Source organism: Solibacillus sp. FSL R7-0682 (assembly GCF_038005985.1).
In the GTDB taxonomy this organism is placed as follows: domain Bacteria; phylum Bacillota; class Bacilli; order Bacillales_A; family Planococcaceae; genus Solibacillus.
In genome coordinates this window covers 634,593-865,278 of record NZ_JBBOUI010000001.1, presented here as the reverse complement: position 1 = coordinate 865,278, position 230,686 = coordinate 634,593, and the positions used below count along the sequence as shown (strand labels likewise).

The 230,686-nt window shown below is 36.2% G+C and carries 206 protein-coding genes, 1 tRNA gene, 1 other RNA gene and 1 pseudogene (1 of these 209 running past the window's edge); 51 read left to right on the top strand and 158 right to left on the bottom strand.

Translation table 11 applies throughout. The features are described 5' to 3' along the window. Window positions 1–64 precede the first annotated feature (64 nt). Window positions 65–244, bottom strand: a complete 180-nt coding sequence (locus MKZ17_RS04335) for a hypothetical protein (RefSeq protein WP_340722573.1) — start codon at window positions 242–244, stop codon at window positions 65–67. A gap of 210 nt (window positions 245–454) precedes the next feature. Here MKZ17_RS04335 and MKZ17_RS04330 point away from each other — a divergent pair, with 210 nt between their 5' ends. Together MKZ17_RS04330 and MKZ17_RS04325 are read left to right on the top strand one after the other, a co-directional pair. Continuing rightward, window positions 455–1,357 carry an ADP-ribosylglycohydrolase family protein gene (locus tag MKZ17_RS04330; RefSeq protein WP_340722572.1) on the top strand — a complete coding sequence of 301 codons (903 nt, stop codon included), beginning with the start codon at window positions 455–457 and terminating at the stop codon, window positions 1,355–1,357. 60 nt (window positions 1,358–1,417) lie between these two features. After that, entirely contained in the window at window positions 1,418–1,807 is a 390-nt protein-coding gene (locus MKZ17_RS04325; RefSeq protein WP_340722571.1) for a hypothetical protein, read from the top strand. A gap of 79 nt (window positions 1,808–1,886) precedes the next feature. Here the strand turns inward: MKZ17_RS04325 and MKZ17_RS04320 are convergent, their stop codons facing one another. From MKZ17_RS04320 to MKZ17_RS04310, 3 genes are all read right to left on the bottom strand, one after another. After that, window positions 1,887–2,951 (bottom strand): hemolysin family protein, encoded by a 1,065-nt coding sequence (locus MKZ17_RS04320; RefSeq protein ID WP_340722570.1) that lies wholly within the window; start codon window positions 2,949–2,951, stop codon window positions 1,887–1,889. 66 nt (window positions 2,952–3,017) lie between these two features. After that, window positions 3,018–4,346 carry a hemolysin family protein gene (locus tag MKZ17_RS04315; protein WP_340722569.1) on the bottom strand — a complete coding sequence of 443 codons (1,329 nt, stop codon included), beginning with the start codon at window positions 4,344–4,346 and terminating at the stop codon, window positions 3,018–3,020. A gap of 323 nt (window positions 4,347–4,669) precedes the next feature. Next, on the bottom strand, window positions 4,670–5,140 hold the full coding sequence (locus tag MKZ17_RS04310; RefSeq protein ID WP_340722568.1) for a Fe-S oxidoreductase: 471 nt from the start codon (window positions 5,138–5,140) through the stop codon (window positions 4,670–4,672). 556 nt (window positions 5,141–5,696) lie between these two features. On the opposite strand from MKZ17_RS04310, the gene MKZ17_RS04305 reads away from it, so the two are divergent. The 6 genes from MKZ17_RS04305 to MKZ17_RS04280 all read left to right on the top strand — a co-directional run bounded on the left by MKZ17_RS04305 (window position 5,697) and on the right by MKZ17_RS04280 (window position 14,143). Continuing rightward, the gene (locus MKZ17_RS04305) at window positions 5,697–7,106 is read left to right on the top strand and encodes a DHA2 family efflux MFS transporter permease subunit (RefSeq protein ID WP_340722567.1); all 1,410 of its coding nucleotides are present in this window, start codon (window positions 5,697–5,699) and stop codon (window positions 7,104–7,106) included. A gap of 113 nt (window positions 7,107–7,219) precedes the next feature. Continuing rightward, window positions 7,220–7,753, top strand: a complete 534-nt coding sequence (locus tag MKZ17_RS04300) for a GNAT family N-acetyltransferase (protein ID WP_340722566.1) — start codon at window positions 7,220–7,222, stop codon at window positions 7,751–7,753. Window positions 7,754–7,952: 199 nt separating this feature from the next. Then, a complete protein-coding gene (locus tag MKZ17_RS04295; protein ID WP_340722565.1) occupies window positions 7,953–9,029 on the top strand; it encodes an extracellular solute-binding protein in 1,077 nt (358 codons plus the stop codon). A 93-nt stretch (window positions 9,030–9,122) separates the two neighbouring features. Further along, window positions 9,123–10,193, top strand: coding sequence for an ABC transporter ATP-binding protein (locus MKZ17_RS04290; RefSeq protein ID WP_340722564.1), 1,071 nt, complete (start codon window positions 9,123–9,125; stop codon window positions 10,191–10,193). A 9-nt stretch (window positions 10,194–10,202) separates the two neighbouring features. Further along, window positions 10,203–11,924: an ABC transporter permease gene (locus MKZ17_RS04285; RefSeq protein ID WP_340722563.1), complete on the top strand. Its 1,722-nt coding sequence runs from the start codon at window positions 10,203–10,205 to the stop codon at window positions 11,922–11,924. A 272-nt stretch (window positions 11,925–12,196) separates the two neighbouring features. Then, complete coding sequence (locus tag MKZ17_RS04280; RefSeq protein WP_340722562.1) at window positions 12,197–14,143, top strand: methyl-accepting chemotaxis protein; 1,947 nt, start codon at window positions 12,197–12,199, stop codon at window positions 14,141–14,143. 92 nt (window positions 14,144–14,235) lie between these two features. On the opposite strand, the gene MKZ17_RS04275 is transcribed toward MKZ17_RS04280, so the two are convergent. Continuing rightward, on the bottom strand, window positions 14,236–15,072 hold the full coding sequence (locus MKZ17_RS04275; protein ID WP_340722561.1) for an aldo/keto reductase: 837 nt from the start codon (window positions 15,070–15,072) through the stop codon (window positions 14,236–14,238). A gap of 109 nt (window positions 15,073–15,181) precedes the next feature. On the opposite strand from MKZ17_RS04275, the gene MKZ17_RS04270 reads away from it, so the two are divergent. After that, window positions 15,182–15,343, top strand: a complete 162-nt coding sequence (locus MKZ17_RS04270; RefSeq protein WP_340722560.1) for a hypothetical protein — start codon at window positions 15,182–15,184, stop codon at window positions 15,341–15,343. A gap of 26 nt (window positions 15,344–15,369) precedes the next feature. Here MKZ17_RS04270 and MKZ17_RS04265 read toward each other — a convergent pair whose 3' ends face one another. Beyond that, window positions 15,370–16,674, bottom strand: a complete 1,305-nt coding sequence (locus MKZ17_RS04265) for a DUF2252 domain-containing protein (protein ID WP_340722559.1) — start codon at window positions 16,672–16,674, stop codon at window positions 15,370–15,372. A 143-nt stretch (window positions 16,675–16,817) separates the two neighbouring features. Here MKZ17_RS04265 and MKZ17_RS04260 point away from each other — a divergent pair, with 143 nt between their 5' ends. Further along, a complete protein-coding gene (locus tag MKZ17_RS04260) occupies window positions 16,818–17,222 on the top strand; it encodes an NUDIX hydrolase (RefSeq protein ID WP_340722558.1) in 405 nt (134 codons plus the stop codon). An 80-nt stretch (window positions 17,223–17,302) separates the two neighbouring features. On the opposite strand, the gene MKZ17_RS04255 is transcribed toward MKZ17_RS04260, so the two are convergent. Continuing rightward, on the bottom strand, window positions 17,303–17,800 hold the full coding sequence (locus tag MKZ17_RS04255; protein ID WP_340722557.1) for a GNAT family N-acetyltransferase: 498 nt from the start codon (window positions 17,798–17,800) through the stop codon (window positions 17,303–17,305). Between the two features lie 364 nt (window positions 17,801–18,164). Between MKZ17_RS04255 and MKZ17_RS04250 the strand changes: the two genes are divergently transcribed. From MKZ17_RS04250 to MKZ17_RS04240, 3 genes are all read left to right on the top strand, one after another. Next, window positions 18,165–19,850, top strand: a complete 1,686-nt coding sequence (locus MKZ17_RS04250; RefSeq protein ID WP_340722556.1) for a methyl-accepting chemotaxis protein — start codon at window positions 18,165–18,167, stop codon at window positions 19,848–19,850. A gap of 359 nt (window positions 19,851–20,209) precedes the next feature. Then, complete coding sequence (locus tag MKZ17_RS04245; protein ID WP_340722555.1) at window positions 20,210–21,895, top strand: methyl-accepting chemotaxis protein; 1,686 nt, start codon at window positions 20,210–20,212, stop codon at window positions 21,893–21,895. 77 nt (window positions 21,896–21,972) lie between these two features. Next, the gene (locus MKZ17_RS04240) at window positions 21,973–24,396 is read left to right on the top strand and encodes an EAL domain-containing protein (RefSeq protein WP_340722554.1); all 2,424 of its coding nucleotides are present in this window, start codon (window positions 21,973–21,975) and stop codon (window positions 24,394–24,396) included. Between the two features lie 66 nt (window positions 24,397–24,462). On the opposite strand, the gene MKZ17_RS04235 is transcribed toward MKZ17_RS04240, so the two are convergent. The 3 genes from MKZ17_RS04235 to MKZ17_RS04225 all read right to left on the bottom strand — a co-directional run bounded on the left by MKZ17_RS04235 (window position 24,463) and on the right by MKZ17_RS04225 (window position 27,081). After that, the gene (locus MKZ17_RS04235; RefSeq protein ID WP_340722553.1) at window positions 24,463–25,170 is read right to left on the bottom strand and encodes an ABC transporter permease; all 708 of its coding nucleotides are present in this window, start codon (window positions 25,168–25,170) and stop codon (window positions 24,463–24,465) included. Continuing rightward, a complete protein-coding gene (locus tag MKZ17_RS04230; protein ID WP_340722552.1) occupies window positions 25,170–26,012 on the bottom strand; it encodes an ABC transporter ATP-binding protein in 843 nt (280 codons plus the stop codon). Before MKZ17_RS04230 ends, MKZ17_RS04235 begins: the two co-directional genes overlap by 1 nt. A gap of 139 nt (window positions 26,013–26,151) precedes the next feature. Next, window positions 26,152–27,081: a LytTR family transcriptional regulator DNA-binding domain-containing protein gene (locus tag MKZ17_RS04225; RefSeq protein ID WP_340722551.1), complete on the bottom strand. Its 930-nt coding sequence runs from the start codon at window positions 27,079–27,081 to the stop codon at window positions 26,152–26,154. Window positions 27,082–27,311: 230 nt separating this feature from the next. Between MKZ17_RS04225 and MKZ17_RS04220 the strand changes: the two genes are divergently transcribed. Further along, entirely contained in the window at window positions 27,312–28,190 is an 879-nt protein-coding gene (locus MKZ17_RS04220) for a hypothetical protein (protein ID WP_340722550.1), read from the top strand. A 75-nt stretch (window positions 28,191–28,265) separates the two neighbouring features. Here MKZ17_RS04220 and MKZ17_RS04215 read toward each other — a convergent pair whose 3' ends face one another. Further along, complete coding sequence (locus MKZ17_RS04215) at window positions 28,266–29,303, bottom strand: NAD(P)/FAD-dependent oxidoreductase (protein ID WP_340722549.1); 1,038 nt, start codon at window positions 29,301–29,303, stop codon at window positions 28,266–28,268. A gap of 125 nt (window positions 29,304–29,428) precedes the next feature. Here MKZ17_RS04215 and MKZ17_RS04210 point away from each other — a divergent pair. Beyond that, window positions 29,429–29,686, top strand: a pseudogene (locus MKZ17_RS04210) (hypothetical protein); the annotation flags it as partial. Between the two features lie 79 nt (window positions 29,687–29,765). Here MKZ17_RS04210 and glsA read toward each other — a convergent pair. The 7 genes from glsA to MKZ17_RS04175 all read right to left on the bottom strand — a co-directional run bounded on the left by glsA (window position 29,766) and on the right by MKZ17_RS04175 (window position 36,653). After that, window positions 29,766–30,701 (bottom strand): glutaminase A, encoded by a 936-nt coding sequence (gene glsA, locus MKZ17_RS04205; protein WP_340722548.1) that lies wholly within the window; start codon window positions 30,699–30,701, stop codon window positions 29,766–29,768. Window positions 30,702–30,818: 117 nt separating this feature from the next. Continuing rightward, window positions 30,819–31,043 carry a sulfurtransferase TusA family protein gene (locus MKZ17_RS04200; protein ID WP_340722547.1) on the bottom strand — a complete coding sequence of 75 codons (225 nt, stop codon included), beginning with the start codon at window positions 31,041–31,043 and terminating at the stop codon, window positions 30,819–30,821. 24 nt (window positions 31,044–31,067) lie between these two features. Beyond that, window positions 31,068–32,117, bottom strand: a complete 1,050-nt coding sequence (locus MKZ17_RS04195; protein ID WP_340722546.1) for a YeeE/YedE family protein — start codon at window positions 32,115–32,117, stop codon at window positions 31,068–31,070. Window positions 32,118–32,385: 268 nt separating this feature from the next. Further along, entirely contained in the window at window positions 32,386–32,958 is a 573-nt protein-coding gene (locus tag MKZ17_RS04190; RefSeq protein WP_340722545.1) for a cupin domain-containing protein, read from the bottom strand. Between the two features lie 173 nt (window positions 32,959–33,131). Then, window positions 33,132–34,778, bottom strand: coding sequence for an acyl-CoA dehydrogenase family protein (locus tag MKZ17_RS04185; RefSeq protein ID WP_340722544.1), 1,647 nt, complete (start codon window positions 34,776–34,778; stop codon window positions 33,132–33,134). Then, a complete protein-coding gene (locus MKZ17_RS04180; RefSeq protein WP_340722543.1) occupies window positions 34,759–36,273 on the bottom strand; it encodes a class I adenylate-forming enzyme family protein in 1,515 nt (504 codons plus the stop codon). Before MKZ17_RS04180 ends, MKZ17_RS04185 begins: the two co-directional genes overlap by 20 nt. After that, entirely contained in the window at window positions 36,270–36,653 is a 384-nt protein-coding gene (locus tag MKZ17_RS04175) for a MerR family transcriptional regulator (protein ID WP_340722542.1), read from the bottom strand. The genes MKZ17_RS04180 and MKZ17_RS04175 overlap by 4 nt, the downstream gene beginning before the upstream one ends. Before the next feature lie 200 nt (window positions 36,654–36,853). On the opposite strand from MKZ17_RS04175, the gene MKZ17_RS04170 reads away from it, so the two are divergent. After that, window positions 36,854–37,582 carry a MerR family transcriptional regulator gene (locus MKZ17_RS04170; RefSeq protein ID WP_340722541.1) on the top strand — a complete coding sequence of 243 codons (729 nt, stop codon included), beginning with the start codon at window positions 36,854–36,856 and terminating at the stop codon, window positions 37,580–37,582. On the opposite strand, the gene MKZ17_RS04165 is transcribed toward MKZ17_RS04170, so the two are convergent. Beyond that, entirely contained in the window at window positions 37,566–38,270 is a 705-nt protein-coding gene (locus MKZ17_RS04165; RefSeq protein WP_340722540.1) for a CPBP family intramembrane glutamic endopeptidase, read from the bottom strand. The genes MKZ17_RS04170 and MKZ17_RS04165 overlap by 17 nt on opposite strands. Before the next feature lie 351 nt (window positions 38,271–38,621). Here MKZ17_RS04165 and MKZ17_RS04160 point away from each other — a divergent pair, with 351 nt between their 5' ends. Beyond that, a complete protein-coding gene (locus MKZ17_RS04160; RefSeq protein ID WP_340722539.1) occupies window positions 38,622–39,146 on the top strand; it encodes a YceI family protein in 525 nt (174 codons plus the stop codon). A 71-nt stretch (window positions 39,147–39,217) separates the two neighbouring features. Here the strand turns inward: MKZ17_RS04160 and MKZ17_RS04155 are convergent, their stop codons facing one another. Continuing rightward, entirely contained in the window at window positions 39,218–39,715 is a 498-nt protein-coding gene (locus MKZ17_RS04155) for an LURP-one-related/scramblase family protein (RefSeq protein WP_340722538.1), read from the bottom strand. Between the two features lie 119 nt (window positions 39,716–39,834). Further along, the gene (locus tag MKZ17_RS04150; protein WP_340722537.1) at window positions 39,835–41,148 is read right to left on the bottom strand and encodes a short-chain fatty acid transporter; all 1,314 of its coding nucleotides are present in this window, start codon (window positions 41,146–41,148) and stop codon (window positions 39,835–39,837) included. 194 nt (window positions 41,149–41,342) lie between these two features. On the opposite strand from MKZ17_RS04150, the gene MKZ17_RS04145 reads away from it, so the two are divergent. Continuing rightward, complete coding sequence (locus MKZ17_RS04145; RefSeq protein ID WP_340722536.1) at window positions 41,343–41,945, top strand: SET domain-containing protein; 603 nt, start codon at window positions 41,343–41,345, stop codon at window positions 41,943–41,945. Window positions 41,946–42,013: 68 nt separating this feature from the next. Here the strand turns inward: MKZ17_RS04145 and MKZ17_RS04140 are convergent, their stop codons facing one another. After that, window positions 42,014–43,087 (bottom strand): nucleotide kinase, encoded by a 1,074-nt coding sequence (locus MKZ17_RS04140; RefSeq protein ID WP_340722535.1) that lies wholly within the window; start codon window positions 43,085–43,087, stop codon window positions 42,014–42,016. Between the two features lie 133 nt (window positions 43,088–43,220). Here MKZ17_RS04140 and MKZ17_RS04135 point away from each other — a divergent pair, with 133 nt between their 5' ends. Then, entirely contained in the window at window positions 43,221–43,508 is a 288-nt protein-coding gene (locus MKZ17_RS04135; RefSeq protein WP_340722534.1) for a DUF5316 domain-containing protein, read from the top strand. A gap of 112 nt (window positions 43,509–43,620) precedes the next feature. Here the strand turns inward: MKZ17_RS04135 and MKZ17_RS04130 are convergent, their stop codons facing one another. From MKZ17_RS04130 to MKZ17_RS04090, 9 genes are all read right to left on the bottom strand, one after another. Continuing rightward, window positions 43,621–46,212, bottom strand: a complete 2,592-nt coding sequence (locus MKZ17_RS04130) for a cation-translocating P-type ATPase (RefSeq protein WP_340722533.1) — start codon at window positions 46,210–46,212, stop codon at window positions 43,621–43,623. A 259-nt stretch (window positions 46,213–46,471) separates the two neighbouring features. Beyond that, complete coding sequence (ytaF, locus tag MKZ17_RS04125) at window positions 46,472–47,113, bottom strand: sporulation membrane protein YtaF (RefSeq protein ID WP_340722532.1); 642 nt, start codon at window positions 47,111–47,113, stop codon at window positions 46,472–46,474. Window positions 47,114–47,267: 154 nt separating this feature from the next. After that, window positions 47,268–47,855, bottom strand: coding sequence for a histidine phosphatase family protein (locus tag MKZ17_RS04120; RefSeq protein ID WP_340722531.1), 588 nt, complete (start codon window positions 47,853–47,855; stop codon window positions 47,268–47,270). 79 nt (window positions 47,856–47,934) lie between these two features. After that, window positions 47,935–48,456, bottom strand: coding sequence for a TlpA family protein disulfide reductase (locus tag MKZ17_RS04115; protein WP_340722530.1), 522 nt, complete (start codon window positions 48,454–48,456; stop codon window positions 47,935–47,937). Then, window positions 48,453–49,142 carry an ABC transporter ATP-binding protein gene (locus MKZ17_RS04110; protein ID WP_340722529.1) on the bottom strand — a complete coding sequence of 230 codons (690 nt, stop codon included), beginning with the start codon at window positions 49,140–49,142 and terminating at the stop codon, window positions 48,453–48,455. Before MKZ17_RS04110 ends, MKZ17_RS04115 begins: the two co-directional genes overlap by 4 nt. Then, the gene (locus MKZ17_RS04105) at window positions 49,139–49,945 is read right to left on the bottom strand and encodes an ABC transporter permease (protein ID WP_340722528.1); all 807 of its coding nucleotides are present in this window, start codon (window positions 49,943–49,945) and stop codon (window positions 49,139–49,141) included. Before MKZ17_RS04105 ends, MKZ17_RS04110 begins: the two co-directional genes overlap by 4 nt. Next, window positions 49,942–50,403 (bottom strand): nitrous oxide reductase accessory protein NosL, encoded by a 462-nt coding sequence (locus MKZ17_RS04100; RefSeq protein ID WP_340722527.1) that lies wholly within the window; start codon window positions 50,401–50,403, stop codon window positions 49,942–49,944. Before MKZ17_RS04100 ends, MKZ17_RS04105 begins: the two co-directional genes overlap by 4 nt. After that, window positions 50,400–51,668, bottom strand: coding sequence for a right-handed parallel beta-helix repeat-containing protein (locus MKZ17_RS04095; protein WP_340725496.1), 1,269 nt, complete (start codon window positions 51,666–51,668; stop codon window positions 50,400–50,402). Before MKZ17_RS04095 ends, MKZ17_RS04100 begins: the two co-directional genes overlap by 4 nt. A 41-nt stretch (window positions 51,669–51,709) precedes the next feature. Beyond that, entirely contained in the window at window positions 51,710–52,357 is a 648-nt protein-coding gene (locus MKZ17_RS04090; protein WP_340722526.1) for a nitrous oxide reductase accessory protein NosL, read from the bottom strand. 450 nt (window positions 52,358–52,807) lie between these two features. Between MKZ17_RS04090 and MKZ17_RS04085 the strand changes: the two genes are divergently transcribed. The 8 genes from MKZ17_RS04085 to MKZ17_RS04050 all read left to right on the top strand — a co-directional run bounded on the left by MKZ17_RS04085 (window position 52,808) and on the right by MKZ17_RS04050 (window position 62,061). Next, window positions 52,808–55,126, top strand: coding sequence for an ABC transporter permease (locus tag MKZ17_RS04085; protein ID WP_340722525.1), 2,319 nt, complete (start codon window positions 52,808–52,810; stop codon window positions 55,124–55,126). Between the two features lie 4 nt (window positions 55,127–55,130). Beyond that, window positions 55,131–55,892 (top strand): ABC transporter ATP-binding protein, encoded by a 762-nt coding sequence (locus tag MKZ17_RS04080; RefSeq protein ID WP_340722524.1) that lies wholly within the window; start codon window positions 55,131–55,133, stop codon window positions 55,890–55,892. A gap of 84 nt (window positions 55,893–55,976) precedes the next feature. Next, the gene (locus MKZ17_RS04075; RefSeq protein WP_340722523.1) at window positions 55,977–56,504 is read left to right on the top strand and encodes a DUF2179 domain-containing protein; all 528 of its coding nucleotides are present in this window, start codon (window positions 55,977–55,979) and stop codon (window positions 56,502–56,504) included. A gap of 221 nt (window positions 56,505–56,725) precedes the next feature. Further along, window positions 56,726–57,958 carry an acyl-CoA dehydrogenase gene (locus MKZ17_RS04070; protein ID WP_340722522.1) on the top strand — a complete coding sequence of 411 codons (1,233 nt, stop codon included), beginning with the start codon at window positions 56,726–56,728 and terminating at the stop codon, window positions 57,956–57,958. Then, window positions 57,955–58,731, top strand: a complete 777-nt coding sequence (locus tag MKZ17_RS04065) for an SDR family oxidoreductase (RefSeq protein ID WP_340722521.1) — start codon at window positions 57,955–57,957, stop codon at window positions 58,729–58,731. Before MKZ17_RS04070 ends, MKZ17_RS04065 begins: the two co-directional genes overlap by 4 nt. Window positions 58,732–58,740: 9 nt before the next feature. Then, window positions 58,741–59,316: a TetR/AcrR family transcriptional regulator gene (locus tag MKZ17_RS04060; RefSeq protein ID WP_340722520.1), complete on the top strand. Its 576-nt coding sequence runs from the start codon at window positions 58,741–58,743 to the stop codon at window positions 59,314–59,316. Window positions 59,317–59,318: 2 nt separating this feature from the next. Continuing rightward, a complete protein-coding gene (locus MKZ17_RS04055; protein ID WP_340722519.1) occupies window positions 59,319–60,371 on the top strand; it encodes a phosphotransferase family protein in 1,053 nt (350 codons plus the stop codon). 22 nt (window positions 60,372–60,393) lie between these two features. Beyond that, window positions 60,394–62,061: a long-chain-fatty-acid--CoA ligase gene (locus MKZ17_RS04050; RefSeq protein WP_340722518.1), complete on the top strand. Its 1,668-nt coding sequence runs from the start codon at window positions 60,394–60,396 to the stop codon at window positions 62,059–62,061. Between the two features lie 352 nt (window positions 62,062–62,413). Here MKZ17_RS04050 and MKZ17_RS04045 read toward each other — a convergent pair whose 3' ends face one another. The 4 genes from MKZ17_RS04045 to MKZ17_RS04030 form a co-directional block, all read right to left on the bottom strand. Beyond that, window positions 62,414–62,827: a hypothetical protein gene (locus MKZ17_RS04045; RefSeq protein ID WP_340722517.1), complete on the bottom strand. Its 414-nt coding sequence runs from the start codon at window positions 62,825–62,827 to the stop codon at window positions 62,414–62,416. Between the two features lie 244 nt (window positions 62,828–63,071). Further along, window positions 63,072–64,520 carry a M20 family metallopeptidase gene (locus MKZ17_RS04040; RefSeq protein WP_340722516.1) on the bottom strand — a complete coding sequence of 483 codons (1,449 nt, stop codon included), beginning with the start codon at window positions 64,518–64,520 and terminating at the stop codon, window positions 63,072–63,074. A gap of 2 nt (window positions 64,521–64,522) precedes the next feature. Continuing rightward, window positions 64,523–65,815, bottom strand: a complete 1,293-nt coding sequence (locus tag MKZ17_RS04035; protein ID WP_340722515.1) for an amidohydrolase — start codon at window positions 65,813–65,815, stop codon at window positions 64,523–64,525. A 13-nt stretch (window positions 65,816–65,828) separates the two neighbouring features. Beyond that, window positions 65,829–67,352: an AbgT family transporter gene (locus MKZ17_RS04030; RefSeq protein ID WP_445326937.1), complete on the bottom strand. Its 1,524-nt coding sequence runs from the start codon at window positions 67,350–67,352 to the stop codon at window positions 65,829–65,831. 109 nt (window positions 67,353–67,461) lie between these two features. On the opposite strand from MKZ17_RS04030, the gene MKZ17_RS04025 reads away from it, so the two are divergent. Continuing rightward, on the top strand, window positions 67,462–68,775 hold the full coding sequence (locus MKZ17_RS04025) for a hypothetical protein (protein WP_340722513.1): 1,314 nt from the start codon (window positions 67,462–67,464) through the stop codon (window positions 68,773–68,775). Window positions 68,776–68,876: 101 nt separating this feature from the next. On the opposite strand, the gene MKZ17_RS04020 is transcribed toward MKZ17_RS04025, so the two are convergent. From MKZ17_RS04020 to MKZ17_RS04010, 3 genes are all read right to left on the bottom strand, one after another. Beyond that, window positions 68,877–70,207 (bottom strand): IS3 family transposase gene (locus MKZ17_RS04020; protein WP_340722512.1). Its coding sequence is split into 2 segments (ribosomal slippage): window positions 68,877–69,832 and window positions 69,832–70,207, totalling 1,332 coding nucleotides; the frame shifts between segments, so codons are not numbered across the junction. Window positions 70,208–70,688: 481 nt separating this feature from the next. After that, window positions 70,689–73,073, bottom strand: a complete 2,385-nt coding sequence (locus MKZ17_RS04015) for an EAL domain-containing protein (protein WP_340722511.1) — start codon at window positions 73,071–73,073, stop codon at window positions 70,689–70,691. Between the two features lie 12 nt (window positions 73,074–73,085). Then, window positions 73,086–74,264 carry a beta-ketoacyl synthase N-terminal-like domain-containing protein gene (locus MKZ17_RS04010; RefSeq protein WP_340722510.1) on the bottom strand — a complete coding sequence of 393 codons (1,179 nt, stop codon included), beginning with the start codon at window positions 74,262–74,264 and terminating at the stop codon, window positions 73,086–73,088. A gap of 364 nt (window positions 74,265–74,628) precedes the next feature. Between MKZ17_RS04010 and MKZ17_RS04005 the strand changes: the two genes are divergently transcribed. Next, entirely contained in the window at window positions 74,629–74,886 is a 258-nt protein-coding gene (locus MKZ17_RS04005; RefSeq protein WP_340725495.1) for a DUF4282 domain-containing protein, read from the top strand. A gap of 207 nt (window positions 74,887–75,093) precedes the next feature. Here MKZ17_RS04005 and MKZ17_RS04000 read toward each other — a convergent pair whose 3' ends face one another. The 8 genes from MKZ17_RS04000 to nadX form a co-directional block, all read right to left on the bottom strand. After that, window positions 75,094–75,441: a hypothetical protein gene (locus tag MKZ17_RS04000; protein WP_340722509.1), complete on the bottom strand. Its 348-nt coding sequence runs from the start codon at window positions 75,439–75,441 to the stop codon at window positions 75,094–75,096. Window positions 75,442–75,574: 133 nt separating this feature from the next. Continuing rightward, the gene (locus MKZ17_RS03995; protein ID WP_340722508.1) at window positions 75,575–78,754 is read right to left on the bottom strand and encodes a hypothetical protein; all 3,180 of its coding nucleotides are present in this window, start codon (window positions 78,752–78,754) and stop codon (window positions 75,575–75,577) included. Further along, window positions 78,751–80,172 (bottom strand): glycosyltransferase family 2 protein, encoded by a 1,422-nt coding sequence (locus MKZ17_RS03990; protein ID WP_340722507.1) that lies wholly within the window; start codon window positions 80,170–80,172, stop codon window positions 78,751–78,753. The genes MKZ17_RS03995 and MKZ17_RS03990 overlap by 4 nt, the downstream gene beginning before the upstream one ends. Beyond that, complete coding sequence (locus tag MKZ17_RS03985; RefSeq protein ID WP_340722506.1) at window positions 80,169–81,215, bottom strand: HEAT repeat domain-containing protein; 1,047 nt, start codon at window positions 81,213–81,215, stop codon at window positions 80,169–80,171. The genes MKZ17_RS03990 and MKZ17_RS03985 overlap by 4 nt, the downstream gene beginning before the upstream one ends. Next, window positions 81,212–82,090 carry a response regulator gene (locus MKZ17_RS03980; protein ID WP_340722505.1) on the bottom strand — a complete coding sequence of 293 codons (879 nt, stop codon included), beginning with the start codon at window positions 82,088–82,090 and terminating at the stop codon, window positions 81,212–81,214. Before MKZ17_RS03980 ends, MKZ17_RS03985 begins: the two co-directional genes overlap by 4 nt. 580 nt (window positions 82,091–82,670) lie before the next feature. Continuing rightward, window positions 82,671–83,015: a DUF2500 domain-containing protein gene (locus tag MKZ17_RS03975; RefSeq protein WP_340722504.1), complete on the bottom strand. Its 345-nt coding sequence runs from the start codon at window positions 83,013–83,015 to the stop codon at window positions 82,671–82,673. A 102-nt stretch (window positions 83,016–83,117) separates the two neighbouring features. Beyond that, window positions 83,118–83,420, bottom strand: a complete 303-nt coding sequence (locus tag MKZ17_RS03970) for an excinuclease (protein WP_340722503.1) — start codon at window positions 83,418–83,420, stop codon at window positions 83,118–83,120. An 83-nt stretch (window positions 83,421–83,503) separates the two neighbouring features. Further along, window positions 83,504–84,283, bottom strand: a complete 780-nt coding sequence (nadX, locus tag MKZ17_RS03965) for an aspartate dehydrogenase (RefSeq protein ID WP_340722502.1) — start codon at window positions 84,281–84,283, stop codon at window positions 83,504–83,506. Window positions 84,284–84,453: 170 nt separating this feature from the next. Here nadX and MKZ17_RS03960 point away from each other — a divergent pair, with 170 nt between their 5' ends. Together MKZ17_RS03960 and MKZ17_RS03955 are read left to right on the top strand one after the other, a co-directional pair. After that, window positions 84,454–85,704 carry an erythromycin esterase family protein gene (locus tag MKZ17_RS03960; protein WP_340722501.1) on the top strand — a complete coding sequence of 417 codons (1,251 nt, stop codon included), beginning with the start codon at window positions 84,454–84,456 and terminating at the stop codon, window positions 85,702–85,704. 192 nt (window positions 85,705–85,896) lie between these two features. After that, window positions 85,897–86,100 (top strand): alpha/beta-type small acid-soluble spore protein, encoded by a 204-nt coding sequence (locus tag MKZ17_RS03955; protein ID WP_340722500.1) that lies wholly within the window; start codon window positions 85,897–85,899, stop codon window positions 86,098–86,100. Window positions 86,101–86,555: 455 nt separating this feature from the next. On the opposite strand, the gene MKZ17_RS03950 is transcribed toward MKZ17_RS03955, so the two are convergent. From MKZ17_RS03950 to MKZ17_RS03920, 7 genes are all read right to left on the bottom strand, one after another. Next, window positions 86,556–87,449, bottom strand: a complete 894-nt coding sequence (locus MKZ17_RS03950) for an SDR family oxidoreductase (protein ID WP_340722499.1) — start codon at window positions 87,447–87,449, stop codon at window positions 86,556–86,558. A 442-nt stretch (window positions 87,450–87,891) separates the two neighbouring features. Further along, window positions 87,892–88,281, bottom strand: coding sequence for a RidA family protein (locus tag MKZ17_RS03945; RefSeq protein WP_340722498.1), 390 nt, complete (start codon window positions 88,279–88,281; stop codon window positions 87,892–87,894). 755 nt (window positions 88,282–89,036) lie between these two features. Then, window positions 89,037–90,698: a hypothetical protein gene (locus MKZ17_RS03940; RefSeq protein WP_340722497.1), complete on the bottom strand. Its 1,662-nt coding sequence runs from the start codon at window positions 90,696–90,698 to the stop codon at window positions 89,037–89,039. A gap of 481 nt (window positions 90,699–91,179) precedes the next feature. After that, entirely contained in the window at window positions 91,180–92,103 is a 924-nt protein-coding gene (locus tag MKZ17_RS03935) for a hypothetical protein (RefSeq protein WP_340722496.1), read from the bottom strand. Between the two features lie 1,272 nt (window positions 92,104–93,375). Then, window positions 93,376–96,522 (bottom strand): DEAD/DEAH box helicase family protein, encoded by a 3,147-nt coding sequence (locus tag MKZ17_RS03930; protein WP_340722495.1) that lies wholly within the window; start codon window positions 96,520–96,522, stop codon window positions 93,376–93,378. 14 nt (window positions 96,523–96,536) lie between these two features. Then, window positions 96,537–99,557: a DNA methyltransferase gene (locus tag MKZ17_RS03925; protein ID WP_340722494.1), complete on the bottom strand. Its 3,021-nt coding sequence runs from the start codon at window positions 99,555–99,557 to the stop codon at window positions 96,537–96,539. A 14-nt stretch (window positions 99,558–99,571) separates the two neighbouring features. Further along, window positions 99,572–102,448: an SNF2-related protein gene (locus MKZ17_RS03920; RefSeq protein WP_340722493.1), complete on the bottom strand. Its 2,877-nt coding sequence runs from the start codon at window positions 102,446–102,448 to the stop codon at window positions 99,572–99,574. Between the two features lie 3,279 nt (window positions 102,449–105,727). Here MKZ17_RS03920 and MKZ17_RS03915 point away from each other — a divergent pair. Then, window positions 105,728–106,084 (top strand): helix-turn-helix domain-containing protein, encoded by a 357-nt coding sequence (locus MKZ17_RS03915; RefSeq protein ID WP_340722492.1) that lies wholly within the window; start codon window positions 105,728–105,730, stop codon window positions 106,082–106,084. Window positions 106,085–106,129: 45 nt separating this feature from the next. After that, the gene (locus tag MKZ17_RS03910; RefSeq protein ID WP_340722491.1) at window positions 106,130–107,299 is read left to right on the top strand and encodes a tyrosine-type recombinase/integrase; all 1,170 of its coding nucleotides are present in this window, start codon (window positions 106,130–106,132) and stop codon (window positions 107,297–107,299) included. Window positions 107,300–107,791: 492 nt separating this feature from the next. Here the strand turns inward: MKZ17_RS03910 and MKZ17_RS03905 are convergent, their stop codons facing one another. From MKZ17_RS03905 to MKZ17_RS03890, 4 genes are all read right to left on the bottom strand, one after another. Then, window positions 107,792–109,393: an EVE domain-containing protein gene (locus MKZ17_RS03905; RefSeq protein WP_340722490.1), complete on the bottom strand. Its 1,602-nt coding sequence runs from the start codon at window positions 109,391–109,393 to the stop codon at window positions 107,792–107,794. 83 nt (window positions 109,394–109,476) lie between these two features. Then, window positions 109,477–110,493: a reverse transcriptase family protein gene (locus tag MKZ17_RS03900; protein WP_340722489.1), complete on the bottom strand. Its 1,017-nt coding sequence runs from the start codon at window positions 110,491–110,493 to the stop codon at window positions 109,477–109,479. Beyond that, window positions 110,490–110,753, bottom strand: coding sequence for a hypothetical protein (locus tag MKZ17_RS03895; protein ID WP_340722488.1), 264 nt, complete (start codon window positions 110,751–110,753; stop codon window positions 110,490–110,492). The genes MKZ17_RS03900 and MKZ17_RS03895 overlap by 4 nt, the downstream gene beginning before the upstream one ends. A gap of 485 nt (window positions 110,754–111,238) precedes the next feature. Further along, entirely contained in the window at window positions 111,239–111,805 is a 567-nt protein-coding gene (locus MKZ17_RS03890) for a recombinase family protein (protein ID WP_340722487.1), read from the bottom strand. 1,162 nt (window positions 111,806–112,967) lie between these two features. Between MKZ17_RS03890 and MKZ17_RS03885 the strand changes: the two genes are divergently transcribed. Together MKZ17_RS03885 and MKZ17_RS03880 are read left to right on the top strand one after the other, a co-directional pair. After that, window positions 112,968–113,207 (top strand): hypothetical protein, encoded by a 240-nt coding sequence (locus tag MKZ17_RS03885; RefSeq protein ID WP_340722486.1) that lies wholly within the window; start codon window positions 112,968–112,970, stop codon window positions 113,205–113,207. A 256-nt stretch (window positions 113,208–113,463) separates the two neighbouring features. Next, window positions 113,464–113,862: a hypothetical protein gene (locus tag MKZ17_RS03880; RefSeq protein WP_340722485.1), complete on the top strand. Its 399-nt coding sequence runs from the start codon at window positions 113,464–113,466 to the stop codon at window positions 113,860–113,862. A gap of 247 nt (window positions 113,863–114,109) precedes the next feature. Here MKZ17_RS03880 and MKZ17_RS03875 read toward each other — a convergent pair whose 3' ends face one another. Both MKZ17_RS03875 and MKZ17_RS03870 read right to left on the bottom strand, forming a co-directional pair. Then, window positions 114,110–114,472, bottom strand: a complete 363-nt coding sequence (locus MKZ17_RS03875; RefSeq protein WP_340722484.1) for a cyclic-phosphate processing receiver domain-containing protein — start codon at window positions 114,470–114,472, stop codon at window positions 114,110–114,112. A gap of 376 nt (window positions 114,473–114,848) precedes the next feature. Next, entirely contained in the window at window positions 114,849–115,826 is a 978-nt protein-coding gene (locus tag MKZ17_RS03870; protein ID WP_340722483.1) for a hypothetical protein, read from the bottom strand. Between the two features lie 361 nt (window positions 115,827–116,187). Here MKZ17_RS03870 and MKZ17_RS03865 point away from each other — a divergent pair, with 361 nt between their 5' ends. Then, window positions 116,188–117,330 carry a site-specific integrase gene (locus MKZ17_RS03865; RefSeq protein WP_340722482.1) on the top strand — a complete coding sequence of 381 codons (1,143 nt, stop codon included), beginning with the start codon at window positions 116,188–116,190 and terminating at the stop codon, window positions 117,328–117,330. 292 nt (window positions 117,331–117,622) lie between these two features. Here MKZ17_RS03865 and MKZ17_RS03860 read toward each other — a convergent pair whose 3' ends face one another. From MKZ17_RS03860 to MKZ17_RS03835, 6 genes are all read right to left on the bottom strand, one after another. Then, window positions 117,623–118,027: a hypothetical protein gene (locus tag MKZ17_RS03860; protein ID WP_340722481.1), complete on the bottom strand. Its 405-nt coding sequence runs from the start codon at window positions 118,025–118,027 to the stop codon at window positions 117,623–117,625. A 13-nt stretch (window positions 118,028–118,040) separates the two neighbouring features. Then, window positions 118,041–118,799, bottom strand: coding sequence for a hypothetical protein (locus MKZ17_RS03855; RefSeq protein ID WP_340722480.1), 759 nt, complete (start codon window positions 118,797–118,799; stop codon window positions 118,041–118,043). Between the two features lie 971 nt (window positions 118,800–119,770). Continuing rightward, window positions 119,771–121,228 carry an LlaJI family restriction endonuclease gene (locus MKZ17_RS03850; RefSeq protein ID WP_340722479.1) on the bottom strand — a complete coding sequence of 486 codons (1,458 nt, stop codon included), beginning with the start codon at window positions 121,226–121,228 and terminating at the stop codon, window positions 119,771–119,773. Continuing rightward, the gene (locus MKZ17_RS03845; RefSeq protein ID WP_340722478.1) at window positions 121,228–123,279 is read right to left on the bottom strand and encodes a hypothetical protein; all 2,052 of its coding nucleotides are present in this window, start codon (window positions 123,277–123,279) and stop codon (window positions 121,228–121,230) included. Before MKZ17_RS03845 ends, MKZ17_RS03850 begins: the two co-directional genes overlap by 1 nt. Window positions 123,280–123,291: 12 nt before the next feature. Further along, on the bottom strand, window positions 123,292–124,431 hold the full coding sequence (locus MKZ17_RS03840; protein ID WP_340722477.1) for a DNA cytosine methyltransferase: 1,140 nt from the start codon (window positions 124,429–124,431) through the stop codon (window positions 123,292–123,294). Window positions 124,432–124,443: 12 nt separating this feature from the next. Beyond that, the gene (locus MKZ17_RS03835) at window positions 124,444–125,853 is read right to left on the bottom strand and encodes a DNA cytosine methyltransferase (protein WP_340722476.1); all 1,410 of its coding nucleotides are present in this window, start codon (window positions 125,851–125,853) and stop codon (window positions 124,444–124,446) included. A gap of 1,339 nt (window positions 125,854–127,192) precedes the next feature. Between MKZ17_RS03835 and MKZ17_RS03830 the strand changes: the two genes are divergently transcribed. After that, the gene (locus MKZ17_RS03830) at window positions 127,193–127,726 is read left to right on the top strand and encodes a helix-turn-helix domain-containing protein (protein ID WP_340722475.1); all 534 of its coding nucleotides are present in this window, start codon (window positions 127,193–127,195) and stop codon (window positions 127,724–127,726) included. Window positions 127,727–127,869: 143 nt separating this feature from the next. On the opposite strand, the gene MKZ17_RS03825 is transcribed toward MKZ17_RS03830, so the two are convergent. From MKZ17_RS03825 to MKZ17_RS03815, 3 genes are all read right to left on the bottom strand, one after another. Continuing rightward, the gene (locus MKZ17_RS03825) at window positions 127,870–128,907 is read right to left on the bottom strand and encodes a hypothetical protein (protein WP_340722474.1); all 1,038 of its coding nucleotides are present in this window, start codon (window positions 128,905–128,907) and stop codon (window positions 127,870–127,872) included. A gap of 104 nt (window positions 128,908–129,011) precedes the next feature. Next, complete coding sequence (locus MKZ17_RS03820) at window positions 129,012–129,341, bottom strand: helix-turn-helix domain-containing protein (protein WP_340722473.1); 330 nt, start codon at window positions 129,339–129,341, stop codon at window positions 129,012–129,014. Window positions 129,342–129,592: 251 nt separating this feature from the next. Further along, the gene (locus MKZ17_RS03815) at window positions 129,593–129,973 is read right to left on the bottom strand and encodes a helix-turn-helix domain-containing protein (RefSeq protein ID WP_340722472.1); all 381 of its coding nucleotides are present in this window, start codon (window positions 129,971–129,973) and stop codon (window positions 129,593–129,595) included. 501 nt (window positions 129,974–130,474) lie between these two features. On the opposite strand from MKZ17_RS03815, the gene MKZ17_RS03810 reads away from it, so the two are divergent. Together MKZ17_RS03810 and MKZ17_RS03805 are read left to right on the top strand one after the other, a co-directional pair. After that, window positions 130,475–130,744 (top strand): DNA-binding protein, encoded by a 270-nt coding sequence (locus MKZ17_RS03810; RefSeq protein WP_340722471.1) that lies wholly within the window; start codon window positions 130,475–130,477, stop codon window positions 130,742–130,744. Window positions 130,745–130,916: 172 nt separating this feature from the next. Continuing rightward, entirely contained in the window at window positions 130,917–132,086 is a 1,170-nt protein-coding gene (locus tag MKZ17_RS03805; RefSeq protein WP_340722470.1) for a site-specific integrase, read from the top strand. Window positions 132,087–132,406: 320 nt separating this feature from the next. Here MKZ17_RS03805 and MKZ17_RS03800 read toward each other — a convergent pair whose 3' ends face one another. The 18 genes from MKZ17_RS03800 to MKZ17_RS03715 all read right to left on the bottom strand — a co-directional run bounded on the left by MKZ17_RS03800 (window position 132,407) and on the right by MKZ17_RS03715 (window position 144,284). Further along, on the bottom strand, window positions 132,407–132,655 hold the full coding sequence (locus MKZ17_RS03800; RefSeq protein ID WP_340722469.1) for a hypothetical protein: 249 nt from the start codon (window positions 132,653–132,655) through the stop codon (window positions 132,407–132,409). A gap of 429 nt (window positions 132,656–133,084) precedes the next feature. Next, window positions 133,085–133,639 (bottom strand): site-specific integrase, encoded by a 555-nt coding sequence (locus MKZ17_RS03795; RefSeq protein ID WP_340722468.1) that lies wholly within the window; start codon window positions 133,637–133,639, stop codon window positions 133,085–133,087. Between the two features lie 385 nt (window positions 133,640–134,024). After that, the gene (locus tag MKZ17_RS03790) at window positions 134,025–134,435 is read right to left on the bottom strand and encodes a phBC6A51 family helix-turn-helix protein (RefSeq protein ID WP_340722467.1); all 411 of its coding nucleotides are present in this window, start codon (window positions 134,433–134,435) and stop codon (window positions 134,025–134,027) included. Beyond that, entirely contained in the window at window positions 134,417–134,932 is a 516-nt protein-coding gene (locus MKZ17_RS03785; protein ID WP_340722466.1) for a hypothetical protein, read from the bottom strand. The genes MKZ17_RS03790 and MKZ17_RS03785 overlap by 19 nt, the downstream gene beginning before the upstream one ends. Before the next feature lie 71 nt (window positions 134,933–135,003). Beyond that, a complete protein-coding gene (locus MKZ17_RS03780) occupies window positions 135,004–136,140 on the bottom strand; it encodes a phage tail protein (protein WP_340722465.1) in 1,137 nt (378 codons plus the stop codon). A gap of 145 nt (window positions 136,141–136,285) precedes the next feature. Then, window positions 136,286–136,585, bottom strand: coding sequence for a hypothetical protein (locus MKZ17_RS03775; RefSeq protein WP_340722464.1), 300 nt, complete (start codon window positions 136,583–136,585; stop codon window positions 136,286–136,288). Between the two features lie 68 nt (window positions 136,586–136,653). Beyond that, complete coding sequence (locus MKZ17_RS03770) at window positions 136,654–136,932, bottom strand: hypothetical protein (protein WP_340722463.1); 279 nt, start codon at window positions 136,930–136,932, stop codon at window positions 136,654–136,656. A 1-nt stretch (window position 136,933) separates the two neighbouring features. Then, window positions 136,934–137,626 carry a hypothetical protein gene (locus tag MKZ17_RS03765; protein WP_340722462.1) on the bottom strand — a complete coding sequence of 231 codons (693 nt, stop codon included), beginning with the start codon at window positions 137,624–137,626 and terminating at the stop codon, window positions 136,934–136,936. Then, window positions 137,616–138,029, bottom strand: coding sequence for a hypothetical protein (locus MKZ17_RS03760; protein WP_340722461.1), 414 nt, complete (start codon window positions 138,027–138,029; stop codon window positions 137,616–137,618). Before MKZ17_RS03760 ends, MKZ17_RS03765 begins: the two co-directional genes overlap by 11 nt. Before the next feature lie 146 nt (window positions 138,030–138,175). Next, window positions 138,176–138,313, bottom strand: coding sequence for a hypothetical protein (locus MKZ17_RS03755; protein ID WP_340722460.1), 138 nt, complete (start codon window positions 138,311–138,313; stop codon window positions 138,176–138,178). A gap of 386 nt (window positions 138,314–138,699) precedes the next feature. Continuing rightward, window positions 138,700–139,278: an HNH endonuclease gene (locus MKZ17_RS03750; RefSeq protein ID WP_340722459.1), complete on the bottom strand. Its 579-nt coding sequence runs from the start codon at window positions 139,276–139,278 to the stop codon at window positions 138,700–138,702. A gap of 126 nt (window positions 139,279–139,404) precedes the next feature. After that, window positions 139,405–139,728, bottom strand: coding sequence for a hypothetical protein (locus tag MKZ17_RS03745; protein ID WP_340722458.1), 324 nt, complete (start codon window positions 139,726–139,728; stop codon window positions 139,405–139,407). A gap of 12 nt (window positions 139,729–139,740) precedes the next feature. Beyond that, complete coding sequence (locus tag MKZ17_RS03740; RefSeq protein ID WP_340722457.1) at window positions 139,741–140,676, bottom strand: hypothetical protein; 936 nt, start codon at window positions 140,674–140,676, stop codon at window positions 139,741–139,743. A gap of 13 nt (window positions 140,677–140,689) precedes the next feature. Further along, entirely contained in the window at window positions 140,690–140,932 is a 243-nt protein-coding gene (locus tag MKZ17_RS03735; protein WP_340722456.1) for a helix-turn-helix domain-containing protein, read from the bottom strand. A 474-nt stretch (window positions 140,933–141,406) separates the two neighbouring features. Further along, window positions 141,407–142,378: a hypothetical protein gene (locus tag MKZ17_RS03730; protein WP_340722455.1), complete on the bottom strand. Its 972-nt coding sequence runs from the start codon at window positions 142,376–142,378 to the stop codon at window positions 141,407–141,409. 484 nt (window positions 142,379–142,862) lie between these two features. Next, window positions 142,863–143,372, bottom strand: coding sequence for a hypothetical protein (locus tag MKZ17_RS03725; RefSeq protein ID WP_340722454.1), 510 nt, complete (start codon window positions 143,370–143,372; stop codon window positions 142,863–142,865). Between the two features lie 252 nt (window positions 143,373–143,624). Next, window positions 143,625–143,984, bottom strand: a complete 360-nt coding sequence (locus tag MKZ17_RS03720) for a hypothetical protein (RefSeq protein ID WP_340722453.1) — start codon at window positions 143,982–143,984, stop codon at window positions 143,625–143,627. 48 nt (window positions 143,985–144,032) lie between these two features. Next, complete coding sequence (locus MKZ17_RS03715; protein ID WP_340722452.1) at window positions 144,033–144,284, bottom strand: hypothetical protein; 252 nt, start codon at window positions 144,282–144,284, stop codon at window positions 144,033–144,035. Window positions 144,285–144,420: 136 nt separating this feature from the next. Between MKZ17_RS03715 and MKZ17_RS03710 the strand changes: the two genes are divergently transcribed. Beyond that, on the top strand, window positions 144,421–144,624 hold the full coding sequence (locus tag MKZ17_RS03710; RefSeq protein ID WP_340722451.1) for a helix-turn-helix domain-containing protein: 204 nt from the start codon (window positions 144,421–144,423) through the stop codon (window positions 144,622–144,624). Between the two features lie 267 nt (window positions 144,625–144,891). Further along, the gene (locus MKZ17_RS03705; RefSeq protein WP_340722450.1) at window positions 144,892–145,515 is read left to right on the top strand and encodes a hypothetical protein; all 624 of its coding nucleotides are present in this window, start codon (window positions 144,892–144,894) and stop codon (window positions 145,513–145,515) included. A gap of 103 nt (window positions 145,516–145,618) precedes the next feature. On the opposite strand, the gene MKZ17_RS03700 is transcribed toward MKZ17_RS03705, so the two are convergent. The 11 genes from MKZ17_RS03700 to MKZ17_RS03650 form a co-directional block, all read right to left on the bottom strand. Next, a complete protein-coding gene (locus MKZ17_RS03700; protein ID WP_340722449.1) occupies window positions 145,619–146,818 on the bottom strand; it encodes a DUF3102 domain-containing protein in 1,200 nt (399 codons plus the stop codon). A gap of 761 nt (window positions 146,819–147,579) precedes the next feature. Continuing rightward, entirely contained in the window at window positions 147,580–148,551 is a 972-nt protein-coding gene (locus MKZ17_RS03695) for a tyrosine-type recombinase/integrase (RefSeq protein WP_340722448.1), read from the bottom strand. 124 nt (window positions 148,552–148,675) lie between these two features. After that, window positions 148,676–149,031, bottom strand: a transfer-messenger RNA (tmRNA) gene (ssrA, locus tag MKZ17_RS03690). A gap of 167 nt (window positions 149,032–149,198) precedes the next feature. Then, window positions 149,199–149,564, bottom strand: coding sequence for a helix-turn-helix domain-containing protein (locus MKZ17_RS03685; protein ID WP_340722447.1), 366 nt, complete (start codon window positions 149,562–149,564; stop codon window positions 149,199–149,201). 157 nt (window positions 149,565–149,721) lie between these two features. Beyond that, complete coding sequence (smpB, locus tag MKZ17_RS03680; RefSeq protein WP_340722446.1) at window positions 149,722–150,189, bottom strand: SsrA-binding protein SmpB; 468 nt, start codon at window positions 150,187–150,189, stop codon at window positions 149,722–149,724. Between the two features lie 141 nt (window positions 150,190–150,330). Next, a complete protein-coding gene (gene rnr / locus MKZ17_RS03675) occupies window positions 150,331–152,742 on the bottom strand; it encodes a ribonuclease R (protein WP_340722445.1) in 2,412 nt (803 codons plus the stop codon). Window positions 152,743–152,781: 39 nt separating this feature from the next. Continuing rightward, the gene (locus tag MKZ17_RS03670) at window positions 152,782–153,528 is read right to left on the bottom strand and encodes an alpha/beta hydrolase (RefSeq protein ID WP_340722444.1); all 747 of its coding nucleotides are present in this window, start codon (window positions 153,526–153,528) and stop codon (window positions 152,782–152,784) included. A 174-nt stretch (window positions 153,529–153,702) separates the two neighbouring features. After that, window positions 153,703–153,930, bottom strand: coding sequence for a preprotein translocase subunit SecG (gene secG, locus MKZ17_RS03665; protein ID WP_340722443.1), 228 nt, complete (start codon window positions 153,928–153,930; stop codon window positions 153,703–153,705). 97 nt (window positions 153,931–154,027) lie between these two features. After that, on the bottom strand, window positions 154,028–154,873 hold the full coding sequence (locus MKZ17_RS03660) for an ABC transporter ATP-binding protein (protein WP_340722442.1): 846 nt from the start codon (window positions 154,871–154,873) through the stop codon (window positions 154,028–154,030). Next, complete coding sequence (locus MKZ17_RS03655; protein WP_340722441.1) at window positions 154,870–155,871, bottom strand: FecCD family ABC transporter permease; 1,002 nt, start codon at window positions 155,869–155,871, stop codon at window positions 154,870–154,872. Before MKZ17_RS03655 ends, MKZ17_RS03660 begins: the two co-directional genes overlap by 4 nt. Before the next feature lie 18 nt (window positions 155,872–155,889). After that, window positions 155,890–157,026 (bottom strand): ABC transporter substrate-binding protein, encoded by a 1,137-nt coding sequence (locus tag MKZ17_RS03650; protein ID WP_340722440.1) that lies wholly within the window; start codon window positions 157,024–157,026, stop codon window positions 155,890–155,892. 215 nt (window positions 157,027–157,241) lie between these two features. On the opposite strand from MKZ17_RS03650, the gene MKZ17_RS03645 reads away from it, so the two are divergent. The 3 genes from MKZ17_RS03645 to MKZ17_RS03635 are packed head-to-tail and all read left to right on the top strand — an operon-like array spanning window position 157,242 to window position 158,708. Next, window positions 157,242–157,883 (top strand): phosphate starvation-inducible protein PhoH, encoded by a 642-nt coding sequence (locus tag MKZ17_RS03645; protein WP_340722439.1) that lies wholly within the window; start codon window positions 157,242–157,244, stop codon window positions 157,881–157,883. Further along, window positions 157,880–158,491: a hypothetical protein gene (locus tag MKZ17_RS03640; protein WP_340722438.1), complete on the top strand. Its 612-nt coding sequence runs from the start codon at window positions 157,880–157,882 to the stop codon at window positions 158,489–158,491. Before MKZ17_RS03645 ends, MKZ17_RS03640 begins: the two co-directional genes overlap by 4 nt. Before the next feature lie 16 nt (window positions 158,492–158,507). Beyond that, on the top strand, window positions 158,508–158,708 hold the full coding sequence (locus MKZ17_RS03635; protein ID WP_340722437.1) for a hypothetical protein: 201 nt from the start codon (window positions 158,508–158,510) through the stop codon (window positions 158,706–158,708). Window positions 158,709–158,923: 215 nt separating this feature from the next. On the opposite strand, the gene MKZ17_RS03630 is transcribed toward MKZ17_RS03635, so the two are convergent. Next, on the bottom strand, window positions 158,924–159,379 hold the full coding sequence (locus MKZ17_RS03630) for a hypothetical protein (protein WP_340722436.1): 456 nt from the start codon (window positions 159,377–159,379) through the stop codon (window positions 158,924–158,926). Between the two features lie 245 nt (window positions 159,380–159,624). On the opposite strand from MKZ17_RS03630, the gene MKZ17_RS03625 reads away from it, so the two are divergent. Next, on the top strand, window positions 159,625–160,290 hold the full coding sequence (locus tag MKZ17_RS03625) for a nuclease-related domain-containing protein (protein ID WP_340722435.1): 666 nt from the start codon (window positions 159,625–159,627) through the stop codon (window positions 160,288–160,290). 1,024 nt (window positions 160,291–161,314) lie between these two features. On the opposite strand, the gene eno is transcribed toward MKZ17_RS03625, so the two are convergent. The 9 genes from eno to MKZ17_RS03580 all read right to left on the bottom strand — a co-directional run bounded on the left by eno (window position 161,315) and on the right by MKZ17_RS03580 (window position 170,569). Next, entirely contained in the window at window positions 161,315–162,607 is a 1,293-nt protein-coding gene (eno, locus tag MKZ17_RS03620; RefSeq protein WP_340722434.1) for a phosphopyruvate hydratase, read from the bottom strand. Between the two features lie 96 nt (window positions 162,608–162,703). Beyond that, a complete protein-coding gene (gpmI, locus tag MKZ17_RS03615) occupies window positions 162,704–164,236 on the bottom strand; it encodes a 2,3-bisphosphoglycerate-independent phosphoglycerate mutase (RefSeq protein WP_340722433.1) in 1,533 nt (510 codons plus the stop codon). Beyond that, entirely contained in the window at window positions 164,229–164,990 is a 762-nt protein-coding gene (gene tpiA / locus MKZ17_RS03610) for a triose-phosphate isomerase (RefSeq protein WP_340722432.1), read from the bottom strand. The genes gpmI and tpiA overlap by 8 nt, the downstream gene beginning before the upstream one ends. Before the next feature lie 18 nt (window positions 164,991–165,008). Further along, window positions 165,009–166,193 (bottom strand): phosphoglycerate kinase, encoded by a 1,185-nt coding sequence (locus MKZ17_RS03605; RefSeq protein WP_340722431.1) that lies wholly within the window; start codon window positions 166,191–166,193, stop codon window positions 165,009–165,011. Between the two features lie 273 nt (window positions 166,194–166,466). After that, window positions 166,467–167,477, bottom strand: a complete 1,011-nt coding sequence (gene gap, locus MKZ17_RS03600; protein ID WP_340722430.1) for a type I glyceraldehyde-3-phosphate dehydrogenase — start codon at window positions 167,475–167,477, stop codon at window positions 166,467–166,469. A gap of 60 nt (window positions 167,478–167,537) precedes the next feature. Further along, window positions 167,538–168,572, bottom strand: coding sequence for a sugar-binding transcriptional regulator (locus MKZ17_RS03595; protein WP_340722429.1), 1,035 nt, complete (start codon window positions 168,570–168,572; stop codon window positions 167,538–167,540). A 165-nt stretch (window positions 168,573–168,737) separates the two neighbouring features. Further along, on the bottom strand, window positions 168,738–168,971 hold the full coding sequence (locus tag MKZ17_RS03590) for a glutaredoxin family protein (RefSeq protein WP_340722428.1): 234 nt from the start codon (window positions 168,969–168,971) through the stop codon (window positions 168,738–168,740). A 187-nt stretch (window positions 168,972–169,158) separates the two neighbouring features. Beyond that, window positions 169,159–169,929, bottom strand: coding sequence for a TPM domain-containing protein (locus MKZ17_RS03585; protein ID WP_340722427.1), 771 nt, complete (start codon window positions 169,927–169,929; stop codon window positions 169,159–169,161). A 52-nt stretch (window positions 169,930–169,981) separates the two neighbouring features. Next, window positions 169,982–170,569: a LemA family protein gene (locus MKZ17_RS03580; RefSeq protein ID WP_340722426.1), complete on the bottom strand. Its 588-nt coding sequence runs from the start codon at window positions 170,567–170,569 to the stop codon at window positions 169,982–169,984. Between the two features lie 105 nt (window positions 170,570–170,674). Here MKZ17_RS03580 and MKZ17_RS03575 point away from each other — a divergent pair, with 105 nt between their 5' ends. Continuing rightward, window positions 170,675–171,286: a spore coat protein gene (locus MKZ17_RS03575; RefSeq protein ID WP_340722425.1), complete on the top strand. Its 612-nt coding sequence runs from the start codon at window positions 170,675–170,677 to the stop codon at window positions 171,284–171,286. A gap of 141 nt (window positions 171,287–171,427) precedes the next feature. On the opposite strand, the gene MKZ17_RS03570 is transcribed toward MKZ17_RS03575, so the two are convergent. The 8 genes from MKZ17_RS03570 to MKZ17_RS03535 form a co-directional block, all read right to left on the bottom strand. Then, window positions 171,428–171,640 (bottom strand): hypothetical protein, encoded by a 213-nt coding sequence (locus MKZ17_RS03570; RefSeq protein ID WP_340722424.1) that lies wholly within the window; start codon window positions 171,638–171,640, stop codon window positions 171,428–171,430. Between the two features lie 21 nt (window positions 171,641–171,661). Then, window positions 171,662–173,143: an NCS1 family transporter gene (locus tag MKZ17_RS03565; protein WP_340722423.1), complete on the bottom strand. Its 1,482-nt coding sequence runs from the start codon at window positions 173,141–173,143 to the stop codon at window positions 171,662–171,664. Window positions 173,144–173,179: 36 nt separating this feature from the next. After that, window positions 173,180–174,463, bottom strand: coding sequence for an NAD-dependent dihydropyrimidine dehydrogenase subunit PreA (preA, locus tag MKZ17_RS03560; RefSeq protein ID WP_340722422.1), 1,284 nt, complete (start codon window positions 174,461–174,463; stop codon window positions 173,180–173,182). 11 nt (window positions 174,464–174,474) lie between these two features. Further along, on the bottom strand, window positions 174,475–175,812 hold the full coding sequence (locus MKZ17_RS03555) for an NAD(P)-dependent oxidoreductase (RefSeq protein WP_340722421.1): 1,338 nt from the start codon (window positions 175,810–175,812) through the stop codon (window positions 174,475–174,477). A 59-nt stretch (window positions 175,813–175,871) separates the two neighbouring features. Beyond that, the gene (gene hydA, locus MKZ17_RS03550) at window positions 175,872–177,269 is read right to left on the bottom strand and encodes a dihydropyrimidinase (RefSeq protein WP_340722420.1); all 1,398 of its coding nucleotides are present in this window, start codon (window positions 177,267–177,269) and stop codon (window positions 175,872–175,874) included. Window positions 177,270–177,710: 441 nt separating this feature from the next. Next, a complete protein-coding gene (locus tag MKZ17_RS03545) occupies window positions 177,711–179,228 on the bottom strand; it encodes a CoA-acylating methylmalonate-semialdehyde dehydrogenase (RefSeq protein ID WP_340722419.1) in 1,518 nt (505 codons plus the stop codon). Between the two features lie 19 nt (window positions 179,229–179,247). After that, window positions 179,248–180,603 carry an aspartate aminotransferase family protein gene (locus tag MKZ17_RS03540; RefSeq protein WP_340722418.1) on the bottom strand — a complete coding sequence of 452 codons (1,356 nt, stop codon included), beginning with the start codon at window positions 180,601–180,603 and terminating at the stop codon, window positions 179,248–179,250. A 115-nt stretch (window positions 180,604–180,718) separates the two neighbouring features. Further along, window positions 180,719–182,248: a PucR family transcriptional regulator gene (locus tag MKZ17_RS03535; protein WP_340722417.1), complete on the bottom strand. Its 1,530-nt coding sequence runs from the start codon at window positions 182,246–182,248 to the stop codon at window positions 180,719–180,721. A 133-nt stretch (window positions 182,249–182,381) separates the two neighbouring features. Between MKZ17_RS03535 and MKZ17_RS03530 the strand changes: the two genes are divergently transcribed. Next, on the top strand, window positions 182,382–183,629 hold the full coding sequence (locus tag MKZ17_RS03530) for a Zn-dependent hydrolase (RefSeq protein ID WP_340722416.1): 1,248 nt from the start codon (window positions 182,382–182,384) through the stop codon (window positions 183,627–183,629). Window positions 183,630–183,720: 91 nt separating this feature from the next. On the opposite strand, the gene MKZ17_RS03525 is transcribed toward MKZ17_RS03530, so the two are convergent. The 7 genes from MKZ17_RS03525 to MKZ17_RS03495 form a co-directional block, all read right to left on the bottom strand. Next, on the bottom strand, window positions 183,721–184,566 hold the full coding sequence (locus MKZ17_RS03525) for an IS3 family transposase (protein WP_340725494.1): 846 nt from the start codon (window positions 184,564–184,566) through the stop codon (window positions 183,721–183,723). A 48-nt stretch (window positions 184,567–184,614) separates the two neighbouring features. Beyond that, window positions 184,615–184,887, bottom strand: coding sequence for a hypothetical protein (locus MKZ17_RS03520; RefSeq protein WP_340722415.1), 273 nt, complete (start codon window positions 184,885–184,887; stop codon window positions 184,615–184,617). Between the two features lie 202 nt (window positions 184,888–185,089). Then, window positions 185,090–185,875, bottom strand: a complete 786-nt coding sequence (locus MKZ17_RS03515) for a basic amino acid ABC transporter substrate-binding protein (RefSeq protein WP_340722414.1) — start codon at window positions 185,873–185,875, stop codon at window positions 185,090–185,092. A gap of 174 nt (window positions 185,876–186,049) precedes the next feature. Beyond that, complete coding sequence (locus tag MKZ17_RS03510; RefSeq protein ID WP_340722413.1) at window positions 186,050–186,772, bottom strand: amino acid ABC transporter ATP-binding protein; 723 nt, start codon at window positions 186,770–186,772, stop codon at window positions 186,050–186,052. Further along, window positions 186,773–187,474: an amino acid ABC transporter permease gene (locus MKZ17_RS03505; protein ID WP_340722412.1), complete on the bottom strand. Its 702-nt coding sequence runs from the start codon at window positions 187,472–187,474 to the stop codon at window positions 186,773–186,775. It abuts the gene before it with no gap. Window positions 187,475–187,541: 67 nt separating this feature from the next. Then, window positions 187,542–188,327 carry a basic amino acid ABC transporter substrate-binding protein gene (locus tag MKZ17_RS03500; RefSeq protein WP_340722411.1) on the bottom strand — a complete coding sequence of 262 codons (786 nt, stop codon included), beginning with the start codon at window positions 188,325–188,327 and terminating at the stop codon, window positions 187,542–187,544. Between the two features lie 893 nt (window positions 188,328–189,220). After that, window positions 189,221–189,292 (bottom strand) — tRNA-Arg (locus tag MKZ17_RS03495). Window positions 189,293–189,522: 230 nt separating this feature from the next. On the opposite strand from MKZ17_RS03495, the gene clpP reads away from it, so the two are divergent. Next, the gene (gene clpP, locus MKZ17_RS03490) at window positions 189,523–190,116 is read left to right on the top strand and encodes an ATP-dependent Clp endopeptidase proteolytic subunit ClpP (protein ID WP_340722410.1); all 594 of its coding nucleotides are present in this window, start codon (window positions 189,523–189,525) and stop codon (window positions 190,114–190,116) included. 79 nt (window positions 190,117–190,195) lie between these two features. On the opposite strand, the gene MKZ17_RS03485 is transcribed toward clpP, so the two are convergent. The 21 genes from MKZ17_RS03485 to MKZ17_RS03385 all read right to left on the bottom strand — a co-directional run bounded on the left by MKZ17_RS03485 (window position 190,196) and on the right by MKZ17_RS03385 (window position 209,525). Beyond that, on the bottom strand, window positions 190,196–190,453 hold the full coding sequence (locus MKZ17_RS03485) for an HPr family phosphocarrier protein (protein WP_340722409.1): 258 nt from the start codon (window positions 190,451–190,453) through the stop codon (window positions 190,196–190,198). Between the two features lie 153 nt (window positions 190,454–190,606). Then, window positions 190,607–191,554 carry a DNA-binding protein WhiA gene (gene whiA, locus MKZ17_RS03480; protein ID WP_340722408.1) on the bottom strand — a complete coding sequence of 316 codons (948 nt, stop codon included), beginning with the start codon at window positions 191,552–191,554 and terminating at the stop codon, window positions 190,607–190,609. A gap of 60 nt (window positions 191,555–191,614) precedes the next feature. Further along, window positions 191,615–192,577, bottom strand: a complete 963-nt coding sequence (locus MKZ17_RS03475; protein WP_340722407.1) for a gluconeogenesis factor YvcK family protein — start codon at window positions 192,575–192,577, stop codon at window positions 191,615–191,617. Window positions 192,578–192,581: 4 nt separating this feature from the next. Then, window positions 192,582–193,463, bottom strand: a complete 882-nt coding sequence (gene rapZ, locus MKZ17_RS03470) for an RNase adapter RapZ (protein ID WP_340722406.1) — start codon at window positions 193,461–193,463, stop codon at window positions 192,582–192,584. Between the two features lie 18 nt (window positions 193,464–193,481). After that, the gene (locus tag MKZ17_RS03465) at window positions 193,482–193,949 is read right to left on the bottom strand and encodes an 8-oxo-dGTP diphosphatase (protein WP_340722405.1); all 468 of its coding nucleotides are present in this window, start codon (window positions 193,947–193,949) and stop codon (window positions 193,482–193,484) included. Window positions 193,950–194,192: 243 nt separating this feature from the next. Then, on the bottom strand, window positions 194,193–195,140 hold the full coding sequence (gene trxB / locus MKZ17_RS03460; protein ID WP_340722404.1) for a thioredoxin-disulfide reductase: 948 nt from the start codon (window positions 195,138–195,140) through the stop codon (window positions 194,193–194,195). A gap of 72 nt (window positions 195,141–195,212) precedes the next feature. After that, complete coding sequence (locus MKZ17_RS03455) at window positions 195,213–196,739, bottom strand: tetratricopeptide repeat protein (RefSeq protein ID WP_340722403.1); 1,527 nt, start codon at window positions 196,737–196,739, stop codon at window positions 195,213–195,215. 262 nt (window positions 196,740–197,001) lie between these two features. Next, a complete protein-coding gene (gene hisIE / locus MKZ17_RS03450; RefSeq protein WP_340722402.1) occupies window positions 197,002–197,622 on the bottom strand; it encodes a bifunctional phosphoribosyl-AMP cyclohydrolase/phosphoribosyl-ATP diphosphatase HisIE in 621 nt (206 codons plus the stop codon). Beyond that, a complete protein-coding gene (hisF, locus tag MKZ17_RS03445; protein ID WP_340722401.1) occupies window positions 197,619–198,377 on the bottom strand; it encodes an imidazole glycerol phosphate synthase subunit HisF in 759 nt (252 codons plus the stop codon). Before hisF ends, hisIE begins: the two co-directional genes overlap by 4 nt. Continuing rightward, window positions 198,371–198,991, bottom strand: coding sequence for an imidazole glycerol phosphate synthase subunit HisH (gene hisH / locus MKZ17_RS03440; protein WP_340722400.1), 621 nt, complete (start codon window positions 198,989–198,991; stop codon window positions 198,371–198,373). Before hisH ends, hisF begins: the two co-directional genes overlap by 7 nt. Next, window positions 198,988–199,581, bottom strand: coding sequence for an imidazoleglycerol-phosphate dehydratase HisB (gene hisB / locus MKZ17_RS03435; protein ID WP_340722399.1), 594 nt, complete (start codon window positions 199,579–199,581; stop codon window positions 198,988–198,990). The genes hisH and hisB overlap by 4 nt, the downstream gene beginning before the upstream one ends. Next, window positions 199,578–200,861, bottom strand: coding sequence for a histidinol dehydrogenase (hisD, locus tag MKZ17_RS03430; RefSeq protein ID WP_340722398.1), 1,284 nt, complete (start codon window positions 200,859–200,861; stop codon window positions 199,578–199,580). The genes hisB and hisD overlap by 4 nt, the downstream gene beginning before the upstream one ends. A 14-nt stretch (window positions 200,862–200,875) precedes the next feature. Then, window positions 200,876–201,499, bottom strand: coding sequence for an ATP phosphoribosyltransferase (hisG, locus tag MKZ17_RS03425; protein ID WP_340722397.1), 624 nt, complete (start codon window positions 201,497–201,499; stop codon window positions 200,876–200,878). A 3-nt stretch (window positions 201,500–201,502) separates the two neighbouring features. Further along, window positions 201,503–202,663 carry an ATP phosphoribosyltransferase regulatory subunit gene (locus MKZ17_RS03420; RefSeq protein ID WP_340722396.1) on the bottom strand — a complete coding sequence of 387 codons (1,161 nt, stop codon included), beginning with the start codon at window positions 202,661–202,663 and terminating at the stop codon, window positions 201,503–201,505. A gap of 970 nt (window positions 202,664–203,633) precedes the next feature. After that, complete coding sequence (locus tag MKZ17_RS03415) at window positions 203,634–204,167, bottom strand: acyltransferase (protein WP_340722395.1); 534 nt, start codon at window positions 204,165–204,167, stop codon at window positions 203,634–203,636. Window positions 204,168–204,169: 2 nt separating this feature from the next. Then, window positions 204,170–204,811: a pyrophosphatase PpaX gene (gene ppaX, locus MKZ17_RS03410; protein ID WP_340722394.1), complete on the bottom strand. Its 642-nt coding sequence runs from the start codon at window positions 204,809–204,811 to the stop codon at window positions 204,170–204,172. A gap of 59 nt (window positions 204,812–204,870) precedes the next feature. Continuing rightward, window positions 204,871–205,743 (bottom strand): prolipoprotein diacylglyceryl transferase, encoded by an 873-nt coding sequence (gene lgt, locus MKZ17_RS03405; protein ID WP_340722393.1) that lies wholly within the window; start codon window positions 205,741–205,743, stop codon window positions 204,871–204,873. A gap of 27 nt (window positions 205,744–205,770) precedes the next feature. Then, a complete protein-coding gene (hprK, locus tag MKZ17_RS03400) occupies window positions 205,771–206,709 on the bottom strand; it encodes an HPr(Ser) kinase/phosphatase (RefSeq protein WP_340722392.1) in 939 nt (312 codons plus the stop codon). Between the two features lie 197 nt (window positions 206,710–206,906). Further along, window positions 206,907–207,233: a cytochrome c551 gene (gene cccB / locus MKZ17_RS03395; protein WP_340722391.1), complete on the bottom strand. Its 327-nt coding sequence runs from the start codon at window positions 207,231–207,233 to the stop codon at window positions 206,907–206,909. Between the two features lie 51 nt (window positions 207,234–207,284). Continuing rightward, the gene (locus MKZ17_RS03390) at window positions 207,285–208,148 is read right to left on the bottom strand and encodes a YitT family protein (RefSeq protein WP_340722390.1); all 864 of its coding nucleotides are present in this window, start codon (window positions 208,146–208,148) and stop codon (window positions 207,285–207,287) included. Window positions 208,149–208,286: 138 nt separating this feature from the next. Next, entirely contained in the window at window positions 208,287–209,525 is a 1,239-nt protein-coding gene (locus MKZ17_RS03385) for an EAL and HDOD domain-containing protein (protein ID WP_340722389.1), read from the bottom strand. 130 nt (window positions 209,526–209,655) lie between these two features. Here MKZ17_RS03385 and MKZ17_RS03380 point away from each other — a divergent pair, with 130 nt between their 5' ends. Continuing rightward, entirely contained in the window at window positions 209,656–210,432 is a 777-nt protein-coding gene (locus tag MKZ17_RS03380) for an enoyl-CoA hydratase-related protein (protein ID WP_340722388.1), read from the top strand. A 73-nt stretch (window positions 210,433–210,505) separates the two neighbouring features. On the opposite strand, the gene MKZ17_RS03375 is transcribed toward MKZ17_RS03380, so the two are convergent. Next, window positions 210,506–212,479, bottom strand: coding sequence for a S9 family peptidase (locus MKZ17_RS03375; protein WP_340722387.1), 1,974 nt, complete (start codon window positions 212,477–212,479; stop codon window positions 210,506–210,508). Window positions 212,480–212,905: 426 nt separating this feature from the next. Here MKZ17_RS03375 and MKZ17_RS03370 point away from each other — a divergent pair. Next, a protein-coding gene (locus MKZ17_RS03370; protein ID WP_340722386.1) for an IS3 family transposase occupies window positions 212,906–214,236 on the top strand; the annotation gives its coding sequence in 2 pieces (ribosomal slippage) (window positions 212,906–213,281 and window positions 213,281–214,236; 1,332 coding nt in all). An 89-nt stretch (window positions 214,237–214,325) separates the two neighbouring features. On the opposite strand, the gene MKZ17_RS03365 is transcribed toward MKZ17_RS03370, so the two are convergent. The 7 genes from MKZ17_RS03365 to MKZ17_RS03335 all read right to left on the bottom strand — a co-directional run bounded on the left by MKZ17_RS03365 (window position 214,326) and on the right by MKZ17_RS03335 (window position 222,040). Next, window positions 214,326–215,876, bottom strand: coding sequence for a fatty acid--CoA ligase family protein (locus tag MKZ17_RS03365; protein ID WP_340722385.1), 1,551 nt, complete (start codon window positions 215,874–215,876; stop codon window positions 214,326–214,328). Window positions 215,877–216,114: 238 nt separating this feature from the next. Further along, window positions 216,115–218,049, bottom strand: coding sequence for an ABC transporter permease (locus MKZ17_RS03360; protein ID WP_340722384.1), 1,935 nt, complete (start codon window positions 218,047–218,049; stop codon window positions 216,115–216,117). Then, window positions 218,021–218,794 (bottom strand): ABC transporter ATP-binding protein, encoded by a 774-nt coding sequence (locus MKZ17_RS03355; protein ID WP_340722383.1) that lies wholly within the window; start codon window positions 218,792–218,794, stop codon window positions 218,021–218,023. The genes MKZ17_RS03360 and MKZ17_RS03355 overlap by 29 nt, the downstream gene beginning before the upstream one ends. A gap of 25 nt (window positions 218,795–218,819) precedes the next feature. Beyond that, complete coding sequence (locus MKZ17_RS03350; RefSeq protein WP_340722382.1) at window positions 218,820–219,230, bottom strand: hypothetical protein; 411 nt, start codon at window positions 219,228–219,230, stop codon at window positions 218,820–218,822. A gap of 10 nt (window positions 219,231–219,240) precedes the next feature. After that, window positions 219,241–220,224 carry a sensor histidine kinase gene (locus MKZ17_RS03345; protein WP_340722381.1) on the bottom strand — a complete coding sequence of 328 codons (984 nt, stop codon included), beginning with the start codon at window positions 220,222–220,224 and terminating at the stop codon, window positions 219,241–219,243. Beyond that, window positions 220,224–220,928 carry a response regulator transcription factor gene (locus MKZ17_RS03340; RefSeq protein ID WP_340722380.1) on the bottom strand — a complete coding sequence of 235 codons (705 nt, stop codon included), beginning with the start codon at window positions 220,926–220,928 and terminating at the stop codon, window positions 220,224–220,226. Before MKZ17_RS03340 ends, MKZ17_RS03345 begins: the two co-directional genes overlap by 1 nt. A 119-nt stretch (window positions 220,929–221,047) precedes the next feature. Further along, window positions 221,048–222,040 (bottom strand): lipoate--protein ligase, encoded by a 993-nt coding sequence (locus MKZ17_RS03335; RefSeq protein ID WP_340722379.1) that lies wholly within the window; start codon window positions 222,038–222,040, stop codon window positions 221,048–221,050. Window positions 222,041–222,274: 234 nt separating this feature from the next. Between MKZ17_RS03335 and yhfH the strand changes: the two genes are divergently transcribed. Next, window positions 222,275–222,400 carry a protein YhfH gene (gene yhfH, locus MKZ17_RS03330; protein ID WP_008406441.1) on the top strand — a complete coding sequence of 42 codons (126 nt, stop codon included), beginning with the start codon at window positions 222,275–222,277 and terminating at the stop codon, window positions 222,398–222,400. Window positions 222,401–222,615: 215 nt separating this feature from the next. Here the strand turns inward: yhfH and MKZ17_RS03325 are convergent, their stop codons facing one another. From MKZ17_RS03325 to hemG, 7 genes are all read right to left on the bottom strand, one after another. Next, entirely contained in the window at window positions 222,616–224,802 is a 2,187-nt protein-coding gene (locus tag MKZ17_RS03325) for a YhgE/Pip domain-containing protein (protein WP_340722378.1), read from the bottom strand. A gap of 88 nt (window positions 224,803–224,890) precedes the next feature. After that, complete coding sequence (locus MKZ17_RS03320; RefSeq protein ID WP_340722377.1) at window positions 224,891–225,466, bottom strand: TetR/AcrR family transcriptional regulator; 576 nt, start codon at window positions 225,464–225,466, stop codon at window positions 224,891–224,893. A 142-nt stretch (window positions 225,467–225,608) separates the two neighbouring features. After that, a complete protein-coding gene (locus MKZ17_RS03315) occupies window positions 225,609–226,118 on the bottom strand; it encodes a FixH family protein (RefSeq protein WP_340722376.1) in 510 nt (169 codons plus the stop codon). Between the two features lie 2 nt (window positions 226,119–226,120). Further along, a complete protein-coding gene (locus MKZ17_RS03310) occupies window positions 226,121–227,509 on the bottom strand; it encodes a sensor histidine kinase (RefSeq protein ID WP_340722375.1) in 1,389 nt (462 codons plus the stop codon). After that, a complete protein-coding gene (locus MKZ17_RS03305) occupies window positions 227,506–228,198 on the bottom strand; it encodes a response regulator transcription factor (protein WP_340722374.1) in 693 nt (230 codons plus the stop codon). The genes MKZ17_RS03310 and MKZ17_RS03305 overlap by 4 nt, the downstream gene beginning before the upstream one ends. A 3-nt stretch (window positions 228,199–228,201) precedes the next feature. Then, window positions 228,202–229,155: a YncE family protein gene (locus MKZ17_RS03300; protein WP_340722373.1), complete on the bottom strand. Its 954-nt coding sequence runs from the start codon at window positions 229,153–229,155 to the stop codon at window positions 228,202–228,204. A gap of 181 nt (window positions 229,156–229,336) precedes the next feature. Next, window positions 229,337–230,686, bottom strand: partial view of a protoporphyrinogen oxidase gene (gene hemG / locus MKZ17_RS03295; protein ID WP_340722372.1) — the 3' portion only. It continues 84 nt past the right edge of the window; 1,350 of the gene's 1,434 nt are visible here — the last part of the coding sequence; its start codon lies beyond the right edge, outside the window; the stop codon is at window positions 229,337–229,339.

Genomic DNA, 230,686 nt, shown 5'->3' with positions numbered 1-230,686 from the left:
GATCTAATAATTCTTTTTTGATTAACTCCTAAAGTTATAGAAAAACGCCAAATGGGTAACAGCTTTAATCCTCATCACTTTTATTCGCGCTATCTTCTTTAACAAACACAATTTCCACTGCATCTTCAAACAGCATTCTTACAGTTTTTCTAGCTAATATCGGAGATCTAGCCTTAACCGGAATACGTTTTGTTAGACCATCCTGTTCCACTTCAACAATGAAACATTTCGCTCCACATTGCATTTTATCACCTCATCTTTACCTTAGCATGACTACAGCTTTTTTCACTACAGCATTGATTGTTAGTCTAAAATTTATCTCCTACGCGATTAATATTTCATGAAAAATATTCGTATAGTAAATTGGCTTTTGGTACACTGTTACTAACTAGAGAGAAATATTAATCAGTGGGTTTTAACGCACAAGCTACGTAATAACTTGGGGTGGTTATAAATGAACAAACGAAAACGTGCCTTATGGGGGTTTATCATTGGCGATGCATATGGCGTACCAATGGAATTTATGGAACGAGACACATTTAAAGTCTATGATATGATCGGTTATGGTTGTTGGGATGTACCCGCAGGAACTTGGTCTGATGATAGTGCGATGACGCTTATAACGATTGAGCACTTAATTATGGATACTTCGTTGGCTGACTTAAAGGGAGCCTTTTGTGATTGGGCATACCGGGGTTATTGGACATATAATGACGAGCCTTCATTTGATGTGGGATTAACAATTTCTGAAATGCTCAATCGTTGGGAAACAAAAGGGCTTTATGAGCAGGCAAAATCTGATGAACAAACCAATGGAAATGGTGCGCTCATGCGCATTTTGCCAATTGCATTTTATAGTTATAAACGAAGTATCGAAGAGCGCTATGTAAAAGACTATGCGACGTTGACTCATGGACATATTCGATCAACTTTATGCTGTTTACATTATACATATGTTGTCCATGCCTTAATGGATGGTTTATCAATTCAAGAAAGCATTAAGCAAGCAAATGAACAATTAATTCAAATTCTTAAAGATTATCCAGATGAAGCAGTGCATTTCGAACGAATTTTTTCTATTGAAAACATCTCCCGCAATGATATACAAAGTAACGGCTATGTTGTTCATACATTAGAGGCAGTCTACTGGAGTTTGCTGAATAGTAAAAACTACTATGAGACAATCTTTAATGCCGTGCACTTAGGAGATGATACAGATACAATCAGCGCAATCGCTGGCGGCCTTGCAGGGGTTTATTATGAAGAGTTGAATATTCCAGAGGATTGGATGGAGCTTATTCCAAAGAGAGAAGAAATCGACAAATTGTTGGATCGATTTGTGAAGGTCATCTTTTAAACCATACGATTCGATATGTATAAATGATTGTGTTACTTTATGAGTAGGAAGGTGATAGGAATGAAGAAATGGTTATTAATCGCGGTGACAGCAATGATGCTAGCTGCTTGTAATGATAGTAATGAAACAGCAGGTCCTACAATCAAACTAGAGGAAAATGTGAATGAAGATGTTCAATCCTTAGTTGACTTTACAGAAGATGATAAGTTTGCATCATTTATTTATAGCGAGACAGGAACAAGCTATTTATTATTAAACGCGACAGGCAGTATTCAGATTGAACTAGAACAAAAGGATAGCCTTTTAAACATTCAGATTACACAGAAAGATGATGGCACACCAAATGAAATAGAAGATGTTGTGTATGCATTAGAGCTAGACAAAACATACGACACAATCCATCTTTTCGAAAACGGTGAAGAGATTCAATTTGAAATTTGGTATGATTAAATGAATATAAAAAGCCAGCTACCAATTCTTCTATGGTAGCTGGCTTTTACGTATAGTCCAACGTTTACAATTTATTCACTTAAGTTGAATAAATCGCATCCCCGTCTTCTTCGTCTTGAATTTCTCCAACAATTTCCGTTAAAATATCCTCCATTGTTACTAAACCAACTGTTACACCTTTTTCATCTGTGACAATGGCCATATGTTTACGTGTTTGTTGCATTTTTAAGAACACTTCTTTAATGGCAATTGTCTTCTTATAGCGTGGAATATCATGAATAAAAGTGTTTACATCATATGCTCTACCTGCTGCAATATCCGTCAACATTTCTTTTGAGTTAATAAAACCAATAAATGCAGCCGTTTGCTTACTGCGATCAATGATAGGATATCGTGTATATTCATATTCATCAATTACTCGTAGCATTTGCTCAAGGTTATAATTTTTTTCTAGCGTAATCATTTCATGACGAGGAATCATAATATCACTTAATTCCCGCTCATCGAAAGCAAATATATTTTCTAAATAAGCAAGTTCTGTTTTATTAATTTCGCCACCCTCATAACTTTGGGTAACAATTAATTTCAACTCTTCCTCAGAGTATACTGTGTCATGTCCTGCTGGCTTGACACCAAATATTTTTAATAAAACACGTGCCGAACCATTTAATACTGAAATGAATGGACTTGCAATTTTACCAAACCAATAAAGTGATGGTGCTAATAATAGTGTCATTTTTTCAGCATACTGAATTGCTAACGTTTTTGGCATTAATTCCCCAAGAACAACATGTAAGAATGTTACGATAGATAAAGCAATTACATAAGAAAGCGCCGTGGCAACGGCAGCTGGAATATTAAAGTAATCAAACACTGGTGCTAACATTTTTTCTACTGTCGGCTCACCAAGTGCCCCTAGTATTAACGCAGTAATTGTAATACCTAACTGACAGGCCGATAAATAATAGTCTAATTCCTTTGTTACTTTTTTTGCAAGTACCGCTTTTTTATTTCCTTCTGAAATGAGTTGGTCAATTCGTGACATCCTGACTTTTAAAATAGCAAACTCTGCACCTACGAAAAAGGCAGTTAACAAAATAAACACGGCGATTAAAATTAAATTTATGATAATTATACTGTCCAATTATTTCCCTCATTAAACGAGGGATTCACCTCCAAGATGATTACGTTTATATCGAGCAATACGGTATTATTGTTCAAACTTATATTGCTTGAAAATTACTTCTTTAATTTGATGATTATCCATATCAGTAATTATCCATGAATGGTTTTCATGTTTTATTTCGTCACCCATTTTTACATCTTCTCCGTTTTTAATCGAATCGATATTCATATGCTGAATCCATCCAGCGATTGTATCGATGTCTTCGCTGTCTTCAAATTCTAGGCCAAATCGATCTTCAAGTTCTACTAATAATACACGGCCACTAATTGTGTATTCATTGTCACCTGATTTACGAATTTCATCCACTTCATCGTCATCAAATTCATCACGGATTTCACCAACTAGCTCTTCTAAAACGTCTTCCATCGTTAAGACACCTGATGTACCCCCGTATTCATCAATAACGACTGTCATGTGTACTCTAGCCTGTTGCATTTTTAATAAAGCATCTTGAATACTTGTCACTCCGAGTACAAATGGGACACTACGCACATGTTCTTCTAGTTTAATATCTCGCTTCGAAACGATATGACTTAGTAATTTATTCGCATTTACAACACCAATAATACGGTCTTTATCATTATTTTCTACGACCGGGTAACGCGTATAATTGTGCTCGTCTAAAATTTGAATAATTTCTTGTGCACTCATATCTTTATCGATTGTTACTAAATCTGTACGTGGCACCATAATATCTTTTGCCACACGCTCATCGAAAGCAAATACATTTTCCAAATATTTTAATTCCTGCTGATCAATAGCCCCACCTTGGAAACTTTGTGCCATAATAATTTTTAATTCTTCTTCTGAATAAGCTTGTTGTTCGCTTGCCGACTTTACTCCAAACGAACGTAATAAAAAACGCGACGTTCCGTTTAAAGCTTGGATAAATGGATACATAATCTTACCGAACCAATAAAGTGGTCCTGCAAGCATTAACGTTACTTTTTCAGAAAACTGAATTGCTAACGTTTTTGGAGCCATTTCACCAATTACTACGTGTAAATAACTTACAATTGCTAAAGCGATTATATAGGATGCTGCTGATGCGATTACATCCGAAACATTTAACCAATCAAATATTGGATACATTAATTGCTTTACGTAAGGCTTAGTAAATGCACCAAGACCAATCGCTGTAATTGTAATACCTAGCTGACAGGCCGATAAGTAATAGTCAAGGTCACTTGCCACTTTCTTTGCAACAATTGCCTTTTTATTTCCTTGTGCAATTAATTGATCAATGCGTGACATACGAATCTTTACTACAGCGAACTCGGATGCAACGAAGAATGCCGTCAAACCTAAAAAGATGATTAATAAAATGATGTTTATAATGGTGTTTATGTCCAATTACTTCCCTCAAGACGAGGGATTCACCTCCCAAAATTGTTTGTTACTAAATTACACTTTTTAACTAGTAGTTTTATATACCCTATCTTTTCAAATACATTCCAATAGACTTAACTGAACATCTATTTAGAAAAGTGTAGGACGTGCTACTTTATTTTTCACACAAACCATAACGTGACGGTTTAATATAAAGTATATATTTTTCAGACTAAGATAGCAAATTAATCCCCATTCTTTATAGCAATATACGTATAAAAAAAGACTGTAATTTAACCCAATTACTTTTGAGCTTCTTACAGTCTACATTGTTACATCATTAAAACTTATTCTACATCCATCGAGGATTTAATAACGTTCCCGTTATACAATTGAACCTTTTCATATTCCTGTTTTTCAACCTGGATTACGAATGTATGAGGTACACCCTCTTCCTCACAATTTTGCCCTTTCGCTTCCAATAATTGCGCTGATAAAAAGCCGTTATTATTGTAAACGCCATCTAATGTAATACCACAGCTATCTGAATATGTTACTAAAAATACAGCAATATATTTTTCAAGATCAACTGTAAACCCATCTACTTGAAAACGTCCTTGTAATTCTTTTAACTGACCTTCAGTCTCCGCATAAGCAATGTATGGAACAACCGACTCATATACAGGTGCAATTTTCTCTTCATACTTTATAAGTTCAAATGGAACTGCTTGCTTTTCTGTAAACATTGGTCCGTTTGTATCAGCATTATTACATCCAGCTAACAAGGCAAAAAGAAGGAATATCCAATATTTCTTCAACTTTGATTTCCCCTCTCGTTATTCATATTCAATTAATTCTCTTGTGATTTTATTAAAAATCGGTAAGTTTAGCAAATTATTGACTACCCTATTTAACTCACCCCATATTCAATACATGAAAACTGTATTAAAAAATAAATTTTCATCCTCATCCCTCTTGAATTTTCTTCCGTTTTCATAGCAATTTAATAATTTTTCTTCTTAATGCTTGTATTGACAAGGTTTCTATATAATCTTAAAAGACGAAATATATCAAGGCTCCTTAAATGCAATCGTTTTCATTATTCCAACGCAAAGAAACAGTATTGTTATTTTTTCTTTTAAAGGGAAAATATTCCGATAAAGTGACAAAAATATGTCTTACTATATAAGATAGTTCTCAATTTCTATTAGAAATTTAAAGTTTCTTTTTGTTATAGTTGCAACTGGACTAATCGATTGAATGATATATACAGTATGGGTGTTTTTTTAAAATACATTCATCTGTTTTTAGTTTCAAACACTAAATCTATTTATCATTACGTCAAATTAATATAGAGTAGGGAGTTATTTTTTTATGGAATCACATTTACAAGTGAATAATCCGAAATTGATGGCTGCCGTTTTAATGGTTGGAACTTTCATCGGGTTATTTGGTGAGACAGCTTTAAATATGGCACTTACGAACATCATGGAAGATTTCAAAATCGGAGCAGGAACAGCTCAGTGGTTAACAACAGGTTATTTATTGGTATTAGCAATTTTAGTACCTCTATCTGCGTATTTAGTACGCTGGTTTACAACACGTCAATTGGTCGTTAGTGCCTTAGTTATTTCAATAGTCGGAGCTGTAATGGCTGCCCTAGCACCAAACTTCACACTACTTTTATCTGGTCGCTTAATTCAAGCTATCGGTACGGGTATTTTCCTCCCGCTTATGTTTAGTGTTGTACTAATGATTTTCCCAATCCAAAAACGTGGTGCAGTCATGGGCATCGTTGGTTTAGTACTAACTGCTGGTCCAGCATTAGGTCCTTCACTTGCAGGTGTAATTATTAGTGCTGCTAGCTGGCATTATATTTTCTGGATTATGACCGTGCTATACATCCTTTTATTAGTTGTAGGTGGATTAAAAATGGACAATGTTTCTACTATTACAAAACCAAAAATTGATGTATTTTCATTAGTATTATCTACGATTGCATTTGGTGGAATTGTATACGCTTTAGCAACTTTAGCAGATTTACCATTTTCAGATGCACACGTATGGGTACCTTTAGTAGTTGGTATTATCTCTTTAGTCCTTTTCACAGTTCGCCAATTCAATATGGATGAGCCAATGATTAACCTACGCGTATTTAAATATCCAATGTTTGCGTTAGGTACAGCATTAATGTTTGCTACTTTATTCGTCATTTTATCAGTGGCAATTTTAATTCCACTTTATTTAAAGTCGGTACTTGCTTATTCAGCAATAGCTGCAGGTTTATTAATGTTACCTGGTAACATATTAAATATTATTATGTCACCAATCGTTGGATCAAACTTTGATAAAGTCGGGGCAAAAATCTTTACTCGTATTGGATTTTCTATGATTACTATTAGTGCAATTTTATTATTGTCTGTACTATCTGCAACAACGCCTGTATGGCAAGTTGTATTAGCATTATGTATTTTCTTCGTTGGTGTATCTATGACAATTATGCCAGCTCAAACAAACGCAATGAACCAATTACCACCGCAATTATACGCGGATGGATCAGCTGCTATGAATACATTAACTCAAGTTGCTGGAGCTGCTGGTACTGCAGTTGCCATTACATTATTTACAGCTGGTCAGAAAAACTATATTGCTGAATTCGGAGCAACAAATCCTGCTGAATTTTTAGCACACGGGGTTCATTCGGCTTTTATTGCGGTTCTAATAATTGGTGTTCTTGGACTTACCGGTTCACTATTTATTAAAAACAGTCGCCCAACAATTTAAATTTTTTAGAGATGTCATTTAGACATCTCTTTTTTCTATTGAACTCTTATTCCCCTCTATTTGTTATGTTACAATTATTTTTTCTAAACTTTGAAACAAGGACGGCACTATTTATGCAAATCATCTCTTATAATTCTAATTACGCTGAGCAAATTGCTACTTTATTAAATAACTATTTACCTTTTGAACCAGAATCTGCGCAAACAGTCGATCAGGCTGATGGGGTTCGTTTTATTTGTGTGACAAATACTAACGAGGTTATCGGTTATATTGCGGGTTACTTAATCCAAAATTTCGATGCTGATTTTCCATATTATAAAGAGGAACTGTCCAATTTAGCCGAGTATGTTTCCGAACATCTATGTATGTATTCTAGTCATTTTGTTGTTCATCCAAACTATCGCAATAAAGGGATTGGCTCTAAATTAGTCACTGCTTATGTAGAAGCTGCTCAACAAATTGCTCAAAGTATTATTGTTGTTGGGTGGGTACAATCGGATATTAATAAATGGGCAGCTAAAGCACAATTTCTAAAGCATGGTTTTACTTCTTTTAAATATATGCCGCGCTATTTTGAACCATATGAAGTACATTGTCCAAGTTGCGGTGGACTTTGTTATTGCGATGCAGAAATTTTTGTTAAATAATAAAAACCTTTTCAATTAAATGAACTAATTTTAAATACTATTTAGTGTAGACTTTTCCACTTGTCTATACTAAGTAGTATTTTTTATTCCCTATACATACACTCCTTATAATACTAACTATTACACCGTTTCATTTTCCAACATAAGGGAATATTAAATTGTATTTTATTGAATATTCAATTTTAAGGAGGAATCTTGTATGAAGAGGAATGTTTTTTTCACTTTGTTACTTGCTTCACTCGTACTAATTTTAGTAGCTTGTAGCAATTCAGAAGAAAAAAAGGAAACATCTACACAAGGTGATAGTGGCTCAAGTGAAAATCCATCTGGAAGTTTAGTCATTTATACTGGTCGGGATGAAACAATGGTCCAAGGTGTAATCGATAAATTTAATGAGCGCTATCCTGATATTAATGTTGAATACATGACAATGGGTGCACAGCAAATTTTAGAGCGTGTACGTGGTGAAAAAGCAAATCCACAGGGAGATTTCTGGTGGGGCGGTACACAATCCGGGATGATGGTGGCAGCAAATGAAGATTTATTATTACCTTGGGAACCTTCCTTCGTTGACAAAATTGACCCCTTACATCGAGATGAGCAAAATCGATGGGTCGGCGAAATGTTATTACCAGAAGTCATTATGATTAATAGTGAAGTACTCTCCCCTGAAGAAGGTCCACAAGATTGGGATGAATTACTTGATCCGAAGTGGAAAGATGAAATTTTAATTCGTGGTGTCCTTGCATCAGGTACGATGCGTACGATTTATTCTTCGATGATTTATCGCCAAGGAGCTGAAACACCAGAAAAGGGCTATGATTGGTTATTAAAGCTCGATGCTAATACAAAAGAATATACGCAAGACCCAAATGCACTTTACTTAAAATTAGCACGCCAAGAGGGTTCTCTTTCATTATGGAATTTACAAGATATTTTACTAAAAAAACATACGACAGATTATACATTTGACTACATTTATCCAAAGAGCGGTGCACCAATATTAGTTGATGCAGTTGGCGTTATCAATAATGCTAAAAATGAGGCAAATGCTAAATTATTCATGGAATTTTTATTTGAGCAGGAAACAATGGTTGAATTATCAGAAGAATATTACCAAATCCCTACACGTACAGACATTGACAAAGCATCCATGCCAAACTGGTACAAAGAGCTAGATTTAAAGCCTTTAGATATCGACTGGCAAGTGATGACAGACAAAGAAGCTGAATGGATGGAATATTGGGATATGAATGTAAAAGGGAAAGGTAAATAATTCACGTTCAACTTTATAATTTCACACAAGACCTCAACAAGTTGTGTGAGGTCTTTCTATTTATTTTAGTAATATAGGAGGGAGTTTTAGGTTATGAAGGCTGTTCGAATAAAAGACGTTTCAAAAAAATTTGGAAATGTACTAAGCGTGAGTGATTTAGATTTAACTATTAAGTCTGGCGAGTTTTTCACCTTTCTAGGTCCTAGTGGATGCGGCAAAACAACAACATTACGAATGGTCGCTGGATTTTACTACCCTACTACAGGAAAAATTTACTTTGATGAGCACGATGTGACAACACTTCAGCCAAACAAACGCAATATCGGTATGGTATTTCAAAATTATGCATTATTTCCTCATATGACAGTCGATGAAAATATCGCATTTGGTTTAGAAGTTCGGAAATTAAATAAAAAACAAATTCGCGAAAAAGTAGATCGTATTCGTAGCCTTGTCCACTTAGGTCCTTATGGCACACGAAAAATTAATGAATTATCCGGTGGTCAACAACAACGGGTTGCTCTAGCTCGTGCTCTAGTCATTGAGCCAGATATATTACTTTTAGATGAACCCTTATCCAATTTAGATGCGAAGCTGCGAGAAGAAACACGTATCGAAATTAAACGCATCCAATCAGAGCTTGGGGTGACAACTATATACGTTACACATGATCAAACAGAGGCAATGGCGATGTCAGATCGTATTATGGTCATGGAGAACGGTTGCGTCAAACAAATTGGGACACCACAGGAAATTTACCATCGCCCAAATGATCGTTTTGTCGCAACATTTATTGGAGAAACAAATATGTTAACGATGACCGTTCAAAACATTGAAGAGGACGTTATTACAGTCACTGATAATAATGGGCTCGTGTTAAAGGGCTTGAAGAAAAATTGCGCACATAATTTATCTGTAAATATCGGCGATTCTGTTTATGTATCGATTCGACCGGAATCATTTGAAATGGGACAAGGAGAAAATGCGATTGCCGGTACGATTGAGTTAATCGAGTATACTGGATTAAGCGTAAATTATATCCTTCATACAAACGGAGCAACAATAAAAGCAATGATACTTAGCCGTGGGACAGCAATGAAACAAGCTGGTGACTACATTGAGCTACATATTCCACCAAGTAATCTATATTTCCTTGGAGAATAGGAGGCCATTATGCCAAAACAAACAACAAAAACTTATAAAAACAATTGGTGGTCTCGCTTAACCCAATCGCCTTACTTTGTTTACGTACTAATCTCTCCATTATTTTTAGTGCTCTTAGCGTATGTCATTTATCCATTTTATACAACCTTTGTTCAAAGCTTTGCGGGTGACAATCAACTAGCTAACTATCAAAAGTTTTTTAGTTTACAAAGTACGGCCAATATAGAAGCTCTTTGGAATAGTCTATATATATCCGTCATTAGTGTCATTACTTGCGCAATCGTTGGGGTTGCAATGGCCTTTTTACTAGAACGCTATGAGTTTCCTGGGCGTAAATTACTTTCCATTCTCGTATTAGTCCCTATGGCACTACCACCGCTTGTCGGTGTATTATCCTTTACATTTCTATACGGAGAAAGCGGTATCTTCCCACGCTTATTTCAGCAATTATTTCATTTAAATGAAGTTCCCTTTTCATTAAAAGGAATAGTAGGTGTAATTGTCGTACATACGTTTACGATGTACACATACTTTTATTTGACTGCGTCTGCTGCAATTAAAGGTCTTGATCCTTCACTCGAAGAAGCGGCTACTAGCTTAGGTGCAAGTCGTATTCGTGTATGGTTGAAAGTTATTTTACCAATGCTTACCCCATCAATTATCGCTTCTTCCCTACTTGTTTTTATGGTCTCTATGGCCTCTTATACCGCACCACTTATGTTCGGTGTCGAACGGACGATGACGATGCAAATTTATTTATCTCGCACAAACGGAAATTTAGATATGGCAGCAACCCAATCGACTATTTTATCGATAGTATCGATTACATTTTTACTTATAATGCGCTGGTACCAAAATCGACGGAACTATCAAAACTTAAGCAAAGGTGTTAGTGTGCACCGATCCGAAGTAACCTCAAAGCCTTTAAAATATGTATCGGTGTTCCTTTCATTTTTAGGAACCTTAATTTTAATTTTACCAATATTAGTGCTTATCCTAATTTCCTTTTCAAAGGATGGTGCATGGACAGTGCAAATATTGCCAACTGAATACACACTCGACCATTATAAGGCGCTCTTTACAGATGAAAGAACGTGGCGCCCAATTTGGAATTCCCTACAAATGGGCTTTATCGCAACAATCGGTAATATTATTTTCGGTGTTGCAGCAGCTTATGCTATGGTACGTCTCAATTTCAAAGGAAAAACGCTACTCGATGTGTTAATAACAATTCCATGGGCGCTGCCCGGAACCGTAGTTGCCGTAAATTTGATTGCAGCCTTCAGCACTGAAAACGTATTTACATTCAATCAAGTATTAATCGGCTCATTTTGGATATTACCACTCGCTTATTTTATTCGACATTTACCACTTGTATTTAGGTCAACCTCTGCCTCACTTATGCAGCTAGATCAATCAGTGGAAGAAGCATCAAGAAGTCTTGGAGCAGGCTGGTGGCTAACGTTTAGAAAAATCGTACTTCCATTAACCTTATCTGGAGTCATTGCCGGTACATTACTTGCCTTTGTACAAAGTATTGGCGAATTCGTTGCCTCCATTCTTATTTATAGTACATCGACAATTCCTTTATCCGTTGCGATATTCCAAAAGCTTTACGCATTTAAATTCGGAACGGCCTGTGCCTATGGCGTACTACAAATTTTATTAATTTTAATTGTTTTAATCATTTCAGAGAAGCTTTCCAAAGGCTCCGCCGGCTCTGCCATTTAGATTGTATTATTATTGACCTTTAAAATAAGACCACACAATACTATTATAATTTTTAGCGAGCTATCCCTAACACTTTGGATAGCTTTTTTAATTTTTTATAAAATTTAATTATCCAATTAAATTTAATGGATTACATAAAAAAGTAATAATTCAAAAAATTATTAATCTAATAGTTCATAATATATAATAAATTCCTAATGTTTTATATGAATTTAGTATAAATTTATTATCTCACATTATTACTTTTAACTTATGCCGGAGGATGAATTTGCTTGAACTTTTTTAAAAATTTCTCAATTAAAAAGAGACTAATTATTGCGTTTGCAATAATCCTTATCATTCCTACAAGTATTATTAGCCTATTATCTTACAACAAAGCGAAAGAACAAATTAAAACAGAACAACTTTCCAATGCTGAAACGAGTATTCACTTATTAAATGAAAACATCTCAGCTTTAATTGATCCGAAATTATACGATGCTAATTATTTATCCTCAACTCTTATTAATAAAGGTGCTACAGAGCAAATTCATGCGATTTTGGCAGATTATCTTGCAACTCATCCAGAAGCATTAATTGCCTATGTTGGGACAAGTGAAGGAAAAATGATTCGTCAACCTTATTATGAGTACGATAGCTCTTATGACCCTAGAGAACGTCCTTGGTACAAACAGGCCATTTCAACAAACGAGGCAATTATAACGACTCCATATATTTCATCAAGTAGCGGTGACCTTGTCATTACTATTGCCCAAAAATTAGAAGATGGTTCTGGTGTTTTTGGTTTAGACATGAGCATTGAAACATTAAAGGAAATTGCCAATACAGTTACGATAGGTAAAAATGGATATGTAACTTTGTTAGACGGCTCCAAACAATATATTTCGAAGCCAAATACGGAAAGTGCAACAGAAGCAACAGAAAGCTACATAGAAAAAATATTCAATAAGCAAAGTGGCATTTTAGAAGATGAAAATGAACTTATCGCATTTATTACAAATGAACAAACTGGATGGAAAATTATTGGTACAATGCTAGAAAAAGAAGTAAGTACCGCAGCTACACCTATCTTAAATATTATTGGTATAGTTGTTACTATTTCATTCATTTTAGGCAGTGTGATGGTATACTTCATTATCCGTTCAATTACTCGTCCATTGCGATTATTACGCAGCCATGCTCTCCAATTAAGCGAAGGAGACCTTTCTGTAAAAATTGAAATGGATGCTAAAAATGAAATCGGGGATCTTGCGAAGGCCTTCGCCGTTATGCAACAAAATTTGAAAGCAGTAATATCTAAAGTTGATGAAAGTGTTAGTCTAGTTCACCAAGCTTCAGAAATACTAGCATCTAGTACATCTCAAGTTATTCAAGCAACGGAACAAACATCAAATGCACTATCATCAATTACAGTATTAGCAGATGAACAACTGCACAGTAATGCACTAAATGCAACTTCACTTAAATCTGTAGTAGAAAATGTCACAAGCATTGCTGAACATACAAACGACGTCTCGGGTTTAACACAGGAAGCAATGTCTCAAGCAGAAATTGGTTCAGCAACTGTTCACCGTTCTGTTAAACAAATGGCCCAAATTCAACATTCAGTTGATGAAACAGATTATACAGTACGTGCACTTTATGACCGCACGAAAGAAATAAATGCAATATTATCAGTAATTCAAGGTATTGCCGATCAAACAAATCTGCTTGCATTAAATGCTTCTATTGAGGCAGCACGTGCAGGTGAACATGGTAAAGGATTTGCCGTTGTAGCAGAGGAAGTTCGTAAGCTTGCTGAGGACTCAAAAAATTCAACAGCGCAAATCAACGAGCTAATTGTTACTATTCAAGCGGATACATCAAAAACTGTCGACATGATGCGAGTAACATTAACAGATGTTAATGAAGGCATAGTCATTTCAAACGAAAGTGCTTCCCGCTTCGATCAAATTTTAACAAGTATGCAACAGATTACACCTAAAATCTTAGATGTTTCTTCTACAACACAACATATTGTACATCGTATTCAGGAGGTTACAGCTTCAGCTGAGCTGTTAACTGAAAAGGCTAAAGAAAATGCACAATCAACAGAAGAAGTCGCGGCTTCATCCGAAGAAGTACTTGCTTCGATGGAGGAAATGGCCGCATCTGCTGAATCTCTTCAGACAATGTCTAACGACTTACAAGAAACAATCTCTCATTTTAAAATGAAATAAAAATCCCGCTGCTTTTCATAAAAAGAAAGCAGCGGTTTTTTGTCGCTCATTAATTGATGAACATGCCAGTTCGTTAAGACAGGTCTCTCTCATCAATACTCTTCAAACACCCTCGGGTCTTGATTATCGATTCGACCACTTTCCTGTGTTAACGACTCAATTGTTTCCATTTCCTCTTCCGTTAACTCAAAATCAAATATTGCTAAATTTTCTCGTTGATGCTCATAGGAGGCGGCCTTCGGAATAGCTACCACGCCAATTTGATAGTGCCAGCGTAAAATAATTTGTGCTACTGTCTTTCCTTTTTGCTCTGCGATTTTTTTAATTGTTTCATCGAAAATTACTGTGCGTGCTCTACTTAATGGGCTCCATGCCTCTGTAACTATATTTTTTGACGCATTAAACTGTCTTTGCTCCCGTTGTGTAAAGTATGGATGCAATTCGATTTGATTGATGACCGGTAAAACACCCGTTTCTTCTTCAAGACGATTTAAATGCTCTGGCATAAAGTTGCAAACACCAATCGATTTCACTAAGCCACGATTTTGCGCTTCTATTAATGCATGCCATGCTTCTACGTATTTATCTTGTTTTGGATTTGGCCAATGCAATAAATATAAATCAATATATTCTAACTGTAGTCTTAATAAGGATTCCTCAATCATTTGTAGGGCAATCTCATATTCATAGTACTGTGCACGTAATTTTGACGTAATGAAAAGCTCTTCCCGCGCAATACCAGAACGCTTTATACCTTCCCCGACTGCAGCCTCATTATCATAACGAATTGCCGTATCAATAAGTCGATAACCTTCTTGAATAGCATTTTTTACTGCTTCTGCACATTCTTCACCCTTCAAATAAACCGTTCCAAATCCAATTGTTGGAATTTCATAACCATTTGCTAACTTTTTCGTTGAAATGTTCATGTTCCTCCTCCTCTACTATCTCTTCTCTTACCGAAACAAGTATTTCATAAACATTAGCCTTTTAGAGATGATATGATAGAAGTATCTATTATTTAAAGGAGTGAAAACGTTGCTACATCCACAACAAATTACGAAAGCATTCAATGAATGTACGGAAGAAGAGGCAAAAGCTTTATTAGTCGAGATTTTCACAGCACGCAATTATAGCAACCAAGAAATGATTCAAACAATTAACGAAATTGTTATGCGATTAAATATCGAAAAGCACTAACAAAATGCCAGGCGCAATACCTGGCATTAACTCATTACTGTGCTACTCGATTCTATTTCTTTTATCCATTCACAAAACAGCTCATAATCTGAATTGACAATTTCTTTATAGCGCAAAGCTTGCAAAATTATTTTTTCTACAAACAATTTTTTCCCCTTAAAAATTTCTCGTAAAATTTCATCCTCACTATGATACGTAAATACTTCCGAATAATCGATATCGGCCCTTGCGTGAATTTTCGCTGTAATTCTCCCCATAATTCCCGTTGTTTCTATATACTCTTCCACTGATTTATAATTCTTAGGCTTTACTTTACGCTTGTATGGAGAACGCTCGCGAATGTAATATTCCTTTCCGTCCATCGTCACATAAGCTAAATGTGGATCTTCCAAATGGTGCATCGCCTTTTGCGTTCCTACAACTCGAGCACCTTGATGCGCATAGTGCTGCCAAAATACTTCGTTATAAGGGAAAAAATACGCTGGAATTGCTGTACGGACTTCCTTCATTTCTAATACTAAATTTTCAAAACCACTCGCATCTTGGCCATCCACTAATAAGTAATAACGCGCCAGGCCAATAGATGCTGTACCAGACCCATGTTTAACTGCTACATCATTAACTTTATAGTTTGGAACTAAAGCAACTATTTTATCAAAGAGCTCTTTTTCAACAGGCTGTATTTCATCATTCCATACAAAAGTACGCTCACCTTGATCATTAATAACTGTTATTTCCTCTACTATATGAGTTTGTTGCCGTTTTTCTAGCTTTTTTAAAATGCGCCTAATAGGACCCTTAGTGTTTTCTTTCGTAAAAATTAAAGTCATTGGGTCGTCCTTTTTCTTCTGAAAGCGCTCTAACTGCTTTATGTATTGCTCTATATAAGATGTAATTGCCTGATGTTGTATTTCCTCATCTATTCCTTGCTCTTCTAAATACAATGCGATACTGACACTCATGCGCACAACATCATATAAATATGAGCCTACATACCCCTCATCAAAATCATTCACATCGTAAACGATATCTCCGTTTTCATTTTGAAATGCACCGAAATTGTCCATATGCATATCTCCCATAATCCAAGTCGGGCAGTTATCCGGCGTATGAAATACGGAAGCAACTTTTGTTGTATCATAATAATACAAATAAGCGCTTCCCCTGAAAAAACGGAATGGGCTTTCAATCATTTTTTTGTACTTTTCTATCCGCTGCTCGCTAGTTAAATGCATTGTGTCCCGATCAAATTGCTCAAACACGGTTGTAAGCTGTTGTTTACGTAATAATAATCGCGTTTGCTTTACACCTTTTAATAAGTCATTTCCCATAACGCATCTATTCCCCCCATCTTTTACATATATCTTTATTTTATTATTACAATCACTTTATGCTAACTAAATTTTTAAAATATTGTGTATTTCAACCTTTTTAGTATGCTACAATTTTTACCAAAAGGGTGGGGATGAAATTAATGACTACAATTAAAGTAGCAGTAAAAGGTATTTTATTAAAGAATGACAAAATGTTAATCGTAAGACGTTCTGCTTTTGAAACATCTGGCGCTGGTACGTGGGAAAATGTTGGCGGAGAATTAGAATTCGGTGAATCATTAGAAACAGCATTAAAGAGAGAGTTTCATGAGGAAGTAAATTTATCTATAACTGTACAAAAACAACTGTATTCAACTACTTTTTTCACAAAGAAAGATCGTCAAATCGTATTGTTAACTTATCTTTGCGAAAGTCAAAATGACAATATACTATTATCTAATGACCATGATCAGTTTTTATGGGCAACAAAAGAGGAATTACTAAAGCTTTTACCTGATTCTATTATTTCAGACTACAAACAATATGGCGTTTTAGATTTACTTTAATTAAAATCTAATGTTTCTCTTCTTTGCTATTAATACATCAAAAGGGTTTGTCAACTATACTTCTAACAACCCCCCCTGCTTTACAATAATTTTGCCATATAATACTCATCTTCATATTGTCCATTAACAAATAAAGAGTCCTTCTTTACCCCTTCAATTGTAAAACCTACTTTTTTATAAAGTTGAACTGCAACTTCATTTTTTACAAGTACCGTTAATTCCAAGCGATGTAAGCCCTGTTCTTTTGCCCACCCCATGACGTGTTCAAATAAAGCTCTTCCTATGCCTTTTCCTCGACTAGTACTATGCACGCCTACGACAATATAGGCACGGTGTGCAATTCGCTCTGGTTTTTCTTGTCGAACAATCATATAACCTAATACATCTTGATTTTCACAAGCAATAAAGAGTCCACATTTATCATTTTTATGAAGGTCTTCTATATATTTAGAGACCCCCACTTCATTCACCTTTCGCTCACCTGGTGAAAATAGCATAAAACCAGATTGTTCTGCATCTTTCATCACTTCTATAACATGTTTTGCGTCCCCTATTTCAGCTTTTCTTATTTTTATCAATACTAATTCTCCTTTTTTCATCCAAATTTTCATTAAAAATATCCTACTACTATTTCCTCATATTTCTATTAGATAAACAATACTAACTATTTAATAGATTCCACCACAACAAATAAAACTATTAGTAGAACAGGGTTATTTAGCACATTAAATAAGTAAATAATGTTAATTATTTTATATTTTTTGACTAAAAACAGCCTGAAATGCGGTAGTATTAAAAAAATCAACAGTCTTAACAAATATTTAAAAATGTCGAATTTTGCGTTAAAAATGTATTTATTACTTTAAATTATTTTTTTTTCTATATACTAATGCTTGGGTAATTATACTCAATAATAACATCGAAATTTAAGGGGATAGAAAAATGTCTGTAGGTAAAAAACTTAGTTCTGCATTTTATTTAATGGTATTTCTATTATTTATTATTGTCGTCATTACATTTATTAACTTAAACAATATCGAGCAAAAGACAGATGAAGCTTTAAATAGTCGAATGGAACAAATTCGAACTGCGGACCAAATTAAATTTGGTTTATCAATGCAAGGGTTGTATGCCCGTGCATTAATGATTGATGGATCAAAAGCAAACGAAGAGAATTTTACACATTATCAAAATTTTTTAGATGAAGAAATTACTTATTTAGAAACGTTATTTAAAAGTGACACAATGGGCGGCTATGTGGATGAACTGAAAACTTATAACGAAAATTTCAATTCCGCTGCAAATTTAATGCTTAATGCCTATCAAGCTGGGGAAACAGAACATGCAATTGAAATAGTTAACACACAATTACAAGAAGCAAATGTAAATATTTTGAATACAGCTAATACCATTGTGGAATATCAACAAGTACAGCTAGACAAAATTACGAAAGAAACAGAAGTTGCGATGACAACATCAAAAGCCGTTTCTGCAATCGCTTTAATCATTAGTATTATTATTGCAATAATTCTTGTTGTATTTGTTCGTAAAACAATCGTGAAGCCATTAGAACAAGTAGTGGATGCAGCAAATTTAATAGCTGATGGTAATCTAAATGTAAATGATATATCGGTGAAAACAAAAGATGAAATTGGACAATTAGCAGCTGTCTTCAATAAAATGAAAGGAAATTTATCTGGACTTATTCGAAACATTCAAATGAATGTAGAACATTTAAGTGCTTCGGCAGAAGAGTTATCCGCAAGTACGGAAGAAGTGACAGCAACGACTGAGGATGTTACGCAGCGCGTGTCTAATACTGCTTCAGCAGCTCAAGGGTCTATGCAGGGATCTGTTGAAAGTGCTCGTGCAATGGAAGAAACTGCAATGGGCGTTCAACGAATTGCAGAGGCTACACAAACATTACATACAAGTGCAATGGATGCGAGCGAATCTGCTAAGCATGGTGGCGAAGTTATTCTTAAAGCACAAAGTCAAATGCAAACGATTAATGACTCAACAAATTCATTAAATACGCTTGTTCAAAAGCTTTCTCTACAAACTGAAGAAATTGGAAATATTACAAAAGTCATTACGGACATTACAGATCAAACAAACTTATTAGCTTTAAATGCAGCAATTGAAGCAGCACGAGCTGGAGAACAAGGGAAAGGCTTTGCAGTAGTTGCTGATGAAGTACGTAAACTTGCTGAGCAATCTAAAAACTCTGCCAACTCGATTGTTGCATTAACAAACGATATTAAAGCAGACACAGTCAATGTAGAACAAGCTGTTTCAGACTCACTTTTATCTGTAGCTGACGGGGTTAAAATTATTCATGAAGCTGGTGATTCATTCCACACAATTACGAATGCTGTAGAAAAAATAACAAATCAAATTGAAGAAATATCTGCCACTTCTGAGGAAATATCTGCTAGTGCAGAACAAGTTACCGCATCTGTAAATGAAATAGCAAACGGTGCTTCTGATGCAGCATCGAACCTTGAAATGATTGCGGCATCAATGGAAGAGCAAACTGCAACAATGGAGCAAGTAAACGATGTGGCCGTTAGCTTATCAGAAAATGCAAATGATTTGCAAGTTGAGATTCAAAAATTCCAAGTTTAACATTCAATAAAAAATCGATTCGAGTAACACTTTATTTCAGTTACTCGAATCGATTTTTATATGGTTATATACAAATAGATAACGCTCATAAAGTGCTCTATATTGCGTACTTGAAACTTTCAAGAAAATAAGCTCTTAAATAATGAATAAAATTGCACTCAGTCTGATATTACACTCTTTGATGTGTTCATGTCATTACATCGAAAAATCGTTCAACAAAAATATATATTTAATCATCGTAATCTTGAATATTAAATGAACATTACTCCCCTATAACTTTTATTTACATTACCTTCTATATAATCCTATTTAAGTAATATTTTCAAAAAATAATATATTATTAGAAAGAAGGTACAAAAATGAGCATAGGAAAAAAAATAAGTTTTGCATTTTATTTTATGGTACTTCTATTATGTATTATCGTTCTTATTACTTTTATTAACTTAGACAAAATTGAGGAAAAATCGGAGGAGGTTATAGAAAATCGCCTCACTCAAATTCGAACTGCAGACCAAATTCGTTTCGGCTTGGCAATGCAAGGTTTGTATGCGCGTGCAATGATGATAGACGTGTCAGCAGCAAATGAAAATAACTTTAAAACATACCAAACATTTTTAGATGAACAAATTGCTATTTTAGAAACAGTAGCAGATAGTAACGAAATGAAAAAATACACTGCGGACATCATCGTTTATAATGATAATTTTAACGAAGTAGCAGTTGAGATGCTAAAGGAATATCAGGCCGGTAATATTGATCGTGCCAGTCAAATCGTAAATACTTCCCTACAAGATGCAAATGTAGGTATATTAAACACTGCAAATAGTATTGTAGAATACCAACAAAATCAATTAGCTATTATAAGTAAAGAAACAAAAAATACGATTTCATCTTCTAAAATAACTTCACTTATCGTATTTATCATAAGCGTTGTCATCTCACTATTTTTAATTATTTTTATAAGAAAGACAATCATTCGCCCTTTAAATCGTGTCGTTGATGCAGCCAATTTAATCGCTGATGGTGATTTATCCGGCAATGACGTTGTAGTGAAAACAAAGGATGAGATTGGTCAGCTAGCAAAGGCCTTCAACCATATGAAACATAATTTAGCGGGGCTAATTCGGAATTTACAAGTAAATGTGGAGCATTTGAGTGCTTCTGCAGAACAATTATCCGCAAGCACCGAAGAAATTACCGCCACTTCTGAAGATGTATCATTACGAGTCTCGTCTACAGCTGAAGCGGCTAATAGCTCTGTCCAGTCATCCATTGAAAGTGCTAAAGCTATGGAAGAAACCGCAATTGGCGTTCAACGTATTGCTGAGTCAACGCAAAATTTACATTCAAGTGCAATTGATACAAGTAACTCAGCCCAACATGGTGGTGAAATTATTAGTAACGCCCGCGAACAAATGCACATCATTAACGAGTCGACTAACATTGTTAACACGCTTGTACAAAAATTATCTCAGCAAACCGATGAAATAGGTAGTATTACAAAAGTTATTACAGACATTACTGATCAAACAAATTTACTCGCCTTAAATGCAGCAATTGAAGCAGCACGTGCAGGTGAACATGGAAAAGGCTTCGCTGTCGTTGCCGATGAAGTACGGAAACTAGCCGACCAATCGAAAAGCTCAGCCAATTTAATTGTGGCGTTAACAATGGATATTAAAGTTGAGACTGCCAACGTCGAACAAGCTGTCACTAATTCGCTAGTTTCTGTCACAGACGGTGTAAAAATTATAACTGAAGCTGGGAATTCATTCAGCTCAATTACCGAAGCAGTTGAGAAAATGACCGCGCAAATTGAGGAAATTTCCGCTACTTCTGAAGAAATATCAGCAAGTGCAGAACAAGTGACTGCTTCAGTTAGTGAAATTGCAAACGGTGCCTCAGGTGCAGCAGCTAGTATGGAAATTATCGCCGCCTCTCTAGAAGAACAAACCGCTACAATGGAACAAGTAAACGATGTAGCAATCAACTTAAGTCATAACGCACAAGAATTACAAGCAGAAATTCAAAAGTTCCGTGTGTAATATAATCAAATAAATTTAAAACCGATTCAACAATAATGTTTCCAGTTGAATCGGTTTTTAAAAGGAATGAAGAAAATTTGTCTGTTAAAAAGAAAATCTATTGGCTCACAATTCTTTTAGTCTCTTTAACTATCATAATTACGTTCATTTTCAATATTTATTATACTTGGCAAAAAACCCTAGATGATCGTTATAAGGAAACTACTGCGGTAGCCAACTTACTGGACCAATCTTTACAAGGCAGCTTCGATGACTATATTCTGGATTCGAGCATTTCAAAAGAAGAAAAAATAAGTCAGCTTAATACAAAGTTACAGCCTTTTGTGGATGATATTATCATTTCCTTTGAGAATTTTGGAACCGGCTATTATGTTAAAAATTTACAATCAATTGTTGCATTTGGACCTAACTTTTCTCAAGATGGCTTAATCGATATTAAACTTTCTTCTGATGCACGAATTGTTTATGAAACAAAAAAGCCACTAAAGTTTTATAACTATTCTCAAACACGAGATGGGTACGTTGTAGCGACCATTCTTCCAATTATTCGGGATGGTGAAGTAATAGGGCATACATGGTCAAATGTGCTCTTAGACGATTTATTCACGTATTTCCAAAAGGATATTTTGGCAATGTTCGGCATCTTGTTTTTAATGCTTCTTATTGCCTTGGTCGGTTCAAGTATGATCACCAATCAATACATAAAACAATTAAAAGACTTTCGAGGACTGCTGCGACAATCGAAAGTATCTAAAAAAAGCTTAAGAAAATTCCCTCAAGAGCTAATTGAAATTTATACTGAGGTTACAACAAGTCGTGAAATGATAATGGAAAGCGAAAAACGTTTCCGAGATGTCGTAACAGCCTTTGATGAATTTGTATGGGAAACAGATTTAGACGGAAATTATACGTATCTTTCGGATCGAGTAAAGTCTATTTTGGGCTATTCTGCGAAGGAATTAATCGGGAAAAGTACCTTTGCACATATGGAAGCTCCAAATAATGAAATCATTGCTCATTATTATAAGGAGGCCATTGAAAAGAAAATTACCTTCCGCAATATTCACTTTGCAAAGAAAAATGCAATGGGCGATATCATTTATTTAAGCTGTAATGGCGTCCCTATTTTTAATGAAGACAACCATTTGATTGGTTATCGTGGTGCTACACGAGATGTTTCGTTGGAAAAGAAGCATGAAAAGGAAATTCATCTTTTAGCTTATTATGATCAAATCACGATGCTGCCAAATCGCACGATGCTAATGAAACAAATTCAACTTCTTATCGACAAGAACAAACCGTTCGCACTTCTATTTTTAGATTTAGATCAATTCAAAAGTATAAATGATTCAATTAACCATACAGCAGGTGATACATTATTAAAAATTACAGCTAGCCGCTTAAAGGAACAGTTAGTAGAAAATGATCAAATTTTCCGTTTTGGTGGTGACGAATTCATTATCACCCTAACAAATTTTAAAACGACTGAGGAACTAACACCTCGTATCCAATCGATTATTGATACTTTAGGAATGCCTGTGAAAATTAAAAATATACATCTATTTAACACAGGGAGCATCGGTATAAGCGTGTACCCACAACATGGTACAACAGCGGAAGTATTAATTAAAAATGCTGATATGGCTATGTTTAAATCAAAAGCAAATGGTCGAAATCAAGTTACTTTTTATTCAATTGGTTTTGAGAATGAAATTACGGAAAGCTTTGCTCTTGCAAATGATTTAAAAGAGGCATTAGGGACAAACCAATTTGTGCTCAATTATCAGCCACAAATTGATTTGACTACAGGTGAAATAATAGGTGCGGAAGCACTTATCCGCTGGTATCACCCGTCAAAAGGATTTATTTCACCCGAAAAATTTATTAGAATTGCAGAGGAGCATGGTCATATTATTGAACTTGGTAATTGGATTTTAAATCAAGCTTGCGCCGACCGAAAAAAATGGCTCAATGCCGGATTAGATAAATTCCGGGTAGCAGTGAATATTTCCATCAAACAGTTTGAACAACCGAACTTTGTCGAACAAGTACTTGCAATTCTCAGACAAAGTGAGCTATCCTCCCAATATGTAGAACTAGAAATTACAGAGGGTGTTGCAATGGCTGAACCTGAAATCGTTATTGAAAAGCTACAACAATTAAAGGATCACAATCTTTACATTTCAATCGATGATTTTGGTATGGGCTATTCTTCTTTAAACTATTTAAAACGATTACCTATCCATCAATTAAAAATTGACCGCTCATTTGTAATGGATATCGAGCAAAAAAATGATTTTGCTATTGTTCAATCTATTATTACAATGGCACACAGTTTGGATTTAAATGTGGTGGCAGAAGGTGTTGAAACTGAGCAACAAGCTACTATTTTACGCTCCCTTGAATGTGGCATTGCACAAGGATATCACTATTTCAAACCAATGCCAGAAGTAGATCTAGTAGAGATATTGCATCAAAACAAAGTGCTCCATGTAAATTAACTATCAAAATAACGCCAGCCAAAGGAATCGTTCACTTCCTTTTGCCTGGCGTTTTCATTTAGTCGACTAATCCATAAGTCGCTTTTTATATAGGATGACTGAAATGATTGTCACAGCTATCGTCCAAACAAGCATAATTCCTAAGCTTTCAAATGTATCTGCTAGCTTATAATCTGTCTGCATGATAGCAAGTAAATCTGCAAATTGCGAACCAGGTAAATATTGTAAAATACTTAAAAAGGAGAATTTTTCTTCAAGTGCTGCTCCAAACTGACTACCCGTAAAAATAATTAATACAGGGAAAATGGCCAATGAAGCTTCCATAACAGACTTAGAAAATAATCCACAAATTGTTCCTAATGCTGTGTACAAAATAATTGATAATACAGTTGCCGCAATAAATAACCCATAATTATCTGGTGTGTATCCTAAAAGATAAACGGTAACAGCGAGTACAACCGCTGATAATACAAACACTAACGCACTTTTTCCTAATAGCACATCAAAAATACTAGCTGGTGTCATCATTAATGAACGCAGCGTATTTTTCTCTTTTTCTTCAGCAATTAAGCATGCTTGAATAAAACTTGTAAGCATTGCAAATGAGAAATTAAGCACGAATGCTGTCATAAAGGTTTGAGTTGGATCGTCACTTCGGTAAAGTAATGCAAATAACATTGGGAAAATAATGATAATAGAAATCGAATAGTTTCTTGAAAACTCCTTGTAGTCTTTTAAAAAGATTGCTTGAATTCGTTTATATGAAATGTTCATTATAATTCACTCCCTGTTAGTTTCATAAAAATATCACCTAAGCTTGGCTCGCTCGTTTTTATTGAATCAAGCTGATTCATCGTTAACCAATGTGTAATTTGCTTACCAGACTCTTCATTCATCAATAATTCGTGAACTTGCCCATCCTTCAACTCCACATGTAGAACGCCATCTCGATGTTGCTTTTTTAATTCTTTTGGTACACCAATTGCTTGAATAACACCTTTATGCAAAATCGCCACTCGATTGCAAAGTGTTTCTGCCTCTGTCATATCGTGGGTAGTTAAAAAAATCGTCGTCCCTCGCTCATTTAAATAACGAAGACCTTTATATATATGTGCGGTATTCACAGGATCTAACGCAGATGTAGGTTCATCTAAGAAGAGTAATTCAGGCTCATGAATAATTGCACATGCAAGCGTAACACGCTGTCTCATTCCTTTTGATAATTGATTAACTCTCTTTTTGCGATCCTCTTTTAAATTGACAAATTCCAACACTTTATCAACTGAGCTTTTTGGTAATTCATACAATTGACGGAAAACCTCTAAATTTTCTTCTATTGTAAGTCGCTCATATAATCCGCTATTATCCGTTAAAATACCGAAGCGTTTCTTTTGTTTTACTGCCTGCATGTCGATTGCTGGTGCCCCAAGCACCATTGCTTCGCCCCCTGTTTGTTGAAGCTGCGCAGTCAGTATTTTTATAAGAGTTGTTTTACCTGAGCCACTAGGACCTAGAAACCCAAAGATTTCTCCTTTAGGTATTGTAAAAGACACATCCGATAATGCTTCCTTTTGATCGAAGCGTTTTTTAATATTTTGAACAGAAATTACGTTCATCTTTACCACTCCTTTAAGTTGTTACACCAATTGTAGAAAAAGAAATGAAGGATAGCCGTAGTTTTTCGTCGAAATGTACCTATTTGCCGTTGAAGTGTACCGAACTGCCACTAAATTTGTAAAAATATTTCCTAGGAAATTATATATTGAGTAAATCCCTCAAATCCTGTAGTTTCGTTCTCGACAAAGGTACAACCGAATCCTTCCCCGCATTTAATCGCAAGCTGTAACTATTTTTCGTCCAGGTAATAATTTCCCTGACTTTTTGGAGGTTTACTATGTATGATCGATGGCACCTAAAGAAGCCATATGATTTCAGTTTCTTTTCAAGCTCAATTAAAGTCATTGCACACGAATAACTTTCTCCCCCTACATGAACAAAGATTGTTCCTTCTAAACTTTCGATATAATCAATCTCTGGCGGATCAAATAAAATAATTTTTTCGTTTTTCTTCGTTGATATCTTTTCTAATTTTAAATTCGGTTGTTCATATACTCCCTCTTTTTGTTCCTCTGTATCTGCAATATCTAATTGTCTCAAGCCCTGTTCATCTAATCGGTAAATTTTATGACAGGAAATTAATGCATCCTCCAAATTCGAGGCTAAAACAATGAGCTTTTTAGTAGCACAAAGTTCATCTAATAATTCACTAAGTATTTTCCGGTCCGAATCATCTAAATAAAAATACGGTTCTTCTAGTACGATTGTAGATTGTGTAGCAAAATAAATGCGCAATATCTTAATAAACATTTGTCGAGAATACGCAACGTTTTTTATCTTTACGTGCTTAATATCCTCTAAGCCAAACTTTTCAATTAAAAAATCGACCTTATATGCACACCCACTAATTCCTATAAAAAATTTTAAAAGTTCTCTCACTGTATGACGCTCATATTCTCCTAGATTACTAGTAGATAGATAGATGTTCTCATTGCCCTTTAACTCATTTATAAGAACTAGCTTTCTTTGTACATCTGTTTGTATACCAATAATTTTATGAAGCTGTGGTGTCAAATTTATTGTAGGGATTAATAGTTTTCCTTTTTGAAATACTTCATTAATAATCACATTTACCTCCATTTAATGTAAATATATAAATATTTTTTAAAAATTCTTACATTCATTTATATTAATACAATGATTTCATTTAAAACAGTATTAGTTTATGTTGCACCTTCTCTCCATTACGCCAAACGGAAGAAGGACACTAAAAATAAAGTATTTTTTTCAGTTTCAAATCATATTGTGTAACTTGAGTAAATTTTAGCTTTTTCATTAATCTTAAGGGAGTGAAAACGTTGCGAAATACAATTTATAATATTGTAGCTTTATTTAAGTGGAGGCATAAAACCGGAGTACAAAAACCTTATGTTCACACTTTACTTCTAGCATGTATTTTCTTATTTTTATTAGCTGCATGTAATGACACGACCGATTCAAATTCGACAAACGAAAGTTCAGAGCAGCAGGTGGATACGATAGCCGATGCTGATAATACAAATGAAGAAACCGATGAAACAAATGAGGAAGGTACTTCACAGGAAGTGCAAATAGCCCCTGCTGAATGTGATGGCATCGTATTTGAAAAAGATGCAGTTATTGATGGAAATCAATTAGCCAATTGTATGATGGCCGCAATGCTAGCTGCAAAAACAGGTTCACATATCGTGCAATCAACGAGTGGGAGTAATTCAGCGGTAGACTTTAAATGGGATCCTGAATTTGCAATGAGTGTAAAAAGCGATAACATAAGCATCGTACTATATGAGGATACTGGTTGGATGCAATTAGAAGATGGTCGTTGGATTGAGGAAACTGATGATACATTAGATACAGATATATTAATAGCAACGAACACGATTAAGTTAACACGGGCATTTGCACATCCATATATGATTACACAGTACCTAGCCTTAAACTCGAAATGGAAAGTCATTGATGAATTAGATGTACCCGCCCCTGAAGCATTTAAGGATGTTGCATGGAAGCTTATACCTGAAAGTCCAATCAATTTCGAGGGAATAACAATTTCAGATGTAGAGCTCTATCTCACGGATGAATATCTTGGCGCCTATTACGTTGCAACTGCAAACATCATGAATGTAAAGGACACAACGAGTAACACCTTTACCCAATGGGGTGGACCTGTGACAATTCCTGAACCAGGTGGTAGTTAACTAAAAAAATGCTCATGCCTATTATGTAGTAGGCATGAGCGTTTTTACTTTATGAAGATTCCTTTTTTGTACTTACTATCTTCCCATTATTACTTGCGAATAAATTTCTTGATTCTTTTCTCTAAATTTTTCATTATGGGAAGAAACCATAGCATATTGGTTTGCTTCTGGTTGTATATATTTTTTAGCACTATTTACAGCAAGCACTGCATCTTGGAATGTGCCGACTAATAAATTTACTTTATCTTCATAAGCAATAATGTCTCCAGCAGCAAACAATCCTGGTACTGTTGTTTTACATTGGCCTGTACTTTGAATCAAATAGTCATTTTTTCGTTCAGGAGCGATATGTGCTGTAAAGTCTAACGAAACTTCACGGTTGTATCCATGACTAATAATAATATCATCTACTACCATTTCAAGCTTCTGACCTTGTTGAACGATCGTTACTTTTTCAATTGCCGTTTTATTTGCATTGGATTGAAGGGAGCTAATTTCAGCATTCAATAAAATTTCAACATTATGTTCGAATAATTTATTCACTTGTGCCTCATGAGCCTTAAGTTCTTCACTTCGGTAAATAACAGTTACCTTTTTAGCAATTGGTAATAATTCCACCGCCCAATCGATTGCACCATTGCCACCACCAGAAATAAGTACTTCTTTATCCTTGAAGCGATGAAGGCCATTAATCGTGTAATGTAAATTTGTCATTTCATATTTTTCGGCGCCTTCAAGTTCTAATTTAATTGGCTGAAAAATACCTCCTCCAATGGACACAATGATCGTTTTCGAATAATGTTTTAAGCCACTATCAGTTGAAATAATAAAGTAATCGTCTACTTTATCAATGGACTGTACTTTTGAATTTAAACAAACAGTTGGATTGAACGTCATCGCCTGCTCTACTAAATTTTCTATAAATCGCTCAGCAATTATCGGTGGTTGCCCCCCAACATCCCATAACATTTTTTCTAAAAAGATATTGACCTTCCCACCTAGTTGAGGCTGAAATTCAATAATTTTTGTTTTCATATCTCGCATTCCACTATAAAACGCACTATATAAGCCTGCAGGTCCTCCACCAACGATTGTTACATCATATAAATCCATCGATAACACTCCCTAAATTTTCGCTTTATATTAATTAACGTCACTCAATTGCAAATGATAATCTTTTTCATTTAAAATACTGCATTAAACAGGCAATGTCAATCATTACATAGAAAGTTTAATTTATTGTTCCAGAGGGTATTACCGTAGCGGACTTAATTGGTCGAGGTCGCTTTCCTTACCAATCTTTATTTAGCGGTTGGTCGAAGGATGATTATGAGGCAGTCGATGGCGAGTTAATTGCGGAAGGTGCTCCATCTAAAATTATTACAAGTGAGCTTATTAAGGAGACGTTTGATTTAGACTGTATGGTAATTGAGGATCCGATTTCTGCAACTCCTCTAGTAGTACCAATTGGCCGTGATCATGCACATCTAAAATAATGAACAAGGGCAACAGTCACACTAACTTGTGTAATGTTGCCCTTATATTTTATAGTTTGACAAGATGTATACTTAATATTTATAAACAAAACAAATCATATTCCTTTGAAAGCTTCGTTAAAAAATGAATACCAGCTACACTATTCCCTACTGAATCGATTGATGGACCATATAATCCAATACCCATTGGGCCTTGTAATCCTTCGATCTTTGAATTTTTCACAACGGCGATTATAGCTCCAGATACACCACTTTTAGCAGGCATGCCAACAAACGCTGCAAATTTTCCTGAAGCGTTGTACATTCCGCATGTTAGCATTAAAGCTTTTGCAACTTGAATTACTTCTAGACTACTCTTTGCTTTTTCTGAGTAATATTCGTTGTTGCCATCCGTTGCGAAATATAGCGCTATTTTCGCTAAATCTGAAACTGTGACAACGATTGAACAAAGCTGCAAGTAAACTTGTAATGCATCTTCCACATCCGAAGATAAAAAACCATTTGCTTTTAAAATATACGCGATTGCCCGGTTGTAATCTGCGGAATGATATTCAGAAAGATATACTTCATTGTTAATATGTACTTGCTTTTGCAAAATAGCTTCTAAAAATTCTGTTACGGACTTCACCTTATCATGTAAGCTTTCTCCTGGCAGTAAGGATGCAATCGTAATAGCTCCAGCATTAATCATTGGATTGAACGGTTTTTTCTTGTCACTTTCTAATCGAACAATGGAATTAAAGGAGTCACCTGTAGGCTCTACGTCTACATACTTCATAATTTCATCCATACTATGATGATTTGCTGCGACCATAAAACTAATAACCTTGACAACACTTTGCAATGTGAGGGTAGCATGACAATCACCGAGTTGAATTTCTTTGTTGTTTTTTGCACAAATGCTTACTGAGAAATGATCAGAACTAGCAGCTGCTAGTGCTGGGATATACGTTGCTACTTTCCCTTCCTTTGTAACAGTTAATGATTGCTCATAAATGTCCTGTAATGTTTTCATATGTAATAGGAGTTTGGCATTTTACTTTTAAATGGGAAACTCCACATAGCCTCCTCACATTTTTTTCTTAGCATAAACAAAACGCCCATCTCCATACATGAAGACGAGCGTAAATTATTATTTCTTTTTAATTGTAATTGTCCATGAAGCTTCGCCTAATTGCTCATAAGCCGTTACTTCATGCCCATCTTCTGCTGCCCAGCGAGGAATTGATTCTGTTCCTTGTGTGCAATCAAACTGTACTTCTAACTCATCACCTGAGTTTAACTCTTTAATCGCTTCTTTTGCTTCAATTAATGGAAACGGGCAAACCATTCCTAATACTTCTAACGTTTTTTTCATAGTTATAAAACTCCTTTTTTCTATTTAGCTTCGTGTTGCTGCACGAGCTTTCGCAGGTCGGACAAATACAAAATACGATGCTGTCCAAGTTCCTAAAATCATAAATAGTAAAGCTACCCATCCAGACCAAGTCATCATAGAAGTCATTACTAATCCATTACCAATCGAGCAACCACCAGCTAAGCTTGCACCGAAGCCCATTAGTAAACCACCACTAGAACTACGTACTACAGTTTTCGTATCTGGTGTACGTAAACGGAACTCACCGCTCATCTTCGCTGCAAAATATGAGCCGAAGAAAATCCCTAGTACTAAAAATACACCCCAGTTAATAATATCTAGATTACCAGTTACTAAAAATTGTAAAATATTTGCTGAAGGCGTTGTAATACCTAAACCGAAAATACGCCCTGACATAGCACTTAATGGCCAAGCTAATGTTGCAATTAAACCAATTAAAGTGGCTGTCACAAAAGGATTCCAACGTTTTTCAAATAAAATATGTGCTAAGCCTGTTTTCTTCGGCTTTAACGATGGGATTTTAACACGTGGCTTCTTCAGCTCCCGGTATACAATGAACGCTACGAGCGCCACGAATGGAATGACTAAAAACCAAATGTTAATGCCAAACGTAGCTGCAATAGAGTCCGTCCCTACTACAGGAGTTCGTGCATCAACAGTAAATTGCGCAAGAGGGCCAGATTTCATAATCGCAGCCATTAGCATATAAAATGCTAGTGCAATCCAGCTACCTATAAGACCTTCACCTGCACGATACCATGTACCAGTCGCACACCCTCCAGCTAAAATAATACCAATACCAAAAATGAACGCGCCAATAATTGTCGCCCATAAAGTAAATTGACCAGCTGTATAGGCAAATACATTAAATTCAATCAATAAAAATACGCCTACTGCCTGTACTGCGATTGCCACAAGCAAAGCGTAGAACATACGGTTATCTTTTGCGATAAACATGTCACGGAATCCGCCTGTTAAGCAGAAACGACCGCGCTGCATCACAAATCCTAGTAAGGCACCACAAATGATACCTGTAATCGCCATTTGTAACAAAAATGCTCCTCCTCATAAAACCAAGTTTTTCTGTAGGAATATAATACAATAAAAATATACTAATATTCAAGTGTTTTATTTATAACAAATATTGGAAGAAGCATAGTCTTTGAGAAATGAAGAGTTATAGGAAGATAGCTTTTATCGGTTATTGGCGCTAAACCTAAACTGAAATTGCGATCACCGTAACAAAATGAAACAGCAAAAAGAGCAACTAAGAAATTTCTTACTCAGTTGCTCTCTATATTTTAGAAGAATAAACTTTTTACTATGACCTTGGTTCCACAAACTTGACACTCGCTTTTGTAGGTTGAACAGTCCCAAATGGATGATTAGGAGGGGCATAGATCGTATAAAGTTTTATAGGGCTATTCCCTGTATTCGTTACATTATGCCAAGTGCCAGCAGGTACAAAAATTGCAAAGTCTTCAAAAACCATTTGTCTGAAGTTTAAATGATCTTTACTTTTCCCCATTTGCACAATACCTTGACCTTGTTCAATCCGAATAAATTGATCGACATGAGGATGCACTTCTAGTCCAATATCTTCTCCGGGATTAATACTCATTAATGTAAGTTGTAAATGATCTCCGGTCCATAAAGCCGTTCGATACGTATTGTTTCGCTTTGTTGCTTCTTCAATATTTATGACAAACGGATTTTTCCCATAATCTTTTAGCACCATGCCCTGATTGCTTGTGGAATCTCCGTGCCAATTATATGGATTTGTTGGATTGACACCTGTTGGATATGGCATGTAAGCTGGTGTTCCACCGTATGGATTTATCGGCATATTTTGATATGCAGAATACTGATACGGATACCCATAAGAATAATACATTTTTTCATTCCTTTCACAATTTCATCCTCATATCATATGCAAAGCTCTTTAAAACGTTTTTAAAGGGATCAAATAACTTCTAACGATTCTAGTAGACAATTACAATTACAAACAGAAAAAATAAAAGAGTATTTCTATTTAATAATTTCAAACAGAAATACCCGTTTTTATTTTTATAGACAAACCTCTTCAAAATACTTAACTGCTAATGGAATTTCCCCAAATGTGCGGTTTTGCCAAGTGTGTTCAATATAAATTTCAGCTAGCCTTTTTTCACGATTATTAAATTTCTCTCCATGTTTAACCGCGCTAACAGCTTCATATAACTGTGCCATTTCCTTCATAAGTGACTTCGCCTCAATTGTCTGTGTTTCTACAGAAAGCTGAGTAAAATTCATGAGTAATCCTTCTAATTGCGCAACACGTTGCTGTAAATATGGATGTTTTGTTTGCTGAAGCTCTTGTAACAAAACTACATGTGCATTTTTTTGCACAAGTCGTATAAGCTCATGAGCTAAAATATTTGCAGTACCTTCCCACACTGTGAGCACTTGTGCATCTCGAAGTAGCCTCGGTGTAACAAAATCTTCAATATACCCGTTTCCACCGTGTAACTCGATAGCCTCATGCGCAAAATGGATCGATGCCTCAGCTGTCTCCTTTTTTACAAGTGCAATTAATAGCCTTACAAGTAATTGCTCCTCAGCAGAAGCTACGCCATGTGTAATATCATCATAACGTTCAATTAAATCAAATAACGCAATTAATGATGCATGCCATTTTGCCTGTAAGGTGCCCAATGTTTCTTGAACCATTGGAAATTCTACAAGCGATTGGCCAAATGCAATTCGTCCTTGTGTATAATAGAGTGCCTCCTCATATGCACGTTTCATAATGCCAACAGAAGCAGTAGCATTGCAAATTCGTGATAAGTTTAATGCTTCCAACATGTAATAAATACCTTTTGATGGGTCACCAACTACAAATGCCTCTGCTCCTTCAAATACAACTTCCCCTGAAGGAACAGCTCTTACACCCAGTTTATCCTTTAACCGACGGACTGTTATGTGATTAAGCACACCTTCCTCATTGCGCCATGGTACAGCAAATAAAGTTAACCCTTTGGAGCCCCCAAATTGGTCACCCACTTGACGAGCTAACACCATCGCTACACCGCACATTCCGGCATTCGATGCGAAATATTTTTCTCCATAAAGACGCCATGCTCCATTTTCTAGTCGTGCTTCAACAACATTCGCCCCAACATCAGAGCCGCCTTGCCGCTCTGTTAAAAATGTAGCTCCTTCAAATAATTCCACATCACCCGTCGCACAAACATGTGGTAGGAAGCGATGTTTCACTTCATCATCTGCATAGTGATCGAGTAAATATGCTGTTGCCATTGTTAATGTAACAGGACAATAAAACCCTGGTTCCGCCTGTGAAAGAAGATAGCCTTGCGCAAAACTATACACATAGTTCCCTTTCTCACCAAGCTCTGGAATAGGCTTATGCACATAGCCAACAATCCCTGTCTTATACGTTTCGGTAATTGTTTGCTTATACCCCTCATTTACTATGACTTCACTAATCTCTTCACCATATGCATCGTATCGCTTTAATCGTGGTTCTCCTTCACGGTCTGTCACTTTCGCACGCACATCGATTGGTCCTGCACAAAGTGCACCGAATGCTGAAAGCTTCTCCTCTGCATACGTATGCAATGAATTTTGAAGTTTATCTTCTAAAAGTTGATGAAGTGTTTCATCATGTGTATAAAAATTACTTCGTTTTTTTTGATCATTGGCTAATACTTGCATTTACTACACCTCTTAACTGTTGCTTCAAGATTTTTCCGGACGCATTTCGTGGGAGCGCCTCAACTCGCTCATATAAACGCGGGAGTTTAAAACTAGCTAACTGTGTTTCAAGTAAAGTTTTCAACTCTTCTTCTGTCACTGGCTCCTTTGTTACATAAATAGCCTTAACCGATTCCCCCCACTCAGAGTGAGGAATACCAACAACAGCAACTTCGAAAATAGCAGGATGCTGCAGCAATGCATCTTCTATTTCTTTCGGATAAATGTTCACACCGCCTGAAATAATGACATCCTTTTTACGATCAACAATATACATGTAGCCGTCCTCATCCATCCTTGCTAAATCCCCTGAACGAACCCATCCATCTATATAAATGTTGCTTGTTTCCTCTGGGTTTTTATAGTATTCCTTCATATTCCCTTCACCAAATAAAATAATTTCCCCGATTTCACCAGGTTGTACATCCTGTCCCTCATCATTTATAATGCGAATTTCTGTGCCAAACGGTGCACGTTTTCCAATACTCCCTGCTCGAGTAGGATGATCTTCCGCGTGTAATATCGCTCCACTTGGACCTGCCTCGGTTAACCCATATACACAAATTAAGCGATCTGTACGGAATTGTTGCTGTACGTACTCAACTTCACCTTTTGATAATGGAGAACCGCCGTAAACCCACCACTTCATTGATGTTAAATTAGCTGTAGCCATTCTAGGTGAGCTTGCCGTTAATAAATACGCTACTGGAGCCCCAAAGAAATGAGTTGTTTTATAATTTTCAACACTATCAAGGAACATATCCGGTGTAAACGTTGGTGTTAATACAGCTGTTGCTCCAACTAATACGGACGTTACTAAAAATAAATTTAACGGTGCTGAATGTGTAAGCGGCATCATAATTAGTAATCTACTTTCAGGCTTCACTTCCATTTCAATTGCAATCATGTGAGAAACAGCTAGTACATTACGATTTGTTAGTAAAACGCCTTTTGGATTACCTGTCGTCCCCGATGTATATAGTAGTGTCGATTCATCATCCTCTTTTAACTGACATAAGACTTCCTCAGACAAGCCTTCATCTATAAAAGAATTAAAACTTTGCCATTTATCCGTTGCTGCTCCCGTTTTCACCTTTAATCCAGTAAAATCAAGAGCTTCCGCCTGTGTAAAAATTAGTTCATGCACAAAAATTGCCTTTGCATCACTATGCTCTAAAACGTACTCAAGCTCATTTCTCACAAATTTTGCATTGATAGGTACAACGACAGCACCTACTCGCTGAATGGCAAAATAGAGCACGACAAATTCAAGTACATTTGGCATAAAAATCGCCACTTTGTCTCCTTTAGAAATTCCGTTCAATAGTAAGTTGTTGGCTGTTCGGTTTACAAGAGCTTCAAGCTGTTCATAAGAAGTTTCTTTTCCCATACTAATAACAGCAATATTTTGTGGGTATTTCCTTGCACCTCTAGCTAACAAGTTTGAAATATTCATTCTCCAACCTCCATTAAATGAGCTAATTTTTGGCGAAACATATTTGCAATACGATCCATTTCCTCACGAATTTCATAAAGCTCTTGAATTTTCTCATCAATCTCTACAATTTTTTGTTCTCCGTATACAATCGTGCGTTGTAGTTGCTTTACGCCCGTTCGATCCAAGTCGAACAGTAAGACCATTTCCTTAATTTCCTCAAGTGAAAAGCCATACTTCTTTCCCCTTAATATTAATTTTATTTTGGCCTCCTCTCGTTTAGAATAGTGGCGCATTCCATTTGCTGGCCGAGTCGGTTTTAAAATACCAACTTCCTCGTAATAACGTAGCGTTCGAGTCGATAATTGATATTCTATTGACAATTCCTTTATAGATTTCACCACTACCCCTCCTTTTTAAAGAAGTATAGCATTTACGTTAACGTCAATTTGAAGCATTTTTTTGTTTTTTATAGAAATTTTATTCGCAAAGCATATTTTCAATTCTTAACCTTTTTATATTTGCTTCTTTGTACCATTAAATTACGAGTTAATATAGAATTAATTGTAATAGAATATATTTATTCCTAAGGAGAGAAACGATGTACTTAACAAGTGGAGAATTAGCAAAACGCTTCAAAGTTTCTTTAAGAACGATTCGATACTATGATCAAATTGGTCTAGTTCGTCCATCAAAGGTAGGCGAAGGTGGGAAACGGTTTTATTCGGGCGAAGACTGCTTAATGCTTGAAAAGGTGATTTTACTTAAATCCCTTGCCCTACCACTCGAAGAAATAAAGCTCGTTATGGATAAGCAGTCGATTGAATCTATACTTCTAGCCCACAAATCCTATTTAGAAGAACAAGCAGTGAACATTCAATCATCAATTACTCATACCGTTTCTTTGCTTAATATTCATAAATTAGAAGGAAACATTCATTGGGAAGATCTACTAGCATTAACGGTGAAGCCTGAAAAAAACCGCTCATGGAACGCTTTTTTCACTGACGAAGAGCAGGAAGTATTACAGGGTAGGTTGCCAAAATTAGAGGAAGATACTTTGTCTACACAAAAATGGATGAATCTCGTTAGACGAATTCAGCTATGTATACAGGATAATATCTCTCCAGCATCTGAACATGCCAAGTTAATACTGGAGGATATGGATATTCTTTCAGAGGAAACATTCCTCGGAGATCAAGACTTAATGGATCGGTTTTGGGAAGTCCGTCGATCATCTCAATTATCAAATGAGCTAAACCTCTATCCAATTAAGCAAGAAATTATCGATTTTATTGAACAGGCATTTGCCTTCATCCAAGAGACGTAAGGATGATGGCAATGCCATTGAATATACCATGAATTAAAATTGCTGGAACAATGGAACCTGACTTTTCATAGGTCCATGCAAATAACATACCTGATATAAAATTTACTGGTAATGTATTAAAGGTCGGAATGTGAACAATCATAAAAATAAATGAACTTAAGAACATGCTTAGTGCTATTCCGAACTTCCCTCGAAAAAACCGGTACAGAAATCCTCGATAAAAAATTTCCTCATAGATTGGTGAAATAATGGCCGCTGAAACAAATGCAATCAAGAAATTCAGTGGTGTGATTCTAAATTGCAAGCTATCGGACTTACTATTTTCTGGACCAACGCCTAAAAGAAACTCCATGACAATAACGAGTACAACACTTATAACAATTAAACCAAACGACCAACCAATAATTGGTAGCCAATAATTACGAGAAAACCTTTTTAAACCGACTTCCTGCCAGCTTAGCTTATTAGGTTTCAAAGCCACGCTATATAACCCAATCATAAATATAATTGCCATAATAAGACCAATTAAAGTTCCCGCATACAGATCATTTTGAAAAGCATCTTTTAAATAGCCCTTTAACAAATATTCAATGAAGATTGGTACAATCAGTAAGATCAATAGGAGAAGCTTAGTAAGTTCCTTCCAGCCCCATGGTGAAGTACTAAAGAATATATCGTTTTTATTCATTTTATTTACCCCCTTTTTTTATAGGGTAAATGGTGACGTTACGTAACCTGCAAGGGGTTTTCAAAAAATTTTTTAAACTTCATTAAGTCAGTTCATCGTTCAGCATCTTCATTTTGATCAAGTTCCAATTATATTTTTTCATACTCCCCTGAAATTCTACATACATTTGATATGTACTATTGCAAATTATTTTTTTTATTTTTGTTGACGAAGAAAAATAGCTATGGTATATTTATTTCGAATTCAAGATAAATGAATTCAAATTAATTTAGCAATTCTTCCCTCTTATAAAGGGAATTTATTTTTACATGAATATCTCAAATTCAAGATAATTTCAAGGAGGAAATAACAATGACAAAATGGGCAATTGATCAATCTCACTCAACAGTGGGCTTTGAAGTAAAACACATGATGGTTTCTAAAGTAAAAGGACAATTTTCAAATTACACAGCCAATTTAGATGTAGCAAATGCAGCAGACCTTTCAGATGCGAAAATCGACTTTTCATTTGATGTAGCTAGTATTAATACAAATAGTACAGATCGCGACAACCACTTAAAATCTGCTGACTTCTTTGATGTAGAAACTTTCCCAAATATCGCATTCACTTCTTCTAACGTAGAAAAAGATGGCGATGACTACAAAGTAACAGGTGATTTAACAATCAAAGACGTAACAAAACCAGTTACTTTTGATGTTGAATTCGGTGGTCACGGTAAAAATCCATGGGGCGTAGAAGTTTATGGCTTCGAAGCTTCAGCAAAAATCAACCGCGAAGATTTTGGTTTAACTTGGAACCAAGCACTTGAAACAGGTGGCGTATTAGTTGGAAAAGACATTAAAATTAAAGTGGAATTAGAAGTAAATCCAGCGTAATAACTGCTTCACTTACAAACAATATTATGACATGAAAAAGCATCTCCACGTATAATGGAGATGCTTTTTCGTTATACGCTTGATGCTGCAGCGGTATTATTTTGATCAGCTTTGACACAATCAATGGCAACCACCAATGCGATGACAATCATTTCCCACTGTTCTTCAAACACTTGAATATGATACGTGTCACCCCAAGTAAGCCACTCTTTACTTACTTGCCCGATTTTCTTCCCATTTTGAATAATTTCAAATTCCATACTCCACACGTTGCCTTGTACTTGGATACCTGCACCTTCTATAGCGTACTTTGCTTTAAAAAACGTAAATTCCTTTTTAATCGTAAACAGTTGTCGTCCTTCTACTTCAACGTAAAAGGTTGGTAAAAAGCTGAATGTTTTTTTCGTAATGAGCGCCTTTTCATTACGTTGCAAATCGAAAATTGTAAATGTTTTTGGAATTTGCATAAAGCTACCCTCGATTTTATACACTTCCTGCTGCGTTTCATCAAACACATCAAAACGACCGCGCATGCTCATGATTTTTTGCTTTATATAAAATGATTTCATCGCAATCCGCCCCTTTAAATTCTCTTTCTTTTCTATACGCATTAGAGACTAAAAAGGATTCAATATAAAAACTGGATGGTATATTGATCATGCTTTGTGCCATCCGGTAAATTTTCCCACTAGAAAAATAAAAACCCAATACTAATAATTACCCCCGTGAAAATAAGAACGAGTACACAGAATCCCATAATATCCTTCGCACGTAAGCCTGCAATAGCTAGTGCAGGTAGAGCCCAGAATGGTTGAATCATATTTGTCCATGCGTCTCCCCAGGCGATTGCCATGGCGGTCTTTGCATAGTCCGCATTAATGGCTGTTGCAGCTTCAAGCATGATTGGAGCTTGAACAGACCATTGTCCCCCGCCAGAAGGGATAAAGAAGTTGACGAGACCTGCTGCATAGAAAGTAAATAAGTAAAACGTATGTTCATTCGAAATTTCTAAAAACCATGTTGACATGACCCCTGCTAAACCAGAAGCAGTCATCATCCCCATAATTCCTGCGTAAAACGGAAATTGGAATACAATGCCCGCTGTTGTTTTAATTGCTTGTTGCGCAGCTGCCAAAAATCGCTGAGGGGTCCCGTGTAAAATAATGCCCAAAGTGATGAAAATCGTATTTACGATATTTAAATCTAATGAAAAGCCATTATTAATAAAATGATTTCCTAAATAAATTAGACCAATTACGCCAATGAATGATGTAATGATATAGCTGCGCTCGGAAATGGATGCAAATGTTTTTTCTGCTAGTGGAAATTCCTCTTTTTCATCTACTAATAGTTTTGGATCTACTTCAATAATATCTTCTTCCTTCGGCATTAATAAACGATTGAAAAAAGGAAGTGTAATGACAATGACACCAACAATAAATAAATTATACACAGAGAAAATAGTTTCTGAAGTTGGGACTACCCCCATAAAATGTTGAAATGGATGATTTTCTGTTGCCACAGATAAAGGAATTGAACCAGCTAATCCACCGTGCCAAACGATAAAGCCTGAATAAGCACTCGCTATTAATAATCGATAATCTACTTTTTTCACTTGCCTCGCAATTTCTTTAGCAAATAATGCACCTATTACTAATCCAAAGCCCCAGTTAATCCAACAAGCAATTAACGATACAAATGTAACGACAATAATGGCCATTGCTGGCGTCTTAATGAATGAAGCGAGCTTTGCTAGCCCTTTCTTAAACAATGGACTATTCGCCAATACATGCCCAGCTGCTAATACAACTACCATTTGCATCGTAAAACCTAATAATCCCCAAAGTCCATTGCCCCAATAAACTGTCATCTCTAATGGAGAAGAATCCGTAAAAATTACCCCTAACACCATAACAATAAAAGTTAAAATTGCAACAAATATATAGGGATCAGGTAAAAATTTCTCCATTAACGCATTCGTAAAACGTGTAATCGCTTTCATAAAAACGTTCCCCCCTTCGTTTTAAGCTATAACAATCTACTCGTTATAAATTATGATTATATGCAAAAAAATATTTTATTTATTGGAGAAAGTTAGAAATCCTTAGTTACTTACTAATATTTTTCCCCGCCCGAATCATACCCTCTTTCTTACATATATTATTTACATAATACCTATAAGAAAGGTTGGTTTAATTGATACATCCCTCAACAGAATTACGCTTTATTAATGAAAAAATTGGATTTGGTGTCTTTGCAACGAAGTTTATTCCAAAGGGAACGATTGTCTGGGCGCTCGATCAGTTTGATCAAATCATTCAACCAAGTATTTTAAATAAAATAGATCCTAATAGGAGGGCGATCATTCAAAAATACGCCTACCGAAATGAGAAAGGTCAGTACGTTCTTTGTTGGGATTTAGGGAGGTATGTCAATCATAGCTTTCATGCAAATTGCATTGGCACTGCCTATAATTGTGAAGTTGCCATACGTGATATCTATCCAGGAGAACAATTAACAGATGATTATGGAACGTTAAATATTGAGGAACCCTTTGAATGCATTAAGGAGGAAGGGACAAATCGGCAAATCGTCTATCCTGATGATTTATTAATTTATTACAAGCAATGGGATCAGCAGGTACTTGATGCATTAACCGACTTTACTCAAGTTGAACAGCCCCTTCTCCATCTTATCGACAAGGAAGATTTAAATAAACTAAAAAAAGCAGCTGCGGAAAAAATACTGCCAGATTCCATTAAAACGATTTTTTTCGATCAATCTGCCATAAATATTTAAAGTTGTACTATAAAAAAAGACGATTTTAGCAATGCAATAAGTGCTTCTAAATCGTCTTTACCTCTTCATTATTCACTCAACTCAAATAACCTCGCCGTTCGTTTATAGAATTCATCTAAATTAAGGGCAGCATCTATTGCTTCGCGGACTTTTCGTTCTTCCTCTGCATATTGATTAGCAAATTCCTTTGCTTTTATCATCGTCGCCTTGTATTTAGCGACAATATCTTTAATATTCTTTTCCTCTACTTCTGTCGGATGGCAGTGCTTCGCAATGTCGAAGATTTCATCTCCAGGGCGATTTTCATCTGGGAAGTAAACATGTGGCTCGGTGCTATCAAAAATGCAAAACTTTAATTCAGGCAAAATTACCATATCAATCGAATTGGAATCCAATCCGCACCATACAAGTTGCACATCAAATCCTCTACTTAATGCTTCATTTGCGAATCTCTTCATCATAGATGACTTCCCTGTCCCAGGATAGCCTTTTATAAATAATCTCTTTTCAAGATTTTGCGTAATGCTTTGGACGGTATCACGTGCTCCTGCTGGTGTTAATGTTCCAAGTAATCGATGAGTTAGTTTACCGGTTTTCTCAAACTTCTTCCCTCCGAATACATGATTTTTTAATTCGGCTAATTGTTGATCTAGTCCACTCCAATCCATATATCTCCTCGTCTCACCTTCCCAATCATCATGAAGATGAATGGCTTTTGAAAGCGCTGCAAAGCATTGATCGTAATATGTTTGTTTTGCTTCATTTGATGAAAACAGCGTCTCATTTGACGAAAGCTGTTGTTCATCGACGCAATCATAAAGCGAGATGACATGATCTCGTGCACCAATTACTGCGGGTTCAATGGACGGATTGGTTGCTTGAATGATTAAAATACGATGTGGTGCTTTAATAAATATTGCCTCAATCGTCTCTTCGAATAGCGGGTCATGAAAAATTTCGATATCAGCACCTTTTTCATAGTAGTAAGAGCCAAGTTTTTGTAGTAACTCTGAAACTTTGAAGCCGTGTGCTCCTTTTAGTAAATACACCGCCTTCGCTTCATTCATTACATCCTTATAAACATTTTTTATTCCCTGCCCTGTCATCGCCTGCCCGAAGAAATGTGTGATTGTCGTGCTCATAACGTCATCCTTCCATAACCTTGTTAACTTTATTTTTATGTTATTAGCCTAAAAAAGGTGCATTATACGCTTTGTTTAAACAAATATGAAACTTATGTAAATTATGTAAGTATATATAGTGGGAGGCGGTTTCATGAAATATTTATTATTTGGCACGACTTTATCATTAATTAGTATTCTCTTATCATTCATAATTTGGGATATTCAAATGGTGCACAAGCTTACAGGTGCGATTAGTTTAATATTTTTCTTCGTAGCTATGGTATTTTCTGGAGCACTCATTAATGGGGACAAAATTAGGGCTAACTATATGATGGAATCAAAAGAGGATCGAAAAAACAGAAATAATATTACTTTTCGTTGTTTATTAATCGCTCTGCCTAATTTTATTGTAGGGTTAGTGTTTTATTTTTTAATATAACGCTGTAGCTGATTAACCTGAAAATAACCGAGACTTATGTACAGAAATAACGCATGCAAAGCGAGCTCATGCATGCGTTTTTTGTGCTATATTCAAAGCGTTTCAATAAAGTTTAACTCGCTCTAAAAATTAGTTTATGAAGCTGAATAATTATTAACGGAACCAATGATAGCCCATAAATTACTAAATATTGGAAGTTATTTAAATTTGCTACTTCAAATAAGCCTAAAATTAATACGAAGTTTAGTATTGAAAATCCAAGTAAAAAAGCAATCCAAACGGCTAAATTTGAGAAGATTCCAAGTTTAAAAATAGATTCTTCCGATCGGCAATTGAATCCATGTATTAATCTCGATAAACATAATGTTGCAAAAGCCATTGTTGTCGCTATTCCTGTGTCACCTGACATTAACCCAATTTGGAAGGCAATGATTGTTACTGCCGCAATTATCACCCCTTCAAATCCTACTTGGGAGACAAATTTCTTGTTTAACAACGGCTCATTTATATTTCGCGGTTTTTCCTTCATTAGTTTCTTATTATGTGGTTCTAAACCAATAGCAATAGCAGGTAAACTATCCGTTAATAAATTGATAAATAATAGATGAATAGGTAGAAATGGTGCTGGTAATGCAAAAAGTGTTGCATATATAACGACCATAATCGCTCCAGCATTACCAGACAATAAAAATTTAATTGCATTTCTAATATTGGAATAAATACTTCGCCCATTCGAAATTGATTTAACGATCGTTAAAAAGTTATCATCGGTTAAAATCATCGAGGAAGCATCTTTTGCCACTTCTGTACCTGTTTTACCCATTGCCACACCAATCTCAGCTTGTTTTAGCGCTGGAGCATCATTTACACCATCTCCCGTCATTGCCACGACATGTCCTTTTTCTTGCCACGCCTTAACTATGCGAATTTTATGTTCCGGTGAGACACGTGCATAAACTGAGATTTTTTCCACTTGGTTTTTTAATTCTCTATCAGATAGTTTTTCAATTTCCTTCCCTTCAATCGCTTCATTAAGATCTTTTAATATACCAAGTTGTTTTGCGATCGCTACCGCAGTAATTTTATGATCACCCGTAATCATGACTGGTTTGATGCCTGCCTTAATACAATCCGCAACTGCTTGTGCTGATTCTTCGCGAGGGGGATCCATCATAGCTATTAATCCGACAAAAGTTAAATCCCTTTCATCTTTTTCACTTACATTAGAAGAAAATACATCTTTATACGTAATTGCAATTACTCTTAAACCAGCATTTGAAAAGGTTTGATTTACCTGGTTAATTTTTTCAATTTGTTGCTTTGTAATGATTGAGCCGTTGCTTGAATGGATTCGCTTAATACGAGGCAGAAGTACATCGACTGCACCCTTTGTAATCATCACGTAATGACTGCCCATTCGGTTAACCGTACTCATTAATTTACGAGTAGAATCAAAAGGTATTTCACCAACGCGTTGATGAATGCCACGTATAACTTGCTCATTTAGGCCATATTCACGACCTAATTTTACAAGTGCTAATTCTGTTGGATCCCCAATTTTTTTCTCTTCTACTATTACTGAATCATTACAAAGCATCGCCAAATCTAGCAATTTTTTATGATCCGGATTGTTCAGTTGCAACTCGTTGTAAGAGAAAATCTGCTCTCCTGTATATACTTCTTGAACAGTCATTTTGTTTTGAGTAAGTGTCCCTGTTTTATCTGAACAAATAATCGATACACTCCCCAAACTTTCTACAGCATGTAATTTACGAATAATGGCATTTTCCTTAGCCATATTTTGAGTTCCCAGTGCAAGAACAATTGTCACAATCGAGCTTAGTGCTTCTGGAATCGCCGCGACTGCTAACGCTACAGCGAACATAAAGGAATCAATTAACTCACGACCACGAATTAGATCCAGTCCAAATATAATAAGGCAAATAATAATAATGCCAATAGCAAGGCGTTTTCCAAATTGATCTAGACTGACTTGTAATGGTGTTTTTTTCTCTTGTGCGTTGTCCAATAGACTTGCAATTTTCCCAATCTCTGTATCCATCCCAATAGATGTAACTACCACTTTTCCACGGCCATTTGTCACAAAGCTACCAGAGAAGACCATATTCTTCTTATCCCCTAGTGCAATATCTGTTTCGTAAATTGTATTTGCTATTTTATCAGTCGCTAATGATTCGCCTGTTAATGAACTTTCGTTTATTTGCAAACTATAACTTTCAATTACTCGACCATCAGCACTAATAAAATCCCCAGCTTCTAAAATTAGCAAATCGCCAACAATAACATCTCTAGATGGTATTTCCACAACTTCTCCATTACGCATTACTTTTGAGATGGGTGCTGACAATTCTTTCAAACTGTTTAATGATTTTTCAGCTCTTACATGCTGAACTGTTCCGAGTATTGCATTTAAAACAAGGACGACTAAAATGACAATAGAGCTTTCCACATCTCCAAGAAATATAGAAATAATTGCAGCAAAGATTAAAATGATGACCAAAAAATCTTGAAATTGTTCTAATAAAACTTGAATGACATTTTTCTGTTTGCCTTCCTTTAGTTCGTTATAGCCATACTTTTTATGCCGATAACGTACTTCGTAATCTGTTAATCCATGTGGCGTTACATCAAGCTTTTTCATTACCTCTTGTACGGATGATCGGTAATAGTCTGATAAATTCATGAGAAACCCCCTTTAATTTTTTGAGTGCTACAAATAGCGAAGATCCTACAAGGAAAATCTATGTTTTCTTTAAAAGTTACTATTATTAGAAATCGAAGTTTAAAACTTTGAACTCTCACAACAACACTGTATGAGAGTTTTAGCGTTAAAATGAGTAAATAACAATAAATTTCTTCAAACAAATATGGACATAAATCTACTACCATATAAAAAGACGTTAATCTAAAATTAGATTAACGTCTTAAAATTAACTATTAATTTATAGTTTAAATATCCCAATTAACACTAAAGCAATTCCAGGTAGTATTGTGAGCTTTTTCATCCAACTTACATTGGATATAAGATTTCCAATTCTAATGCCTGCTAAAACAAAAATTGTACAAGAAACCGTTATGATAATAGAAAATAGTATTGGTGGTAGGTCGATTAAAGCTGCCCCAACGCCTGCCCCAAACGAGTCTAAGGATAAGGCTAAACCTAAAAATAAGGCTTCCCTACTACTTATATTCCCAGACCGATCAAAATCAGCCTCCATTGGCTTTTTAAGGATTTTAATAATGATTGCAAATGCTTTCACTTCAAATTTAATAACTTTGTAATCTGATTGTTCTTGGCTTTCTGTATTCGTTTTTTGTGAAGTGAAAAACTGGTACAGAACCCAAATTCCGATTCCAATTAGTATAATTCCGCCTAGTCTTTGCCCTGTTCCATATGAAATAAACTGTTCGATTATTGATCCAATTCCCATTGCAAGCAATAACACTAGAAATGTACATGATGAAATTATCAATAATGATTTAAAAGGAATCGATACTTTTCGCATTCCATATGTTAATCCTACTGTTAAGCTATCAAGACTTAATGCAAATCCTAAAAGTAATATTGATAGTAACTCACCCATTATTTGCTCCTTTCATTAAATCATCTTTTTATGTTATGAATTAGGGCTACACAATGTCACCTTGATAATTTTACAAACTGGATTACAGAAGCATTTTTTTGCAAAAAAACGCATACTAAGACTCACTTAGCATGCGTTTTGTGTAAGATTTATGTTAATTCTTTAATACTTCTAAATGCTCCATACAATTAAATAAATGGCATTGCTTTTCATGCTCAGTTAGCTCAAGAATTGACAATGCTGTGTTACCAATATCGTGTGAATAATCGCTCTCTGGGAAAAGGTAATGTACTATTCTAGAAATAAGGCCTCCATGACTGACAACGAGAACCTTTTTATCTGGAAATGCCTGTTGGACTTCATCTAAAAACGATAGTCCGCGCGCGATAATTGCCTCTGGTTTTTCGAAGCCCATATCAAGCTCCCTCCAGTTAGTGCCCCATTTTGCGACACGTTCTGTTTCCGTTGTACCTTCAATCATTCCACCGCAAATCTCACTTAAGCGTGGATCTGCGATGAATTGTATATGCGGTTGTTTGGCAGCAATAATTTCTGCTGTTTTCTTGGCACGAATTAATGGGCTTGTATAGATGACATCCCATTGTTCCTTTGCAATTCTTTCAGCCACTCGTTCAGCCATTGCAATCCCTTCTTCATCTAATGGAACGTCAGTGCTTCCTTGTGCTCTTCCTTCTTTATTCCAGGCTGTTACACCATGTCGGATAAAGCCGATGATTGTCATGTTCATTCCTCCTTTACTACTAATTGTAACGGGAAAACTAAATATTAACCATTATTTTACTTTTAAAAATATCGATTCATTATTCTATAGACTCCACAACCTCAGTTAAGAAAGCTTCCTCCATCGGCCCCACAAATTCTTGCACAATCACGCCTTCTTCATTAAGGAAAATTGTTGTTGGAATGGTGAAAGCACCGTACATCGTACTCACATCACCAGTTTCATCAAGTAAAACCGGGAAAGTTATTTGATGTTCGTTTGCAAATTTCTCCACATCTTTCCTAACATCTTTTGACGTAATATTCACAGCTAAAATTTCGACCATATCTTTATTATTTTCGTAAAACGTCTGTAAATGTGGTGCCTCCATTTGACAAGGGCTACACCATGATGCCCAAAAATTTAGGATTGTTATTTTCCCTCTAGTATCCTTTAATTCCACGATTTTCCCATCTAAAGTTGGTAATTTAAAATTTGTTGCTTCATGTACATTTTCAGTTTTTGATTCAATGATTGTGTTATTATTTATTTTTTGTATAACATTCCAGCTAAGTAGAATAACTAAGACGCCTACAATTAAAAATCCTATTTTATTCTTCATTGATAATGTTCCTTTTGTGTCAATTGCAACCACAGTTGTTCTAACTTGTTGCACTGATACTTCGCTAGTAACGCTCCGATTGCCCCTTGCTCTAATACTTTTCCTTCATGGATGATAATAACATGATCCGCAATTTCCTCTGCAAGAGTTAAAAGATGGGTTGAAAACAAGACGATATGTTTTTTCTTTTTTTCTTCTATTAAAATTTGCTTTAAAGTAGCAATCCAAAAAGGATCCAATCCGTTCGTTGGTTCATCTAAAATATAAAATTGACCTTCCCCTAATAAACTTTGAGCTAAATTTAAACGTTGACGCATCCCTTTTGAATACTGAGATACTTTTAAATGCCCCGCTTCTTGTAGTCCTACTTTTTTTAATATAGTAAAGCGACTATCTTTCTTTACACCTTTTAATTGACCTAATAGGGCTAAAATTTCATTCGCTGTTAACGTATCTGGAAATGTTAAATCATCGGGCATGTAGCGTAAAGACTCATCCACAACACCTTCCACTACTCCACTATCACTAGTTAGTTGATTGGTAAGTAGTTTAATGATAGTACTTTTCCCTGCACCGTTCGCTCCCACAAGTGCCACAATCTGCCCTTCTTCTAACGTAAAACTAATATGCTCAATGCCTCGATTTTTTTTGAAGCGCTTTGTCACGTCTTTTAAATGGATTGTCATACTGCACCTCTTTTCTTTAAAATAAACGTTGCGAGGAGTAATGGGCAGATTATCCACAATACTGTAAACAAACTATAATAAAATAAACCAATCGTAGAATCATAAAACTTCACTACTTCATAAAAGGCCGGTCCTAATATAGCAGATTGATTCGTAAAAACAAAATAGCTAAAGCGCATCCACTCAAGCGGGTTTAAATGCATATTAACAATAATGAACCCCTTTAATAAATGTTCGGGAATAAGTGTTCCAATCGCCATAATTACATAAGATACAATTAATGAAATAGCTGACCAGATGCCAAGACCTATTGCTAATGCATGTAAACGATTTTTCGCTAAGCTACCTGTAAGTGTGCCAAGCGAAGTAAATAAAAGTAGCATAAGGAAAATGAGTAGTAAAATCGACCATTGCAATGTAATCCCACCAAATAGACTACCAATTAAAAGGGAGACACTAAGTGCAAGTAACGTCATGACTGAGAAAATTAAAAATAACCCAATCCACTTCGTAAAGACATACTTGCCATTAGTAATCGGATAAGTACGTAGCAAATTCAGCCAGCCCGATTCAATATCAGAAGCAATACTCATTGCACCTATTGTTAACATAAATAGTGGTAATAGGAATAAAAGTAAATTTAGTAGTGCTGCAGACTGCCGTGTAAAGCCTGCCACATCTGGCATCGCTAATTGCTGAATAAGCAATACCGCAGTAAAGGTGAGGACAAAGAGTATTGTAACGATTTGCAGCCATTTACTACGGATTAATTGCTTACATTCAAGCAAAATTAAGTTCATCATGAATGTGTATGGATTCCCCATTCAAAACTGTCTAAATCATCGTAACTTAAAAGTTCCCCTTGTCCGTTTTCTTCCATATATAAATTTGCATTTTTTTCAGTACTGAATGCTAATACTCCGTAGTTCATTGGTGTCCAATAGTTTGCATTGTAGACGTATACAGCATCTTTTACATTAATCCATGTATGCGATTGCTCATCTTTTATAAATGCTGCACCAATGTTATCTTCGCCGTTTTCCATAATGTATTCCATTAAGCAGCCTAAATCATCAAATACTAAATGGTCATTATTTTTAAACACAATTTGACCTGCATAATCGATGTGACTAATAGACATATTGCATATTTCACATACGTCTGTTTCAGCTGAAATTTCCTTCGGTTCATATTCTTTCGAAGAACAACCAACTAGTGCAATTACTATTAACGCTAAACTTACGTACCATTTCCAATTCATTGTAATTTCCTCCATCCAAAGCTAATTAGTACAATGCTAGAGAATCCTAAAATAAGCTGCCACCAAACAATCTCCCTTTGCAGATTTGTATTTAATGTCGCGATTTTTGGCAATGGATCTACTAATAAGGCAGTGTCCGTTGTTTCGGTTTCATGATCCATTTTGTTTAATAAGACAACACTTGGTGACTCAATAAAATATTGATAGACCGGCTTTCGTACCATCCATTGACCGAAGCTTGTATAGGTTTGATGTGGCGTATCGCCAATACCATTACCATCAAAATCATAGCCGTCATAATCGTCATACATATTATTTTCTAAAATAAAGCCCGCTTTATCAGAGCGTGCAACTAAAATATTGCCGTTAAAAATATTGTTTCTCACTTCAACAGCTGGAGATTTTTCCGCTTCAAACACGGTTCCATTTGATTGGAACAAGTTATGTTCAAATGTCGTGTCGCTTACACGATTCCAGACAGTTGCCACTGTATTTTCAAAAAAATCATTTTGTTGTATCGTTGCCTGTTGCACATCATACAAATATAAACCGTTACTATTCAATGCAAGCTGGCGAAGAACGGTATTGTACGATACATCTAGCTGATTGATGATCATCAACATAAGGCCCGTTACATTATTTGAAACGGTATTATACTGTAACGTCACTTCGCTACCGTACATAAAGTGCAAACCGTAGCGTCCACTCTCACTAATCGTATTCGTTACTTTAATATTTTCAATTCGTTCAAAATACAGACCGTCTTGCACATTTTGTACTTTTACATTGTCAATTTGAATACCTTTACTTTCATATATTTCATAGCCATTTGGTTTTTTTGAAAAGTGTGCTTCTTTTAAACCCGTCATATAGTTATGTTCAATGACAAGCTGGTTCATTTTTCTTAGCTCCACACCTTCGTCTTGAAGCGAAAATGTTAATTTACTTAAAGTTAACCCTATAACTTCATTTGCAAAAATTGGTTGTTGCACCGTTTTAAACGTAATATTCTCAAGCTTCACATCTGCTGTTTTCTCAATACTTATTCCGGTTGTTTTTGATTCAATTACTGTACCTTCAACACCGATAATTGTCAGTGGTTTGTTAATTAATACTGGACCGGCGTACGTTTTCGCCTTTAATGTCAGGACGCTATTAATAGGGGCTTCATCAATTAATTGCTGTAGGTTTTCTGCTGCATTCGTTTTATTGGCGAAGGGCAAAACTAGCATGAAAACGAAGAGCATAATCGTTTTTTTTAACATAAGTAGCACAAAAAGCACCCCTTAAAAAGGGCGCTTTCTTCTTATTCTCCGTTGTCTTCTTTAGTAGAAGAATGTGATGCTTCCCCTTCGCCGTGAACATGTCCATCTTCTGAATCATGCGCATCAACATTCGTGCCAGCTTTCATTTTCGCTTTACGACGTTCTAGCGCTTGTTGGCGAACTTCCGTATAAGAAGTTAATTCAGACCCTTCATTTTCAGTAATATAGGCATTTGCATCCTCTTCATATTTAAAGAAAATATACCCCCAGTTCATTGGTGACTTTAATTGAGTTTTTACGATATATGCTTGTTCAACGTTAAACCAGTTTAATGTATTGTAATCACGAACAAATTTTTCGTTTACTTCTACATTTGCAAATTCTGCATTTAGTAAACATCCGATATCATCATAAAAAGCGATTGAACCGTCTGCTTTAATTGCCTGTGCTGAAAACACACCCATTTCATGATCTTTTGTATATACTTTCATGTTGCACATCGCACAAACAGTCTCCTCAGTTGGCTCTTGTAAACGTTCATCCTGTGTCCATACTTTTTCTACCAACACTTGTTTGCTTTCTTCTTGTGTTTTTTGTTCATTATCCACTGGTTCCGAAGTTGATTTTTCATCATTACATGCTGCTAAAAATAATGCTAACGAACCAATTACTAATATGCGTTTATACATTTCTTCTACCTACCTTTTTCTTATTTCCTATAACATAACAGGCAATTGTGAAATAAGTATGTTCTATCTATGACAAGAAAATAACTATATTGAAAAATTATTGTGAACATTATCTTGTTAGTAGCCTCGTGGAAACTAAAACCACCATAATATCCACTTAAAATTTGCGTTCACATTTCCTCCCTATTTAGTTTTTTAGCTCAATAAATTATGAAACTTTTGGAAAATAAATACTGTATATATAGCGGGAGGCGATTATATAGAATATTTCATTTGGGATGAATGTATCGTTAATTAGTATTCTCGTATCCTTCGCAAGTGGAGATTGAGTAAAGATTAACTACGCTCATGTTTTATTATTTACTGTATATGAATAGTTATTAAGTGACATTGCTATGGGATTTGTTCATTAATTGATCACGATTTCACGTATTAAAACAGAGGTGACTTATGTATTTCAGAATAATCCGTAATGACATGTTAAAAAGTAAAGTGATAACGCTAACAACAATGTTATTTGTTGCTTCAGCAGCTATGCTTGTTTCTCTCGCTGCGATCCTTATGGTCAATCTATCAGGTGCACTTGACACGCTGATGACAAAAGCGAAAACACCCCATTTTATGCAAATGCATTCGGGAGAAATTGATTTTGTAAGGCTTAATTCTTTCGCACAGCAAAATAGCAATGTCGATGATTTTCAGATAGCTGAGTTTCTCAACATCGATGGTGCTCAAATTATTTTAGGAAACCGTTCGCTTGCATCTAATGTTCAGGATAATGGCTTCACTGTTCAAAACGAGAACTTTGATTATCTTCTTGACCTGAATGGAAACATCATACATGTAGCCGATGGAGAGGTGTATGTGCCAATCAATTATATGCGGGACGAATTAACGAAGATTGGTGATCAGGCATTAATAGGAGGCAAAGAATTTACTGTTGCAGGTTTTCTACGCGATTCACAGATGAATTCTACGCTTTCTGCATCCAAAAGATTTCTTATAAGTGAAAATGATTATGCGAAAATAAAAACTTTTGGAAATCTAGAATATTTGATTGAATTCAGATTAAAAGATGTATCTAAGCTGAGTGCTTTTGAAACAGCTTATGCTTCTGCAGGACTAGAAGCAAATGGACCAACAGTTACTTATAAACTCTTTAAAATGATGAATGCTCTGTCAGATGGCATGATGATTGCCGTCATACTTCTAATTAGTGGTCTAGTCGTTAGTATCTCATTTATGTGCATACGTTTTACGTTGCTCGCTAAAATTGAAGACGACTATCGCGAAATTGGGGTTCTAAGGGCCATTGGGTTACGTGTTTCAGATATTCAGAAAATTTATCTTGCAAAATACACAGCGATTGCTGTAGTTGGAAGTGTCCTCGGCTTTTTACTGTCCACCCTATTCAAGGGAATGCTGCTTAAAAATATACGTCTAACTATGGGTGAAAGTGAAAATTCCTCTATGGCCAACGCTTTAGGTGTTCTCGGTATTTTACTTGTATTATTTTTAATCGTTGCCTATGTAAATCGTGTACTAAAACGTTTCCGAAAAATATCCGTTGCCGAAGCCATTCGTTTTGGTATTTCGCAAGAAAATAATGCACATTCAAAAGGTTTTATGTTAAGCAAAAATAAGTTCTTTAACACAAATGTGTATCTCGGTATAAAGGATATTCTTTCAAGGAAAAGACTTTATGCTACGATGCTAGCAGTGTTCGTAATTTCGTCGTTTATATTAGTCGTTCCCCAAAATTTGTACAACACAATTTCTTCTAAAAGCTTTATTGGATATATGGGGATTGGTAACTACGATATGCGGATAGATATACAGCAAACAAACAATATTTCAGAAAAAGCTGTGGCTATTGCCGAGAAGATGAAAAATGATCCTACTATTTCAAATTACGCTGTTTTTACCACAAAGCTTTTTAAAGCAAAAATGGCAGATGGGACAGAGGAAAATATTAAAATTGAATTCGGAGATCATTCTTCGTTTCCTATTGAATATTCAGAAGGTAATGCACCTGAAGTAGAAAATGAGATTGCCCTTTCGACAATGTATGCAGATGAGATGAACAAAAAGGTCGGGGATATCATCACACTAATAATTGATGGAAAAATGAAAGAGCTAAAAGTAAGCGGAATCTATTCTGATATTACGAACGGTGGAAAAACCGCAAAAGCAACATTTCCAAACAATTCCGCAAACATTTTATGGAGCATTATTTGCGCTGACATTTCAAATCCTTCTTTAGTTGCAACTAAAGTTTCCGAGTATACGAACAGTTTTAATTTCGCGAAAGTTTCAGATGTGGATGACTATATACTTCAGACATTTGGCTCGACAATTGACTCGGTTAAGGTAGCCTCTAACGCTGCAATTGCCATTGCGATTAGCATAACGATATTGGTCACATTGTTATTTATGAAGCTTCTTGTCGCAAAGGATCGATATTCTATAGCGGTAATGAAGACATTTGGTTTTACAAACACAGATATTAAAGTACAGTATGTTTCACGAGCGATGTTTGTTGTATTCGTTGGAATTATTATAGGGACATTTTTAGCAAACACGCTTGGAGAGACACTTGCAAGTTTCGCGATTTCTTCATTTGGAGCATCGTCGTTTAAGTTTGAGATTCATTCACTGAAGACGTATTTATTTATTCCGCTATTGTTGCTATGCACGGTACTCATCGCAACAATCATTGGAACTTTTGGTGCGGGACGAATAAAAATTTCAGAAAACATTAAGGGGTAGGTATATGAATACAATTGTTAACGCTGAACAACTCGTAAAATCATTCGGTGAAGGAAATGAAATGCGTCACATTCTAGACGGTGTCTCCGTTCAAATAAATGAAGGCGAGTTTGTTGCAGTGATGGGACCATCAGGATCAGGAAAAACAACATTAATGTTTGCCTTAAGTGGAATAGATAATGTTAATACGGGAAAAGTCGTTTTTGACAATAAAGATTTATCGAACATTGATGAAGAGAAGCTTTCTGATATTCGTCGAAAAAAAATAGGATTCGTTTTTCAGCATCCTACTCTACTTAAAAATTTGACTATTTTAGATAATATTATTCTTCCTGCAATGCGCGACAATCGAAAAAATGCTGATAAAATTTTGAAAAAAGCACGTGAACTTATGAAAAGAGTCGGTATTTCGGATCTTGAAACACGTGATATTACACAGGCTTCCGGTGGTCAGCTGCAGCGAGCAGGCATTTGCCGAGCTCTAATAAATAGCCCTAAAATTATTTTCGGTGATGAGCCAACAGGTGCGCTCAATTCTCAATCAGCCAAGGAAATAATGGATCTATTTTCTGAAATCAACGCAGAAGGTACTACCATCATGCTTGTTACGCATGATGCAACGGTTGCTGCACGAGCGGAACGCATTCTTTTTATGCAAGATGGAACTATTGTGAGCGAAATGAAGCTTCCAAAATTTGATGAGACAGTTGAGTTGGAGAAAAGAATTGAAAAGGTACTCGTTAAAATGCGGGAAATTGGGGTATAAAATTTGTATCGGTATTAAATTATAGATCCGATGCTAAAATTCCACTCCTTGTGGGCATACTCTGTAGAAAAGGATTCGATTCATTTGAAAGAAATATTACTCATATTACTACTTCAACTTATATATGTCCCATTATTTACGCTTCGTACGATTTTCCTTGTAAAAAATATTACGATGCTCGCAGCACTGATCGGCATTGTAGAGATGCTAATTTATGTATTTGGTCTGTCACTTGTTTTTAGTGGGGATCAGGGGTTTCTCGCAATGGCCGTTTATGCAATCGGCTTTGGTCTTGGCATTATTATTGGAACGCGCATTGAGCAAAAGCTTGCAATTGGCTATATATATGTAACGATCAATACGCAAAGTCGTAATGAGCAATTGATCAAGGTTATTCGAGATGAAGGTTTTGCGGTTACAACTTACGTAGGCGAAGGACGCGATAGTCAGCGTTATAAATATGAAATCTTAACTAAACGTAATCGGGAGAAGGAATTATTTATGCTCATCGAACATCATGAACCAAGTGCATTTATTATTTCCTATGAGCCAAAGTCATTCAAAGGTGGATTTTTGGTTAAACGTATGAAGCAACATAAAAAGCATAAATAATAAGTCCTTCTAAAACTTAGTGCAGCTCATGCGCTAAGTTTTTTTAGTTCTCACTATCCTACATGAATATGCCAAAAAACAAAACACACTCGTCTCCTACGCCCATTCTATAAAAATTAATTATTTTACAATAAAATTGCATAAGACAGAATATTTATGTTAATTTATAGAAAATAAAACATACCAACCGGTTAGTATGTTTACAAAGGGAGGATGAAGTTATGCATTTCGCCTACTCAGAAAAGGTGCTTGCATTGCAAGAAAAGCTAACAAAATTTATGGAGGAATATATTTACCCAAATGAGCTGGCCTATGAGGAATACGTCAATGCTCAAGCCAACCGTTGGGCAAGCGTTCCCCCATTTATGGAGGTCCTCAAGCAAAAAGCAAAAGAACAAGGTTTGTGGAATTTATTTTTACCTGATAGTGAATACGGTATGGGGCTGACGAACTTAGAATATGCGCCACTTTGTGAAATTATGGGACGCTCGCATATTGCACCTGAAGTATTCAATTGTGCGGCACCGGATACTGGCAATATGGAAGTGCTCGTTCGCTATGGGTCCGAAGATCAGAAAAAACAATGGCTTGAGCCACTATTAGCAGGTGATATTCGATCATGCTTCGCGATGACTGAGCCAGCTGTCGCTTCTAGTGATGCGACAAATATTGAAGCGAGCATTGTGCGAGATGGGGATGAATACGTTATTAACGGGCACAAGTGGTGGTCATCTGGTGCAGGCGATCCACGCTGTAAAATTGCAATTTTTATGGGTAAAACCGACCCAAATGCGGCAATTCATGAGCAGCAATCCATGATTTTAGTACCGATGGACACACCAGGTATTAAAGTAGAGCGACCGCTAACCATTTTCGGCTATGATCATGCACCACATGGCCATATGGAAGTCACTTTTACAAATGTGCGTGTACCTGTAGCAAATCTACTATGGGGTGAAGGAAAAGGCTTTGCGATTGCGCAAGGGCGCTTAGGTCCGGGACGCATCCATCATTGTATGCGATTAATTGGATCAGCAGAACGTGCTATTGAAGAAATGTGCAAGCGTGTACAGCAGCGTGAGGCATTTGGAAAAAAGCTCGCTCATCAAGGCGTCATTCAGGATTGGATTGCGCAGTCTCGCTTGGAAATTGAACAGGCACGACTGCTGACTTTAAAGGTTGCCTACATGATGGACACAGTTAGTAATAAAGAGGCAAAACAAGAAATTGCGATGATTAAAGCCGTTGCACCGCAAATGGCCTTCAACGTCATTGACCGCGCTATTCAAGCTTTCGGTGCTGCTGGTGTTAGTGAGGACACCCCTCTTGCTTTCCTTTGGGTTCAAGCTCGTACACTTCGACTAGCAGATGGCCCAGATGAAGTACATCGTGCACAAATTGCCAAGCTCGAGCTAAAAAAACAACAAGCGTTAAGGGAGAGTGTAAATATATGAGCGTTTTAGAGCTATTTAAATTAACGGGTAAAACAGCCATTATTACAGGTGGTGGACGAGGCTTAGGTGCTCAAATTGCACAAGGCTTTGCCGAAGCAGGCATCGCAAACTTAGTGCTCTGCTCACGCAATCAGCAGGCATGCCAGGAAGTAGCAGATGAAATCGCGCAAGTATTTCCAGTGAAAACAATAGCTCTTGCCTGTGATGTGACAAACCCTGAAGATGTAAAAGATGTTGTAGCCAAAGCGGTCGAGGCATTCGGCACAATTGATATTTTAGTTAACAATAGCGGCACTTCCTGGGCAGATAAGGTGGAAAATATGGCAAAGGAAGCTTGGGATAAGGTGATGAATATTAACGTAACCGGCACCTTCTTAATGAGTCAGGAAGTCGGCAAAGTAATGATTTCACAAAAACAAGGCAAAATCATTAATATTGCCTCTATTGCAGGCTTCGGTGGTACACCAGAATTTATGCAAACGATTGCTTATAACACGAGTAAAGGCGCTGTCATAACCTTTACGCAGGACTTGGCAGTGAAATGGGGGCGTCATAATATTTGCGTCAATGCGATTGCACCGGGCTTCTTCCCAACAAAAATGTCGAGCCAATTAATCGAATACGGCAAGGAGCAAATTCTAACATTAACACCATTGAAACGATTGGGTAATGATCAAGATTTAAAAGGCGCGGCTGTTTACTTAGCCTCTGCTGCCTCTGACTATGTTACAGGTGATGTATTGGTCGTAGATGGCGGTGTCAGTGCCTTATAGGAGGACCAAATGAAACAAAAAATTATCGATAATAGCATTTTACTATTCGAAAAAAAGGGTTTTTCTGCTACATCCATTCAAGATATCGTCGATTCATTGGACGTCACAAAAGGAACGTTTTATTACTACTTTTCAAGTAAAGAACAATTGCTCATGGATATTCATGACGACTATATTACGGATTTACTTGCGCGCCAGGCTAAAGCTGTCGTTAATGTGAAAACAAATCGAGAAAAGTTAGAGGCTACTGTTTATTTGTTACTAACTGATATAGAGCAAAAAGGCGCTGAAGGACGTGTTTTTTTCCGTGAAATTCGGCATTTAGATCACCGACATGCAGCACAAATTCGTGAAAAGCGCGATACATTCCGCCAACGAATTGTTCATATTTTACAGCAAGGTATCGAAACAGGAGAGTTTCGGACACAGCTACAAACAGACATGCTCTCTTTTGCCATACTAGGCATGACAAACTGGAGCTATCAATGGTACCACCCAGCTGGGGAAATTTCGCCAAAGCAGTTAACAATTATTTTTGTCGATTTAATTTTACATGGCGTAGTACCAACTAGTGAGGAGATGTGAATATGAAGGATACAATCGCAGTACGTAATGGTGAGGAGTTAGATGTAGCACGCATTGCACGATTTTTGCATGCACATATAGCAGAACTACCCGATGCACCAGTTGACATTGAGCAATTTGGAACAGGACACTCTAATTTAACGTATTTAATTCGATGTGCTGATTTTGAAGCAGTACTGCGTCGTCCACCGCATGGACCAATCGCACCAAAAGCGCATGATATGGAACGAGAGCATGCCATTTTAACATCGCTCTATAGTGTATTTCCTGCCATTCCAAAGCCGTACGTATTTTCCAATGATAGGTCTGTAGTTGGCAGTCCATTTTTTGTAATGGAACGTCGAAAAGGCATCGTCCTTGATACAGAATTTCCCGAGCATGTCTCGTACTCACCAGAAATCGGACAGCGGATATCTAAGATGATGGTCGAGACATTAGTTGACTTGCATGCGATTGATTATACGAAGACGGCACTCGCTTCGATGACGAAACCAGATGGGTTTATGGAACGCCAGGTAGTAGGCTGGATTGGTCGTTATGAGCGTGCGAAAACCGCTGATATCGCTGAGGTAGAGCAGCTAAAAATATGGTTACTGACACATATTCCAGCACAGTCAGAGGCAACTGTGATTCATTACGATTACAAACTAAATAATATGATGTTTTCCGATGACTTTGAACAAGTGACCGGTCTATTTGATTGGGAAATGACGACGGTTGGGGACCCGCTTGCAGATGTTGGCGTTGCATTATGCTATTGGCTACAGGCAGATGATCCCCCATTACTAAAAGCAGCACTAGGCAAACCGCCTGTCACAGTGTTAGAAGGCTTTTATACTAGAGCTCAATTTGTGCAAGCCTATGCCGAAAAAAGCGGTCGTGACATGTCCAATATCGATTTCTATTTAACATTTGCGTATTTTAAATTAGCCGTAATCGGGCAACAAATTTATGCGCGTTATAAAAAGGGGCAAACGAATGACCCGCGCTTTGCCCAGCTCGGTGTACTAGTAGATAATTTAATGAAGTATGCGTTAATGACGGTGACAAAGTAATTCATAACAAGGGAGATGGAAAATGGGTACACAGCATTTTAAATTTTGGCCAAGTCGCGTATCAAAAGTATTAGCAATTCCAGAAACAACGATATATGAAAACCTTGAAATTACCGCAAAAAAATATCCGAATAAGGACGCGATTTACTACTATGGAGCAAGTTACACTTACGCAAGCATATTAGAGCAAGTAACATATGTTGCTGGTTACTTAGAGCAGGAGCTTGGTGTCAAGCCTGGCGATAAAGTGTTATTATTTATGCAAAATTCCCCACAATTCGTAATTGCCTACTACGCTATTTTACGCGTACGCGGGATTGTTGTACCGATTAACGCCATGTGTACAACGGAGGAATTAGCATTCTATGTACAAGATTGCCAAATTAAACATGCTATTATCGGGCAAGAGCTATTAATAAAAGTAGCACCATTAAAGCAAACGACAACACTTGAGCATATTGTTGTCGCAGCGTATTACGACTATATCGCTCCTGCACATGTTGTGGGCGAATTGCCGCCCGAAGTACTCACAGCTCCGCAACCATTGGAAAATGACCATGTATGGCAAACTATATTAAAAAAGAAATTGATTCCATCACCATTTACAGGTGTCAGCGATGATATTATCGTATTACCCTATACATCTGGTACGACAAGCTTGCCTAAAGGCTGTGTGCATACAAATAAAACAATCCAGGCGAATACTTTAGGCGCGTTCCACTGGGCGACGTATACATCAAATTCTGTATCACTTGCAGCATTACCACTGTTCCATATTATGGGGATGATTCATTGTATGAATACGCCAATTTATGGTGGTTCTGCAATTGTCATTATGACACGCTGGCACCGTGATACAGCTGGTCAGCTCATGCAAGCATGCGGCGTTTCGCACTGGATTAATATTAGCACGATGCTAATCGATTTCTTATCAAATCCAAACTATGTACAGTATGATATTTCCCAATTGAAGCTTACTGGTGGTGGCGGTGCTGTACTACCTGCTGTCGTTGGTGAAAAACTATATGAACTGACAGGCTTACGTTACGTGGAAGGCTATGGTTTATCCGAAACAGCATCGCAAACGCATTTCAACCCTCCTGATCGCCCGAAAATGCAGTGCTTAGGCATTCCTTCTTTCGGTGTTGAATCACTCATTATCGACCCTATTACGTTACAGGAAGTATCTGTCGGTGAGGAGGGTGAAATTATTGTACGCGGTCCGCAGCTATTTAACGGCTACTATAATCGTGACGCGGAAAATCAAGATTGCTTTGTTGAAATAAACGGCGAGCAATACTTCCGAACAGGTGATATCGCAAAGGTGGATGAGGAAGGCTACTACTTCATCGTAGACCGTGTCAAACGAATGATTAACGCGGCCGGCTTTAAAGTTTGGCCAACAGAAGTAGAAACAGTGCTCTATAAGCATCCTGCCGTTCAGCAAGCATGTGTTGTCGGAATACCCGATGAAATCCGTGGTGAAAATGTTAAAGCATTCGTTATTTTGAATGAAGAAGCAAAAGGTACAGTAACCGAGCAAGATATTATCGACTGGTCAAAGACGCAAATGGCTGCGTATAAATACCCACGGCTCGTAGAATTCCGCGATCGCTTCCCAACAACAAGCAGCGGGAAAATTTTATGGCGTCAACTTCAAGAGGAAGAAAAAACAGTTGCTAAATCATAATCAAGGGCGAATTATTCCTCCAACTTGATAAAGGGTACGCAACTATCAATCGAAACATTGGTGATAATACATTTTTGACATGAAAAAACTCCCTATTAGAAAAACAGATTTTAATTTTATCTGTCTACCTAATAGGGAGCACAATAATCAACCAACTCAACTATTTCCGTGAATTAAATTGACTAACCCAACCCCTAGATTAAAGCCCATCACTATGTGCAAAAATATCCCTGTCACTACACTCATAATCGTTCCTAGCGGTTTGTCGAGGTAAAAACATCACTGTTTACTTGAGTCAATTGAAAAGATGAATTTAACAAGTTACAAAGCAGACTTCCATTTATTCTGTTTGCTAACTTTCAATTTCTATAAATTCTTCATGCTTGAAGATCATTGACGTTGCTGCACGCCCATCCGCTTTACCACCCCATAAAGCAACTACAATACCATTTGCTTCATCCGCTTCTGTATTACCATCAACTACAACACGGAGCATAGTATTAGCAGTAAACGTATTTGGACCAGCATTTACTCTTAAAACCGCGCCATCCCTAGCTGGTATAACTACTCGCTGACGGAAAATTTCAACTTCTTGTGGTGTAGCAGGATATAAATCTGAAGTATCACAAACATATACTATTACAGTTGCAGCTACTCTACGATTTGCCACGTTATCCATACCGATTAACAGGAATTCTACTACCCCATTATTCGTCCCATCCACAGATCTAGGCACAACAAATGGTCCTGAAGTAATTCTTGCCATAAATAATTCCCTCCCTTCAATTTGATAATCTATCTTATGCTCTTATTTTGTTATGGGGTTGGATAAATTACTTAGTATAAACAGAGAAGTATAATAGAGTTGATAGGCACGTTTTATATAAATTAGTTCTATTTATCATAGACGTGTACCTAAATTCCCCCTATCAATAATAAATTGAAATTAAGCAAAAACTACCTAGGGCTTCACACATCCCTAGGTAGTTTAATTCTCTAAATCTATTTATTTATGCTTCTCCAAGTGCATTCGGCTTAATCATTGGAGGAATAGGATTTACATACTGACCCTTCGTTTGTTCGAGTAATTCTTTTTTTGCTTCGATAATAAGTTCTGGATTTTCAAAAAGCTCGATTGCGCTTAATGCTAATACTTCACCAGCGTATAGTAAGCCTTTATGGGCTAAGCTTGTTTTCCCTTGTGACACTAGCTGCCATGTGTGAAGTGGCGTACCAAAGACAAAGCAAGTCGTAAAGAATTGAGCGGTAGGTACTACCCAGCTTACATCCGCAACATCCGTCGATCCAGCCATCGTTAATTTGGACTGTTCATATGGGATGATTTCTTCAAAGAACGGAGTAGTTAAATCGTCAATTCGAAGCGTGTCTTCCATTGAGCCTGCAAGTTTTTTTACTTCCTGTTTTGCAGATGCAATTTCGTTCGGTGACAAAGTTGCCACCATCTCCTTCGCATACTTTAACTCTTCCTCATTATAGCTTGGTAATCCAACCTTTTGAAGATTTTTAAACACTACCTTATTTAACGTGTCATTTGGTAAATAATTCGAACAAGCTTTATCAAATTTCACCTTTACCTTTGTTTCAGTCATTAAAGCAGCACCTTCAGCAATTTTCACTACCCGTTTATAAACATCGTCTACCTCTGCAATATCCTTGCCACGAATTAAGTAAAGTACTTCTGCTTGTGATTGCACGACATTTGGCGATCTTCCACCAGTGTTTGTTACCGCATAATGTAATTTAGCGCTTGTAGGAATATGTTCACGTAAATAGTTTACACCTACACTCATTATCTCTACAGCATCTAGTGCACTCCGCCCTAAATCAGGAGAGTTGGCTGCATGAGAAGCAATCCCTTCAAACTCAAATGATACTTGATAGTTTGCTAAGGAAGAAAAACTAAAAATACCCGTGAAGGAATTAGGGTGCCATGTAAGTGCTAAATCCACATCATTGAACACTCCTTCACGCACCATAAAGGTTTTACCCGAACCGCCCTCTTCTGCTGGACAGCCATAGTAATGAATTTGACCGTTTACGCTTCCTTGGTCAATCAACTCTTTGATGATCATAACAGCCGCAATCCCCGCCGTACCTAGGAGATTATGACCACAGCCATGCCCGTTTGCACCATTTACAAATGCATCACGAATAGGGGTTCCAGGTTTTTGATTTAATCCTGGTAGTGCGTCATATTCTCCTAAAATACCGATAACGGGACCTGTTGAACCATATTTTGCAACAAAGGCTGTTTCAAGCCCACCAATTCCTACTTCTACATGAAACCCCATTTCACGTAAATAGCCCGTGAGCAGTTCCACAGACTGATGCTCCTGAAAACGTGTTTCAGCAATTTCCCAAATACGGTCTGACAGGTTAATAATGGACTGTTCGTATTTGGCTCGAATATTATCTACTTCTTGTTGTACGCTCTCCATGCTTAATTCTCCTCCTCATAAACTTGGAAAACTGAGTTTAACCAAATTTCTATTGCAGTTAACATATCTTCTTCGTCTATATCGAAATATTCATTATGGTGACCAGCTGCTAATTGTGTCCCCATAATGGAATAGCATGCGAGCCCACCATTTTCCTGAACGCGCTTCATTAAAAAGGTCGCATCTTCTGAGCCAGCTTTGAAATTTTTATATTCTATGACAGGAACGTCTAAATGACTAGCCGTTTTTGCTAAAATCTTAGCTAACTTTATATCAGATGGAATACTAATCGCATAGCCAACCTTTTCATAAGACACATTTACATCATACATTTGCGCGGCACCTTGGAAAATATGAAGTAACTGTTGCTCATAATAGTCATTAATTTCTGTCGTTTCCCCACGGACTTCGACTTGCATTGTCGCAATGGAAGGAACAATATTACGACCAAGTCCTGCATTTAATGTTCCCACATTTACTCGACTTGCCCCACTACTGTGAGCAGGGAGACTATGAATAGCTAACACAGACTGCGCACTTGCGAGTAAAGCGTTTTTCCCTTGTTCTGGGAAGGCGCCTGAATGGGCGGCAACACCAGTAAAGGTTACATCATATTTGGATGTGGCTAAAAAGCCGTCACTTCCTGCAACAAATGTTCCCTTTGCTATGCCTGTTCCAATATGAAGTGCACATAAGTATTGAATGTCATCTAAAAGCGGAGAGGGAGCGACTGCAGATCCCCCGCGTACGCCTTCTTCTGCCGGCTGAAAAATAATTTTTATTTTACCTTTAAGTTTTTCCTTATGTAGCATAAGTTGCTCAGCTAAACCGAGACCAATTGTAATATGACTATCATGGCCACAAGCATGCATATACCCTTCTATTTTCGAACGGAAGCCTCGTTTTTGAGGTACATGTGCCACATCGGACGCTTCGGTAATTGGAAGTGCATCGATATCAACACGAAAGGCAATTGTAGGGCCTGGCTTCCCGCTATCAAGTGTTGCGATCACACCTGTATAGCCGCCCTCCATTTTTTCTAACCATTTGGTTGAAACGCCAGCTAATTTTGCTGCTTGATAAAAGTGGTCGATCTCGTTTTGAGAAGGTAGCCCAAGACGCTCACCCGCAATAATTTCTTTTCCAACCTTTAAGTCAAATCCCCAAGCCTCTAATAGATTAGCTATTGTAGCTGACGTTCGGAATTCTAACCAACCAGGCTCTGGGTATTGATGAAAGTCCCTCCGCCATTGGATAAGCGTATTTAAATAATCCTCTGATAGCTTTATCGTCATGATGTAGCACTCCCTAGTTTAGTAAATAATTTACCCCAGGACCGATTGGGATATTAAAGAACACAAACACAAGCATTAAAATAATCCATGCAATTAAGAAAACAATTGTATACGGAATCATTAGAGACATGAGCGTTCCAATTCCAGCCTTTTTGTTATAAACCTGCATGAAACCAAGAATAATCGCGAAATACGTATTTAATGGTGTTACCATGTTAGTAGAAGATTCTCCAACACGATAGGCAAGCTGAATGAAGGCTGGATGATAACCAAGTACCATAAACGTAGGGACAAAGATTGGCGCTACTAATGACCATAATGCTGAACCACTTATAATGAATAAACTTAAAATCGCCACTAATAAAACGAATAGAACAACAGCAAAGACATTCGTTAAGTTAATCATTATTAAGAAATCCGCTAAATGAACAGCCATCCATGTTGCGATGTTTGTCCAGTTAAAGTAGCCGATAAATTGGCCAATCATAAAGATTAAAACGATATAGCTTGATAAATCTTTAATCGCTTCTGCCATAATATTCGGAACATCCGCAGGTTTCTGAATTTTCTTAACAGAGACACCATAAGTAATCCCTGTAATTAAGAAGAATGCAAATAAAATTGGTACAATTCCTGATAAGAATGGTGAACGTAAGATCGTTCCATCATCATTTAATAATGGTGAATTTGGCATCACCATAAGCCCAACAATTACGCCGATATAAAGAACAGCTGCAATTCCAGTATTACGAAGTGCGCGGTTTTCTAAAGAAGTTAATTCTGTGTTCGATGCTTTTTTCTCACCTTTATATGCACCTAATCGTGGTTCTACGAATTTATCTGTAATGACTGCTCCAAGAAAAGCTAGTAGGAACGTAGAAGCACTCATGAAGAACCAGTTATCAAGCGGTGTAACAACAATATTTGGATCAATTGATTTTGCAATTTCAGTAGAAATCCCAGATAATAATGCGTCAGTTCCTGCAATTAAAATATTTGCCGTAAAGCCAATTCCTGCACCGGCTAAACCTGCTGCCAAACCTGCAAGTGGGTGACGTCCAAGGGATAGGAAGACTAAAGCTGCTAATGGCGGAATGACTACGAAAGCTGCATCAGAAGCAACATTTCCTAAAATTCCGATAAAGACAACCATAAATGTCACAATTCGTTTTGGTGTTTTTGTAATTGCCTTTGTCATCAATGCTGAGAATAACCCAACTTTTTCAGATAGCCCAATCCCCAACATCATTGTTAATACAAGCCCAAGTGGCGCAAATCCTGTAAAATTTGTTAATGTATTAGAGAGGATATAACGAATCCCTTCTTGCGAAAGTAGATTCTTAACAACAACTTCTTCTCCCGTACTAGGATGTAGAACAGTTGCCTGCATTGTTCCTAAAATAAAAGAAATAAAGACTACAATTAATGTAAGATATAAGAATAGTAAAAAAGGATGAGGTAGTTTGTTACCTATTTTTTCGACAACATTTAAAAACTTATTAAATGCGCCAGAGTTTTTTGGTTCAAGCTGTTGCATTTCCATTAAATTTCCCCCTTTTTATTTTCGGACATTTTTTACAATGTCTTAAAATTAATTTAAACTAGACTGAAAATTAACACAACATTTTTTTTTGGAGGAATGAAAATTGTATAAGATTTGTGCATTTTCGACAATATATTCGCATAAATGGATGAAAAAAATATACGACTTAAACATACCTAATGTAGAGTTTGAGGTAATAATCTATGAAAATTTAAGTAATTTAGAGAATTTATTTACCGGAAATTATTTAAAGTTTGATGGCATTGTATTTAGTGGTCAGATTCCTTATTTACATATCCGAAAAACTTTACAAAAGGAAGCTACTCGAATCCCTTGTATGTTCTTTGATATAACTGAGAGGGATTTTTATTACAAACTAGCTGAAGTTCAATATAACGATCCAACCTTCCATTTTAATGAGTCGATTATCGATTTTATTTATGAGGAAAACAATTATTTAGGATTAAAGGCATGGCTGCCAGAGGACAATTTCCCCTACCTACTTAGTGAGACAATCCAAGTATTTGGCTTAACGAACGCCTATGAAGTAGTAAGTAAGAGGCATTTACAACTGCTAAAGGAAAAGAAAGTGCGCTACTGTTTTACAAGATTAACAAATCTCTACACTTATTTTGATGAAGTAGATGTCGAACCAATTTTGGTCGTACCGACAGAAAAAAGTATGGAGTCTACTTTGCAAAAATTAATAAAAGAAATCGAATTAATTAGCTTGAAAAATAGTCAAGTTGTATGTGGGCATTTAGTCTTTTCTTATATGGCGAATGATATGCAAGAGTTTGAATATCGCCAAATTGCCTTGTATAAGGCAATTTTGGACTTTAATCGAAAATCTGCCATCTCTCTTATTAGTTATCGAAATGCCATTCACTATGAAATCATTACGAATTATGGCGATTATGTTAATATCACCAACAACTCAACAAACTGTTCTTTAGCAAATTTTTTACGCCAAGAGCTCCCATTCAAAGTTCGTATTGGTTGGGGTATCGGAAAAACACTTCAGGATGCACAAATTCAAGCAGAAACCGCATCAACCTATTGTAATGACAGTGTAACGGAAAGCTATGTTCTAACAAGGGAAAATCAATTAGTTGGCCCATTAGAAGGAGAAAATTTCTTAATTTTGTCCGAGGATACGTCGGTCATGATTGATGATATCGCTAGCAAAACAAATATTTCCTCATTCCAATTACAGAAAATTTATACACTAATGACCATGCTAAAAAAGGATGAGCTAACGGCAGATGAAATTAGTTTGCATTTATCCATTACTACGAGAACGGCAAACCGTTTACTAAAGAAGCTAGAAGAATGCCAGTATGCAACTGTTCAGACGAATGTAGTGCATAAAGGAAAAGGAAGGCCTAAAAATGTGTATAAGGTGAAGTTTTGGTAGAGAGTTAACTAATTTTTAGCATAAACAAAACAGTGACATTCCCCCACTGAACTGAACCCTATTTTGTAGACAGTTTAATAAAAAACAAGATAGCCATTTAATTAGGCTGCGATTAGATGACTTCGGTAACTCGCCGGAGTCATCTTTTTTAATGTCCATTGCTTTCTTGTGTGGTTGTAATGCGTGATATAGTCAATGACTTGTGTATGTAGCTCCGTGAAACTTTCAGCTTCATGATAATCGACTTCATCTTTAAAATGACCAAAGAACGATTCCATTGGCGCATTATCTAGACAGTTTCCTCGACGTGACATAGATTGTTTTAACCCCATGTCTTTCACAAGCTTCTGAAATCCTGGATGCGTATAATGAAACCCCTGATCCGAATGAATCATTGCTTCCGGATGAAGATTCCCATCCAAATGATGTTTTAATTGTTCAAGTGTTTCATAAACAATCGACAATTTAAGAGTAGTAGCTAGTTTATACGCAACGATTTCTCTTGTTGCGACATCTTTTACACATGATAAATAAGCCGTACGGCCACCCTTATATTGGAGATAGGTAATGTCTGTTAAGAAGACTTTTCCTGGCTCGTCTTGTTTGAATGCCCGATTTAAGTAATTTGGAATTTGACGATGTGCTTCATTCGCTTTTTCTATAAGTCGATAAGGATTGGCACGACGAACCTTCGCATACAAATTAAATTTACGCATCAATCGAAGAATTTTTTTATGGTTCATCGGTTTCCCTAATTGGTCCACCAGTTCCATATAAAACCCTCGATAACCAATTTTGCCTTTTGCTTCATCATAGATTACTTTTAGTAAAAGATAATCTTGATAATCAGCTTCTTCACGTAATGAATGTTTCTCCATATTTTGTCGCCATTTATAGTAACCACTCGAGCTGACATTTGCTACTTCACAAAGATACCGTGTCATATTTTTGAGTTGAAATAATCGAATCGTTTCACTGATTGCTTGATATTTTTCTTTGGGTGTTAAAAACGATTCTTCTTCGCCTGCCTTTCCATTTCGTCGAGCTTTTTTAAGAGCGCTAGCTCTGCTTCCAATAGATGAATACGAGCTTCTGCTTTCTCTAACTTTTTATCAGCTGATAATTTTTCGGCACGTGGGCGACCTGTACTGCCTTTTCCACGACGCTCTTGTGTAAAACCATCCTCACCGTATGTTTGATAAATTTTCTTCCACCTATGAACAGCACTTTGAACTTTTTTAATCCCGATGATTTCTAAATCAAAGCCTGCAGCTTTGAAGATTTCGGTAGGCCCTTTGCCTTTTAGATTTTCTTGAACAGCTTTTAATTTGAAAGCTACTGTATATTGAATAGATCGATCGGTTATCAAAACGACATTTGGATTCTGTTCAATTTGTCGACGTTGATGTTCGTTAAAAATTATTTTACTCATGATGTTCTCCCGTTCTTAAATCGTATGGTCAGTATAACGGGGATTTCTAGGAATGAAAATAGAAAAAACCCCGAATAGGTCACTTTTTTCTAAAGTGTCTACTATTCGGGGTTCAGTTCACACCGGAACATCACTGTTTTTTCATTTTTTTTCTTTTTTGGCTAAGAAAATCTATTTTCGAACACCGTACGTAGTAGAATACTTCACGTAACCTTTCGTAACCTTACAAATAACTACACTACATGCTGTACAATAACCTGAGCCATCTTGCATATCTACATATGAATAACAGTTAGGACACTGTTTTTGACTTAAATTGTTCAATTCATTCACCTACTTAAAAATTGCGATACATCCCATCATACACAATTGTTACGTAGTTTTCACGTAATTAAATGAAACTATTTTTCTTTGTACACTACCTGGTAAGTACTGTAACACGGCTATGGAAAAAGAATTTTCCATAGCCGTGTTTTAGGAATTACCGAGCAGCAATAAGCCATTTCTCTACTTGACTTACTGGGAGTGGGCGATCAATATGATACCCTTGGCCGAAATCACAGCCAATTTCAGCTAAGAAATGATAATCTTCCTTGCTTTCAATTCCCTCCGCTATCACTTTCAAATTGAGTTGCTGCGCGATTGCTACAATCGTTTTTACGATTGCTTTACTTTCCTTCTCTTTGTTCATTCCTATTACAAAGGATTTATCGATTTTTAACGAATCTAGTGGATATTTATTTAAATAACTTAGTGATGAATACCCTGTACCAAAGTCATCCATAGAAAGATTGATGCCTAGTTCCTTTAATGCGTATAGCTTTTCAATCATAGAGTCCTCATACATCGCGATACTCTCTGTAATCTCCAGAACAATGTATTTTGGATTAACTCTTGCATTCTCTAAAGCATTTCGCACATAATCGATAAATGTTGGCTCAATTATTTGGCGAACAGATATATTTACACTTATTTTTAATGGTTGATAGCCTTCATTTTGCCATTTTATTTGCTGTTTAATAGCCGTTTCCAACACCCAATGTCCGATTGGCACAATCATGTCCGTCTCTTCTGCAACAGAGATAAATTCATCTGGTGCAACTTGCCCAAGCATTTTGTTATTCCATCGAATCAGAGACTCCATTCCGACCACTTCATTTGTCTTTAAATCCATAATCGGCTGATAGTTAAGCTCAAACTCATCATTTTCTAGCGCTGTTCGTAATTGGTTTTCAATAATCATTTTTCTATAAAATTGCTGCTGCATTTCTACAGTGAATAATTGATAGTTGCTTTTCCCTCTTGCCTTTACATAGTACATTGCTGTATCAGCATGCTTAATTAAAGTTCTCACATCTTCACCGTCATTTGGATAAATGCTAATACCAATACTTGGCGAAATAAAGTTTTCCATTCCATCGACTAATATACTGTCTACATATTGCGCTAATAGCTCCTTAGCAAACGCTTCACTCTTTGTTGTAGAATAATTTGGTAGGATAATTGTAAATTCATCCCCACCAAGACGGTATATTTTTGCACTTGGATGATTCGAATCTAAAAATGATTTCATACGGCTTGATACTTCGATTAACAACAGATCTCCGACATCATGTCCTAAAGTATCATTAATATATTTGAAACGATCTAAATCTAGAAAGATAATGGCTACTTCGGTTGAATCAGCTTTCGCCTTTTCTAAAAAACTCGTTAAATCTTCATTGAACATTCTTCTATTCGGTAAGCCTGTTAGCGCGTCGTGATATGCTTGGTATTTTATTTCATCCTCATGTTGCTTGCGTTCCGTAATATCAGTGGAGACAGTTAGTAGTGTCTTTTGTTCATTTATTTGAATGGGTACTTTGACAGTCTGCAGCCACACAATTTCTCCTGATGCGGTTGTCATAGATTCTTCTTTAACTACCTTTTTTTCTAGTAGCCTTGATGGCGCTTTTAGCTGGTTGTCCGCATTATTCTCTGCAAGCTGAATTTCTACATCCGTCTTCCCTAACATTTGTTGAATGGTTGTGTCCATTAGTTGTGCATAGGATTCATTGATGAGTGTGTAACGCCCTTCTTCATCTTGCGCATAAATATAGTTCGGATTTAAATTAATAATTTCACAGAGAAATTTCTTTTGCTCAACTAATTCCTTATTCATGTTATGAATAATCGAAATATGCATTTGAATCGAAATGATTAAAATCGATATTGCGAAAACTAAAATCGCAATGGAGCTTGTTACCAAATTAGACGATGGGAACATATTGAATAAGCCTATTGCAAATCCAATGGACGTAAAAATATTAAAATACAATATGAATGAACGTTCACATTTATCGTGCACATCTAAAGTTATAAAAAAACAAATGACGATACTAGCTATGAATAGAATGAGGTTTGCTGTGATCACCCATGAAAGCTCTCCATCAATAGGGAAGTAAAATAAATTTGTGCCGCTTTGGATTAGTTGTAATCCACTAACCCCTTTATCACTCCATCCAATAATGTAAGCAACTAGTGCGAGCACAAACGATAAAATAACAGTAGTACGATTGACAATGAACCGCCATTTTTTTCGCTCTTTCTCAGGCAGCATTTCCTGTACAATGATGTATCCAATATATACAATCGCCGGAGTTACCATGATGAATCCAAAACGAAAGAGCTGAAACATGGTTAGGATTGTTTCTTCTTGTAATATCCCATGTGAATATAATACTGAAACATCTATTTGCCAAAACGAGGCGAATAATAAGAACAGAAAAATACTTTTGGATAATCGATTTCTCTTAAATAAAACTAATATAATAATACCTACACAAAACGGGATAATAGCTAGTAAACTAAAAAAAATAAACAACATATGCTAAGCCCCCTATTTATTTGTCACTAATAAACAAGCATTATTCCCGCTACTACCATGAGCAGTAATTAATACTGATGAAACAGCTTGATAAGTTGGTTCATATACAATCGGCATATGTTCAAATCCTTTCCCCTTCGTTTTAATTGTTGGGGGGATTATCCCATACTCCATTGATAGTAAGGACGAAATAACCTGCATTACGCCCATTGCTCCAAATGTATGGCCAATCATGCCTTTAATTGAGGTAATCGGTACTTCAGAGCCAAATGTTTCTTTTAAGATATAGCTTTCAATTTGGTCGTTTAATTCCATACCTAGTGCTTGACTGTTTACATAGCTTGGTTTAGTATTTCCAGCTGTTTCTTGGAAAACTTCAAGCATATGTTTGCCTGTCGCATCAGATCTTAATAACTTTTGCCCTTCATTTCTCGAAATGACACGTTCTATTTTCCCATAGATTTTCTGATTTCGTGCTTGTGCGGATTGTCTACGTTCAAGAACGATGACCCCAGCTCCTTCCGATAAAACAAAGCCTTTATGGTCTTTTGAAAATGGAACGCCGGCATTTTCAATAGCGGTTGCTGTGGAAAGTGCTCTTATTTTTTTGAAGCCATTAATTGTCCATTGACCTAAAGGAACATCAGCTCCGCCAACGATGCATGCATCAACGCTCCCCGCCTCTAGCAATTGTTTTGCTATTAAGATGGCATCTAAACTTGCGGTACACCCCGTAGTTATGGTGAATGCAGTTCCTCTCAAACCAAGCGCCTCTGCAACAGAATTTGAAAACGTATGTGAATCTACAAGAGAAACGCCATGAATCGGGAACGTTTTAAGATTGAAGGCAGCAGCAGAATATTGTTCTATTTCAAGAACCGCACCAGCAGAAGTGCCCATAATGACAGCCACTCGCTGTGATTTAAAATAATCTATATTCGCCATTTCTGAAGCGTCAATTGCAGCTGCAATAGCCATTCTTACAGCTCGTGGGTGCCGCGCATAGCTCCTCTTATTCAGCTCTAGAAAATCCTCATCAATAACCCCTGCAACAAGGTCCCCTTGTGCGGGATTTTCGCTTTTCAAAATACTTTGCGTACATATCCCATTCTCTAATACATTTAAAAAACTACATTTATCTAATATCCCGGGCGCTTTAATACCATACCCAGTTACAACAATATCTACCATTATTATTTCACCTACAAATTTCAACTAAATTAATTGTATTCAATTTAAAATCAGTACTTTGGGACCTATATTTTTTAAAAACTTTTATTTTTATGTAACTATAACTATATATTTATTTACTAAAATGTAAATAAATTTTTGCTAAAATATAGTATTTTCATTACTTTTTTGTTTTTATTATGACAATAAATATCATATATTAATAAATATTTAGCGCATTATAAAAATGAATTTAGGCAGGTATTGAAAGTCACAATCGATTAACGTGGTACTATACAATTTCGATATAAAACGAATAAATTTGATAAAAAGCTTTATATTCCTCTACCCAAAAACATACTTTGTATGACAAAGGGGGAGAGGAATAATAAAAGAATTTTTACATTTTGACCGAATGATTACGGGAGATATTGTGAAATATGTATTTTGGGTTTTTGCAGGGCTAACCGTTCTTTTTGGGCTGTTTACGATGGCCGTTGGATTGTTTGCGGCGGATGTAGTCGGTCTATTCAGCGGTCTTCTCGTCACAGTATTAGGACCTGTGTTAGTTCGAATATATTGTGAACTATTAGTCGTTATATTTAAAATTCACGAATCATTAGTTGCTATTAAAAATAAATGAATTCCTATACGTCAAAGCTAGTGACATTTTGATGTGACCTCGTTCGTAGAGTAAAAATGAAAAGACCAACAGAAAGGCGTCGCCCTATGTTGGTCTTTTCATACGATTAGATTGATGCATCCAGCTGATTATTTCTGCAAAATGAACTCATGGAAAAAGACTGCCCCTCCCTAAGTTGTACTTAGTGTTGGACAGTCTAACATACATTTATTTTGCCGATTTAATTGCTTCAAGTAAACTTATAAAAAGCGAGGGATCTTCCACATCTTCGTCTGTTACTTCATTCAAAATTTCAAAATCATCCACGTCCACGAGTAAAATACTCATTCCGTCTTTAATAAATTCATCTGCTTCAACTTCACCTTCGTAATATTGATACGTAGCTACTACTACATTAGCACCCGCCTCTTCATCTAAAAACATATAAAGCGAATCCGAATTTCCGTATACGTCTTCTAAAACGGAACGAAGCTCAGATGTCCCCTCGCTCCAGCTCACTTCATTATTTGCTGTAGCAGCAACTAATGATTCTACAAACTCTTCAACTGTATTCATTCAAATACCTCCATTCCGCTAAACTCAGCGGTAGTGTAGCTACTGTATCATAGAATGACTTTAGAAACTATCTTTAGAGGAATGAAAGCATAAAATTAACCCTGTGTACGTAGCCTCAACTATTTTCGTAATCTTAATATGCTTTAAACAAGTTTTGCAAAATATAATAAGATTGCTTTAAGCGCTCTTCATATTTTGGTACTTGCCATGTTTCCCAAGTATACGCTGCAAGTGGGGGTAAAACATGTTCATTCGCTACTGGTAAAGATTGAACAACATTGTTGGTTTGATCTACAAATAAAGCACCAATATAAATATTGTCGACTTTTATGAACGCCTTCTCTCCATCTTTATACAGGTCCCCTATAAATTCCCGTTGGCTTGGATCTTTTGCTTGAATTAATAGCCATGGGATGCGAAGCTCAATCTCATTGTTTTCCGTCCACGTATAATCAACTAGAGAGTTATAATCTTTCTCTTCCGGATTCGCATTTCCTTGAAGTAATTTCCCTGTCTCATAATACATAAAATCAGTCGTTGTATTTTGTTCAGGTAAAAACAATTGTTTATTTAACGCATAATAGATTGGAGCGAACTTGCCGCTATTGATAGAGGCAGCATTCATTCGAGGTGCAATTAATTGTAATCGATGTCCATATAAATAATTGTAGAAATCGTAATATTCATCAATTAGTATTCGAGAATCCTTATTTTTATTGATTTCAACTATAAAGTCAATTCCATTAGAAAAAGTCATATCTTTTATAGAGGTTGCTGACGTGTTCCCTTGATTAGGTACCACGTCTAATAAGATGCGAGGCGATGTGTTTGCTAATACCTCACTCTTTAATTTAATGTACAAATAGCGTTCATCATAATCTACCGTAAAATCTGTAGGATCATTTGCCGTTGTACCGTATAACTGTTTTCCTTGCCATTCATCTGTCTTACCATCAATTTTCACTTTAAGTCGATCAAAGCTTAGTAGACCAAACTGTTGCTCATTTGTTTGTGCATTGGACCAAAATGGACGACGATTCGGATTATCATAATCCATCGTATTCCACGTTCGTTTAAACCACTCGTCTTGCCACGTAAAAACAAGTCCTCCAAGTAGCCCTTCATGCATAATATCCTCAAATAAATGTTGAAGTGTTTCCCCCTGTGCTTGTTCTGACATTTGCCCCTGATTCCAACCATATACATTATCATGTGTTTTCCCACGTGATGCAGGGATTCCAAATTCTGCAATAAGGACAGGCATTTTATGTGCTTCATGGAGTTCATTTAAATAACCAGCATAGCTATTTTTGTTCCCTCGGAAATCAACAAAATTTAAATAATCTTGATCAAAATTAAAGAAGTCAGGGTAGTAAGGATACACATGGTAGGAAGCAAATTGGCCTGGCGCAGTCATCTCTCCCTTTGTATAAATAACATTTGGATTGACTCCCACTAAATCTTCTTCCTCGGATGGTTCTGACGGATGTTCAAGTATGTCCGTTGTGACCCAGTTCGTAAAACTCATTGGGCGTAGCCAGTTATATTTATCTTTTTCATAAACTGTAACAAGATCCATTTGTTCCGCTAACCAATACTCAAATGGAGTAGCACCCTTCGTTTCATAAAATGTACCGTTGTATTGTCCAATCTTCGCATGTTTTTCATTCGTTCCAACAACCATATGTGGATACCATTCAATTCCTAGTACCCATCCTATGACATATTTCGATACGTCCACATCATATAAGCCAGATGCATGTCCTGGTCGAGGCTCTACATACATATTCCCATGGATTACATCAACCATGCGTTTCATTTCTAATTGGAACTCTTCTAACGTTTCTTTATCATAGGCATCCAATGAATCTGCTAAGCCCTCTTCATTTATCCAAACCCCATGTAAAACATATAATGGCTTCATTGGGTTTTCTTCATTATATTTAGCAAGTGCTCTGTAGAAACCAGGTGGATGTAGTGTGTACACTCGAATGGTGTTGGCATTCATATCCGCAATTTGATGGAACCAGCGATAATATTCCTCTTCTGTAATTGCTGCTTCTCCAGGGAAAGCACCAGGTTTGCCCATTCCAATATTGACACCCTTAAATACAATCGGTTCCCATTTGCCATCTCGTAATACTTCAAATGATTGACCTTGAATACGAGCATTATAGTTCAATTTCTCATGATTTACAGCTTCCTGAACCTCTTTGTGTTCAAATGATTCAAATATTTTATACATGACTGGGATGTAAATGGACCAGTAAAACGAACTGTCGGCATACTTCTCCGCATATTTATAGACCGTCGGTAACCCTTTTATTTTATAAATAGTAGGTACACGAGCTATATCATTAAAATCCCCTGCAAAATAATAACTCGATGTGTAGCGTTTATCTTGACCTACAATTGCGGCAAACTGCTCTGGAATACCGTTATCCTTCAAAAGTTCTGTTCCTTCATTTGTTAAGTCCCATTTATAATTTGCGAGCGCATTATCCGCATACTTGGGTGTTATAATATCAAACCAATAATCATATTGTGCATGTGCAGAGGAATCAAAGAATTCTTCTCCTTTTTCTGTAAACTGCACTTGAATGCCTTCCGATTTAACATGCTTGTCTAATTCTAGAACGAGGAGTTCTTCTGTTATTTCATTAAATAGTAAAAACCCTCCACCTTTATATGGCCATTGTTCCCCATGTTCATCTATGACCCATTGCGGTATTTCAATATTTTTATGATAATCAAGCTCATCGAAATAACGTCCAATCCAACCAGACCACGTAATTCCTAAATAATCCTGTAATTCTTTTCGAACTTCCGCTGATGTTGGCGAAGCAAAAGTGTTATACTCAGCAATTAACATACTCTTCTTTTTGCTAGCTAAGCGTTCTACAATTGCCTGCCATTCTTTCTGTTCAAGTCCACCAACAATTTTTTCAGAACGCTCACCTAAACGTTTTTGTTTTTGTAAATCATCTTTGTAAACTCCGTACGTATCCGCTAAATAGATGACATCATAGTCGCTATAGTCGTTTGGCAAATTCTTTTCCACAACGCTATTTGTTGTATCATTTGGAATCGTTCCATAGTAATCGCGTTTCAAATCATACGATTCTTTATTAGTTACATATTTATAATGGTTTAAAAACCAATTCACCCCTAAATGCTCCCGGTAAGATTCATTTGGTACGGTTTTGTCTACAATGGCCACATTTAGCTGGTTTTCATCTTCCAAGTACCACCATGCAATAGGGGTAACAATTAGTATAAGAACGACGATAACTCCTATATAGATTCGCTTCATACACGTTTCTCCTTTTCAGCAATACCGACACGCTTCATATTACCCCAGTCACTTTTTCTTAAGACAAAGCGGACTAACCCCTCACAGCGCCAAAATAATGTTAGTGGGCGATACCAAAAAATTTCTGTAAATGCTAAAAGAATCATGCGAAATAACGCTCTTTTTTTCGGATAAGTATTCATACTCCAAGCTTCGAATAATATCGCAGCAATCGAAAAAATAACTCCATAAATAACGAAGAGTAATAGTAGCATGAGTGCAACTTCATAATAAATATCCCCTAAGAAAAAGGCGATAACAATATACATATATCCACCTAACTCAATAATCGGACCTAGACATTCTACTAACCAAAAATATGGAAACGAAATCATTCCAATTTGTCCGTATTTAGGATTCAATGTCATTTTTTTATGTTTCCATAAACTTTCAAATAATCCTTGATGCCACCTTCTTCGTTGATTTCGTAGCACGCCTAAAGATTGAGGTGCCTCAGTCCAGCAAACTGGATCGGGGACGAATTCAATCCGCTTATTTTCCTTTTTTTCCTTAATGAGTCGGTGAATATTCACCACAAGCTCCATGTCTTCCCCAATAATATTTGTTGAATACCCACCAGCTTGAACAGCCCACTCTTTAGAAAACACACTAAAAGCGCCTGAAATAATAAGCACTAAGTTGAATTTACTCAAAGCAATTCGCCCCATTAAAAATGCCCTTAAATATTCGATAATTTGCATGATGACTAAGTAATTACTAGATAAATGCGTCTCATATATAGATCCAAACTGCATTTTTGCCCCATTCGCAATTCGAACATTGCCTCCAGCTGCAATGACATTACCATCAGATAAAGTGATAGGTTTCATCACCCGCAGTAACGATTTTTCATCCAAAATAGAATCCCCATCAATAGAACAAAAATATGGATACTGTGATACATTAATCCCAACATTTAATGCATCCGCCTTACCACCATTTTCTTTATCTACTAAAATACAATTTTTATATATTTCAGATTCATAAATTTGCTTAATTTTTTTTGTCGGGATGTTTGTACGGACGATTTTATTTATTGGCTTCATTCGAAAATGTTCGATGGCGATTTGAAGCGTTTGATCTGTAGATCCATCATTAATAATAATAATTTCAGTTTGAGGATAACGTAAATTCAATAATGAATAAACTGTATCAATTACGCCTACTTCCTCATTGTAAGCAGGTACAAGTAATGAAACGGGTTTTGAATAAAACGCATCGATATGTGAATCATCGTACTCTGATAAATCTAGACGATAGCGTTTTCTAACATCAAGCATGGCGATGATGAACATTGCACTATATGAAACGATAACGAACAGCATATAAAATAAAATAATGGCACCAAAAAACATCATGCTATAATCAATTATTTTCATTTACTTCCCTCCTTTCTAGCTGCAATTTCTTGTGCCATTTCAATGGCATATTTGTCATTTGAGGATTCAATAAATTGCTGTAATTTGTCGATACCATGTCGATCTTCTACAATTGTCTTTGCAGCCTGAGAACGTACCCACCAATTCTCATCCTGAAGAAGTTGCTCTAAATAATTATAAGTATAATTTAGTGGTACATGTTTGAAAATTTTAGCAACCATTAACCTTGCTTCCCACATATTCGAAGTTACAAATGGTATAAAGGAATCTATCTCATCAATAATCCCAATTTCATAAAGACCTTTTAATGCTCTAATATTAATTTCCGCAACCTCATGGTCCAATAATTTTTTTAATCGCTCAATATACTGCATATTTCGTTTGATTGCTGCAGTATCAATGAGCGCAAATTGAATTTTAAATGGAAAATTATTGAATTCATCGAAAAATGTACTAAATACATCATCTTCTAATAATATAAATAGTCTTCTATACTCGCTTTCTGAGTAACTAACAGATGATTCTTTCACTTTTTCCATAAACAAATCTGGTTGGAATAGAGAGTATATTTTTAATAGTTGAAAATACTCTTCTTCTGATATATTGGTTTTCTCAAATTTTTGACACATAGGTAGCAATTCATCTATGTGAAAATCTGCAATCCGATAAAGAGAATTCATTCTAACGCTCCATCGTTTACTTGATAAATCTTTTTCATAGAAATCTTTCAAGTATTGATTGGAGAATTGTTTAATTTCTAATTGAACTTTTTCATTCAGCAGATTTTTTAAATACGATGAAAAAATCATCTCAATCGCTTCAACTTGAGCTCTTTTTTTAGGTACAAGCACTATACTGAACCATTCGTTATTGAATAAATAATTGTACCAAAGCTGTGAATAGTTTTTTATATAACTATCCCTTACTTTTTCAAAACGGCTTTCGCGCTGTCGTTGAACAAGTAAATACATCGTAAAAATAAAAAGCACGGCAAGTAGGATGACGATGATTACGAAAAGAAAAGAAATAGACAATTTAATCATAACCAAAGCCTCGCAAAAGTCCTTTTTATTTTTGCTTCTAGCAAGCGTAAATTAAATGGCTTCACGATATATTCATCCACTCCACTTTCATACGCATTAAGTGCCGCTCCTTCAGAATTACGTTCTGACATCATATAAATAATAAATTTCTTTTCATTTGGCATATTTCGTAAGATGTGCAAAATTTCTAAGCCATTTTTACGTGGTAAAATATCATTCATTACAATTAAATGCATATATCCTGTTTTATAGGTTGAGGATTGTAAAAAATGATAGCCATCCTCATAAGACGATACGTCTAATGTAAAATGAGGAATATCTAATTGCTCCAGCGTTGACGTTAATACTTGTCGAAAAATTGCATTTTGTTCAATAATACTCACCTTCACCAATTCAGTAGGCTGTTCACGATAATCTTCCACCTGCACGATAGACCACGTTTCCTGTTGAAAATCTGATAGCTTTTGTCTATTTTTATCTAGCAAATCTTCAAATGTCACACGATTATTCCTTATCTCAGTAATGGATGCTTTTAATGTAAGATGTTGCAGCTTTCTATCTGCCTTTAAAGTAGCAAAGAGTCGTTTTAAGAACGCTCTAGCTTCTACATCACTACTCTGTAAAAAGAAAATTCCCCAATGCTCTTCATCATCTAATTGAAAAAGCAAATCCGTTTTACGAAGTTTTGATTGTAAAAATGCTGTTAGTTGATTATTAACATACCCTTCGTTTGCATTTTGCTGATTAGAATAATCCATTTTTAAAAAGACTGCAGTGATTGTAAGACGCGATCGAATCACACTTTCCCGCCATATTTCAAAGTACCGCTCTGCTTCATGTTCCTGCATGATGTCTGCGATGATTACTTCATTCATTGGGACCCCTCCTAATATTTTTGCAAAATGTATTCTTTACCTGTTATTTTTATCATTTAATTGATAGAAAAACTACTAAACTATCATAATAAATAAGAATAAACATAATCTATATATAAAAATTGGAATAGTCATACTTTCCGATAAAATCTTTTCTATTTTAAAAATATGTGATAAACGGACTCGAAAAATAAAGAAGCGAGGCCTAACCTAGGTTCAACAAGAAAAAGTGAAGTTGACTGCGCTTATTTCTCTATACCCTGTTTCATCTGGAATAATATGCATATTTTAAAGGTGAGAGGTTTAAACGAAGAGAGGAGGCTGGGACAAAACCAAAACACCATTTTTCTCTAGTAAGAAAAATGATGTTTTTTTGTAAATGGTTTCCGTTGCGGGGACGCTTTCCGGGGGCGTGGCCTGAGCCTGTATTCTCAGTCGTCACGCTATTCCCCCAGGTGTCGCCCCTCTACTACAACCAATTTATTGAGTATTCAATTTTTAATACTGTATTTTACCGTAAATAGAGAAATTTTCACTTCTGTCCCATCCCACTCTTTTATTTATACGAGCGAGAATCTGCTTATTTTTGGCGTTCAAAGGAAACATAACGCGTGCCTTGAAAGGTTAATAAACCAAGGTCTTGCTCAACTAACATTCCATATTCGGTACCATCAACACTTAACTCCATGCGATCCCCACTTTGCACTTCAAAGGTTACATAATAAGTAGTATACGAATTGTCGCCTTGAACGTGGGTACGCTTCGATACAACTTTTGCAGGTACAGTAAGGCGAGGGGAGTTATTATTTTTAACACCTTCTTTAATTTTCGTAAAAATCGTAAAAATGATCATACCAAAAATAATGATAAAAACAAGCCCGATAAATAATGGACCGATGGAAAACATAACATCATCAATGAACATATAAGTACTCCTTTTTCTCTATCTATACGTTCATCATATCAAAAAAGCTTCAATTCGTATTGGTGTTTTTTTACATTAAAATAATATACCGGTATCTCACCATTATCCTTCAATATAAACAGCGTTTAATTGACGCGCAATATCCATCGTTTTTTCTAAAATAACTAGGTGTGAAACGGATACATAAATTTCACCATCGAAAAAGCGGAAAGGTATTTGTGCATTTTCTACTTGCCACATGAAAAAGTGACCTTTAATCTTCATATGTACGCCGTCCTGGCTTGCACCAAATGAATCATTGTACTCGAAATCAGGTTGCGCAGCAAAGAAGCTTTGGCATTCCTCTAAGCTTAACGTTGGATTTCCTTGTGCATCTAGACGTGTAATTTTATATCGTGTCTTCATCAATAAATCTCCTTCAAACTGTTACTATCGTTTTATTATAATTGGTTACAGGTGCTTCGGCAAAATGGATAATGATTGATCAATTACCTCCCAATTAACAAATGCCCATTTATCCGCTGCAATGTTCCTAAAATACTGATTGCAGCTAAATAACTTGTCTTTGGATTTTCCGAAAGCGGGTTATTTTTCACTGTCAACATAGCTTCTCCAAAGTCCCCGATCATTTTGATTTCATGAACATTTTGATCGATGTGTGGATCCGCCACTAGACATACTTGGGTTTTATCGAATCCAATCCCCGCAAGTGCCAATACGATCGAGACATTCATATTTTTTGGGAATTGCATAATTGCATCGGTCGCTTTTCCTTGAAATACAACTTTTTCTTCTTGAATAGGCTCGTTTATTAAGGTACTAGCGGGCTTTCTAGTAGTTAATGAAACATGTGTTACTGTCCCAAGCGCATTTGCATTTTGTAATAAATCCACCCCACCGATTGCACCTGATGGTAAATAAATTTGATTTCCACTCTGTTCAGCAATTTGAACAATGTTAGTCAAAGTTTCCCTATCCGCAAGTGCACCAATGCTAATTAATATAACATCTTTTTTTCGTAGAACAGCCGGGATCAAGCTCTTTACCGCCTCTATTTCGGCTACCTCCACAACAATATCTATTTCAGTATTTAGAAACTCGGTTAATTCGGTATACAGCCGAACCCCATATTCCTCTTCCAGCATGCGATACTTCTCTCGATCCCTGACAAAAACACTTTGAATCTGTAACGTATTCAACTGCTTTTTGTTTATTTCATTTAATAAAAAATGAGCGATTGCACCCGCTCCAATTATTCCTATGTTCATGCAAACCCCTCTTTTATAGCTCATTGTATGATTATTTCTCTATTACAACGATAGCATAAGTTGCTACGTATATATCAAATGTTATTTATGCTGAATATCAAATTTATTTCATAACTATACATTCATTTGGTTAATAATAATGAAACATTCATTTTTTAAAGGAGTTTCTTATGACAAACAAATTAATTCAGGCAATTTCAGAACATTGCTTGCCATTAAACGACGTGAGTTTAAATAAAATTGTTGAGGAAATTGGAGACGCCAAAATTGTGATGATCGGCGAAGCATCCCACGGAACATCAGAATTTTATACAATTCGTGCTGAGCTCTCGAAAAAGTTAATTGAACAAAAAGGCTTTCAACTAATTGCAGTAGAAGGTGATTGGCCATCCGCTCAAGCAGTGAACCACTATGTAAAAGGCTACAGTGAAGAAGGTAAAATTGCAAAAGATGTTTTAATGAGCGCTTTCCATCGTTGGCCAACATGGATGTGGGCCAATGAAGAGGTGGCAACCTTTACCGAATGGCTTAAAGAGTTCAATCGAAATAGCGAACAAAAAGTAGGTTTTTATGGCATCGATCTATATAGCTTATTCGAATCAATTGATGAAGTATTAAACTATTTATCAAATAATCCCGGACATCAGGTTGATTTAGAACATGCAAAAAAAGCTTTTACTTGCTTTGAACCATACAATCGTAGTCATGAGCATTACGCCATTTCTGCAGTTCAATTTTCTGATGAATGTATTCGTGAAGTAACCTCGTTATTACGTTCAATACGTAAACATAAAGAACATTATTCGAGTGAGCAGGAAGAAGATTTAAATGTCATGATGAATGCAATCGTAGCAAAAAATGCAGAATCGTATTACCGAGAGATGATGACTGATAAAAAATCGTGGAATACGCGCGATTATCACATGGTGGAAGCGATTCATGAATTACGCAAATATTATGGAGAAAATACAAAGGTCATCATTTGGGAACATAATACTCATATTGGTGATGCTTCTGAAACATCAATGAAAAATGAACAGCTGATTAATGTCGGTCAAGTGATTCGAGAGCAATGCGGGAAGGAAAACACCTATGCAATTGGATTTGGCACGTACGAAGGCACTGTAATTGCTGCAGATCGTTGGGGAGACCCTTTTGAAATCATAAAAGTCCCACCTGCTAAATTAAGTAAATGGGAAGGCCAACTCCATGCAGCAAGTTCAGAAGATAAAGTATTATTATTTAAAAATGACAACCGAGTTTTGTTTAATGATTGGATGGGGCACCGTGCAATTGGCGTTGTGTATAATCCTGCGTTTGAAGAGTACGGAAATTACGTTCCTTCCAGAGTTGGTAGCAGATACGATGCATTTATTTATATTAACCAAACGAGCGCATTACATCCTTTCAAACAACAATAATAATAGTATTGGTGGCATATGCTGAATTTTCTTCACTTCTTACCGGAATGTTTCACTTAAAATCGGTACTAATTACAGGGAATATTAACTATTACAATCTAAAACTGTGCATTGAATGAATTATTTACCTAATAAATAATCGTATGAAAAACAAACAAAGAATCATGCTATTGATACAAGGAGGTGAGAGAGATGTCTTATAATCAAAGTTCAAATAAACTTGATGTACCAGGCGCACGACAAGCAATTGATCAAATGAAATATGAAATTGCACAAGAGTTTGGTGTTCAGCTTGAAAGCCAATCATCTTCTCGTTCAAACGGTTCTGTAGGCGGAGAAATCACAAAACGTCTAGTTGAAATGGCACAAAATCAATTAAAAAGCAACAACAACTAGTCAATGATATATTAACGCATTAAGAGGTACGGAGAACTGCACCCCAATTGTTAGACAAGGTAGTGACCCCTTAAAGTTAGAATGAAAAATCTAACTTTTGGGGTGCAGTACCCAAAACTAACAAAGAGGTGCGGTTTTTCTATGCCTAAACTGAGCGCATTACTGTGATTATGTAGTAAATTTACATTCGCCATTTTAATAGATTTTTACTTACAGCATTGAAAGTACATTCACCTTTACCGTCATAAGAAATAGTATTAATCCCACTTGCCTTTGTTGGTATATTGCGATAAAAATTTAGGTATTAACATATAAGCTAAAATATGTATCTGTTAAGTAAAAACTTCCCCGCTTCCTTCGTTAACATTTCATACTTAATTCAAATATAAATCCCTTTACATGAAGAAAGACGCTTTCCCAAGAAAAGCGCCCATTAGTTAAAACTGATATTAAGATTACAAGTCTATCGGTTCGCCACCTGTTACCCCATAAATCTGACCGGTGATATAACTTCCTTCATCGGAGGCTAGAAGAACATACACCGGCGCAAGCTCTACCGGCTGTCCTGAACGGCCAAGAGGAGCGTTTTGGCCAAACTTAGGGATTTGTCCGTCCAATTGTCCGTTATCCAACTGCAATGGTGTCCAAATTGGTCCTGGCGAAACCCCATTGACACGCACCCCCTTAGAAGCAAAGTACGAGGAAAGGTTTATCGTAAAGTTGCTTATCGCACCTTTTGTAGAAGCATAATCCATTAAAGATGTGGATGGATTAAAAGATTGAACCGATGTGGTAGTAATAATTGCACTTCCTGGTTCCAGATGCTCTTCAGCAGCTTTTACGGTCTCAAACATGCTGATGATGTTTACTTTGAACGTATCATGCACCTGTTGCATTGTTATATCACTTAAGGTTGGCTGTGCGATTTGCTGCGCAGCATTCAGTACGAGCGTGTCTAATCCGCCAAAAGCTTCCACAGTTTTTGTAACAATCTCTGTCGCTGTGCCATCTTCTCGCAAGTCGTACGGTAGCAATAATGCTTTTCTGCCTTCTTTTTCAATTAATTTTTTGACTTCGTTCGCATCCTCTTCTTCACCAGGGAAAAATTGGATAGCCACATTTGCTCCTTCACGGGCATATGCGATAGCGGCGGCACGTCCAATTCCGGAATCTCCACCGGTAATCAAAGCATTGCGCCCTTCCAGACGATTGTATCCTTTATATGATTCTTCTCCGCAGTCAGGTTTAGGGCTCATTTCATTCTGGAGCGCTGGAGTGTTCTGCTCTTGATCCGGGAATTTTCCCGTATGAAACTTCTTACGTGGATCAGTTAGATGTGAGTTTCCCATTAATAATCATCTCCTATCTTGTTTAATTCTAAAATCGCAAGAAGAGCTTGCGTTAATTAAAATTCTGTTATACTTTTTTGAATACCCCATGATTATTTACTTTAAACAGTTTTAGTTCTATTCCCCTCTTCAAACCCCTAATGAATAAGGGTACTGTCATTAACACCGTTACCAAATTGTACTGATTTTTCTCTGAAATCATAAAATCAATTACATAAATATTCAATATCATCTAAAGGACTTCCTTGATTAACTAGCCTTCAATGAAAATAGACGCACTTCTTATTAAGAAGTGCGTCCTTTAACTGAATAACTCAAACACAATAATAACTTTTATTAATTTCAGTCAATTCTTCTTGCATAAGAGCCACCGTTAGCCTAAGTAAACCATTTCACAAACTTTGATAAAATTGATGAGAATACCCTCTCTTTTAACTACAAATCAAATATTTTTACACGCCCATGCATCAATTTCCACTTTAAACGAAGGTGCTGCTAGTGCTACGACATACATCATTGTAGTACAAGGAAGATGTTCTCCGAGAAAATCTCCAATTATTTTTCTTCGTTGTTCCACTTCAAAATCTCCAACAAAGTAAAATACCATTTTTGTTAAATCTTTAATCTCCATTTCAGCAGCTTCAAGATTCTTATTTACGTTTTCTAAAGCCAATTTTAGTTGCTCTAGTGGATTCTCTGGTACAGTGCCATCTATTCGCATACCTAACTGTCCAGATAAATTCAACCATCTATTTGGGCCTATTACCTCTATTTGGTGTACATAAGGAGCAACTGGGTTATGAATTGTATCTGGATTCCTTGAAATTTTCACTTTTAATCATTCCTTTACCTATTTAATTTACTTTATATTTACATACCATTCTTTTCTGCCGTTCTTGTTTAACAAACCTGCTTTGATAGATTAAATGCACTTCTTCACAATCTTACTAATTTTAACATAAATATCCATATACTTTTAAAGGGATTATTCAACAATCTGATCAGTTTGTTGAATAACAAGTTTAGCAATTTTAAATAACTTTATATTAGTAATTAACTTATTATCTCCATACATTTCAACAATAAATACTTTTAGAAGAGAGAAATAATATTCAATTTCTATTTTAAATTCGGTGTCATAATAAGGCAGGTTATCTTAAAATTGACCATAAAATTTCCGTAAAAAAATAAAGCATAAAATTTCCGTTTGGAAATTTTATGCTTTACTTCACATTGAGTTTCATTGAAACTCAATGAAATCGTAGTATGGAGACGGTGGGTATTTGAACTAATTGCTTATAAACCTAGTCATATCAACGCTTCCAAGCACTTTAAATTATTAATAGCCAGATTATAGCCAGACGTGTTAACACCGTACAAAAAATACCCATACAGGGAGACCAGCTTTTTATCGCCTAACAAACATCCTAATATATCTCCTCGTATGAGTATCAAACACTCACTACTTAACATATAACGATGAACATTTACGTTCACTTGACTAAGAAGATTAAGTCGGGGACTATACAGAATTCTGTAGGTTATTTAAATTTCAAATAGTAAGAAATCTCCAAGTGAGAGAACTTTCTATCTTTTTATATATAGAATCTCTTCTTTTAATTCTTTATTTTCTTGAATCCACGATTTATGATTTTCATATTCTTGAATTGCAACATTATATAAGTCACTTGATAAATCATTTTTTCCCCAAAGTTCATTTAATTTCCCAATAGAATGAAATTGCAATATTCTTTTAGCAGTTGTTTGACCATTACCCGAAAGCTCTTCGTATAAACAATAAATATTGTTACTGATTTTCTCTATATAATAGAATGAAGTTTCTACCGATCTACCGCTATATAAAGCTATACATAATAAAATTAAACAGGCTGATATTAATATTTGAACAATATGAATTACAGCGAATAACAAACCATTTTCAATACTATATGATACGTTAAAGAATTGTATTGAAAAACTCTCAAAAAGAAAACTTACAGTGTCTTTAATAGTTTTTGAAGACACTTCTAAACCATTATTTAAAGAAAAATATATAGCCTTCAATAATGTAGAATATATTGCAATTTCAAATAAACTTTTAATTACTAGCTTAATCCTATCTATATAAGTTAAACTAGATAATTTTAAGTCGTTAGAAGTAGCATCTTTAAAAAATGCTTTAATTATTTCATAACCACGAATTAAAAACCGAATAAAAATAAATAAAAATGACGTTATTAATAAGCTATTAAAAATTTCCCAATTAAATACTGCACATATAAAAATTAATAAAGTTAAATAAATTGTTAAGTAAATACTTATTACTAAATTTTCTAAATTCCTAATATACAATATTTCCTGCCTTTTTTTCATTCTTTTAGATTTCTTTATTGTTTCTCTATTTTTAAATTCTGTTAATAAATCCTCATTGAATTTCTCTTTAGATTTAAAATTAATCTTCGAAAAATCTATACATATATACCTTTTGGAAATTCTCGCTATATTATATTCGATTCGAATTAAAAAAAACAATATGTATAATAACAAAGTTGTTAAAGAAACTACTGAGTATGTTGAAGCAAAAAGTTCAAGTATTGATTTTAGTACTTCAACACTTAATAAATCTTTAATACTTATATTTTTATTCAATATAATTACTATCTCTAAAATAAATGATATTACTATATTTAAATAACACATTTTTTGTATTTGCTTAAACTTTATTTTTTCAAAAACTAAATAAACGATTATTATTCCTATTACAATTAGAAATTTAACGTCATTGTTATTAAATAAAATTAGACCTATAAAAAATGGTAGGTTAATAAGTATAACTTTAAAAACATATTTTATAGCCCCTTCTTTATTCGAACTTAAAGTTAATCTATCTTTTAAGATAAACATAACTAAGAAATAAAATTTACTAGTATTTCCTTTTTCATCCAAATATTGTTTAGCAAAATATAAAGCATAATATGCTACTAGAATAAAAATTAAAAAGAGGGCTATTTCATTTAGTAAGTTAATACTTTTAGTAATAAACTCTATATTCTCTCCTTTAATAAATAAAACGAAATTTTTATCTATAGTTTGATAGATTGTTTTCTCCCTCATTTCCTCAAAGAGTAACTCTATATATATGATAGAGTTAATTTTATTAAAAATTATTAAGACTAAAACTATTAACGCAGCAAATACGCTCTGTAAATTAAATAGATAATTAAATATACCCTTTTTCTTATCAAACAATTTCTATTACCTCCTTCTGGATTCATTATTACAAAATAGATTGGTAATTAATAGCATAATAGTCCATCTAATTATGATTAATTCCAATCAGATAGTCCAATACGGTTTTCAAAATTTAATCTTCAGTTTGCTTATTAATGGGCTGTAAACTAAATACCCCTCCAACAAAATGGAATATTCCAATAAATACCCATCTATAATAAACAAATAAATAAAAATGGTGTCTTCATGACAATTAGAAAGGAATAGGGACAACAATGTACAAAGTAGCTGGAAAATTAGAGTTGCAATCACTTTTACTAGAACAGGATATTTTTTATAACGGATTGATATTGAGTACAGACATGAAAAAAATCATCTTATCAAATGCACTAGATTTGTTGAATATTTCAAAGGACAACGCTATTAGCAAATAAAAATACCATAGCTTAGTACACCTAAGCAATGGTATTTTGCTTTTTACTGAAGAAATTTCTCCTATTTACGAGGCAGCCTGCTTCACTAAGCTTTCTAAATAATCCAGCTTGTACTTAGGCGGAATCGTAATCGGATTTATTCCATGCTCATTGAACAGTTTCAGATATTTTCGATAGGTGCTATCTGAATAATGCTTAGTAGGTGTATCTAAGCTTCCTTTAGAAACATATTTTGCGAATTTTTTCATTTCTGTTTTTTCTCTAGTTGATAAATCCATTGCAGCAACCATTGTCTCTAACTTAGGATAAGAATAAAAATCACCAGTAGGGCAAATGTTCAAAATGTACTTGTTCATATAGTTGGCGTATTTTTCTTTTTTAAAATAATCCTTCAAAAACCGTAGCTCTCCTTTTTTATATTTTTTGTACTTCAAATGATCTTTTTTAACACACACTTCAAATCTCATTATCCCTCTTTCCCACAACTCCACATATTCTTTTTTATCTCTTCGCTCTTTTTCCTTATCATAAGAGATAGTATGAATGCTTTTACATTGATGATATTGTGAAGTAAAATAAATCTTTTTTTCCAAGTGAGCCTTTTTCTTTTTTAACTTCCTGAATAATTCAAAGTAAATCTTCCTAATATTTTCATCGGAAACCTCAATATCAAATCGATAATCAACTCTACTAAGATTATGATTCTCGAATAACTGCTCATCCCCATAAACGATACTCAATGCTCTTTTAATATAACGTTCAACTTGCTCATAATCACTTTCTTCTACATTCCCTTTATTTAAAATCAAGGGAATATCTATTACCATCTTACAAGATGCATTTAGGTTATTTGAATATTCCAGACTACTAACCCCTTTAATCATATGCCTGTGTAAAATTTTGTTTATCGGTTCATTGCCAAAGTGATCCTTTCTAAAATTTATATGTTCGTAATCTAGTTGTATTGATAACTCTGCTGTATGAATCATAATTACCCTCCTCTTTTGTCAGGTGATTTTCTATTTAACGTAGTTATATCAACGGATTGCCGTTCTTTCTTACGCCAAATTACCGGCTTATTTAAGTCTCTTAATTGCTTATATTTCAAGTGACTTTTCATTCTACAAAGTTCCCAAAGAAACTATTCAAAAAATATTTTTCAAACTATGTTTGTCAATTAAAAAATGCTATAAACGATAAAGTAGATATGCATAAAATATGAATATTTATGCTTTACACGGGGGTTTCGATATGATGAAATACCTTTCTGAAGAATCTTTGATTTAGTATTTATCAACATAATCTAACGACAAGATATATGTATAATATTGCAAAAAAATGAGTATGCAACATTGCTGTTTATGACATAAAATGAATGCCAAATTCATTACACTAATCTTGTTTTCAATGTTACTTAGCTAACATTTTAAGAGTAGAAAAACGGATGATTGAAGAAGATAATAAGCAAAAAAATCCTACACCATTTATGATGTAGGATAGGGATTTAATATAGGGTGAAAATAGGATTTTATAACCCCTATTCTCGTTTACTGTTTTGTTACATCCAATAATCGTATACAAACTAATCACTGAACGACTTAAGTATTCATTCTTCAGGGTCAGTAAATCTCTTCAATCGATTGCTGTTTTTGCTTTATCGATTGAGTGCCAATATTCACCCCACCCCTAATGTCTTATAAACTGCATGTATCGGATCTAAATAGAAAATCAGTGAACTTTTACAGGTAGGTCTGATGGTGCTGGTAGCAGAATTTTCTTCGCATCTGAATCCACACATACTTGAAGAATATCGGCTAATTTCTCTACCTTTTGTATTTCACAAATGAAATAGCTCGATTTCTCAATTAAACAGGAGTTCCTTTTAAATAAATGGACAAGGTAAGTGTCACAGTGTGTAATTCTGTAGGCATTACATGGGGCATAATGCTCGCTCAAAAGGCTTTTTATCGGAGGTTTAACGCCCGAATCAAAATATTATGCCCGCTACTCCAAGTAAAGCCGAAGTATTCTTTTAGAAAAGACATATAGTGTAAAGTGGCTTACTGGCTCAGTTAGCAATTGGCTCATTATTTGATTGCGACATACAACCCTTAAAATCGTGCCACCTTCTGTCATATTTCCAACTATTACAAAAACGCCCTAAATAGGTTTATCTAATCCCTATACATTATGAGAGTAATAGGTACTTGAAGCTAATCATATTATCCAAAGAAAAATAATTCCTTTTTATACTTAATCAATCAACTAATTGGTTTAATGGCATCAAACATCTTTTGAATATAAGTATTTTCATCATCATATTGGAATAAAATATGCTTTTGATTCATTTCTTCTTTAGTAAGAGTCGTTCCCGTGTTAATCAATGATTCAAATGGAGTATTAGAAATTATAAATGAATTTAAAACCACATTAGGATCTGCTAACTCTGCTTCTAGTTCTTTAATTGTTGAAGCAAATTCCACTTTTGGATCGTCAATCGATAAATTCCTTATACCTTTTGGATCTGCAAATGTAATAAACTGTTTACCTTCTGAAACCAGCCAAATAATAAAATCAGGATGGAAATTGCCTGCTTCAAAAAATCCTATACCTCTTCCACGAGATTGATTTCTTAACACATATAATTCTTTTTTATTAAAGAACGAAGAATGCGTCTCATAATAATTTCGTAAGTCAATTAAAAATTGATGTTCATCTTTGTTTAAAGATACTGGTTTTATTTTCACGGTAGAGCTTTTTCCATCATACGAAATTAATGGTTCATACAAATGATTTTCATACTTAAATGATTTGAATTGTCCAAACTCTATTTCAAGCAATTCTTTTTTATCCAATGCAGCTTTTAGTTTTTTCAACTCTACAATTAATGTTTGTTCACTTTCTTTATCAGCCAATACTTGATATTCATTAATGAAGTTTTTATCATCTTCATCTATTTCGTAGTATTCCATATGCGGGGATTCATATTGTTTTTTTGCGAATAAATAATACTTTTCACAATACTTTTTTAACAAAGAAATCGCTATTTCTTCCCAATACCGAACTTGCTTGAAACTATTAAAGTTCATTTCTTTTTCAGGTATTTGAAGTACGTACCAACTATCATCTAATAGTAATTCCCAAATCTTTTGTTTGGATAAAATTAAATTATGCCATGTCCGCTCGTTTTTGAAATGTTGTAATTCAAAATAGATACTATCCATATTCATAAATCCTATATGGTATGGTTTAAATGTCGTTTCATGTAAAACAACAGGTGATAATGACAAATTGCTTTTATGACTACTTTTAAATTGAATTTTAGGATACCAATTGAGTATAACTTTTTGTGAAGTAAACACTATACCATTTGGTTTTTTTAACTCTGGTTTTGGTCCATTTAATTTAAAATTGATACCGTCTTTTAATCTAAGTGCTTTTAATTTCAATTTTCGTTTTGCATAGGTAGGAATCGTTGGCAAAATTAATTCTTCAAATTCAATTTCAGTCGCAATCCCTTCATCCTCTAAATACTCTTTAAACTGTTGCATATAATCTGCACGAATCCCAAATATATTGAGCGTCTCATTATATTTCAAATATTTGATATTTTGAATATCTGGTAAAACCATATTTAAAGCTGAGCTTCGTTTCAATCCATATTGATATCCTTTTAAACGAACTCCTCTGCCGAACAATTGAATGATTTGTGATCCTTCACTTTTACCAATATTCATTAATCCCATTGAACTGACACGCCAACTACTCCATCCTTCTGTAAACTTTTTAGAGCCTATTAATAGATTAATTGAAGAGTCTTTATTGTTTATCGATTCAAAGTAGGATTCAGAAAAATCTCGTTCAGTTGTAATTAGTTCAGGGTATTGTTCACATAGCTTCCATAAATCATTTGAATCACCGACATTTATTAAACCAAACGGTTCACTCTCACCCAATTTAAGGGCTAATTCCCCATCTTGACCTTTTAACTTTTCAACTCTTAATGTTGCATTCATAACATTTGAATTGAATAAAGTTTGTATAATATCTAGATAAACTTCTTCAGTAGTTATGTTCAATTCTGCAATATATGGAAATGCATTATTAAATATTTCTTGATTATTCGAATTAACAAGACCTGATTTTCCTTTAACTAATGATTCAATAATTGAAATGCTTTCATGGTCATTTTTTATAAAATGAGCAAGGAATAACAAAATATCTGTTACGTCTGAAACTTTTTTACCTTTTACAGTACGGAGGGAATTAACACTACTACCAACAAAAATCCATAGTGGCTTTTCTAACGAAAAAGCTGCAAAGTTCCTATGATTGTCCGCATAAATTTTTTGTTGCTGATAAAAAGATAATATCGCAGCGGTTAAATATGTCCGTCTAATATTTTCATCTTGATCATTTTCTAGATTCAATATTTGATAATCTTTACCATAGCCATCAGCGTAAAAATAACGGTATGAATAATCAAATAATATACATTTTGCATACTCATCATATAAGTCTTTCTTTTTGGTCACTGCTTGACCAAATGTGGCTGAATATTCAAAAGCAAAACCATTTTCACTTAATTCCTCACGCTTACTTTTCCATTCTTCACCTGAAGAGCCACGATGCCCTTCATCAACTAATACAAGGTTATTCCCTTCGAATGCTCCAATTGCTACAGTTTTGTCTCCCATCTCATCTTTCAACTTATGGATATCAATTATGGATACTTCCTGTTGTCTAAACACGCCCCCCTCATTTTTATCAAATAACTTTGCCGAAATATTTGATAAAACAAATTCACTTTCATGCTGTTTTGATAAACCTTCACTAGGTGTTAATAAAATAATATTATCAAGATGATTACCTTCATTATTTTGGCGAAAATAGTTAAGGTACTGTTTTATATTGACATGCATTATTAATGTTTTTCCTGAACCAGTTGCATTCCAGAATGCCAACTTTTTTAAATCTGTTTCTACAAAAGGGTTTATTTGTTCTTTTTTAGATAAGGTTTGATTAATATTACTTAATATTTCATTTAAATCAGCTAATAATTCTGCTCTTGTATTAAAATATTTATCTAAGTAAATCTCAGTAAACAATAAACTTAAATATTGAAAATACTTCCATTTAATGCTTTTTTCTCGTTTTTCACTAATTTCAAATGTATATCGTATAATATTTTCATCGTATCTTCTTAACATTTCCTGAGTTAAAGAAGATGAACTTGGTAAATATGTAACTAATTGCTGGTGAAATTTCGAGATATTATTTTCTGTTAAATCCTCTAACAGTTCACTTTTAAGTTCATTTGTTAGATTTGCAAATGTATTTACCCCAAATAATCCAAGCATGTATTGATTTAATACGAGCTGATCACTAAATTTCGATTTTTTCGCCATAGCCTAGATTCTCCTTAAATATCATTTACATCAAACATAAGTGTTTTAAATTCTTCTTCGATTAGTCGAACTTTCCAATTACTTTCATCCACTTTTAAATTTTCAATATGATTATCTCCATTTACATAAATACGATTATATTCAAAATCACGTGAATTAATATCTAATTTTTTAAGTAGCTTATTCAACTCTTCATTCGATACTTCTTCTATATTACGCCAAATGATTAAAATTTTATCACCATCACTTAAATATCCTTTCACTAATTGACATCCTTGTATAAAGTCTATTGTTTTAACGTGTAAACCTAACAAATAATTGAATGTTTCTACTAAATCTATAGATTCAATTTTTATTTCATTTCCATTTGAGATTTTCATTTTAAAATCAAATGGATTATTAAAAGCATCGATACTTAATAAAGATGAACTACCTTGAGATTCATTCTCTAACATATATGAAAGCATATACTCCTCTTTTGCATTAGTAGACATATACTCATTTATTGCTAATTTTTGCTGCTCAGTTTGTCTTAATTCAATGTTGTTTAAGGTATCTTCATAAGATTCTAAACGAATATATTTAAAGCAATGACTAGTACCCTTTTCTAACGGAGTTCCATTATCCCATTTTGGAGAATAAATAATCTTTTTTATACGAACTTTTGTTGTTGTATCAAAATAGCTTCCCATCTCCATTAAAATATATTTTCTATTACCTTGATCATTTCTATTTAAATTAATAACTGCATGACCAGTAGTTCCAGAACCGCCAAAGAAGTCCATAAATATAGCTTCTTTAAATAAAGACATTGCTTCTAATGATTCTTGAACAGCATGTATACTTTTTGGGAAAGAAAAATTTACATTACCTGAACCAAAAATGTCATTTAATAATTCAGATCCATAAGTACTCGAATCCATTAAAGACCCTGACCATATAGATTTTCTAGCTTTTGGTTTTCCTGCCTGGAAATAATGAATTTGTATTTTCCCTTTAATTTTCTTTGCCCATATAGTACCCTCTTTTACATCGTCCATTATTCTATTCACGCCATAGTACCATCGACGTTCAATACCATCATCATCTATTGGCCAAATCATTTTAGTAGATGGATTATTGTGTTGCGGGATGGGTTCGTTTACATCAAGTGAATCTGTAACCCCTACAATTTCTAAAGTTTCTTTATTTACTTCAATTCCATAGAATTGTTTAGGGGAGTCTGTACGCATTGAGTCTGTACCAGTTCTTCGTAAATTCCTTTTAATGTCTTCTGAATTTTCTCGTTTTTTCGTTATAACATCTTCATTATTCGGGATAACCCATAATCCATATTCATGAGTTATTGCAAAATTCTTTTTCACACGCCCTCGATGATTATATTCTATAATTACTGGTCTAATTTTATAATTAGACATACTTTGTTTAATTACATAACCAAGCAAGTCTACTGCATATTCATCGATAGTTACACACATAGGAGCAGATGGTGTTAATAATTTTTTAGCTATGGATAAACGATCGTACATTAATGTAGCCCATGAACTATCCTTATATCCATTCTTATATACAATTTCAGAACCATTCGTGTTATATGGAGGATCAATATAAATACCTTGTATTTTTTTATTATATTTTTTTTGTATTAAGTTTAAGCCCTGAAAGTTATCTCCATGTACTAAAAGACCATTTAATTCTGTATCAATATCATCAAAATTAGATAAAACTCTATTTTTAAAATTAGTATCAAAATGAATAGTATCGATTACTAAATATGGGTTTTGCTTTAAAAAATCTACTGTTAAAGGTTCAGAAAACCCATTTTGTAGTAAGTCATCTTGAATTTGATTTATTTTATATAATTTAATCCATTCATCTATTTGTTTTTGATTATTTAATATTTCTGGATATAGATATTCAGGAATGCGATCTAAAGTAATACAATAATTGGTTGCCACAACAAATTTCTTTTTCAGCCACAGCTTCTTTTGAAAATTTTCTAATTGTGCTAAAAAACCGATAATCTTATACCCTATTGATTTGAAGACTTTAATTTTACTTAAATAATTATCGATTTCAATTTCATTCTCTGTATTTAAATCATCTAAATGCATAATTTCGTTTTTTATAAAGAAATCTAATTCACGCTTCAAAAAACCTTCTAAGTCCTTGTGAATAAAATAATCAAATGTATTTTTTGCAGTATAAGTATTTAAATGTTTTTCGATAACTGTTCTATTTTTATCTTTCTCACTAGCTTCCACTGCAAATAACCTTGATTTCCATTTTTCCTCAGAAATAGCTAAAGATAATTTGTCAATAATTTCTTTATTAATGATACCTTGCTTTTTCTGAATAGCAGGAATTTTATATTCAAATTGGATAGTTAATTCATTATCCTTCAATATAATAGGATTCTCTTCAAATAAAATAAAACGACGCTCTTTATCTTCTTTTTCTTTATTATTATTTTGCTCTGTTGTTGCATCAGTCAATTTAAAGTTCACTATTTTCCCATCATTAAATGAAAATGTATAATCTTTAAATTGCTCCGATGATTTTACGTAGTATTGGTCTGCATTTGCCCAATGTAGTTTTACTTCCTCACCCTCATATGGAATTGCGTATACATCTTTTTTATATCTTCTTTGAGAAATAAAATCTCCTTCACTGTAGTATCGCTTAAAGAAATTAGTTAAATGTGAATACACTTCATTTTCTAAAGTAATAGTATCTACACTTTGTGATAATTTTGCAGATAATGATTGATATTTCTCAGAACTTTCTTTTGCAACACCCATATCTGACAATTGTTTTTCTAATTGTTCTAACTGTTGCTTAATTACATCCACTTCATAACCTTTAAATTTTTCGAATGACTCGTTCACTTGAGGTACTAAATCATTCTTTAAAAAACTCTGAATTTCTTCACGTTTTTGATTCATAATTCGATAAATACCAAAATCTAAATCTGCTTGGTCAAACTGAAACATTTCTTCAAGCAGGGAAATAAATTTTTCTAATTGTTTGCTCATGGTCTTCCTCCTCATTATACAACTCTCCATTGTATTATAAATAATTCTTCCTCGAAAGTGGTTTGAATCATTTGATTTTCTAATTCATTAATTAATTCATCTCGACGTTCTGCAATTTCATCTTCTGCTTCAAATATTTGCTGGCGTTTCCTACGTTGTATTTTTTCTAATTCTTGTAGTTCCTTTTGAAATTTATGCTGCTCTTCGATTGAAATGGATTGTCTGGATTTTCTTTTAACTTCTTTAATTTTCACCTTAAGATCCTGTAACTCTTTTTCCACGCTATACATCATGTCATCTGCCCATTTTTCTAGTCTTTCTCGCTCCTCATTGAAAAAGCGGTGATTGTTCTCAAGCGATTTATTAACTGTTGCAGATACATGTTGTTTACTATCCTGCTTCAATCGATGCATCAATTCATGATTTACCTTCACATCCTCATTTACAACAGCATTACAATTAAACATTTTTTCAAAAATATCTGGTTCAACGGTTTGACCATCTAAAGTAAATCCATTAAACAGCAAATATTCTTCTCGTTGATAAGAAACAATTATTAGCTTTTTTAGTATCAAATACCCCCGTTGACCTTTTAAATTTTCAATTACTGAAATTTTAGTTGGATGATTTGAAATATTAAAAATAACTTCATAACATTCTGTATTTAATAGTTTACTCATTTCAAGGACAGTTTCCCCAATTGGATGGGACAGCCTATACACTTGATGTGTTTTCTTTTGTAAAGATCTTTCTTTCATTTTCAATTGATAATTACCATTACTATTTTCAATAGATGGTATAGGCTTTATCACTTCAAACGAGTACGTCTTTTCATCAAAAGTTGCATAGGGCTTCAACATATATGATGTTACATTCCAAAACATTTGACTGAAACGGTCTAAATGTAGCACAGTTTCCGATACATGCATCTTTAGACGTTGATGTACATCTTCATCAAAATGTTCAAGTAAGCTTCGATGCGTGTCGTCTAACTTATTTTTTATTTGATCTTCTAATTCATCTTGTAATTGTTTAAACGCTAAATTAATTTCTTCTGGCGTTCTACACTGTTGATATATTGATAAAATACGTTTTTCAAAATCTACACCAGATTCAATTGTACCCAATACTTCATCTGATGCCCCTAATACTCCTGCAAATAAATTAAACTTATCTTGTAGAAGCTCCAATACTCTTATATCTGCTTCGTTTCTTTTATTAAGGAAGTTAATAACTACTACATCATGTTTTTGACCATAGCGATGACAACGCCCAATTCGTTGTTCAATACGCTGTGGATTCCAAGGTAAATCATAGTTAATAATTAAAGAACAGAATTGAAGGTTTACACCTTCTGCTGCAGACTCTGTTGCAATCATAATTTCTGCATAATTTTTAAAATGGTCAATTAACGCTTGTCTTTTATCAGCTGTTTTAGAGCCACTTATATTTTGTGCATTTTCATCATTAATCAGCCATTTTTCGTAAATTTGTTTTGATTCTACATCCGTATTTGTACCATTGAATAAAACAACCTTGTTTGCGTAGCCATTTGATTCTAAAAAATCTTTCAAGTATTGTTGAGTTCTTTTTGACTCAGTGAAAATTAGTACTTTTCTTTTAGCATTCATAGATGCCATTTCCTTAAAACCTGTTTCTATAGCTGTAAGTAACGCTTTACTTTTACTATCCACTTGTATTATTCTGGCACGTTGTTCTAAATCCTCTAATTCTTCAATTTCCTTTTTGAGTTTTTCCATTGATAGACTTGGTTCATCTTCAATGATTTCTTCATCTTCTGTTTCATCTTCTAGTTCTTCTAAAATGTCATATTCCATCTCATCATCGAAAATAATTTCAGAACTTAGATTTGTTAAATCTTGATACTCTTGATTATTGTATTGTAATAAGAGACGTTCCTTAATTGTTTTTAATGTATTTGCAATTGCATATGATGATGATGCTAGTAACTTTCTCAATATCAGTGTGGTTAATACTCTTTGTCGTTTAGGTATTGCATATGTATCTTCTCTTAATAAAAATTCAGAAATTAATTGGTAAAGTTCATATTCATTGTCAGCTGGCGTAAAGGGAACAGTTATCGTCTTTCTTTCCGTATAACGAATATATTCTTGCACTTGAGATCTTAACGTTCTATTTGTAAAGTCTTTTAATCTACCCCTTAGTTCATTTAGATCTTGTTCTCCTTTTACATATTGATTACGGAATGAAGTAACGTCTCCAAATAAATGATCATCTATCAATGTTGATAAACCGTAAAGTTCCATAAGTGAGTTTTGAAGAGGGGTTGCAGTTAACAGTATTTTTTTTGAATCTTCGATAGCCCATTTTATTCCCTTTCCAAGTTTATTTTTTGTTTGATACACATTTCGTAATTTATGAGCCTCATCTATCACAACCAAATCGAAATTAGTTAAACGTATTTGCTCTTTTTTGCGGTTTGCAAATTGAAAAGAAGTAATAATGATTTTATTTTGATTAAATGGATTACTCATTCCTTCTTTTACAAATCGATTAAAAGATGACGATTCTAAAATTAGTGTTGGTAAATTAAATTTTTCTTCTAATTCATTACTCCACTGTTTTCTTAATGATGCAGGACAAATAATAATCAATTTTCTTTTTCGCTCAGCCCAATACTGACAGAGTACTAATCCTGCTTCTATTGTTTTTCCAAGACCCACTTCATCAGCCAGAAGTACCCCTTTTGATAAAGGTGATTTAAATGCAAATAATGCTGCTTCTATTTGATGTGGATTTAAATCTACATTTGCATCAAATAATGATTGAGAAAGCTTCTCTATCCCCTCCCCAGATGTAATACGTGTTAATTCATGTGCAAAATATTTTGCATGATACGGTGTTGTCACTTTAAACACTCCTTACAGATTTTTTTACCGTTAAAATTTAGTTTAAATTGTTTCCTATTTCAGGATTCGCGGTAATTGTGATTCATAACATTTAATCGTTCATATGGCTCCTAATTACATTGTAATTTAACAGGGAATTATTAGAAATATCACATTGAAAAATTTAGCTAAGAATCATGAATTAAGAATTATTAACTAATATGGACTAATATAATTTTTAATTATTATCGAAAGAGTGTAAAGTCATGTAAAAAACTTCATACAGTAAGCAATCCCTTACGTGTAAGCGATTGGTTAGGGGGATATTGCCGAAGCAAAAATGCTACTCAACCCTTGGTACTAAAGTATTCTTGAGAAAAAATTTTAAAAATTTTTTCCGAGTTTTTTTCTCTTTTTTTCGCTAAAATCCTTGGAGGAATAAAATAATAGTTTTTTTAGTCGAATCCTTCCATAGCTATTTAACCCCATTTTTACTGGAATAATTATTTAATAGTTTCCCCTGTAATTTCCTTCCAGCAATAATCCCTCTTTTTTTATAAATGTAGCTTGAATTCAAGAAACCTCTATGGCTTTTTTATATAAGTTGTATAAATGTTAAGTAACTTATATTGTTTTTGGCATAAGTTATATAAGTGTTATATAACTTTTTTACATTATTTTACTATGTATGAACTTTTTCATTGGAAGAATGTAATTGTAGTTTTTTCGGTCATTCTCTTCCTATTGAATTTACTTTAAACTTATATAACAGTTGTATAGAAGTTATATAAGTGTTGTTTAAATGTTATATAACTTATGTCCTTTTTCATATAAATGCGGCATTAATATCCAAGAAGCACCCTATGACTTTTTCGATATAAGTTATATATATGTTATATAAATATTGTATAACTTATATCCTTTTCCATATAAATATGACATTAATATCCGAGAAGCACCCTATGACTTTTGGTATAAGTTATATATTTGTTGTATAAATGTTATATATTTGTTGTTTAACTTATATCCTTTTCCATATAAATGCGGCACTAATATCCAAGAAGCACCCTATGACTTTTTCGATATAAGTTATATATATGTGGTATAAATGTATAACTTTTATCATTTCCCATATAATTGTGGCACTAATATCCAAGAAGCACCCTATGACTTTTCGATATAAGTTGAATATATGTTATATAACTATTTGGCAGTATAAAATCAAAACACTATTAATTAAAGATAAATTGGTATTTAAACCTCTAATGTGGCTGCTGGGGCGAAAGTTTTTATAGCCACTATTTGTTTGCAATTATTGGCATTCCGTAACGGTTGGTACATTTCATTTGTGTCTAAAATGTGACAACTGTGTACAACAAATTCCTATATGTGTGAACGCACTTGTTTCCTCCTTTGAACTAGAGGCAGGTATTGCTGTACATTCGTACGTGCGTAAACCTACTTGTTGGTGGATCACTACAAGCGAGCTTTACGAGTTGCTCTCACTCCAATCACGCTTATGCCATTTTGTTTACTATCACGTACCACGGAATATTAAAACACTGTTAATTAAAAAGAAAAAGTCATTTAGACCTCAAATATATCTGCTGATCCGAATACTCTTATAGCCCCTATTGGTTTGCAGCTTTTAATTTAGTTGATCTTTCTTCAGGTACATTACATTTGTGTCTGAATTGTGACAACTTTGTACAACAAATTCCTATATGTGTGTACACAGATGTTTCTCCCTTCGAACTAGGTGCAGGTATTGACGTACATTCGTCCGTGTGTAAGCCTACTTGTTATCGTACTACTACAAGCGGGCTTTACGAATTAGTTTTGCCCCAAGCCCACTTATACCATTTCGTTTACTAGCACGTACTACGGAATATCAAAACACTATTAATTAAAAAGAAAAAGTCATTTAGACCTCAAATTTAGCTGCTGACCTAAATCCCCTTATAGCCCCTATTTGTTGAAAATTATTTGCCTAGTGTTTAGTTGGCTTTACGTAACGGCTGACACGTTTCGATTGTGTCCAAATTGTGACAACTTTGTACAACAAATTCCTATATGTGTGTACACACTCGCTTTTCCCTTCGAACTAGAGGCAGGTTTTGCTGTATATACGTCCGTGCTTAAACCTACCTGTTATCGTACTACTACAAGCATACTTTAAGGATTACTCTTACTCCGAGCACGCTTATACCATTTCGTTTAATGGCACGTATTATGGAAAAACCAAACACTATTAATTAAAAAGAAAAAGGCACTCAGACCTCAAATGTATCAGCTGATCTGAATGCTCTTATATCCCCTATTTGTTTGAATTTATTGGCTTAGAATTTAGTTGGCTTTGCAGCAGGAATGCCACAATTGCGTCTAAAATATGAAAACTTTATACAAAAATTCCTATATGTGTGCACTCACTCGTTTCCTTTTTCGAACTAGGAGCAGGTATATCTCTGTACATTCATGCGTGCCTAAGCCTACTTATTGTAGAATCACTACAAGCGACCTTTAAAGATTACATTAGCTCCAAGCTCGCTAATACCATTACGTTTATTAGCACGTATCATGGAATATAAAAACACTGTTAATTAAAAGAAATTGGTATGTAGACCTCAATAGATGTAAGTAGTTCGCCCTAAGAATTACTTTCTTTACTTCGGATGCTTTAGCATCAACTTTCTTATACTTAACATGACATTTTGTGTCGGTTCCAACCCTAAATTACAAAATGAACATCTCCCTGTAATCCTTCTCCTCGAATCTTAAATTTCCAATCAAACACCATAGCTACCTAATATAAATGTTTAGAAGTAAACAATTTAATTATCTTAATTCTAGTTTCTACCCTACTTAGAATTCTAATCAATAGCTAATTCCATGTATACGACACTTTTTTGTGAATCATCTTTCCTGCAAGTGTATAGAGTGTCGTAGTAATGCAAGCAAGCTTCATTCTTTGTAACTGCCAATTGGATGTGTACAACACTTTTTTTGGAATTATCTTTTCTGCAAGTGTATAGAGTGTTGTAGTAATGCTTCAGCAAGCTTCATTATTTAAAACTGCCGATTGGATGTGTACGACGTTTTTTTTTGGAATTATCCTTTCTGCAAGTGTATAGAGTGTCGCAGTAATAATTTAACAAGCGTCATTTTTTATAACTGCCGATTGGATGTGTACGACACTTTTTTTTGAATCATCTTTTCTGCAAGTGTATAGAATGTCGTATTAACACTTTAGCAACATTCATTGCTTAATAACACTACTACCTATTACGGAGGAACTAACAAATGGAACTAACTATTGAAAAATCAATCGAAGAAAAAATTGAAAGCTTAATTACTCAAAGCCTTGAAAAAATCCTTGAAAAAAACATTGAATCGATCCTTGATACAAAGCTTGATTCTTACCTTGGAAAAAAGCTTGGATTTTCTCCTGATAAAAACCTTGATGAAACATTTGCACAGCATAATGAGTTTACAGCTAAAGAGTGGCTAAACGTTCAGGAATCTTGCGACTATATAGGAATTTCCTACAAAAGCTTACAAAAGCTTATTGATGAAGGGCTTAAATTTAATTCAATTGGTCGAAGCAAGCGATTTTCCAAAACGGAAATAAATCACTTTTTAAAAAATGTACAAGCATAAAAAATAATGGAAAACACAAAAAAAACACAAAAGGAGATCATTCTAATGACAACAATGGACAAAGCAGTTAAAGAATATATGAAAAGAGGCGTTCCTCATTATATGGTGAAAATGTATGGGGGTATCGATCCTTATACGAAAAAGCAAATCGACATTACAAAGCGTGGTTTTAAAACAAAAACAGAAGCAAAAGCTTTTTATGCTCAAAAGCAAGCAGAAATGCTACAACGAAATGATACTGACAATCCAAACCTTACATTTGAGCAATTCTATCATTCTTACTATGAAAGATATCTTCAAAATTGTTCACTCGAAAAAAGTACTTTAGGGAAAATTAAAGGTATTTTCAAAAACCACATCCTACCTTTTTACGGAGATTTAAAGCTTAAAAATATTTCTCACCAAGTTACATTGCGATCTTTTGAAGTATGGAAAGAAAAATTACAAAAACCATCAAAGGTAGCAATCGAACTAAAAAAATGCTTAGAACAAGCTGTCTATGACGATTTCATTATAAAAAATCCCGTTAAAATCAAAGATTTACGAGTATGGGAAAAAAAAGAAGGAAGAAAGAGAGATAATGCACAAGGTAATAAACTGTTCTATACATCTGATGAAATAGATTTATTTATTGAAAAACTGAAAACAACAGATGATATATCAAAAATCGCAATTTTTCTAGTGTTTGTAAATTTAGGCTTACGCAAAGGGGAACTACTTGCACTGCAATGGCAAGATATTGATTTTCCAAACAAAAAAATCCGCATTCATCAAGCTATTGGTACGGACGAATCGAATAAGCCTTATATTAAAAGCACAAAAAACTCGTATGAAAGAACACTTGATATTGATGAAGAAACTTTCCAAGCTTTATTAAAATGGAAGGAACTTCAGGAAGAGCAATTAAAGTGGCAAAGTCTTGAGCATCAAGGCGATAAGCAATTTATCTTCCCAAACAATAAAAATACTTTTTACAATAATAGCAAGTTAAATACCTGGTTAAAAAAGTTCCAAACTCAACACGGATTAAAACTTGTATCAATTCATGGCTTACGTCACTCTTGTGCTACCCGCATCTATTATCGAACGAATGATGTAAAATTCATTCAACATTTCTTAGGTCACACAGACATAACAACAACAGTAGATACGTATATTCATTGCATTCCCGAATTAGGGGGTATATTAGTAAAGCCATTTAAACGAGCTGCATAAAAGAACGTTAATTGAATCTCGATTCGTGCCAAAGTACATTTGTATTTTGGCACTTTTTCTTTCTCTATCTTTAAACAGATTTTCACAATAAGTAATGCAATCGTTAAAACTACCCCCTTTTATTTATACATTAATCAAAAAAAAGCTTGGCAGATACCTTATTAGATAAGGCACTACCAGGCTTTTTACATTTTTATTAATATCCCCACTCGAAAGTTGCTGATGGCTAAGAAGTGGTGTCATCAGTACGCTCTCTCAATGTCAATTTCCATGCGTATATCGGGAGTGATCTATATTAATACATAGAGCACTAATATAGACCACTCCCTTAATAACCTTACATTACCTATATACACAAGAAAATCGAGATAGGCACTTGGCTCCCCCGTTCCATTTACTATTCTAAGTGATGTTATTTGACAGGAAAAAATTAGTTTTAGCAACAGTTTTACTGATTATCGAATAAGCATCGCCATCATAACACTTTTAGAATTAGCTCTTGTGCTCTTGAATAAGCTCCTTGAGTTCTTCAATACTCAAATAATTATCTTTTCTCCTATGTACCATTCGATGACAGTTCGCACATAAAGGAAATAAATCTGTTTCGGGATTAATCTCTATAGCTTCTTCAAGAGTGCTTAGCGGCTTAATATGATGTATTTCTATAAACTCTTTGCCTCGTTCACCATACACTTCTTCAAAATTAAATCCACAGGCATAACAATTTAAACCATGCGTTTTAATTGCCTTCTTACGATTTTTTGAATTACGCTCATATTTGTTTACAAGATAGGCTTTCTTTGCTCCTTCTATCCCGTTACCTTCTTCAATCCTCAAAGCTTCTAGGTCATCTTCAACAATCAAAAGTAAGTCATCATGTTCATCATCTTCAATTTCTAAAAAGAAGCCTAATTGAGTTAGCCTTTCTCTAGCAGTTTCTAATTCTGATTCTGTGAAAAGTACTGTATTTTCTATCTTTAAAACTAATGCCTCTACAGTTAAATCTAGCCTCCCTAGTTGAGCTAACTCTGCAAACCCATCTGATAACTGTTTACTACCTATAAGCTTTTTAGCTGTTTGTAATCCACCTTCATTAGCAACCATTTGTCTAAATTTAGATGGAGTATAACCAATAGCCTTAGATTTATCGTAGATTCTTAACATTGCTCTATGGAAATCTTTGATTAACTGATTTTTATCTATTTCCTTATATTCTTTAGAAAATTGCAGCTCTATTACTTGCTTTTCACTTTTCAAGACATTTATCTCATAGGTTTTTCTTAGTTCACCTTGAAACAGATTTTGAAGATGCTTCCTTAAGCCTTCATTATCAATCGGAATAAAATACTCTTTCAATACATTTACAGTTTCTCGCCCATCTAAACCTATAATAGCTTCTTTATCTGTGTACATATGCCCTTTCATCTCTTGGTATCCAATAAACTTACTTGGAGCGAAGAGATTCATTTCTAATACATAGTACCATTGCTGAAATTGTTTTAGTTGTTTACGTAATTCTTCATATTCAGACAAATCCTCATTAAATTGCTTAATATTATTCTTTACTTGATTTAACTCTGTTACTACTTTAAATCTAGTCTTTACAATCCCTTTGTCTATCTCAAAATCTTTATCAAGTGGCAGATACTTTCCGTACCAAAGTTGTCTCAAATAACTTGCTAGTCCATCGTCAATTAAGTAATTGGTATTTTGTTTTAATCGTAATATCATTAAATTTTGCAATTTTGGATGCTTCGCTAACTCTAATCTATTTAGACCTTCTATGACATCCACTTCAATTACTTGTAATTTAACTGCTAAATACGAATCATTACTTACATCTTCATACCAATAGTTTGCTGCTTCTCCATCATTCACATACTGTTCAGGAGTCGTAAGAGCTATAGTTCTCGCAACAATACCACCACTACCTCGTTCTCCACCATCAGAACGCCAAATAAATACTTCATCACCAATTGTAATTTTTTCTGCTAAATGTTTTTGTCTAATAGACCACCAAATTTCATCATTATCTAACAAATAATCATTTACATTAAATCTTTCAGGATTTCCTTGAAATATCCACGTACTCATAAGTTCACCTCTGCCACTTATTTACAAACCATAAAATTTATACATTTAAGTTTGATAGCTATAATAAAAACGACACAAACACCTTAAGTTTTATTAGTTCTTATTAAACTAGCTTCAGGAGTCTTAAAACTAGAAGAAATAGAAATTCTTCTATACGGAATATCATATTTCTTTCTCATATATTTAAGCATATTACTATACATTTCTAAATTTCTATTCGGCTCTATACTCTTGATTGCAGCTATTAAGCCTTGTACTTTGTTACAAATGTCTACAAATTCATCTGCCCTATAATCCCCACTTGATCTATTCATAATATGTAATAAATTGAAAGCTTCATGTAATTTTTTAAATAGCGATTTAGGAACTTTTAAATCATCTTTATCTAAAATTACTCCTGTAACTTTTGTGAATTTTTGAATTACTAGTTTTGATTTATTAGGATGTACCTTGAATCCGTATTTTTGTATAATCCTTGATATATTTTTCTTCATACTCTTTGGAATAAATTTATTTGAGGATAAAGTTAAATCATCGTAATAACAACTGAAATCCATATCATTCTTATTTGCTAAGTCAGCAATTTCTTCATACATATCTATGTATGCAAACAAACTAATTATTGGGCTTGTAGGAAATCCCTGTGGTAAATATCTACCTCCACCACTCTCTAAAGGAACTGATACCAAATCCGTAAAAATCTTAGCTATATCTTGTGGCATTTTGAGTTTGTGATAAAACAAACTATAAATATAAGAATCTCTAGTAGAAGGAAAAAAATCTCTTATATCTAACAACAATAGGAACTTATTTCCTTTATGTACATCTGCATTACCTATATAATTTCTCCCCTTTATTCCTCCAAAAGCATATTTGGGAAGTTCTACTTTAGATAGCAAGTTTACAATTTTCTTTAAAACTTTCTTATACTCAGGATTTTGATCGTACAGGACTCTATTTTTCCCATTAACTTGTGATGTGAATTTAATTGGCGTAAACTCTACATCAATATTTCTTAATTTATCTTTATCGATCCACAATAATTCAGCTAAATACTTTTTGTTAGATAAACCATATAGTTTACTTTGTGAAAAATTCATAAAAAAAACTCCTTCTTATAAAGATAAGAAAGAGTAGAAACAAGGGATTCTAGGAAGTGTATTATTGAAGGTAACACAATATATAGCTTTTTCAAAAGTTGCACAAACATATCTAAGACAAAAATTGCAAAGCACCATTTCCCATAAAGAGAAGTGCCCTGATTAAATAATTGCCCTAAAGCACCTTTTTTCTTCGCTAAATCTCCTCCATTTTCACACGACTCCGACTGAATAGCTTTCCGTTTAAAGAATTTCTTCATTATAACAGTACCTCCGATGATTTATTAAAGGCTTACGCCTCCCCCTGCACATAATCTCGGAATTTTAGAAGTCGAAATCTCCCTTACAAGTTATTCCTACTCTTCATAACTGGCTAATAATAGCCATTACCCCCTGCACCTACTTATTGATGATAATAGTGCCATCTTCGTATACATGCAAACATGCGTTGCGATATTAGGAATGGCGTTAATGCCGCATCAATGTAGTGGGGAGTCAATACTATACCGTTGAATTTACTTCAACAATTTAACGCAGGAATATCTTGGCATACTATTCATTTCAATTCTATACTATATTTGGCATTTAAGTAAATAATATATTTAAGATATATATTCACTTTTTCGTTATAATTAACTACTTAGCTAATATTTTCCAAAAAGTACTTCACAATTTCAGAATACTTCTTATTATCCTCTTACAATATTATGAAATAATTATTTAAAATAAAAGCATACAAATTAGTTTATTTTATATTTACTATTTTATATACCGTAGCCCTACCAATTCCATATTCTTTAGCAATATCATTAGCACTTTCACCAGCTTCAAATAAGGCTCTTACCTGTTTCTTTTTCTTCTCATCAATAGCTGGTCGTCCACCAATACGTCCTCGCCTTTTCGCAGCTTCTAATCCTGCTTTTGTTCTCTGTTGAATAATATCCCTTTCAAACTCAGCAAATACAGCTAACATACCAAACATAGCTTTACCTGTAGGTGTCGTAGTATCAAATGAATCGTTTATTGAAACAAATTCAACTCCCTTTTCCTTTAGTTGTTCTGTTAGTGTAAAAAGTTCTTTTGTACTTCTAGCTAAACGGTCTAATTTATACACAACAAACAAATCTCCATTAGTTGCAGCTTTCATCGCATGTTCAAGTTCTTGCCTTTCGACTTTACGGCTAGATATCTTTTCTACATACATAATAAGCTCCAGTCCTTTTTCATCTGCATATTTTTGAATTACTTGCTCCTGCATATCTAAATTTTGATCTTCCGTACTAACACGACAATATCCTATTACTCGTTCCAATTTCGACACCACTTTCTACAAACTTATACGTTTTATATACAATTAATAATAGACGAGTTTATAGACAAATGCAATAAAAAAACAGAGCGTAAACGTTAATTTATGCTCCTTCTTCAAAATGTCTACTAAACGATGGTTTTATAAACATTTATTTCGTAATTAAAGGGTGAGCCATATCGCAATCGAAATACTAGATTTTTCTGGGAGATAAGATTATTGAAACATCAAGTTTACTGGTAGGTTTTCCACGGATTCTTTGCGGGCATAATTCACGTTTAAAAGGCGTAGTAAAAGTGTTACTTAACATACATTTCACTAGGGATAAATCACACATACTTGAGAACATCAAAATTAATAATTCAATTAAAATCGTTTAGAGAAAATCCAAAAACCATGCTATAATTTGGTATGAATTGATTATTAATAAGACTGTTTAGTGGTGGTACACCAAGCAATCTTAGCAATAAGCAGAATCGATTCAAAGGCGATTAGCGAGTAAAAAGTAAAAAAGTAAACCACTTCTCAGCTTTGCGGGCGAGGGCGGTTTATTTTTTTAGTAAAAACAGATAACAATAATATCTACTATATTTATATTATAAAAGTGGTATACTGCGATATTCTTTAATACACCATCAGACATGTTTTTAATTGTTTAGAATGTAACTTTATACTATAGCTTAAACAGCAGCATACACCCTTCGTACTTTTTCATGTATTAAATCTCCCTTACCCATTTTGATCCCAAAAAGAGATGCCAAATTTGCTAACCCGTCCACTTGTCTGGTACAAAAAGAAAATTAAACACACAATTGGGTTGCTGATAAGCATACTTTTCACCAGCCCTTTTTTATTGATATGTAGAACTATTTAATATACTCACCACATTTTTAACAGTCATATTAGCATGTGAATTAACATGATGACAATTTACATTGTTAGTCAACAAATGAGTGCTAATTAGAGTACTAACTTCCCTGTTAAAAGGATAAAAAATAGATAAAGTATGTATTCGAAGTTCCAAGATTAAATATCTTTGTAGGAATATTTATGGAAACATCGTAAGTTTAAGTGAGTTGTTAAATCTTGGGTTGTTCTACTATTGGGCAGATTAGTTGAAGAAAATTATAATACGTATTGTACGCAAAACTATGGGGGAAAAGTGATGAATTCATTTATTAAAGCAGCTTTACTTGGGATCGTATCAATAATTTTAGACGAAAATAGGGATTATCCTTTTACTATTAAATGTTCTAAATGCGACTGTGTCATTGAATTAAGGGATGGATTTTCAAAAGGCTTGGATATAGAAGTCTCTAACGGTGACACATTAGATGCAAATAAAGAAAGCACTATATCAATTAGATGCAAATGTGGAAATAGCATAGTCAGTTCAGATTATTAATACGCAACTCGAGATTTTTGGAAAGAGAGCATTCAAACTAACGAAGGCTTTTTTTGTTGAAGAACTAAATGATTTTATAAATAAGGATATGAAGCTCGTATAAATATTATTTGGGCAATTTTAGTAAACAATGAATTGATTATTTGATATAACTGTCATTAATTTAGTGACATTTTTTAATATTCGGATTACGCTGAAGTAAATATTCTTATGAAACGGAATCTTGATTAAATTAGAACTGGGGGAAAGTGTCGATATGAAAATGTCAAAAATGATTAAGCCGCTAGTAATACCGGTAGCTGCACTTCTTGGTTATGCTGTACTAAAGGGGAAAATATCATCTAGCGTGGTTTCTGATATAGCCCAAACTGTCTCTGATTCTGCAATTAATCCAGAAAAGACTTTTGCTGGATTCAAGGAAAGTGAATTAAATGAGATAGCCAAAAACACTGCCAGAGGTTTTAAAGCGGTAATTGTTGATAACGTATTGGAGTATTGGTTTAAGTCTAGTTCGGGGAAACAAACCGCTATTGCGAAAATTGAATTGGATTCGGCTGGAAAGCCGATAATTACTTTTAATCCGTATTTTGGTACTGCTAACTCACCGTATTTTTTTGTAGAAAATCTTAGGAATTCAATGAAGAAAGACAATTAGAAATATTTATGTCCTGTGAAATAACGCCAATCCCGATTTAAAAACCTGCTATATTATATGCCATTTTCTTATTTTAATATACTTCAACTAACAAAGGCGATTGCACAATAGAGCAGTCGCCTTTGTTAGTTGAAGAGCTGCTTCAATAATGAGGATTTATGATATAGAGAAGAGTTTACAGAGTTATTTGATTCTATTGAGCACTCTATAGTTTTGATGGAATGTGCAGCATATGCTTTGCAAATAACTAACCAGAGTACTTATTTTTAGCAATCGGATAATGATAAATTTCAATATTTGAATCAATGAAACCTCTTCGTTTTGCCCCATGCAACGTTTGATACATATTCTCTCTACCAACAGGGTTGTCCGTATGAATATATATTTTGTTTGCCCGTAACCCTTTTTCACAAATATACTTTACTAAGTCATAACCTGTTGGCAATAGGTTACCTTGTAGATCCTCTCCTAAATCATGGTCAAGAGAAAGTATGTCTACTTGGTAAATTTCAAGTAAGTGAATTGCTTCTTGAAACGTTCTTGCAACGACAAAACCATTCGGACAATCTCTTAAATCATCCACATAAAGATTTATCTTTTGTGTATCCAAAATAATCACATCCTTGATGCACAGTTTGTTTCTTTCGCACTTTTCCACTCCCCATGAAGAGTTGACATTACATCCACTTATTAAACTAATCCATCATAGCATTCCTAGATAAGTTTAATGCCGGAATCTTATGTCGTTAACTGCTTGTATAACCGAAAAAGATTGGAGTTAATTAAAATACAATTTATAGAGAGATCTACTTAATTTTCTGGAAAACAAAAAACCTTCTTACTCTTAATGTAAGAAGGTTTTTGTTAGCCCACAACAGGCTTATAAAAAATATAACTCTTTGCCCACAACAGGCACAGTTGTTAATTTAAATATAACAGTAGGGTTTAAATCTGTCAATAAAATTTAAATAAAAATAAAATAAATTTTATTTTGTAGATATTTCACTTTCAGATAAAACTTTTTTAGAAAGGATTTCATTGTAGATACGTAAACGTGCGTCTTTTAATGATTCAATTAAAACTGGAGAATCTGCTGCACTATATGTAGGTAATGCTCTTAATAGTCTACGTATTGCATTTCTATGTTCACTGGCATTAGCGAATGTTGATAATTCAAAATTAATGTTAAAAATCTTAGTACTATCATCTTCAAAAAATAGCATATAGGAAAGATGAAATTTACTTTGACTAATAATTTTAAATGGCATATTAAGATGTTCTATTTGCACCTCAAAATCATCAAAAATTGGAATTAACTTACGTTTTTTATTCATTAAAAATTCACTAAGTGGAATTTCTTTGGTACTTAATAAAGAAATTGAACGATCGATACGTTTTTGTTGTGCTTCATTTAGAATTAATTCTTGGCCATCGAAAACAGTAGCTATAATTTTCTTTCTACTAATTGTTTGAATTTGGTCAAGTATTACAAAAGTACTTAAGGATTGGTTACCTACAGGGCCAATATTGAATCGTGTAGATGTTTCAATATGTTTGTAGTCTTTATAGCTATTTGTCATAATAACAAGAAGTTCATCTCGCGTTAATTTTAAGTCCCAAACAATTCCGTAGTGTGCTTTGTTTAATTCTCCTCCAACTCCTGGTAAGTCAAATAAAACTAATTGGAACTTTTTGATTATTGGCAGGAAATTCCTTTCGCTGTTGACGACATTAACTCGATTTGGGTTATTAATAGCTTTAATAAATCGAAATATACGATCTAAAGAATCTGTTCGTGTTTGTAGCGGCTCTTCAGAATCATCAGTAACTGTTGCCAACTCTTTTATAATTTTAAGCAAATCATTATCATTAAAAAGCGTGTCAATTACTGACATTATTTCAGCCTTTTCTTCCTCAGTACATGAACTTGTATATCGTGAAAAATTAGGTAATAGTTCGTTCAAGGTTTGCCCCCTTATTTCAAGATGCATTAATTATATCAGATAATTTAGTTAGTACATATTCTCTATTAAAAATTCCTTTATCGGGTTTATTCTTAGGAATATAAATAGATTCATAAAGCATATCCTTAAAACTTCTTTTAATATCTCTAATAATAACCATAGTGATACGAGGAGTTGATCCAATAAATTGCCCTTTCTGTTCTTTAACACGTCTAGCCTGTCTATTTCTTCTTTAAATGCTACCAAAATAAAGAAAGTTTATTTATTGGGAAAAGGTTTTTTATCAGCTATACTAACAATATAGTTAATAGCAAAATTAACTGTACCCTAGTTTCCCTGTATGGTTCTAGGAGGCATTTCAATGAAAGACAATATTAAATCGTATACAAAAAAAGATGGCAAAACCTACTATATGTTTAAACTTTATTTAGGAATGGATAGCGAAACAGGCAAACAAATTCACGTTACTAGACGTGGTTTTCTAACGAAAAAAGAAGCTACCCTAGCATTAGCTCAATTAAGAGTTGAAGTTAAGAATGGGGAATATAAGAAGCCTAAAACTGAAACATACGAGGATATATATAATGTCTGGATTCAGCACTACGAAAGAACTGTTGAAGAAAGTACCTTTGTCAAAACCCTTGGCATTTTCAAGCATCACATTTTACCTGCAATAGGTCACTACCGAATAGAGAAGCTGAGTGTAGCAATCTGCCAAAGCTTTGTTGATGACTGTTCCTTGAAACTAAAAAGGTTTCGAATGGTTAAAACATATGCATCTAAAGTGATAGATTTTGCAATTAAGCGTGAGTACATCAGTTCTAATCCCTTCAAGCTAGTGGATCTTCCAAAAACCAAAGCTTCTACTGTATTAGATACTGAGGTTAACTACTATTCAAAGGAGCAGCTAATTTACTTTCTACAGTGTTTAAAGCAATATGGTAACGCTCAAATCACCGCATTTTTCTATCTGCTTGCATTTTCAGGTATCCGTAAAGGTGAGGCACTTGCATTAACCTGGGCGGATTTAAATTTTGATACAAACGAATTGTTCATTTCAAAAGCTCTTTCGAGAGGTAAAAATAACAAGCTTTATATTAAATCAACGAAAACCGATACTTCACGCCAGCTTTTAATCGATGATGAAACATGCAGCATCTTATCAGAATGGAAAAAGATTCAGCAAGGCAAATTTCCAAATGCGAGTGACAAAAGCCAATTAATTTTTACAAACGAACAAAATGGCTTGTTGCAGCAAACAGTTCCTAGAAAGTGGCTCATGAAAATCATCGATAATTACAGCTTGCCCTATACACATGTTCACTCATTTCGTCATGTGCATTGCTCTTTACTTTTCGAAGCCGGTGCAAGTGTCAAAGAAGTACAAGAACGATTAGGTCACACAGATGTGCAAACAACGCTCAACATTTATACGCACCTATCAAAGCGTGCAAAAAACGATACAATTAATAAATTTGTGACGTATTTAAACTCAGAATCTTGACCAAAAAGTAGCCAGATTTTTAGCCAGATTCAGAAAAAAATCCCAGAAAACTCAATACAACAAAAAAAGAAAAAACCCTTGATTTACAAGGGTTTTGACAACTCTAGACAACTCTAGAAAATTCATGAATGGAGACGGTGGGAGTCGAACCCGCTTTTTCCAATAATGGCTTGATGTCAGTGTCTACACAGCTTTTTTAGGTATTTTACAAATTACTAACATCGGTTTTAACATCGGTTTAAAAAAACACTATTCGGAGGCAAGGACCTAAACAAAGCCGTATTTTTATTATCTAGAATAATATTAAAGCACAAATAATAACTACAATAATGGGCAAATAAAATATCCAAAGTGTTTTAGAGAAAATACCTTTAAACCAACTTCTTTTATTTAGCTTTTTGAATGGTATCGGATTTAACGAAAAATCAATCTCATCGTTTTTAAGCTTAATAGCATTGTTATATAAATCTCTATATAATTTCTCTTGATAAATAAAAAAGCCATCCAATACCCAAAACATTATAGCTGGAACTAAAGCTAGAATTATATATTTTGATTCCATTTCTGAAACATTAGCAAACGCTAATAGACCAACTACTAAAGTGACTGTCCAACCTTTTAACATAAATGAATTTGATGCCATACGCGTAATAACATTTTGAATCAATTGAAGATATTGAATTTTATTTTCTTCCATAATGCTCCTCCGACTAGAGTATATTTTTATTTCGATATAAAATATCCAAAGGGTATTCGGCAATCGTAGTTTGATTAATTTTAGCCCAATTACTAAGATCATTAATATTTATGTCTTCCAAATGGTCTAAATCAATATCATACTTAATGTTCAAATCTCTATTTTCATTAAACATACCTTCTTTTATTATACCTTTTCTGTACTCAGATAATTTCCTTTTATTTATTAATTTAGTCATCGCAATTTCATGATATATCCAAGGCGACTCAGTATTATTAATAGTGTCTTTTGTATTAAGTGAATTAGGAGTATTGAGAAAAATAACACACTCGCTTTTATCTAGCATCTTAGTAAGAGCAGTTGAAAGCATCATATGCACATGACTGGTCGAGTACATAACCTTTTCGTAACTATATGTTGATTCCTTCCCATCAAGTCGACAGAAATTATAATCAATTTCTTTTTGTAGATCTAAAGAATACCCCCAAACGCATGAATCTATAAATACTGTTAATCCGAAATTGCTGTAAAGCCAGCCAGCTAAACCTTTTGCCATTTTTTCATCTTTATGAGAGTGTGAAATAAAAATGTCCGCATCTATTTGAGGGAACCAGTGTTCTTGTAAATTAGTTCCATTTATACTACCATTAGTATCAAAATATTTATCTAAACTATTTCGCACCACAATTTTACTTTTATTATAGATTTCTTCTCCCAATCTTTGATAACTACTAAAACTCTCATTAGATGATAAATTGAACCCTGCAAACACTATTAACACAACCTTTTATATTATTAATATATTAATATTACAAAATTATGTAATTTTACTCAAATATTCTCTCCACAAATTCTTTAAGATAACTTTTGAGTAGTAACATCATAAACAGTTCCAGTTTCAATTTAGCACTCAGTCCAACAGTTGATTTCAGTAATTCTTTATTATAAGATAAAGAGAAGGCGCAGGTGCTGTAACACCTACACCTTCTAATCACCCGTATGAAGAGCGGCAAGCATTATATTGTGTAAAGTAATCACTCAGTCAGCCGGTCATAGCTAGGGGTGATTACTTTTTTATTCTAAGGATTAATACAGTTCGAGGTAAAGCGTTCCTCAAACTACTTATCTTGTCCCAATCAGCACTTTAGAAAAATGAATCGCTGAAAAACAGTAGCTGCTTGTTGACGAGTAAATGCACCTACTGGATTACTCCCATCAAATAAGCCCTTTTCTTTTGCCCACTTCCATGCATCTTGATGTGAAGAAGCAACATTATCTCCTTTGGCATCTGCCTTATCTGCTTATAACTTATCGATTTCCTTTTGTTGCTCTTCGATTAGCTTCTTAAGTTCATTATATTGACTCACTATTAATCCCCCTTATATAGCTAACTATCCTATTCCCAATTTGAACATTTCTCAACATTTTGATTTCCACTCGTAAGGTAAGCCTATGGTTGATAAACTCTGGGTGTTATATTTTTGTTAGTCGAGCTGAGAAGACTTAATTTTACGCTTCCTAAGTAATGGGTCGAATGTATCCCCAAAGTGGACTTTCACCTCCTAACTAGTTTCATACCTGGCACACATTTATAAGCACCTACACATAAAGTGCAGATGCTTTTTTTCTGTTTCTCTTCTCAACCTTATCAATTTTATTTTAAGTAGGATGAGATATTTGATCAGTTGTCTGTAGTATCTAAATCAGATACCGTCATCTAATAGTAAGATGGGTGTTTTTCCTTTATAAATGAAGAAGCTCTATATCCAGTTTTTCATTAGCTAAATAGTGTGAGTAAACCATTCCTGCAGGTAATTGTCGTATTTGTATGTTCTCTAACCCGAGAGCATCTAACATTTCAATATTGACATATCCCTTGACAATAATATTTTGTTGTTCGGTTGGCATCAAAAAACAGTTCTTAATATCTTGAATTCCGTGGTCATTAACAAATTTTTTATAAGACAACTGATAGAGGTACTGCTTTGTAATATCGCCAATTCCTGGTTGTCCTCGTAGTTTTTTTCCTTGCTCAAGTTGAATATTATAATATTTGGCATCAAATATAATGAACTGATATAAGTTATTCCTCTTAGTGATTGACACATGGTCTGGAACGAGGGTTTCCTTAGCGATTTTTTGAAACTCAGAATCATCATGCTTATAGCCATTCCACTTTGGTTTATCTATTAGTGAAATGAGCAAGTCACTAGGATTGTATCCATCTGCTAAAGAAATAGGGAGTGAGCCAAGTGGGGTCTGCAATTGATTGTCCAGAACTTCCGCACACACTTTTTCCCATACCAAATTAAAACTGTTTGTACCAAACATAGTGAAACAATCAATATCTGCAAGACCGCTACTATGCGCAATATAGGCATATATCGTCTTCAGTAATAGCTGCTTTCTTGTATTAAACTGCAAATTCAATTCATTCTGTATACGGTAAAGTATATAATCTATTTCTTCAAAATCATCTAGTTCTTCATCAGACACTTCAACCGGTAGTATGTCAAACAAATCCAATAAATCAGCATCTTGAAGTTCTCTTGAACAAATAGAGATAATTGATTCGTGGAGCCTTTTAAAGTAATCAAAATCATCATTAATACGTTTTTGTGTAAACATTTCTATGTAATATGGGCGATTATTGCTGATATAAGTAAAGGTCTCATTTATCGTCTTGTCCCACAGTATTTCACCCGAACCATTAGTTTCAATTATATCTTGTGTATTCGTGTAAGCGCCATTTTCATGGTAGTCATTTAATAGATAAATCATCACTGAGAGTAGGTTAAATGAATTACCTTCTTCGCTATCATTATACATTCGAATAATTTGTTCCTTGGAATTATATCTTTCCAGAACTTTTATGATTTGCTTTAATTCTGTTTTAGGAGCAACGTTACTTATATATTTCGGATAGCATTTTAAGATGCAATCTGAAACCGTAATGACACCCACAAATGTAAAAACATAAAGAAGCTCCTTTTCTCCAACTTCAACATCGATTACTTCAATATCTTTATCGATTAGGTCAGACATATCCTTCTGCACATCAGTTGCTTTTACAGCTTTCAAGACACCGTATTCCTTCAGTTTTTTTATGATAGTAACGGTCTTTTCAGCTGTACAATCAAAAATGTTTCGTAGGTTTTCCTGTGTATATCGTTTCTGTTCACGTACAAACTTGGATTTCATTATTTATACTCCTCTACAGATTCAGCAACTCCTGCTATAGCCGTAGCCCTTGGAAACTTCTCCCTAATCTCCTTACAGAAAATTTCTACACCACGCTTATCAAATTCTTCGCAAATGGAGGAATATTTCGTTGTGTCCTTACATCCATCAAATAAAGATGCTCTTTTCTGTTTTGCAGCATCATCAAATAAATACATTAGAACTTTACTCTTGAAGGCAGAAATAAAGATATCAGCGTTAATTTTATTCCCCGCTCTTGGAACTACGACTTTTCTTGAAAGGAAATAAGGTCCTAATAGCTTATCCTCATTAATTTTATAAGAAGAAAGTGTATTATTGATTGCCTTACGCAGTTCATTCCATTCTATCTCACGAAGATAGACCTCGCTACCCATAGTAACAAAGTTCCCCTTAATGTCATTCTCATTATGATTTATACTAAGATAGTCAAAATTCCATCTACGTTTGAACGCAGTATCCATAGGGTATACACCTTGGTCAGCACTATTCATAGTTGCCCATATAAACATATTATTTGGAATTTTGATTTCAGAATACTCTTGAGGCTTACCACCTAATTCCTTAGCAAGGTACTTTTTAATATCCTCAGATGTTTGGATAGCATATTCACTAACATTATCGTCATCACGGTCTAACAACTGGAATACATCACCAAATACGGCTGCAACATTTGCTCTGTTGATTTCTTCAACAATTAATAAATATGGCTTAGGATTATCTGTCTGAGCATTTTTAAGTGCTTTAACATATGTCCTCATAAATGGGCCAGGGACATATTCATATACAATTTCACTAGCAGACTTTTTATTTGATATCAGATTTACATATGGCCTAATCGCTCGACCATGATTTCGTTCAACGCTATTATCACCACTAGCATTAGAGCCATCTTTTTTCTTAGTTTTAAACTTGTCATCATTATATAATCCCAGTAAAAGTGGTAGGCGAGTTAAATCACCCTCTTTAAACTTGTCATATAGCAAGTCATATTTTTCTTGGGCCGTCTTATCATCCAATAGAATAGATAAAACCCCCTTCTCATCTTCGCTTACAATATGATCATTTACAGGATCCAACATCGTAGGCTTGTAAGTTCCAACAAAGTTTGCATACGAATAGTCGGGATGGAAAGTCACACGCTCATACTCACCACCATTTTTAAGCAAGGTATCCTTATCTCGATTTAGTTCATAACTTTTACCTGTTCCTGGGGCACCAAAGATAATTCTATTATGTTGGAAATCTGATTTAATACTTGTCTTGTAAATACTTTCCACTGGGTGCACAAACAAGTCATCGCCGACAATAGGTTCAGCAACGTCCATATCGATATTGTATATTTTTAAATTTTTCAGGCGATTCCCGTACTTGCGAAGTACTTCCGGTTTAATAATTATATGTTTACCACCCGATGTGTCATCGTCTTCATCCAAGAATCCCCAACGCATCAGTATCATAATTGGCTTACAATCTGAATATTTATTAGCTTCTTCACTCAATGTTATAGGACCTTGATTTCTTAGTTGTCTTAATTCATCCAAAGTGTCTGTATAGTTACCACCCACATCTTCAAGTTTCCAAAGTAAAAATGCAAATTCTTTATATGTCAAATAACCCAAATCTAAAATAGCTCTAATATACAGTGCAGGGGGTTCCACATCAGAGTCACTTTCCGGACAGCCATAGTTGTGTCGACCAAACTTCACAGTTTCTAATGCATTCATTAATACATCCTGTATTTTATCAGTACTTTTTTCTGTAATTGCTTCATACATTTTTTTACCGGATTCAGTGATCCTTCTTCTTGACTGTGCGTTATTAATATCTTCCCAAACTGTGAAGCCAAAGTAAGATGTAATCTGTGCCTTTTTAGTATAAGAAGATTGGTATTGATCAGGGCCAATCATTTCCTTTAAACGTTCTTTATATAAGGTATTTGTCAACCAATCGTTAGCTTCATAGTATATGTGCAAAACAGATTCAATTTCGTTCAACAGTGCACTATTTTTGGGCATCACTATCTTCCCCATCCCATATCCTCCTTATAATTGCTGAATTAATGCAGTCATGATTTCTTTGATTAATTTTGAAGGTATACCCTCACCAATCGCTTTTCGAATAAAAGTTTCACTAGCCCAATCTGGAATTTGCCAATCAAGTGGCAATGACATAACAATCAACAACTCATATATAGATAAGACTCTGGCATCAGAGTATAATTCCTCACCTGATTCACTCCTGTACAATCGTCCTGGATGAACGCAAGCTAAAGATGAGATAACACCATTATTCTGTGTGATAGTTCTACATGGCATATCCCATTTCAATCTACGATAATGATTATGGTGGGCTTTAACAGGAATGCCATCTGCCTTTTGAGGATAATAAACTTCATTGTATATAGCTGATTTTCCTGTAGGTGTATGCATCATCCATTGCACTTGTTTCCAAGAATGAGTTGGAGGATAATGCCATTTTGATACCTCAAGACCTTCTTTACGCTTCTTCTCATAATCTGGAAACTTCTGCAAAGTAAGTTCCATTCCATCTCGTAGCTTAGGATCAAGAGACGGTAAATCTCCGATAGCTTCATAAAGAGTAATTTCTTGCTGTTTTTCTGGAAACTCCCAAGTATATGGCAAGTCGTTTCTGACAAGCAAGAATATATTCCTTTCTCTTAATTGAGGTACACCATAATCCTTTGCCATAACAAGAGGGTTCTTATTAAACCGATAACTGTCGCCAAGTTCCCTTTTTATATATTCAGGAATCAAAATAATTTCATCGCCGTATTTAATACGAGTAGTCAATTGTTTAGGAACATTTTCTAATAATACAAACTTGGGTTTAACCCTTTTGATTACATCAATTGCATACGAAATAAGCTGATTACGTGGATCGAATTCTAATCTTAATCCAGCCTCACTCATTCCTTGACATGGTGGTGTGGCTATTAAGAAGTCCACATTTCTTTCAATAGCTTCTTCAACAAGAGAACTCCGGATGTTATCGTCCGTAATGTCACCACAAATCATATGTGTATCTTTATATACATTTTGATAGAATCTAGCTCTATCTTGATCTATCTCATTAGCAATTTTTATTTCAATATCAAGTTCATTCATATAAGCTTCTGCAATTCCAACATTGGAAAACAGTGAAATACCATTTAACTTTCCCATCTCTTAATTCTCCTAGTCTATATTATCGAATACTTTTTTTACAAATAGTGGTGGTATTCCTTCGCCAATAATTCTCCGCAAAAAGGCTTCCGATGTGTTTTCAGGTATTGGCCAACTTTCTGGCAAACTCATGACAATCATTAATTCATATAGTGTCAAAACCCTTGCATCAGAATAGATTTCCTCGCCATTATCATCTACATATTCTATCTTTCCTGGATGAACATTGTTTTGTGATGAAATTTTTCGGTTATCCATGGTTATGGTATAAGCAGCGGTGTTCCAATTTTGTCTTTTGTACGTGTTACGAAAACCCTTTACAGCTTCCCCATTAGCCTTTTTAGGGTAAAATACCTTATTATCAAATGCGGTACATCCAGTAGGAGTATGTTGCATCGCTACAACCTGCCTCTTTATATGATGGGGAGGAATATGCCATTTTGAAATATTAGCGGCAATTTCCTGGCGCTCATAAAAATGAGGAAAGATTTCTAACAATTCCTCTTCTGAGATGTCCTTTATATAGGGATCTAATTTCGGTAAATTCCCAATTGCATCTTGCATAGTCAAAATTTTCGAATCCTTATTTGGGAGCTTCCACTCTTTTAGGTTTTCAGTTCTACGCGTCATTAAAAAGATTGCTCGTTCTCGTGTCTGTGGAACAGAGTAATCTTTTGTGTCGATAATATATTGGGAAATCTTGTATTCAGATTCTAACTCTTTTTTTAGTAAATTAGGAATTAAAACTTGCTCTCCATTTACTTCTATAGAGGTATTTAAAAACATGGGGACATTTTCTAAGAACACATATTTGGGTTTAATCTCTTTAACAGCCTCAATCACAGGAATTATAAGCTTGTTTCGCTCATCATCATCTTCTTGCGGTCCAGCGGTACTCATACCTTGACATGGAGGTGTCGCCATTATGATATTTACACCAGTTTTTATACTTTCTTTCACTATATCATCGAAGACATTTTTATGAGTTATATCCCCACAAATCATGTGAGTATCAGGATATATTTGTGAATATAGTTCAGCCCTTCGTTCTATAAGTTCATTGGCAACGGGAACCTCTATGTCCATGTCTTTAAAATATGCTTCCGCTACACCAATATTAGAAAATAATGATAATACTTTTAATTTATTATTCTTTTTATGGGTTACTGATAACATAACGGAATCTTGTTCTATAAATTCGAAATAAAGCTTCACAGCCTTTTTTATCTGTGATCGTACAGAACAAGAAAGCTCTTGATATGCCGGTTCTTGTTCCAATTTAAACTGATAAACAATATCATTAAACCAAGGCAGGATTTTATCTGCCCTTTTCATCCTCGAGACTGTATTGCTTATAGTGGCTTTAGAATAATTCTTATTGTTAGTCAACCAAATTCTATATCTATCTAAATTTAAGTTCATAGTATCATCCTTCTTTTACGCACATACATAATAGCTTATATTTATATTAATAATACTATATCATTATAATTGGCGTCAATAACTTGACGCCAATTATAAAATTTTAACATTTATACAACTATTAATAGAATAAGAAGTTATTCTTTCTAAAATAGACAAGTGATCGTTATGTTCGAAAGTTCCCCATAATCCCTTACAATGAAGCTTTCTTAAAATATTTAAGCGCTCAAGTTTAATCTATACAGATTCCCTTCTTAAACGATATGTAATCATGTTTTTTTACAATATGAAAAAGTAATAGGATAGCAAAACTATAAAAAATTTCTAGGGGTACCCAGTATTATTTTTGTTCTATTATCTCAGAAAAAGAGCCCCGGGGTAGCCATTTAAAATTAGCCTAAGTTTTACAATCATTACGTTTACCACAAGCAATAGCCTTCAAATTATATATCTAGTAATCTATGTTCCAGGTAAATCTTACCTCAAATTAATCTAGATAGGCCCTTCAAATTAATCCCAATCTATTAACAAGCAATTGACACTATTATTCCAGAGTAGCATTCTTGCAATTCCTTGTTACATTCAAATAAAAAGCAACCATCGGAGGAATTTAACTATCAACACTCTCGATAAATTAACTATCAAACTATTACTAGCAACTACATTCCACGAGTAAGAAGTTAGCTTTGTCGTAAATGAAATTTTCAGCGGCTCTGAAACTTACCGTATTAAACCATCTCCAATTGAAGAGCATTCCAGTCCGTTCACCACAAGATACATATCATTGCTTGAGAGTCATGCAGAGTATCTAACACAAGAACACTTTGTCGTATTAGGGGTGAACATAAAAATCAAATCCTATTCCGTGTAACCATGTTTATTGGCTCTCTCGATTCTTAAATCGTAAATCTGCGCGAGGTGTGCAAGAGCGTAATCAAACACAGCTGTGCAAGTTTCAATCGTATGTCACAATCATCCCTCCGTTCACACAGCACCAGTCCTGAAGACATTCAAGTAACAGAGCGATTATAGGAAGCTGGGATGAAATGCTTCCTTATAACAAAAAAAATGTTAGACCAAACTTGTAAATGGTCTAACATTTTTTGTCCCAGCCTCATGTTTAAAGAAATGAACGAACAACCTCAGAAATTATTGCATTTAAAATTGTAGCAATAAGTGGATTAGAAAGCAAATTTCAATCCTATTTTTTTGGTAAATGTCAATAAACATAATTGTTACTTTCTTATTCATATAATTTTTCCTATGATATAAAGAAACAACTTTATCTTTAATCGAAACATAAGAAAGATTTTAACATAGTATAAAGGAGTGAATAAGTATGCTTTCATCTGGTGAAAGGATTCAAGCTCTACGAAAAGAAAAAAATCTCACACAAGACGAACTAGCAATAAGGCTAGAATGTACCAAACAATCTATCTATCGATATGAAAATAACCAAAGCCAAATGGATACACATACATTAATAAAAACTTCCGATTTTTTTGAAGTCTCGACAGACTATTTGCTCGGGAAAAGTAGTCAAAGACGTAGTGGAGCTGATATCTTCAGCAATCAGTCTGCTACTTTTTATGATGAAGATTATTTTTGGATTATAGAAGGCGGTAAGAGTTTTGACGCTCATACCCGTTGGGACGGTTTTACAGCTGACGGAAAAGAGAAAAGAGTACCCCGACCAATAATTCCAGAGAAAGCATTCGAACTATGCAAAAAGTTGTACGGACCACCTTTAATAATTAATACCGATAAAGATGTCAGTACTTTTATTAAAATTGGTGGTAATGCTTTAATTAGGGAATCTTTATGTAAAGAATTCTTTCCTAAATTTATGGAATCCTTTGTTATGGATAGCTAAAAGCCTTACTGATCCAATAAGATTCCAATTAAAAAAAAGTCTATTAAATTTTTCCGCGCTACCTGGTTTATTAATTTATGTTAAAAATCGAAAAAGTAGCCCAGTGTAGTCATTTCGCTACCTCTGGGCTTTTTTATATGAAACTAGGCTGTAAATAGCCTAGACGAAGTATTAGGCAATAATTTAATATCAGATTTCCTTGGCAATAACACAGGATTGATTCCTTCTTTACACAGATGCTCCCTTATAAACTCGTTGAATCTATCCTTAAGAATTTCATAGCTCCGCTCGCTATATGCTCCTCTGAATCGTTCTGGTACGCTCTCAGAATCATTTCGGATTAACTGTAATGCATTAGGAAGAGAGCCAGCAGATTCTATAAATGTAAGGACTTCAAGTGCTTGGTCTTTCGTTTGTTGTCGTTTACCTTCTATACCATTAATCCGCTTCGCGGCCTCATCATAAGTGTAATAATCACCTACCTTAATGTGACGTGCATGCTGCGCTTTTAACACTTCAAGTGCAATATCCTCTTTAAACAGGCCAAACAATTCACTCGGCGCAATTTCGTACTTATTACATAAGTATCTTGTGTCTAAGCATTGGTACTCAAATCGATACAACCCACTTGCGTCTTGTTTTAATGCTTCAGAACTATTCGTTTTTGTCAGCTGATCACCTTTATTATAGGCATTAATTCGTGAGCTCTTACACTCATTGTAGGTACTTCCTTGCTTCTGTAGACTTTTAAACCGATATGGAACTGGTCCTTTGCTTTCAAGTACTGTATACAGTTCCACATGTGAAGTATAGAACTGTCTTGCATAATCAACACGAGATAGATTCCATTTTCGACTCTTGATTGAGAAGTATGGATGGATTGACAGAAGCACTTCATTCAATGCCTGCTTTAGATCCTCTACATTCTCCTTACTACAGTGGAATAGCTCAATACTTGGAACCCCTTTTAACAGTTCAGTAGGATTAATCTCAATAGCTATGCTGTATTTATTACTGTTCTTCTGCCTTGTGATGTTGATTGCCCTCACTCCAGGTTGTTCAAGTGGATTAGTGAGCTTACAGAAGTTATTCCTAAACTGTATTTCCTTTCCTAGCTCCCTGCTCAATAAGTCAACAACTGAATAAGCAGTTGTTAATCTAATCTCAAATGTATCAATCATAACTTCCCCCTCCCTCTAGTTTCCCGCTGTATTTCGCCCTTCTTTTAAAGTTACTTATTGATAAGTCGTATATAAACAATTATTGCAAAGTTTTCTTGCACTTTTTAACACTCCGTTATACAAAATGAATCTAACGATTTAAGTAATGATGAATATTGCGATTTTCCATCCTCATCCAACCGGTTCAATAATACGTAAAGTTCAGATACACGATCTAAAACCTCTGTAGGCAGTGCATTCTCTTCCACAAAGTAAGTAAGCGGCTGCTCCAAAACCATAGCAATCTTAAGAAAGTTCTTGACCTTCAGCTGAGTTTTACCACTCTCAATACGCCAATAGGCATGCGAGTCAATTCCTGTACGCCTTGCCATTTCCTCTACACTGTAACCTTTTAAGCAACGAGCAGACTTTAGTTTGCCATGATTGAACTGCATAATATGACCTCCAGTTAAAAAGTTCTTCAGATTCTTATTACGCCGGATACTTTGTATATTCACAACAGTTCACTATACTTTTCACAAAATTTTTGCCAAACTATTAAATTACCTAGCAATTCATGCTTTCTCTACATAAAGTACAAATATTATATGCAACTATAGGATGAAGCTAGTTGCCATGGGGCAGCAATCTAATGGGGGTTTGCAGTAAATATCAAAACCTTGAATTTACAACGTTTTCGCCGTTTTTATATATATACAATTTTCCGACCGTTCAACCTAGTATTTTTTGTTTTTTGCTCATAGATTTTATCTTTTGATTGCTCGTTTTTCACACTTCCTGACGACTTACTAATCTGAAAATCTTGCGCTAATTTCTGGCTTACGTTTTTCCATGCTTCCAATTCCTCAACTAGCTCATGATGCTTCATGATGAGTTCATAGTAATGCATTAATGTATGAGCATCTCTTACACCTTGACCATTTTCCAATCTTGCTAGTCGTGATTCGCTTGTTTTCATCTGACGTGCAAGTTCTGCCCTACTCATTTGATGCTCTTCACGTAGCTTCTTCAGTCTAGCCCCCTCAATTCTCCACTTTTCTTCTTTTACTTTGTTTACTTGCTTCATGTCTATTACCACCTTCTTCGAATTTTTGAACAAAAAAATAGCCCACTGCTAGCTAAAATTGACAGAATAACCCCTTTTACTTAAAGCGGGTCATTCATCTTCAATTCTTTGCGCTAGCAACGCGCTTATCTGATAGTGGCTTTATGAAAATTTTTATCTTCTGGTAACAATCTAAGCTACCTTTTGTGTACTTTTATGATATAACAAGTCATTTTGATTTAGCAACTAAATTTCACTATCCCCTATTTAAGATATGTTGACATAGATCAATAACCATTTTACTATTAATATAGACAACCTGAAATTGTCTCCACACTTACGATAATCGCGCAACCAAAGATATGCGCATAAGAGAATTATGAGTCAGCGATAGAACTCTATATCATCTATCGTTCATTCATGTAGCAGAAAAACTGCTTCCTTATGTTCTTATTTTTGGTTGCTTTTTTAATTCACTGAACGACAAGAAATTAAAGGAGAATGTATAGGAGAATAGATCAGATGAGAATCGAATTGGAAATGCCTGAAGGATTAGAAGAACAATTAAGAAATATTGTTTTAGATACTGTTAAGGATGCTTTCAATACATTTGTAGGACAAACGACAGCAAAGGAATGGATGAGCATTAAAGAAGGTGCCGACTATGCAGGTGTTTCTTTTAATACGTTTAAGAAGTACCGTATGTTGGGCTTAAAAGTATGCGAGATAGATAGTGTTAAGCGTGTATCAAAAGCTGAAATTGATAACTTCCTAACCCGTAACAGTTATTAAGAATTTTATCTATAAAAAATAACTGTGCAAGATTTGTAAGGTTTAAATCTACATTCTGTTGATATCCAAATTTCAATGTGATATATATGAAATGTCAAGGTTTACAGACTATTGGCAAAGTAGATTTAACCCTCATATTCTTGCCTCCGAAAAGGGAATGGAGGGAATTATCATGGCTAAACAAAAATCAACTACAATTGAAAGTTATACACGGAAAGATGGACAGAAACTATATCGCTTTAAGTTCTATGTCGGCTTAGATCCTTTAACTGGAAAAGAACAACGAACGACACGGAGCGGTTTTAAAACTAAGAAAGAAGCAGAATTAGAACTTGCACGCATCAAACTTGAAATCGGAAAAGGCACGTTTCGAAAAATGCAAGTCGAGACCTATCAGGATATTTATGATTTATGGGTTAAGCATTATGAAAATACAGTTGAAGAAAGTACGTTTGTGAAAACAATTGGTATCTTCAAAAATCATTTATTACCCGCATTAGGTCAGTATAAAATTGACAAAATGAACGTGGATATTTGTCAACATCATGTAGATGCTTGGGCTAAAAAACTAGTCAATTTTCGTATGGTGAAGTCTTATGCTGCAAAGGTTATGGATTTTGCCATCAAGCGTGGCTACATTCAGACCAACCCCTTCACTTTAATAGATATGCCTAAAGGTAGCAAAAAGTCGCGAGCCGACAAGGAAGATAAAATCGAGAATTTTTATACGCGGGAGCAACTCATTAAGTTCTTGAAATGCATGGAGCAAGAAAACAATTATAAGGCCTTTGCTCTGTTCCAACTCCTTGCATATAGTGGCATGCGTAAAGGAGAAGCACTGGCCCTCACCTGGAAAGACATTAATTTTAAAACAAATGAGATTCACATCAATAAGGCGCTTTCACGCGGAAAAGACAATAAGCGCTATGTAAAGGATACTAAGACTGGTGATTCTCGTTTTATTAAAATGGATACCCGAACGATGAATATCCTATCTGAGTGGAAAAAGCTACAAAAGAAAGAATACTTTGCGTTAGGGGTAAATACCACGCAACCGAAGCAACTAGTTTTTAGTAATGAGAATAATGACTTAATGCAGCCTACAAAGACGAGAACATGGCTAGAGCAAATTCTGAAAAAATATGATTTACCTAAAATTACGACGCACGGCTTTCGTCATACTCATTGTTCGCTTTTATTAGAGGCGGGAGTAAACATAAAGGAAGTCCAAGATCGCTTAGGTCATTCGGATATCCAAACAACGATGAACATTTATGCGCACGTTTCCAAAAAAGCAAAAGAAGAAGCCATCAATAAATTCGATAGCTTCATGAGTATTTAAAAGCGAATCTTTAACATCGGTTTTAGCATCGGTTTGTTGAAATTACTTGCGATTTAATGAAATAGTGCAAAATAAAAAACCCTTGAATCCAAGGGTTTTGATGCTCATTGAAACTCAATGAAATTAAAATATGGAGACGGTGGGAGTCGAACCCACGTCCATACAATCGTTATTATAGCGTATGGTTGTATCGCTCTATGTAGCGTCATTTGAGACGATGATATAAGCGTACTACCGGACAAGCTCCGTTCAATAGTCGTACATTGCATAGTCGACCTTCTTACGCTCCATCATACGTTAAATGGAAACGGTTGTAAAGACTAATCCGCATACCACATATCATAAATTTCGTTAACTACCGCCGCCATCTCATATTCGTTCTTCATTCGCCAAAAAGCGTAACTCAATTCCGCTACCTCCTTTTGCGAATAATATAAGCCATTGCAGCCGCCATAACTCCCGATTCTATCGGATAACATGTTTGAAATATCGAAAATTACTCCGCTTCTATTTCCGTTTAATCCTAATTCTTTCCGGACTTGGTTGCTAGTTAAATTACGTGTGTGCATCGTTATAACACTCCTTTACGGACAAAGTATAACGCCTCAACTCCGTTTATACCATCCGACTTTTTACAGTGACTCAACGCGTTATTATGCGAAAAACGTTCAATTGTCCCAACGTAAAATTAACGCAGTTTAAACGAATCCAATCGACCAACTACCCGCTTATCCGATTCTCGATGCGTCTGAGGTCGAATCTGCGAAGGTTATCCGGCTAGTTTCGAAAAATTATAGCGGAATTTTTTAGAGGTTGCGATAGTTCTACGTTAAGGGTACGTCCTGGGTAAACGTTAGAAAATCGGCGTGTTTTCAATTTGGTGCTTACGATTCTCGGACAGCAGATGCGACCGTACAGAATATGGCGCTTGGGAGTCAGCGGATTTGAGCACAAAAAAGGCGACCAACTCCGATAGCTGATCGCTTTACTTCGTTTAGTTATAAGCTGAAATCTTCTAACGTTGCGTCTATTTCATCGTTAGTAATACCGATATACCTTAACGTAATAGACGGAGCCGCATGATTGAACAGCTGCTGCAGCATCGCCACGTCTTTATTCCGCTTGTAATGATGATAACCGAATGTTTTCCGCATTGTGTGCGTTCCAATATCATTACGTCCTAAAGCGTCAGCAGCCTTTTGTAGCGCTCTATACGCCTGTGTAGTCGATATATAGCCGTTTCCCTTACGACTAGCAAACAGATACTCACCGCTATCCATACCGCGTGTATACTCCTCTATCTCCTGGCGCAAAGCCTTCGGAATAGCAAAGCGCTTTGACTTCGCTGTTTTCTGTTCCTTAATCGTTAGATGCGTCTTACCTCTAATATCCGATACTTGAAGCGGTACAATATCGCTTACTCGTAAGCCGGTATTTATTCCGAAGTTAAACATAAATACGTCTCTAGCCGTTGCATATCTCGATAAAGCCCAACGCATATCCGCGATTTCTTCTGCCGATCTTAACGGCTGTACATTCTTTTCATTCGTCATAAATACCGCTCCTTTTCATACGTTATCGTACATTTGATGTATTATAACGTTAGTTTATCGTAAGGATGCGCTATTGTCAACGGTTTGAATGTATGAAAAGATACAATATCGTACATATAGACGTCTGACCTCCGCTATAATCCGTATATGTAAATTGTCAGACTTCGATTTGTTTTCGGAGGTAGACACGCGCCAGCACCGTGCAGCCGATGTTTTACGTCAATTCTCGGAAATATACGGAATCTCAATCGCTCACCCATCGCCTATAAATGCGCATAAAAAAAGAGCGGCAGCAACCGAAGTCACCACCGCCATTATAACACTTTAGTACGCTAAATCGTTGAATTACCGCCATTTATAGCGCTTTAGTACGATAAAGTATCGACTATTTAAATCGTTGTTGCAACGCTGCCAACTTCGCAGCAACCGCTGATTCATCGACTTTCTCGCTCTTAACTTCGATTTCCGCTTTATCTACGAGCATACCTTCCGCTTGCATATAAAGTTTCATCATCGAAGCATTACCCGCCTCACATTCCTTCAATAAAGCCGCCATTACTCGCGTACGATTTTCCGCTAATAACTGCGTAGTTACTGCTGCTTTGTATTCGAGCATAGCCGGTAGCTTGCGCCAGTTGCGTAAAGTGCGGTCAGTTACCTCTAATTCATTCGCAATATCAAGCATACTCTTACGCTTGGAAGGCGGTAATAAATCGTTCTCATACATAAGCTCCGCTGCTTGCGCCTGTTGTGGTGTTAAATCCTTTAAAATATCGTCTAGTTTACGTTGTACCATAGTTCCATCTCCGTTCTTTTTTGTTGGTAATAATCATCAAAGTTGCCGTCATAGTCGCCGGTATATCGTTCTTTATCGTAGACTTTATACGGAACTTCTGACGCAATTCCTAAAAACATATCCGCTAAATTCGTATAATACATACGGCTGTTACCCGTTTGAGTGATTCGTAGTAATGACACCAAACCGGTGCAAGTAGCCGATAATACGACGTCTTTTGCCTCTGCTGCAACGTTTAATAATGCGATCCATCCGTTAACTTTATCGGATTCCCCAATCGCTACAACGTCCTTAGCTGTTAATACTAGCGCTGCATAGTCGGTCAAATAGCGTTGAATGTCCGGTAATACAGACATATAGGCTTGCTCGCCCCATACGTCACTCACTGGCGGAAATGGCAACTGACAATAGCCTCGCTCCATATTCGCGGCATCAATCTCGATGTCCAATCGCTCAATATCCGCCTTTAACTCCTCAATCGTTGGTGATCGTTTCATTTAATCGCCTTCCCTTCGTCAATATAAAAAGCAAGCACTCGGTTAATGAGCGCCTGCCTTTTCGTTATTCCTTAACCACGTTGCAACCGCTCACTCTCGATTGCTTTCGCAAGTGCCATCGCGATTTTATCGATGTCAGCGTTCTCTCGGACTACAGTTCCGTGCATATTGACTGTAATACCTCCGCCTAGTCCGCTAGCTCCGCCTTTACCGGAATACTCTTTGTTTTCCTGTGCCGTTAATATTCGTTCTCCCTTATGAAGTCTAGCAATATAATTATCCTTATTTACGTAATCAAGGCCGTGATAATGCGAGCCATCTACTGTACCGGCACCAATAGCTTTCCCTACCGTAGTTACAACCGTACTAATTCCACTCGTTACCCAATCCGGCAACTTAATTCCGGCAATAACGTCTGCGAATTTGCTCAGATAATCCTTAGCGGTATTTGCCCAGCCCCCGACTTTCTCGAACCATCCGGCAACGATTTCTAGCACTCCGCTAAGGTTGTTAAACGCGTTCGAGAATGCAGTAGTAACGAACTCCATTAACGGAGCTAGAATATTCTTCCATACTACCGTAACGACTGCGCCTAAAACCTCGAATAGACCGCCAATCATCGTTAAAATCGGCTTAGCGATTGCCCATAAAGTCGAGAATAATTGCATTACGAAGCTAAGAGCTGGCGCGATGATGTTATTAAATGCAATTTGAGCGTACTCACCGACAACTTTTAACATCGACCATAATCCCGAAAAGATCGGCTGTATAAGCGTCCAGGAGTTGGAGAATACGTCAGAAATAACGGTCCAACCATTAGCAAGCGCCGTTTTCACGATTGAGAATCCGCCTTGTAACTCGCTGAATTTAGCTTTTACTTTATCGACAATACCGGCTACCTTTTCCGCAGTACCGCCTCCGAATAGCGAATCTAACAATCCACCGGCTCCTCCGGTCTTAAAGGCGCTCCATAGCTCCATAGCCTTCGATTTAATTCCGTCGATTACTCCTCTAAACGATTCGCTGTTGTCGTATAAGGCTTTGAGGCCAACGGCAGCTCCGGCAATACCGGCAGTAATTAACGCTAACGGATTTGCAAGTAACGATAGCGTCCCGATAATGTTTAAATCGTTTTCTAATGTATTCATCTCGTTCATTCCTTTCGTTTTATAAATAAAAAAGCGCAATTTTATAGACCGCTTGCGCAATGGCGGTTAGTTATACGCTTTCCACACGTACAACAACAATGGGGGAATTTTACTACGTCGACATACCAAAATTAATCGTTGGTGCGGATTTCTCCGCATAATATAAAAAGCGCTAGTCGTAATTAAACGAGCGTAGCGCTTGGAATTAAACTTCTTCCGTTTCTTCTTCCGTTTCTTCTACTTCTTCTTCGACTAATACCGGCCTACGCGATGCTAGCGCCAACTCTTGCTGCTTGATGTAAGCCGCTTTTAGTCCGCTATAAAATTTAATCGCCTCTAAGCCTTTGTACGTGGCGTAATCATAAACAATCGCTAAATTATGTGCGTCAATACGGAAGTCTGTTAAATCGACCGTTGTAGGGTCAAATCCTTCGGGTAATCGTTGTAATAAAGCCTCGTCTCCGCTGATGATAGTACCGTTTTCGTGATTGATAATTTGTAACATTAATAATCGTCTCCATTCGTATGTGTTTTTTATTAAAAGAGGCAGCACAATGGCTGCCGTAACTCCGTTTATTCCGTTGGTTGTTCTTCATTATCGGGCGTGTCGTCCGGTGTTTCCTCGACGATGCTCTCTGCTGCTCGCTTGACGCTGGCATACATAACTCGCGCTTGATCCGTTTGCAATCGTTTAGCTACATCAAAAGCTACGGCTACGTCGTCTTTCGTGATCTCACCGTTTGCAAGGCGTTGTCTTAGTCCGTTTTCGAGGACTCGGTAATTAACCGTCTTGCCTCCGTGTGCTGCTTTTGTTGCGTTGTATACGTCTAATTGCTCGTTATATCTGCTCATATTATTTCCCGTCCTTTGCTGTTGTTTTTGTTTTTACCGTTGGCGCTACGTCAATATACGTATAGTCGTGAGGTTTTTGTCCGTGTGTGAACTGCGACACTTCCTCTAATACCTTTCGAACGCCAGCTACGACGCCTACTGCGTTATGAATCCTCGCATTATCAGTCGGATGATTCTGTAACATGATGTGTGGCGTTAATCCTCGTTTGTGGTTACCCTTCACATGCTCGGCAATTTCCTCGTGAATTGGCTGATATGCCGCTGAGTATTCTTTTCCGTCTACGATTGCGCTTAAAATCAAATCGCGAGCAAGTTGTAACTTCGGATTGACTAGCTCCTCAAATTCCGTACGTACACCGTCCGCAAAATCAGGCTTATATCGTGCTACAACGTCAACTGATGAAATCTTTGTTTCGGGCATTGCTTGGTGTGCTAATCGTAAATCTCGCTCGCGTCGTGCGACTACCTCCCGCTGAACCTCTATGTCCTGGTCAATTTTAAGGAGTTCCGCCGTAACGTCTGTTCCTTCTTTTACCGACCGTGTGAACGTGATTTCGTACTGAGTCTGTAACTCAGTTAATCGAGAGCGTGCTGCCTGTGCATCTAATGAATATTGTGCAAACTTTTCTGCTCGCTCGTGTTGCTCTGCTTTGAAATCCTCTAATAATTTGTAATCTTGAATTTTAATTGTCATTGTGTTTTAATCCTCTCGTTTTTAAAATTTGAATGAGTTTCTCTAATTTAGTGATAATAAAAAGCCTCCATCGAGGTAAAACGACGGCAGGCTCTAAATTTAACTCAAATAATTCGATTAACATTTCCTCGCTACGTCCAATTAGTTCACGCGTATCGGTAACTTCCTTGCGATATATAACCGGAATTTTTGCGCTTACTAGCTCACGGTATATCGTTTGGCTATCAGTCTGTATTTCCGATACTTTATACTCCGCTAAATCGTCGAGCATATCGTCAATTTCGAAAGGCTTTGCGATTTCTGCGATACAATTCCAAATTCCTTGCTCGTCTGATTCGTATAGGATCATCGACGTAAAATCGACGTCATAAATTTTAACGATTGAAACTAGCGCGAATCGCATAAATCACTACTCCTTATCCCTTTTGTTTGCATAATAAGGCGGTCGGTCATTGTCCGCTGGAATACCGTTCTTATTTAGCTTTCGAGGAGGTCGTTTCTTCCCTGGTCTTTTAAATTCTGACGAGTATTTTTTCTTTTGTTCCATCTTTAATCATTCTCCTTTAGTCGTTGTAAAAATGCTTTGCGCTCGTTAAACTCGATACTGCGCTTTTTCCTACTTGCTTTTTTCTTCTGCCAACCTGTCATTTTGCTAAGATTGATCGTTTTATTCGTTTTCTTTGCCAACTTTCCGTGCCTCCTGTGATTCCTAGCCGTAGAGTAATAAAAACCGCTGTTTCTTTCGATATTTGGTGCATTAATCTCGACACTAGACCAATTTATCGTCTATGACTTTAAAACGCTTAAATCGAATAAAATAGGCGAATTTGTTACCCTACTTTTCATACTCGCCCGATTCCAATTTCTGCAATACTGACTTAACGCCTCGATGCAAGCGAGCTGGAATCTTGAATTGTACTGCGTCGAGCTGTCCTTTACGTGTTGTGTAGGTAGCCATGACGTCAAAGTCTTTACGTTGTTTAATCTTACTGATTGCTATGTTATGACCGGCTCCTACGTACAAAATAAAAAAGCCAGGAATCGTCCAGGCTTCAAAATCGCGATTATTTGTATTAGACAATTTTCTTCACCTGCTTCGACTCTGTGTTACGATCTCGTTTATGGATTTCTGCCTCTGCTTTAAAAATCTCAAGCATTTGCTCCACTTCAAAATCCGTAATTTCTCGTCGAATCAATCGACTTGTGAACTTTTTAACGAATTTTCGATATAAAGCCGGTGTAAATTTCTTACTCGATAAAAAGAACTCGTGTACACTTCTATTTCTCTTTTGAGAATTGCAATATCTACATGCACAAACTAGGTTGTCAGGAATATTTGCACCGCCATACTCTACACTCGTAGGATATACATGGTCGTATGAGCGATTATCTTGCGTCAGTTTTACGTCACAATAAGCACAATTCGGATATTCTTCCGCAATTGCGATTAAATCCTTTTCTGTTACTAACGGAACTTTTTGGTCGGATGCTTTCGCGAATCGACGTACAATTTCTCGACGATATTCACCATTTTCAACGCGCTGTTTTGCTTGGCACACCTTGCACATCGTTAAATAGCCTGTTTTACTACTACTTTTCTTACGCATCTCATTTAATGGCTTTTCTTGGCCGCATTTTTGGCATTTAAGCATTATGCTCACCGCCTTCGATTTTAGCCAGTTGTTTCTTCGTCTGTTGCGCGATAATACCTGCTGTTGTGAACATTGCAAGACTGATAATTAACATTTTCCCATTCTCCTTTTACCTGTTTATTTTTATTAAAAAGCGGTATATTCCGCCTTAATGATTTCCGATTCGCTATCGCCTAATGTTTCGCGTAAATATCGAGTAAGCGTACGGTCGTTATCGTAAAGCATTCTCAGGTCGCTTAATATCGCATTCACATTCGTTTTTAACGTGATTAACGCGTTAGGATGGTCGTGAATGAGCCTACGTAGCATCGTATGAGCAGCAAAGGCGCTGTTACAATCGTTATACTCAAATGTCAGGTATTCCTCACCGTCCACAAAGGCATGTACGTCATACTCGCGATAAGCTACTCGCTTAGCTAAAATCTTAAATTCAATCTCTCGTTTTTCCATCTCTCATTCTCCTTAGTTAAATAAAATTTTAATCGCTGCGAGTTGTTTACCGTCACCGGCATAGACTGCGCGTGGATTTACAACAATTCGCTTTGTACGGCGGTCGTTCGGATTTTCAAAGAAACCGAATACTGGCTTGCCGCCGATTTTCACTTTGTTCATTGCTGTTTTTAACTTAGCTGCGTCTTTGTATTCCAGTAATACCGCCAGCTCGTCCAATGTCATTAACTCTATTTGCTCGTCAATAACTTCGTCAGGATTGTGACAAACTGCGTTACTGCCGAAATGTAAAAAAGGCATAATCGAATATACAAGCGCAAGCTGTGCAATCGTTTTGCCTTCGGATTTCTCATATAAATCGCGCACTGTATCTTTAAACATGCGCGTATATTTTAAGTCGGTTACTTCTTTCGGTGCGTCGCTGATACTGCCTCGGTAAAATACGGATTGATTGACGTATACTGCTCCGTCTTGCTCCGATAAAATACCTTCGCTGATAAAGCGCTCAAATAGCTGACGTGCGCGTCTCTCGCTTAGCTTAAACATTTCCTCAACGGCTTTACGGTCGATTACTCGTCCATTGTCATACTGTACGCGCCCCGTTTTCCACGCTGAGAAAGTCGCTAAATACATTAATCGCGCAATATCCGCAGCAACTAGTGAAGGGAATCGCTCATTAATCGTCCGAGACTGTTTAAAGAACGTAAATACAAAGCCGCCATTCTCCGCCTCGTGATCGCCTAATACTTTCTTGGATTCGATGAAACGTTGTTGCGCCTCTGTTCGGATTGGAACTAGCTCATGGCGGAATTTATCGCCTAAATACTCGCCCTCCAAATCGTACGGCTTATCGTCTACTACTACGAAATTGTGCTTTTGTGCGATTGCTTGGCGTCTTACTTTGCGATGTAATCCGTTGTATTCTTTCCCTGTTAATGCGTTTGTCATTGTAAATCTCCCCTTAATCCTTTTTATTGTGGTACTGCGGATATAACGCCAGGCGCTCCGCCTTCACCATGCGAATGTTTTGCATTTGCTCGGTGGTAACTTCTAACCGATCGACAATATAGTCGGGTATACTCCGCTCACCACTTTCAAACATTGCTACATATGTCTTTGAGACGCCGAGAAATTGCGCCAATGCTCGTTGTGATAAGCCGTAAAATGCTCGGTAGTCTTTTAAATCCGTCGGTGATAAAAACATTTGACGTCCCCCTAATCTTTTAAATTTGTGTACATTTGGTCACTAACAGACAAAATAAAAAAAGCCGCCCGTTTTGGACTGCCTTTGACTTCTCAAAATATATAATGACGAAATGATTTAATTATGGTGTTGCCTCTATGGCTCATAAAGATAAGCAAGCTAAACACTTAAAAAATGGTGCTTATTGAAAAAACTTTTCTCTACTTTTTAAGACATACATTTAGCGTAAAATATAGGTGCGACTAAAGTATGATTTTTTATTTCCTCACCTATATAGACAGCTAATCGGTTAAAAGTGACCATTCAAACAAAAATACTCCTTTTCCCTGCAACCCTCTAAGTAACTGAACGGTTATAATACAACCTTTTGTGTTAAATATCTTTCCTCACCTATATAGCCAACTAAACGCTTAACATATCGTATGTTAAATAAAACTATTGACTTTTTCTCTTTCCCTATTTTATATTAATACGTCATTTTGTGACCGTTTTTTTGATTCTTGATAAAACTTTTCTTACACTTTCATCACTTTTCCCTAGTTTTTCCGCCAAATAGTCTCTTTTTATGACCGCTGCTCCGTTCGCTCGGCAACTGTAATTAGTTAAATCTTGCATACCTCGGTCAAATTCGACGATTTCTAACGCCTGTTTCACGAACTCCACTTGCTGTTTTGTTAATTCCGATAGATGATCCTCGGTTAATTCCGGCAAAATGACGCTATAACTATCGTCGGGGAAGTATTGTTTCACGAATAATTTAGCCGTACGCGCTTGGTTGTTCACTCGGTATATACGTTTCATGCCCTTACGTTCCAACTCCAGCTCTCCGAATTTAGTCGAAAATGCCGAATTGATATAACGGACGATTTCACGCTCTGATTTTGAGGCGTCTACGTAGCTTAGAGCGCGTTCTAGCGCTTGGACGATGTTTGCATCGACTTGTTTCGTAACGACGACACACGCCTTCTCTAGCTCGGTTACGCTATCTCGGAAACGGTGAAAGCCTCGGTACAGTCCTTGTAGGTCGTGGTCGTACACATTTTCGAGTATATCGTCGCGACTGGCGTCTATTTTTTCGAATAATGCTGCCGTTAGTTTAAAATATTCGGTTTCCTCGTTGTATTTTAAGACCTCTGCTCCGAAATCCATTCCGTATTGGTACTTTAAAACGGTCAAATAGTAGCAAAAATCCTCGTATTCTGCTCCGCGAGGTACTCCGTTGTATTCTTTTAGTGCAAATTCGCGTAAAACTTTGATACGATAGGACACGTAATACTCGTGTCGTGGTAAATTTATGCGAACGTGGAGCTTCACGCCATCGTCGATATGCTTGCGAGTTGGATCGTTCAAAAAATCGAATGTCAATCCGTACAAAATTTCATCAATTATTAGTCGGTCGCCGTTCTTTTGGTAGTTCTCGATGCGTGCTTTGAAGTCGTTTGTCATAGTATTTCCCTCCGATTGGTTTATGTATTTACAAATAAAGTAAGTAGGTTACTAAAAATAACTTGCTTTTACGTACCGAATACGGCAATTTATACCGCTTTTACGTACCACTTGACTTTTACATAATAACACAATATATTGTACTTAATGTACTATTTTAGCTAGAAAATACATATACCTTGTATATTCAGCAGTTACAGAAATCGTCTTACTCATCTTTATCTTATACTCTCCGTATACTAAAAGACCATCAATAATATATAGCGAGTAAGTAATCCGCCAATAAATAACGAAGTTATCCGCCTTTGTTCCGTGAAGTTGGTACAACTTCCTAAACACTTCTCGTATTCATTTTGCAAAGAACGCAAAATAAATCCGAGGGCAGTTATTATACCGTTTATATCGTACGATAAAAGAATTACAATAATAATGCAATGAGACGCGCCAGCGGATCATAGAGGCGTTAGCCTCGTATATAACCGCTTTAATCCGTTAATTTCCGTATCAAACGCTCATGCTCTGATAACTTTAATAAACGCCAATATTGACTCTTATGGAACGGAATCCAAAACGCTTCATCGGACGGATATTCCTCGGCTATCCATTCACTAGGTATAACGTCAATTCCTGCGTCATCTAAGCGGTTAAGTAACTGTTCAATCTTACGCAGCCTAATTAAATTACGTCTAATCTCCGAACTACTCGGATTGCCTAGCGCCTCCATTTCCTCGTCCGATATGCGGACTTGGCGAATCTTACGTTTCTTATGCTCCGGTAGTTTATCGCGTCCAAGCTTAGGAGAAGAAAAGAACGGATGATAGCCTCTTTCTTTGCTAATGTCGATGTAACTCCGTAGTAAATCACCTGTTACCGGATTAGCGAAGATAATATCGAATGCCGTTTCTTGTGTGACGGATAGCTGTCGGCATATTGTACCGATATTACTACCACCTAAGAATAAACGTAATACCTCCGATTCTTTTGTTTTTGTCATGTGAATATACCTCCCTGTTCTTATTTGTATTACATTATAATACATATCTATTTTCTGTATATACAAAAATACCTTGTGGGTTAAATGTATGTACACTAACGGAAAAAAGAACGCAGCTGCAACTACGTTCCTTCCTTTACGAATACGTTGGCGCATACTCGCTCGACGTTCAGCAAAACGTCTATGCCGTAACTGTTGGCGCAGTCTTGGCGATTAGATGACCGTTGGCGCGATCACCTTGCTATTAAACTATTATCTTTCCGAAATTACTTCTTCTAATGTTAGCGACATTTTAAAATCTCTTTTCCATCGTTTACTTACTACTTTACGTTGCTTGACCGACATTTCAATTTCCCCAGCTATATTACTAATAGGGCGTAATACCGTATCTAATCGAGCCATTTCGTCTTTTATAACGCGCCGCTTCCTTAGTGTTTCATGTAATTGTGTAACGAAACTAAGCGCAAATTCTTCCGTTGGCTCAACGCCTTCTAAATCGTGATATAAGTTACTAATCTTTTTATCCAATCGCGATACTTGTGTAATTAATAATGCACGTTGTTCATTTAATCCGCTTATAAAATCGTTAAATTTCGAATGATATTGACACATATTTCATTCCTCCTTTTACATGTTCCCCAATAAAGCACGCTATTTTTACTACGAAATTCTAAAATCGCCTTGCTGTGCGAGAGCTATTAAGAGTTGTTCCGCTGTAAAGCCGCTTAAATTCCCAATAATAGACGCCAGTTCATCCGTATAGACTAATGTAATGTCTTGATCGTTAATCATAAGCGTTGCTTCACGTTCCTCTTCACATACGATTAATTGTACACCGTCCATAATTTGCGTTGTTACAAGTGTTACTGCGTAATCCTCATCAAGTGCTACGTGTTCAATTTTTTGATCCATTCGTAAGTCCTCCTCATTCATTAATTATTCCTTAAATTCATATTATATGAAATTTATAACTAAGTCAACATAAAAAATGAATAAAATTCATAAATTATGATATATTATTAACAACTACATAAAAAGGATGATTTAAATGAATATTACAAAGAAGATTAAAATGTTGTTGGTCGAAAGAGATATGACAGCTACACAATTAGCCGATAAGATAGGGACGACTCAATCAAATTTGTCTAAGAAGATGAAGAATGAGAGTTATACAGTTGCGGACTTGGAGAAGATTGCAGAAGAATTGGGCTTAGAATTAGTTATAGAATTTAAAGAAAGTAAAAAAGCGTAAAGGCATCGTAGCCCTACGCTTTTTTCTTTTGATTTTTCTTTTTCATCGGAATTCCTTTTTCTCGAGCATACTCAATAATTTTACGTGCTTCTTCTGCAGCGCGTTCTTTCTTCGTCTTTTCCACAAATACACCTCTTTGCTATATTGCTATAAACAAAGCATAACCATTTTTATAAATTCTATTCATATATCCCCCACTGATGTCGTATCTTAAAGCAGTAACGGAATGACAGTGTTATAAACATAAATCACGATGGAGGAGACAAATTGACGAATAGGGAAGTGCGCAAGTCCCGCAGCGATAAGAAAAGAGATATACACCCAACTATTCTAATAGAATTAAAAGACACGATTTACAGAATCAATTACATCATTTCGCGACCGATAAAAGACATTTGCGAAGATGCTTGCCTACATGGCTTAAACTCGAAACGTGTACTCAATGAGTTGTCCCAATACTTCAAAAGAAACGTTCGTTTTCAAAATACAAGCTACATCGGCCACCTAGACAATCCGCCAATACAACGCATGTCCACTTCTTCTCACACCGAAAGGATCGGCATACGGTTTAAAGCGTTTGACTATGAAAATATATGTACGCTTGCCTATGCGCTCAACGTAACGCCATCTCGAGCAACCGCTCTACTTCTCGAAGCTAGTTTAATGGATTACGATTTCATAAATCCGTATTTAGAAAAACACCTCGCAAATACACTCGACGATAATCGCATGAAAGAATTGAAAAAGGTTATACGATTCCTCAACTCCAATAATCCGTATGATGAACGAATTTCCTGGCTCGAATTGCTTTCGTATATCTTCAAAGAAATAAAGAACGGCAGCGCTCCGGTGCATGATACGCTAGTTGATTACATTAATAAATGGCGATAAGGCTAATTGTCGGGCGGATTCCGCTTGCTCCGCTTTTTCCGTAGCCTTCTTTAACTCTGCTTTGACTTCTCGTAACTCTCGGACAGTCATTTCATCGACTGTTTTAGATTCGCCAGTTGACGGGATTGTGTGCGGTTGTTCTATGAAATGCTGTTGCTCGTTCTGCTAATGCCTGCTCCTTCGCTTTCTTTTCTGCGTCGAGCATGCGTTGAATATCGTCTACACTCTTACCGACTGCTTCTTGTCGCAATTGCTTCGTCTCTGCTACGGTGCGCTCGCCGATTTCCTCGCCTAGTGCATCGTATAATGCCGTTTGAACTTCGGGTGTTAAATAGGCGAGTTGCTCGGCGCTAGTTGTTCCTAGCTTTCCCGACGATACTAGGCGTTTTAATTGCGGGATTAGTTCGTTTAGTTTTAAGAGGCGTTCTGTAACTCGTTTTGACTCCCCAATAAATTCAGCGACATCTGATACGGTTTTATCATTCGCCATAATGGCGGTTGATTTCTTATCGCCACCCCTCCCTAACCTAACATCCCAATACTCCGCCATAAATTTAGCGATGCGTCCTTTCTTAATCGGGTCTTGCTCGGCTAGCCCTCGTCGCTCTACGTTTTCAGCGATAAGTAAATACTCCGCCTCCCACTCGTCTACATCGATAATTTCGACCGGTACTTCCGATAATCCTAAATCCTTCGCGATACGTAGACGCTGGTGTCCGCTAATTACCGTAAAGGCCGGCGTGCACTTGATGGCGTCGCGAATTCCGTTTACTTCGATGCTACGCTCAACTTCCTTTTCTACTACGACTGTTTCCGGCTTTACTGCGGTTGCTAACTCGTCCGATAAGCGTTCGTTCTGCGTTAGTGCGATTTGTTCGCTTCGTCTAGCCTCGTCCAATTCTGCTTGTTTTCGCTTGAGTTCCGCTTTGACTTCCGCCAACTCCCTCACCGTCATCTCTTTTGGGAATTTCGTTTCACCACTTTTTAGTTCATGCTCGATATTGCGTTCTTCTGTTGGGAGTGTTGCGATTTCGTATAGCGTTCTAAACGGCAATTCCGACCACGTGGTCGTATTTACACCGAACTCCTCTGCAACTCGGATTAACCGTTGCGCTTGCCTTTCGTGGAGATTAACGCTCTCTAGCCACTTTCCGAACTCACCGTGCGCCAAATCGTTCTCCTTTACGTGCTTTAGACGCTTACCTATCTCGAATATCGCCTCGCCTGCTACACGTTGATATGCGTTTATTTCTGCGGTGATTACGTGTATATCGGTAGATAGCGTTGATACTGCGTTTTCCATTCCGTTCAATCCTCCTTTATATTAGCGCCTGTGAGGCGTTTTAAAGTCCGTATGATAAATACGTCTACTTCGATGGTAACGCGCCTAATTTGACGTGTTTAGTAAGGTAAAACGATGTTACTGCGAATCAACTTATATAAATATATTTAGTATTTTAGTAGATTCTCGCTTGACAAACGCACCCTCAATCTAGCAGAATGGCGCTCGCTTTAGGAAATCGGCTGAAACGTATTTACCTTATGTCGCAAACCACGAAATAAACGTAGTAAGCGACATAAGGTAAATACGCAATTTCTAGCGTCATGTGACGTTTGAGGTTTCTCGTTGCCCTGTTCGTATCGGAATTTCTTCCACTATCATCTCATGCAATTACTGTCCTGCATGTGCGCATGAAGCGCTCGATCATAGTTACCCTTACCGTAGTAAGCCAGTAAACCATACCGCACCATAAAGCCGTGCTCGCTATTCGTCGCTACGATAACAGGGAATCGTTTATATGCGATATATCCGAATTTATTGCATTAGCTCGGCAAACTTGACGTGTTTTTTAAAGACGCTTAACGGCTGCTCGTCTTGAGCGCTTGCTAAAAAAGACAATAGCAAAGCTAACCTTTGACACTTTACTTTTTTTTGAGTAAAATGAAGGCTATATAACGCTCATATTCAGTTATGAGTTACGCAAATGCTGCTAGGCAATTTTTAGCGTAGATATGAAGTTTTAAGAAGTCGTTTCGGTTGCACCCGGAACGTCTTTTTTTCGTTTACAAATATTCGCGAAGTGATTCCGCTACAAATTCCTTTTCTAAATCGAGATACACTGTCGTAGTCTCCAACGATTTATGACCGAGTGCTTTACTTATTAAAGCGACATTAGCGCCTTGATTTAACAGATTAGTGGCAAAGGCTCGGCGTAAAGCGTGTGCATTGACGTTCTTTAATCCGAATTCTCTCGCATACTTTGTTAATGACTTCGAAATAGCGTTGCTGCTCGATTGACTATTATTAATGCCTTGACCGTTAGCCGATAAAAAGACGTAGCTATTGCGCGTATTATATTTACGCCTTACTTGCTTGTTCTTTTCGATTAACACTCGCAGCATATCCGCCAGCTGATCGTCGATAGGCAATTTTAATGTATCGCGATTCTTTAGAACAGCTCCGTCCATATCAATCGTTTTATTATCGAGGTCGATATGCCGCTCTCTCAATTCGCCTAGCGTTGTAATACGAATGCCTGTCCGATACATAAGTAAAATTGCGCATGTATCTCTAAAGCCAACGAATGTACTGCGATCAATTAGCGAGAGTAAGACTTCAACGTCATTCTCTTTAGCAGCGCCTTTAATCGACTTATCGACTTTAATTTGAATCTTCGACCAAAAGCGAATCTCAATCCACCGATTATCAAAGAAACGATTAAGTATCGCCTTTAACGATTTCAAGCGAACGAGCTTAGTCGCCTTTGATACGTCAATTTCGTTCAAATAGTCGTAAACCATATCCGTATCAATATCCTCGACGTATTTAACGCCAGTAACTTTAATAAATTCGTTCCATGCAAAAGCATAGCTTTCGATTGTTCTCGGTCGATTGCCGCTGATTTCCATTTGACGATAAACCGTCTTTAACGCTTGCTGTAACGTCAATGAATCGCGTTTATCCTCGACCGTTTTAATCTCAATATCGAATTTTTCAGCGACAGCAAATGCGCCATGTTTCCGTGTTCTTTTCATAAACGCAAAAAACCTCCCTAACGATTAATTCGTTAAGAAGGTCGATGGTTGTCCGACTATACTGTGTCAGACGCTATGTACGCCATTTGAACGTTGATATAACGCTACAAATAACGATAAGTATGTATGGAGACGGTGGGAGTCGAACCCACGTCCAGAAGCTCCAATACGCCGGCTTCTACGCGTGTAGTTTGTCTACTTGCAATTCGCGAGTTCTTATGCCGACAAACAGGCGTCCGAATCGCTAACCTGGAAATCTCTTATTGCTGACTCAGGTGGTACCAGCAATCGTATCCCACTAAAGTTGGGCCCGACGTACTGCACATGGGCGATGCAGAGGCCGAGCGCTCACGAGCTTACGCTGCGAAAGCTAAGTTTTGTTGTTTGCCAGTTATTATATAACTTCCGTTGTTGACGAAGACGAGACCTCCGACGCGCGACCAGAGCTTGAACCACCCCTGTCGAATCCGTAACGTCCCCGAGTTATAAACCCGAGATAAGTTCGGAAAAGAGCAAATTTCTTTGCTCTATACGTATACCGTATGAGTAGGCATACACTGGCTTGATAACTAAAGTATATGATAAAAATGTGATTCTCGCAAGTTATATACTCAGATCATGACACAAATGCGCTACTCCAAATCTCCTTACTTCTCTTCTGTAGTTAGATTTAGATCCTTTAACAATTGATTACGATACGTGCTCGGTGAAATGCCATTCACCTGCTTAAATAGCTGCATAAATTCAAAGTAGCCATTCATCCCTATTCTCGTTGCAATTTCTTTGAAATCCAGGGTTGTATGCTCCAGCAATTTCTCTGCTTCCATGATGCGTGCCTGATTAATATATTCAGAAACACTTAGTCCTATATATGTGTGAAAAATTACCTCATAGTTTGGGTAATTATGCGAGAAATTCGCCTCTATCTCTTTTAAGCAATTATTGTTTTGTAATATTGTTTCAATAAAAATCACCATCTTATCTACTACTGTCAAATGGCGTAAATGGTTCATTAACAATATACCCCTTTCACGCATTTAATTTTACACGAAGAAATTAGAAAAATCACCCATTATTGCATTTTTATTGTATAAAATACAAAAATCTTGTTAGTTTTGCCTGAATAACAAAAACGAGTGTTCACAATTACACACTCGTTCTCATCATTTCTTATGAATTTTGACGATCCTTGAAGGCGCGCTCCATGTCACGTTTTGCTTCTTTTTTCTTCATATCATTACGTTTATCGTAATCTTTCTTCCCCTTTGCAAGACCGATTAACAGCTTTGCATAGCCATCTTTAATATAGATTTTTAATGGGACAATCGTATAGCCGTCACGTTTTACCGAGCCTATTAATTCACTAATTTGCTTTTTATGTAATAGCAATTTGCGCTCACGTAATGGATCATGATTGTATCGATTTCCTTGATCAAAGGGAGAAATATGCATGTTGCGAATCCACGCTTCGCCATCGCGAATGCTTACATAGGACTCCTTCAGCTGCACACGTGCATCACGGATCGATTTAATCTCGGTTCCTGTAAGCACCATCCCTGCTTCTATCGTTTCTTCAATAAAGTAATCATGGTTTGCTTTTTTGTTTTGCGCTAAAACCTTACCTGTACCTTTTGCCATCTTCAACACCTCGATTTATTAGAAAAACACCTTTCGCGTCAAAATAGCGCGAAATGATGTCTTTTCTTATGTGGATTTCCATGAAAAACTTATACCTTTTTATCCACCAAGGAAGCTGCAGATGGACTACAGCTTCACACATTATTTCTTCTTTTTGCTTTTTTTCTTTTTACCTTTTGCGATGCCTTCATAAAACGGCTTGTCGCTCTTTTTACCGTCTTTTCGACGTCCACGGGGATCACGCTCGCTGCTTCCGCTTCGTTTTTTCTCCTTCGCTGGACGCTCCTTGCTACCGCCTCGTGCTTTACGGTCACGTTTTTCACCTATGCGCTCTTTGTCCCCACTACGGCCTTCTTTACGTCCCGCATGGATTACCTTTGCTGTTTGGCGACGCGATGGGCGTGCATTTGAAACCATATCGACAATTTCGAAGTCGACAGAAGATTCTTCAATGACAACATTTGCGACACGGATTTTCACCTCATCGCCGATACGGAATTGACGACCTGTACGCTCGCCGATCATAACCATATGACGATCTTCAAAGCGGTAGTAATCATCGGTCATATTCGAAATGTGCACTAGACCTTCTACTGTATTTTCTAATTCAACGAAAATACCAAAGTTCGTAATCGATGAGACAATGCCAACAAACTCTTCGCCAATTTTATCGGACATATACTGCGCTTTTTTCAGTGCATCAGTATCACGCTCCGCTTCTACTGCACGACGTTCACGGTTAGATGTATGATCTGCAATTTCATCCATCACAGAGCCCCATTGTACAACGGTTTCCTTCGATGTATCCTGATTAATTAAATACGTGCGAATTAATCGATGAACAATTAAATCAGGGTAACGACGAATTGGTGATGTGAAGTGTGTATAAAACTCCGTCGATAAACCGAAGTGTCCTAATGACTCTGCGTAATATTTTGCCTGCTGCATCGAACGTAATAACATCGTTGAAATAACTGGCTCCTCTGGTAAGCCCTCAATCGATTGTATCACTTCCTGTAATGCCTTCGGATGAACCGAGTTGCCAGATCCTTTAATAACAATCCCGAAATTCGTAACGAATTCGAAGAAACGCTGTAATTTCTCTGGTTTTGGATCTTCGTGAATACGGTATAAAAACGGCAATTCCATCCAATGGAAATGCTCTGCGATTGTTTCGTTTGCTGCAAGCATGAATTCCTCGATTAATCGTTCTGCCACTGTACGTTCACGTAGGACGATATCTTGTGGCCAACCTTCTTCATCAACTAGCACTTTGGATTCTTTAAAATCAAAGTCAATCGCCCCGCGCACCATACGTTTATTACGTAAAATTTGTGCAAGCTCCTCCATGTTCTGGAACATTGGCACAAGCTTTTCGTAGCGCTCCATTAATTCTGGATTTTCGTCAGGATGCTCTAAAATCTTATACACATCTGTATACGTCATACGCTCCGTCGTGTTAATGACACTTTGGAAAATTTCATGCTTTACGATGTGCCCTGCACCATCAATAATCATCTCACAAGACAATGTTAGACGATCTACTTGTGGATTTAATGAACAAATCCCGTTCGATAAACGGTGTGGAATCATTGGAATTACACGGTCTGTCAAATATACAGATGTCGCTCGTTCATAAGCTTCCGTATCTAATACAGAACCTTGTGTCACATAATAACTTACATCTGCAATGTGGACACCTAGTTTGTAAGTACCGTCATCATACTTCACGACTGTAACTGCGTCATCTAAATCCTTGGCATCTGCGCCGTCAATCGTCACGATTACTTCATCACGTAAATCACGGCGGCCAACTAAATCTTCCTCTGCAATCTCATCTGGTACATCGGCTGCTGCTTGCACAACCTCTTGTGGGAATTCTGGTGGAATATCGTATTTATAAAGAATCGATAAAATGTCCACACCTGGGTCATTTTTGTGCCCTAATATTTTTGTAATGACACCTGTCGCTGATTTTGATGCGTCTGGCCAATGGGTTACTTCCGCTACTACTTTATGACCATCTACCGCTCCCAGTGCATCATCCTTAGCTATGAAAATGTCCATATTTAACTTTTTGTCATCGGTAACTACGAAGCCAAAGCCGCGATTTGCTTGGTACGTGCCGACAAAAGTTGTTTTATTACGTTCCACAATTTTTGTAATCGTACCTTCACGGCGGTCACCTGAAGATTCTTTTAAAATACGAACAAGTACGGTATCGCCATTTAGTGCGCCATTAGTTTCGTAAGATGGAATAAAAATATCGTCCATGCCCTCTTCTTCCGGTGCTACAAAGCCGAAGCCTTTTGCGTTACCGATAAAGCGTCCACGTAATAAATTCATGCGTTCTGGTAAACCATAACGGTTAGAACGTGAGCGCACGATTTGTCCTTGAGCTTCCATTTTAACAAGCGTTTTGACAAGTTCACGGAAATCATCTGCTTCTTCTAATGCAAACGCACCTTCAATTTCAGATACGGTCATCGGTCTATAATCATCATCCCTCATAAATTCGAGGATTTGGTTTTGTAAATCATTGTTTTGAGTCATAATTTTCCCTCCTTTGAACAGAAAATAATATATACTTCATTAGATTATCCAATCTAGCGTATTTAAAAACGTGAGAACTTCTTCATGAAGCTGATCTTTTTCTTTATCGAGTGTAATAACATGTCCGGATTGTTCAAACCAGCGTATTTCTTTTTGAATAGATTCGACGCTGTTGTAGATTATGTTTGCAGAATCTGGGTTAATGACTTGATCATGACGCGATTGGATAATTAAAATCGGGGCATAAAGTAAGTCAATGGACTGTCTTACTTCGTGAATCAGCTGCTGCAAATCAGGTAATGATGCCATTCCCTGCTGTTTGATCGCTTTGATCTCTAATTCAATTTCCTGTTCACTTTTACCTTGTTGTTTTTTGTATTGTTTAGCATATTCAATGACACCTTCAAACATAGTGTCTGTTGTGCGCATTGTCATAGGTGAACACATTGTGACGACACCTTTCACCGGCTGTTCAAGTGCAAGCTTTAATGAAAAAACACCGCCTAGTGATAGGCCAGCCACTGCAATTTCTTCATAGCCTGCTTGTTTTAATTGATTATACCCATTTATCACATCTTGCCACCAATCATGTGGATTCGTGACAATAAGTTCCTCTGGTGGTACACCATGTCCTTTATAATGCGGGGCAAGTGATGTATAGCCATGCTTTTCTAAATAACGACCTAGCATGCGCACATCCGCAGAGCTCCCTGTAAAACCATGTAGTAATAAAACCGCCCGTCGTCCTGCCTCAAAGAAAAACGGTGAAGACAAAGCCTTTTTCATCGTTACCGCCCCTGTCGAAATGAAGATATTATTTTCCTATACTGAAAATACGATTCGAGCACACCCTCGAATCGCCAAAAATTCCATTTCTTCTATTATACTGCCTTTTCTTCCACACTAAAAGAAAAAGCCTAACCTTGCAAAATGCTCGGTTAGGCGTTTGATTTCGTTCGATTAGATTTTTGTAATAGCTAAAGCTAACACGAAGAATGCAACAGATAAAACGATCGTAACACGGTGTAATACTAAATCCATCCCACGAGCCTTCTGTTTACCGAATAGTTGTTCAGCTCCACCAGAGATGGCACCTGATAAACCAGCGCTTTTACCTGATTGTAATAAAACGACAACGATTAAGGCTAAAGCTACGATAATAAGTAAAACTGTTAATAACGTATGCATTTGCTCCACCTCCTAGACATGGACGTCACAATACAAATTAGTATATCAAACTGGATGTAATATGACAATGTTACTTTGGCAATGAACACCATTTTTTTTAATCAAATGGATGGTACTTACACGCACTAATATCTCGCTTCGCGGCAAGAGCTAATGGCACCATTGTCTCAAACAATAAATCCTCTTCTTCAAAAATCAATTTACGTAAATCTATATTAAAATACTCTTTCATTCGAGATTCCGTCATCACTTCATGCACAGGACCAATCATTACTTTTTTCTGCTTCGCAATCATTAGTACTTGATCCGCTAAATAAAAGGCGTGGTTAGGGTAGTGTGTATTAATAATACATGAAATTTGATGCTCTTTTGAAAGACGCTTTAATGTTTCTAAAATTACAACTTGCTTTTGAACGTCTAAATGGGATTCAGGTTCATCTAAAATTAAAATTTCAGGATTCGATACGAGCGTTCGTGCGATTAAGGCAAGCTGTAACTCGCCTCCACTTACTTCATTGCATGATTTTTTTGCTAAATGTAAAATCCCAACTTCATTTAATGCTTCATGCGCTTTTTCGTAATCTTCTTTGCGTGGCTTTGAAAGCGAGCTAATGTATGGAGCACGTCCCATAACGACTAAGTCCTCAATTGAAAAGCCGAACACCATTTTATGCGCTTGTGGTACGTAGCCGATACGCTTCCATAGCTCTTTTTCAGCTATTTTTTTAAGTGGCACATCATCGATCAATGTCTCCCCTTGACGCCAATCATTTAAACCTGTAATACATTTTAATAACGTTGTTTTCCCAGCGCCATTTGGTCCAAGAATTGCCATAATTTGTCCCGGCTCTAATACAAAATCAATATTAGATTCATAAATAAAGGGCTTCGTTTCCTTCTTTTTTGCGTAGAAGAAGTTACCTTCACGTACTTCAATTTTCATGACCAACTACCTCCCGTTCTTCGTAATAAGTAAGCGAAGAATGGTGCCCCAACAATTGCCGTTAAAATTGATAATGGAATTTCTGCTGCCGTCACCGAACGAGCGAGTGTATCAATTAATAAAAGATACGCACCACCAAGTGCAATAGACATTGGTAAGACGCGCTCATTATTACTCCCGACAAACATACGGGCAATATGTGGGATGATTAAACCAACCCAGCCTACAATACCTGCAACGGCTACTGCTGCAGCTGTACAAAGGGTCGCACCAGCAATGACAAACCATTTTAAGCGCGTTACATTAATACCAAGCGATTTTGCTTCATCATCTGGTAATGTTAATAAATTGATGCGCCAGCGAAGGACTAACAATATGAACATCCCAACTAAAATAATTGGGCCAGCTGTATATAAATCACGGTATGAGGCTGTACCTAAGCTTCCCATTAGCCAATATGTAATGGCCGGAAGCTTTTCCTCTGGATCGGCGACGAACTTTGTTAACGAAATTAACGCATTAAATAGTGCACTCGTAACGACACCTGCTAACACAAGCATGAAGATCGGCAAATTTTTGCCTGCGCCACCTATCATATACGTAAACCCAATGGCTGCTAGACCAAATATTAATGCAAGGCCCTGTGTAATATAGCCATTACCAAATAATAAAATTCCGATAGATGCACCAAAGCCTGCACCTGCTGCTACCCCAAGAATATCAGCACTCACAAGCGGATTCGCAAACATTCCTTGGAAAGCCGCACCTGAAATGGAAAGCCCCGCACCAATTAATAGTGCGAGGATAATGCGTGGTAGTCGAACGGTCATTACTACGTTGTATTCCATTTGCGTCCAAGTTTGATCTATCGGAAAAATATGTGAACTTAAGATTTTCACCACTGTCACAAAATCTACTTCAAAACGGCCAATGCCTAGAGAAGCTATTGCTAGCGCAAGCGGTAGCACCCACAGTAAAATATTTTTCCACAATTTCATGATTTGTCCTCGACTTCATTAATATTTCGCAGCAGCTGAAGAAGGGTGTAAAATTTGCTCCACTTCTTCATCTGTTACGTCATATTCATAAAATTCTTTATAGTAGCTCTTAATTTCAGCATTCATATCGTAATTGAATAGCTCTGGTTGGTTAATGTTTGCTAACCATTTTAACATTAACGGTGCATCACCACTTGGTGGGAACCAGCGATAAATCCCTAATGGAATTTTGTACACTTGTTTGTTTTTTACGGCTTCTACTTGACTCCAGTCTTGACCTTCAATTGTATTGTTGTAAAGATCCTCTGGTTGGATTTCTGTGAAGTTTGTTAAAAAAATGATTTCTGGATTCCATTGATAAATTTGCTCCATGTTCACATCTTTACGACCTTGTACATCATTTTCTGCAACATCATTAGCCCCTGTTGCATTTAACCATTGATTACCAAAGAAGTTTTTACCACTTACCGTAATGGCTTGGTCAGATAATTGATACATCATTAACGCGTTTGGCTTTTGTTCTTTCGTTAAGCCATCGATCTTTTCATAAATTTCGTTTTGAACAGCTGTCCCAACTTCCAAAAACTTGTCCGCTCGCTCTGTTGTATTTGCGATTTGCCCCGTTAATTCTAACCAGCTATTGAATGTTGCAAGTGGCTCTGCTGCCGCAGCATCAATTGCTTTAATCGCTACAGTGTTGATTCCCGCTTTTCGTGCTAGTTCAATAGATTTTTCATCTGTTGCTAGTTCAAAATATACGTCCGGATTAATTTTCATTAATTCTTCCACGTTCATTTCACCGTTTTGTACAAATGAAGTATCCGCTTTCAAAACGTCTGGTGAAAGCTTCGCTAACATAGAGTTTTCAGCTGCATTGTATGAGTTTGGATGCATACCCACGATTTCTTTTGTTGAGTTTGTCGCTACATACCACGTATGGAAGTACGGTAAAATACCGCCTGATACGATACGATTTACTTCACCAGGAATTGTTACTTCAGTACCTGCTTGGTCAACTACAATTTTTTCCTCTAAAGTTGTTTGCACCTCTGCACCTGAGTCAGACGATGGATTTGTTGCTTCATCATTTGAACAAGCTACAAGTGCTGCTGTTGATAAAGCAAGTGTTGCTACTAATGATTTACGTTTGAACATTTAATACTCTCCTTAATCTTCTGAAAATCCCTGATGCTATTTAATCAGTTTTTTTCATTTATATTGCACTATTAATCACTTATCTATAAAAAATCATTTGAAATTATCACAAGAATGAGTATAATTGAAAATGATTTTCAATGTCAACTTCATTTCTCTTTTTAGTGAGAATGAGTTTCAATAATAATAAATTTGTTGTTTAAAGGAGAATTTTTATGGCGGAGTACAAGATTGTCAAGCTGGATGGCGGACATGCGTTTAGCTTAGAAGGCCGTGCAATGAATGTTTCAAACGAGCCAATGGACCACGTAACATTTATTGACCAATATGAAATTGGCAACGCCGATTTATCTGATTTCAATGTTTTAGTTGTAACGGATTTTATCGATCAAGAGTATTTATATGAACAAAAAGAAGTAATTGAGCAATTTTTAAACGAGGGAAAAATCGTTGTTTCATGCGCACATCTTTTCCGTCCATGGTTACCTGGTGCTGGTTTATTCATGCCTCAAAAAATTACGAAGCATTCGGACTACTTCATGGAGCCTGCTCATGACAACACATTTTACCGCAATGTAGATATGCAAGAATTGACGTACCGTAAAGGCGTTTCAGGGTTTTATGCACGTGGTTCACACCCAATCGTCAATAAAGAATCAGAAGTTGTTTTACGCTTTACTGATGGTACACCAATTGCCTTTATCGATCGTACCGCTACAAAAGGTACAGTAGTTGCAAGTGCTGCGCGCGACTTCCTAACATATGCAACAGGTGAAAATTCAACGCAATTAATCGCACCACAATTTTTAGCCTGGTTAGATGAAGAATTATTACGTTTAAAAGGAGCACAAGCATGAGAAAGATCGCAGTTTTATACAGTGGCCACGCACCACATTACGTGACATTCCACGAACCAAAATTCAATCAATACTTAGAAAAAATTATTTATCTCCCACATTTCGAAGAACAAAATTTAGAAGACATGGATGTATTGGTCGTTCCTTCTCAGCTTCACAACAAATATTTATTAGCTGCTGCCCCAATCATTCGTCGATTTGCGGACAATGGTGGTGTTGTAGTAGCATTCGGACCTCAGCCTTGGAACTGGATACCAAATCAAAACTGGGAAACACGTCCGACAAACTTCTGGTGGTGGTTAGAACCTAATGCAGATAGCGGTTTACGCATGGTTGGCGCTGATTACCCACTATTCCGTGATGGTCACTTAACAATTGAAGCATGCACTTGGCACCAGCACGGTGTATTCCACTTACAAGAAGGAATGCAATCGTTAATCGATATGAAGGATGGCGGCTCATTACTATACGTCGACAAAGTAAGCTCTAAAGGCACTTGGATCGTAACAACACTAGATCCAGACTTCCACTTCGGCTCTTACTTCATGCCAGCTACGGAGATGTTTTTAGAAGGCTTCTTACCATGGCTAGCATTCGGTGAAATTTAATTTATGATAAAAAAGCATGGCAGCTACGAGAGCGCCATGCTTTTTTTTATTTGTTATCGTCATCTTTGTTGTTATCATCGTTGTCCAAAACGCCATCATCATCGTCGTTATCGTCGTTATCCAAAATACCATCGTCATTGTCGTTGTCGTTGTTATCCAAGACACCATTATCATTGTCGTTAACATCATCATCATTATTATCATTACAAGCTACTAGAGAAAATGATAATAATAGTGTCATGAATAGCATGAAGTAATTTCGCTGTTTCATCATAAAAAGTAAAGCCTCCTTTAACTGTTTGCTAAAGTTTTCCCGTAATTTCTGTGATGAAACATGTAAATTAATATTTTTAATATTTTTTTGGTTGAATGCAACTGATTGTTATTCAACTACATATGATAAAATTAATAGAAAGTGAATGTAATAACACATTATTTTCTATACTGAAACGTGATGATTTCGGAAGCTTGTCCTTTTTCATTGAATGCCTGAATGGCAATTTCATCTTCATCGAGCAAAGCTGCTTGAAGCACTTCAAATTGAAAGTGATTATTTTTGGAAATTGGAATTTTTGCTTGATATCCGAACGGTAAAAAATCAGTTTGACCACTTAACTTAAATCGAATAAATATTTTTGTATCAAGTGTCTGTTCTTGATCAATTCGTCCCTTTACGACAATCGAGTCATTGTCCTTATTCACTATATATTGAATATCTGTTGGAGATGGCATCGTTCTTTTCTTTTGCAGTTTATTTTCTCTTTTCTTCAATTTTCGAAGGGCTTTTTTCGTTTTGGAATACTTTTTACGTTCCACTACTTTTTGACCTCCCTTTGTTACTTCCTGCTCATACTTTTGAATTTCTGTTAATGGCAAATCCAATCTCATACAAACCCCTCCTAAAATTTTACTTTTACTAAGTATATTAAACTTTTAGTGTTTTGAAATGAAAATTTTTAAATATTAATAGATTTAATTTAGCCATTTTAATTATTAATAAATTTAATTGAGTAATTTTGGTTAATGTTTTGATTCATTTAAGCGTTTTTAGGGCTATTTGTACAAATATTTTCTGTATTGTAAAGTAATATTGGAGGTGATACATTATACAAAAATCATTAAATTATTATTTTATGGAAGCATTAATCACCCGGTTTCACAACGAAGATCTTGAATTTGAATCCGTTCAAGAGGAATTTTCTCGCATGGAAGCCGGGCTTTCCGGTGAAAGAAGATTACGGCAAATTTCAAATGACTACTCGTTCAAGGAAGATACGAACATTTTTTATAATTTTGAGTGTATTAATGACAATGGGTATACCCATCAAATGGACGCGTTAATTTGCACCTCGGGTTATTTGCTCGTTGTCGAAGTCAAACAAATTTCTGGAACACTCGGTTATAAACCGCAACAGCATGAATCATTCCGCATAACGGAGGCTGGTGCACAAGAAAATTTTTTAAATCCATTTGACCAAGCTTTGCGGCATCAATTATTTTTAGAAAGTCGATTAAAATTATGGAATATTTCCTTACCAGTTTTATATATCATAGTCATCGCAAACGTCCGCGCTAAATTAGATAACTCCCTCCAAAACTTCCCCATTTTTCATGTAAACGGAATGCCAAGCTTGTTGGAAAAATTGCACGTTAAGTATCCTAAAAACTCAGTGAACTTAGGCTTCTTACAGAAACAATTAGAGCATTTATATTCCCCCTTACCCCAAGACGATCAATCGATAGAAGCCGAATCCGTAAAGGCGTGTTATGTGAAAAATGCAGCTTTGCCTATGCAATGAATTATGTTAAAGGATATTGGATTTGCCCCGTTTGCCCGTGTCGGAGCAAAGAAGCATTAAAGCTCGCGCTACATCAATATCGAATTATAATTAGCCCGAATATCAATAACCGAGCATTTCGAGAATTCGTAGGCATTGATAATAAAGGCATTGCTTCAAAAGTTTTGGTACGATCGGGTATGCAACAAATAGGAAAGAAACGTGGCGCGTATTTTGTCATTCCAGAAGATATATTTGAAAAAAGAAAGAGGTGAGGAGTTTTGGCACGATGAAAATTATGTGATTTAGAAAATTTGAAGTGATTTTAAATATAGTGTTGCAGGATTTTATTAGTATGCTTATAATTATATAAAATTGTATATTATTTACAGTTTTTTGTAATTTAAGTGGTGGGAATTGTCTATTAATTGCACTAGTTGTTCCTTTTTCTGAACGATTTTGTCTTTTTTATTTCTGATTTTGTCTCTTTTTCACTTGTTTTTGTCCTTTTCTTTAGGCTTTTTGTCCTTTAACTCCACGGCTCTGCTAGCACAACTATTAATTGGATATTATCTCGACCTCTTTGTCCATTTTCTCACACAATTTGTCCTTTTTTTAAAGCCTTTTGTCCTTTAACTCCACGGCTCTGCTAGCGCAAATATTAATTGGATATTATCTCGACCTCTTTGTCCATTTTCTCACACAATTTGTCCTTTCATTTTAGCCTTTTGTCCTTTAACTTCCTGGCTCTGCTAGCACAACTAGATTCTCCGCAACTCTACCATTAACACTACCTCCACAAACCCCACCAGGCATATAAAGCACTCAAGATAGCTCCCTTTACCTTGAGTGCTTCTGCTTGTTCAGATTCAGCTCAATCTTTCATCAACACCATTTCAAAGTGCTCCTTAAAAAACTCTCTGAAGTCCATACATCCATGAAGCCCACCGCTTCTCTACAACTGGCAAGACAAAAAAGCACACAAGAAAGAGTATTCTCTCTTATGTGCTTTAGCATGTAATTTACATATACAGTAAATTCATAATTATTTAATGTTATAGAAAGATTTGATACCTTCGTAACGAGATGTGTTACCCAGTTGGTCTTCGATGCGTAATAATTGGTTGTATTTCGCTACGCGGTCTGTACGAGATGGTGCTCCCGTTTTAATTTGCCCTGCGTTAGTCGCAACAGCGATGTCTGCAATAGTTGCATCCTCTGATTCACCAGAACGGTGTGAGATAACGGCTGTATAACCAGCACGTTTTGCCATTTCGATTGCTTCGAAAGTTTCTGTTAATGTACCAATTTGGTTTACTTTGATTAAAATTGCATTACCTACGCCTTCTTCAATACCACGAGATAATTTCGCAGTGTTTGTTACGAATAAATCGTCACCTACTAATTGTACGCGGTCACCGATTCGCTCTGTAAGTAATTTGTGACCAGCCCAGTCGTTTTCATCTAAGCCGTCTTCGATTGAGATGATTGGGTATTTGGCTGTTAACTCTTCGTACCAAGCAACCATTTCTTCTGAAGTACGAACGACACCTTCGCCTTTTAAGTGGTATTTGCCATCTTCTTTGCTGTATAACTCAGAAGATGCTACGTCCATTGCTAGGCGTACTTCTTCACCTGCTTTGTAGCCCGCTTTTTCGATTGCTTCTAAGATTACTGTAATTGCTTCTTCGTTTGAGCCAAGGTTTGGTGCGAAACCACCTTCATCACCTACTGCTGTGTTGTAGCCTTTGTCCTTTAATACTGCTTTTAAGTGGTGGAAAATTTCAGCACCCATACGTAGTGCATGCTTGAAGCTTTGTGCACCTACTGGCATAATCATAAACTCTTGTACGTCTACGTTGTTGTCCGCGTGCTCACCACCGTTGATGATGTTCATCATTGGTACTGGTAATTGTTTTGAGTTGAAGCCGCCTAAGTATTGGTATAAAGGAATATCTAAATAATCCGCTGCTGCGTGTGCTACTGCCATTGAAACACCTAAAATTGCGTTTGCACCTAATTTACCTTTGTTGTCTGTACCGTCAAGCTCGATTAACGCTTGATCGATTACAACTTGGTCTAATACAGAGTATTGACCTTCTAATTCTTCAGCGATAACTGTGTTTACGTTTTCTACCGCTTTTTCAACACCTTTACCTAAGTAACGGCCTTTGTCTCCATCACGTAATTCTACTGCTTCATATTCACCAGTTGATGCACCAGATGGCACGATTGCACGTCCGAATGCACCTGATTCTGTAAATACTTCTACTTCTACTGTTGGGTTACCGCGAGAGTCTAATACTTCACGAGCATATACTTGAGTAATGAATGGCATAATAAAAATCTCCTCTGTAAGTAAATTTATTAGGTACTTGCAATTTTGCAAGCTATATAATCAACCGTGCGAAGGCTTATTCTTCGTTTGGCATAATTAATGATTAATTAATGATTTTCCTGTCATCTCTACAGGCTGTTCAATGTCTAGTAAATCTAGCATTGTTGGTGCTAAGTCAGCTAAAATTCCATCTTCATGTAGCATAACTCCGCGTTTTGTTACGATAACTGGGACTGGGTTTGTCGTATGTGCTGTCATAGGCTGATCATCGATTGTTACAACCTCATCTGAGTTACCGTGATCGGCTGTAATAATTGCTTGCCCGCCCTTAGCGACAATCGCATCGACCACTTTTCCTAAACATTCATCTACCGCTTCGATTGCTTTAATCGTTGGTTCTAGCATACCTGAGTGACCAACCATATCAGGGTTAGCAAAGTTTAAAATGATTGCATCATACTTATCCGCAGCAATTGCTTGTAACAGGGACTCAGTTACTTCATATGCACTCATTTCTGGCTTCAAATCATAGGTTGCCACTTTTGGAGAGGCGATTAAAATACGTTCTTCTCCAGCGAATTTTTCCTCACGCCCTCCGCTCATAAAAAACGTCACGTGCGGATACTTTTCGGTTTCGGCAATACGTAGTTGAGTTTTCCCGCTTTTTGCGATAACTTCCCCAACTGTGTTGACAAGGTTATCCGATTCGAATGCTACTTGAGCCTTTACTTCATCACTATAATGTGTAAACGTAACAAATTTCAAATTCGTTGGGTGCTTTTTGCAATAAGTAATTCCTTCAAATGGCTCACCTGTAAATACCGTAGAAAGTTGAATCGCACGGTCTGGACGGAAGTTGAAGAATATGACTGCATCATTCGTATCAACCGTGGCAACTGGCTTCCCTTCCTCGGTAATGACAAATGGGATTACAAATTCATCGACCACATCACGGTCATACGATGATCGAACACCAGCTGTAGCTGAAGCGGCCGTAGATCCTGTACCGTTTACTAATGCATCATAAGTTAATTGCACACGCTCCCAGCGACGGTCACGATCCATCGCATAATAGCGACCATGAATACTTGCAAATTTACCAACGCCGATTTCTTCCATTTGCTTTTCTGTTTCGCGAATATAGTCAAGAGCAGTTGTTGGTCCAACATCACGTCCATCTAAAAAGCCATGAACATATACTTCTTTTATGTTATTGGCCTTTGCTAATTTTAATAGCGCAAATAAATGCTCATAATGGCTGTGTACACCGCCATCTGAAAGTAGGCCCATTAAATGAAGCTTCGAGCCGTGTGCTTTTGCATGCTCGACTGCTTCTAAAAATTGTTCATTGTGGAAGAAATCCCCCTCACGAATCGATTTGTGAATGCGTGTTAAGCTTTGATACACAACTCGACCTGCACCAATATTTAAGTGCCCAACTTCTGAGTTCCCCATTTGGCCTTCTGGTAGTCCAACTGCCTCACCACTTGCAATTAATGTTGCATGTGGATATGCATGCCAGTATCGGTCAAAGTTAGGTTTATTTGCTTGTGCCACCGCATTCCCTTTTACTTCTTCACGAAAGGCAAAGCCATCTAAAATAATTAATGCAACGGGTTGTTTAGGCATTTGCTGCCGCCTCCAATAATTTCATGAATGATGCTGGTTGTAAGCTTGCACCACCAACTAATGCACCATCAATATGTTCTTTTGTTAATAATTCTTCGATGTTTTCTGGTTTTACACTGCCACCATACTGAATGCGAATCTTGTCAGCTGTAGCTTTGCCGTATAAGCTTTCTACAACAGCACGAATCGAACCGCATACTGCATTGGCATCATCTGCTGTTGCCGTTTTGCCTGTTCCGATTGCCCAAATTGGCTCATAGGCAATCACCATATGCTCTACTTCTACTGGTGCAAAACCTTCTAACGCCTTCGTAATTTGACCAGCTACTTTTTTTACTGTCAAACCAGCTTCACGCTCTTCTAACGTTTCACCACAACAAATAATTGGCACGATTCCATGATTTAATGCCGCACGAACTTTTTTATTTACTGCCTCGTCTGTTTCGTTGAACATTTCACGACGCTCTGAGTGGCCTAAAATGACATAGTCTACATTAATATTCGAAAGCATAGCTGGGCTAATTTCCCCTGTAAATGCTCCCTCATCTTCAAAGTGCATATTTTGTGCACCGATTGCTAATGATGAATCTTCTGCTGCCACAACTAAAGTCGGCAAAAAGATTGCAGGTGCGCATACAACTGCATCGACTTTGTCGGGAGAAGGAACTGCCTGTTGAATTTCTTCAACAAAATCAACCGCCTCATCAAATGTTTTATACATTTTCCAGTTTCCTGCTACGATTGGTTTACGCATAGTATATTCCTCCATTTCTTATTTATCGTTTAAAGCTACAATTCCAGGTAATTCTTTGCCTTCCATTAATTCTAATGAGGCACCACCACCTGTTGAAATGTGATCCATTTGAGATGCTACTTCGAATTTTTCTACCGCTGCAGCTGAGTCACCGCCACCGATAATTGTGTAGCCTTCGGTTGTAGCCATTGCGTCCGCCACTGTTTTTGTCCCATTGGAAAACTTGTCCATTTCGAATACGCCCATTGGACCATTCCAGATGATTAATTTCGATGTTTTAATTACTTCTGCATACTTTTCTGCTGTTTTTGGCCCAATATCAAGACCCATCCAATCCGCTGGAATTGCGTCGATGTCTACTATTTTTGTTTCGGCATCTTTTGAAAATTCATTTGCAACTACTGCATCAACTGGCATGTGTAATGCTACACCTTTTGATTTAGCTTGTTCAATAAAGCTTTTCGCCAATTCAATTTTATCTTCTTCTAATAGGGATTTACCGATATCATGTCCCATTGCTTTAACAAATGTGAAGGATAGACCACCACCAATAATTAAATGATCTACTTTATCTAATAAGTTTTCAATCACACCGATTTTGTCCTTAACCTTTGCACCACCGATAATTGCTGTAAATGGACGCTCTGGGTTTGATAATGCTTTTCCTAATACATCTAATTCTTTTTCCATTAATAAACCTGAAACGGCAGGAACGAATTTTGCGATTCCTTCTGTTGATGCATGGGCACGGTGAGCTGCACCAAATGCATCATTCACATAAAGGTCTGCTAATTTTGCAAAATCTTTTGATAAGCCTTCATCATTTTTTTCTTCTCCTTTATGGAAGCGAACATTTTCAAGAAGAAGGATATCGCCATCTTGCATATTGTTTACGGATACTTCAACTGCTTCGCCAATTGACTCATCTAGCTTTGTCACAGGCTTGCCCATTAATTCAGCTAGGCGCTCCCCAACTACTGTTAAACGCATATCTTCATTTACTTCACCTTTTGGACGGCCAAGGTGTGAAGCTAAGATAACTTTCGCGCCGCCTTCTACTAGTTGCTTGATTGTTGGAATTGCTGCACGAATACGCGTTTCGTCAGTAATTTTCCCATCTTCCATTGGCACGTTGAAATCAACACGTACAAATACGCGCTTGCCTTTTACTTCTACATCGTTCATTGACTTCTTTAAAAACATAAAGAAAATCCTCCTTAAATATTTAGTATCGGATATTTTCTAATTTCACTAATCATATAGCTAGTTCAAATAGTATCAAAATTGTGTCGGACTGTCTTGTAATGTCCTCATTTTACTTATCTCCAAAAAAAGAGCGGTTGGGTGATTCCCTACCGCTCTTCTACCCTTATTTATTATAAAGTGTACGCCAATTAAAGGCTATACTTTTTATGACGAATAACGATTAATATGTCACACTTTTTCTTTAATTTCGAAAAAGTATGTCACAATTATTTATTCCTTAATACCGCGCTCTGCAATGTATAATGCTAAATCCATTAAGCGAGTAGAATAACCGATTTCGTTGTCATACCATGAAACAACTTTCACCATGCGGTTTTCCATTACCATCGTTGATAAACCGTCAATTGTTGATGAAGCAGCGTTACCATTGTAGTCAATCGATACTAACGGCAATTCATTGTATGCTAAAATCCCTTTTAATTCGCCTTCTGATGCCTCTTTTAATGCTGCGTTAATTGTATCTACCGTAACATCTGCATTAAGTTCTGCTACTAAATCTACACATGATACGTTTGGTGTAGGTACGCGCATTGAGAAACCGTCTAATTTTCCTTTAAGTTGTGGCAATACTTTAGATACTGCGACTGCCGCACCCGTTGTTGTTGGAATCATTGATACTGCTCCAGCACGTGCACGGCGTGGGTCAGAGTGTGGAAAGTCAAGAATACGTTGGTCATTTGTGTATGAGTGAATTGTCGTCATCATACCGCGCTTAATACCGAACTTTTCGTCTAATACCTTTGCCAGTGGAGCTAAACAGTTTGTCGTACACGATGCATTCGAGATAACGTCCTGTGATGGATCATAATCTTTATGGTTTACACCCATTACATATGTTGGCATATCCCCTTTTGCAGGAGCTGACAGAATTGCTTTTTTTGCACCTGCTTCGATATGTTTTGAGACTTCTTCCATCGAACGCCATCTACCTGTACATTCAAGAACAACGTCAACGCCAATCTCGCCCCAAGGTAATTTAGCTGGATCTTTTTCTGAATACACTTGAATGCGTTTGCCATTTACGATAAATGCATCATCTTCTGCTTGCACATCTGCATCGTACACACCGTGAATGGAGTCATATTTTAATAAATGCGCTAATTGCTTTGCATCTGTTAAGTCATTTACTGCCACTACTTCAAATTCATCATGCTTCATCGCCTCGCGGAATACTAAACGTCCGATACGACCAAATCCGTTAATTGCTAATTGTAATGCCATTTGAAATTCCTCCAATAATTTATTATTTAATCAGTATGCTATTAAACATACTTTTAAAAACTACTTTATATTTCCTAAAATCTCGTTTGCAGTTTGCTCATCGGTAATGAGAACCGATTGTACAGCAGCATTTTTAAAGTAGGCTTGAATTGCAGTAGCTTTATTCGCACCCGCTGCAATTGCAATGACCTTTTGAGCATTTTTTACTTGTTCAAGCTGAATGCCTATTGTTCGAATATGATGAACGATTTCGCCTGCCTCATTAAAGTAATAGCCAAATGCTTCACCGACTGCACCCTTTTCATTAAGTAGCTGTTGCTCTTGCTCAGAACTATTTCTTCGGAGCGCCATTTCTTGGGCTGCACCAATACCATGAACAACAATGTTAATTTGCTCATAAAGGGTCATCATTTCTTCAATCATCGGTTCGCTTTTCATTGCCTGATATGCTTGATCGCTTAAATGCTCTGGTAAAAATAAGGTGCGATACGTAGCGCCACATTTTTGTGCAAACTTAGCAACTAATGTATTCGCCTGGAATGTCATTTCATCCCCCATTCCACCTCGTGCAGAAATAAATTTCACTTGATTTAACAAAGTGTTGGGTGTTAAAAATTCCTCTATTGTCGCTACTGTACTTCCACCCGTGACCGCAATTTTATCTTGCCCTTTTGCACTTGTATTTAAAATAGTTGCAGCTTCTTTGCCTAGGTGATGTTTTACTGTGCTATCTAATTCCACATTTCCAGGTACGATTATCACCCGTTCGATGCCAAATATATCTTTTAGTTGCTGTTCTTTAGCAGCTAAGCCCGACAATTCACGGAACAAGGAAAGAAGCTGCTCCAATATTTCATACCCTTGTGGTGAGCAAATCATACCTTTTTGTTGAATAAAAATTAATTTTTGCTCATTTAATATTGTTGTTTCATTACGAATTTCTCGTTCAGATAAATTTAGTTGCTCAGCTAAAGCTCTTCTTCCAATTGGACCAAATGTCGCTAATGCCTGCAAAACTCGAAAACGTTTTTGAAATAATAAATCTATTTCAGGCATCAATTTTCGCTCTGCTTCAAAAAATGAAATATTGTCCAAAATCTCACCTACCAGTATTTATTGGTCGTAATTTGTCCCACTATATAATTTTTAGTCCCACTTGCGGCAAAAAAATAATTTGTGCCTTTATTATAAAATGAATAATATTTGTTTGCAACAATATCCCTTCAATTCCGAAAATAATTCGTGATTGGGCGCTAGTAATTAATCACTTAGCGCCTCTAAAAGGGTCGGATAGTCAAGCTGACCATATTGAATAACATCGCCATCTTGTTCAACAACTGGAATCATAAACATATATTTTTCATGTATGACATCATTTTCTTCAATATTAATTTGCTCGATGTCAAATGAAATATCCTCCTGAACAATTTTGAGTACGTGTAGTCCTTCGTTACATAACTCGCAATCGGGTCTTGAATAAAATTTTACAAGCATGCTTTTCTCTCCTTTCCTTTATTATAGCTTTTATGAGGTTTTTTTTTACAAATATATATTGTATTTTTCGTGACTCGTTCCTTTTGTGCCTTCACATAAACCTTGTTCTGTGATCCAATTATCGTCCGTTGATTACCATTTCAGGAGGGTATTTTTCATCAAAAAGACACTTCCAATATGAAAGTGTCTAAAATTTTCTTCCTGCACCGCCGCCTGATGATCCTCCACCACCGAAACCGCCAAAGCCTCCTGATGTCCCTCCACCTAAGCCTCCGCCTAAGCCAGTCGGGAAGCCACCCTGTCGATAGATTCTCCGTGCTGTTCGTCTACGTCCTCCTGGACCACCTCCTCCGCCGTATCTAGAAATGATGTAATAAACGACAATGATAAATAGAATGAATCCAATCGAAACACCTCCACCCTCTGTTGAGTGATCAACGGGCCTCACCAAGTCCGTACCACTTACTTCGCCATCCATTTCCTCATAAAATTGCGAAAATATGTTGGCGAATGCATTTGTATAATCCCCATTCGCTAAGTACGGCATCATATACGTATCAATCATGCTTCCGAGCTTGCCATCTGGATAATCGCCTTCTAAACCTTCGCCAACGGAAATCCATACGTCATTTTGACCTGGCCCTTGCTTAGTCGTTGCAAAGATAAGCATGCCATTATCCACCTTTGCACTTCCAATGCCCCAGTTTCGTATCGTTTCTGTACCAAATTCATAGGGTTCTAGCTCTCCAATTGTATCGATGGTCATCATTATTACGACATTGCCAGTAGAATCTTCTAATGTTTTCGCTGCTTGGATTAGCTTTTTCTCGACATCCTCTGAAATGACATTAGCATAATCATAAACATAAGAATTGTATGCAGGCTTTGGTGGAACTGCCGCCATCGTAGAAATAGGCAGTAAAAGCAGACCAATTAGAAACGAGATTAAAAACCTCATGTCATCTTACCTCCTTTAAAAGCAACGATTTAAATCATTGCCTCTTTGCCCATCATTCATCGCTCCCAAAATCTACGGATGGTACCTCTTCTACGCCTTCCTTAATTTCAAAATAATCCTTTTTCTCAAAGCCAAAAATACTTGCAACTATATTACCTGGAAATCTTCTTGCATCATTGTTAAATTGCTGTACGCTTTCATTGTAATCTTTCCTTGCTACAGCTAATCGGTTTTCCGTACCTGCTAACTCATCCATTAAACGAGTAAATTGACTATCTGCTTTTAAGTTCGGATAATTTTCCACTACCACTAACAACCGCGATAATGCAGATGATAAATCATTATTCGCCCCTGCCAATTCTTCAACCGTGTTGGCATTGCCATATTCTGTTCGAGCCTCGGCAATTTGCGTAAAAATGTCCTCCTCATGAGCAGCATAGCCCTTTACTGTATTCACCAAATTTGGGATCAAATCAAACCGACGCTGTAATTGATTATCAACTTGCGCCCAGGAAGCTTCAATTTTTTCTTCCCCCGTTACTAAATTATTGTATTTTGGAATAATCAATAATGCTGCAATACCGACAACCGCAATAATTATAATCACAATGACGAGTGCACTACCTTTTTCATTTTTCATTTCAATAATCCTCCTTCCTATCATTTCCTGAAGTAAAAACGAATAAATTCTTGTCCCTCTGCCACAATAATCATGTACGAAATATTTTATTATGGAGGTTACAATATGTTTACCCAATCATCGCAATCACAAGACAATTCGATGCCACTTTCAATGAATCACGGAGCACATGAATTAATGGATGTGCATGAAGTTTTAAGCACTATGATCGGTGGCTTAAATCAATATGTCCTGTTACGTGACAAAGTAGAAGACAATGAATTACTTACTATTTTGGACCGCCAGTATGCTTTTATGCTTGACGAATATAATATTACGATGGAAGCATATAAAACTGGTCATGATCCAAAACATCCTACTCGTAGTTACAACATGCAAACTGGCAATGATACAACGTATGGAATAAAGCCAGGCCAGCCAAAGAAACCAATGCAAGCGGCTAATGAAATAGATGACGCAGTTATTTCAGGTTTCATGCTTGCATGTCATAAAGCTGGTGCAACAGGGAAAACTGCCGCTGCACTTGAATCAACAAACCCTGTTGTGCGTCGTGTACTACAAGATTCAGTACCTAACTGTATTGAAATGGCCTATGAAATTGCCCTTTACCAAAACAAAAAAGGCTATTATCAAGTTCCTCAATTCTCTCAAGAGGACATGAACATTATGCTCAATATGTATGGGCAAGCACAGCAAGCAAAAAATATGCCTAACTAGCTCAATTATGACTCGTCATAATTGAGCGTTAAATAAAGTATGCTGTTGGCTATATTTTATATACGTCAACAGCATTTTTGATTCCAAACAAAAACTAGTATTATTATGAAAACTCCCCATAATAACACTAGTTTATAAAATTCAACTATTTAACTGCTCATGCAATTTTGAAGAGAAATATTTACGTGTATCAGCCATTTTAATATGCAGTATTCGCTCTTCATTATTTTCAATATTTATAAAGGTAACAAAAGCGCCTTCTAAATCTTCTTTAATACTTTTGAATAAATAGTTTTCAGCAAGTAGCTGATCAATTTGTTGAATTTCTTCTGCTACATATTTATATTCTGACATTGGAGCACCTCGTTTCAATTTTTAATCTGTAGAAACGGTTGTTGGAACAGCAATTGGTTCTGCTTGCACATCAATTTCCCAACTACGTCCAGCTGTAATTCCTAAATAAACTTCATCGCTTGGATTTGTAATTTCAGCTTGAGGGTACTTTTTAAACCACCAGAATTTTGCCAACACATAATATAAAACTGCCCCTACAATGAAGCCTACGAGTGATGAGTATGCTGGCCAAATGTTAGCGATAAGTCCACCAACAATCCAAGCAATAATTCCTGCAAAATTAATTCCTTTATAATACCGGTATTGACCGTTCATTTCATATAAATCTTTTACATTGACTCTTCGTTTTCGAATTAAATAATAATCCGCGAATAAAATACCAACAATCGAAGATAAAATCCCACCAATGATAAGTAAAACGCTATTCAATATGTCAAATAAGCTCCACGGTTGAACAACGGTTCCAACAATCCCGGCAAAAACGACCCCAACCCAGAAAGGTACTTTCGATCCACCAATATTCGAAAAAATTGTCGCCGCAGGTATAACATTGGCAGACGTATTTGTTGACCATTGTGCAAGAACAATCATTGATAATAATACGACTAAGACTAACCCACCAGCTGCTTGCTGTAGCGCGTTAACTGGGTCTCCAGAGCCTGTAGCCATATAACAAACAGCACCAATGACAATCATTAATGTATTAAATACGGGTTGCACAACAAGAGAGCCTAACAATTGGGTTTTATTACGTTTAAACCAATTGCGCTCATATTTCGGTGCTTTAAAGTGCCGAGAAAGTGTGGGCATATCAGCAGCTAACGTGGCCCAGAACCCCATGATTGCAGTAGCAATAACCATAAATGCGGTAAACTGTTCAAATCCTGTTTGTGGCGCTTCTACCCATGACCATACTGCTTTCCCTTGTTCCTGCGCTTCAGCTGATAATTGTAAGTACATCCAAATCGAGATGAAGATAATGATTGGTGCGGCAAAGTCTGCAAAACGCTCGATTGATTTAATACCTAACGATACATTCAATAATTGTAATACTGCAAAGACGATGAAGCATATGAACCAGTTGTCAAAACCAAACATTATATTTAAGATTCCATTGATTGCTGCGGACCCAAAATACGTATTAATACCGAACCAACAGGATGCTGTAAAAGCACGAGCAAACGACGGTAAATGTGTTCCAATCGTACCGAATGGGGCACGCATATAAACTGGAAAAGACAATCCATGCTCTACACCAATATCACCGATAATCACCATAAAGATCCCAATTAATATAGACCCTACTAAAGTGGCAAGTATTAACATCGGCATACTTAAATTTATGATGCCACCTGCACCAATTGCGAAGGCCGCTAATACAATGGCCATTCCTACCCAAATTACAGCAAAACCGAACATACCAATATTGCGGTTTTCATAAGTAATAGGAAGTAAATCCACAGACTTCAAATAATTATTTTCCGATTTATTTGATTTTGACATGGCTACACCTCATCTCTTTAGATTTTGTAAAGCGAATTAACGGACAACATTTGAACTACTTGCACTAAATTGCGTAATTAACGTTTGTCTTTCGTTCCATGTCATTGGTGGCTGTGTATGTGGCAATTCCTTCATCGTAATTGCCCCTTCCGCTGGACAGACAATCGAGCATAAATTACAGCCTACACAGTCCTCTTCACGAACTTTTAACATCGGGCGCCCATTTTCTGAATATAAATCGATACATTGATGAGACGTATCTTCGCAAGCGATATGACACTTATTACAATTAATACAAATGTCATTATTAATTTCTGCGACAACCTTATAATTTAAATCTAAATCACCCCAATCAGAATATTTTGGAACAGTTTTCCCAACAAGATCCATTACTGAAGCTAATCCTTTTTCATCTAAATAATTATTTAAACCATCAATCATATCTTCAACAATGCTGAATCCATGATGCATAGCAGCTGTACAAATTTGCACACTCGAAGAACCCATTAATATAAATTCCGCAGCATCTTGCCAATTTGAAATGCCTCCGATCCCTGAAATCGGTACGTTAATGAATGGATTTCTTGCACATTCCCCAACCATATTAAGCGCAATCGGTTTAACCGCTGGACCGCAATATCCACCATGGGCACCTTTATTACCAACGTGCGGAATTGTGTTCCATGAATTTAAATCAACACCCGCTAAGCTATTAATCGTATTAATCATACTAATAGCATCTGCACCACCACGAACTGCCGCTTCTGCAGTCACTGTAATATCCGTAATGTTAGGTGTCAACTTAACAATGACAGGTACTTCTGCATATTCTTTTGCCCAATAAGTTTGCTTTTCAACCAATTCTGGTACTTGCCCTGAAGCTGCACCCATTCCGCGTTCTGCCATCCCGTGAGGACAGCCAAAGTTCAACTCAAAGCCATCTACACCTACATCTTGAACTTTCTTTACGATTTCATGCCACTTCTCTGCTTTTGGCTCAACCATTAATGAAGCAATGATTGCATGATTCGGAAACCTTTTCTTCGTTTCGTAAATTTCTTTTAAATTTACTTCTAATGGACGGTCCGTAATTAACTCAATGTTGTTAAAGCCCGCTACTTTTTGCCCATTAAAGCCTACCGCTGCAAAACGTGAGGAAACATTCAATATTGGATCTCCCAACGTTTTCCAAACAGCTCCTCCCCATCCGGCCTCAAATGCACGTTGAACTTGATAGCCCGAGTTTGTAGGTGGTGCCGATGCTAGCCAAAATGGATTTGGTGACTTTATACCAGCAAAATTTATATTTAAATCTGCCATTTGAAATCCCCCTATGCACTTTCTGAATTTGCATGTAGCTCATTGTGAATTGCGTAGGCACAATCTTTCCCTTGTTGTGCCGCGGATACTACTGTTGCTTCACCGTATCCATTTCCATAAATCACATCACCGCAAGCATAAATTTTCGTATTTGATGTTTTTAAATTATCCGAGTCAACATCAATGACACCACGTGTATTCGCTAAGCCTAAATGTTCGATTAGCTCGTAATGCTTTGATTGACCAATTGCTCGAATAACTGCATCTGTTTCAATTAAAAATTCAGAACCAGGAATTTCCGATAAAGCGCCTTTTCCATTTTCAGCAACAGTTAATTGCATTTTCACGCATTCTAAACCAATTACTTTGCCATTTTCGTCACCTAGTATTTTTTTTGGGAGTGATAACCATCTAAACTCTACACCATCTTGCTTGGCAAATTCGAATTCAAAATCATATGCTGTCATTTCTTTTGATGTTCGACGATAAACGATTTGTACTTGCTCTGCTCCTAAACGGATCGAGCATGTTGCAGCATCAATTGCCGTATTCCCCGCCCCAATGACAACAACTTTCTTACCGAGTACTTTATCCGTGAATTCAGCTTTCGATTCCTTAACGAAATCAATTGCATCATATACACCTTCTAATTGTTCGCCCTCAACACCGAGCATTGGCACTTTCCCCATCCCAACCGCTACAATAATGCGATCATAGTTGGCAAGTAGCTCATCAACGAGAACATCTTCCCCAATTTTTGTGCTCGTTTTTATTTCAACACCTAAGTTTTTTACTTGTTGCACTTCCCATTCCACAACGTCTTGTGGTAAACGGAACGAAACAATTCCATAGTAATTTAACCCCCCTGCCTTTTCATCTGCCTCGTAAATCGTCACCCCATAACCCAATAATGCTAATTCACGCGCTGCGGATAAACCAGCAGGACCACTACCGATAATGGCAATTTTCTTACCATTAAACGGCTTTGGCGTAAATAATTGAACATTAGATGCACGTAGCCAATCTGTTGCATAGCGTTGTAAATGACCTATTTGAATTGGCTTTTCCTCACTATTTAAAACACATGCTCCCTCACAAAGTTCAATAGTAGGACATACACGCGCACAGCTTGCACCAACTGGATTGGACTCCATAATGACACGAGCAGAGCCCTTCATATTATTCGAAGCAATTTTCTTTATAAAGCTTGGAATATTAATACTTGTTGGACACGCTTGAATACATGGTGCGTCATAGCAATATAAACAGCGATTTGCTTCGACAGTGGCTGTATATGTTGTTAATCCCCCAAACATTTCTTCAAAGTTTTTTGCTAAATCCGTACTCATTTTAATAACAACCCTCTCTCCAGTGCGATTTGTTATTACTTTTTTAGTAGATTTAAACGTTATGAAGTTACTTTACTTGTATTCTTTACTTCGCGGCGAATATACTTTCCGCTTCCTAGACTACCTACGAATTCTTTCTCTTTAATAACATAGTCTCCACGTACTAACACACTAATTGGTTCTCCTGTAACTTCCAAACCTTCAAATGCGTTATAGTCTACATTCATATGATGGGTTTTCGCGGATATTGTTCGTTTTACAGAAGGATCAAATAAAACAATATCTGCATCTGAACCGACCGCAATCGTCCCCTTTTGTGGAAATAACCCAAAAATCTTAGCAGACTGAGTAGAGATCATATCAACGAACTCATTTACTGAAATACGCCCTTTTTCTACCCCTTCTGAATATAAAACAGAGAAGCGATCCTCGATAAACGGACCTCCATTTGGAATCTTCGAGAAGTCATCTTTTCCTAATGATTTTTTGCCATTGAAACTGAATGAGCATTGATCTGAGCCAATTGTTTGTAGTTGCTTTGCCTTCAGTGCATTCCATAATACTTCTTGGTGTTCGATTGGGCGTAATGGTGGAGACCAAACATATTTTGCACCTTCAAAATCTGGTTTTTCTAATGCCGTTTGGTCTAATACTAAATACGGGGGACAAGTTTCACCTAAAACATTGTAGCCTTTATTGCGGGCTGAAATAATTTCATCCACTGCTTCTTTACATGTGACATGGACAACATACAATTGAGCACCAGCCAAATTAGCCAGTTCAATGGCACGCTTTGTAGCTTCTCCTTCAACTTCTGGGGGACGAGTTAATGCATGATAGATTGGTGCAGTATTACCTTTTGCTTTTGCTTCTTCGACGAGTTCATCGATGACAGAACCGTTTTCACAGTGCACCATCACTGTTGCACCAAGCTCTTTTCCTACTTTAAATGCTTGGAATAATGTACGGTCAGATGCTTGGAATTCCTTTGCATATGCTAAAAATACTTTAATGGAGCTGATACCACCCTTTTCTAGTGCCTCGGGTAATTCTTTTAGCCGTTGCTCATTCAAATCGCCAATCATTAAGTGGAAGCCGTAGTCGATAACAGCCTTGTTTTTCGATTTACTATGCCATGTGTCGATCGCATCCATTAACGTTGGAGATCCAGCACTAATCACGAAGTCAATAATTGTAGTCGTACCACCAAATGCTGCTGCAATCGTTCCAGACTCCCAATCATCATCTGTCACCGTATTATTAAATGGCATATCTAGGTGGGTATGTGGATCAATGCCTCCAGGGAATATAAGCTTACCTGTTGCATCAATAATCTCCGCATCTACATCTTGAATACTGGATGCAATTTGCTTTATAATGCCATCTTCAATTAGCACATCTGCTTCATACGTATCTGCAGATGTGACAATTGTTCCTCCAGTTATTAACTTCTTCATACATTTCCCTCCTGAATGTTAAAATTATTTATCAAAAATTCTTGGTAGAATTGATAAAACAAATCACAATACAGAAAATTCAGACTGTTTATAAGCCACTTGTTCTATTCAGTTAGCTATTTTAGAAGAACATGACATATCGAGTAAAAGCTATTATACAAACTAGAAAATTAGTATATTACTTCTTTTAAAATATGTTATAAATTCTCACATCATTACCTGTTTGTAAAAAAATACACGATAGAAATAGCATTTTACAAGTGTTTCCAGAAAATTTTGCGTAGTTTTTATATAATCGTAATTCTACTAAATGAGTACTTCGTATTTAATAGACAGATAGTAATGTGTTGCATCGAAATGTTGGACATTAAGTAAATAAGGAGCTCGTTCATTATTACTAATCTATAATGTAATAACAAAGCAAGCTCCATCTCTATCTATTTAATTATTGCTAGGGAATGCAAAAGTAGACTCGGTTTTTTCTGTCACTTCAGGCCAACGCTCTGATACCGTCTTCGTTTTCGTAAAGAACCGCGCTTGATCGGGTCCAAACATATGACCTTCACCAAAACGAGAACCTTTGAAGCCAGCAAAGTTGTGGTAACCAACTGGAATTGGAATTGGCACATTTACGCCTACCATTCCTACGTCAATTTCCGTTGTAAATTTTCGCGCTGCAGCACCATCATTTGTAAATATCGTTACACCATTTGCTAATTCTTGCGCGTTAATTAAATCAATGGCTTCGGTTAAAGTGTCAACCCGAACTACATTTCGTGCCGGTCCAAAAACCTCTTGCTGGAAAATATCCATGTCTCGTGTTATGTGATCTAACAATGTAGGTCCTAAAAAGTAGCCGTCCGATTCTTTTACGATATTTAATGTACGCCCATCGTTCACTATGGTTGCACCTTGTTGTTCTGCAAGCTCAATCGCCTTTACTATACTCTCTTTAGATTCTTTCGAGATTACTGGCCCGAAATCTGTCCCTTCTTCTTTGTAGCTGCCAACTTTTAGCTTATTAATCTTATCCTTTAAAATCGCTACTAATTTCTCGGCTGTCTCTTCGCCAACTGGCATAATAGTGGAAATTGCCATGCAGCGTTGGGAAGCCGCGCCATAAGCTGCTCCCATAAACGCGTTCGCTACTTGCTCCAAATCTGCATCTGGCATTACGACCATATTATTTTTTCCACCACCAAGCGCTGTTACGCGCTTGCCATGTTTCGCGCCTGTTTCGTAAATATACTTAGCTACTGGAGTAGAGCCGACGAAGGAAATTGCCTGTACCGCTTTATTTTCAAGCAATTCATTTACCGCCTCTTTACTACCATTCACTACCGTCCAAATGCCATCTGGCAAGCCGGCCTTTTTCCACAGTTCACTTACATACAAAGATGTCATCGGCACTTTTTCAGAAGCCTTTAAAATAACTGCATTTCCAACCGCCACAGCCATCGATGTTTGGGCCAGCGGGACCATGATTGGGAAGTTAAAAGGGGAGATGGCGGCGACAACCCCTAGCGGATATTTCGCTGAGTAGGCATTAATTTGGCCCCCAACGTTGACCGAGTATTCTCCCTTCACTAAATGAGGGGCACCGATCGCCAAATCAACAGACTCTAATCCTCTTGTTATTTCACCTCGAGCATCTTCTAATGTTTTTCCACTTTCAGTACAAATAATATTTAGTAACTCATCCATATTTTCTGTCAGCAAATTTCTAAAGCGCATGATAACCTCTGCCCGTTTAGCAACAGAAATATCTCGCCAAGCTGGGAAAGCAACTTTTGCTGCTTCAATCGCTTCTCGTGTTTCCTCTGCTGTTGCAAGAGGTACTTCTGCAATCACTTCGCCCGTGGATGGATTATATACATTTGCATAATTACCGCTTTTCCCTTCTACTAACTGCCCATTAATAAAATGCGATAATTTTTTTACAGATACAGCCTCTGTCATATTTTCTAGATTCCTCCCTCTACTTAATACTACTTACCGCTTCGATGAATGTATCTACAATAAAATTCTTTTCTTCTAGCGTTATGGAAAGTGGTGGAGATAGCGTTAATACATTATTGAAGTTTGCCACTGTCACGCCGTTTTTCCCTATAATTAATCCCTTTTCCTTGCAATAAGCAATGACCGCGTTCACTTTCGTAATATCTAGCGGGCTTTTCGTCTCTTTATTCTCTACTAGTTCAATACCGATTAATAACCCTTTACCACGGATATTTCCTACAAATGGATGATCTGATAAACCTTCTTTTAAATCGTCCATAAGCTGTTCGCCAAGTAAAGCGGATTGCTCAAATAAATTTTCTCTCTCCATAATTTCAATATTTTTTAGCGCTACTGCACACGCTACAGGCGAGCCACCAAACGTATTAACGTGACGTAAAAACTCGTAATCACCGTTACTTGTAAATTGCTCATATATTTCGCGGCGTACTGCAGTTGCGGATAGGGGCATGTAGGCACTCGTTAATCCTTTTGCCATCGTCACGATATCTGGCTTAATCCCATAGTTTTGGAAGCCAAATGCTTTGCCCGTTCGCCCGAAGCCACATATTACTTCATCTACAATGAGCAACGTACCGTGCTTTTCACATACTTCTTGAACACCCTTCAAATATGCATCATTTGGAACGATTACACCGCCACCGGTAATGATCGGCTCCATAATTACGGCAGCCACGGTTTCTGGCATTTCCCAAGTAATCGTTTGGTCAATCGTTTTTACACTCGGTAATGTTGTTGGATCGCCACTTTCCATTTCCTCAGGATTTCGATATTGGTCTGGTGGCGCAACATGTAGGAATCCAGGTGCAAGTGGCTCATATTTATATTTGCGTTGTGCTTGACCTGTTGCAGCAAGAGAACCCATTGTATTGCCATGATAAGAGCGATAACGAGAGATAATTTTATAGCGGTTCGTTTCCCCTTTTTGCTGATAATATTGACGAACGATTTTAAAAGCTACCTCATTCGCTTCAGAACCACTGTTTGAATAGAACACGACATATTCATCACCTAGTAATTCACTTATTTTTTGACTTAATAAAATGGAAGGCGTGTGACCATAGGATAATGGCGTATAGGAATTTTTCAGTATTTGTTCGTAGGCTACTTCCGCAATTTCTTTACGGCCGTACCCAATATTTGTACACCATAGACCTGCCATGGCGTCTAAGTATTTATTTCCATCAATATCTGTCAACCAAGCACCCTCTGCCTGTTCAACGATAAAGGTTGCATCTGGGTTATAAGGCTTCATCGAATGCCATACATGCTTTTCGTCATTTGCTTTCCAGTTATAATCCACTGACTGGCTCATGAACATCCCTCCTAATTTTACGAACTTACTTTTATTTTCGCTTATTGGAAGGATTAGGGCATTATACATTGTGTAAAATAAATGATTCTATCTATTTCACATTAAGGTCATTTTTTTATGTTACAACAAAATTATGTCTCGTCATTAAAAGCATAATTTCCAGGCATAAACGATTTTCATATTCCATGAAATCACTGCCTATAATTTGCTCGATTTTTTCTAGACGATGATAAAGTGTTTGACGAACAATGAATAGTTTTTCGGCTGTTTCTTTTTTCAAACCATTGCATTGTAAATACATATTTAATGTTTGAATTAAATTACTGTTATGTTTCTGATCATAGAAACTTAATTTTTCTATTTTTTCCTTTGCCATTTGCATTAGAATTGTATTTGTTTGTAGTACCTTTACCATATGATAAAGTGTCAACTCATCATAAAAATATGATAGATTCATATTCTTCATACGAATTTGCAAAGAATCCTGAGCGGTTTGAAAGCTTTCTTTTAGCTCATTGTAGTGGTACACATACTTTCCTACCGCAATTAATGTATCCAGTCGATACTGATTAATAATTTCATTCATTGCTCGTTTCATTCGTTCTTTATACGTGCTTTCTTGCCCTAAATCACTCAAGATAAAAATTAAACATTGTGATTGCTCTACAATAAATGTGTAAAAGCCTTCCTTTTGTAGAGATTGGCGAAGATTTATTTTATAATTCGTTAAGTCTTTTTTAATATTCCTTCTTTTCAACTGATGGATCATAACCATCCAGCCATTGTGCTTTAAATTACAATCAATTTCCTCTATAAAAAACAGCATTTCTTCATTGCTATTTTGCCCATCCAACCATTTCTCAAAAAATTTGCGGTTTTCACTTTCAAGTTTTTCTTCTATATATAAATCTCTTAACACAAATTGAGATAATGTGACGACTGTTCGATCTAAAATTAAACTGTCTAAATCTGTAATTTCCTTTTTCTCTGAATAAATATATATTGTTCCGTACACTTGATCGAATAAATTCAGCTCATTACTTACCCAATACTTACTATTCAGCCCTTTTATATAATCTTTTGAATTTTCAATCTTTTTATCAGGTATCGATAGACTTGTCCCTTTATTTATTTCAAAAAAAACATTAACATTCAGGTACTTTTGCATATACTGCAAAATTTTCACCTTGTCATTTACTTTTAAAACATGCTTATTAATTTTTTGGGAGTAATCTTCTAGTTGTTTTAAAACATCGTATTGTTGATGGATGATACCTGTGTGCAAGTCTTGGGTAATTTCGACGAAAGGCACGATTTCTTCAAATACTATAATCGGAAAATCCAATTGATTTGCTAAGTTAATGACTCGTTCTGGAATGACTTCAATGTACATACCTAACTCTACACACAGTCCAGCCACTTCCAGATTGCTAAGCTGCTTCACAAATTGAAGAAATCCCTGTTCATTATCTTTTAAAACAACTCCTGTCGTTAGGATTAACTCATTGCCCTTTATTAACTGCTTTACATCGGTTACTTCCATTATATGAATCCATTTAATCACATGGCTTAATCCAGCATTCCCTGCCACTACTTTTGCAGATTCGAAATGCTTCCGATTTAACACTTCTTGAACGGTTAACATAAGCAATCCCTCTCCCTCAAATTTACAGACTGTCTATACAATTATTGTATCATTTTACAATAAGTATATATAAATATGTTTTATTTCAGTGATAAAGTAGAAATGAAGACTGACTTTAAAAGGAGGTTTCACAATGTTACTAACGAATCGTGAACGACTAAAAAAGAATATTGAGTTATTTAGTCAAATTGGTGCAACTGACAATAATGGAGTTACTCGCTTAAGCCTTTCGAATGAAGACATAATTGCTCGCGACAAGTTAAAAGCAATTTGCGAGCAGCGAGGATTGATTGTAACGGTTGATGATATGGGTACAATGTATGCTACACTTCCTGGGAAGGACAATCATTTACCTATTGTAATGGGTTCACATTTAGATTCAGTTATAAAAGGCGGACGCTTTGACGGCGTGTTAGGTGTATTAACAGCTTTAGAAGCAGTAGAAACAATAATTGATGCGAATGTTGAACTAGACCATCCTTTAACGATTGTAAACTTTACAAATGAAGAAGGCGCACGCTTTGAGCCTTCATTAATGGCTTCGGGTGTAATTTCTGGAAAGTTTGATAAGGCAAAAATGTTAGCCTCCTCCGACATTAAAGGCATCACATTTGAAGAAGCTTTAGAAAAGAGTGGTTATAAAGGCGAAGAAACAAATCGTTTAACTGAAGCCCATGCGTACTTAGAACTTCATATTGAACAAGGACCAGTTCTTGAGTATTACGATAAAGAAATTGGTATTGTTGAAGGTGTTCTTGGCATGGTATGCTATGACATTACATTAACGGGTGAATCCAATCATGCAGGGACGACCCCGATTTCAATGCGTAAAGATAGTATGTTTGCTGCGATGAATATTATTTCCATTTTGCAAAATAAATTAAAACAAATGCCCGATGATCTCGTTTATACAATAGGACGCATCAACGCCTATCCAAATATTCACACGGTCATTCCAAGCAATGTGACATTTTCATTTGAAACTCGCCACCAAGATCCAGCCATTATCGAGCAAGTAGAACAAATCATTTTTGACTTACCAAAAGAAATTGAACATTGTCAGCTTAGCTATACAAAGCTATGGGAGCGAGACACTGTAAATTTTGCTCCAGAAGTTATAAGCGCAGTAGTGGCAAGTGCCGATGAGCTTGGCTACTCGAGTCATCAAATGTTTAGTGGCGCTGGCCATGATGCCCAATTTATCGCACAATATATACCTTCCACAATGATTTTCGTACCAAGTGCAAAAGGCTATAGTCATCGTGAAGATGAATATACATCCTATGAACAATGTTCCAAAGGTGCTGATGTCCTTGTGAACGCTGTGCTAAAGGTCGCTACAAGTTCCATTTCAGAAGTGAACTCCGCTAGTGTTAAATAAATATCGAGTCAACGAAGGCGTGTCTGGGTCAAAACAAAAATACAATTTTTTGAACTGACCTAGTCATTTGAGACACACATAAAACACCTAATTAAGCTACTTGCTTTCCATATTCAAGGGGAGTTAAGTAGCCTAATTTTTCTTGTATACGTTCTTGATTATACTCGCACATGTATGCTGCTACACGTAATTTCGTTTCTTCGTTTGTTAGTGAATGAACTTTCACACGTAAAAATGCTTCGCTTTTGATATGTGAATGAAATGACTCAATCACCGCATTATCCCAACAGTTTCCTCGTCGTGACATACTTGCTCGACAATTCATTTCCTCTAAAAAATTTTGATAGGCATACGATGTATACACACTTCCTTGGTCTGAATGGACAAGGATTCCTTTTGGATAATTTCTTTCTTCTAAAGCCGCCTTTAACACATCCATCACAAGTGGTGTTTGTTGATGGTCATATAATTTATATGCGACAATCTCATTGTTAAACAAATCTAAAATCGTTGCCAAATACATCGTTGTAGAACCATATTGAATGTACGTTATATCTGTTACCCACTTTTCATTGGGTGCCGTAGCTGTAAAACAGCGTGCTAATAAATTAGGGGCAATGATTTCTGGCCCTTGGTCTATTTTAAATTTTCGTTTCTTTTTCACCCGACATTGTAGGTTGTGCTTTTGCATCAGCTTTTGTACCGTATTGCGATTCAATTGATAACCATATTCTTTTTGAAGTAAATATCTTATCTTACGATGACCGTAACGATATTTCGTTTTTTTACATAGCTCAATCAGTACTGTTTCAATGGCTGAAAATCCTCGGATTCCTTCTTTCATCCAACGATAATAGGTTGCACGAGGAATCCCTAGCACCTTTAAAATACATGTGACTGTATATTTCTTACGCAGATTCTCCACAGTTTGTAAAATTACTTGCCGTTCAACTCCTTTTTGATGGTCAAAAACTTTTTTAGGATTTCATTTTCCATTTCTAGATGCATCATTTTGCGGTCTTTCATTTCTTGTTCGCTTTTCTTTCCCTTCAGGCCCTTGTCCATAACTGTACTGCTTGCCTACAGGTTGATCGAATCGGTAAAGTTCATTATTTTTGTACCACCGCATCCATGTATTAATTTGAGAGCGATGTTTAATGTTATATTTCGCCAAAATTTCTTTTGTCGTTAATTTACCTGCTAATTTATCTTTTATAACCGACCATTTAATATCTGAAGAATAACTTACTCTTGTCATAGAAAAAACACCTCCAAAATGATTAAGCATGTATTACATACATACCCATTTTAGTGGTGTTTTATGTTGTCTTATAAAATTAGGTTAGTCCTTTTCTCTACGGAGAAAAATTGTATTTTTTAATGCGCGTAAATTGGTTTCCGTTATTCAAATCTTGCAAAATACAAAAGCTTTCTACTTATCTCCCAGTCTCTAAACTACTTTAATCGATTTTTTGACCTGTTATTTCTTCCAATTTACCGTTTTCTTTAATTTTTGCTAAACCTTCGTTTAAAAGATCAAGTAATTCTTTGTTCCCTTTTTTCACCATGAAGCCGTAGTATTCTTTTTCAAAGTCATCTGATTCGATTGCTTTTAAACCAGAGTTTGGGTTGTTTTTTAAGTATTCTAATACTACTGCGTTGTCACCAATAGCGGCTGCTGTTGTGCCATTAATAACTTCTTGGAAAGCTATTGGCTGGTTTTCATAGGCTAAAATACTTGAGCTTGTAACACCTTGTAATTTTTTAGCTGCTTCGTGACCAGTCGTATTAATTTGAACTGAAATCTTTTTGTCTTTTAGTTCATCTAATGTAGCGATTTTTGAATCTTCTTTCACAACAATCATTAATGATGCTTCATAATATGGATCTGTGAAATCATATGTTTCTTTACGCTCTTCCGTAATTGTAATTCCTGAAGCCCCTAAATCTAATTCTTTATTTGTAATTTGCTGGAACACTGGCTCCCAGCCTACGTTTTTAAATTCCACCTCTGCACCGATTTCTTCACCGATTGCATTCATAATATCAACGTCGATCCCTACAATTTCACCTTTATCGTTCATCGATTCAAACGGTGCGAACGTTGCTTCCGTACCTACTAATAATTTTGTATACCCATTTTCTCCTTCAGCGCCTGATGAGCTATCATCAGATGTGCCACATGCTGCAAGTACAATCGATAATACTAGTACAAACATCATCATAAGTGCATTGTTTTTTTTCATTGTTTTATGTCCTCCCTTGATTGAATTGTACTTAATTATATTAATTGGATAAAAAATACACAATAATATTTTTAAATATTCCGAAATTTTTATATGTAAGGAAATTAATACGTTTACATCATTTTGTATATAAGAAACTGCCTCACGTTCGATGATTGTAAGGCAGTTTAAAATTTATAGTACTTTCCCTAAAAAAGCTTTTGTTCGCTCATTTTGTGGGTTTCCAAACACGTCATCAGGACGCCCTTGTTCGACGATGTAACCACCATCCATAAATAACACACGATCCCCTACTTCACGGGCAAAGCCCATTTCATGTGTAACGACAACCATCGTCATCCCTTCTTTTGCAAGGTTTTTCATTACATCTAAAACCTCTTTAACCATTTCTGGGTCAAGTGCTGACGTCGGCTCATCAAATAACATTATTTTTGGCTTCATTGCTAATGCGCGTGCAATGGCAACTCGTTGCTGCTGACCACCGGATAATTGCTGTGGGTAGTTGTCCGCTTTAGCACTCAGACCTACTTTATCAAGAAGCTCTAAAGCAAGCTTTTCTGCATCTGCTTTATTCAATTTACGAATTTGCATCGGTGCCATTGTTATGTTATCAATGACTGACATATGTGGAAATAGATTAAATTGTTGGAATACCATACCGACCTCTGTACGAATGTCATTAATATTCGTTTTCGGATCATTAATTTTGACACCTTCAATATAAATCGCTCCAGCTGTTACTTCTTCAAGTAAATTCATGCAACGCAAGAATGTACTTTTTCCAGAGCCAGATGGACCAATCACACACACTACTTCTTTTTCATGAATTTCATAGTCAATTCCTTTTAACACTTCGAGCTTGCCAAAATGCTTGTGTAAATTTTCTACTTTAATCATTTATGCGCGCTCCTTTTTCTTTCTAGGGTTGTAATTGATGTCAACTCGCTTTTCAATAAATGCGATCAGCTTCGTAACAAGATACGTTAACATTAAATATAAGAACGCTGCGAATAAATACGGCTCCCAGAAACGCTGATACGTACCAGCTACTACTTTACTTACATACAAGATTTCAGCACCTGCAATAACCGTAACTAAAGAAGAATCTTTTAACAATGCGATAAATTCATTTCCTAATGGCGGAATCATACGGCGAAATGCTTGTGGTAAAATAACTTTACGCATCGCTTGAGAGTGCGTTAAACCAAGTGAACGTGCTGCCTCCATCTGCCCTTTATCTATAGACTGGATTCCTGCACGGAAAATTTCTGCGTTATATGCTGCACTATTTAATATTAACCCGACAATACCTGATACCCACCAACCGAGTCCTTGACCAAAGATTGTTGGAATAACCGCTAAGTGAATTAATAATAATTGTACAAGCATTGGCGTACCACGAAATACGTCTACATAAATTTTAGCTGGCCAGTAAATCCATTTTTTTGTTGAAACTTGGCCTAATCCTAAAAATAGACCTAAAATCACACCACCAATATAACCACATGCTGTCAAAATAATTGTTGCTAATAAGCCTTTTGCATATAGTTCACGGTAGTTCCAGATAATATCCCAACGGAAAAAATCAAAAATTTCCATCTGAAACCCTCCAATTGTTTAGAGCCCTTCTAAGCGGACTAAATTTCCACATAAAATTTGAACGACATTACTCGATTTCTGTACCTGTAATTTCAGCAAGCTTACCGTTTTCTTTAATTTTTTTTAAGCCTTCATTTAAAAGCTCTAGTAATTCCTTATTTCCCTTTTGCACCATAAAGCCGAAGTAATCTACTTCAAATGAATCATCTTCAATAGCTTTTAAGCCTGAATCTGGATTATTTTTTAAGTAATCAAGTACAACTGCATTATCACCAATCGCTGCTTCTGCAGAGCCATTCATTACTTCTTGAATCGCGACTGCAAAGTTTTCATAGGCTAAAATTTTTGAGCTAGCTACACCTTGTAGCTCTTGTGCTGCAATATGACCTGTCGTGTTAATCTGTGCAGCAATTTTTTTATCTTTTAACTGTTCGTAGGATTCAATCTTCGAATCTTCCTTCGTAACAATTAATAAAGTTGCTTCATAATATGGATCAGTGAAATCATAGCTTTCTTTTCGTTCATCGGTAATTGTAATCGCCGCTGCACCTAAATCTAGCTCCCCTGTTGTTACTTGACTAAATGTTGACTCCCAACCGACATTTTTAATTTCTGTTTCGATACCCATTTCTTCACCGATTGCCGCTAAAATATCGGCATCTAATCCAACAACATTTCCTTTATCATCTAAATATTCAAACGGTGCATAAGTTGCCTCTGTACCAGCTGATATTTTTGTATACTCTTTGCCTTCACCTGTATTTGATGAATTATCATCTGCACCACAAGCGGTTAAAATCATTGATGCTGTTGCAAATGGTAGCATCCATTTAAACAGTTTATGTTTGTTCATTATTAAATCCTCCTAGTTGTAAAAATATTTATGCATGATTAATAACTTTTTCTATTATATTAATTCCACAATTAATATACAACATTAAATTTTTAAAAAATTGATTATTATTGCAGTTTAATGAATTTTTATAAACAAATAGAGAAGTTTCTAACACACATATAAATATTTATTCATTGATGAATGTATTTAAGGTTTCATTGAAACACAAAAAAACACAACACATTGAACTTGTGTTGTGCTTACTCACTAATTTTTTGTTATAAGAAATGAATTTGGGATAAAAAGAAACGGTACAGTGATTCTTTTTACCCCTATAAAACTTCACTTCCCATTGTAGACAATAGGCTGCTAAGCTATCTCTACAATTGGTATTAAAAAGTATATTAAAACAGTAAAATGGTGCCCATAAAAGGACATATATAAAATATGTTTCGTTTTGTAATAAGAGATTTTTACTTCTTATAGACAAAATTACAACATTTATAAATGTACTAATTATAGAACTATTTTTCAAGTATTATTTTTAAAATTTGATTGTTTTTTATAGGGAATTTTTTTTTCCGTAGTTTAAATTAGAAATGAATGGGAAATTTATAAAAAGAAGTGTTAATAAACACCTTTTTCACGTTTTAAAAACACATTTAGTTATACAATTACTTTGCATCTAACCGGGAATACGATGCGCTTGTAAATTCACTTCATTTAGCGATATTTATCGGTTTAATTAACTTAGAGTTAAAATCAACAATTGGAACATATAAGCATACTAAAGTTGTATGAACACGCAATACATCATTCATATAAAAGGGATATCTCATCAATATGAAAAGACACCTCAAACCCTATTTTAGGTATTTAAAGTGTCTAAACTTGTTCTAAAAATAACATGACGCCCTCGGAGGGAATCGAACCCCCAGTGGAAGAACCGGAATCTTCAGTGTTATCCATTACACCACGAGGACATATTATAATTTATTAAGGGCGCTGCAAAAACATGCGAAAAGTCATTTTACAAATGAAATAGTCGACTTTCCCATTATACAAAGGGAATGCGTAGTTTTCAATCATAAAAATCAGACTTTATATTTGACCATCATTGACTAATATGTGTATGATAGGTTTACAGCTGAATGTCTTACCAATTTCAGCATAAGTATACGAATAAAGCCTTTAACAGAAGGAGGATTTTTTAATGAACTTAATTCCTACAGTTATTGAACAAACAAATCGCGGTGAACGTGCGTATGACATTTATTCACGTTTATTAAAAGACCGTATCATTTTATTAGGAAGCGCGATTGACGACAACGTAGCAAACTCAATCGTAGCACAGCTTTTATTTTTAGAAGCTGAAGATCCAGATAAGGATATTCACCTATACATCAACTCTCCAGGTGGTTCAATTACATCTGGTATGGCAATTTACGATACAATGAATTTCATCAAACCTGATGTATCAACAATTTGTATCGGTATGGCTGCTTCAATGGGTGCTTTCTTATTATCTGCTGGTGCTAAAGGGAAGCGTATCGCATTACCAAACGCAGAAGTAATGATTCACCAACCACTTGGTGGCGCACAAGGTCAAGCAACCGAAATCGAAATTGCAGCTCGTCGCATTTTATTCTTACGTGAAAAATTAAACCGTATCATGGCTGAGAACACTGGTCAAGATTACGAAACATTAGCACGTGACACAGATCGTGATAATTTCATGACAGCTGAGCAAGCAAAAGAATATGGTTTAATTGACAAAATTTTCGAACGTAATCAATTAAACAAATAATTCCTTAATATTAAAAATGAGTAATTTTGAAGTTAAATCAAAATTACTCATTTTTTTGCTTTCATTTTGTTGTTAATGTTTAATTTTCTTTTTCAATTAACGCTTGTAATGCATTAATTGCTTTTTCCTCATCATGACCATCTGCGCTTAGGGTTACAATTGTACCTTTAGCTACTGCCAGGCTCATAATCCCCATAATTGATTTCGCATTTACCTTTTTCGCTTCCTTTTGTAAAAAAACATCCGATTTATATCGATTTGCTTCCTGTACAAAAAGTGCAGCCTGTCTTGCTTGTAAACCTGATTTCAGCTTTACTTCAACTTTTTTTTCGACCATTTGAAAAACTCCCTTTCAAAACCGTTCATCGCTATATACTTCATCTTATCTAAATTATTCGAAAAGAACAATAATAGAATACGCGATTGATGAAATCGCTATCAAATTTTTCCGCGCATTCACGGGTTATTAAAACTTCCAAGGATGGAGTCTTTATTTAATAACGTGCTCACCACGACGAATTGCTTCCGCGATTTCATCGATTTTCCGTAGGCGGTGATTAACACCTGATTTACTTACAACACCCGTCGAAACCATTTCGCCTAATTCCTTTAATGTAACATCTTGATATTCTACTCGTAATCTTGCAATCTCACGTAACTTTTCAGGTAGTTGATCTAAACCGATTGCATTATCAATATAGCGAATGTTTTCAACTTGTCGTAACGCAGCACCAATCGTTTTGTTTAAATTCGCTGTTTCACAGTTAACGATTCGGTTTACACTGTTACGCATATCGCGCACAATACGAACGTCCTCAAATTTCAGCATCGCTTGTGTAGCACCAACTAAATTAAGAAAATCTGATATTTTTTCTGCTTCCTTTAAATAAGTTACATATCCTTTTTTTCGTTCAATTGTCTTCGCATTTAAGTCATAATGATTCATTAAGTTAGCAAGTGCTTCTCCGTGCTCCTTATATAAAGAATACACTTCTAAATGATATGATGATGTTTCAGGATTATTGACTGATCCACCTGCTAAAAATGCGCCACGTAAATATGCGCGTCGTTGATTGTTTTTAGGAATAATTGCTTCTGAAATTGTATGATTAAACTCAAATGAATTTGAGACAATTTCTAAGTCTGCTAATATTTCTCTTGCGCCTTCACGTACACGGCAAATATATACATTATTCTTTTTCAGACGCATCTTTTTTCGAACGAGTAATTCTACATTGTAGGGATATAGTTTTTTAACTATTGTGTAAAGACGCCTTGCAATTGCGGCATTTTCAGTTTGAACATCTAAGCTTAGTTGACGATTCGTAAAGCTTAATGAACCATTCATTCGAATAAGGGCGGACACCTCAGCCTTTAAACTATTGTCATCCGCTTCGACTTGCGTGAGCTCTTTTTTTGTTTCAGATGCAAATGACATATATGTTCCCCCTTCTTTAGCAAACTATGTAAGTATTAGCTTACTATTTCAACGTGTTGTTTAGTTTTTTTGTAGCGAATACTCACAAAGCCAATCTGCTAAATTTTTTGCATCATGACGGACAACGCCATTTTGAATAATCGCAATTTCTTTTTTTATTATTTTTATGCCCATTTGTTCAATTTTTTCTATATCAAATTGAACAGGCTCTGCATTTTCTTGACGGTAATTTTTATAAATAGTCGAAGGAATATCTTTTTCGTTTATTATAATAGATTCAATAAATGGCACTCCTACATGTGTATGAATCGCTTCGATATGCTGAGATGTCGTATAATTTAGCGTTTCTCCGAGTTGTGTCATTAAATTGGAAATATATATTTTTTCACCTTTTGCTCGAACAACAGCTTGACCGATTCCTTTAACAAGTAAATTCGGAATGATGCTCGTATATAAACTTCCCGGACCAATTAATATATAGTCTGCCAATTCAATTGCATGAATGGCAGCTGGTAATGGCTTCACATTGTCAGGCTCTAAATAAACTCGTTGGATAGGTGCTTGACCAGAAGGAATTTTAGATTCTCCTGTAATGACCGATCCATCTGTCAGTTCCGCATGCAACGTTACTTTTTTATTGGCAGCTGGGACGACTTTTCCATGAACATTTAATACTTTACTCATCTCAGCTATTGCATGATTAAAATCACCTGTAATTTCGGTAAGCGCTGTGAGCATTAAGTTTCCTAACGAGTGACCACCTAAATCATTGGATTGTGAAAATCGAAACTGGAACATTTGCTCCACTAATGGCTCCACATCAGAAAGTGCGGCAATTACATTTCGTACATCTCCTGGTGGAGGAATATCGTAATCATCACGCAAACGACCAGATGAGCCTCCGTCATCTGCCACCGTTACAATTGCTGTTATGTCGAAAGGATGTTGCTTTAAACCGCGTAAAACTGTCGATAGCCCAGTACCTCCTCCGATTACAACAATACGTGTCCTCTTTTTTTTCATTACATCAATCCTTTCTATGATTGATATCTCGATGAGAGATGACAACTTGCTCCGTGTTACCTAATAGCTTGCCGAAATATTCAGCTAATGTAACCGAGCGATGTTGCCCTCCTGTACAGCCAAATGCAATTACTAATTGGGATTTCCCTTCATTGCGGTAATGCGGAATCATAAACGTAAACAAATCCGTTAGTTTTGCAATTAATTGCTGTGTTTCATCTGTAGCTAATACGTAGGATGACACTTCCGTTTGTAAACCTGTTTTATGACGTAAATCCTCGACATAATATGGATTTTTTAAGAAACGTACGTCAAATACTAAATCTGCATCAATAGGAATGCCGTGTTTAAAGCCGAATGACATCACATTAATTGAAAATGTTGGACTATTCAAGTTCGTGAATTCTTTTGTAATGCGTTCACGTAATTCTCGTGGCTTTAGCTGGGATGTATTGACTACTGTTTTGGCGCGTCCTTTTAACTCAGAAAGTAATTGACGCTCAAGTTTAATTCCTTCTAGAGGTAATCCTTGTGGCGCAAGTGGATGCGAGCGGCGCGATTCTTTGTATCTTCGCACTAATGTTGCGTCATCAGAATCTAAAAATAAAATACGTGGTAAAATTTCTTCTTCTTCTAATAATGCATCAAGAGATTCGATTAATGAATCAAAAAACTCCCTACCACGTAAATCCATAACAACGGCAATGCGAGTAATTTTCTTCTCTGAATCTTTCATCAATGCTAAAAAGGTCGTCAGTAATTCAGGTGGCAAATTATCAACGCAGTAATACCCTAAATCTTCAAAGCTTTGAACAGCAACGGTCTTTCCTGCTCCTGACATTCCCGTAATAATAACTAACTCATGTGTATAGCTCGGACTATCCACGTATGTTCATCTCCTCTATTATTGTTCGGTCGTATGTTGGATTCTTTCGCTCAGTAGCTCAAAATCCTCTGTATATTCAAATGTACCATATTGCATCCCTTTATTTAATGCAGCAAATAATAAATTTGTTCGGTCTCCTGCCGCCATTGGCAAGTCCTTTAATGTTTCGATAGAATGCCAAGCAAGCTTACCTTCTCTTGTCTCATCAAATGGAATGCCCTCAACATCATGTGCAATAAATGTATACAGCATCCATTCGTCTACTATTCTTTCACCGTTTTTAATGATCATTGTATAGGTGCCTTTTAAATGAATATCTTTCGGTGTTAAATTTGTTTCTTCTTGGAATTCGCGTATGGCCGATTCATAAATTGATTCCCCAAGCTCCATTTTACCTCCTGGCGCTACAAACCAGCCTCTTCTCGGTTTTTGGAGCAATAACACTTTTCCGTCCTTAATAGCTAATAAATTTGTAATACGTTGCATTAATAACACCTCAGTTCTTTCCTTTAATCTTCTATATATTATACCTTGTATATGGCAACTCGTAAAAGAACACGAGCTCCCAAAAATTAACTTTTTTCAATAAAAAGAGGTTGCCTTTGCGTAGTTACGCAATAAGCAACCTAAGACTAATTAGAATATAAGGGGGTTAAAACAATTACATGTATATTGTACCCTTATTTTGTAACATTTTGATTACATTCATGTTAAAGAATTATATAAAGTTTATGCGTGTGCAATCTTCTCTTTTAATTCTTCGATAAAATGTTGTGCAGATTGTGCTGCGATACTGCCATCACCAGTTGCTGTAACGATTTGACGAAGCATTTTCTCACGTACATCACCTGCTGCGTAAATACCTGGAACAGCTGTCTCCATTTTTTCATTTGTCACGATGTAACCTGCTTCGTTTAAAATGTTTAACGGAGCAAATGGTGCAGTTAATGGAAGCATACCTACGTAAACGAATACGCCATCTGTATTAACTTCCGTTTCAGTACCGTCCAAAGTTGATGATAATGTCACCTTACCAACTTTACCATCTACTTCATGTATTTCTTTTACTGTTGAATTCCAAATGAAATCGATTTTTTCATTTGCAAATGCACGATCTTGAAGGATTTTTTGAGCTCGTAATTTATCACGACGGTGCACAATTGTTACTTTATCTGCAAAGCGAGTTAAATACACACCTTCTTCAACCGCTGAGTCACCGCCACCGATAACGATTAAGTTCTTTTGCTTGAAGAATGCTCCATCACAAACCGCACAATAACTAACTCCACGACCACCAAGCTCCGTTTCACCTGGAATACCTAATTTTTTATATTCTGCACCTGTAGTGATGATAATTGTACGTGTTTTGTATTGTTTTTTACCTGAAATTATCGTTTTGTATTCTTCGCCGTCAATAATTTCTGAAACGTCACCGTATGCATATTCAGCACCGAATTTTTTGGCATGCTCAAACATTTTTGATGATAACTCAGGCCCTAAAATTGTATCGAATCCTGGGTAATTTTCTACTGCTTCTGTACTTGCCATTTGACCACCAGGAATACCACGTTCGATCATTAATGTTGATAAATTTGCGCGAGATGTATAAACAGCTGCAGTCATCCCTGCTGGGCCTGCACCGATTATTACGACATCATAAATTTTTTCTTCTGACATAAGAATCCTCCTCTAACTACAAGTTCTAATGCTAATCCTATAAGATAGCCACTAGAAATACAACTTTACTGCTTATTCCTCATCGATTGGAACGAAATCATATAATTCATCATTATATTTTGTTAACGTCGAAACAGAGATAGCATATTTTTGTGCCATCGCTTTTTTTGTTACTTTATTATTTAACGCTGTATGGAATGAGTATTCAATCGCGGCTGCTAAAGCTTGGATATTTTTAAAGAGATAGCCTTGCTTATAAGCAATTTCCCCTAATGTAAACCAAGTACTTAATATTTGGGCAACTTCAAGTGTAATTGACCCATTTACCTTTACAATTTGCTCTGCCACTTGCATAAAGTTTAAGAAAATCTTTTCTTCATCTGCTGCTTCATTAAAATCATAATCGAGTGCATACGCCAAACTTAATTTTTCAAGCTGGGAGAAACTCGATATATCTAATAACGTAGGATGAGCCACAATTTCTTGTTTATGTGCAGATTTTTTTAGTAAAAACAATCCAAATAATCGGCTTGAATCATTGTCATCGGATAATTGGCGAATGATAAAATCTCGATTGTTTTCTGCTGAATTTCGAAGCTTTGTCGCATCACCATTTACCCAAGGTTCAAGACCTTCCTTTGATGGATCAAGTTTCAAAAGCGTCTTCCACATATCCTGTGCAAAAACCTCGTGTCCTGAAAAATACGCAGATTGGGCTAACCAAAAATAAAAGCCCGCATCTCCTTCGTAGCCTTTTTTATGCATCGATCGTAACCATTTATAGGCGTGGTCATATTCGCCAACTAAGGCAAATGTTGCTCCTAATTTATAACGGTTATCCCATTCGTATGGCTGAATTTTTTTCAAGAGCTCTAGTAACTCTGGTAAATCTTCTACATTTTTTTCATAGTAGGCAAAAACCGTTAAATTACATAGAGCATGTAAGTTCCCTTTATTTCTTCGTAATACTTCGTGTAATAACGCTCTCGCTTGCTCTACTTCGCCTACATAAAAATACGCAAGTGCTAAGTTATTATGGGCATTCCAAAGGTCAGGGAATTCCTCAATTGTTTCTTCTAGCACTTCAATAGCTGCCTGAAAGTCCCCTTGTTCCATTAATCGTCTAGCTTTTTCTTGTGAAACCATTTTTGCAGCATCGTGTTCATCAACCTCTTCAATATCATCCGCTACGTAATCAACAAATTCTAATATTTCAGTAGCATCCTCAAGATATGAGCCATCAGGTTCCATCTCTAAATATTTTTCGGCATACTTTTGTGCATCATGAATATGCCCAATACATCCAGAAACTTCTGCAAGCATAAAGACAATTTCCGCTTCATTTGGCTCTAAACTATACGCAGTATGGATTAATTCATATGCATGATCATAGTTTTGAAGCTCCATTTCCAGTATGCCATACTGAAGTAACACATGGGCGTCATCTGGACTTAAGTCTGCTGCACGTTTTATATATTTATAAGCTTTGTCCATCTCATCCCGGTCAATCGCTTTTAATGCTTTATTATAATAATAATCACCATTTGGTACAAACGACACAATATTTGTTGCTTTAGCTTTTAAACGTTTATTTTCCAATCAAATTCCTCCGAAACTAGAAAGCAATTTCCGTTCGTTTTCTTTTCTATTTTTAAAGATTAACTTCCAATTTATATACATTATTGTTCAATAATAATAGTTTTTATGCAAAGAAATAAGGAACGAACTAATGTCGTTCCTTACATAATAGGTATTATTATAACATATTAAGCCCTTATGTCATAAAATTGCGATGGTAAAGACATAAACTTCTTAAAATCTATTTCTAAACCAACACTTATTGAAGTTTTCTTTACCTTACTTATTTTTGCGGTTTTCCTTCATGGCGTTTTTGTAGCACTTGCAACACTTCATACACATCCACTTTTTGTTCTTGAAGTAATACAAGTAGGTGATATAAAAGGTCTGCTGATTCCCATTTCACTTCTTCTTTGTCACGATTTTTCGCGCCAATGACAACCTCTGTTGCTTCTTCCCCAACCTTTTTACAAATTTTATCGATACCCTTGTCGAATAAATATGTAGTGTACGCACCTTCTGGCATATCGATTTCACGTTGTTTAATTACTTCTACAAGCTGCGGTAAAATGGCAACTGAGCCTGGACGTTCGTTTTCAACAAGTGATTCAGTAAAGCATGACGTTGTGCCTGTATGACAAGCTGGGCCAGAAGGAATGACTTCAATGACAAGTGCATCTTGATCACAATCTGCTTTTATTGACACGACTTTTTGCGTATTACCGCTTGTTGCGCCTTTATGCCAAAGTTCGTTACGAGAACGAGAGTAAAACCAAGTTTCGTTCGTTTCAATTGTTTTTTGTAATGATTCCTCATTCATATAGGCAACTGTTAATACTTCTTTTGATTGGGCATCTTGAACAACTGCTGGGATTAACCCTTGCTCATTAAATTTTACGTTCATCGTACAGGAACTCCTTTTTCGTTTAAGTAGCTTTTGACTTCTGCTACGCTCGTTTCTTTATAGTGGAAAATGCTTGCCGCAAGAGCCGCATCTGTATCAACATCTTGTAACACCTCGCGGAAGTGCTCGGCATTGCCCGCACCACCACTTGCAATAACCGGCACGGTAACTGCTTCACGTACGGCTTTAGTTAACGCTAAATCAAAACCAGATTTTTCTCCATCTTGGTTCATCGATGTGAGTAGAATTTCCCCAGCACCTAAGCGGACAGCTTCTTTCGCCCACTCTACAGCCTTCCAAGTAGTTTTGTTACGACCACCGTGTGTGTAGACCATCCATGTGCCATCTTGTTCAGAATAGCGTGCATCAATAGCGCAAACGATGCATTGTGCGCCAAAGTAGTCTGAGCCTTCCTTAATTAACTCTGGGCGTTCTAGCGCGGACGTATTGACGGAAACTTTATCGGCACCCGCTCGTAAAATTCGCTTCATATCATCTAATGTGCGAATCCCGCCACCAACTGTAAAGGGGATGGCTAAGCTGGCTGCAGTTTGGCGTACGACATCGACCATCGTTTCACGCCCTTCATGTGAAGCGGAAATGTCTAGAAAAACCAATTCATCCGCGCCTTGCTCATCATAAAACCTCGCTAGCTCTACTGGATTTCCCGCGTCACGTAACTCAACAAATTGTACACCTTTTACAACGCGACCTTCTTTAACATCTAGGCATGGAATAATTCGTTTAGTTAACATATCTTCTCCATTACCCCCTTCGCCCAAGCCGTCAATAAGTACACACCAAATTGTCCCGATTTTTCTGGGTGGAATTGCATCCCTGTAAAGTTATCCTTTGATACAATTCCCGGCACCTTTATTCCTTCATAATCTGCATAAGCAACGAGCTCTTTTTCGTCCATTTTCGTTGCATAAAAAGAATGGACAAAGTATACATAGCGATCCTTTGGCAGTAAACTACTAGTTAGCCAGATGGGTGTTTGCTGAACATTTAATTCGTTCCAGCCCATATGTGGGATACGTGAGACGCCTTCAAAACGCTTAATATGCCCTTGGAAAATTTTCAACCCCTCAGTTGGCGCTACTTCTTCACTTTGCTCAAACATTAACTGCATTCCTAAGCAAATACCTAGGAGTGGCTTTTTCGTTTGTTGAATAAATGGGATAAGCCTTGTTTCTTGTAAACGTTTCATCGCATCAGGAAATGCGCCAACCCCTGGTAAAACAAGAGCATCTGCTGTCTCTAAACAGGTTTTATCACTTGTTACAATTACTTCGGCACCTAACCTTTTTAATGCTTGCTCAACGCTAAAAAGATTACCCATTCCGTAATCAATTATTGCAATTTTCACGTTAACAGCCCCTTTGTTGATGGCACTCCTTTTACCCTTGGGTCAATTTGAATTGCGTCATCTAATGCTCGTGCCAATGCTTTAAAAATCGCTTCAATAATATGATGTGTATTATGTCCATATGGCACGATGACATGTAAATTAATACGGGCTTCTAATGCAAACTTCCATAAAAACTCATGAACAAGTTCTGTATCAAAGCTGCCGACTTTGGCATTTAATGTAGGTACAATGCGGTATTCTAAATGCGGTCGATTGGAACAATCGACTACTACTTGCGCTAATGCATCATCCATTGGTACAAAGGCATTGCCGTAACGCTTAATTCCTTTTTTATCTCCTAGCGCTTCGCGGAATACTTGACCTAGCACAATTCCAATATCTTCAGTCGTATGGTGATCATCAATCCACGTATCACCGTTCGCAATTATTTTCCCGTCAAATAATCCGTGCTTCATGAAAAGGTCAAGCATGTGGTCCATAAAGCCGACACCAGTCTTAATTTCTGCCTGTCCTGCTCCATCTAAATTAAGCTCTACTGCAATCTTTGTTTCATTTGTATTTCGTTCAATCTTTGCAAAACGTGTCATTCTTCTTCTCCTTTGTCCCATCCGCGTGATTCGACTGCTCGAGCATGCCCTTCTAGTCCTTCAAGGCGTGCTAAACGGGCAATCTTCGGTGCATTTTGAGCCCATGTTTTTTTACTATAATAAACAACGCTCGTGCGCTTAATAAAATCGTCGACATTTAAGCCACTTGCAAAACGCGCTGTAGAGTTAGTTGGTAATACGTGGTTCGTTCCTGCAAAGTAATCGCCGACAGGTTCTGAGCTATAACGTCCAATGAAAATCGCGCCAGCATGTGTAATCATTTGCGATACTTGCTCCGCTTTTTCAGTAATGACCTCTAAATGCTCTGGTGCTAATGAATTTACCGCTCGTACCGCTTCTTCAATCGATTCTGCCACATAAATATGCCCAAAATTTTTAATTGCTTGTCGGGCAATTGCTTCACGTGGTAATTTGGCCATTTGAATTTCAACCTGTTCTGCCACAGCATCTGCTAAATCATCACTTGTAGTAATAAGAATTGCACAAGCAATAGGATCGTGCTCCGCTTGCGATAAAAGGTCAGCCGCAATTTCATCAGCGTAAGCTGAATCATCTGCTAAAACACAAATTTCAGATGGACCAGCAATCATATCAATCGCTACTTCACCAAATACTTCACGCTTCGCTAATGCGACAAAGATATTGCCTGGCCCTGTAATTTTATCAACCGGCGCAATCGATTCAGTCCCATATGCAAGAGCTGCAATCGCTTGGGCACCGCCAACTTTATATATTTCTGTTATACCTAAAATATGTGCCGCTACGAGAACGGCATCAGGTAACTTCCCATTTTTTCCTGCTGGTGACGTTATGACCGTACGTTTAACTCCAGCTACTTGTGCGGGAATAACGTTCATTAATACCGAGGACGGATAGGCAGCTAAGCCACCCGGTACGTATAAGCCAACTGCATCAAGTGGCGTAATACGTTGCCCTAAATAAGAGCCATCTGCTAACGGCAAAGTAAAGCCATTCCGTTTTTGCTCGTTATGGTACAACCGAATATTGTCCGCTGCTTCTTTTAAATCTGCATAAAGCTGTTTGTCGAAATTATTTACTGCTAGTTCAATTTCCTGTGTACTTACCTTTAACTGCTCTGGTGCAAAGCCATCCCATTTTTCGCTGTAGTAGTGAATTGCCTTGTCACCTTTTTCACGGACAGCTGCAATTACTTCACGAACAGTTTTTAACTGTTCCTCATTGCCACCTTCTAATTGGCGCTTTAACGATATATCACTTGTTAATGCGGTAATTTTCATATGGACCCTTCTCTCTATTTCACACATTTTTTTAGACGTGTTACTAAATCTTGAATTCGTTCACTCTTCATACGATAGCTTACCGGATTGGCAATTAAGCGTGATGACACTTCAGCAATGCGTTCATATTCTACTAAGCCATTTTCCTTTAATGTACGACCCGTAGAAACAATGTCGACAATGCGGTCTGCTAAACCAATCATTGGTGCAAGTTCAATAGAGCCATTTAATTCAATAATTTCTACTTGTTCTCCGATGCCTTTATAGTATTTCATCGCAATATTCGGATATTTTGTTGCAATACGCGGTGCGATTTCATTTAATGTTGTATTCGGTAAGCCAGCTGAAGCGATATAGCAATCACTAATTTTTAAGTCGAGTAACTCATGAACAGTTCGATGTTGCTCAAGTAGAACATCTTTTCCAGCAATACCGATATCCGCTACGCCATGCTCTACATATACTGGCACATCCATTGGTTTCGCTAGTATAAATCGAATTTTTTCATCCGGAATTTCAATCATTAGTTTACGCGACATTTCTACTTCTTCAGGGAGGTTGAAGCCTGCTTCGATTAACATTTCATAGGCTTCTTCAAAAATTCGTCCCTTTGGCATCGCAATTGTTAAGTCTTTCATTGCTTACGCCTCCCTACTTTGAAATTCATTTACTACTTGATAGTGTGCTTTTAACGCTTCAACATCTGGAGTACCTTCATACGATTGGAATGTCACTTGCTTTCCTTGTTCACGTAAAAATTGAGCTTGGCCAAGTGCTTCTGTAAAACGATCCTGCGCGAATAAGATAAGCACTTGGTCAATTTCTACTTCGATTTTTGACATTGCTTCAAGTACGCGATCGATACGTAAGCCAAAGCCTGTCGCACCTACAGTTGAACCGAAGTGTGCTAACAATCCGTCGTAACGACCACCGTTTCCTAATGGGAAGCCACTACCTAATGCAAATACTTCAAACAGCATCCCCGTGTAATAGCTCATATGGCTTGATAATGTAAAATCAAACGCTATGTACTTTTCATAGCCTGCCGCTTCTAAAATACGAGAAAGGCTGCGCATATATTCCAGTGCATCATTTTTACGGACATATTTTTCAATAGCTTCTATAGAAGAAAGACTAATCGCTTCTTCGATATAGGCTAAAAGTGCATCCGATTTTGTTTTTGGCAAGTCAAAAGCTAATACAGCTTCTTCAAAGCCAACGTAATTACGTTGCACAAGTAGCTCGTTTAAATTTGAGGCTTGGTCTTTGCTTTCTGTGTAATCTTTTAAAATGCAACTTAGTACCCCTGCATGGCCAATCGTTACTTTAAAATCAGTAATTTGATATGCCTTTACTAAATCAATGGCAGTCATGATGACTTCTGCATCCGCATAAACCGATTTATCACCAATTAACTCAATGCCCATTTGATCAAACTCAGCTGGTCGCCCGCCTTCTTGTTGTTGTGCACGAAAGACGTTTGCAAAGTAAGCCAATCGTTGTGGAATTTTTTCCTTTAATAGCTTCGATGTTGCGACACGGGCAATTGGTGTCGTCATATCTGGTCGAAGTACAAGCGTATTGCCTTGACTATCCACTAATTTGAAAAGCCTTGCATCTGAAATAGCCGATGCTTTTCCGACTGTATCGTAATATTCTACAGAGGGAGTCTTAATGAATTCGTATCCACGATCTCGCAACAAACTCCGACCAGTTGAACGAATATATTCAAGTTTTTCGTAAATCTCGGGAAATGTATCGCGCATCCCAAGAGGTTTTTCGAACATTTTTATCGATGACATTTTGACACATCCTAAACTTTTTAATCTTGAAAAAATCCGGTTCTGTTTACACTTTAGTTGACTAGAGTGCTAAATTACTAGTGTATGAAAGTATTTTACTGCTACAAATGAAAATAGTCAACGTATTCATTTGTAGCAGTAATTTTTGTATTTGTAGATTGCGTTCGATACAGGTAAATTCGTGCGGAACAAAATGTTGATTATATTAAATTTTCTGATTAATTATATTATACATCAGTCATTTTAGAGGCGTTTCTCGAGTTTTGTTTGAATTAGGGTATTATTGTTAATATTTTGCTATGGTGAGGATTGGGCTTTATTATGATGATTTTGTTCAATTTAATTTGAATTCTGTCTTTTAAAAGTTGTTTTGTCCTTTAATTCAACGATTTTGTCCATTTACCCTTGAATTTTAGATAATAATAGGCCCATATTGTCCTTTTTAAATATCATTATGTCCTTATTCTTTTCACTTTTGTCTATTAAAAAATTTCCACTCAAATTTAGCACAAAAAATGTCCTTTATTTTTCAAGTTTGATCTACTATCTTTTATATTTTGTCCTTTTCTCCGATACTTTTGTCCATTATCCCCGCTTTCTTTTCTCGCACTATTTTTGTCTCTTTTCAACTAAACTTTGTCTTATATCCACATATTTATGTCCATTAATATCTCGTCACCTTTTCTCGCACTACAATTTCATTGTGTCCATCAAATCCCTTCCCATCCCCCTGTTCTTATTTCAACCAGTCAACCCCGAGTTAAAAATGCTCAAACAAAAAACACCATCTCACGATAAGATGATGTTTCTTCGCCCACGATATCTTCGTTATCCTACACTAATTATTATTCTTGCTCTGTTCTTCGCTCTCCGTAACAATGTTTCTTCATTTGCATGATATATTTTCTACTACCACAAACAAAAATAACGTTTTTTACTTTCATTTTCTTCTCCAAATAAGCCCACATTATTATTCATTATGCCACACCGGGTGATCATTCTTTTTTCGTTCTGCCATTTGTTCTGCTGTAAAGATGATTTGCATTGGGTTTCCTCCGGCCATACAGCCTGCTGGGACGTCTTTATGAACGAGGGTAGCGGCGGAAATGATTGCGCCGTCTCCAATTTTCACACCTGGCAAAATGGTAGAGTTCGCGCCGACCATTACTTGGCTGCCAATTTCGACATTGCCTAATCGATATTCGTCAATCAAATATTCGTGTGCCAAAATTGTTGTATTGAATCCAATTACTGAATTATCTCCTACCGAAATTCTTTCAGGAAACATTGTATCGGGCATGACCATTAATGCAAGAGACGTTTGTTTGCCGATTTTCATTTTTAAGAACGTGCGGTAAATCCAGTTTTTCACGGATAAAGATGGTGTAATTCGACCAATTTGAATGAAGATAAAGCATTTCATTACTTTCCAAAATGATACTGTTTTATATATATTCCACAATGAATTGGCACCATGAACACGATAACGCTCTGTTCGTCTCATTTTTACTCCCCTTTCACAATTTCAATTAAATCATTCATATGTTCTAGCATATAATCTGGTTTAAATTGTTGTAAATAGCTCGCGCCTTTTGCTGACCATGCAACACCTGCTGTTCGGACTCCTGCGTTTTTTCCACCTTCAATATCATGTGAATTGTCGCCAATCATTATTGCTTCTTCTTTGCTAACACCTAACTTCTCCAGAGCTAATAACACTGGCTCAGGATGCGGTTTAACATGCGTTACTTCATCAAGTCCTATAATTGCTTCAAATAAGTGACCCGCACCAAGAATTTTCATCCCACGTTCCAACCCTTCGCTGCTTTTGGTTGAAACGATGGCCATCTTCAAACCTAATGCATGCAGCTGCTCCAGTGTTTCAAGTACAGCATCATATCCCTTTACGAGGGCATCATGATTTGTGGCGTTCCATTCTTTATATTTGTAAATCATTTGTTCTGTTTCGCCTGGTGTTAATTCGTCAAAGGTCTGCTGCAATGATGGTCCGATAAATTGTAAGCAATCTTGTACCGTATATTTGCCCGGAAACCTTTCGTCAAATATATGCATAAATGTTTGTACAATTAAATCATTTGTATCGAGTAATGTTCCATCAAAATCAAATAATAGTGCTTTCGTTTTCATCGATGTCTCTTCCTTTTTAAAAGACCGCTCGCAACAATAGCAAACGGTCTATCCTATCATTATTTCTTTTTCTTTGATTGAGGTTTTTGTTTTTTAGAAGCCGTATCCCCTTTTTCTATATCTAAATAATGTACAACAGGCTTCACGTTCATGCGGCGATAAATAATAGCAATTACGCCTACCGCAATACCAATAATTGAAACGACTTGAGCGGAGCGTAAATCGCCGACTAAGTATAGGCTATCAGTACGCATTCCTTCGATAAAGAAACGACCAAATGAGTACCAAATTAAATAGAAGAAGAACATTTCGCCTCGACGCCAGTTCCATTTACGTGCGAATAATAAAATGATAAAGCCGACTAAGTTCCAAAGCGATTCATATAAAAAGGTCGGGTGTACATATGTACCATCTTCTTTAATATACATTTGTTCAATAAGCCAATTTGGTAAAAATAAGCTTTCTAAAAAATCACGAGATACTGGACCACCATAAGCCTCCTGGTTGATAAAATTACCCCATCGGCCAACAATTTGCCCAATTAAAATACTAGGTGCCGCTATATCTGCTAAACGCAAGAAGCTTACTTTACGCTTTCTTGTGAAAATATATGCTGTAATAAAGGCTCCAATTAAAGCTCCATGAATGGCGATTCCACCATTCCAAATTTCAATAATACGACCAGGGTTTACACTGTAATAATCCCATTTCATCGCTACATAATAGACACGAGCAGATAAGATAGAAATTGGTACTGCCCAAATTAATAAATCTGCAATAAATTCTTCATCAAGTCCGCGACGAACAGACTCTTTTTGGGCTAAAATATAAGCAACAACTATCCCTACGCCAATAATTATTCCGTACCAGTTTACCGGAAGAGGTCCTAAATGAAAGGCTACCGGGTTTATGGCTAATAAATTTGCTGTCATACAATTCTCCTTCCAACATTTCTAACATTAATAATCATCTAAATCATCATTCGGAACGAGCATATCGTCTAAACGACGGGCGAATTCCTCTGCAGCGTTCACTCCCATTTTTTTGAGACGATAGTTCATTGCAGCTACTTCAATAATTACAGATACGTTCCGTCCCGGCTGAACTGGAATCGTCAGCTTTGTAACTTCCGTGTCAATGATTTTCATTTTTTCCTCATCTAATCCTAGACGATCGTAAAACTTATCTGGATCCCAATTTTCTAATTCAACGATTAACGTTATTCGCTTATACGGGCGAACCGCACTGGCACCAAATAATGTCATAATATCAATTATACCGATACCCCGAATTTCAAGTAAATGCTCAAGTAATGGCGGTGGGCTCCCGACTAACATATTTTCAGCCTCTTGACGGATTTCAACACTATCATCAGCTACTAAGCGGTGACCTTTTTTCACAAGCTCTAGTGCAGTCTCACTTTTTCCGACACCGCTTTTCCCCATAATTAGAACACCAATACCGTACACATCTACTAAGACACCATGCATCGCGGTTGTTGGGGCTAGCTTACTTTCTAAAAAGTTTGTGAGACGACTTGAAAATCGAGTAGTTGTTAACGGCGTAATTAACACTGGTACATGATTTTCATTTGATGCGTCAATCAATTCCTGTGGGACTTCCATATCTCGAGAAATAATTATTACAGGTGTTTCCTCCGAGCAAAGCTGCTTCATTCGCAATTTTTTGTCTCCTGGTGGAAGCATTTCAAAAAAGGAAAGCTCGGTTTTCCCAAGAAGTTGTACACGATTTGCAGGGTAATGTGTGAAATAACCTGCCATTTCTAAACCTGGACGAGAAATATCACTTGTTGTTATGTAACGACCGATGCCTTCTTCCCCACTAATTAGCTGCAAATTAAATTTTTCCATTACATCTTTTGTAATTACTTGAATCATAGATTTGTACCGCTCCTATCGTCATTGCATCTAGTTTGTATTTTATCATGTCTAGTGTAATTCCTATAGAAAAGCAACTCAAAATTTTCTAATAAAGAAAAAAAACGCTAAAGCGTCTATCCAGCCTTCGATGATTTGTAAACAATTTAAAAATGCGGCAAAGTACGCAATGTACTTTACCGCTTTCACATAAATGATTATTTTAAACCAGCTAAGTAAGCAGCTGCTGCTTCAGCATCTGCCCCTTTAAGTAAGCCACCTGGCATACCTTTATCAGTACCGTTTAAAATAATGTCTAAAATTTCTTCTTCTGAGTATTTCGCGCCAATTTTATCTAATGCTGGAGCGCTTGCACCTTGTAATTTACCGCCGTGGCAAGTAGCACATGATTGTTGGACAAGCTTTTCGCCATTTGGTGCTGACGTTTCGCCATTTGAAGATGAACTTGAATCATCTCCTCCGCCTCCACAAGCTGCTAAAAATAATGCAGAACCGAAAACTACTGTTAAAATACTTTTCTTCATTCTGAACCCCTCCAAAAATGAATATTTAATACGTTACCTATTATAGCAAATTTATGAACGTTTGAAACCTTCCCCCAACACCTCATAAGCATCTGAAACAATTACAAATGCTTGTGGGTCAACGGTTTTCAATACTTGTTTCAGCTTTGTGAACTCTGTTTGATATACTACCACCATTAATACAGGACGCTCTTCACCTGTATAACCACCGATTGCTGGTAATTTTGTAACGCCCCGATCAATTTCTCGATAAATAGCATCTCGTACTTCGCTTTCATTTTTCGTAATAATGTAAACCATTTTTGACTGACTAAAGCCAAGCTGAACAATATCGATTGTTTTCGTTGTTACATATAAACCAATTAATGCATAAAGACCCTTTTCTAAATCGAATACGATCGCCGCGCTAATAGCTATAATGCCATCTATTAATAGCACACTTGTCCCTAATGTTAAGCCTGTATATTTCGTAATAATTTGTGCTAATAAATCAGTTCCGCCTGTTGAAGCATTTCCTTTAAATACTAGCCCAATCCCTAGTCCAACTACAATGCCACCAAAAATGGCACCTAAAAGTGGATTTAATGTCCATGCTTCCCAATCCCCCGTGACTATAACGAAAAATGGTAATGCTAATGTGCCTACTAGCGATTTGAAGCCAAATTTCTTTCCTAAAATTAAAACGCCTGCAATAAACAACGGAATATTAAATGCATATTGAACAAGACCGGCATTCCAACCAAACATTCCATTTAAAATCGTACTAATACCACTAACCCCACCAGAAGCGACTTGGTTAGGGAATAAAAATACATTGAAGCCAAGTGCAATAACGGCTGCACCTGCAATAACAAACAAATATTCCTTAATGACATGTTGCACTGGATTTCGCGAACTATACGTTAATTCTTTCATAAACATCCTCGCTTTTTTTAGAAAATTCCATTGAATTATAGCAAATACGCTTTAAAATGAGAACTTCATTAAGATGAAGGATGCAAAAGAAAAAGTTGTTCTACAAGCTTTTGCTTACAAAACAACTTTTCATAGATTTTATTTTGCTAAAAGTGCATCTTCAACCCACGCATTTACTTCTTCATAAATGGTCAACAGCTCTTCTTCAGAAACGTTTAACTGTATAGCAAGCGGCTTTAATTGCTTCCAATCTAATTTACTTAGCGCAATACTAAATTGTAAATAAGGCGTCATATTTGTTTTGACACCGCCAATCGTTTCCAGAATATCTTCTGATAATGGCAATTGACTAAGAATCAAATTCAATGGACGTTTTAAAAGGGAATCGATTAATGAAAACATTCCAACTAAAAAATACTCTGAATAATTCGTTTGGTAGTTTAGACGAGCAATTTTTTCACATACTTTCGCTCTGAATAAAGTAAAATACATGAGCTCTTTAAATACATCATTATTATGCTGCATATCTGTTTCACGCATTGCTAAAAGATAAATCCATTTCCGAAGCTCTTCCAATCCTAATAACAATATAGCTTGCTTTATTGACCGCACCTTTGATTTTGTTCGTCTTGCTGAATTATTAATTAGCTGAAGTAGCTTGTATGTTAACGAGATTTCACGCTCTATATTTTCTGCTATTATATCTATGTTTGCCTCATCATCACGAAGTAATGCGATAATTTGGAAGTACTGAACGATATTTGGCGGAATATCCGTTGATTTTATAATTTCTGGTTGTTCAAAAAAGTATCCTTGGAATAACGAATATCCGCTTTCCTTTGCTATCTCAAATTCTTCACGTGTTTCTACCTTTTCTGCTAATAATTTAATTGATGGAAATTGGGATTTTATTTTTTGTTCTATTTCCATCCGTACGATCGGCGATGTAGCTATAAAGTCAATTTTTATATAATCTATGTATGTAAATAGTTCAGGATATAGTGTAACGTCATCAGTCATAATGAAGTCATCTAATGCTATTTTAAAGCCATACTCCTTCAACTCTTTTAACCGTTCAATTAGCTCTAGAGTAATCGGAATATTTTCTAGTAGCTCTACAACGACTTTTTTCGGATCTAAAAAATCCAATGAGTCTCCCATTACTAAATTTTCAGTGAAATTAACAAAGGCTGGATGGCCATTTGCTACTTCATTAATCCCGATCGATAAAAAAGAGTTAATTAATATATGTAACGTCGCTTTATCTGAATCAATTTGCGGAAATACGTTTGCATCACTGTTTCTATAGAGTAACTCATATGCAACAACTTCTTCTCGTATATTAAATATCGGCTGTCTTCCGATAAAAATTTCCACGGTCGTCTCCTCAATTCTTTTTTAATTCTATTATCTAGTAATATATGCTTTCTAAATATACCTATTATTGTAAATACCATTACTTACATTGTACTATATTATTTAAGAACAATATAGAGGAGGTAATCAAGTGAATTATGTGAAGTATGAGCAAAAAGATTATATCGCCAAGGTGACGTTAGATCGTCCCGAAATGCTAAATGCATTTAATTTTGAAATGTTAGAACAACTACGTAAAGTAATTGAATCAATTCAAATTCACCCTAATATTCGTCTCGTCATCATTACAGGTGCGGGTGACAAAGCTTTTTCTGTTGGTGCAGATTTAAAGGAACGAAAGACGTTACCTGATACACTTGTAAAGCGGAATTTAAATCGTTTTGGTGAAGTCTTTACATTAATTGAACAATTACCACAACCAACGATTTGTGTACTGAATGGCTATGCTTTTGGTGGTGGATTAGAACTTGCACTTGCTTGTGATTTCCGCATCGCTTCGGAAAACATTCTACTCGGCTTAACTGAAACGAGTCTCGGAATTATTCCGGGTGCTGGAGGGACCCAACGTTTACCTCGACTAATTGGTGAAGCAAAAGCATTAGAACTTATTTTAACAGCGAAACGGTTGAATGCTCATGAAGCTCTTCAATATGGTGTGCTCACAAAAATTGCGCAACATGAAGCATTACATGAGGTGGCGGAACAATTTGCAGCCACTATTTTGCAAAATGCACCGATTGCTATTCAACAAGCAAAATTTGCGGTAAAACAAGGAATAAAAACAGATATACAAACAGGCTTACAAATTGAACGAAAAGCCTATGAACTTACAATTCCTACTGAAGATCGAATTGAAGCTTTAAACGCTTTCTCTGAAAAACGACCTCCGCAATTTAAAGGGAAATAACAACCCACAATCTAGTAACCTTCCACTAATGTATGCAAAAGAGGTATCCACACCGGATACCTCTTTCTTTATGTTATAAATATTTTGCAAACCAGCTCGTAATTTGATCAAGTCGTTCTAAGCGGAGGCTCGGAATTCCTGTGCGTGAAAGGTTGTGATCACACTCTGGGAAGCGTACGAAGCCAACTTCTTTCCCCATCCGTTTTAACGTAATATAAAACTGCTCTGCTTGTTCGATTGGACAACGGAAATCGCGTTCACTGTGTAAAATTAGAAGCGGTGTTTCAACATTTGCTGCATATTTTAATGGTGAATGATGCCATAATTTCTCCACATCATTCAAATCAGCTTGGATTTGCCATTCTGTGAAATAATAACCGATATCTGATACACCATAGAAGCTAATCCAATTTGAAATCGAGCGTTGTGTTACCGCTGCTTTAAAGCGGTTCGTATGTCCAACAACCCAGTTCGTCATGAAGCCACCATAGCTTCCACCTGTAATACCTAAGCGTTTTTCATCAATCCACGCATAGTTTTCGAGAGCATAATCGACACCTGCCATAATATCCTCGTAGTCGCCACCACCGTAATCGCCTCTAACACCATCAACAAATGTTTGGCTATAACCATGACTTCCACGTGGATTTACATAAAGTACCCCATACCCCTGTGCAGTAAGTAACTGCATTTCATGGAAAAACGTATTTGCATACAATGTATGTGGTCCACCATGTACTTCTACAATCAATGGATATTTTTCGCCCTCCACATAGTCCGCAGGCTTCATAATCCATCCATGTACAGTCCAATTATCCTTTGTTGTATAAACGATTGCTTCAGGCGTTGATAAAGTTGTTTCTTCTAAAAACTTCTCATTAAAAGACGTGAGCTGCTTACGTTCACCTGTCGTAATATCAAAGTCGAATAATTCGCCAGGGAAAATTGGATTTGAAACGGTCATTAGCGCTCGATTACCATTTTTAAAGATCGCATAGCCATACACATGCTCCGATTCAGGAGAAGCTGGATAAAGTGCCCCTTCCAACGTTGCATAATAGAGTCTAATATCTCCTTCAGTAGAAACTTGGAAATATAAATCATTGTTTTCCGTCCACACGACACCTGGTGCTTGGGAATTTTGTTGCATATCCGCAACCGCATAGTCACCTACAGGTAAATCAAAGCCCTCTGTTAGCTTTTGTGTTGTTTTTGTTTGAGTATCGTAAACATAAACATGCCCGTGTGTTGCGTTTTTATAAGATTGATCAGAGCCTCCAAAGGCAATGTAACGATCATCGAAAGAAAATGCTACCCCACCAAAATAGCCATCTTCATCAACTAATAGTTGCTCTTGTTTCGTTTCAATATCTACTAAATATAGTGGTGAACGGAACACATCATCTGTATTATCTACACGATTCACACCAATAACTAATGTTTTACCATCGTAGGAAATTCCTTGTAGTGAGTGCGAATAGTTTCCTTCTGTAAAGATAGTAAGTTCCTTTGATTCGACCGTTAATACCGCGATTTGAGAATAGCGCTCTTGCTGAAGTAGTCCAACACTATCTGCTTTGTATTTCATTTTGTCGACTATGTAAGCCTTTGGGAATTTTTTATCAGCCTTTTCTTCCTCATCTGTCAATGTTAAGCCTGATTTCACCGTAGTTGTAAGCCAAATTTTCTCTCCACATGGGCTCCATAAAAATGAATTGACACCATTTGGCAGTGTCGTCATTTCTTGCGCTTCCCCCCCACGACGATTCACGATGTATAATTGATTTTTTTCTTTTCGATTAGTCAAAAATGCTATTTGTTTCCCATCTGGTGACCATTGCGGACTAGAAACACGTTCATTCCCAAATGTCCATTGTGTAACCTCACCAGTACTTAATTCAATGTGGAATAAATGGGCATTGTAGTTATTTTCTTTCTCATTCATTTGTGTGCGAACAAACACCGCTTCTTGTTCGTTCGGAGCAAGTACCGGATTAGTAATTGATTGTAGCTCAAATAAGCTTTCCTTCGTTACGTACTTCGTCATTAAATGCACCCCTCAACTATTTCGAATTTCGTAATAATAGTTTACCATAGTTGTTTGAAAATTCAAAAGTCTATTTTATTTTTAAGAGTAACCTATACATTCTATTCTTTGACCAAAATAAAAATGAACCCGGGATAAAACAAAAAATACAATTTTTCTCTGCAGAGAAAAATTGTATTTTTTTGATGCGCGTAAAATTGGTTTTCATTCCGGGTAAGCTTTCCTTAGCGTCGACCTTTCACTTCAACCAATTTAAATAAAGTTTATTTTTATTATTCAAATTTTAAAAAATACAAGAGCTATCTATGAACTGAACCCCGAATAGTAGACACTTTAGAAAAAAGTGACCTATTCGGGGTTTTTTCTATTTTCATTCCTAGAAATCCCCGTTATACTGACCATACGATTTAAGAATGGGAGAACATCATGAGTAAAATAATTTTTAACGAACATCAACGTCGACAAATTGAACAGAATCCAAATGTCGTTTTGATAACCGATCGATCTATTCAATATACAGTAGCTTTCAAATTAAAAGCTGTTCAAGAAAATCTAAAAGGCAAAGGGCCTACCGAAATCTTCAAAGCTGCAGGCTTTGATTTAGAAATCATCGGGATTAAAAAAGTTCAAAGTGCTGTTCATAGGTGGAAGAAAATTTATCAAACATACGGTGAGGATGGTTTTACACAAGAGCGTCGTGGAAAAGGCAGTACAGGTCGCCCACGTGCCGAAAAATTATCAGCTGATAAAAAGTTAGAGAAAGCAGAAGCTCGTATTCGTCTATTGGAAGCAGAGCTAGCGCTCTTAAAAAAGCTCGACGAAATGGAAAGGCAGGCGAAGAAGAATCGTTTTTAACACCCAAAGAAAAATATCAAGCAATCAGTGAAACGATTCGATTATTTCAACTCAAAAATATGACACGGTATCTTTGTGAAGTAGCAAATGTCAGCTCGAGTGGTTACTATAAATGGCGACAAAATATGGAGAAACATTCATTACGTGAAGAAGCTGATTATCAAGATTATCTTTTACTAAAAGTAATCTATGATGAAGCAAAAGGCAAAATTGGTTATCGAGGGTTTTATATGGAACTGGTGGACCAATTAGGGAAACCGATGAACCATAAAAAAATTCTTCGATTGATGCGTAAATTTAATTTGTATGCGAAGGTTCGTCGTGCCAATCCTTATCGACTTATAGAAAAAGCGAATGAAGCACATCGTCAAATTCCAAATTACTTAAATCGGGCATTCAAACAAGACGAGCCAGGAAAAGTCTTCTTAACAGACATTACCTATCTCCAATATAAGGGTGGCCGTACGGCTTATTTATCATGTGTAAAAGATGTCGCAACGAGAGAAATCGTTGCGTATAAACTAGCTACTACTCTTAAATTGTCGATTGTTTATGAAACACTTGAACAATTAAAACATCATTTGGATGGGAATCTTCATCCGGAAGCAATGATTCATTCGGATCAGGGGTTTCATTATACGCATCCAGGATTTCAGACGCTTGTGAAAGACATGGGGTTAAAACAATCCATGTCACGTCGAGGAAACTGTCTAGATAATGCGCCAATGGAATCGTTCTTTGGTCATTTTAAAGATGAAGTCGATTATCATGAAGCTGAAAGTTTCACGGAGCTACATACACAAGTCATTGACTATATCACGCATTACAACCACACAAGAAAGCAATGGACATTAAAAAAGATGACTCCGGCGAGTTACCGAAGTCATCTAATCGCAGCCTAATTAAATGGCTATCTTGTTTTTTATTAAACTGTCTACAAAATAGGGTTCAGTTCACTACTGATGTCCTGCCTCTTTATAAAGTATTTAAATTAAATTTTTGCAGTTTGTTTTAGTGAGCGGCGTAAAATTTTCCCTGTCGTATTTTTTGGTAGCTCGTCTAAAATTTCGATTACAGTTGGAACCTTATATTTTGCTATATGTTTTGCACAATATTCTTTAATTTCTTCTATAGACACTGCCGGATCTTTTAGTACAACATAAGCATGAACTGCTTCGCCAAAGTTTGGATCTGGGAATCCGACTACTGCAGCTTCTACAATACCGTTATGAGAGAATAAAACTTCTTCTACTTCACGAGGGTAGACATTATAACCGCCAACAATAATTAAATCCTTTTTACGATCGACAATATAGAAGTAATCTTCCTCATCTTTTCTTGCTAAATCACCAGTGTACAACCAACCATTTCGAATTGCAACGGCTGTTTCCTCAGGCATTTTATAGTAGCCCTTCATGACATTTGGACCGCGAACGATTAATTCCCCAACTTCACCTACTGGCACTTCTTCACCATTTTCGTCCACAATTTTATTTTCAACATTTATGATGGATTGGCCGATTGATCCAGCTTTACGTTCACGATCAATAGGATTGAAGCATGTAACAGGTGAAGCTTCTGATAAACCAAACCCTTCCGAAATACGTACATTAAACTTTTGTTCAAAGTTATGTAATAACGATACTGGCAATGAAGCGCCACCTGAAATCGCTAAACGTAAGTTTGAAAACGCTTCCACATTACCTGCTTCATATTGATATAAGAAGTTAAACATCGTTGGTACACCCGCAAATACAGTCGCTTTATAAGCCGCAGCTAATTCGAAGATTTCTCCTGGGCTAAAGCGTGGTGCTAAAAGTAATGTAGCCCCTTGCGTTAATGGTGCATTTACTACAACAGTTAATGCAAAAACATGGAAAACGGGTAACGTTGCAATGACACGGTCATCCGAACTCATTTTTAAATATTCGCCTACATCTCGAGCATTGGAATATAAATTATTATGTGTTAACATCGCGCCCTTTGGTTGTCCTGTTGTACCAGATGTATACAATATTATTGCTGTATCATCAGGTTGTACTTCCACTGGATCAACTGTGCGCGAAGTTGTCGCTAGTACTTGTGTAAATAATGTTGTTTTTGCTTTTGCTGCATCACTTAACGTCGCATATTTGTCCGCTACATCAGGAGACGTCTCACATACGATGTACTTTATTACTTGTGGGAATCCTTGCACCCCTGCCTCCACAAGTGGTAATAACATATCTAATGCAATGACAACTTTTACATCTCCATTTTTAATAATGTATGAAATTTCGTCTGCTGTATAAATTGGATTGATTGGAATTGCTGTCGCCCCAATGCGCATTGATGCGTACAACGAAATAATGTAATGCGGTGTATTGCCGAGTAAAAATGCGATATGATCGCCCTTTTGTACACCTAAATCTTGTAAGGCTGCTGCAAACGTGGCAATTGTATGCTCAAGTTCTCCATACGTCGTACCTTTACCTAAAAAATAATAAGCTGTTTTTTCTGGTTGTTCGAAAGCTTGTTGTCTTACTTTTTCAACTAAATTCAATACACCCATCCCCTTTATCTCGCTAAAAAGCCCTTTGTTTCTTTTTAGCCCGATTCAATGAAGCTTCCATCGCCATGCCCTTTCATGTCGAATAAAAACTGCCATTATTTCAAATGAACAAATATTCACTTTATTAAGAGTATAAAATAAGTATATTGATAAAACAATAATGAATTTCCGTTTTATGCATTATTTTTGTTGAATAAGACATTTTTACTGCATTTACGACATTTTTCTGTTAAGCACGAATATGCGCTATGTAGCGCCAACGTATTAAGAAAAAGTACACAATTTGGATAATTGCAAACATCGAAAACGAAATAACGACCTCTTTTACAATTGATAGATTCATCACATCATGAAGTATAGTTTGCACAACATAGAACGCAAATGCACTATGCACAAGGGCTAAGCCCCACGGCAAGAAAAATTGAATGATTAAATTTCGCGTTACAATTCGTTTCATTTCCTTATCAGTTAATCCAATTCGTTTTAGCATATCAAATTGTTTTTTCTCTCGATCCAGTGATGCATATAATTTGAAATATACAAAACTTCCTGAAGCAAGCAAGAAAACTGCTACAACTAAAATTCCTACAAGTGTCAGTAAAGAATAAGTTGCTAATATATAAGAATAACTTAATCCTGCATTTTCAAAATAAAATGGCAATGAATACGTCTCATTTAAAACGTAATCTCTTGCGACCATTTGATAGATGCCTAAACCTATTTCTTCGGTTTCAGTCCAATTTGGAATATCAAATGTAAATAAGTGATAACCCGGCTCTACAGCAGGAGCTCGTTCAAATTCATTCTCTAATTTCAAGAAATCCTCATCGCTTATAATAATGGCATTACTGCTTATCATTGCTGAAGGGAAGAACATTTTCGGATAGACACTATTAATTGTCAATTTTAAATTATTTTCCTTCAGAACTGTTTCAACCGTTGTTTTCTCCAATTTTTTTATCGAATCCTCAGAATAAGGGATAAACATAGCTTCACCACTATGTAAATTTACAAGTGGATATTTAAAAGAAAACAACAAATGATTAATATCCGTTTCTCTAAATACCTCTACTGGATTGGATGTAAACGTAGAGGTTTGGCGGATAACTGAAAAGCGTGTCATATGATAGCTTATGTCACTTTCCTCAAGCTCTTCAATAAGAGATAAGATGTGACCAAGTTCATATGGATTGTCCACTACACCTTTATAAATAATGCCAATCGGATTTAGTTTATCGTACTGTGATGTATAAGATGACATCGCTGACAATATACCAACGGTTAGAAAAGCTAATGTAGAAACAAGCGTAACAATAAAGAACATTTTAGAATTGGTACGTAATATTTGCACCTGCTCAGCCATAGCAAGCATGCGAGAACGTTTCCAGTAAAAATGCTTTCTACCTTTCATCCGATCAATTAAATAAATCGTCGTATCCGTGAAAAAATAATAGGTTCCGAAAGTAACAAAAAACGGAATTAATAAAGTGTAACTAAAAATAGAAGACTTTGTCGTTACAATCGCTAGTAAATAGCCAATTAAAATTAATACGACTCCTAAAGCTGCATTACGCTTCGAATACGAATCAACCACTTCAACGTACTTTGGTCCGCGAATTAGCTCACGAATCTTTAATTCTGGTGTAAACGTCATCGTAATAGTCGAAATAACGATAAACGCACTTAAATAAACAAAAAGCGTAAGTACAAAAGGTTCCCATGAAAGATACAATGGGAGCGCGCTTAAGTTTAAAATTTCACGCACAATCATAAAGAAAAACTTTGAAAAGGCAAAACCAAATAAAATCCCTGCGATAGAAGAAAATAGCCCAATGGTCATTGTCTCAATGAAGATTAATTTTCCAAGCTGATTTCGACCCATACCAAGATGCAGTAGAATCGCAAACTCTTTTGTCCGCGCTTCTAAAAACGCGCGCATCGAATAAAAAATAAAAAACCATGAAAATAACACTAAAATTATTTCAGCAAATACCATTCCTGCAATGGATACTTCTCCTAAAAAGCCTCGCTCAATTTCCGGATGAAACATCAGCATCGAATAAATAAAAAACACAAAAACCGAAAAAAAGCTCGCCATGAAGAAGGCAGCATAATTTCGGAAGTTACGGAAAACGTTACGGTAAGCGAATTGAAGAAAAGTCACCGACATGTCCTCCTAATAAACTTAAGACATTTAAAATACGTTGGAAAAACGTTTGACGGCGATCATCCTTATAAATTTCATTAAAAAACTCCCCATCTTTAATAAAGATAACACGGTCACAATAGCTCGCAGCAATCGGATCATGTGTAACCATCATAATTGTCGCACCGTTTTCCTTGTTCATTTTACCGAGAAGTTCAAGCACTTCCCTCGATGAGTTGGAATCAAGATTTCCTGTTGGCTCATCCGCTAATATGAGCATTGGTTCATGAATAAGCGCGCGCGCGATAGCTGTTCGTTGAGCCTGCCCCCCGGAAATTTCATTCGGACGCTTTTGCAAAATGTCTGTTAAATCCAACTGCTCACTTAAATACTGTAAGCGTTCCTCCATCACAGAAATTGGCTGCTCATCAAGGGTTAACGGTAAAATGATATTCTCCTCAACAGACAATGTCGGCAATAAATTAAAATCCTGAAAGACGAATCCTAATTGACGGCGGCGGAAATACGCAAGTTCCTCAATATCCAATGTTTGAGGCTTTGTGCCGTTAAATTGAATTTCGCCAGAAGTCGGGGTATCTATCATCGAAACCATGTTAAGTAGCGTCGTTTTCCCGCTACCTGATGGACCCATAATTGCTACAAACTCGCCTCTTTCCACTTCAAAGCTAAGTTGATTTAATGCGCGTTTCGTAACTTTTCCCTCATAAACCTTTGTTACTTCATGTATTTGTAAAATAGACATAATACTCCCTCAATCATTCGATTTGTCATAGCTCTAGCACCCATGGCAACACAACTTCAAAGCTTATTTCAATCACAGGTCCTTCCATAACGATTGGTATCATAGTGAACTCTTCCGTTAAAGAAAAACAATGTTGATCTAATATAACATCCCATGCATCAATCTCCCCTTCAATAATCTGACCAAGAACATGGTACTTCCCTGTATACATTATGGCCGAATTATTATTGACTTGGTGGCTTTCTAACTGGCTTGGCTTTGTTAAATCAATACCCAGTTGGTCAGCAAATTTTAGTACGTTCTCATCTAGCTTATTTTCACAAGCTACAACAAAATTTCGGCATTCATTACTTATACATCGATAACTATTAAATTCATAAGCCATTTTTGTATTTTCGATATCTACCGCTAACACCCATTCTTTGATTTGTACCATAGTGCTCCTCCTATGATTGGAAAATGACTTCGATTGTTGTCCCTTGTCCTACTTCAGATGAAATATGCATCTGGTGACCTAGCCTGCTGCATATTTCTGTTGCAATATATAAACCCATTCCAGTAGATTCCCCTGTTTTCCGTCCATTTTCCCCCGTGTAAAATGCCTTCGTCACACGAGATAAGTCTGACTTTGGAATTCCTATCCCTTCATCACGAAATGTTAAGTGAACGTGGTGATCTGTTTGTTTAGTGGAAATATATATTTTTTTATTCGGTTCAAACGTATATTTCACAGCATTTGTTATAAATTGTTCTATTAAAAAACGTAGCCATTTCGAATCGCTCATCACCATTAAGTCGTCTTCAATTTGAACATCAGGAAACACACGGTTCGCAATGAAAAGGCGTTTATTGTCATTTATAGTTGTTGTTACAATGGACTTTAGCGGAACTTTTACAATTTGCATATCGTCTTCGAAGTTTTCTAATCGTGCATGCATCAGCACCATCTCAAGCCCTCGTTTTAAGCGCTCGACTTCTTCCTGAACACTTTTTTTATCTAGTTCTTCCTCCTGTTGCAATAAAAGCTCTAATACAGAAACAGGTGTTTTCATTTGATGTACCCATTGATTCATGAATTTATACTGTCTCGATTGGGTTGCATATAAACTTTGCACCTCGTGCTGATACAACTTGTACAATTGATTTAGATAGCGTTCTGTTAAGGCATATTCAGAAGTTTTAGCATTCTTTTGTAAAGCATCTTCCATCGTAATTGGAAGCTCTACAATTTTTGCTAAATAGCGCCGTCTTAACATATAACGAATGACTAAAAAGGATGTGATTAATAAAACCCCGATTGTTATTGCGTAGATGGCAGTATCCATATTTCGAAAGCCTTCTAGCCAAAAAAGTGCAATTAAAAATAGCGTTAAAACTACTTGAAAAATCAAATAAGATAAGTGCTCTCTAATAAATAATTTGATGGCCATTACATTTCCTCCGGGCTTAAAAGGAAGCGATAACCTGCTCCTCGCACCGTTTCAATGACAGATAAAATTCCGTAATCGGCCAACTTTTTCCGAACACGTGTCATGTTTACGTTTAATGTGTTTTCATCTACAAAAGCTTGGTCATCCCACAATTCTTCCAGCAGTTGATCCCTTGAAACAACTTTTGGTGCCTGCCCCATTAAAAGCCCTAAAATAATACATTCTTTTTTTTGTAGTGGTACAATTAAATCTTTTAATTGCAGCTCCATTCGTTCTAAATACAATGTCAACTGCCCTTGAGCAATTGTTCGTTCTTCTTGTCTTACTGAATATTCCCCGTATGTTCGTCGTAAGTGGCTACGAATTTTTGCGAGTACAATTTCATAGTTGAAAGGCTTTGTTATAAAATCATCTCCACCATTTTCAAGTGCAAAAATCTGATCCATTTCACCTGATCGTGCCGAAATAAATAAAATTGGACACTTCGTATGTTGCCTTAATTTTCGACACCAATAGTATCCATCGTAAGACGGTAAATTAATATCCAATAAAATAATATGTGGTGAAAATGTTAAACACTGTTCCACTAATAAATCAAAGTCTAGAATTGTCTCTACCTCGTACTGGTACTTACGCAATGTATCAGCAAGAAGAGAGGCAATTTTCGGATCGTCTTCCACGATAAAAATACGATGCTTTTCCATTTAAATGGCCTCCTTTTTTATTTATATGTAAATGGTTAATAATCAAATTAATCTCCACTCTTTATTGTAGCAAAAAAGAGAAGTACTCGAAAATAGGAGCCTTCTCTTTTACGTGAGGTTTAATAAATAACTTGTAAAAAATCTTCTGATGTAATGCCACCAAAGTATTTTGAAATATCAACATCCTGCAGCTTTTCACTGATTGCTAAGCGGTCATATTTTGTACCGATTAGTAGCTGCTCGATTTCCTCTACATCGCCAACACCAAAGAAATCGCCAAAAATTGTCGCTTCTTCGATAATTCCTTTATTCACTTCTAAGCGAATATCGATACCACCTGAAGGGAAACGATGTGTTTTTTGAATGTTGAAGCGTGGAGATTTCCCGTAATTCCATTCCCATTGTTGATAGCGATTTTTTGAAATTTCATGGATGTTTGTCCAATCTTCTTCTGTTAGCTCATAATATTGAATATTTTCTTCGCCACCAAAAATTGATTTTAAAATTTCCAAACGGAACTGTTCTACTGTAATTTTTTCAGGAAGGAAGTCCACAATATTCGCGACACGTGAACGTACCGATTTAATTCCCTTTGATTCAATCTTATCTTGTTTTACTTTTAATGAATTAACGACCGCATCGATGTCTAAGTCAAACATTAGTGTTCCATGACTAAACATTCGGCCACGAGTTGAATATTGTGCATTGCCAGATACTTTCTTTCCTTCTGCTAAAATGTCATTTCGTCCTGAAAGTTCAGAGTTTACCCCAAGCTTTGCAAGAGCATCTACTACAGGCTGTGTAAACTTCTTATAATTATTGAAACTGTTCCCATCATCTTTCGTTAAGAAGCTGAAATTTAAGTTATTTAAATCATGGTAAACTGCTCCACCACCTGAAAGTCGACGTACGACGATTACTCCATTTTCTTCCACGTAGTCTGTATTAATTTCTTCAATTGTATTTTGGTTTTTACCGATGATAATCGATGGTTGATTAATATAGAACAGTAAGTAATCATCCTTTTCGATATCCATATTTTTCAATACATACTCTTCGATTGCCAAGTTAATGCGTGGATCTGTAATGCCCTTGTTATCGATAAAATACAAGATTATTCACTCCTTCAGAAATTGTCCTTGCTGCATCAACTGGAAGTAATTTCAAACTACCCGTAAATGCCCGATTGGTGACCTCTAACAATCCGTGAAAGAGCTCACGGATTGAAGTTTCACCTTATTTTAACTTAAATTTGATGTTTTGTGTTGACGAATTAAATCTGTTATAATACAATACGTAATATAGACAGAAGTAATATAACAGATTAGTTAAAGGAGGCAGACACAATGTTAGAAAACGTAGTTGAATTTTTCAAAAACTTACCAGATAAAATTTGCGTACAATGTGGCGACAAAATTGAAGAACAAAGTGAGTGCTACAGCAACAATTGTGATAAATGCAACTCTCTTTAAATCTGATATTCTGTTCAACTAGCTGTACAAAACCTTCATCTTAGATAAAGATGAACCTATTACGCTTACACCAAAACCATGAGCACGCTCAATGCTCATGGTTTTTTTTATTCCTTATTAACGGTGAAATTGATTCGCACTTATTGAAGTACGAATTTATAGAAAAAGCACATGAAATGGTTTTCGCAAACGCATTTCATGTGCTTTTTTTGTTATTATGCCTCTACATGATGCTTTGAATAACGCTTTTTGTGAATTAAAGCGAAGTAGCCAAATGTAATTGCTAAGCAGCCTACCATGTAAGCTCCTAAAACTGACCAATTAAATAGTAAGAAGCTTGTATTACCAGTAGAAATCGCTGCTTTAAATCCTTGTACAGTGAATGTCATTGGTAAAAACTTGTTGAAAATTTGAAGCTGTTCCGGTACTAATTCAATTGGGAATGTCCCCGCACTTGTTGTTAGCTGCAAAATTAAAATAATAATCGCAATAAATCGTCCTGGATCACCAAACAGAGACACAAGCATTTGAATCATTGCCAAGTATACAAAGCTTGTTAAAATCGTTGTGGCAATAAATTGCGGCATATTATTTACTTCAAGGCCAAGTCCCCAAATCATAATTGCAATTGTCACAAATGATTGAATTAAGCCAACACCCATTAATACAGAAACTTTACTAATAAACCAACTTGCTCCGTTTTTCGGTAGAATAGCTGGCTCAACGAATGGGAATACGATTGAAATTAATAATGCTCCTACAAATAAACCTAAAGAAATAAAGTAAGGCGCAAATCCTGTACCATAGTTTGGCACTTCATTAATCGATTCCTTTTCTACTTCTACTGGTGAACCAACCATATTGTACGTATCTTCAGTTGGATTAACATCAACTTGCTTTGTTGCCTCTACTAATTTTTCAGATAAAGTTGTTGTACCATCTGCTAACTCTTTTGTACCATCAACTAATGTGGCTGAACCTTGAGCAAGCTCTCCTGACTTATCTGCAAGTAGAGATGTACCATCATTTAATTTACTTGAACCATCAACTAAAGTATTTAATCCTGATGCTAATTCAGTTGCACCTGCTGAAGCTGCTGAAGCACCTGTTGTTAATTCTGCTAATTTTTCAGCTAATGTTGTATTCCCTGTAGATAATGCATTTGCACCTTCTAAAAGTTGTGCAGAATTTTGTTGGAGCTGTGCAACACCTGTACCTACTTGTTGTTGACCAGTATTCAGTTTTCTTGCCCCATCGCTTAATGCAGCAATTTTATCATCTAAACCATTCGTACCTTCATAAAGCTGTGTTAGCCCTCCACTTACTTGCTGGGCACCTGATTTTAGTTGCTCTATAGCCGTTTTTAAAGCAGCTTGATTCTCTTCAGGTAACAATGGTAAGATTGCTTGCAATTGTTCAGCCAATTGATTCATACCGCCTGTTACATTTGCTGAACCATCCGCTAATGCTTTAATTTTATCATCGATATTAGCAGTTCCTTGTGATAATAACGATAAATTTTCTGCTAAGCTTGCTTGACCAGCCGTTAACTCTTTTTGTCCATCAGCTACTTGTGAAACACCTGCTGTATAATTTGTTATGCCTTGTTGCAATGCGCTAGCACCATCTGATGCCGTTTTTGCACCTTCAGCTAGCTGGCTACTTCCATCGGCTATCGTTGCAACCCCGTTCGCTAATTCATTTGCGCCAGTTGCTGCTTTTTTTGCACCTTCTGTTAATGTATTGGTACCATCTGATAATTCGATTGAACTCGAAGCGAGTTGTTCAAGATAACCTTTTAAATCATCTGCACCGTCTTTTATTTTTTGCGCACCGTCATCTAATTGCCCTGCACCATCTGCCGCTTCATTAAAGCCATCACCTAACTTAGCAATTGAGTCGAATAATTTTTCTGCATAAGTTGCAGAAACTTGCGTATTGACTTCTGCTTTAATTCGGTCCATCGCCGTTTCACCAATTTGTGCTCCTAAAAAATTGAAGCCTTCATTTGGGATGTAATCAATGACTAGTTTTTGTGGTTTTTCCTCTAATAAAGAAGTAGCATGCTCTGAAAAGTTTTCTGGAATTTTAATTAAAATATAATATTTTTGCTCCTGCAAAAGCTCATCGGCTTCACTTGCGTTAACTTCCTCAAACTTAAATTGCTGACTATCAATCAACTTATCTACTAGCGTATCACCAAGCTCCATCGTTTCCCCATCCATCGTTGCACCTTTGTCTTCATTAACAATGGCAACTGGCATGCTTTTTAGGTTGGCATATGGATCCCAAAACGCCCATAAAAACATCCCACTATACATAACAGGGACGAATAGCACAGCAATAACTGAAATAAGCATTTTTTTTGTTTTCAATATTTTGAGCCATTCTGCTTTTATCAAAAAAATACCTCCTTAAAATACTAATTGACCAAAATCGTCATTCGGTCATTTTATTGTAAAAAGAAACTCACTCCATAGGAAGTGAAGATTACTTTTTTTTTGCTAAACCACGAAAAATCGTTTCACTAAATAATGATAAAATTTCTTGTTGATTTAGTGGTTCTTTATGTGTTAACTGCCAATCTACGATAAATGCAATATATGATTTAAATAATAAGTATGACACATGCTCTGGATTACATTCATTAATTTCGCCTTTTTCCATCCCTTTGCGAATTCGCATTGAGACATAAGACACGATTTCACCTTCGATTTTTAAAAGCATCTGAATTACTTCAGGTGTTCGCAATGCCTTTTCTTCTTCAATTAATTTCACAAATAATAAATGTCGTTCTCTAAACTCGAGCATTTTCATTAGTGCAGTGTGGGCATTTTCCATAAAGCTAACATTTTCGTTAATTGTTTTATCTGTTTCACGTTTCATTTCATCAATCAAATGTAGAACAACTTCTTGAAAAAGCTCCTCCTTATTAGAAAAAAACGTATAAATAGTTCCTTTACCGACATTAGCAATTTTCGCGACTTGTTCAATTGTTGTTGCTTTATAACCAAACAGTGTAAAAGATTTTGTTGCAGCGATTAATATTTCTTGTCGGCGATCCATATATCCACCCCCCCAATTGATATTACTTAATTATGCGAAGGACTTGCGTTTTTGCCTAGATAATTAAAAATGACCAGAAAACCTATTTGGTCATCTGGTCATCATTATACTCGCTTCACACTATTTTGCAACTATTAAATATTTAATGATTGTGATCTTCTTCTTTTTCTTCTTCATTATGACCTTCACTATCGCTTGTGTCGTGGTCCATAGTTTTTGAACTTGTATCTTCAAGCACTTTACTCATATCGGGATTACCAACAATAAGCTTTTGTTTTGGCATTACATGTAAACCGCGCGCAGTTGTATGTGCAAACATATAATATACACCATCGTGATCAAATGTATAATCGACCACATAAACACCGTCCTCCGTTAACTTTCCGTCAAGCATTTGTCCGTCATCACGGAGACCCGATTCCCACACCTCAAATTTCACTTCATCCGCATCATTAACCGCCTCATTATTTTGCGTAACTTTTGCAGTTAGTTCAACATCTTCATTCACATTTAGTTTCTCCGGTGTTTGAATTTCTACAACTACTTCTGCCGGCATTACACCATTATCTAATGTATCCACTTCTACTTCTTCATTGCTACAACCAAATAATAAAAAAGGTACTAATACTGCACTGTAAAGCCACTTTTTCATGTTTATTCCTCCATTAATGGGAGCGTAATGTTCACGCTCGTTCCGATATTTAATTCACTTTGTATTGTTAAGCTGCCGTTATGCTGCTTAATAATTTGATCAACAATTGATAATCCTAGCCCGCTACCACCATCCGAACGACTGCGTGCTTTATTCACACGATAAAAACGTTCTGTTACGTAAGGTAAATCCTCATTCGGTATACCTATTCCTTCATCTCTGATGGTAATTGAAGCACTTTTGCTAATTTCATTCGATTCAATATAAATGGAACCACCATCATTTGAATAACGAATAGCATTTTCAATAGTATTAATAAACACTTGTTTCATTTTTTCTTCAAAGCCCATAATAATTAATTCTTCTTCTAGCGTTTGAACAAACTGTATATTTTTTACTCGTGCTTGTTGCTCCAACAAAGTTAATACATCTCGAATCGTCTCAGCTAAAATAAGTGGTTCCATTTCGGAAGGATTAAAAGCTTGTTCTTTACGCGCTAGCTGCATTAGTTCGTTTGTCAATCGTTCCATTCGGGCTGACTCTCGAACGATTAATTGAATCGCTTCCCCTTGCTTTTCTTTTTCAATTACGCCTTGCTGAATTGCTTCACTATATCCCTTTACATAGCTTATTGGTGTACGTAATTCATGAGAAACAGTCGCTAAAAATGACTTTTGTGCCTCATCTTCTTTTTGAATTGAGTTTGCCATTTGATTAAAAGCTGCAGATAAGTTCCCAATTTCATCTTTTGAGGTAACCTCTACCCTTGTCCCATAATCTCCACTCGCCATTTGATGAACTGCCTGCTGTAAATTCGAAAGAGGCCGTAATATTTTTCGCATGCCGCAATAAACGAAAAATGCAGCAACCATTAAAAACATAGCCGCTCCTGTAATGAGCAAAATTACTTCTTCTTTTGCGAGCTCTGAAATTTTCGCTAATGGATAGTAAAGATAAATAATGCCTTCCAAGCGATTTTGATCTGTAAATGGTAAAATAACTGAAATAATTTGTCGTTCGAATCGTGGTTCATAGCCAATTTTTATTACCTCTCGGCCAGCAATAAGCTGCCTACGTTCGTCAGGACCAATTAATGTATCATAATCAATATCAAATGGTACACATGCACTTAATTCCCGTGGGTTACGTACGGCAAAAATTTCAAAGTTTGAATAAGCTGCATAATCCTCAATTTGAGCAATTAATTCATCTGAAACCTTTCCACCTTTATAGATTGATTGCAGTTTATCACCAACTTCTACCATCGTTGATTTAGTATCTTCAACATACAACTGTTCATATAAAAAATTCGTGAATATGTACATAAATAAAACTGTAGCACTTAAAAATAACACGATAAGCAACCAAATTTTTGATGACAGCTTTTTCATGATATTTTTTCAAAGCGATAGCCAATTCCCCATACAGTTTGAATGTATTCGCTCGCTTCCTTTGACTTTTTACTTAATTTTATACGAAGTGTTTTTATATGTGTATCAACTGTACGTGTACCACCTGCATAATTCAAATCCCATATTCGCTCTAACAACTGTTCACGAGAATAAACGTTATTTGGATTTTGCATAAATAAATGCAGTAGCTCGAACTCCTTTAATGTGAGTGCCACTACTTCCCCTCCAATATATACTTTACGGGACACTTCATCCATTTTAATAACGCCACATTGTAAGTAGTTAACTGCTGCTTGTACAGTTGTCATACCTGTTCTTCGTAACACCGCTTGAATACGAGCAATTAATTCATCTGCTGCAAAGGGCTTTACAATATAATCATCTCCACCAATCGTCAAGCCCCTTACCTTATCTTCATTGGCATCAAGTGCTGTAAGGAAAATGACCGGTACCTTTGTAATTGCTTGAACCGTTTCACAAACAATAAAACCATTTTCTCCTGGCATCATTATATCTAGTAGTACTAGATCTATTTGTTGCTGTGTTAAGACATGATATGCGTCAGTTCCATTACAGGCTGTCACTGTTTCAAAGCCTGCTTTCGAAAGGAACATTTCGATTAATTGACGCATATTCTCTTCATCATCCACTATTAAGATTTTTGCCAATTACTAGCCCTCCCTTACAAGCAACTGAAATGGACCATTGCCGGTTTCAACATGATGTAAAATTTGATTGTTTTGAATAAAGTAAAGTGTATGATCATCGTAACCTGCTATGACAAGTTGGTCCTTAAAATGTGCTACTGCAAATGGATTCGCAGCAATTTCTTGCTTGCTCATAATGTCCCCATTTAATTTAGCAACATACAGCATATTCGTTCCATGACTTACAACCGCTACTTCACCGTCCTTTTGTGAAAAAGCTACTGGCATTAAAGGCATCGGAATTTCATTTATCTTTTCCCCTGTTGTAAGGTCATATACGTTCACTGCATCGTTCGGCTTACTTCCTTCTCCATGACCACCAATCCACAACTCATTTGTCTCTTTTGATACAAATAAACCATTGGAGGATTTAGGAATCTGCCATTCATCGATACGTTGTAATGTAGTCGTTGAAATAATCGAAAGGATTGTATCTTTATAATTAATGACGTATAGTTTCCCATCATAAGCAATCATCGCCATCGGATAATTACCTAATGGCACACTTTTGTTTAGCTCTCCATTCTTTGTATAGGATGAGAGCTCATTCGTTTTACTATTAGTCATAAATATAGTATCCGTTTGGTCATCGAAGTAAGCATTTGTCACACCTAAACCGGTTTGAATTGATTTCATATGTTTCCCAGAAGATAACTCATATAAATCCGCTTCTGTTAATTGATTCCCAAATAATAGAACTGCATCATGACCAACAAGTGTAGCTCCTGTGTAAGCTTTATTTAATGACCACGTAGCTATTTCTTTTGCTGATTGGTCATAATAGACAATAGATGGCTCTAATATATTTACAGATGCAATAAACGACCGATGAGGATCGATTCCCTCAAAGTGATCATGTGAGCAGCTGGTTAGAAAAACGATTAGTAGCAACAAAAAAACGATTCGAATTGTTTTCATAAAGATGCACCTCTCCTTATTAGGGTACTAAAAAAATGTGAAATTTGCATGAAAGCTATTCGATGAATTTGTGAACTTCTTCGTAATTACATCGTCTTTTATTTATAACCAAAAACGCTGCATTAAAAGTATAAACTTTTAATACAGCGTTATTGTCCAATTCTATAAGGAATAGTTCAACTTAAATGACTATCTTATGATTGAGTAATTGGTTAAAAACCTCATCAGCAACTTCTTTTCCTTGTTTCACACAATCTGGGATACTAATACCTTCATAAGAGCTACCGGCTAACATCACATGCGGATATTCTTGAACGAATTGTTTTTTCATCGTTGCCAATCGTACTTCATGACCAATTGTATATTGAGGCATTGCTTCCTTCCACCGTGCTACAACTGTGAAGATCGGCTTAGCTTTTAGCCCAATTGCCTTCTCTAAATCTTGTAAGACAATTTTTTCAATTTCACTGTCAGATAGTTCAACAATTGATTCATCCCCTACACGACCGATATAAACACGTAGCATATCATGGTCTTCTGGAGTTGCATTATTAAATTTATGAGAGCTCCACGTGCAAGTTGTAATCGCTAAATCACTATTGCGTGAAACGAAGAAGTTAAGTGCATCCGTATAGTTTTTCATCTGACCTTTCTTAAATGACATCGTTACGGTCGCGATTGTTGCATAGCTCATATACGGCATTTGTTGCATAACTTCTGAATCACGGAATATTTTTTTTGTCATATTGAACGGGGTTGTCACAATAACCTTATCAGCTTCAATCGTACTTCCATCATTCAAATATATTTGTAATGAATTGTCTTGCAGATTTTCAATAGAATCTACCTTTAACCCCTTTAAAATGATTTGTTCACTTAATGCATTTTCTAATGCCTCTATTAAAGCTTCCAACCCATTTACAAAGGATTCGTAATGGATTTCACCTGGTGTATCTGATAAGGCATAAATTCCCTTCCCCGTCTTTTTCATACCAATTAAAAGACTACGATATTCTTTCTCTAACTGGTAAAACTGCGGGAACATGGAATTTATACTGAGATGGTCGACATCACCTGCAAACGTACCTGCTAACACAGGCTCCACAAGATTTTCTACAACCTCTTTCCCGAACCGACGACGGAAAAACGCACTAATCGGTTCATCTGCTTCATGCGGAAGCTTCGGTAAAAATAAATCTCCTGCCGCGCGAACTTTACCACTTAAAGAAAGGACATTCGATTTCATAAACGAAAGGATTTTAGGTGACCCTCCGAGCAAAATATTGCTCGGAATAGGATGAAGTTCGTTACCGATTGCAATGAATGTTCGACCATTATTATTTTGAATTATTTCATGTTCGATGTTTAAATCACGCGCTAAATTACGAACATTGCTACCTGTATCAAAAAACGATTCTGGGCCACGTTCGATGATAAACCCATTTTTTCGTACAGTATGGATTTTTCCTCCTAAACGTAGGGACGCTTCAATAATGATGATCTCAATTAACTCGTCAAGCGCCTTCGCTTT

Bases quoted from the DNA above. Each gene is read 5' to 3' on its own strand.
- MKZ17_RS04335 (WP_340722573.1), bottom strand. From the start codon at position 244: ATGCAATGTGGAGCGAAATGTTTCATTGTTGAAGTGGAACAGGATGGT.
- MKZ17_RS04330 (WP_340722572.1), top strand. From the start codon at position 455: ATGAACAAACGAAAACGTGCCTTATGGGGGTTTATCATTGGCGATGCA.
- MKZ17_RS04325 (WP_340722571.1), top strand. From the start codon at position 1,418: ATGAAGAAATGGTTATTAATCGCGGTGACAGCAATGATGCTAGCTGCT.
- MKZ17_RS04305 (WP_340722567.1), top strand. From the start codon at position 5,697: ATGGAATCACATTTACAAGTGAATAATCCGAAATTGATGGCTGCCGTT.
- MKZ17_RS04300 (WP_340722566.1), top strand. From the start codon at position 7,220: ATGCAAATCATCTCTTATAATTCTAATTACGCTGAGCAAATTGCTACT.
- MKZ17_RS04295 (WP_340722565.1), top strand. From the start codon at position 7,953: ATGAAGAGGAATGTTTTTTTCACTTTGTTACTTGCTTCACTCGTACTA.
- MKZ17_RS04290 (WP_340722564.1), top strand. From the start codon at position 9,123: ATGAAGGCTGTTCGAATAAAAGACGTTTCAAAAAAATTTGGAAATGTA.
- MKZ17_RS04285 (WP_340722563.1), top strand. From the start codon at position 10,203: ATGCCAAAACAAACAACAAAAACTTATAAAAACAATTGGTGGTCTCGC.
- MKZ17_RS04275 (WP_340722561.1), bottom strand. From the start codon at position 15,072: ATGAACATTTCAACGAAAAAGTTAGCAAATGGTTATGAAATTCCAACA.
- MKZ17_RS04265 (WP_340722559.1), bottom strand. From the start codon at position 16,674: ATGGGAAATGACTTATTAAAAGGTGTAAAGCAAACGCGATTATTATTA.
- MKZ17_RS04260 (WP_340722558.1), top strand. From the start codon at position 16,818: ATGACTACAATTAAAGTAGCAGTAAAAGGTATTTTATTAAAGAATGAC.
- MKZ17_RS04250 (WP_340722556.1), top strand. From the start codon at position 18,165: ATGTCTGTAGGTAAAAAACTTAGTTCTGCATTTTATTTAATGGTATTT.
- MKZ17_RS04245 (WP_340722555.1), top strand. From the start codon at position 20,210: ATGAGCATAGGAAAAAAAATAAGTTTTGCATTTTATTTTATGGTACTT.
- MKZ17_RS04235 (WP_340722553.1), bottom strand. From the start codon at position 25,170: ATGAACATTTCATATAAACGAATTCAAGCAATCTTTTTAAAAGACTAC.
- MKZ17_RS04230 (WP_340722552.1), bottom strand. From the start codon at position 26,012: ATGAACGTAATTTCTGTTCAAAATATTAAAAAACGCTTCGATCAAAAG.
- MKZ17_RS04215 (WP_340722549.1), bottom strand. From the start codon at position 29,303: ATGGATTTATATGATGTAACAATCGTTGGTGGAGGACCTGCAGGCTTA.
- glsA (WP_340722548.1), bottom strand. From the start codon at position 30,701: ATGAAAACATTACAGGACATTTATGAGCAATCATTAACTGTTACAAAG.
- MKZ17_RS04200 (WP_340722547.1), bottom strand. From the start codon at position 31,043: ATGAAAAAAACGTTAGAAGTATTAGGAATGGTTTGCCCGTTTCCATTA.
- MKZ17_RS04190 (WP_340722545.1), bottom strand. From the start codon at position 32,958: ATGTATTATTCTTATGGGTATCCGTATCAGTATTCTGCATATCAAAAT.
- MKZ17_RS04185 (WP_340722544.1), bottom strand. From the start codon at position 34,778: ATGCAAGTATTAGCCAATGATCAAAAAAAACGAAGTAATTTTTATACA.
- MKZ17_RS04180 (WP_340722543.1), bottom strand. From the start codon at position 36,273: ATGAATATTTCAAACTTGTTAGCTAGAGGTGCAAGGAAATACCCACAA.
- MKZ17_RS04170 (WP_340722541.1), top strand. From the start codon at position 36,854: ATGTACTTAACAAGTGGAGAATTAGCAAAACGCTTCAAAGTTTCTTTA.
- MKZ17_RS04165 (WP_340722540.1), bottom strand. From the start codon at position 38,270: ATGAATAAAAACGATATATTCTTTAGTACTTCACCATGGGGCTGGAAG.
- MKZ17_RS04160 (WP_340722539.1), top strand. From the start codon at position 38,622: ATGACAAAATGGGCAATTGATCAATCTCACTCAACAGTGGGCTTTGAA.
- MKZ17_RS04155 (WP_340722538.1), bottom strand. From the start codon at position 39,715: ATGAAATCATTTTATATAAAGCAAAAAATCATGAGCATGCGCGGTCGT.
- MKZ17_RS04150 (WP_340722537.1), bottom strand. From the start codon at position 41,148: ATGAAAGCGATTACACGTTTTACGAATGCGTTAATGGAGAAATTTTTA.
- MKZ17_RS04140 (WP_340722535.1), bottom strand. From the start codon at position 43,087: ATGAGCACGACAATCACACATTTCTTCGGGCAGGCGATGACAGGGCAG.
- MKZ17_RS04135 (WP_340722534.1), top strand. From the start codon at position 43,221: ATGAAATATTTATTATTTGGCACGACTTTATCATTAATTAGTATTCTC.
- MKZ17_RS04130 (WP_340722533.1), bottom strand. From the start codon at position 46,212: ATGAATTTATCAGACTATTACCGATCATCCGTACAAGAGGTAATGAAA.
- ytaF (WP_340722532.1), bottom strand. From the start codon at position 47,113: ATGGGTGAGTTACTATCAATATTACTTTTAGGATTTGCATTAAGTCTT.
- MKZ17_RS04120 (WP_340722531.1), bottom strand. From the start codon at position 47,855: ATGACAATCATCGGCTTTATCCGACATGGTGTAACAGCCTGGAATAAA.
- MKZ17_RS04115 (WP_340722530.1), bottom strand. From the start codon at position 48,456: ATGAAGAATAAAATAGGATTTTTAATTGTAGGCGTCTTAGTTATTCTA.
- MKZ17_RS04110 (WP_340722529.1), bottom strand. From the start codon at position 49,142: ATGACAATCCATTTAAAAGACGTGACAAAGCGCTTCAAAAAAAATCGA.
- MKZ17_RS04105 (WP_340722528.1), bottom strand. From the start codon at position 49,945: ATGATGAACTTAATTTTGCTTGAATGTAAGCAATTAATCCGTAGTAAA.
- MKZ17_RS04100 (WP_340722527.1), bottom strand. From the start codon at position 50,403: ATGAATTGGAAATGGTACGTAAGTTTAGCGTTAATAGTAATTGCACTA.
- MKZ17_RS04095 (WP_340725496.1), bottom strand. From the start codon at position 51,668: ATGTTAAAAAAAACGATTATGCTCTTCGTTTTCATGCTAGTTTTGCCC.
- MKZ17_RS04090 (WP_340722526.1), bottom strand. From the start codon at position 52,357: ATGTATAAACGCATATTAGTAATTGGTTCGTTAGCATTATTTTTAGCA.
- MKZ17_RS04085 (WP_340722525.1), top strand. From the start codon at position 52,808: ATGTATTTCAGAATAATCCGTAATGACATGTTAAAAAGTAAAGTGATA.
- MKZ17_RS04080 (WP_340722524.1), top strand. From the start codon at position 55,131: ATGAATACAATTGTTAACGCTGAACAACTCGTAAAATCATTCGGTGAA.
- MKZ17_RS04070 (WP_340722522.1), top strand. From the start codon at position 56,726: ATGCATTTCGCCTACTCAGAAAAGGTGCTTGCATTGCAAGAAAAGCTA.
- MKZ17_RS04065 (WP_340722521.1), top strand. From the start codon at position 57,955: ATGAGCGTTTTAGAGCTATTTAAATTAACGGGTAAAACAGCCATTATT.
- MKZ17_RS04060 (WP_340722520.1), top strand. From the start codon at position 58,741: ATGAAACAAAAAATTATCGATAATAGCATTTTACTATTCGAAAAAAAG.
- MKZ17_RS04055 (WP_340722519.1), top strand. From the start codon at position 59,319: ATGAAGGATACAATCGCAGTACGTAATGGTGAGGAGTTAGATGTAGCA.
- MKZ17_RS04050 (WP_340722518.1), top strand. From the start codon at position 60,394: ATGGGTACACAGCATTTTAAATTTTGGCCAAGTCGCGTATCAAAAGTA.
- MKZ17_RS04045 (WP_340722517.1), bottom strand. From the start codon at position 62,827: ATGGCAAGAATTACTTCAGGACCATTTGTTGTGCCTAGATCTGTGGAT.
- MKZ17_RS04040 (WP_340722516.1), bottom strand. From the start codon at position 64,520: ATGGAGAGCGTACAACAAGAAGTAGATAATATTCGAGCCAAATACGAA.
- MKZ17_RS04035 (WP_340722515.1), bottom strand. From the start codon at position 65,815: ATGACGATAAAGCTATCAGAGGATTATTTAAATACGCTTATCCAATGG.
- MKZ17_RS04030 (WP_445326937.1), bottom strand. From the start codon at position 67,352: ATGCAACAGCTTGAACCAAAAAACTCTGGCGCATTTAATAAGTTTTTA.
- MKZ17_RS04015 (WP_340722511.1), bottom strand. From the start codon at position 73,073: ATGTTGTTTATTTTTTTTAGTTTACTAGCTATTATCCCGTTTTGTGTA.
- MKZ17_RS04010 (WP_340722510.1), bottom strand. From the start codon at position 74,264: ATGGTAGATATTGTTGTAACTGGGTATGGTATTAAAGCGCCCGGGATA.
- MKZ17_RS04000 (WP_340722509.1), bottom strand. From the start codon at position 75,441: ATGAATACAGTTGAAGAGTTTGTAGAATCATTAGTTGCTGCTACAGCA.
- MKZ17_RS03995 (WP_340722508.1), bottom strand. From the start codon at position 78,754: ATGAAGCGAATCTATATAGGAGTTATCGTCGTTCTTATACTAATTGTT.
- MKZ17_RS03990 (WP_340722507.1), bottom strand. From the start codon at position 80,172: ATGAAAATAATTGATTATAGCATGATGTTTTTTGGTGCCATTATTTTA.
- MKZ17_RS03985 (WP_340722506.1), bottom strand. From the start codon at position 81,215: ATGATTAAATTGTCTATTTCTTTTCTTTTCGTAATCATCGTCATCCTA.
- MKZ17_RS03980 (WP_340722505.1), bottom strand. From the start codon at position 82,090: ATGAATGAAGTAATCATCGCAGACATCATGCAGGAACATGAAGCAGAG.
- MKZ17_RS03975 (WP_340722504.1), bottom strand. From the start codon at position 83,015: ATGTTCATTGATGATGTTATGTTTTCCATCGGTCCATTATTTATCGGG.
- MKZ17_RS03970 (WP_340722503.1), bottom strand. From the start codon at position 83,420: ATGAAGACACGATATAAAATTACACGTCTAGATGCACAAGGAAATCCA.
- nadX (WP_340722502.1), bottom strand. From the start codon at position 84,283: ATGAACATAGGAATAATTGGAGCGGGTGCAATCGCTCATTTTTTATTA.
- MKZ17_RS03960 (WP_340722501.1), top strand. From the start codon at position 84,454: ATGACAAACAAATTAATTCAGGCAATTTCAGAACATTGCTTGCCATTA.
- MKZ17_RS03955 (WP_340722500.1), top strand. From the start codon at position 85,897: ATGTCTTATAATCAAAGTTCAAATAAACTTGATGTACCAGGCGCACGA.
- MKZ17_RS03950 (WP_340722499.1), bottom strand. From the start codon at position 87,449: ATGGGAAACTCACATCTAACTGATCCACGTAAGAAGTTTCATACGGGA.
- MKZ17_RS03935 (WP_340722496.1), bottom strand. From the start codon at position 92,103: ATGATTCATACAGCAGAGTTATCAATACAACTAGATTACGAACATATA.
- MKZ17_RS03930 (WP_340722495.1), bottom strand. From the start codon at position 96,522: ATGGCGAAAAAATCGAAATTTAGTGATCAGCTCGTATTAAATCAATAC.
- MKZ17_RS03925 (WP_340722494.1), bottom strand. From the start codon at position 99,557: ATGAGCAAACAATTAGAAAAATTTATTTCCCTGCTTGAAGAAATGTTT.
- MKZ17_RS03915 (WP_340722492.1), top strand. From the start codon at position 105,728: ATGGAACTAACTATTGAAAAATCAATCGAAGAAAAAATTGAAAGCTTA.
- MKZ17_RS03910 (WP_340722491.1), top strand. From the start codon at position 106,130: ATGACAACAATGGACAAAGCAGTTAAAGAATATATGAAAAGAGGCGTT.
- MKZ17_RS03905 (WP_340722490.1), bottom strand. From the start codon at position 109,393: ATGAGTACGTGGATATTTCAAGGAAATCCTGAAAGATTTAATGTAAAT.
- MKZ17_RS03900 (WP_340722489.1), bottom strand. From the start codon at position 110,493: ATGAATTTTTCACAAAGTAAACTATATGGTTTATCTAACAAAAAGTAT.
- MKZ17_RS03895 (WP_340722488.1), bottom strand. From the start codon at position 110,753: ATGAAGAAATTCTTTAAACGGAAAGCTATTCAGTCGGAGTCGTGTGAA.
- MKZ17_RS03885 (WP_340722486.1), top strand. From the start codon at position 112,968: ATGAATTCATTTATTAAAGCAGCTTTACTTGGGATCGTATCAATAATT.
- MKZ17_RS03880 (WP_340722485.1), top strand. From the start codon at position 113,464: ATGAAAATGTCAAAAATGATTAAGCCGCTAGTAATACCGGTAGCTGCA.
- MKZ17_RS03865 (WP_340722482.1), top strand. From the start codon at position 116,188: ATGAAAGACAATATTAAATCGTATACAAAAAAAGATGGCAAAACCTAC.
- MKZ17_RS03860 (WP_340722481.1), bottom strand. From the start codon at position 118,027: ATGGAAGAAAATAAAATTCAATATCTTCAATTGATTCAAAATGTTATT.
- MKZ17_RS03850 (WP_340722479.1), bottom strand. From the start codon at position 121,228: ATGAAATCCAAGTTTGTACGTGAACAGAAACGATATACACAGGAAAAC.
- MKZ17_RS03845 (WP_340722478.1), bottom strand. From the start codon at position 123,279: ATGGGGAAGATAGTGATGCCCAAAAATAGTGCACTGTTGAACGAAATT.
- MKZ17_RS03840 (WP_340722477.1), bottom strand. From the start codon at position 124,431: ATGGGAAAGTTAAATGGTATTTCACTGTTTTCCAATGTTGGAATTGCA.
- MKZ17_RS03835 (WP_340722476.1), bottom strand. From the start codon at position 125,853: ATGAACTTAAATTTAGATAGATATAGAATTTGGTTGACTAACAATAAG.
- MKZ17_RS03830 (WP_340722475.1), top strand. From the start codon at position 127,193: ATGCTTTCATCTGGTGAAAGGATTCAAGCTCTACGAAAAGAAAAAAAT.
- MKZ17_RS03825 (WP_340722474.1), bottom strand. From the start codon at position 128,907: ATGATTGATACATTTGAGATTAGATTAACAACTGCTTATTCAGTTGTT.
- MKZ17_RS03820 (WP_340722473.1), bottom strand. From the start codon at position 129,341: ATGCAGTTCAATCATGGCAAACTAAAGTCTGCTCGTTGCTTAAAAGGT.
- MKZ17_RS03815 (WP_340722472.1), bottom strand. From the start codon at position 129,973: ATGAAGCAAGTAAACAAAGTAAAAGAAGAAAAGTGGAGAATTGAGGGG.
- MKZ17_RS03810 (WP_340722471.1), top strand. From the start codon at position 130,475: ATGAGAATCGAATTGGAAATGCCTGAAGGATTAGAAGAACAATTAAGA.
- MKZ17_RS03805 (WP_340722470.1), top strand. From the start codon at position 130,917: ATGGCTAAACAAAAATCAACTACAATTGAAAGTTATACACGGAAAGAT.
- MKZ17_RS03800 (WP_340722469.1), bottom strand. From the start codon at position 132,655: ATGCACACACGTAATTTAACTAGCAACCAAGTCCGGAAAGAATTAGGA.
- MKZ17_RS03795 (WP_340722468.1), bottom strand. From the start codon at position 133,639: ATGACGAATGAAAAGAATGTACAGCCGTTAAGATCGGCAGAAGAAATC.
- MKZ17_RS03790 (WP_340722467.1), bottom strand. From the start codon at position 134,435: ATGGTACAACGTAAACTAGACGATATTTTAAAGGATTTAACACCACAA.
- MKZ17_RS03785 (WP_340722466.1), bottom strand. From the start codon at position 134,932: ATGAAACGATCACCAACGATTGAGGAGTTAAAGGCGGATATTGAGCGA.
- MKZ17_RS03775 (WP_340722464.1), bottom strand. From the start codon at position 136,585: ATGTTACAAATTATCAATCACGAAAACGGTACTATCATCAGCGGAGAC.
- MKZ17_RS03770 (WP_340722463.1), bottom strand. From the start codon at position 136,932: ATGAGCAGATATAACGAGCAATTAGACGTATACAACGCAACAAAAGCA.
- MKZ17_RS03765 (WP_340722462.1), bottom strand. From the start codon at position 137,626: ATGACAATTAAAATTCAAGATTACAAATTATTAGAGGATTTCAAAGCA.
- MKZ17_RS03760 (WP_340722461.1), bottom strand. From the start codon at position 138,029: ATGCGATTCGCGCTAGTTTCAATCGTTAAAATTTATGACGTCGATTTT.
- MKZ17_RS03750 (WP_340722459.1), bottom strand. From the start codon at position 139,278: ATGCTTAAATGCCAAAAATGCGGCCAAGAAAAGCCATTAAATGAGATG.
- MKZ17_RS03745 (WP_340722458.1), bottom strand. From the start codon at position 139,728: ATGGAAAAACGAGAGATTGAATTTAAGATTTTAGCTAAGCGAGTAGCT.
- MKZ17_RS03740 (WP_340722457.1), bottom strand. From the start codon at position 140,676: ATGACAAACGCATTAACAGGGAAAGAATACAACGGATTACATCGCAAA.
- MKZ17_RS03735 (WP_340722456.1), bottom strand. From the start codon at position 140,932: ATGTTTTTATCACCGACGGATTTAAAAGACTACCGAGCATTTTACGGC.
- MKZ17_RS03730 (WP_340722455.1), bottom strand. From the start codon at position 142,378: ATGACAAACGACTTCAAAGCACGCATCGAGAACTACCAAAAGAACGGC.
- MKZ17_RS03725 (WP_340722454.1), bottom strand. From the start codon at position 143,372: ATGACAAAAACAAAAGAATCGGAGGTATTACGTTTATTCTTAGGTGGT.
- MKZ17_RS03720 (WP_340722453.1), bottom strand. From the start codon at position 143,984: ATGTGTCAATATCATTCGAAATTTAACGATTTTATAAGCGGATTAAAT.
- MKZ17_RS03715 (WP_340722452.1), bottom strand. From the start codon at position 144,284: ATGGATCAAAAAATTGAACACGTAGCACTTGATGAGGATTACGCAGTA.
- MKZ17_RS03710 (WP_340722451.1), top strand. From the start codon at position 144,421: ATGAATATTACAAAGAAGATTAAAATGTTGTTGGTCGAAAGAGATATG.
- MKZ17_RS03700 (WP_340722449.1), bottom strand. From the start codon at position 146,818: ATGGAAAACGCAGTATCAACGCTATCTACCGATATACACGTAATCACC.
- MKZ17_RS03695 (WP_340722448.1), bottom strand. From the start codon at position 148,551: ATGAAAAGAACACGGAAACATGGCGCATTTGCTGTCGCTGAAAAATTC.
- MKZ17_RS03685 (WP_340722447.1), bottom strand. From the start codon at position 149,564: ATGAACCATTTACGCCATTTGACAGTAGTAGATAAGATGGTGATTTTT.
- smpB (WP_340722446.1), bottom strand. From the start codon at position 150,189: ATGGCAAAAGGTACAGGTAAGGTTTTAGCGCAAAACAAAAAAGCAAAC.
- rnr (WP_340722445.1), bottom strand. From the start codon at position 152,742: ATGACTCAAAACAATGATTTACAAAACCAAATCCTCGAATTTATGAGG.
- MKZ17_RS03670 (WP_340722444.1), bottom strand. From the start codon at position 153,528: ATGAAAAAGGCTTTGTCTTCACCGTTTTTCTTTGAGGCAGGACGACGG.
- secG (WP_340722443.1), bottom strand. From the start codon at position 153,930: ATGCATACGTTATTAACAGTTTTACTTATTATCGTAGCTTTAGCCTTA.
- MKZ17_RS03660 (WP_340722442.1), bottom strand. From the start codon at position 154,873: ATGAAAATTGAAGTACGTGAAGGTAACTTCTTCTACGCAAAAAAGAAG.
- MKZ17_RS03655 (WP_340722441.1), bottom strand. From the start codon at position 155,871: ATGAAATTGTGGAAAAATATTTTACTGTGGGTGCTACCGCTTGCGCTA.
- MKZ17_RS03650 (WP_340722440.1), bottom strand. From the start codon at position 157,026: ATGTTCAAACGTAAATCATTAGTAGCAACACTTGCTTTATCAACAGCA.
- MKZ17_RS03645 (WP_340722439.1), top strand. From the start codon at position 157,242: ATGGCGGAGTACAAGATTGTCAAGCTGGATGGCGGACATGCGTTTAGC.
- MKZ17_RS03640 (WP_340722438.1), top strand. From the start codon at position 157,880: ATGAGAAAGATCGCAGTTTTATACAGTGGCCACGCACCACATTACGTG.
- MKZ17_RS03635 (WP_340722437.1), top strand. From the start codon at position 158,508: ATGGCAGCTACGAGAGCGCCATGCTTTTTTTTATTTGTTATCGTCATC.
- MKZ17_RS03630 (WP_340722436.1), bottom strand. From the start codon at position 159,379: ATGAGATTGGATTTGCCATTAACAGAAATTCAAAAGTATGAGCAGGAA.
- MKZ17_RS03625 (WP_340722435.1), top strand. From the start codon at position 159,625: ATGGAAGCATTAATCACCCGGTTTCACAACGAAGATCTTGAATTTGAA.
- eno (WP_340722434.1), bottom strand. From the start codon at position 162,607: ATGCCATTCATTACTCAAGTATATGCTCGTGAAGTATTAGACTCTCGC.
- gpmI (WP_340722433.1), bottom strand. From the start codon at position 164,236: ATGCCTAAACAACCCGTTGCATTAATTATTTTAGATGGCTTTGCCTTT.
- tpiA (WP_340722432.1), bottom strand. From the start codon at position 164,990: ATGCGTAAACCAATCGTAGCAGGAAACTGGAAAATGTATAAAACATTT.
- MKZ17_RS03605 (WP_340722431.1), bottom strand. From the start codon at position 166,193: ATGTTTTTAAAGAAGTCAATGAACGATGTAGAAGTAAAAGGCAAGCGC.
- gap (WP_340722430.1), bottom strand. From the start codon at position 167,477: ATGGCATTACAATTAGCAATTAACGGATTTGGTCGTATCGGACGTTTA.
- MKZ17_RS03590 (WP_340722428.1), bottom strand. From the start codon at position 168,971: ATGCTTGTAAAATTTTATTCAAGACCCGATTGCGAGTTATGTAACGAA.
- MKZ17_RS03585 (WP_340722427.1), bottom strand. From the start codon at position 169,929: ATGAGGTTTTTAATCTCGTTTCTAATTGGTCTGCTTTTACTGCCTATT.
- MKZ17_RS03580 (WP_340722426.1), bottom strand. From the start codon at position 170,569: ATGAAAAATGAAAAAGGTAGTGCACTCGTCATTGTGATTATAATTATT.
- MKZ17_RS03575 (WP_340722425.1), top strand. From the start codon at position 170,675: ATGTTTACCCAATCATCGCAATCACAAGACAATTCGATGCCACTTTCA.
- MKZ17_RS03570 (WP_340722424.1), bottom strand. From the start codon at position 171,640: ATGTCAGAATATAAATATGTAGCAGAAGAAATTCAACAAATTGATCAG.
- MKZ17_RS03565 (WP_340722423.1), bottom strand. From the start codon at position 173,143: ATGTCAAAATCAAATAAATCGGAAAATAATTATTTGAAGTCTGTGGAT.
- preA (WP_340722422.1), bottom strand. From the start codon at position 174,463: ATGGCAGATTTAAATATAAATTTTGCTGGTATAAAGTCACCAAATCCA.
- MKZ17_RS03555 (WP_340722421.1), bottom strand. From the start codon at position 175,812: ATGAGTACGGATTTAGCAAAAAACTTTGAAGAAATGTTTGGGGGATTA.
- hydA (WP_340722420.1), bottom strand. From the start codon at position 177,269: ATGAAGAAGTTAATAACTGGAGGAACAATTGTCACATCTGCAGATACG.
- MKZ17_RS03545 (WP_340722419.1), bottom strand. From the start codon at position 179,228: ATGACAGAGGCTGTATCTGTAAAAAAATTATCGCATTTTATTAATGGG.
- MKZ17_RS03540 (WP_340722418.1), bottom strand. From the start codon at position 180,603: ATGAGCCAGTCAGTGGATTATAACTGGAAAGCAAATGACGAAAAGCAT.
- MKZ17_RS03535 (WP_340722417.1), bottom strand. From the start codon at position 182,248: ATGTTAACCGTTCAAGAAGTGTTAAATCGGAAGCATTTCGAATCTGCA.
- MKZ17_RS03530 (WP_340722416.1), top strand. From the start codon at position 182,382: ATGTTACTAACGAATCGTGAACGACTAAAAAAGAATATTGAGTTATTT.
- MKZ17_RS03520 (WP_340722415.1), bottom strand. From the start codon at position 184,887: ATGACAAGAGTAAGTTATTCTTCAGATATTAAATGGTCGGTTATAAAA.
- MKZ17_RS03515 (WP_340722414.1), bottom strand. From the start codon at position 185,875: ATGAAAAAAAACAATGCACTTATGATGATGTTTGTACTAGTATTATCG.
- MKZ17_RS03510 (WP_340722413.1), bottom strand. From the start codon at position 186,772: ATGATTAAAGTAGAAAATTTACACAAGCATTTTGGCAAGCTCGAAGTG.
- MKZ17_RS03505 (WP_340722412.1), bottom strand. From the start codon at position 187,474: ATGGAAATTTTTGATTTTTTCCGTTGGGATATTATCTGGAACTACCGT.
- MKZ17_RS03500 (WP_340722411.1), bottom strand. From the start codon at position 188,327: ATGAACAAACATAAACTGTTTAAATGGATGCTACCATTTGCAACAGCA.
- clpP (WP_340722410.1), top strand. From the start codon at position 189,523: ATGAACTTAATTCCTACAGTTATTGAACAAACAAATCGCGGTGAACGT.
- MKZ17_RS03485 (WP_340722409.1), bottom strand. From the start codon at position 190,453: ATGGTCGAAAAAAAAGTTGAAGTAAAGCTGAAATCAGGTTTACAAGCA.
- whiA (WP_340722408.1), bottom strand. From the start codon at position 191,554: ATGTCATTTGCATCTGAAACAAAAAAAGAGCTCACGCAAGTCGAAGCG.
- MKZ17_RS03475 (WP_340722407.1), bottom strand. From the start codon at position 192,577: ATGAAAAAAAAGAGGACACGTATTGTTGTAATCGGAGGAGGTACTGGG.
- MKZ17_RS03465 (WP_340722405.1), bottom strand. From the start codon at position 193,949: ATGCAACGTATTACAAATTTATTAGCTATTAAGGACGGAAAAGTGTTA.
- trxB (WP_340722404.1), bottom strand. From the start codon at position 195,140: ATGTCAGAAGAAAAAATTTATGATGTCGTAATAATCGGTGCAGGCCCA.
- hisIE (WP_340722402.1), bottom strand. From the start codon at position 197,622: ATGAACGTAAAATTTAATGAGCAAGGGTTAATCCCAGCAGTTGTTCAA.
- hisF (WP_340722401.1), bottom strand. From the start codon at position 198,377: ATGTTAACTAAACGAATTATTCCATGCCTAGATGTTAAAGAAGGTCGC.
- hisB (WP_340722399.1), bottom strand. From the start codon at position 199,581: ATGACACGTTTTGCAAAGATTGAACGAAATACAAATGAAACAAAGATT.
- hisD (WP_340722398.1), bottom strand. From the start codon at position 200,861: ATGAAAATTACCGCATTAACAAGTGATATATCGTTAAAGCGCCAATTA.
- hisG (WP_340722397.1), bottom strand. From the start codon at position 201,499: ATGAAAGACTTAACAATTGCGATGCCAAAGGGACGAATTTTTGAAGAA.
- MKZ17_RS03420 (WP_340722396.1), bottom strand. From the start codon at position 202,663: ATGTCATCGATAAAAATGTTCGAAAAACCTCTTGGGATGCGCGATACA.
- MKZ17_RS03415 (WP_340722395.1), bottom strand. From the start codon at position 204,167: ATGAGACGAACAGAGCGTTATCGTGTTCATGGTGCCAATTCATTGTGG.
- ppaX (WP_340722394.1), bottom strand. From the start codon at position 204,811: ATGAAAACGAAAGCACTATTATTTGATTTTGATGGAACATTACTCGAT.
- lgt (WP_340722393.1), bottom strand. From the start codon at position 205,743: ATGACAGCAAATTTATTAGCCATAAACCCGGTAGCCTTTCATTTAGGA.
- hprK (WP_340722392.1), bottom strand. From the start codon at position 206,709: ATGATTCAAGTAATTACAAAAGATGTAATGGAAAAATTTAATTTGCAG.
- cccB (WP_340722391.1), bottom strand. From the start codon at position 207,233: ATGAAGAAAAGTATTTTAACAGTAGTTTTCGGTTCTGCATTATTTTTA.
- MKZ17_RS03390 (WP_340722390.1), bottom strand. From the start codon at position 208,148: ATGAAAGAATTAACGTATAGTTCGCGAAATCCAGTGCAACATGTCATT.
- MKZ17_RS03375 (WP_340722387.1), bottom strand. From the start codon at position 212,479: ATGACGAAGTACGTAACGAAGGAAAGCTTATTTGAGCTACAATCAATT.
- MKZ17_RS03355 (WP_340722383.1), bottom strand. From the start codon at position 218,794: ATGTCTATTTTACAAATACATGAAGTAACAAAGGTTTATGAGGGAAAA.
- MKZ17_RS03350 (WP_340722382.1), bottom strand. From the start codon at position 219,230: ATGGTACAAATCAAAGAATGGGTGTTAGCGGTAGATATCGAAAATACA.
- MKZ17_RS03345 (WP_340722381.1), bottom strand. From the start codon at position 220,224: ATGGCCATCAAATTATTTATTAGAGAGCACTTATCTTATTTGATTTTT.
- MKZ17_RS03340 (WP_340722380.1), bottom strand. From the start codon at position 220,928: ATGGAAAAGCATCGTATTTTTATCGTGGAAGACGATCCGAAAATTGCC.
- yhfH (WP_008406441.1), top strand. From the start codon at position 222,275: ATGTTAGAAAACGTAGTTGAATTTTTCAAAAACTTACCAGATAAAATT.
- MKZ17_RS03320 (WP_340722377.1), bottom strand. From the start codon at position 225,466: ATGGATCGCCGACAAGAAATATTAATCGCTGCAACAAAATCTTTTACA.
- MKZ17_RS03315 (WP_340722376.1), bottom strand. From the start codon at position 226,118: ATGAAAAAGTGGCTTTACAGTGCAGTATTAGTACCTTTTTTATTATTT.
- MKZ17_RS03310 (WP_340722375.1), bottom strand. From the start codon at position 227,509: ATGAAAAAGCTGTCATCAAAAATTTGGTTGCTTATCGTGTTATTTTTA.
- MKZ17_RS03300 (WP_340722373.1), bottom strand. From the start codon at position 229,155: ATGAAAACAATTCGAATCGTTTTTTTGTTGCTACTAATCGTTTTTCTA.